Origin of the sequence: Streptomyces sp. CB03234 (genome assembly GCF_001905885.1) — a bacterium.
Classification (GTDB): Bacteria; Actinomycetota; Actinomycetes; order Streptomycetales; family Streptomycetaceae; genus Streptomyces.
This window is the reverse complement of sequence record NZ_LIYH01000004.1, coordinates 223,864-454,549: the sequence shown is the minus strand read 5'-3', so window position 1 is coordinate 454,549 and position 230,686 is coordinate 223,864. Positions and strand designations below refer to the sequence as shown.

The following is a 230,686-nucleotide window of genomic DNA, read 5'->3' as shown; positions in this document are numbered from 1 at the left end:
CGGCCCTGCCCCCGGCGGCCACCAGCATGAAGGAGGTGTGCCGGCTCGACACGCGTATCGGCCAGGTGTTCGCGTCGCTCGCCGTGCGGGCCGACGCGGAGCTGTGCGACGGGCGCGCCGATCTGATCGCCTCCCATGGGCAGACCGTCTACCACTGGTCAGAGGACGGCACCGTGTACGGCACCCTCCAGCTGGGTGAGCCGGCCTGGATCGCCGAGGCGACCGGCCGCCCGGTCGTGTCGGGCCTCCGCGCCCGCGACGTCGCCGCCGGCGGCCAGGGCGCACCGCTCGTCAGCATCGTCGACGTGCTGTGGCTGCGCGGTCGCCCCGGCGCTCCGGTCGCCCTGAACCTCGGCGGCATCGCCAACATCACCGTGGCCGCCGGGGCCGGGCCACCGGCCGCGTTCGACACGGGGCCCGGCAACGCCCTGATCGACGCGGCCGTGCACCACGTCACCGGCGGCAGGCTCGGGTACGACGAGGACGGCGCCCTGGCCGCCCGGGGCCGGGTCGACGAGGCGCTGCTGCGGCGGCTGCTGGACGATCCGTACTACGCGCAGCCGCCGCCGAAGACGACCGGCAAGGAACTGTTCCACCTCCCCTACCTGCGTGCCGCCCTGGCCGCCCTGCCCGGCCGCGAGGCGCTGCCCGCCGAGGACGTCATCGCCACGCTCACCCTGCTCACCGCCCGGACCGTGGCCGATGCCGTGCGCTCGGTACGGGCGAGCGAGGTCGTCGCGTCGGGCGGCGGCACCCGCAACCCGGTGCTGATGGCCATGCTGCGTACGGAACTGGGCGGCATCCCGCTGCGCGGTTCGGACGAGCTGGGGCTGCCGTCGGCGGCGAAGGAGGCGTACGCGTTCGCGGTGCTCGGGTTCCTGACGGTCCATGGGCTGGCCGGGACGGTTCCGGCGTGCACCGGCGCGCGGCACCCGAGCGTGCTGGGTTCGCTCACGCCGGGCCGGCATGGGCTGCGGCTGCCGGAGCCGTCGGCCACGGCCCCCGTACGGCTTCGGGTGTCCGGCAGTTGACGTCATCCGGTGTCGATCGGTTTCAGCCCCTCTTCTCGCGGCGACCCGGAAGGGACGAACCAATCGACGGACTGGGAGAGTTCCATGAGTGACTGGCGCCAGCAGGCGGTGTGCCGCGACGAGGACCCCGACCTCTTCTTCCCCATCGGCAACACCGGCCCGGCGCTCCTCCAGGCGGAGGAGGCGAAGACCGTGTGCCGCCGCTGCCCCGTGCGGGAGCCGTGCCTGGAGTGGGCGCTGGAGTCCGGTCAGGAGGCGGGCGTCTGGGGCGCCACGACCGAGGACGAGCGGCGCGCCCTGAAGCGCCGCCGCGCCGCCCGCCGGGTTTCGCGGGGCACCGGCTGAGGTGCGGCCCGGGGGCGTCGTGACCGTGCGTTCCGACTGTGCGACGGAGCGTTCGCGGGTCTGTTCAGGGAACGCCTGACCGGTTTACGGTGGTGTGGCCGTATAGCGGCTGCCCATGTCCAGAGAGGTGGCCGACACCTCCCGGCTACCGATCCGGAATCCCATGCTCAAATCCCGAACCGTTTCCGCCGCGCTCACGAGCGCGCTCGTCGTCGTGCTCGTCGGCTGTGCCGCCGGCGGCAGCGGCGCCGCCGAGCGCCTCACGGCGCCGTCGGCCGCCCCTGCCCCGGGTACGCCCACCGCGGCGGCGGTCGTCGACCCGGCACCCGCGGCGCCCGCGACACCGGCGGCCCCCGTGGCGCCCGCCGCCCCGGTCGCGCCCTCCCCCGAGCCGTCGCCGAGCGAGACGGCACGCACCCGCGCCGCCGTGGTGGCCATCCCGGCCATCGGCGTCGAGGAGCTGCGGGTCGTGCCGTACAAGGGGACGACCGACGACTGGCCGGGCACCAGGATCCAGAACCGTGGCGTTGCCGCCAGCCCCTACGGGCCGGACGGCGGTGTGGGGCCCGGTGAGATCGGCAACTACCTCGTCACCGCCCACCGCCTCTCCGCCGGCGGCCCCCTGCGCGACCTCCCGGCACTCGATGAGGGAGACTCGGTCCTCGTCACGTCGGGCGGCACGGTCCACGAGTACCGGATCACCGAGACGCGCAAGACGTCCTTCCGCTCCAAGCGCTCCCTCGCCGAGCAGCGCGCCGCTGTCCCGGGCAAGCCGGGCGAGCGGCCCACCAAGGCGATGATCACCGTGTCCACGTGCGCGACGCCCGAGGACGACGCGGCCGGGAACTTCTGGCGGGACGCCAAGGGCAACCCGGAGCACCGTATCGACAAGGTGGGCGTGCTCGTCTCATCGAAGAAGGCGCAGGGGCAGTGACTTCAGGCCGTTGATGAAGTGGGAGACCAGCCGTCTCGGCGGATCGGCCCGCTCGTACGGCGGCAGCACGCGCAGCGCCTCCTCGTGCAGGACCCGCAGCTGGAGCCGGGCGAAGTGCGCGCCGAGGCAGACGTGCGGGCCGTCACCGAAGGACACGTGCGGGTTCGGCGAGCGGGCCAGGTCGAGGCGGTGCGGGTCGGGGAAGACCCGCTCGTCGTGGTTGGCGGAGGCGTGGAAGACGACCACCTTGTCGCCCCGGCGCAGCCGCTGACCGTGCAGGACGCGGTCCTCGGCGGCCGTACGGCGGATGTGCAGCACGGGCGGGTGCACGCGCAGCAGCTCGTCGACGGCGGTGCCGATGCCGAACTCACCAGCGCGCAGCCGCCGTTGTTCGTCCGGGTGCGCGGCGAGCGCGAGGAGTCCGCCGGGGGCGGCGCTGCGGACGGTGTCGTTCCCGGCGACGGTGAGGAGGAAGAAGAACATTTCCAGCTCGCCGTCGGCCAGGTCGGCGTGCGCGAGGGAGGTGAGGACGTCGTCGCCGGGGTGGTCGCGCTTGTACGCGGCGAGACCCTGGGCGTAGTCGAACATCTCCTTCAGCATGGCGGGCGAGCGCGGGTTGACGGGCGTACCGTCCGGGCCGAGCACCGGGGGCTCGTCCGGGTCCTGGTAGGCGATGACGCGCTCGGTCCAGGCGAGCAGCAGCCCCCGGTCGCCCCTCGGTACGCCCAGCAGGTCGGTGAGGTTGAGCAGGGCGTACTCGTCGGTGACGGCGCGGACGACATCGACGGTGCCGTCGCCGTCGCGGGCGGTGGTGTACGCGGCGGTGAGCAGCTCGCGGGCCCTGGTCCGGGCGGCGGCCTCGAAACGGTCGATCCGGCCGGGTGTGAACGCGCGGCTGACCAGGCGCCGGAGCCTGCCGTGGCCGGGAGGGTCCTGGTTGAGCATCATGCGGCGGATGAACGGCAGGTCCTCCGGGTCCGGGTCGCGGATCTGCGTGGCGCCCAGGTACGAGGAGAAGGCGCGGGTGTCCTTGAGGACCCGTACGACATCGCTGTGCCGGGTCACGGCCCAGAACCCGGGCCCGGCGGGCCAGCCCAGCACCTCGTACTCGTCCTGCCAGGCCACCGGGGCGCGGTCGCGCAGCTCGCGGTACGCGTCGTGCGGGATGCCGCGCGCGTACAGCCGGGGGTCGAAGACGTCCGGCGCCGGCGGCACCGTCACGCGGGGCCGTCCGCGCGGAGGAAGTCCTCGACGACCCGGATGAGTTCCAGCGGCGTCTCGTCCATGGCGTAGTGGCCGGCGCGGGGCAGCTCGGTGACCCGGCCCTTGGGGTAGCAGCGCAGCCAGGTACGGCGCATCAGCTCGGCACCGAGCGCGGGGTCGAGCGCCCCGACGACCGCGAGGGCGGGTACGTCGCTGCCCGCCACCTCGGCGTGGAAGTCCTCACGCGCCCAGGAGTCGAGCCAGGCGCGGAAGGCCCTCGGGTCGCTGCGTTCCACGGAGCGGCGCACCATGCGGTCGAGCCAGGCGTCCGGCCGGTCGCCACCGGTGGTGACGTCGAGGATGGCGCGCCGGTTGCCCGGGTTCTCGGCGGCGCCGGCGAACAGCTCCCACTGCTCGGGCGGCATCAGCAGCCCGGTGGCCGGCACCGGGGAGATGCCGACGAGCCTGCGGACCCGGCCGGGCGCGGCGGCCAGGACGCGCTGGGCGACGCTGCCGCCCATGGAGTGCCCGACGAGCGAGAACCGGTCCCAGCCGAGCCGGTCGGCCAGGGCCAGCAGGTCCCCGGCGGCCTCGGTGGTGGTGTACGCGCCGGGGGCGTCCTTGGCCTCCCCGTAGCCGCGCAGGTCCACCAGGGCGTAGCTGAACGCCGTGCGGTCGAGATCGGGCAGGACGGGCGCGTAGGCGGCCCGGTCGGCGAGCCAGCCGTGGACGGCGAGGACCCGGTGGGGCCCGTCGCCGGTCAGCTGGTGGGGCAGGAGGAAAGGGGCCACGGTCGCTCCGATCGGCAGCGGGAGTCAGCGGGAGTCAGCGGGAGTGGACGGCCGGACGCGATTACCTTGGCCTCCTCCCGGCGCCCCCACAAGACCGCCTCCGACGGCGGCGGGGCGTGCCGCCGGTTTCCTCGCACGAAGGTGCGGTCCCGGCGTGGCTCCTGCAAGAAATCTGGGCAAAGGGGCAGAAATGGTTCACGTAGCTGCCCTGTGCCGCCGTCGGCTGGAGACTGAGATGCGCGTGATGCTGGTTCACCCGAGTGCCCTGATGTACTCGGAGATCTTCCTGCGACTCGAGCCGCTGGGTCTGGAACGGGTGGCCGCGGCGGCGCGCGACGCCGGTCACGAGGTGCGCGTGGTGGACCTCCAGGTCCTCTCCCGCGACCTGCTCGACCGCGAGCTGGAGTCGTTCGCGCCCCAGGCGCTGGGCATCTCGCTGAACTACCTGGCCAACATCCCCGAGGCGATCGAGATCGCCCACCACGCCAAGGCCGCCTCCCCCGGGTGCTTCGTCTTCCTGGGCGGCCACAGCGTGTCGTTCATCGCCGAGCACGTGCTGGAGCAGGCCGAGGGCGCGGTCGACGCGATCGTACGCGGCGAGGGCGAACCGGCCGTCGAGCCGCTGCTGGCGGCGGTGCGCGACGGCGGGCTGAAGGACGTCCCGGGTGTGGTGTGCGCGGAGGGCCGCGGACCGGCCCCGAAACTGCTGGACAGCCTGGACAGTCCCCGGCCCGCCCGCGACCTGATGCGCAAGCGCAACCGCTACTTCATCGGGGAGCTGGACCCCTGCGCGTCGATCGAGTTCACCCGGGGCTGCCCCTGGGACTGCTCCTTCTGTTCCGCGTGGACCTTCTACGGGCGCAGCTACCGCAAGGCGTCCCCCGAGGCGGCCGCGGAGGAGATGGCGTCGATCCGGGAGCCGAACGTCTTCATCGTCGACGACGTGGCGTTCATCCGGCCGGAGCACGGCGACGGCATCGCCGCCGAGCTGGAGCGCCGGCGCATCCGCAAGCAGTACTACCTGGAGACCCGCAGCGACGTCCTGCTGCGCAACGAGGAGGTCTTCGCCCGCTGGACCCGGCTCGGCCTGCGCTACATGTTCCTCGGCATGGAGGCGCTGGACGCCGAGGGACTGGACCTCTACCGCAAGCGGGTGAGCCCGGACGACAACTTCAAGGCCCTGGAGACGGCCCGCCGGCTGGGCATCATGGTGGCCATCAACCTGATCGTCGATCCCGCCTGGGACGCGGAACGCTTCCGTCTCGTACGGGAGTTCGCCCTGTCCGTCCCGGAGATCGTGCACCTGACGGTGATGACGCCGTACCCCGGCACGGAGATCTGGCACACCGAGGCCCGCCAGCTGACGACCCGTGACTACCGGCTCTTCGACATCCAGCACGCCGTCGTGCCGACCACGCTCCCCCTGGAGGAGTTCTACCGGGAGCTGGTGCGCACCCAGGCCGTCCTCAACCGCAAGCACCTCGGGCTGCGCAACGCCATCGGCGCCATGAGCGTGCTGGGCCGCAACCTCGCCCGGGGACAGACGAACTTCGCGCGCATGCTGTGGAAGTTCGGCAGCGTCTACAACGTGCAGCGCCAGATGGCGGACCACCGCAAGCAGGTGCGGTACGAACTGCCGCTGCCCAAGCACCGTGCCACGCCACCCGGCCGGCAGGACCTGTTCATCCACACGAGGGCCCCCTCCCACGCCCGCCCGCAGGCCGACCCGGAGCCCGACGGCGTCTGACCCCGTACCTTCCGCCGTCCGAGTACACCCGCCGGGTCGCACGGTCCGTACCGGTGGCCGGTGTGGGAGGTTGAGGAGTCCCAGTCCAGGCGAGGAGACACGTGTGCGGTCCGGGTTCGTGAAGCGGCGCCTGAGCCTCCTGCCCACCGACCCGCTGGGCTCCCTCGCCGAGCTGGTGCTGCGCTTCCCCGTCCGTACGCTGGTGCTCACCGGCTGCGCGCTGCTGGTCGCCACGGTGGCGGCCGTGGGCGTCAACGAGAACCTCCACCACGGCGGTACGACACCGCCCGGCTCGGAATGGGCGCGCGCCGAGCACACCCTGTCCACGGCCTTCCGTGGCGGGAGCCCGACGGTGACGCTGGTGGCGACGGCCCGTGGGTCGGTGGACGATCCGGCGGCGGTGCGCGCCGGGACGCGGCTCGCGGAGCGGGCGCGCGGGCTGCCGAAGGTGGTCGGGGTCCGCTCGTACTGGACCGGGCGTCCCGCCTCGTTGCGCGGTGGTGACGGGCGGTCGGCGCTGGTGCTGCTGCGGGTGGCGAGCAGTGAGGCGACGGCGCACAAGGACGTGGAACCGCTGCTGCGGGAGCTGACGGGCCGCCACGGCCCCCTTGCGGTCGCCGCCACCGGGCCCACCCCGGTGGGGCTGGCCATCGAACGGCAGAGCCGGCTGGACCTGCACCGTACGGAACTGCTCGCCGCGCCGCTGACGGCGGCCGTGCTCGTCGTCGTCTTCGGGGGCGTCGTCGCGGCGGGACTGGCGTTGCTGGTGGGGCTGTGCGCGGTGGTGGGCGCTGTCGCGTTCCTCGGCGGGCTGTCCCACCTGACGGCGGTGTCGGTGATCGCGCTGAACCTCAGCACGGCGCTCGGGTTCGCGCTGGCCGTCGACTTCAGCCTCTTCATGCTGGCCCGCTACCGGGAGGAGCGGGGGCGGTACCGCGAGGAGCGCGACCCGGGCGAGGCGGTGCACCAGGCGCTGGTGGCCACGGTGTGCAGCACGGGCCGTACGGTGGTGTGTTCGGCGCTGACGGTGATGGGGAGCCTGGCGGCGCTGCTGGTGTTCCCGCTCGGCATGCTGCGTTCCGTGGCGTACGGCGGGATCGCCGTGGTGGCGTTGAGCGCCCTGCTCGCGATCACGGCCCTGCCCGCGGCGCTGCTCCTGCTGGGCGCGCGGATCGACGCGCTGTCGGTGCGCCGCCGCCGGCCCTGGACCGTCCCGGACGCCGGCCGCTGGTACCGCCTCGCGTACGGGGTGATGCGCCGCCCCGTACCGGTGGTCCTGGTGCTGGCCGCCCTGCTGACCGCGCTGGTCCTGCCGTTCGCGGGCGCCCGGTTCGGTACGTTCGACGACCGGGCGCTGCCCGCCGGTTCGGCGACGCGCCAGGCGACGGACACGCTGCGCCGGGACTTCGACCACCACGCGCTCAACCCGGTGCAGGTGGCGCTGCCGGGGCTGGACGCCCGCACGGGTGCCTCGGCACTGGACGACTACGCTTCGCGGCTGGCGCGGCTGGAGCATGTGGCGCGGGTCGAGACGGCGACGGGGACGTACCGGGAGGGCCGGCGGGTGGGGCCCCCGGAGCGGGGGCACGGTTACGCGTCACCTGCGGGGGTGTGGGCGGCCGTCGTCACCGACGTCGGTCCGGAGACGTCACAGGGCGCGGAGGTGGCACGGGCGGTGCGGGCCGTCTCCTCGCCGGTGCCGGCGCTGGTGGGCGGCACGCAGGCGTGGCTGGCGGACCTCGGGGACACGATCCGGGCCGGGGTGGTGCCGGCGCTGTCGCTGATCGCCGTGGTGACGCTGTTGCTGCTGGGGTGGTGCACGCGCAGTGTGGTGCTGCCGTTGAAGGCGCTGGTCCTCAATGTGCTGAGCCTGAGCGCCACGTTCGGGGTGATGGTGTGGGTGTTCCAGGAGGGTCACCTGAGCGCGTGGCTGGGCGGTTTCACGGTGACGGGGGTGACCGACACCGTCGTACCCGTGCTGGTGCTGTGCGTGGCGTTCGGGCTGTCGATGGACTACGAGGTGCTGCTGCTGGCGCGGACCGTGGAGGAGCACGAGGCGGGAGCGTCGACGCGGCAGGCGGTGGCGCGTGCCGTGCAGCGTACGGCCGGTCTGTTCACGGCGTCCGCGCTGGTCGTCATCGTCGTCATGGCGGCGCTGGCGGCGTCCGGTCTGCTGCTGCTGAAGGTGGTGGGGGTGGGCCTGGCCGTGGCGGTGTTCGTGGACGCCACGGTGATCCGGCTGCTGCTGGCGCCCGCGTTGATGGCGCTGCTCGGCCGGGCCAACTGGTGGCTGCCGGCCGTGCGGCCCGCCCTTCAGTCGCTTCAGTCCTTGGTGCCGATGAAGAGGTAGTAGGGCACGCGGGCCGGCAGGTACGGCACCGGGGCGAGCCTCTCCCGCACCCGGACGGTGCTGAACCGCGCGCGCAGGTAGGGGAGGTGGTCGGGGGAGAGGAAGACGTTGTTGTGGCTGAACCAGGCGGGCCACAAGTGCCGCCGCCACGCGGCGTGGCGGGCGCCGCCGGTGGGGTGTTTGCGTGAGACGTAGAAGTCGCAGACGGCGAGTGTACCGCCCGGCTTGAGGATGGCGCGGGCGTGGTCGACGGCCGCGAACCAGTCGGGCATCATCGTCAGCGCGTAGGAGAACACGACGATGTCAACCTGCCCGTCCTGGGGCCGGTAGTCGGTGGCGCTCGCCAGGACGGTCTCCACGTTGTCCCAGCCGGACCGCTCGACGCGTCGGCGTGCCACGTCCAGCATCGAGGCGGAGACGTCGACGAGGGTGATCCGCCGGCACTCCTTGCGGCGCCGCTCGTCGAGGTGCGCGATGTTGCTTCCGGTGCCCGCGCCCATGTCGACGAGGTGGGTGCCCGGTGTGGTGGGGAGCAGGCCCATCAGGGCGCGGCGCCCGTGCAGGAGGCGTTCCCGGAAGGCGTCGTAGTCCTCGGCCGTGGAGCGGTAGTAGGACTCCATGCGCTCGGCGGGCGTCGTGCCGGCGACGCGTGGGAAGGCCATGTGGCGGATGGTGCGCAGGTCGGACCGGAGTCCCATGCGGGTCCTTTCGAGGTCTCACGGCAGGTCGGCGATGTGGAAGCTGCCGTAGGTGTGCACCCGGTCCTGTTCGTGCAGCCGGGCGGCCAGCTCCGGGTGGCGGTGGAGCAGGTCCGTCAACCGTCGCGTACGGCCCTCGTGGACGACGCGTACGGGATCGAGGTAGCGGGTGCGCAGCCCGGCGCTGCGGTAGATCACCCGGGCGCCGGGCCGTGCCGCGTCGAGGATGGCCTGCCACTCCTCGGCCAGGGCCGGCTGGTCGCGCCAGCCCATCCAGTCCATGTGGTCCAGCAGCACGAACTTGGAGACGTCCGGCCGGGGCCGCGCCTCGGTGAGGAACCCGGTGACGGTCGTGGTCCGCACGTCCAGGCGCGGCAGGGCGTCGCGGAGGCGGGGGAAGTTGGCGGCCTTCAGGTACTCGGGACAGCACGTCGCCGTGTACGAGCCGGTGATGTAGGCGCGCCAGAAGTAGTTGTCGGCGATGGGCAGCCGGCCGAAAATCGCGTCGAACCCGTCGTGGACGAGCTGGGCCGTACCGCCCGCGTACTCCTCGGCGATCTCCCGGCGCTGCTCGGGCGGGACCCCGGCGAGGTTCAGGGCGAGCGGCTGGGAGGCGAGGCGGGCCGCCGACCAGAGCTTGTCGCGCAGCCGGGACTCGTAGATGTGCCGCTGCTGCGCGAGCGTGGGGGCGGCCAGCAGCTCCTCCAGGTGCGGGCCGAGGCCCTGGAAACGGCGCAGGAAGAGCATCAGGCCCTTCGCGAGGAAGCCGGAGGTGCCCCGGTAGTAGAAGGAGTTGCGCCAGCCCCGGCCGGCGAAGGCGTCGATGTAGCCGTCCCAGTACCGCTGCGCGAAGGGCGACAGGTCGGCGCGCAGCGCGTCCCGGTACATCTCGCGGGCCCGTACGGAGCGACCGGCGCCGAACAGTTCGAAGAACTCGGCGTGGGACAGCCGCCGGACGCCGGCCGCCTTCAGCTCCAGCAGGGCGTTCTGGCGGGGGTTGACGTCGACGGCGGTGACCCGGCCGGCTCCGGCGAGCAGGTAGTCCAGGGCGTTGCAGCCGCCGCTGGTGATGACCAGGACGTGGTCGCCGGGGCCCAGGCCGAGGGCCTGGCGGTCGAGCGCCGGGTCCTCCCAGCACGCGTTGTAGACCAGTTTCCGGTCGTGCAGGGCGGCGAACATCCGCCCTGCCAACGGGGTGCCCGCGCGGGGCCCCGGCAGCGCCGGGGAGTGGGCGGCGACCGGCGTCACGTCGGCGGAGGGGTACGAGGGCATGACCCTCACCTTGCTGGATCGAGCGCCCCGGCCCGTGCGGAGACACCCGGATTCCCCCGGCCGGCCGAACCCGGCCGGTGACGCACTAGGCCGGGCGAGCGGCTTCCGGCGCCGGTCCGGGCCCGTGCGGCTGCCGCACAGGCCGGGGCGGGGGACGCTGGCCGGTGGACCGACCGAGGGAGGAACCACGATGGGACGACCACGACGACCGGCCGTGACGCCCATGGGCCTGGCCGGCACCGCCGTCACCCTGGCCGCGCTCACCCTGGCGGTACGCGGCCGACAGCGCCCGCCCCGCCGCCCGGCTCCCCACCACGACGCGCCCGAGCGCCGCCGCTGGATGCCGCTCCTCCTGATCCCCGGCGCCTAAGCGCCGCAGTACGCCGCGCACGCCGAGCGGCCGCGGTGCGCCGTGCCGCACGGGCAGCCGTACGCGACGCCCCGCCGCGCGGGGGTGGCGACGCGGGCTCGCGGAACGCCTCCGGACGCCGTGGAGTCCCGCAGCGAAGCCGCCCGCGCCGGCGTCGCGGGTGCGCGCAGGTGGCCGCGACGTCCCGTCGCCGTCACCGTCGCGCCAACGCTCACCGTCGTGGCGGAGTGAGGCACCGCCACCATCGGTGGGAACCCGCCCGCCCGGCTCGGTGGGCGCCGTGCCGGTCGAGCCGTTGTCGAGGCGGTGTCCCAGCCCGGGCCCTGTCTGGTCGTCGGGGCGGCGCCCGGGACGCCGCCGGGGGGCGGGGGCGCGCCCGTCACCCCGCGCCGGCGCGGGTGCACCCGGCGGTACGGGTGCACCCAGCCGTGCGGGACAGCGCGGATGGGCGCCCCTGGGCGGGGCGCCCGTCCGCGTCAGCCGCCGATGCGGGCGCCGACCGCGGCGAGTGCGGTCGTCACGGGCTGGAAGAACGTCTCGCCGCCCACGTCGCAGTTGCCGCTGCCGCCCGAGGTGAGGCCGATCGCGTCCCCCTCCCTGGTGAACAGGGAGCCGCCGCTGTCGCCGGGCTCGGCGCACACGTTGGTCTGGATGAGCCCGGTGACGGTGCCCTCCGGGTAGTTCACGGTGGCGTTCAGGCCGGTGACCTGTCCGTCCCGCAGCCCGGTGGTGCTGCCCATCCGGAACACCTGCTGCCCGACCGCCGCCTCGGCCGCCTGCCCGATCGGCAGCTTCTGCCCGCCGCCCACGTCGACGACGCTCGGGGCCTCGGCGTCCGGGTCGTCGTACGTGACGAGGCCGAAGTCGCCCTCGCCGGGGAAGACGCTTCGCTGCACCGAACCGAGCGGCACGCCGTTCCGGTCCGCCCACTGCTGTGACGAGGCCGTGCAGTGCCCGGCGGTGAGGAACCCGCTCCGCCCGTCCTGGGTGGTGACGTTGAAGCCGAGCGAGCAGCGCGAGCCGCCGCCGAAGATGGCGTCCCCGCCGTCGACGAACGTCGTGAACTCGCCCTTCGACTTCTGGATCCGGGCCATGCCCGGTCCCAAGGACTCGACCGCCGACTCCAGCGTGTCCCACCGCTCGCCGGTGACCGTGCGGTCGGCGGTGACCAGGACCTGGTTGGTTCTGGGGTCGACGGCCCACGCCGTCCCGGGGATCCCCGCCTTGCGCGACAGCGTCCGCGTGGCCGAGGTCAGCTCGCCGGTGCTGTTGCGTACGGAGCGGGCGACCGCGCCGGCCTGTTCGACGCGGGCCCTCATGGTGTCGTCGCCGTCCGCCACGTTGACGACGAGCTGCCGCTTGGCCGCGTCGTAGTACGCCCCTCCGTAGGAGTCGCCGAGGGACTCGCCGAGCTGCCCGGCCACCTGTGCGGCCGACGCGGCGCTCAGGGTCTTGGCGGTGACCTGCCCCGGTTCGGGTCCGGACTGGGAAGCATTGGCGTTGGGCAGCAGGATCGCCGCCGCGGCCATGCCGACCGCCCCCGCTCCGGCGAGGACGGCTGTTCGCTTGGGTATGCGCCTGTGACTCAACTCCGCTGCTCCTGCTGCTCGTTCGGACTCCGGCTGCCGACGGCGACCGGGGGACGCGTCCGCCTTTGGGTACGGACGGTGCGGCGGTTGTGTTCAGCCCTGCTGGGGATGATCGGGCGCGATTGGTCTCGGCATGTCCTGTGCATGACTCCCTGCGCGGAGGGCCCGTGAGTATCACTCTGGACGCCGGCGGACCGGTCGAGACGGACGGTCTGTGGTGGTGCTGCGGCGTGATCCGGGGCTGCGCGGCCACATTGGCCGGATGCCGCCCGGGTCACCGGAGGCCGGCACCATGAGCGGGGGTGCTCCGGAGCTCATCACGCTCCTGCTGGCACCGGCGGGCTGACGGCTGCCGTCGCGGCCGCGATCGTCGCATGGCTGCAGAGCCGTAGGGTGAACCGGACGGTGACGATCACCCGGCCCGACGGCACGCAGGTCACCGTCACGTCGGAGCGGATCAACGAACGGACCGCGGACGCCATCGCCACGCTGGAGGACGCGAAGGAGCTGCGGCTGCCGCCGCGGAAGAGCCCGTTCATGGCCGTTCTCCCGTACTCGGAGGAGGGGGAGCCCTACGGCAGCGAGGACACCTACCTGGTCGACAGCGACACCGACCGGATCCACCGGCGGGTCGCTCCGGCACAGGATGCAATGTTAGAAATGGGGCATGAGCGGACGTCTCGGACGGACCACGCGGGCGTCGGGCCGCCCGGCCCCGGGACGCGTGCCGAGCGCTCCGCACCGGCCCCACCCCGGGAAGGCGCGGCGCCCGCCGGGTGAAGGAATGCGGTCCCTGCTGGGCGTACGCACCGTGGCCGGTCAGGTGCTGCTGCTGCAGATCGTGGTCGCGGTGCTGCTGATCACCGCCGCGGTGATCGGGCTGGCGTTCCAGGCGCGGTACGACAGCGAGCAGGACGCCCAACACCGGTCACTCGCCGCCGCCGAGTCCTTCGCGCACGCGCCGGGCACCGTGCAGGCGCTGAGGGCCCCCGATCCGACCGCCGCGCTCCAGGCCTCGGTGCTGAAGGCCAAGGAGGGCTCCGGACTGGACTTCATCGCCGTGATGAGGACGGACGGGACTCGCGTCGCCGACAACGACCCGTCACTGATCGGCAGCCGCGCCGAGGACGTCGAGCGCGCGGCGGCGGGGACGGCGTTCACGGAGATCTTCGAAGGGGCCCCGAACGACGCGGCCCGCGCCGTCGTGCCCGTCACCGCCCAGGACGGCTCGGTCGTCGGCCTGGTGAGCGCCGGCGTCTCGATCGAGAACGTCGGCGACGCGGTCAACCGTCACCTCCCGGTACTCCTCGGTTCCGCGGGTGGCGCGCTGGCGCTGGCGGTCGGCAGCTCGGCGCTGGTGAGCCGACGGCTGCGCCGCCAGACGCACGGCCTCGGCCCCACCGAGATGACCCGGATGTACGAACACCACGACGCCGTTCTGCACGCGGCGCGCGAAGGGGTGCTCATCATCGGGGACGACGGGCGGCTGACGCTCGCCAACGACGAGGCCCGCAAGCTGCTGGGGCTGCCGCCGGACGCGGAGGGGCGCCCGGTCACGGGCCTGGGGCTGGACGAGGACACCGCCGAGCTGCTGGCGTCGGGGCGTACCGTGACCGACGAGGTGCACCTGGCCGGGGACCGCCTGCTGGCCGTCAACACCCGGCCCACCGCTCCCTACGGCGGGGCGTCGGGCACGGTCGCGACGCTCCGGGACACCACCGAGCTGCGCGCCGTGTCCGGGATGGCGGAGGTGGCCCGGGAGCGGCTGAAGCTGCTGTACGAGGCGGGCGTGCGGATCGGTACGACGCTGGACGTGGTGCGCACGGCCGAGGAGCTGTCGGAGGTGACGGTCCCCGGGTTCGCCGACTTCGTCACGGTGGAGCTGCTGGACCCCGTCCTGCGCGGCGAGGAGCCGACGGGCACGCACACCGAGATGCGGCGTACGGCGGTGAGCGGCATCCATGACGACCACCCGCTCCAGCCGGTGGGCGACCTCATCAGGTTCGCCGTCCCGACCACGCCGATGTCTGCAGCGCTGGCGAGCGGGCACGCGGTGCTGGAGCCGGATCTGAACCTCGCCCACGGGTGGCGGGCGCAGGACCCCGCCGGGGCGGACCAGGCCCTCGCGTACGGCATCCATTCGCTGGTCACGGTGCCGTTGCAGGCGCGCGGGGTGGTGCTGGGCATGGCGAACTTCTGGCGCTCGGAGCGTGCCGAGCGCTTCGAGGAGGAGGACCTCGCCTTCGCGGAGGAGGTGGCCGCCCGGGCGGCCGTCGCCATCGACAACGCGCGCCGCTTCACCCGCGAGCACGCCATGGCCGTCACGCTCCAGCGCAGCCTGCTGCCGCGCGTCCTGCCCGAGCAGGGCGCGCTGGACATCGCGTACCGCTATCTGCCCGCGCAGGCCGGGGTGGGCGGCGACTGGTTCGACGTCATCCCGCTGCCCGGGGCGCGGGTCGCCCTGGTCGTGGGGGATGTGGTGGGGCACGGGCTGCACGCGGCCGCCACGATGGGCCGACTGCGGACGGCGGTCCACAACTTCTCCGCGCTGGACCTGCCGCCGGACGAGCTGCTGGGCCACCTGGACGAGCTGGTGTCCCGGATCGACCAGGAGGAGGGCGGCGACGGCGACGGCGAGGGCATCACGGGCGCCACCTGCCTGTACGCGATCTACGATCCGGTGTCCGGCCGGTGCAGTGTGGCGACCGCCGGGCACTTCGCCCCGGTGCTCGTCCTCCCCGACGGCACCGTGGACTGTCCCGAGGTGCCGGTCTTCCCACCGCTGGGCCTGGGCGGCCTGCCGTTCGAGACCGCCGAACTGGAGCTGGCCGAGGGCACCCGGCTGGTCCTCTACACCGACGGTCTGATCGAGCACCGCGACCGTGACGTCGACACCGGGCTCCGCCTGCTGCGGGACACGCTGTCGGGCCACCCGGACCGTACGCCCGAGGAGACCTGCCAGGCCGTGTTCAGCGCCATGCTGCCGCCGCACCGCCGGGACGACATCGCGCTCCTGGTGGCCAGCACCAACCTGCTGGACCGCAGCCGGGTCGCCGACTGGGACGTGCCGCGCGACCCCTCGGCGGTCGCGCGTGTCCGCGCCGAGTGCGGACGCCGGCTGGAGCAGTGGGGGCTGGAGGACATCGGGTTCACCACCGAGCTGATGCTCAGTGAGCTGATCACGAACGCCATCCGCTACGGCTCCGAGCCGATCCATGTGCGGATGCTGTACGAGCGCTGCCTGATCTGCGAGGTGTCCGACGGCAGCAGCACCTCCCCGCACCTGCGGCGGGCGGCCACCACCGACGAGGGCGGGCGCGGGCTGTTCCTGGTCTCGCAGTTCGCCGATCGGTGGGGCACCCGGTACACGCCGACCGGGAAGGTGATGTGGACCGAGCAGTCCCCGGCCGCCGGGCCCCGGCAGCCGGTGGAGCTGATGCTCGACGACGTGTCCTGGTGACCGGTCGAGCGGGTCAGGCGGCCCGGGACCCCGTACGGTGCCTCCCGACGGCCCGTTCGACGTCCTCCCGCAGGAGGTCGTGGTCGAGGGCGATCGCGGCCGCCGAGCCCGTACCGGCCGCCGTGACGACCTGGGCGCGGGGGTGGGCGACATTGCCGGCCGCCCACACCCCGGGCACGCTGGTACGGCCCGTGGCGTCGGTGCGTACCGCGCCGGTGTCGTCCCGCTCGCACCCCAGGGCCGTCAGCGGACCGTCGTGGGGCACCGTGCGCGGGAGGACGAACACGGCGCGGCGGGGCACCACCCGGCCGTCGGCGAGTTCGACCCCGTACAGCCGGTCCCCCTCCACCACGAGTCGCTTCACCACGCCGCCGGTGACGCGGACCCCGCGGGCCGCCAGCGCTTCGCGTTCCTCGTCCGTCGGGTCGTGGGTGTGTGCGAAGAACGTGACGTCGTGGGACCACTGGCGCAGCAGCAGTGCGTGCCGCACCGCGCCGGGGTGGGTGCCGAGGATCCCGAGCGGCTCGTCCCGCACCTCGTAGCCGTGGCAGTACGGGCAGTGCAGCACGTCCCTGCCCCACCGCTCGCGCAGTCCGGGGATGCCGGGCAGTTCGTCGCGCGCCCCGGTGGCCACCAGCACGCGCCGGGCCCTGAGCAGGGCTCCGCCGGCCAGGTGTACGAGGAAGCCGGGCTCTCGGGGCTCTCCGGGCTCGATGGCGTCCACGTGGCCCGTCAGCAACTCCACCCCGTACCCGGTCACTTCCTCCCGGCCCACCGCGAGCAGGGCCGCCGGGGGCATCCCGTCCCGGGACAGGAAGCCCCTCATGTGCGCGGCCGGGGCGTTGCGCGGGGCCCCGCCGTCCACCACCGCCACCCTGCGGCGGGCCCGGCCCAGCACCAGGGCGGCGTTCAGGCCGGCGGCGCCTCCGCCGACCACCACCACGTCGTATTCCGCTGCCATGCCGTTCGTTGTGTCGCTCACCGCGATCACCTCCGCGCACAGGCTGCGCCTCCTGATCCTCGGACGGCAATCTTTGTTGCCGTTCCTGGGACGGAAGCGGTGCAATGGGGACATGAAAGAAGACTCCGACGCCAACGCCTCCGACGCCAATGCCTCCGACGCCATCGCGCGGACCCTCGCCGAGGTCGGCCCGCGCCTCAAGCGCCTCCGTACGGAGCGCGGTGTCACCCTGGCCGCCCTGGCGTCGGCCACCGGTATCTCCAAGAGCACCCTGTCCCGGCTGGAGTCCGGTCAGCGCCGGCCCAGTCTGGAGCTGCTGCTGCCCATCGCCCAGGCGCACCAGGTGCCCCTCGACGAGCTCGTGGGCGCGCCCGAGGTGGGCGACCCGCGTGTCCGCCTCACGCCCAGGACCGTGCACGGCAACACCACCGTCCTGCCGCTGACCCGGCAGCCCGGCCCGCAGCAGGCCTTCAAGATGGTCCTCCCGGCCGACCGGAGCACCCCGCACCCCGTCACCCACGAGGGTTACGAATGGCTGTACGTCCTGTCCGGGCGGCTGCGCCTGGTCCTGGCCGATCACGACCTGGTGCTGGGCGCGGGCGAGGCGGCCGAGTTCGACACGCGGCTGCCGCACTGGTTCGGCACCACGGGGGACGGCCCCGTCGAGGTCCTCAGCCTCTTCGGCCGGCAGGGCGAGCGGATGCACGTACGGGCGCGGCCTCGTCGCGGCCCGGAGCCCGCGTCCGCGTGACCATCCGGTGCAGGAGGTCGGAGGCGGCACGGCCGAAGGCCGGGTCGTTGATGTGCGTGTCGACCTCGACCACGTCGACGGACGTGTCCCGCAACCCGTCGCGCAGCGCGCCGAACAGCGCCTCGTCCGTGGCCGGGTCGTGGTACGGCCCGCCCGGTGCGCCCAGCGTGGACAACCCGCGCAGCGGCAGGCACACGGCGGTCGGCCCGGTGGCGGCCCGCAGTTTCGCCGCGACCCGGCGGCCCAGCTCGGCGCACTCCTGCGCCGTCGTACGGACGACCGTGATGGACGGGTTGTGCACGCGTACGTTCCGGTCGCGCACCCGCGCGGGCACGGTGTCGGCGGGGCCGAACTTCACCATGTCCAGCGCACCGGGGCACACCACCTGGGGGATGCCGCTGCGGCCGGCGGCCGAGAGCCGGTCCGGGCCGGCCGTCAGGATGCCCCCGCAGAGGTCGTCGGCCAGCTCGCAGAGGGTCAGGTCCAGGACGCCGGCGAACAGCCCCTGTCCGGCCAGCGATTCAAGGGTGCGGCCGCCGGCCCCGCTGGCGTGGAACACCAGCACTTCGTAGCCGTGTCCGGTCATCCGCTCCCGGGCCGCGTCCACGCCGGGGGTCGTCACCCCCGCCATGCTCGCCGCTATCAGCGGCCTGTCGCCCGCGCCGAGGCCAGCCACCGGCGTGCGGGACGCGGAGGCGAAGCCCTTCGCCATGCCGGCGACGGCGTCGGCGGCGTTCGCCAGGATCGGGGCCGACACGCTGTTGATCCCGGCGATGTCGACGACGCTGTACATCATGGTGATGTCGCTGGAGCCGACGTATGGAGAGACGTCTCCGGCGGCCATCGAGGACACCATCACCTTCGGCACCCCGAGCGGCAGGGCACGCATGGCGCGGGTCGCGATGGACGTTCCTCCGCTGCCCCCGAGGGCGAGCACGCCGTGCAGGCGGCCCTCCTCGTGCAGCCGCAGCACGCTCTCGGCCGCGCCCCGGGCCATCGTCGTCACGGCGGCGCCCCGGTCCCCCTCGGCCCGCAACCGCTCCAGGTCGGCGCCCGCCGCCCGTGCCACGTCGGCGCGCGGGACGTCGGCGGGTATGCGTGGTTCTCCGACCACGCCCGCGTCGACCACGATGACGTCGACTCCCTGCCGCAGCAGCCGCTCCCGCAGCCAGCCGTACTCCAGGCCTTTGGTGTCGAGGGTTCCCAGCAGCACAACGATCGCCATGCACGTACTGTCCAGGGGAATCGACACATCGACAAGAGCGTCTTCAGGGGCCGCCGGACCGCGCGAGTCCGACTACCGGGCGGGAGCTTCCGGCTAACGGACAGGTTCCTTGGATCGGGGAGGGAATCCGGTAACCCATCCAGCCCTTGCGGGCCGTAGGGGCGGCCACGCCTTGATATCGAAGGAAAAGTTGGCCGTTCACACTAGTCGGCCATCTGTTAATCTGCCCGCTCCTGGATGTTCATCCACCGGTTCCTCTCCCCCAAGCGCCCTACGCTCGCCGGGTGCAGCGAGGTGTTTCATTCGTGTACAGCACTCCGTTTTCCCCCGCAGAGGCCAGAGCGGCGCGGGCCCGCATGGGCCTGACCACCGCTCAGGTCGCCCACTCCATGGCCGCGTGCGGTGTCCCGGTCCACCCCGATCTGGTCAGCGCGTGGGAGCACGGCTCCCATGTCCCGTCCGAGTCCCAGCTCTTCGCGCTCGCCAATGTGCTGTGGTGCTCGTCCACCACGCTGATGGGTGTCGACCCCCGCACGCTCGCCGAGCACCGGATGGCCCGGCAGTTGAGCGTGGAGCGGCTGGCGTACCGGATAGGGATGGATCCGGCCGAGTACCGGGCGGCGGAGGCGGCGCACCGCTGGGACGGCGATCTGCGGCAGACCAGGGCCCTGGTGGACGCCCTCGGCCTGTCGCTGCGGAAGCTGGTCGGCATCATGGGCCGGGACGAGGAACTGGCCGGGCACCTCCGCTCGGCCATCGACGGCCGCTGGAAGGCGCATGTGGCGCCGGTCGCCGAGATCGTCGTGGTCAACGAGACGCTGGTCGGCGACGCGCTGCGCACGATGCACACGGAGTTCGCGGAGTTCTCCGAGCGGTACATGGGTCATCTGGTCGCCCGCAACGACGACTCCCGCCTCAAGGAGGTCGCCGCCGAGCGATCCGCCTACCTCCACCGGCTGGTCGACCACTTCTGGGAACTGATCGGTGACGTGGGCGAGGAGTCCCCGTTCGACTCGATGAGCCACTGATCCGGGCCGGACCGGACCGGCCGGGGGCGGCGTGCCGTCGCCGCGGATCCGCACCCCGGCCCCACCCCCGGCGCCGCCGGGTCAGTGGGTGGCGGCGCCGACCGGTGGGGGCGGGGTGCCGTCGCTTTCGTAGTCGTCCCAGTCGATTTCCATCGCCTTGCGGCGGCTGAACGCGTTGAAGAACAGGTTCAGCACGATCGCCGTGAGACCGCCCAGCGTGATGCCGCTGTCGAGGACCGCCCGGACGTCGTCCGGCATGCGGTCGAAGAAGGGCGTGACCGTGGTGGGGAGCAGCGCCGCGCCGAGGCTGACGGCCAGGATCAGGGCGTTGCGCTCCTCGCGCAGGTCGACCTTGCCCAGGATCTGGATGCCGACCGTCGCGACCATGCCGAACATCGCGATCGCCGCTCCGCCGAGCACCGGGTGCGGCACGGCGGCGACCAGGCTTCCGGCCTTCGGCAGCAGGCCGAGCAGGATCATGAAGACACCGGCCGCCACCACCACGAAACGGCTCATCACCCTGGACATGCGAACAAGTCCGATATTTTCGGCGAATGCTACATAAGGGAATGAATTCAGCACGCCGCCGAGAACGGTCGCGACTCCGTCGGCGCGCAGTGCCCGCGTGACCGTGTCGCTGTCGACCTTCTTGCGGGTGATCTCGCCGATGGCGTACACATCGCCGGTCGTCTCGACCATGGTGATCAGCATGACGACGACCATCGCGATGATCGGGAGCAGTTCGAACTTCGGCATGCCGTAGTGGAACGGCGTGCTGACCCCGAACCAGTCGGCGTCCTTCACCGCCCCGAAGTGGGCGTCGCCGAGCAGCCAGGCGACGGCCGTGCCGGCGACGAGCGCGATGAGTACGGCGAGGCTGCTGAGGAAGGGCTTGCCCACGCGGACCACGGCCAGGACCAGCAGCAGGGTGCCGAGGGCGTACGCGAGGTTCTTGCCGGAGCCGTACTCGGGCTGCCCCATGAGGTGCGCGCCGCCGGCCGCGTCCTGGAGGCCCACCGGGATCAAGGTCATACCGATGATGGTGAGGATCGTGCCGATGACGACCGGCGGGAAATACTTCACCAACTTCCCGAAGAAGGGCGCGAAGAGAAAGGTTGCCATTCCGGCCGTGATCACCGCGCCGTAGACGACCAGCAGCCCGGCCGTGCCCCCGCCCGCTCCGATTCCGATGGCGACCATCGGGGAGACGGCGGTGAAGGTGACGCCCTGGACCAGAGGGAGTCTCGCGCCGACCTTCCAGACGCCGAGCGCCTGGATGATCGAAGCGATACCGCAGGTCAGCAGGTCCGCGTTGATCAGGTAGACCAGCTCTTCCCGGGACAGTCCCAACGCGTTTCCGAGGAGTACGGGGACGATGACCGCCGCCGCGTAGAACGCGAGAATGTGCTGAAAACCGTAGAGAGTGAGCTTGGGGAGGGGAAGAAGCTCATCGACGGGATGCGTCTGCTTCCCGGGGTGCTGCTGAGAGTGCTGCCGGGAGTGCTGTCGGGAGACTCGTGCCATCTCTGCCTTGCCTTCGCGAGGTAGGTGAATGAGAGAGGGGGCCAACGCCTCGGGTCCCGGGTGACAGGACGAGGGCTCGTCGGCCCGTACGGAGCCGACGCCTGGCGGAGTTGCCGACATCACGTCGCCCTGCACTGCAATGTGCGTCCTGGTTGGCAGGACATCCTTCGATCGGGTTGACCAAGACCCTTTTGTCCTGGGATCCACAGGGGGAGCCGATCGGGGCGCTCACCTTAGTTCACGTGTGACGTTCCTCGCGAGTAACCGGTGATCCGGTCCATGGGTACGCCACCACGCCGCACCTTCCGCCCCATTTTCTCCGTTATACGGGTTTCGCGTGTAAGGCCTTTACCGCCCATGTTCAGGGGAACATAGGCGACTTGTCGGCCCACCTCGGCGCGCGTGACAAGAATCACCGCCCGGCTCCGGCGCACGGGTGTCCGCCAGGCCGTATTACCGCTTTTCCGCAGCAAAGTTGACGGTCCGCCATACGCGTGGAGGCAGATCGGGCGGTGGAATTCAAGGCTTGTTCCGGTCGGCCCATTTCGCTTACGGTCCCCTCAATCCGGATGGACCGCCGAATCCTGCCGCCGTCCGGAAACCGCACCCACCCACTCACGTTCGTACGGCAGGAGCGGGGGACCCAGGTAAGCCGCCGATCCGGAGCACACCGGAACGGCTCGGGGTGAAGCCGCGCTGACACCGCGGCCGGGCATCTCCAGTCCGAACCCGACAGCTCACCTCGCAGGCGACGGAGAGGAATTCGCCATGCCCGCAAAGGGTAAGCACCGTCGTCCCAAGAACAGTCCGCTCACTCGCCGTTTCGTCGCCGCGGGCACGGGTGGCGCCGCACTGGCGCTCCCCATGTTCGGTGCCACCGGCGCCGAGGCGGCGACGCCCAGCGCGGCGCACGCGGTCACCGCCGCCGTGCCGGCCGCCGTCACACCGGCCGCCGCCGGCACGCACACGGTCGTCGCGGGCGAATCCCTCTCCAAGATCGCGAGGGAGCACGGGGTCAGCGGTGGCTGGAAGAAGCTGTACGAGGACAACCGGAAGGCCGTCGGTGCCGACCCGTCCCTGATCCGCCCCGGCCTGAAGCTGACGATCGGCGCCAAGGCGAAGGCCCCGGCCGAGCGCCCGGCCGCCGAGCGGGCCGACCGTTCAGCCGAGCGGAGCGCCCCGGTCGCGAAGGCCGCGACGTACCCGGACAACCTCGACGGCTGGATCCGCGAGGCGCTGGACATCATGGGCCGGCACGGCATCCCCGGTTCGTACGAGGGGATCCACCGCAACATCATGCGTGAGTCCTCGGGCAACCCGTTCGCCATCAACAACTGGGACATCAACGCGGTGAACGGAACGCCCTCCAAGGGGCTCCTCCAGGTCATCGCGCCGACCTTCGAGGCGTACCACGTGCCGGGCACGGCGAACGACGCCTACGACCCGGTCGCCAACATCGTGGCCGCCTGCAACTACGCGGCGGACCGGTACGGCTCGATCGACAACGTCAACGGACCGTACTGATCCACACGCACCCCTCCGCCGGGGCCGGCCGCACACCGCGGCCGGCCCCGGTGGCGTTCTGAAAGCGCTGCATTTCCGCGCCAACCGGACACAAGGCGGCGCGCCGGGCCGGTTTCCATTCGGCTTGATTCCCACCCGGGAGAGATTTTTCCTGTGAAGCGTTCGTGAATTGGGTCTTCATAACCTTCCTGCGGTATCCCGCTGACCTCGCGGAACGGCCGCCGGGAAAGGCCACCCGGAATGATCACCGGTTGACCGAAAGGGTCCCTTGACCGTGGGGTCCGCCCCCAACCACACTCCCCACAGGCACTCATGCATCAGGAGCCACAGGCAGACGCGCATGCCAATGGCCCTGCGAGACCGATATCGCACGGGGTGTGTGACGGGGGAAAGACCGAAGAGCGCGCACACGTATCCATGACCCGTGTGCGCTCTGCTCTCCTCCCCTCCTCATCTCTTGGTGCGCGAAGGGAATGGAGGGGGAATGCCGACGCATATGGGCTATCCCGGCGTATACATCGAAGAGCTTCCCAGCAGCGTCCGTACCATCGCCTCGGTGACCACCTCGGTGACCGCTTTCGTGGGGCACACCCGCCGGGGTCCGCTCAACCAGCCGGTGCGGATCACCAGTTTCGCCGACTTCGAGCGCCGCTTCGGCGGGCTCACCTCGCGCAGCGCCGTCAGTTACGCCGTGCACCAGTTCTTCGGCAACGGCGGCTCGGTCGCGGTGATCGTCCGCGTGGCCAGGGGCGGCACCGGTGAGGAGGCCCGCGTCACCCTCAACTCCACCGAGGGACACAGCGATTGCCCCGTCCTGGAGGTCCACGCCAAGGAGCCCGGTGTCTGGGGTTCGGGCCTGCGGGTCGCCGTCGACCACGACACCCCCACCCCCGACAGGACGTTCAACCTCCACGTCCTCGACGCGCGCGGTGGCGCCCGCGAGTCCTTCACCGGGCTGTCGATGAGCTCGGGTCACGGCCGCTTCGTGGAGACGGTGGTCAACGCCGGCTCCGCCCTCGTCCGCGTCAAGGCGCTGGACGAGGACCGGCCCGACCCCTCCGGTACGGTGTCCAAGCCCTTCGCGGCCGAACTCCCGAACCTCGCCGTGGAACTGAAGGTCAAGATCGGCGACGTGGAGCGGGAGTTCACGCTGTACGAGCCGGACCACGACGGCGAGCCACCGGCCGACGTCACCGAGCTCGCCCTGCTGCTGGAGCGCAAGCTGCGCGCCCTGCCCGACGCCCCGGGCAAGCACTCCTTCGCCGGCGCCGAGGTCACCGCCTTCGGGCGGCGCCTCCAGGTCGTGGCCGGGTCCCTCGACCCCGACGACGTGGTCCGCTTCATCGGCGAGTGCGCCAACGACCTCGGCCTGGAGGCCTCGGTCAACCCGCCCGTCTTCCCGCTGGCGGGCGGCAAGGACGGCGACCCGCCCGGGCCGCGCGACCTGATCGGCAGCGAAGCCCGCAAGACCGGCCTTCAGGCGTTGCGCGACGTCGACGACGTCAACCTGCTCTCCCTGCCGGAACTCGCGGCGTACGACTCCACCGAGGACATGGTCACCGTGCTGTCGGCGGCCGAACAGCTCTGCCGGGAGCGGCGGATCTTCCTGCTGGTGGACGCGCCGTCGACCTGGGGCAGCGTGGACGCCGCCCGCGCCGGGATCGGCGCCTTCGACCCCGTACGCAGCGACCACGCGGCCCTCTACTTCCCGCACGCGCAGCTCACCGACCCGCTGACGGGCCGGCTGCGGGCCTTCCCGCCCTCGGGCGCGATCGCCGGCGTCATCGCCCGTACGGACGGTGAGCGCGGCGTGTGGAAGGCCCCGGCGGGGACCGAGGCGCGGCTGGCCGGTGTGCGGTCGCTGACCGTCAAGCTCACCGACCGGGAGAACGGGCTGCTGAACCCGCTGGGGATCAACTGCCTGCGCACCTTCCCGGTCGTCGGCCCACTGGTGTGGGGCGCGCGCACGCTGGACGGCGCCGACGCGCAGAGCGGCGAGTGGAAGTACGTACCGGTGCGCCGGCTCGCGCTCCACGTCGAGGAGAGCCTGTACCGGGGGCTTCAGTGGGTGGTCTTCGAGCCCAACGACGAGCAGTTGTGGCAGCAGATCCGGCTGAACGCGTCGGCGTACCTCAACGACCTTTTCCGCCAGGGCGCCTTCAAGGGTGGCACGCCGCGTGAGGCGTACTTCGTCAAGTGCGACAAGGACACCACCACCGAGGCCGATGTCGCACGGGGCGTGGTCAATGTCGTGGTCGGCATCGCGCCGGTCAAGCCCGCCGAGTTCGTCATCGTGAAGATCCAGCAGGTCGCCGGGCAGTTCGACCTCGACCTCTCGTAACCCCCTCGTCGGCACGGAAAAGGAACACGAAGGAATCCGATGGCTGAGTTCCGGATAAACGCCCATCGCTTCGACCCGTACAAGAATTTCAAGTTCCTGGTCCTCTGGGACGGTCGGACGGTCGCGGGCATCAGCAAGATCAGTCCTCTCAAGCGCACCACCGAAGTGGTCAAGCACCGTCACGGCGGCGACCCCAGCTCGCCGCGCAAATCGCCGGGCCGCTCCGAATTCGAGGGCGTGACCCTCGAACGCGGTGTCACCCACGACCCCGAATTCGACCGCTGGGCCAACAAGGTCTGGCAGGTCGGCGCCGGTCTCGGCTCGGAGGTGTCGCTGCGGGACTTCCGCAAGGACATCATCATCCAGGTCCTCAACGAGGCCGGGCAGGTGGCCGTCTCGCACAAGCTGTACCGGGCGTGGGTGAGCGAGTACCAGGTGCTCGGCGAGCTGGACGCCAACGCGAACGCCGTCGCGATCCAGAGCGTCAAGCTCGAATGCGAGGGCTGGGAGCGCGACTACGAGGTGGCGGAACCGGTCGAGCCCTCGTTCACCCATCCGGCCTGAACCGCAGTCGCACCGGGGGGAGTCGTGGAATGACGCGTGCCGCCGCTTCGCCGACGGGACCGGCCGAGCTGCTCGCCACCTGGGAGGCCGGGCTGGCGCGGCACGGCTGGGAACGCTCCCTGCTGCTGCACCGGGCCGCCCGCCCGGGGACCGGCACCGACGAGTTGCTGTCGATGCCGGTCGGCGACCGGGAGGCAGACCTGTACGCGCTGCGCCGGGCCCTGTTCGGCGAGCGCATGCAGGTGCGCGTGGAATGCGCGTCGTGCGGCGAGGCGATGGAGTTCGAGCTCGCCGCGTCGGCACTGGTCGCGCGTGCGGCCCGGGCGGAGGGTGCGGAGGGTGCTTCGGGTGCGGAGGGTGCTTCGGGTGCGGTAGCGCCGGGTGCGGAGGGAGCTTCGGGTGCCGGGGCGGCGGGTGCGGAGGCGCCGGGCGCCGAAGGTGCTTCGGGTGCTGGGGCGTTGGGCGCGGAGGCGCCGGGTGCGGAGGGTGCCGGGGCGTTGGGCGGGCTGCTGCGGGTGGAGGAGGGCGAGTGGGTGGTCGAGTTCCGGCTGCCGACCGTCGCCGACCTCGCGGCGGCCGCTGCGGTGGCGGACCCGGCGGACCCTGCCCGTGCGCGCCGTGCGCTGCTGGCCCGGTGCACCGTCTCGGCGGTACGGGACGGCCATGCCGTCGCCCCGGAGCGGCTCGGGGAGCTGCTGCCCCTGCAGGTGGAGCAGCGGCTCGCCGAGGCGGCCGAGGAAGCCGACCCGGTGGCCGACGTGACGCTGGACGTGGCGTGCCCCGAGTGCGGTGAGGCCACCCCGGCCGAGCTGGACATCACCTCGTACCTGTGGGCCGAACTCGACAACTGGGCGCGGGACCTGCTGCTCGACGTCCATCTGCTCGCCACCGCCTACGGGTGGAGCGAGCCGGAGATCCTGGCGCTCAGCCCGCTGCGGCGCCGTTACTACCTGGAGCTGTGCGCGGATGCCTGACTACTTCGACCGGCTGCTCGCCCGGCACACGCCGCTGGGCGCGGCGGGGCCGTCCGGCGGCGGCGTGGCGCGGGTACGGCCACGGCTGCCCGGCCCGTTCGAGCGGGTGGAGGCGCTGCGTACGGCTCCGCCCGAGCCCGACGAGCCCGCTTCCCTGGTCCCGCCGGCGCCGGGGCCCGCGTTCGGGCCGGCGGAGCTGATCCGGCACGAGCGGGAGGTGCTGCGGGACCGGCACACGGTGATACGGACGGAGGCGGCTCCGCCGGACGGCGAGCCGGAGCGGTACGCGAGGGTCGTCGCGCCCGGGCCCGGTCCGCTGCTGCGGCCGGCGGCGCAGGCGGGGCCCGTTGCCCGGCCGGTGGCCGCCGAGCCGCCGCGTGCGCCCGGTCGTACGGGGGCGTCGCGCGGGCCGGACGGCGCACCACCGGCGGCGGGCCCCGGTGCGGCGGGCCCGGCCGTGGCACCCGTACCCCCGGCCGGGGCGGTGGCGTCCGCGCGGCCGCGTGAGGCCGACACGGCGGCGGCCCGTGGCGCGGGCCCGGGCGGGCTCGGGCGGCGTGGGTCCCGGCCGGCCGAGCGCGTCGTCCACGTACAGATCGGCCGGCTCGAGGTGAGCGCGGCCCCGCCTCCCGGCGCGCCCCGCCCGGGCACGGGCCGCCCCGACCCCACCGGGCGGCGCGCACCCGCGCTGACCCTGGACGACTACCTGGCGCGCGGCGAGAAGAGGAACTGAGGTCATGAGCAACGCACTTGCCGTCGCGACGGTCACCCAGGCCCTGGCGCTGCTGATCGGGAACAACCTGTCGCCCGAGATCGACATCGCGGTGAAGGTCGAGACCCGTAAGCCCCCGGCCGAGCCGCCCGTCGAGCCGACCATCAACGTCTTCCTCTACCAGGTCACCCCGAACGCCTCGATGCGCCACTACGACCTGCCCACCCGCTCCTCGGACGGCACGCTGGTCAAACGTCCGGCGGCGGCTCTCGACCTGCACTATCTGATCAGCGCGTACGGGGAGGAGGCCGAGCTGGTCGGCCAGCGGCTGATCGGCTGCGTGGTGCGGACCCTGCACGAGATACCGGTGCTGCCGAACGAGCTGATCGAGCTCGCGGCGCAGCGCCCGTACCTGGCGGGCAGCGATCTGGCGGAGTCGCCGCAGAAGGTGCGGTTCACGCCCACGGTGATGGACATCGACGAGACGTCCAAGCTGTGGGGGATGCTGCACCAGACGCCGTACACCCTGTCGGTGGCGTACCAGGCGTCGCTGGTTCTGATCGACGGCCGCGAGATCCCGGTCCCGGCGAAGCCAGTGGAGCGGAGGACGGTACGGGTGCTGCCGTTCGGCGCGCCGGGTGCGCCGGTGCCCCCGGGTACGCCGGAGGCGCCGGAGGCCGCTGAGGAGGAAGCCGCCGCACCCGCGAAGAAGGCCCCCGCCAAGCGGGCCCCCACCAAGCGTTCCGCTCCCGCCCGTTCACGCAAAGCCCCGAACAAGGAGGGCTGAGGAACGGTGCGCGACACGGGGGCGGGTGAGGGCATGGACACGTACGACGACGGCACCGGCACCACGGCCCGGGCGCTGGCGGACGCCATCAGCACGGTCCTCGCCCGTGTGGACGCCCACGCGGCGCGGGCAGGGCACGCCGGCCGTACTCCTGCGGCGGGCGCCGCGGTCGGGAGCCCGGAAGCACCCGAGGAGCGGACCGGTACCGCGGCCGACGCCGCGACCGGCGCGGAAGACCGGCCCACCGGGGGCGGGGACCCCGCCGGGCACCCGCGCGGGGGCGCCGGGAACCGCCCGGCACGGCGGAAGCCGTCCGGGCAGCCGCCCGCCACGGGACGGGCGAACGCCCCTGCCGCCGTCCGCGCTGCCGTCCCCGCTCCCGGGACCGCCACCCCGGCCCCCGCCGCACTGGAGGCGCCCGCGGCGCCCGCGGCCCCTGCCACGCTCGACGCGCTCGACGCGCTCGTCGCCTGCTTCGGGCTCACGCCGTTCGAGCGGGACGTCGTCCTCCTGACCGCCGCCGCCGAGCTGGACCCGACCACCGGGAGCCGGTGCGCCGCCGCGAGCGGGGACCCGGAGCGGGCGTATCCGACGTTCGCGCTCGCCCTCGCCGCGCTGGCCGAGCCGCACTGGAGCGCGCTGACGCCCGTCGGGCCCCTGCGGCGCTGGCGGCTCGTCGAGCTGGACGACGAGACCCGGCTGACCACGTCCCGGCTGCGGCTCGACGAGCGGATCCTGCACTTCCTGGCCGGAGCGCCCTATCTGGACGCCCGGCTGCACGGCCTGTTGCGCCGTACGGCCGTGCCGGACGCGCTGCCCGCCTCGTACGACGTGGCGGCGGGCCGGGTCGCGGCCGCCTGGACGGCGGCCACGGGGCACGCGCCGCTCCGCGTCGAGCTGGTGGGCGGCGACCTGCCGTCACGCGCCGACATCGCCGCCGCGGCCGCCCGGCGTTCGGGGCTCGGCCTGTACGCGCTGGCCGCCGACGACGTCCCCACCGACCCCGCCGAGCGGGACCGGCTGGCCCGGCTGTGGCAGCGGGAGGCGATCCTGCTGCCGGCCGCGCTGCTGGTGGAGGTCGGGGACCTGGAGCGGGACCAGGCCGCCGCCACCGACGCGTTCATCGAGAGCGCGGCCGTACCCCTCGTCGTGTCGAGTACCGATCCGCGGCAGACCGCCCGGCGGCGAGGCGAGCGGGTCACCGTGCCGGCGCTCGACTCCGGCGAGCAGCTGCGGGTGTGGGCCGACGCGTTGGAAGGCGTACCCGAGGTGTCGGAGGAGGACCTGAAGGATCTCGTCGCGCAGTTCTCGCTGCCGCCGCACCTGATCCGCTCGGCGGGCGCGGCCGTCGTACGGGATCTGTCCCGCGGGGACGAGCCGGCCGCACGCGAGCTGGCGTGGCGGGCCGGGCTCACCGAGGCGCGGATGGGCATGGACGAGCTGGGGCGGCGGATCGAGCCGCAGGCGGGCTGGGCCGACCTGGTGCTGGCGGAGCGTCAGGTGAAGGTGCTGCACGAGATCGTCGCCCATGTGCGGCAGCGCTCCACCGTCTACGAGGAATGGGGTTTCGCCGCCACGCTGCGCCGCGGACTGGGCGTCACGGCGCTCTTCGCGGGCGGGTCGGGCACGGGCAAGACCCTGGCGGCCGAGGTGATGGCGAGGGAGCTGGGGCTGGACCTGTTCGTCATCGATCTGTCCCAGGTGGTCAGCAAGTACATCGGCGAGACCGAGAAGAACCTGCGCAGGGTCTTCGACGCCGCCGAACGCGGCGGCGCGCTCCTGCTGTTCGACGAGGCGGACGCGCTGTTCGGCAAGCGCAGCGAGGTCAAGGACAGCCACGACCGGTACGCGAACCTCGAAGTGAGCTACCTGCTGATGCGGATGGAGGCGTACCGGGGCCTCGCGATCCTCACCACCAACATGAAGCAGGCGCTGGACACGGCGTTCATGCGCCGTATCCGCTTCGTCGTCGACTTCCCCTTCCCCGGCGAGAGCGAGCGCGCCGAGATCTGGCGTCGGGTGCTGCCCGCGCGGGCGCCGGTGAAGGACGTCGACCCGGCGCTGCTGGCCCGGCTGACCGTGGCGGGCGGCTCGATCCGCAACATCGCGCTGTCGGGCGCGTTCCTCGCCGCCGAGGAGGGTGAGCGGCTCCAGATGCGGCACATGCTGGAGGCGGCGCGTACCGAATATCTCAAGCTGGACCGCTCCCTGACGCCGTCGGAGGTCCACGGATGGGTCTGAACGAGGCACCTCGTACCGTACGCGTCGACATCGGCGAGCTGGTGCTCGACGGGTTCGAACGGGTCGACCCGGACCGGGTGTCGGCCGCGTTCCAGGCGGAGCTGGCCCGGCTCGTACGGGAGCGGGGCGTACCGCTGGCGGCCGACGGCGGCCGGGCGCTGGACGCCCTGTCGGGGCTGCCGCCGCTGCCCGCGACGACGTCGCCCGGGCGGCTGGGCGAGGCCCTGGCACGTGCGGTGCACGCGGGGCTGTCGGGGCGGGGTGAGCCGCGATGACCACGTCCCGCGCGGAGGACACCCAGGCGGTACGGAAGGACCGGCGCCGCAAGCGCAAGGAGCGGGCCGTCTCCCGTACGCCGGAGCCGAAGAACATCGTCAGCGGGGCCGGTCAGCCGCTGGACCTCGGCGTGCGGCGGGAGCTGGAGGAGCGGCTCGGGTACGACTTCGGCCAGGTGCGGCTGCACACCGACCGGGACGCGGACGCGCTGACCGGCATGCTGGGCGCGGACGCGGTGGCGGTCGGCCGGGACATCTTCTTCCGGGAGGGCGCCTACCTCCCGGGGACGGCGGACGGGCAGCGGCTGCTCGCGCACGAGTTGCTGCACACGGTGCAGAACCCGCACGGGCTGGGCGCTCTGCGGGCGGGCCGCGACCTGGGCGCGGTGAGCCTGCCGCAGCAGGCGGTGGAACGCGAGGCGGAGTCGGCGGCGCAGGACCTGGTACGAGAAGGCCACGCGCCGGACGTCGCACCGGGCCAGGAGACCCCCGGCTGGCTGCGGTACGCCACCGTGGACGCCGACCGCCGTCGCCTGGAGGAGCTGGACCCGGCGACCCTGGTGGACCGGCTGGCCAACGGCGTGCTGCGCTCGCTGCGCGGCGACCCGGCCGACCTGTCGGGGCGGGTGCGGCTGCAACTGGCCCGGATGGCGCCGCGGTTGCAGGAGTCGGTGCTCGACCGGCTGGAGGCGCGGCTGCTGTCGAACGAGTACGACCGGCTGCTGGACCTCGCCGAGGAGTCGGAGGGCGGGCCGGTCGAGCTGGGCCCCGCGGGGGTGCCCGGCCCCGAGATCGACCTGTTCGAGGAGCTGGGTGTCGAGCGGACCCGGTGGAAGCACAAGGAGGAGGCCGACCGGTCGTCCGGTGACAAGCGGGCCGACGACGCCCGCGAGGAGCGGCGGGACGCCAGGGCGCGGGACGACAAGCAGGGCGGTGACCGCAGCAGGGCGCGCGCCGACGCGGCGGCCGAGGACCAGGAGGCGGCCCGGCGCCAGGAGCAGGAGGACGAGCGGGCCCAGTCCCGGGAGCGGGCCGAGCAGGAGCAGCGCCAGGAGGAGGAGAAGCAGGCCCAGGACCGTGAGCGGGTCGACGCGGCCGCCGACGAAGGGGCGGAGGAGCGGCAGGAGGGCGCCGAACAGGCCAAGGAGGAGCGCAAGGCGCAGCGGGACCGCGAGGAGCGGGATCCGGAACAGGCCAATGCCCCCGGCGCGGACAAGCGCAAGCGCAAGGACGACGCGAAGAAGCCGGCCGCCGGGTCGAAGCAGGAGAACCTCGACCCGAAGGCGAAGGCCCAGCCCGGTCCCGTACGCCCGGAAAAGGTCGACGAGCGGGCGGAGCAGCGTGACAGCGCACTCTCCCAGCACGGCCTGCACGAGAAGGACGAGGACGAGGGCGAGCCGCTGGAGGCGGAGAAGCCGCTCGGCCTGGAGGCGGGGGCGGACCGGGAGATCGACGGCGGCGAGAACGGCAGCGAAGGAGGAAAGAGGAGCAGCCTCGAACGTCCTCAGACGGCCGCTTCCGCTCCGTCGACCCCCTCGGTGGGTGAGATCGAGCTCTCGGAGGACAGCTCTCCCAACGCGATCGCCAACGCGCTGGCGTTTCCTGAGCCGGTCCCGGACGAGGCCGCGGACGGCGGCCAGTCGGCTGCGAACGGGCAGACCACACCCGGTGAACGGTCCGAACCGGAGGAGTCCGATGCGACCGACACGGGCCAGGACCAGGCGATCGGTCCGGATCCGGAGGCTTCCGATCAGAAGGACCCGGCCCCGGAGCCCGAGTCGCCTGGCTCGCTTCACCAGCCGGACGGAGCCGGCGGCAACGCAGGTGACGGCTCTCTGGCAAGGGAGGCCGAGTCCCCGGGGGCCGAGGAGCGGCCGGACGCCCAGGAGGCCCTGGAGGAGGCGCAGGGGGACAAGGACCGCCGGAAGGATTCGGAGGAGCGGGAGGAGCGGGCCGGAGAAGGCCGCACCCGGGACGCGGCCGCGGACAAGCGGAGGGTTCGGTCGAGTGTGCAGGTCACCGAGGAGGAGCACGGTGGAAGCGCCGGCCCTGCCCCGGCGTCGGGCCTCGTTCCCGCCGGGCCTCGAACGGAGCGGACCCCCGTAGAGGATCGCAGGCCCTCTCCCGCCGCCCAGCGGGCCACCGAACCAGCGAAGGGCGACCACGACGCCCCGGCGCCGAAGAGTGTCATTCCCAAGGAAACCGGCGCAGGGGCCGCTCCGAGCGGCACGGTCGGCGGCAGCGAATCGGCCGGTCCCTCTGCTGCCTCAGGCCCGGGCAGTGCACCATCGGCAGGGCAGGCCGCGGTGAGTCCGGCGGCCGAACAGACGGACAGCCCGGGCAGGCTGGGCGCGCCCGCGCCCGAGGGCGCGAAGGCTCAGCCCGAAGCGTCGCTGGAGAAGGACGGCGGTGGGTGCGCCCCGCCCGAGCCCGCCGCTGAGAAGGAAGAGGGCGGTGGCGGCTGCGGCGGCGGAGGCGGTGCAGCCGGGGCTCCGGAGGAGAAGCACCAGGAGCCGCCGGACGTGTCGGGCCAGGACCCGAAGGCCGCCATCGGCACGGTCAGCAAGCTGGCACCGGACCAGGCGCTGGCCGCCATGCCGGGCGTGGACGCCGCGGCGGACAAGAAGGTCGGCCAGGAACAGCGGCGGCTGGACGCCAATCCGCCGAAGCGGGAGCGGCCTTCGGGCGCGCCGCGCACGATGTCGGGCCCGCCGGAGGCGGCGCCGCCCGCGGCGCAGGTGACGGGCAAGGTCGAGAAGATCGGGCCCGAGGAGCAGGGCGAGAAGCAGCGCGCGAAGGGCAGCGAGAAGGCACAGGGGCAGAAGCCGACCGACACCACTCCCCCGCCTCCACTACCCGTGGCGAAGGAGCTCAGTGCGGAAGAGGCGAAGAACGTCGAGGCCGCGGCCGACGCCGTGCCCACCGTCGACCCCGAGCTGCGCAACAAGACGGTCGGCCCGGCGCCCAAGATCAGGCTGGAGGGCGCGAGCGATCCGAAGCGTACGGACGACCAGGCGAGGGCGCTGAAGGAGAAACAGTCCGAGATCCAGGACACGGGGCGTCAGGACGCCGCGAAGCCGATGGGCGAGGACCAGATCTTCCCCGACGCGCCGCGCGAGCAGCTCGTCGGCGAGGCGGCGGGCCGCGCGGGCGGCAAGGGTGGTGGCCTGGCGAGGTCGGCGGCGCCCAAGCCGGGTGTGGGGGCCGTCGCCAAACAGGAGCGCGGCAGCGAGATCCAGGGTGCGGCCGGCCAGGCGCAGGGCGAGCTGACCGCCAAGGAGAAGGAACACCAGCAGGGCGAGCAGCAGGCCAAGCAGGAGAAGCAGACCGAGATCGACCGCGAGGTCGCCCAGAACGCGGCGAAGCAGACCTCCGAACGGGGCCGGGCGGCCGAGGAGGCGCAGCGCGAGCGCGATAACTGGCGCACCGAGCAGGACAAGAAGATCGAGGCGGCGGACAAGAACTCCGAGGAGGAGCACACCGCCAGGAACAAGGAGATCGTCAAGGCCCGCGACGACAAGGACAAGGAGGTCGAGGACCGGAAGAACAAGGACAACGAGCGGATCGACTCCGAGCGGGAGAAGGCGGAGAAGGAGGCCGAGAAGAAGAAGGAGGAGAACAAGCCTTCCGGAGGCTTCTTCGGCTGGGTCGCCGACAAGGTGAAGAGCGCCTTCAACGCGATCCTCGACGCGGTCACGGCGGTGTTCGACGCGGCGCGCAAGGCCGTCAACTCGATCATTGACACGTTCAAGGAGTGGGCCAACAAAGCCATCGACTTCGTACGGGACCTCGCGATCAAGGCGATCAACGTGCTGGCGGACGCGCTGATCGCGATCGGGGATGTGCTGCTGGCGGCTTTCCCGGAGCTGAGGGACAGGTTCCGCAGGGCGATCGAGGGGCTGCGGGACAAGGCGATCGACGCGGTCAACAAGCTGGCGGACGGCCTGAAGAAGGCCGTGAACGCGCTGCTGGACGCGCTGGCCGCCGGGCTGAACAAGCTGCTCGACGTCCTGGAAGCGGGCCTGAAGGCCGTCATCAAGGCGTATCAGGCGGTGATCCTGGGCGCGATCAAGTTCGCGCAGGCGGCGATCGAGGCGCTGGGCAAGTTCGCGGCGCTGGTGGCGGACATCGCGCCCGATCCGGGTGGCTGGCTGGGCAAGGCGGGCAGCTCGGCCAAGGCCGGTATCCAGGACCATCTGTGGGGCGCGATCAAGACGGGCGTCAAGCGGTGGTTCGACACGAAGGTCGAGGGCATCCTGGGGCTCGGCAAGGCCGTGATCGACGTCCTGGTGAAGGGCTGCGTCTCGATCAAGCAGATCGGGAAGATGGCGTGGGACGCGATCATCGCGTCGCTGCCGATGATGATCGCGTCGATCGTGATCGAGAAGGTCGTCTCGATGCTCGTGCCGGCGGCCGGCGCGATCCTGACGATCGTTCAGGGCCTGATGGCGGCGTGGCAGAGCCTGAGTTCCATCCTGTCGGCGTTCAGCAAGTTCTGGGCCTACCTGAAGGCGGTCAAGGCGGGCCCGGCGGCGTGCCTGTTCGCGGAGGCGGTCGCGGCGGGAATCGTGGCCCTGCTGGACTTCATCACCAACTTCCTGATGCTGCGCCTCACTGCCGCGACGAAGGGCGTGGGCAAGCGCCTGAAGGCGATGGCCGAGAAGATCATGAAGGGTCTGAAGAAGACCGGTAAGGGAGCGAGAGAGACCGCCGGCGGAGCCGTGAACCGCGCCCGCGGTGCGATTCGCAAGGCGAGCCAGGCGCTGAGGGCGCCCGTACGGCCTGGGAAGACAGCCGACGCTTCCGTCCCGGGCCGCCGCCCGACCTCAGCGGGCCCCGCCGCGGACAGGCCCGGGAGCGACGTGACGCCCGGCAAGGCGCAGGAGGACAGGAAGAACACCCGGCCTGACAGAACTCCCGACAGGACTCCGGAACGCGACGCGAAGAACGACACCGCGCAGGAAGCGGCTCCCGACACCACGAAGGGCAGGCCTGACAGGGCCCCGGAGACGGACAGCAAGAAGGACACAGCCCAGGACAGAACTCCGGACAGCAAGAAGAACACCGAACCCGACAGGACACCCGAACCAGACAGGAAGGAAACCGAACCGCGGAGATCCACACCGCCCACCAAGAAGGAGTCGCCGCTCAGTAAAGCGCTGAAGAAAATCAGACACACGGTGGGGTCAGCCCTCAAGAAGGTCCGGAATGCCGGGCGCACGCTGGGCAGGAAGCTCCGTAAGAGCAGGGTAGGTCAGGCTCTGCGGAGAAGCGCCAAGCGGCTCCACGCCAAGACCCTCGAAAGAATGAGGCGCCTCAAGGACCTCCGTCGTTCCCGTCGGATCGATGAAGACCGGGCGGCACGGCGGCAGAAGCAGCGCGAGGAACAGCAGAGGCGCGAGAAGGAAGCAACAGACAACCCCGGACGACCGACGGTGAAGGCGTCGTTCACCATGGCCGGTGAGCGCCACCGAATGGTCCTCAAGCCATCGGGCACCGACGTGTCGGTGAAAATGGAATCCAGGCTGCTGCCCCTGGAGGACAGGTACCGGGCCGCCTACAACGAAATCGAGTTCTTCAAGGCCTATGTGAGTCGCATCGAGGATCCGGAGACCCGGAGGCGCTTCGAGGTCGAGTTGCTGGACGAGGTGAGCGACTTCCAGGTCGACAGCGTCAAGCAATACAAAGCAGCCTTCAAGGAGGCGTTCCCCCATCGGGCGAACGAGCCACTCGGCCTGACGCGACAACAGCAGGCCAGTTCGCGGGCGAGGGTACAGCAGCTGGTGTGGCAGTTGCGAGGCATGAACCGCAAGATCACCCGCTGGGCCAACGAGAACGGGATCGTCGATCTGGATCAGAACGAAATCGGCAAGACCATCGCGAAGAAAGGGGAGCGCATCTGGGACGAGCGGTACCGGAACATCAAGAAGACCATCGACGGGGTGGTGCTGCGATTCCAGTACAAGGGACGCAATCTGGAGTACGTCGGCAGCCTGAAGAACGAGGGGCAGCGAGGCCCGCACAAGGGGCGGACCGCCTTCAATATCAACGACTTCGACGTGGACCTCTTTGTCGTCCATCCTGCCGAATGGCGGAAGTGGCTTCCCATCGTCACCGCGGAACGCCCAGAGATGGTCAGCAACGGAAAGATATTCCCGATCTGGCCTCAGATGCGAGAGCTGTACAACCTGGGCCGCAGTGTCGGTAAAGCACTGACCCGGGTCCTCAGGGGAAGGGTCAAAGATTCCCAGAAGTTCACGGACGAAACAGATATCGTCCTTCGCGAGAAGGATTCGTACTGAACAGCAGAGCTCGGGATGAACTTGCACCCATGCCCCGGAAAGGCGCCACGACATGCCGGAATGCACATACCTGGAATTCTCGATCCGTACAGACGCCAGGATGGAAACGGAGGAAATGGCAAGGAGAGTTGCCCGGGCTTTGGACTGTACGTTCGAGAAGGGCTATCACCTGGGAACCCCGGCCTGGACGACCAAGTTCCTGGGCATGGAGGTCCACCTCTACGAATGGCGCGGAGCCGGGAACGCCAGGGTCTTCAGGCTGCACGGCAGGATCAACCGGAGGAAATACTCCGCCACCCGGGACGGGGAGGAGGTGACGTTCTTGAAGACAAACATCGACAGACAGGTGATCGACCTGCTCGGCATGCAGGGGGCAGGACGATGGCGCACCCCGTCCAAGGCAGATATCGCGGCAGAGATCACCTACGAGTAGCAGACCTCCAGAAGGAGCAGGTGCAATGACCCGTTACGCCGACATACCCAAACCCATCCGCTCCGGCATCGTCGTCGTCGACCCTGAGCGCGGCACACCACAACGCATCATCGTGCTGCAGTTCAACCCCGACACCCTGGAGCGGTCCCTCGCGCCGCAGGCCGCCGGGGGGAGCGGCGATGCCGGTGGTGGAGGGAGTGGAGGCGGGGACAGGAACGAGGCCCTGCGGCTCAAGGGGCCGGCTGAGGAGACGTGGAAGTTCACCGCCGAGATCGACGCGACCGACCAGTTCGAGGTCGCCGCGCCCGAGGGGATCCATCCGCAGTTGGCGACGCTGGAGATGCTGGTGCATCCCACGACCGCGCAGTTGCGGGAGGCGTCCCGGCTGACGAAGAAGGGGGCCGTCGAGATCAGTCCGATCGAGGTGCCTCTGACGCTGTTCACCTGGGGCAGCAAGCGGGTCATGCCGGTACGGCTCACCGAGCTGTCGATCAACGAGTCGGCGTTCGACGTCCGTCTCAACCCCATCAGGGCGAGCCTCGGCATCGGGATGAAGGTGCTCAGCGTCAGCGATCTGCCGGCCGGGCACCGGGGGGCCGATCTGTATCTGGCACATCTGGCACAGAAGGAGCGGCTCGCCGCGTCCGCGCGCGGCGGGCGGCTGGCGGAGCTGGGGCTGGGACGGGGGTTGTAGGACGTGAGCGAACCGTACGAGAGCGCGCTCGACGCGATTCCGGGGTCGCACCCGTATCCGCGGACCAGCCGTTACCACGACGCGGAGATCGGGGTGCACCGCATGGCCGACGGGACCGAAGTGCGGTACGCCAAACGGCGGTTACTGCCACCGCTGCCGGCCGACGAGGACACCGCGCCGCACATGGTCTGCAGCGGCGAGCGCCCGGACCACCTCGGGCAGCGGTACACCGGCGACCCCGGGCAGTGGTGGCAGATCGCCGACGCCAACCCGGTCCTGGATCCGTACGCTTTGACCGGGGAGCCCGGACAGGAGATCCGGATACCCCAGGCGGGCGGATTCCATGGCTGAGGAAACGCCCGTCGGGGGCGGGCCCGTTCATCTCACCCTGGAGATGGGGCCGAGGCTCACCCGTCCCGTCCCCGCCGAGGTCGCGGCGGCACTGCTGTCCGCGCAGATCACCATGACCGCCGGGGAGCGGAGCGGGTTCCAGCTGGCGTTCGACCTCACCAAACGAGGGATGATCACTGACCGGCTGCTGCCCGAAGGGTTCTTCGACCCCAGGACGCGGGTCATCGTCACGACCTCGATCAAGGGAACCTCGACGGTGATCCTGGACGGTCTCATCATCCGCCAGGAGGTGGGAGTGAGCAACGTTCCCGGCCAGACCACCCTCACCGTCACCGGCGAGGACCTGACCCTGCTCATGGATCTCGAGGAGCGGACCGAGCGCTACCCGAACCTGCCCCCCTCCGAACGGGTGAAGAGGATCCTCGCGAGATACGCGGACTACGGCATCCGTCCGCGGGTCGTCCCGGAGCACGTGCATCAGCCGCCACGTGAGCAGCTGCGCGTCGAGTACCAGTCCGGGACCGATCTGAGTTACGTGACCGAGCTCGCCCGGGCGAACGGCTACACCTTCTACCTGGAGCCCGGGCCCGGGCACCAGCAGTCCTTCGCCTATTGGGGGCCCGAGCGGCGGCTGGGCCGGCGGCAGCACGCGCTCAACGTCAACATGGACGTCAACTCCACCGTCGACCAGCTGACGTTCGCCTACGACGGGACGGCCCGCGAGGAACCACAGGCGCGCTGGCAGGACCCGAGGACGAGGGACTCCCAGCTGCTGCCGCAGCCCGACATCAACCCGCTGCGCCCCCCGCTCGGCAGACGGCCCACGCCCGCCCTCAAGCGCAGGACCCTGTCCGGTACCGCGAAGAGGGCCCCGGAGCAGGCCCAGGCCGAGCTCCTGGCCAGAGCCGCGACGTCCGCCGACGCGGTCTCCGGCTCCGGGTCGCTGGACGTCAACCGGCACGGATACGTGCTCGAGCCGCGCGAGCTCGTCGGCGTGCGCGGCGCCGGCCGGGCGTACGACGGCGACTACTACGTCAAGTCCGTCACCCACACCATCAGGCCCGGCTCGTACCAGCAGAACTTCACGCTGTCACGTGAGGGACTGATCGCCCGCAGCGGCACCGTGCGACCGTGAGGACCAGGAGAGCTTCGTATGCCCGCAGGACCGAACAACCGGTTTCTCGGCAAGTTCCGGGGCCAGGTGGTGAACAACCGGGATCCGCTGAGGATCGGCCGGGTCACCGTCAAGGTGCCGGACGTGCTGGGTGATGAGCCGTCCACCTGGGCCCTGCCCTGCCTGCCGTTCACCGGGCCCCGGTCGGGGCATTACGCGGTCCCGGCCGAAGGGGCCGGCGTATGGGTGGAGTTCGAGCAGGGGGACCCCAGCTATCCCATCTGGACGGGGTGCTGGTACGGACACGAGTCCGAGCTGCCCCCGGACGCGCTGGCGGGCCCACCCGCGCACCAGAACGTGGTGATCCAGACCTCCGACCAGCACAAATGGGTGATGGGAGACGTGCCGGGCGGCAACGGGATCCGCCTCCAGGCCGCCACGGGAGCGTACGTGCAGATCGACGAGAAGGGCGTGACCATCGCCAATGGCCAGGGCGCGTCGATCGTGCTGACCGGCAGTGAAGTCAACATCAACGAGGGCCGGTTGATCGTGCCCAAGAAGCCTTAGTCAGGAAACGGGGAGAATCGTGTTGTCCGGGAATCTCGTGAACGGCGGTACCTCGATCAGCTGCCCGCACGGCGGCCGGGTCGTACCCGCGTCCGCACCGTCGTCCGGAGTCCGGGCCGACGGGCATCCGGTGCCGACCGCGGCCGATGTCTTCACGGTCATCGGCTGCCGGCACACAACGGGCGGTGTGCCGCACCCATGCGCCACGGTGCGCTGGACGCCTGCCCGCGGCGGAGTGCTGATCGACGGCTCGCCGGTGCTGCTCGACACGACGCCCGCGCTCTGCTTCAGCACCGCGCTCGTCCCGCAGGGCCCGCCCGTCGTCATCCAGGCGGCCAGGGGGGTGTCGTCGCGATGAGGAGCGTGAGGACGGCACGGACGGTACGGACGGTACGGACGGACATCGCCTTCCCGTTCCGGGTCGACGCCCGGGGCCGGACGGCGCACGCGGACGACGACGAGCATGTGCGGGACCTCGTCGAGCAGTTGCTGTTCACCAGCCCGGGCGAGCGCGTGATGCGGCCCGACTTCGGGTGCGGGCTGCTCGATCTGGTCTTCACCCCCAACAGCCCGGAGCTGGCCTCCGCCCTGGAGCTGTCGGTGCAGGCCTCGCTCCAGCGGTGGCTGGGCGACCTGATCGGCGTGGAGGCGCTGGACGTGGTGAGCGAGGAGAACGTGGTCCGGGTGCACCTGCGCTACGTGGTGCGTTCCACCGGGAGCCGGCGCGACGAGGTGTTCGAGGGGAGGGGGGCCGCATGAGCGGTACGGTCACCCCGGGCAGGCGCGCGCGGGTACGCGCCGCACAGTTGGGCGGCGTGGACGCCGTCGAGGTCGGCGACGACGGGCTCACGCTCGAGGTCACGTTCCTCGGCAAGGCGCCCGAGGGTCTCTGCCCGCAGAACATACGCATTGACGGCGGCCGCCGGATCACCGGCATCGAGGCGGTCGAGGTGTCCGTCGAGCGTGAGGAGGACCCGGAGCTCGACGACCGGCTGTACGTCACGCTCGACCGCACCGGCGACCTGTCCCGCTACCGCCTCTCGGTCGTGGACACCGATCCGTACGGACGCCCCGGCACCGAGCCGTTCCTCGGGTTCGACCAGCGGTACTACACGGCCGAGTTCGTGTTCCGTACCGACTGCCCGACGCCGTTCGACTGCCAGGACGAGCAGCCCGGCCGCCCGCCCGGCTTCCCCTCCGCGCCCGTCATCGACTACACGGCCCGCGACTACGACACGATCCGCACGCTGATCCTCGACCGGCTGGCGCTGACCGCGCCGGACTGGGTGGAAGGCAACGCCGCGGACCTCGGTACGACCCTGGTCGAGCTGCTCGCCCACACCGCCGACCGGATCGGTTACCAGCAGGACGCGGTGGCGACGGAGGCGTACCTGGACACCGCCCGCCGCCGGGTGTCGTTACGCCGGCACGTGCGGCTCATCGACTACCCGATGCACGACGGGGTCAACGCCCGCGCGTACGTCACCGTCGAGACGGTACGGGAACTGACGCTGCCGCCGGGCACGTTCCGGTTCGCCGCCGTGGACGTACGGAGGCTGGGGCCGCGCGACCGGCCGGAGATCGGCACCGTCATCGACGACCGGGACCTCGCCGTGCTGGAGGAGCGCGGATCGGTGGAGGTGTTCGAGCCGGTCGTGGCGCACGAGCCGCTGGTGCTGCGCCCCGCGCACAACACGATCCGCTTGTGGACCTGGGGCGGCGAGGTGTGCGCGCTGCCGAAGGGGGCCACGGCCGCGACGCTGCGGGACGCGTGGGCGGACGAGAAATGCGACGTGCGGGCCCTGGCACTGGAGCCGGGTGACCTGCTGCTGATCGAGGAGGTGCGGGGGGTACGGTCCGGGACGCCCGGCGACGCCGATCCGGCGCACCGGCAGGCCGTACGCCTCACCTCCGTCACCCCGGCCGTGGACCGGCTGGCCGGTCAGCCCGTGGTGGAGGTGACGTGGGCGGCCGAGGACGCGCTCGCCTTCCCCGTCCGCCTCACCACCCGTGGCGGCCCGGACTGCGAGCCCGTCGAGGACGTGAGCGTGGCGCGCGGCAATGTCGTCCTCGTCGACCACGGCCGGTCGCTCACCTTCCGCGGCGGTACGGCGGACACGGTCACCGTGCCGCCCGCGCCGGCCGTCCTCGGGTCGTGCGACCCGTCGGGGTTCGGCTGCTGGGACGGCGGCAACGGCAACGCCACGGCCGATCTGATCACCACCCGGCTGCGGCAGACCCGCACGGGCCGGCTGCTGACCGCCGATCAGGTACGGGAGCTGTTCACCGTCGTCGGCGAGGACGCGACCGGCCGCGCCGGCATCGGCCTGGAGCTGGCCGGCCGGCGGCGCGCCAAGGTCGTCCCCGGCACGGCGTACGCGCAGGCCGAGGCGCTGGAGACGCTGCTGGCGCAGGTCGTGTACCCGGGCATCGCGCCCCGCTTCCGGCCCGTCCTGCCCCGCTCCCCCGTCGTCCAGGCGGTGCCGTTCCCGGAGCCGCGTCACGTCTCGGCGGGGCAGGCCGGGCGGCTGGCCGCGATCCCGGGCCGGGTGCGGGCGCGGCTGGTGGAGCTGTGGCGCTCCGCCCGCGACTGCGACGGCCTGGCGGAGCCGGAGATCGCCGAGCTGACCGTGCTGTTCGGGCTGCGGGTGCTGGAGCGCCTGGAGCTGCGCAGGCACCCGGTGCGCGCGCTGCGCGAGCTGCTGCACCGCGGCGAACGGCTGCTCGCCGCCAAGCTGCGCCGCCTGGAGGTGCTGACCGCCCGAGCGCGCGCCGGTGCGGTGCTGGACGGGTCGGTCGCCTGGGAGATCGCCCACACCTGGGGCCCGGTGTACGCGGCCGGGCTGCACCCGGACGAGCCGGTGCTGCGGGGGCCCGCCGCCGCGCTCGTACAGGACCCTCGCGAGGCGCTTCCGGCGGTGCGGCTGTACGAGCGGCTGCGGGAGTCGCCGGGGGGCGGCTCCGTGCCGGCGGAGGACACGGCGGGCGGCGCCGCGACGGAGCCGTCCTCCGGCGGTGACCGCCACCACGACCTCGTGGTGTGGACGCCCAGGCGGGACCTGCTGGGCAGCGGTCCGCGCGAGCGGCACTTCGTCGGGGAGCTGGAGGACGACGGGCGGATCGCCCTGCGCTTCGGCGACGGGCGGCACGGTGCCCGCCCCCGCCCCGGGGCGCGGCTGGAGCCGCGCTACCGGCTCGGTGGCGGCACGGCCGGCAACGTCGGCGCGGAGGCGATCAACCACCTGGTCCTGTGCCGTGACCCGGAGGACTCCGACACCGGGGCGCCGATGCCGGTGGCGGGCGTGCGCAATCCGCTGCCCGCCGTCGGCGGCACCGCGCCCGAACCGGTGGAGCAAGTACGGCAGTTGGCGCCGCTCGACCTGAGGCGTACGCGGCTGCGTGCCGTCACCGCCGAGGACTACGCGGCGCTCGCCGCCCAGGTCCCCGGCGTGCAGCGGGCGGCCGCCGAGATCCGCTGGACCGGCAGCGTGCGGGAGGCGCACGTGGCCGTCGACGCGCTGGGGAGCGGCGACGCGTCCCCCGAGCTGCTCGACTCCGTGGCGTACACCCTGGAGCGCTACCGCCGGATCGGTCACGACCTGGTGGTCGGCCCGGCCCGGCACGTACCGCTAGACGTGGCGCTCACGGTGTGCGCGGCGCCCGGCCACCAGCACGGGCAGATCCTCGCCGAGCTGTACCGGCTCCTCGGCAGTCGCCGGCTGCCCGGCGGGCGGCTCGGGTTCTTCCACCCCGACGCCCTGACGTTCGGCGAACCGGTGCGGCTGAGCCGGCTGGTGGCCGTGGCGGCGGAGGTGCGGGGCGTGGAGAGCGTACGGGTGACCCGGCTGGCCCGGCTCTTCCATGACACGGACGACACGGCACTGGAGGCAGGCGTGCTGCGGCTCGGCCCGCTGGAGATCGCGCGGTGCGACAACGACCCCGACCGGCCGGAACTCGGCCGGCTGTCGATCGACCTGGGCGGAGGTGCCCGATGAGCGGCCACGGTGACTGCGGTTGCGGCTGCGGCGGGCACGACGAGCGCCACGCGCCGCGTGCCCTGTACAACGCGCCGGGGCGTACGGCCCTGGACTACCGGGTCGGTGAGTACGGCTCGTTCCTGGCGGCCATGCTCGACCGGCTGGCCTCGCCCGCCTACCCGGCGCTGCGCGGGCTCACCGTCCGTACGGCGGACGATCCGGCGATCGCGCTGCTGGACGCCTGGGCGGTCGTGGGCGACCTGCTCACCTTCCACTCGGAGCGGATCGCCGACGAGGGGTATCTGCGCACCGCGAACGAGCACCGGTCGCTGGCGCTGCTGGGGCGGCTGGTGGGGCACCGGCCACGGCCCGGCGTCGCGGCGGGCACGCACCTGGCGTACACCCTGGACCGCGATCCGCGGGCCGAGGACCTGGAGGTGCCGATCGCGCGCGGGGCGCGCAGCAACAGCGTGCCCGGCTCCGTCGGCGAGGAGGCGCAGACCTTCGAGACGAGCGAGGACCTGACGGCCCGGTGGGCGTGGAACGAGCTGGCGGTGCGGCGGCGCCGGCCGGGCCTGCTGACGCCGGACGGCCTGCGGGAACGGTCCGAGATCCACGTCCTGGGCACCGACACGTCGCTGCGGACCGGTGACCGGCTGCTGTTCGTCTTCGCCGGCGCGAAGCGCCTGCTGCTGCCGGTGGCGCGCGTCCGGATCGACCGGGACGACGACGTGACGGCGATCGGACTGCCGCGGTCGGCGCCGCCGTCGCTGAGCGAACTGGTGGCCGAGGCGCGCCGGTGGATCACCGAGGACGCGTTCGACGTGGAGGACGGGGAGCCCACCCCGGACAACCCCAATCCGCGTCCCGTCAGCATGCTCATCGAGACGTTCGACGAGCAGGTGCTGGCGCCGCTGCGCGCCGACCTGGACGGGATCACCGGCCCCGCGCAGTTCGCCCGGCGCCTGGCGGACCCGCACGAGCGGCTGGCCGAGGCGCAGGCCGTCGCCGCTCCGTACGAGGAGGTCGCCGCCTGGTTCGAGCGGTTGGAGGCGCTGATCGGCGACCTGCGGGAGCGGGCGGCGGACCTGGAGCCCTCGCGGCCGGTGCCCGCCCCGGAAGACGCATCCGGTTCCGCGGCCATGCGCGCCCTCGGAGCCGTCCTGCCCGCGCTGCGCGCCCGCGAGGCGAAACCGCCGGCGAGGGTCCTGGCGCCCACCGTGGAGCGGCTCCTCACCCCCGGCTCCGACCTGGGCGCGCGGCTGCTGTCCGCGCTCGACCCACGCGTGGCGGACGGGATGTACGCGGCGTGGCGCCATGCCGCTCCTGGCACCTCCCCCCTGCTGCGTGAGCTCCAGGTGTTGCGGGTGACGGCGGCGCCGTTCGGCGCGACGGCTCCGCTGAAGCCGGTGCAGGACGAGCGCGGCACGGTGATCCGGCAGACGGACTGGCCGCTCGGCGGCTCGGCCCTGACGACCATGCGGGTGGTGTACGACACGGCGGGCCGGGTGCCGGTGCGGGCCGAGTTCCAGCACGTCGAGACGGGCGCCTCCGTACAGGTGTCGGAGAACCTGCCGGCCGGGAAGACGTTCCGGCTGGGCCCCGGGCAGGTGGAGTTGCGGACCCGGGCGGGCCAGGACCACGACCTGAGCTGGCTGGCCCGCCGACCCGCCGACTCGCAGGAGCCCGGCGTGACCGCGCGGTTCTCCGACGGGCTGCCGGAGCGGACCCTGTTCGTGTCCCGCCCCGCCGAGGACGGGCGGGTCCATGTGGTCGTCCACAACGGCGAACCCCGCGGCTGGCTGCTCTCCCCCGGCCAGCACAAGCAGGTCACGCACGACGGTCTTGAAGTGACCATGCGGTACGCGGTCGGCGGCGAGCCCGCGAACGTCGCGATCGGCATCGCGACCGTGCCGGAGCGGGCCGACCGTCACGTCCTGCCGCTGGACTCGGTGCAGGACGGCATCACGGTCGGCAGCTGGGTCGCGATCGAGCGCCCCCGCAAGGGCGCCGAGAACGGTGTGCCGGGCGACCCGGGGCTGGCGTTCGTGACGACCCGGGTGACGGCCGTGCGCACCGCCGCGTACACCGACTTCGGGATCACCGGCCGCGGCACCGAGCTCACCCTCGCCGACCCGTGGCTGGACGAGCACGACGTGCTGCTGTCCACGATCCGTGACGCCACGGTGCACGCGGGCGGCGAGGCGCTGCGCCTGGCCGACGAGCCGCTGGGCGAGGACGTGCACGGCAACGAGATCGAACTGGCCGAGCTGTACGACGGGTTGCGGCCGGGCCGCCGTCTGGTCGTGTCGGGCGAGCGCACCGACATCCCCGGCACGGCGGGGGTGCGCGGCACGGAACTCGCGGTGATCGCGGCCGTGGAGCAGCACCGCGACCCGTACGTGCCCGGCGACCACGTCCACACGAGGCTGACGCTCACCGCGGACCTCGCGTACCGCTACCGGCGTGACACCGTGCGGATTCAGGGCAATGTCGTCCCGGCGACGCACGGCGAGAGCCGCGACGAGCCGATCGGCAGCGGCGACGCGAGCCGCACCCATCAGACGTTCACGCTCTGGCAGGCGCCGCTGACCTGGCTGCCCGCCGACAACCCGCTGGGCGCCACACCCACCCTGGAGGTACGGGTCGACGGGCTGCTGTGGCACGAGGTGGACAGCCTGGCCGGGCGCGGGCCGGGCGACCGGGTGTACGTGACGGGGACGGCCGGGGACGGGCGTACGACGGTGACGTTCGGCGACGGGGTGCACGGGGCCCGGCTGCCCACCGGCCACGAGAACGTGCGCGCCCGGTACCGCTTCGGCACCGGGCGGGCCGCCAACGTGGCGGCGGACCGGATCACCCAGGCGGTCACCCGGCCGCTGGGTGTCACCGCCGTCACCAACCCGCGGCCCGCGACGGGCGGGGCGGACGCCGACGGCCCTGGGCTGACCCGGCGCACCATCCCGCTCGCCGTGTCGGCGCTCGACCGGCTCGTGTCCGTCAAGGACTACGAGGACTTCGCCCGCTCACGGGCGGGCATCGGCCGGGCGGTGGCCCGGGAGGTGTTCGACGGGCGGCGCCGGGTGCTGCATGTGACGGTCGCGGGCGTGGACGACATCGCGATCGGCCCCGACTCGGAGGTGCTGCGCGCGCTGTGTTCCTCGCTCGCCCGGTACGGCGACGCGCGTCTGCCGGTACGGGTGGACGTGCGGGAGCTGGTGCTGTTGCTGCTCTCGGCGCGGGTGAAGGTGGCGCGCGACCACACCTGGCCGGTCGTGGAGCCCCGGCTGCGGCAGGCGCTGCTGGCCCACTTCGGCGCGGGGCAGCGGGAGTTGGGGGTGCCGGCCCGGCTCTCGGAGGTGCTCGCGGCGGCGCACCGGGTACCGGGAGTGGACTACATCGACGTGGACGTGTTCTCCGGGGTGCCCGCGTCCGTCACGCCCGACGGGCTCGTCGGACTCGCCGGGTCGCTCACCGAGCCGCGCACCACGGTCCCGGCGGGCCTCGCGCGGTACGAGGAGGACGTGCACCGCGTCACCGCCGATGACGGGGAGACCCTCACGGCCGTCGCCGCCCGCTACGGCCTGCCGCTCGCCGAACTGCTGCGGCTCAACCCGGACATCACCGACACCCGGCGGCTGGAGAAGGGACGGTCGCTGTACGTGTTCCGCGGCGTCCGGCCGGCCCAGCTCGCCCTGTTGTCCCCGCACGTCGCGGACACGCTGATTCTGACGGAGGTCACCTCATGAGTCCCATCGACAGGGAACCCGACGGGCTCATGGAGCTGCTTCCGCAGTGGCACCGGCTGCGCGACGCCGAGGCCGGGGAGCCGCTGCGCGCGCTCCTCGCGGTGATCGCCGAGCAGGTCGACCTGGTGCGGGACGGGGTCGCGCAGGGTTACGAGGACTGGTTCGTGGAGACGGCGGCCCCCTGGGTGCTGCCGTACCTGGGCGATCTGGTCGGCTACACGCCGCTGCCCGGGTACGAGCGGGTCCAGGCGCAGGGCCTGGAGGGCGAGGGCGGTGACTCGCGGGCCCGGCTCGCCGAGGCCCTCGCCCCGCGCCGGGACGTGGCCGCCACGGTCGCCAACCGGCGGCGCAAGGGCAGCCTGGCGCTGCTGGAGGAGCTGGCCGGCTCGGTCGCCGGATGGCCGTCGCGGGCGGTCGAGTTCTCCCGGCTCGTCGCCGGCCATCAGCCGGTCAAGCTGTACGGGTCGGGCACGGCGGCCGTGAACGCGCGGCGCCTGGAGCGTGGCCGGCTCGCCGACGTGCGGGAGGGCGCGGCGCTGGACCTGGCGGGCGGGCCGTTCGGCGCGGTCGCGCGGTCGGTGGACGTGCGGCGGGCCGGGTCCGCGCGTACGCAGGGGGGCCTCTCCCCCGCCGGGGTGGGGCTGTACGTGTGGCGGCTGAAGCCGTACCACGTGACCCGTGCGCCCGCGTACTGCGTCGACCGGGCCCGCAACCTCTATACGTTCTCCATCCTGGGCAACGACAGCCCGCTGGTGACCAAGCCGGTGCCCGAGCCGTCGGCCACACACGTGGCGACGATCGACAACGTCCCCGCGTACATCCGCCGCCGGCAGCTCGCCGACCGGCTCGCGGACTACTACGGGCCCGGCAAGTCGTTCACGATCTGGCGCGACGGCCGGGACGAGCCGGTGCCGATGGCGGACCTGGTGGTGGCGGACCTGTCGGGCTGGCGCTATCGCCCCAAGCGCGGGCAGGTCGCGGTCGATCCGGTGCTCGGCCGGATCGCGTTCGGATCGCGTTCCGCACCCCGGCAGGGGGTGTGGGTGACGTACCACTACGCGTTCTCCGACGACATGGGCGGCGGCGAGTACCCGCGCGAGCGGGAGACACCGGCGGGCGCGAAGGTCTACCGAGTGGGGCCGGGTCAGCCGTACCGGCGGATCATGGACGCGTACGGGGACTGGCGCGGCGACCGGCGGGCGGGGCGGTGCGGCCCGGACGGCGTCATCGAGATCACCCACAGCGGCGCCTACCAGGAGCAGCTGGACTTCGACCTGGACCCGGGCGACCGGCTGGAGTTGCGGGCGGCGGAGGGGACGCGGCCGGTGATCCGGCTGCTCGACTGGTACAGCAACCGGCCGGACGCGCTCAACATACGGGCGCCGGAGGAGTGTTCCGGGGACGCGCCCCGGATCGTGCTCGACGGGCTGCTCATCACGGGACGCGGCCTCAACGTCACCGGGCCGGTGGGCGCGGTGGTTTTGCGGCACTGCACGCTGGTGCCGGGCTGGTCGCTGGAGCCGGAGTGCGACCCGCACTCGCCGGAGGAGCCGAGCCTGGTCCTCGACCGGACCACGGCGTGCGTCGCCATCGAGCGCAGCGTCCTCGGCACGATCGAGGTGATCGGCGACGAGGTGGGCCACGACCCGCTGGACATCCACATCCGTGACAGCGTCCTGGACGCCACCGGCCACGACCGGGCGGCCCTGTCCGCCCCGGACTGCCGCCACGCGCACGCCGTCCTGCACGCCCACCGCACGACCGTCATCGGGGAGGTCCACACCCACGCGGTGGGGATCGCCGAGAACAGCGTCTTCACCGGGCGGCTCCAGGTGGCCCGGCGGGGTATCGGCTGCCTGCGATTCTCGTACGTGCCCCCCGGCTCGCGCACCCCGCGCCGGCACCGCTGCCGGCCGGACCTGGCGGGCCACGAGGACGCGCCCCTGGTGCGCCCGCTGTTCACGAGCGAGCGGTACGGCACCCCGGCGTACGGGCAACTGGCCGCCGGCTGCCCGGAGGAGATCGGGCGAGGCGCGGAGGACGGCTCGGAGATGGGCGCCTTCCACGACCTGTACCAGCCGCAGCGGATGGACAGCCTGCGGGCGCGGCTGGCCGAGTACACACCGGCGGGGACGGACGCGGGGGTCATCACCGTGACGTGAGCCTGCCGCCCGTACGACTCCTCGACCCTCACCTTCTGCACGACGGACTTCCTAGGGGGACCCTTCCCATGCACGCAGACCTCTCCCGCGTCACCTTCCGGCCGGAGCGGCAGTACTCGGCGGTGATCGCCCAGCAGGGCCGCGTCCAGCTCGACGCGGACGCCAATGAGCAGGCCGCGATCCAGCTGGCCCTGGCCCGTACGATCGCCGCCGACGTCATCGGACAGCACGGCGGCCCGCGCGGCGCGACCGGTTTCGCGATCGACTTCAAGGGCCGTGGCCAGGAGCTGGACGAGCTGACCATCGGGCCCGGCCGTTACTACGTCGACGGCATCGCGCTCGACGCGACGCGGCCGCGCTCCGGTACGCCGGTCGTCGACGACGGGCAGGCGGCCGAGGACGAGACGGCCACACCTCCGGCGTCGCCCGGCACCTGGACGTACTGGGACCAGCCCGACGGGTACCGGGACCCGGAGCGGCCCGGTGACCGGCTGCCCGCGCACTTCCCTTACCTGGCGTATCTGAAGGTGTGGGAGCGTGTCGTGACCGCGGCCGAGGACCCGCTGCTGCGGGAGGTGGCGCTCGGCTCCGCGATGCCCGACACGGCGGCCCGGCTGAAGGTCGTCTGGCAGGTGCTTCCGCTGCCGGGCGACCGGCTGGAGGTGGCGGACCAGCGGGACAAGGACCAGATCCGTGCCGCCTTCGCGGCCTGGGCGGCCGCGCAGGCCCCCACCTCGCGCATGGCGGCGCGCAGCCGGCGCCCTGACCACGCGGACGAGGACCCGTGCCTGGTCAGGCCGGACGCCCGCTACCGGGGCCCGGAGAACCAGCTGTACCGGGTGGAGGTCCACCAGGGCGGGACGGCGGAGGACGCCACGTTCAAGTGGTCACGGGAGAACGGCTCGGTGACCTTCGCGGTCGACGGCCTCGACGGTACGTGGGTGGAGCTGGCCTCGCTGGGCGGCGACGACAAGCTGGACGTGAACGTGGGCGACTGGGTCGAGTTCGCCGACACCGCCTACGTCAGCCGCGGTGAGCCGCTGCCGCTGCTGCGGGTCGAGGAGGTCGACCTGCCGGGGCGGCGCGTGCGGCTGTCGGCGGAGCCCGACCCGTCGGTGGGCCGGCGCCCCGAGCGCGGGCCGTTCCTGCGGCGCTGGGACCACCGGGCGGTGAGCGGCCGTGCGCACAAGGGCGCGCCGAAGGCCCGGGGCGGGGCGCTGCGGATCGAGGAGGGCCGCTGGCTGCCGCTGGAGGACGGCGTCGAGGTGTACTTCGAGCCGGGCCGGACGTACCGCTCCGGCGACTTCTGGACCGTGGCCGCGCGGACGGCGACCGGTGACGTGGAGTGGCCGGCGGACGCGGCCCGGCGGCCGCTGCTCCGGGCCGCGAGCGGGATTCAGGTCCACTACGCGCCGCTGGCCTGGGTGTTCGGCGAGGGCTCGGTCTCGGATCTGCGCCTGGCGTTCGGGCCGCTGTCCGGTCCGGTCCCGGCGGCCAAGGAGGAGGAGCTGGCGGCGGAGGCCGAGGCCGAGGCGGAGGCGAGGGCCGCCGAGACGGCGGCTTCCTCGCAGGGCGAGAGCTGACGGATCCCACCCCACCGGAAAGGAGCACCACGATGGCAACTCCGCTGTCCGCCTCCCAGCTGCTCAAGGTCCTTCGTGACGAGGGCCTGAAGGTCGTCGAGCACCGGAACTGGCGTACGCACAACCGCAATCACAAGGGCCCGTGGGGGCCGGTGCACGGGGTGATGATCCACCACACGGTCACCTCGGGCACCCAGAACTCCGTCAACATCTGCTACGACGGCCATTCGAGCCTGCCGGGCCCGCTGTGCCACGGGGTGATCGCCAAGGACGGCTCGGTGCATCTGGTCGGCAACGGGCGGGCCAACCACGCGGGGCTCGGCGACGACGACGTCCTCCGCGCGGTGATCGACGAGCGGGCGTCGCTGCCCGCCGACAACGAGGCCAACACCGACGGCAACCGGTACTTCTACGGCTTCGAGTGCGTCAACCTCGGCAACGGCACCGACCCGTGGCCCGCCGCCCAGCTGGAGGCGATCGAGAAGGCGGCGGCCGCGCTGTGCCGGGCGCACGGCTGGTCGCACCGCTCGGTGATCGGGCACAAGGAGTGGCAGCCGGGGAAGATCGACCCGCGCGGGTTCACCATGGACTCGATGCGGAGCCGGATCGGGCAGCGGCTCGGGAGAAAGCCGGACGGTCCGGCGAAGCCGCCCGCGCCGAAACCCCCGTCGTCGTACGAGCCGTTCCCCGGCGCCGCGTTCTTCACACCGGGCCGGCGCAGCCCGGTCATCACGGCGATGGGCAAGCGGCTGGTGGCGGAGGGGTGCGGACGGTACGAGGTCGGCCCAGGCCCGGAGTGGAGCGAGGCCGACCGGAAGTCGTACGCCGCCTGGCAGCGCAAGCTCGGCTACGCGGGGAGCGACGCCGACGGCATCCCGGGCAGGACGAGCTGGGACAAGCTGAAGGTGCCGAACGTCTGACCCGGTGTACCCGGTGTACCCGGTGCATCCGGTCAACCGTCCCTGAGCGGCACGCGCGGCTCAGGGACGGCGGTTGTGGGTGCCGGGGGTGTGACCGAAGGCGCGGCGGAAGACGTCGATGAAGGCGCTGGTGGAGGACCAGCCGCAGCGGTGGGCGACGGTGGTCACCGGTACGTCGTCGGCGAGCATGCGCAGGGCGTGGTAGAGGCGCAGTTGGGTCCGCCACTGCGGGAAGGTCATGCCCAGGTCGCGGCGGAAGAGGCGGCTGAGGGTGCGCTCACCGGCTCCGACGGCGGCGCCCAGCGACGCCAGGCTGCGGGGGTCGGCGGGGTCACGGTGCAGCAGGTCGCACACGGCGCGGAGGCGGGGGTCGGTGGCGGTGGGCAGCTGGACGGGCTGCTGGGGCGAGGCGCGCAGCTGGTCGAGGAGGACGGCGCGGAGGCGCCGCCGCTCGGGGGTGTCGTCGTGGGGGCCGCGGGTGCAGGCGAGGATCAGTTCGCGCAGCAGGGGACTGACGGCGAGGACGGTGGGGGTGTCCAGGCCGAGGGGGTTGGTGTCGGCGGGCAGCCCGAGCAGGTGCAGGTCGAGCCGGCCGTGCGCGCGGTGCGCGTGGACGCATCCGGCGGGCACCCAGATGGCGCGGGTGCCGGGGGCGAACCAGGTGCCGGAGTCGGTGGTGACGGCGAGGACGCCGGAGCCCGCGTAGACGATCTGGTGGTCGTCGTGGCGGTGCGCGTCGATGCGCTCTCCGGGGGCGAGCGTCTGGCTGCGGGTGGGCGCCTCGGGGGTGTGGCGGATGTCCGGCATGGATGGGCAATTTATCGGAAGCGGGCCAGTTCGTGCGCGGCGACGATGGCCGGGTGTCGATCACCCTCACCTCTCGCTACCGCATTCCTCGCGACCGGATCTCTCGCAACCGGCCCATCACGCTGCTGTCCCTCGGGCATGCCTGTGTGGACGTCTACCAGGGCGCCGTGGCCGCGCTGGTGCCGTTCCTCGTGTCCGAGCGCGCCTACACGTACGCCGCCGCCTCCGGCGTCGTCCTGGCCGCCTCGCTGCTGTCGTCGGCGGTGCAGCCGCTGTTCGGGGCGCTGACCGACAGGTGGGCCATGCGGTGGCTGCTGCCGGTCAGCACCCTGGCCGGCGGGGTCGGCGTCGCCCTGGCCGGTGTCACCGGCTCGTACGCCCTCACCCTGGCGGTCGTCGCGGTGTCCGGGATCGGGGTCGCCGCGTACCACCCGGAGGCCGCGCGGGTGGCGCGGGTGGCCAGTCGTGGCAGCCACATCGCGATGGGCCGGTTCTCCCTCGGCGGGAACCTCGGCTTCGCCGCGGCGCCCCTGATGGTCACCGCCGTCATCGCCACGGGCGGCCTGCGGGCCTCGCCGCTGCTGGTCGTCCCCGCCCTCGCGGGCGCGGCCCTGTGCGTGGCCGCGCTGCGGGCGATGACGCCGCCGGCCGCCGCGGCGGCGGCCGCCCGCGCGGGCCTGGCCGCCGGGCGGGACGACTGGGCCTCCTTCCTGCGCCTGTCGGGCGCCATCGTGTGCCGCTCGGTCGTCTTCGTCGGCCTCGGCACGTTCATCGCGCTGTACGCGGGCGGGCGCACCGGCGGCGGGGACGCGGCCGGCACGGTCGCGCTGTTCGTCCTCTACCTCGGCGGCGCGGTCGGCACCGTGGCCGGCGGGAGGCTCGCCACGCGCTTCGGCCGCCTGCCCGTCGTCCGCTGGTCCTACGCCCTGACCGTCCCGGCCGTGGCGGGCGTCGTCCTCGTCCCCGGCCCGCTGCTGTACGTGTTCGTCGCCCTCACCTCGGCGGGCCTGTACGTGCCGTTCTCCCTGCATGTGACGCTCGGCCAGGACTACCTGCCCCGACGCGTCGGCACCGCCGGCGGCGTCACCCTGGGGTTGACGGTCAGCGCGGGCGGCGCCGTGAGCCCGCTGATCGGGGCCCTCGCCGACGCCACGTCCCTGCAGACCGCGCTCGCCCCTCTGATCGTTCTCCCCGCCGTGGGGCGGCTGCTGCTGTGCGGCCTGCGCGAGCCGCGGGTACATCCGTGAGGCTTGCAGGGACCATTGCATACACATACGAACTCTGGCAAACTTACCCATACGCGCTGTATGAGGAGTTTCACCGCATGGCCCACGAAGCCGACCCGTCTACTCCCACCCCCGCACTCCGGACAAACATCGCCCTGGCTCGCGACTGCCACGACTGCGGCGAGTGGGGCACCGTGATCAACGCCCGCGGCGAGGACGAACCGTGCCCGACCTGCCAGCAGCCCGGCCGGACGTGACCGCCGCCCCCCGCGATAGGCTGTGGCGCTTCATGGCCGACCGAGGGACACGGGATGAACGAGGGACGTTCCGACTGGATACGCGTTCCGGTCGGCGACGACGCCTCTCGCTGGACCACCCGCGGGCGCTGCCGACGGGTACTGCTGGTCGTGCACAACGTCACGTCGGCGACCCGGCTCCTGGACATCGTGCCCCTCTTCCACGACGACGTACGCGTCCAGCTCCTCGCCTCCTGCACGGGTTCGTCGCCGTTCAGCTCGGGAGTCGCCGAACTGCTCGCGGAAACGGGCGTACCGGTAGTGCCATGGGAACAGGCCGTCCACACGCCGGTCGACCTGGCAATCTCGGCGAGCTTCGGCGGTCGACTACGGGCGCTGCCAGGCACGTTGATCGTCCTGTCACATGGCGTCGGCTACACTAAAACGCTGGCGAAGCCGGGAAGCCGGGAAGCCGGGAAGCCGGGAAGCCGGGAAGCCGGGAAGCCGGGAAGCCGGGAAGCCGGGAAGCCGGGAAGCCGGGAAGCCGGGAAGCCGGGAAGCCGGGAAGCCGGGAAGCCGGGAAGCCGGGAAGCCGGGAAGCCGGTGCCCGTTTTCGGGCTCTCCCCGGAGTGGCTGCTCTCGGACGACGACGGCCGGCCCATCGCGGACGCCCTCGTCCTCTCCCACCCCGAGCAGCTCGACCGGCTGCGCACCGCCTGTCCCGAAGCCGCCCCCACGGCCGTCCTCGCCGGAGACCCCTGCTTCGACCGGATGCTGGCGGCCACCCGCTACCGGGAGCGGTTCCGGCGGGCGCTGGGGGTACGGCGTGGGCAGCGGCTCGTGGTGCTCAACTCGACCTGGAACCCGGAGTCGTTGTTCGGCGACGGCGGCGATGACGTCCTGCCGTCCCTCCTTCCCCGTCTGACCGCCGAGCTCCCCGCCGACGAGTACCGTCTCGCCGCCGTCCTGCATCCCAACATCTGGCACGGCCACGGCCCCGGGCAGATCCGCGCCTGGCTGGATCGCGCGCGGCGCGGCGGGCTGACGCTGGTCGATCCGCTGGAGGACTGGCGGCAGGCCGTCATCGCGGCGGACGCGGTGATCGGGGACCACGGGTCGGTCACCTACTACGCCGCGGCGCTCGGCACCCCCGTACTGCTGGGCGCGGCCCCGCTGGCCGGGCTCGACCCGCACTCGCCCGCCGCCGACTTCGTACGGCGGGCACCGCGCCTGGACCCGGACGCCCCCGTACGCCCGCAACTCGACTCCCTGGTCGCGCGACACCGTCCGCTGCCGGGGCCGCGGGAGTTCACCACCTCGCTGCCGGGCGAGTCCGCCACCCGGCTGCGCCGGCTGTTCTACGACAGCATGGGCGTGCCCGAACCGTCCTGGCCCGCGCTCCTCGAACCGCTGCCCCTCCCCCGCCACCAGCCCGCTGTGCACACCGCTCCGCTCCGTGTGCTCACCCGGCTCGTGGGGGCGTGCGACGTCGCCGTGGAACGGTACGCCGATCCGTCGTACGCGCCGGAAGGCGACGGCGAGGCGCATACGGCCGTCCACGAGGACACCCGTGACCCGGGGGCCCTCGACCTCGCCGACGTCATCGTCCGTCACGGCTCCCCCGACGACCCCCGTCTCGGCTCACCGCCCGACTGGACCGCCGAAGTGCTGAACCTGCACCCGCATTGCGCCCTCGCCGTCTACGTGACGGGGCCCGGCGACTGCACCGTCCGCACCCGGGCGGGTGATCTGCTGCGCCTCACCTCGGGCCCCGGCGGGGACGTCGATCCGGCAGCCGGCGCCTCCGCGCTGCACGCGTGGCTGGCCGCCGGCCACCCGGTCGACAAGCTGGTCGCGGAGGGGCTGACCGTCCGGACAGGGGCCGTCGCCCAACAGGTCACCGTCACGGAGTGGGCGGGCTGACGCACCACTCGCGCAGCGTGCGCAGGTGGGCGAGGTGGTACGACGCGCCCTCGCTGTCAAGTTTCGCGATCGCCTCGTCGACCAGCGCCGACGCGGCGGCACGCTCCTGCCCGTCCAGGCTCAGCTCGGCCAGGTCGGTGAGCACACGTGCCGTGTTGTACGCCTCCCCGCTGCCCCGGAAGAACCGCAGCGCGCCCTCCAGCCGCTCGCGCGCCTCCGCGTGCCTGCCCATGCCGCGCAGCGCACGGCCCCGGTGACGGTCGAGCAGAGCGCGGGCGCGGGGCAGGTCCGCGGCGCCCTCGTCGGCGGAGCCGATCCCGTCGTAGATCCGCCCGGCCTCGTCGAAGCAGCCGTACGCCTCGTCGAAGCGCCACTGCCGCAGTCGCAGCAGCCCCAGGAGTTCGACCGAGGAGGCGTGGCCCCGGGCGTGTCCGGCCGTGCGCTCGTCCGCGACGGCCGCACGCACGTGCTCCTCCGCCTCCTGGTATGCCTGCGACTCGATGAGGGAGTGGGCGAGTTGGAAGCGCAAGGCGCCGGCCACGCGGGTGCCGGGCCGGTGGGTGGCGGCGGTGGCCACGGCGAGCCGCAGGGCGGGCAGCAGTTCATCGTGGTGGCCGGCCTTGAGCTGGAGCGGCCACAGCGCCCGGCCCAGCAGCGTCACGGTGTCGTGGTCGCCGAACTCCTCCGCGGCGTACACCGCCTGGACGATGTTGCCCGACTCGGCGGCCAGTACGGCCAGCGCTTCGCCCCTGTCGCCGATCGGGATGAGACCGTCCGGGAGGGGCGGGACGCGCCAGCTCTCGGGCAGTGCGCCCCGGGCGGCGCGCAGCGCGAGCCGCAGGTGGGCCTCGATGGTCCGGGACACGGCGCCCGCGCAGGCCGTGATGCCGTCCTCGCGGACGGCGGCCCGCTCGGCGTGCCGGCGTACGGCGGGGCGGTAATGGTAGCGGCCGTCGCCGGTGTCCTCCAGGAGCTGCCGGTCGGCGAGTTCGGCGAGGAGGCGGGCGGCGGTGCCCTCCTCGATACGGGTGGCGAGCGCGGCCACCGAGGGGGTGATGGCGGGCCACGGGCGCAGGGCCATCAACCGGTACAGGCGGGCGGCGGGCGGCTCCAGGAGGACGTAGGTGTCCTCCGCGGCCGTGTGGACGGGGTCGTTCCCGGGCAGCGGCACATCCGCCTCCCGAGCCAGGTCCGCGTGCGCCGAGGCGGGGGACAGTCGGAGTGCCGCGGCACGCAGGGCGTAGGGCGATCCGCCGCAACGGGCCAGTACCGGCGGCAGCGTGGCCCTCGCGGCGGCGAGTGCCGGCTTGCCGGCGATCTCGGCCAGCAGCCGCCTCGCGTCCCTGTCGGCCAGCGGGCCGACGGGGACGCGGAGCGCGTCGAGGCCGGGCAGCGGGTGCCGGGAGACGGCGAGCGTGAACACGCCGGGCGCCGAGGTGATGAGCGGCCGGATCTGGGCGGCCGAGTGGGCGTGGTCGAGGACGACGAGCAGCAGCCGGTCGGCCACGAGCCGCCGGAACTGCTCGGTACGCCCTTCCCGTGCCGGCGGCATCTCCTCGTCCGGTACGCCGAGCTGTGCCAGCAGCCGGCGCAGTGCGGTGGACACGTCGAGGGCGCTGCCGGCGGAGCCGCCGCGCAGGTCGACGTACAGCTGCCCGTCCGGGAAGCGCTGGGCCGCCCGGCTTCCCCAGTGCACGGCGAGGGTGCTGGTGCCGATGCCCTCGGGCCCGTGGAGGAGGGCCACGCGGGGCCGGCCGTCGGCGGGGCGGGACGCCTCCCGGTCGAGGAGCTTCAGCGCTTCCCGGCGGTCGGTGAAGAAGCGGACGGACGGCGGGAGTTGGGGCCGTGCGGAGGCCGTACGCCGCGCGAGCGGCACGCCCCGGGTGAACTCCGCCCAGGTCCGCGCCAGTTGGGGGTCGCCCTGGATTCCCTCGAACACGATGCGGGCCACCGCCTCCCGCTCCCCCGTGCCGGTGGGTGCGGCCACTTCCCGTCCGGCGATCCGCCGTACCAGGCCGCCCGCCGACTCCCAGGCCCGTTTTCCGGCTTCGTTGGCCATTCCGGCCCCCACCGCACCCAGCACCGCCGTGATGGCCGCCAGTGACATGGGCTCCAGCATTCCGTCCCCCGCTCCCCGTGTACGCCGTCGGATGCAACCGTAGCGGCTGCTGACGACGCGTTGGGCGCCCCTGCCGGGGTCACGGCCCGGCCGTGATTTTTTCACGCACATCGCGTGACAGCCGGTGGTGTTCCCGAACCCGTAACTCTGCAATCGTCACTGCTGAGGCGGTGCCACACCGCGCCGCACCGGCACCATCACCCGGTTCAGGGGCCGACCGGTCCCGGGGACGGGAGGAACAGGTGGACAAGCGCTACGAGGCGTACTGCCTCATGGACGCCGACTTCTACGACACACCGGGCCTCGTCCATGGCGGAGACACCGCCTTCGCACAGGCCCGGCGCCCCGCACCCGGCACCTGGCGCCGCTCCGAGGTCGACGACTGGGTCGTGCTCCGCCCCAATGACGTCCCCCTTCCCCTCCAGGGCTGGAAGATCCACGTGTCGGCGTGCCTCGACAACGCGGCGCGGACCCTCACCGACGTCTGGGACTACTGCGTCCCGCGCCGGATCACCTTCAAGTTCCTGCCCAGCCAGGACGTGCTGCTGCTGGCCAACGCCAAGTACGCGCACCGCGGGTCGAGCGGCAAGTTCGTGACGATCTACCCGGCCGACGAGGCCGCGCTGGAGCGGGTGCTCACCGAGCTGGGCACGGTGCTCGCCGGGCGCCCCGGACCGTACATCCTCAGCGATCTGCGCTGGGGCGAGGGCCCGCTGTACGTCCGGTACGGCGCCTTCGCCGAGCGGTACTGCGTCTCGCCCGACGGTGAGGTGGAGCTCGCGATCGAGGACGGCGAGGGCCGGCTGGTGCCGGACGTCCGGGGGCCGACGTTCCAGGTGCCCGAGTGGGTGGAGCTGCCCGGTTTCCTCGCCCCGCACCTGGCCGTGCGGGGCGGCGGGGCCGTCCTCGCGGACCTGCCGTACCGCTTCGAGAGCGCCCTGCACTTCTCCAACGGCGGTGGCCTCTACGCCGGCGAGGACCTGCGCACCGGGGAGCGGGTGGTGCTGAAGGAGGCCCGGCCCTACGCGGGGCTGACCACCGACGGCCGGGACGCGGTCGCGAGGCTGCGCACCGAGAGGGAGATGCTGGAGCGGCTGCGCGGCCTGGACTGCGTACCGGCGGTGCACGACCACTTCGTGCGGGCCGAGCACCACTTCCTCGTCGAGGAGTTCGTCGAGGGGACGGAGCTGGAGGACCTCTTCGTCGAGCGGTACCCCCTGGTCAGGTCGCAGCCCGATGCGGCGGCGCCGGCCGACTACACCGCCTGGGCGATGGACCTGTACGACCGGGTCCGGCGGGCCGTCACGGCGATCCACGACCGTGGCGTGGTCATCGGTGACGTACAGCCGTCGAACATCATGGTCCGCCCTGACGGCCGGGTCGTCCTGATCGACTTCGAGGGCGCGACGGACGTGACGGAGGAACGGCGGCAGGTCCTCGGCGCCGAGGGGTTCACCGCACCGAGGGAGCGGCGCGGCTTCGCCGTCGACGACTACGCCCTCGCCTGCCTCAAGATCTTCCTCTTCATGCCCCTGACCGGCCTGTTCTTCCTGGAACCCGGCAAGGCGGCCCACCTCGCCCGGGAAGCGGCGCGCGCGTTCCCGGTCCCCCGCCGGTTCTTCGACGAGGCGGTGCGGACCATCACCGGTGACGGCGGGACGTCAGCGGGCCCGGGACCGCGGCTGCGGCCGGACCGCGACGGCTGGGCGGAGGCCCGTGCGTCACTGGCGGGCGCGATCCTCGCGGAGGCCACGCCCCACCGGGACGACCGGCTCTTCCCCGGCGACATCGAGCAGTTCGACACGCCGGGCGGCGGTCTGGGCGTGGCGTACGGCGCGGCCGGGGTGCTGTACGCGCTCGACGTGACCGGTGCCGGCCGCCACCCCGAGCACGAGGAGTGGCTGATCCGGCGCGCCCTGCGCCCGCAGCCCGGGACCCGTCTCGGCTTCTACGACGGCCTGCACGGTGTCGCGTACGTACTCGACCACCTCGGCCACCGGCACGAGGCGCTGAAGATCCTCGACCTGTGCGCGGGTGAACGCTGGCAGGAGCTCGGCCTGGACCTGAAGGGCGGCCTGTCGGGCATCGGCCTGAGCCTGCTCCACTTCGCGTCGGTCACTGGCGACCCCGCCCTCCACGACGCGGCCGTGCAGGCGGTGGACGCCGTGGCGTCCCGGCTCGGCCCGGCCGACGCCGTACCCGCGACCAGCGGCGGTCAGCAGCCGTACGCCGGGCTGCTGCGCGGCTCGTCCGGCCCCGCGCTGCTCTTCCTCCGCTGGTACGACCGCACGGGTGAGCCGGCGCTCCTCGATCTCGCCGCGACGGCCCTGCGGCAGGACCTGCGCCGGTGCGTGGTGCGCGAGGAGGGGGACATGGAGGTCAACGAGGGCTGGCGGACGATGCCGTACCTCGCCGACGGCAGTGTCGGCATCGGCCTCGTCGTCGACGACTACCTCGCCCACCGCCACGACGACCGGTTCGCCGAGGCCTCGGCCGCGATCCGCAAGGCCGCCGAGGGCGGGTTCTACATGGAGCCTGGCCTCTTCGACGGCCTGGCCGGGATGATCCTCCACCTCAGCCGCGCGCACCCGTCCGGCACGGCGGCCGGGCGGGACCCGGTCGTCGCCGACCAGATCCGCCGGCTGGCCCGGTACGCCGTGGTGCGCCGGGGCCGCCTGATGTTCCCCGGCGAGGAGTTGCTGCGGCTCTCTCTGGACCTGGCCACCGGCAGCGCCGGGGTGCTGCTGGCGCTCGGCGCCGCGCTCCACGACGCGCCCGTACACCTGCCGTTCCTGGCGCCTTCGCGCGCCCTGACAGCCATGACCGTCCCCGTCCCCACGGAGCAGTAGAAGGGAGGTGACCCGACATGACGATCCTCGACCTGCAGGGCATGGAAACGAGCTACCGCCGTCCGCCCAAGGGCAGCCGTGCCAGCAAGCACTGCGGTGCCAGCGGGCTGAGTCTGTTGCTTTGCTGATCCACCACCGGGGCGAGGACGCCCTCGGCGTCCCCGCCCCTTCTCGTATGTGTACGGGCATGTGTGACGGGAGACGCCCATGGACCGACGTGCCGCGGACCGGCTGCTGTGGGCGGCAGCGCGGCGGGGCGGGCCCTGGGTGGCCGTCATGCTGGCGACCGCACTGCTGCTCGCCGGTGTGTACACGGTGCTGCCGGCCCTCATGGGCCGGACGCTCGACGCCGTGCTCAGCGGGGGCGACACCGAGCTGTGGCTGTCCCTGAGCATCGCGGCGATCTGCCTGCTGATGGTGTGCGACATCGTCGACGACCTCGCGGGCAAGCTGGCCGAGGCGCGGTCCGTCGCCTGGCTGCGCCACACCCTGCTGCGCAACGTCCTGGGTCTCGGCCCCCGCGCCACCCGCCGCTTCACGGCCGGGGACCTGGTGAGCCGGCTGGTCGGCAACACCGCCCGGACCGGGCAGGTGGCGTCGACCCTGGTGTGGGCGGTCATGGACCTGGTGCCGCCGCTCGGCGCGATCGTCGCGCTGGCGCTCATCGACCCCTGGCTGTGCCTCACCTTCCTGGTGGGGCTGCCCATCGTGCTGTCCCTGGTACGCACCTTCATCCGCGACGCCTCCGACATCAACGAGCGCTACTTCGACGCGCAGGGCCGGGTGGCCGCCCGGCTCGTCGACGCCCTCGCCGGCATCCGGACCATCGCCGCGGCCGGCACCCTGGACCGCGAGGAGCGCCGCGTGCTCGGTCCGCTGCCGGAGCTGCGCCGGCACGGTTCGGGGATGTGGCGGGCGCTCGCGCGGGTGTCGTCGCGGGAGGCGCTGGCCATCCCGCTGCTGGAGGTCGCCGTGCTCACGGTCGCCGGGCTGGAGCTCGCGCGCGGGCGGATCACCCCTGGGCAGGTCCTGGCGGCCGGCGAGTACGTGGCGCTGGCCACCGGTATCAGCTCCCTGGTGGCGTCGGCGAGCCGGCTCGCCCTGGCCCGGGCGACCGCGGGCCGCGTCGCCGAGGCGCTCGCCGAGCCCCCGGTGCCGTACGGGGACGAGAGGCTGCCCGACGGGCCGGGACGGCTGGAGTTCCGGGGCGTCACCGTACGCGGGCCGGGCGGCGCCGCCGTCCTGGAGGACCTGTGGCTGACCGTCCCGGGAGGGGCGCTGGTCGCGGTCGCGGGGCGCTCGGGATCGGGCAAGTCCGTGCTGGCCGCGCTGGCCGGGCGGCTCATCGAGCCCGACGAGGGCGAGGTGCTGCTGGACGGTGTGCCGCTGCGCCGCCTCGACCGGTCCGCGCTGCGGCGGGCGGTGGCGTACGGCTTCGAACGGCCAGTGCTGCTGGGTGAGACGTTCGCGGACGCGATCGCCTTCGGGCCGAGGCGGGGGGTCGGCGCGGAGGAGGTGTCGCGGCAGGCCGCGGCGGCGCGGGCGGACGCGTTCATCCGGCGGATGCCGGAGGGGTACGGGACGCGGCTCGCCGACGCGCCGATCTCGGGGGGCGAGGCGCAGCGGGTGGGGCTGGCGCGGGCGTTCGTGCAGTTCGTGCCGGCGGGCCGGGTGCTGGTGCTGGACGACGTGGCCGCCAGCCTCGACACCGTGACCGAGCACCACATCAGCCGGGTGCTCACCGGCACCGGCGTCCTGGCGGGCCGTACCCGTCTGGTGGTCACGCACCGGGCCTCCACGGCCGCCCGCGCGGACCTCGTCGTCTGGCTGGACGGAGGCGGTGTACGTGCCCGGGGCACGCACCGCGACCTGTGGTCGGACCCCGCCTACCGGGCCGCGTTCCAGCCGGTGGGCCCGGACGCGGCCGGCGGCGCGGACGGGGCGTCCGGCGGCGGGTGGCCCGCCGGGCCGCGCGAGGGGGCCGCGGCGGCGGTCGAGGACCCGCCGTGACCGGCCGGGCGGGAGAGCTGCTGCTGTCGTCGCTGCGCAGGCGGCGCGGGGCGTTCGTACGGCTCACCGGGTGGTCGCTGCTGCAGGGCGTGCCGGCGTTCCTCTCCGGGTGGGCGGTCGCCCGTGCGGTCGACGACGGCTTCCTCGCCGGCCGGACCGGGACGGGCCTCGCCTGGCTGGGGGCGCTGGCGGCCGCCGTCGTGATCGGGGCGTGGGCGACACACCACGCCACGCTGGGGCTGTCCGCCCTCGTCGAGCCGCTCCGGGACGAGCTGGTCACCCTCGTGACCTCGGGCACGCTGCACCGGTCCGCCCAGGTGGGCAGGCCGGCCGACACGGCGGGCGTGGCCCGCCTGACCGAGCACGTGGAGATCGCCAGGGAGGCGTACGGGGCGGTCGTCGTCTTCGTGCAGGGCTTCGTCGTCACGGCGGTGGGCGTGCTGCTGGGGCTGGCCACACTGGACCCGGCCCTGCTGCTGTTCGTGGTGCCGCCGCTGCTCGCCGGACTCGGGCTGTTCGCCGGGGCGTTGCGGGCGCTGGCCGCCAGGCAGCGGGCCGTGGTGCTGGCCGACGAGGGGACGGCCGAGAGCGTCGGCACGCTGACCGGCGGGCTGCGGGACGTCGTGGCGTGCGGCGCCGAGGATCTCGTACGGGAGCGGACGGGCGCCCGCATCGACGCCGCCGCCCGCGCCACCCGGGCACTCGCCCGGGCGACCGCCCTGCGCACCGCGTCCCTGGGCATCGGCGGCTGGCTGCCCCTCGTCCTCCTCCTGGCCGGCGCACCGTGGCTCGTTCAGCGCGGCGTGACGGCGGGCGCGGTACTGGGCGCGGTGACATACGTCTCCCAGGGCCTGCAGCCCGCGCTGCAGGGCCTCGTCCAGGGCGTCGGCGGCAGCGGCCTGTGGCTGCTGGTGACGATCGGCCGTATCACGGAGGTGTCCGCGCCCGCCGCTCCGGTACCTGCGGGCGGCGGACCGGCGACCCCGGCGGGTAGCGGCCGGGAGGGCGGCGGCCTCGCGGCCCCGGCAAGCGGCAGCCCGAAGAGCCCGGCGGGCGGCGGCCCGGCGGGACCGGCACGTGGCGGCCTCGGGCCGGGGGCCGGACGGCGGCCGCCCGGCGGGCGGGCGGCTCACCGGCCGCGTGGCGCACACGTGGAGCTGGACGGGGTGACCTTCCGGTACGCGCGGTCCGCCGAGCCGGTGATCAGCGGGCTGGACCTGGTGCTGCGACCGGGGGAGAACCTGGCCGTCGTGGGGCCGAGCGGGGCGGGGAAGTCGACGTTCGCCGCGCTGGTGGCGGGCGTGCTGGAACCGGGCGCCGGGCAGGTCCGCCTGGACGGCGTACCGGTCCGGAGCCTGGCCACCGACGGGCTCGCCCGGCGGCGGGTGCTGATCCCGCAGGAGGCGTACGTGTTCGCCGGGACGCTCTGGGAGAACCTCACGTATCTGGAGCCCGGCGCCGCCCCGGAGGCGGTCGACGCGGCCGTGGACACCGTCGGCGCGCGGCCGCTCGTGGAACGGCTGGGCGGCTACGACGCGCCCGCCGATCCGCAGGAGCTGTCGGCCGGTGAACGCCAGCTGCTGGCCCTCGTACGCGCGTACCTCCCGCCCGCGGGGCTGGTCCTGCTGGACGAGGCGACGTGCCACCTCGACCCGGAGGCCGAGCGTCGCGCGGAGGTGGCGTTCGCGCGCCGTGCGGGCACGCTGGTCGTGTGCGCGCACCGGATCAGCTCGGCGCTGCGGGCCGACCGCGTCCTGGTGCTGGACGGCACGCGGGCCGGCCTCGGCACGCACGAGGAGCTGATGGCGGGCTCCGCCCTCTACCGGGACCTCGTCGGGCACTGGGAGGTCACAGCCAGCCCGACTCCCGGGCGATTCTGATGGCGTCGATCCGGTTCCGCGCGCCGATCTTGCGGGTGATCGCCGACAGGTGGTTGCGCACCGTGCCCACGGACAGCGACAGCCGGTCGGCGATCTCCGTTCCCGGGGTGCCGTCGGCGGCGAGCCGCAGGACCTCCCGCTCGCGCGGCGTCAGGGGGTTCTCCACGGCGTCGAGCACCTGCAGTGCCAGCTCGGGGTCGATGTAGCGCTGTCCGCCGACCACCTTGCGGATGCCTTCGATGAGCCGGTCCGGGGGCCCGTCCTTCCCGATGAGGCCGGGCGGCCGCAGGGCGAGCACCCGCCGCAGTCGCTCCAGCGTCGGCGCCCCCGCGACCAGCAGCGTGCGGCACTCGGGGAGCCGTTCGCACAGCTCACCCGCCGTGGCGAGGGCCTGGTCCTGGTGGGCGTCGACGTCGATGACGACCACGTCGGGCCGGTACGACAGCGCTCGCGCGAGGATCTGGCCGTTTCCGCCGGACTCCGCGACGACCTCCATGTCGTCCTCGTGGGTCAGGAGAGCGGCGAGCGCCCCGCGCAGCAGCCCGTTTTCCTCGACGAGAAGAACACGGATCACTGGCACTCCCTGCGGTGGGACCGGTAGGACCTGCCCTACGACGGATTATCCCCGCTCGTGCCGGGACGTGCCCGGTCAGTAGTTCTGCCACTCGTGGCGGGTGTACTCCAGCACCGCCGGGTCCATCAGCGTGCTGGCCCGTACGTCCTGGGGGCGGCGGTCCACCGGGAAGACGGTGGAGGCCGCGAGGACGTCGTCGTCCAGGAACCGCAGCGGCGGGGCGTCGGCCGCCAGGCGCAGGGCGGGCGGTGGGCCGTCGGTGCCGGGGGTGGCGAGGATGAAGCCCCAGTTGCCGAAGCTGGGGACGTCGACCTGGTACGGGGTGGTCGCGTAGCCGGCCTCGCGGATGGTGGCGGTGATGGACCAGTACGACTTGGGCGCGAAGAACGGCGAGCCGCCCTGGACCATGACCCGGCTGTCGGGGTTCAGGACGCGGCCCAGCAGGTGGTAGAACTCCACGCTGTAGAGCTTGGCCAGAGAGGCGGTGTCGGGGTCGGGGAAGTCGATGAGGACCGCGTCGTAGCGCCGGGTGGCGTCCCGCAGCCAGGTGAAGGCGTCGGCGTGGACGACGGTGACGCGCGGGTCGGACAGCGCGTGGTCGTTGAGGTCGAGCAGCGGGGCGAAGGTGCGGGCCAGCCGCGTCACCGCCGGGTCGAGGTCGACCAGGGTCACCGTGTCGACGTCGTCGTACCGCAGCACCTCCCGCAGAGCGAGCGCGTCGCCGCCGCCGAGGATCAGTACGGAGGACCGCTTGCCCGACAGGGCGGGGTGGACGAGCGCCTCGTGGTAGCGGTACTCGTCCACGGAGGAGAACTGCAGGTCGCCGTTGAGGAACAGCCGGGTGTCGGGCTCCCCGGTGAAGGCGGTGGACCGGGTGACGACGATATCCTGGTACGGGGTGGTCTCGGCGTGGACGATCGGGTCGCGGTAGAGCTGCTGACGGGCGGTGACCTCGATGTCGTCCGCCAGGACGTACACCGTGCCGAGGACGGCAAGGACACCGGCGGCGCCGGCCAGCAGCGCGTTGCGCACCACCGGGCGGGTCTCGCGGCGGAAGATCCACAGGACGACGACGACCCCGGCCACGGCGTTGACCGCGCCCACCACCAGCGCGCCCTTGAGCTGGCCGAAGGCGGGCAGGAGCAGCAGCGGGAAGCACAGGCCGCCGACGAGCGCGCCGACGTAGTCCGCGGCGAACATGTCGGCGACGGCGCTGCCGGCCTCCTGGCGCCTGATCCGCTGAAGCAGCGTCATCAGCAGCGGGATCTCGGCGCCGACGAGGAGGCCGACGACGAACGAGACGACCACCATGGCGGGCATGTAGAGGCGCAGCCAGGCGAACGCCACGTACAGGATGAGCACCGACAGCCCGCCGACGAGCGCGAGCAGGATCTCGACGAGGGCGAAGGCCCCGACCGCGCGCCGTTGCAGGGGCTTGGCGGCCAGGGACCCGATGCCCATGGCGAAGACCATGACGGAGATGACCACGGAGGTCTGCATCACGGAGTTGCCGATGAGGTAACTGCCCAGCGCCGTCAGCGCCAGTTCGTAGACCAGGCCGCAGGCCGCGCAGATGAACACCGCGAGCAGCAGCAGGAAACGTGTTCCGCGTGCGTGGGCCCTCGCCGGTCGGGGGGTGGCGGCCTCAGTGGTGCGGTCCAGGACGGTGGTGCTCATGGAGGGGGTGCCGTTCAGGAAACGGCTGCGCCGACCATGAAGGCCGTGCCGAGGTACATCGCTGCCTGGACCCAGGCGGCGGGGTGCGGGCTGGTGCCGTTGTCGTCGAGGACGGCGTGGCCGAGGCGGCCGGGGGTCAGCAGGCCGACGACGACGGAGATGAGCGTCATCACGGCGACGCCGGCGAGGCCGTACAGCAGGGTGCTGAGCAGCCCTTCGGCGAGGCCCTGCTCGGATTCGCTGGCCCGGATGGACTGCTCGATGACGAGGCCGATGGCGATCGTCTGGCCGGCGAGGAGCACGGCGGCGCCGCGGTTGCGCTCGGTCCACACCACATGGACGAGCTTGCCGGGGGTGACGAGGTCGAGTGCGATGAAGCCGACCGCCATCACGACGAAGCCGACGAGGCCGTAGAGCAGGGCGGTGCCTGCCGACTCGAAGATCTCTGCCACGGTGTGCCTTTCGGAGGGAGAAGTGAGCGTGATCGTGAGCGTGTGCGGGTTCGGCGGGTCACTTCCCGGAGCCGGGGCCGCCTCCGCGGAACGCGGCGCTGTCCGGGTCGGGCCATACGGAGCCGATGTGGGTGCGCCAGCGGTGGTAGCCGCTGCGGTAGTCCGCGATCTCGATCACGCTGCCGCGGCCGCTGCTGTGCGGGCTGATCGCGACGATGTCGTCGCGGTAGCGGAGGAATCGCCGGTCGCCGTCGCTGAGGCGGTCGACGGCCGAGGTGTTGCCGTCGATCTCCTTGGCGACCTGTGACGTCGGGTCGGTCCTGTCGACGTAACCGGCGCCGCTGCGCGAGTACTCGCCGCGGATCCAGCCGGACGGTACGGCGTTGCCGTCGTCGTCGGGTTCGTCGGCACAGGCGGCGAGGGCCGCCGTGGCGAGGATCAGCGCGCTGATGCGTCGGGCGGTCTTCATCGGGCCTCCAGCCGGGTGTGCGTCGCCACGATCCGGCGGCTCTGCGGGTAGGTGTGCCAGGTGCGCCAGCTCAGCCCGGCGCTCTCCGGCTCGACGGTCAGCGCGGTGACCGCTTCGGGGGAGCCGGGGAAGATGCCGTGCAGGGCCTGGGGATGGCCCTCCGCGCGGTCGCGGATCCGGGCGACCCGGGCGCTGAACTCCTGCGGGTGGAAGCGCCGGACGTGGGCGCGGAACCCGTAGGTCCAGTCGTCGAAGTCCCGCGCGGCCGCCTCCGGGAGGCCGCCGTCGACGCCGGGCAGGCAGGCGACGGTTTCCCGCACGGGCCCCGCGAACACCTGGTGGGAGGCGCCCAGGAGCCTGAGCTGTACGTCGAGCCCGGCGACGGTGAGGTCCCGTACGGCGAGTGCCTCGTGCGCGGAGCGTCCCAGCACGAACGACAGCTGGTCGGCGTCGGTGTCCTGGTACGGGGCCGTCAGCGCTATGCCGCTCATCGGGCGCCGCCCGGACCTCTGACCAGCACCGTGCCGAGGACGGCAAACTCGACTCTCAACGATGTTCCCCCGACTGCGAATGTGCTTGGAGCGCGGCTGAGTATGACACAAGCGCAAAACGCGCCACATCCGGGGTGTCAGCCCAGGTCCCGGTCGGTGTCGCGGTCGGAGCCGGGCCACACGTAGGGCAGGTCGTCCGGGACTCCGGCGAAGCGCGCGGCGTAGAAGCCGGGGTCCTTGCGCAGCAGGGCCGACTGGTGGCTGCGGTGGAAGCGGGGGTCGCCCAGCCAGGGCGGCAGCTCACCGTTCTCGGCGAGCTCGGCCTGCGGGCGTACGGGCGCGCCGGGGCGTACGGCGTGGAAGCCGGCGAGCAGGGAGGCGGCGCAGGTGTCGCGGTGCCCCTTGGCGGTCCAGGCCCCGCACACCTCCAGCCCGTAGCGGACCAGGGCCTCCTCGTAGCCGGTCCACATCCGTACGGCCGGATGGCGACGCCAGCCGTAGCCCGGCACGGTCAGCCCGCGCAGCACCTGGAGTGCCTCGACCCGCTGTTTGCCGAGGCGGCGCGGGTCGAGGACCTCGGCGCACTCCGAGAACCGCGGGAACGGCAGGAAGGTCTGCACACCCCCGTGTCTACCGTCCCCGGGCCGCCTCCGCACGCCGGCCCATGAGCGACGCGTCCAGCCGGGGCAACGCCCGCTGGAGGCGGCCACTCACCGGCCCCCAACTCCGTTGCCCGGCGCGGCGCGTGCTCCGCGTGACGTGTTGAACGCCGGAAGAGAAGGCGTGGCCCGACGACGCCGCCCCGGTACGCCGGCCCGGTCTCACCCCGCCTGGGCGATGATCCCCGCCATGGCGCGTTCGGCGAGGGCGGCGATGGTGAGGGAGGGGTTGGCGCCGCCGGCGTTCCCGGGGATCAGGGACCCGTCGAGGACGTAGAGCCCCCGCACGCCGTGGACCCGGCCTTCGAGGTCCGTGGTGCGGCCGATGACGCAGCCGCCCAGGGGATGCCCGGTGAAGGGGTGCGTGGTGAGCGTGACGGGGAGCGTGCCGGGGTTGGCGTCGATGACGCGGGAGCTGAGTTCCAGGGCGGACCTTGCCGCCGCCGCGGACTTCTCGGGCGACCAGTCGGAGAGCGACACCCGGCCGCTGCGCGGGTCGTAGCGGAACGTGCCGCGGTTGTCGGTGTCGACGGTGACGCTGAAGGTGACGATCGCCGGGAGCGCGTGATAGGCGGGGAGGACCCAGCTCTCGGCGAGCAGCGGCAGCTCGAACTGGTCCGGGAGGAACGCGCCGGACGCGCAGGGGGAGCCTTGTGAGCCGCCGTGGAAGCGCAGGGTCTGGGAGCGGAGGGTGGCCTGGTCGCCGTTGTCGCCGAAGCCGGTGCCGAGGGACGCGGGCAGGCCGGCCAGGTCACCGCGTTCGCGTGCCGCCACAAGGAGCCGGTTGGTGTTCAGCGTGCCGGCGGCGACGAACAGCATGTCGCAGGTGAACTCGTCGGTGCCGAGTACGGCCCCGCCGGTGGTGAGGCGGCGGACCTCCACCCGGAAGCGTCCGTCGCGGCGCCGCCCGATGGACCGCACCTCGTGCAGGGCACGCACCTGTACGTGTCCAGTGGCGAGCGCCGCCGGCAGGTAGCTGCGGGTCAGCGACTTCTTCGCGCCGTTGCCGCAGCCGAAGTCGGATTCGCCGACGGTCGCCGAGAGCGGGGCGGCGCGGGCGAGTTCGCGCCGGACGACGTCCCAGTCGAAGGTCGAGTCCAGGGGGGAGGTGCGGAAGCCCGCGGTGGCCAGGTGCTCGTCCCACAACCGGGAGTGGGTGAACGGCATGGACCGGTAGACGTCCCGCGGCATCGGGGAGGCGCCCAGCATGCGGCGCACCGTGGGGAACCACCTGCGGGTGAACTCCTCGTAGGGCAGACCGGCCGGGTAGAGCCGTTCGAAGTACCGCCTGGGCGGGGCCACCGTGACACCGGTGTAGACGATGGACCCGCCGCCGACCCCCGCGCCACAGGCGATGTCGAGCCCCCGCTCCTCGGACACCTCCATCACTCCTGGCGCGGGCCGGACGGGCGTGGGCGGCAGCGCCGGCCAGCGTGTGGTGCGGCGGAACCAGAACATGGTGTCGGTGACACCGTTCATCGATCCGAAGTCGTGCCTGCGCGGGGCGACGGGCCACTCACGGCCGCGCTCCACCACCAGGGTGTCCACCCCCGCCTGCCCGAGCCGCAGCGCGGCCACCGAACCGCCGAACCCGGAGCCGATCACCAGGGCCCGGAAGTGCGTCCGCGACACGGCGGCCGCGTACGTACGGCTGCCGACCCCGCCCAGCACCGCCGCGCCGAGAGCGGCCAGGGTCCCGCGACCCGCCAGGCCCAGGATGCGTCGACGGTTGACGGGCATGGACCACTCCTGTGCGGCTCCGGGTCGTGCCGCTCGCAGACACGGCGGCGTCATGTGACGAAACGACGCCCCCCTGTCGCGGGACACGCGCCGGCGAAAGGGAGTCGTCGAGGCCCGCCGGTTGGGGAGTTCCGGGTCAGATCACCCTGCGTCCTTCGAGCGGCGCGGCGTGGAGCTCCGGGCCACGTTCGCTCGGGAGCCGCGGTGTGTGGTTGACCAGCCGTGCCGAGTTGCCGACGACCGCGATGCTGCTGGTGTTGTGGAGCAGGGCGGCCACGACGGGGTTGATGGACCCGCCCGCACCGGCGCCCAGGCCGATCAGGTTGACGCCGATGGCGAGGCCGTAGTTCTGCCGGACGACGCGCAGCGTGTGGCGGCTGAGTTCCACGACGGCGGCGACTTGGCGCAGATCGTTGCCCGCGAGCGCGATGTCGGCGGTTTCCAGCGCCACGTGGGAGGAGTGCGCGCCCATCGCGATGCCGACGTCCGCCAGGGCCAGGGCGGGCGCGTCGTTGGTGCCGTCGCCGACCATGGCCACCAGGTGGCCCTCGTCCTGGAGGTCGCGGATCAGCTGGAGCTTGCCCTCGGGCAGGGCGTGGGCGTGCACCTCGGTGATGCCGAGGGCGTCGGCGACCGACTGGGCCGTTTCCGGGGAGTCGCCGGTCATCAGGATGATGCGCTGGACCCCGAGGTCCTGGAGTTGCCGGACGACGGTCTCGGCTCCGCCGCGTACGGCGTCGGAGAGGCCGAGCATGCCGATCAGGTCGTCGTCGTGGGCCAGGCAGATGACGGTCTCGCCCTGGGCGCGCAGGTTCTCCGTCCACTGCTGGGCCCGCTCGGGCAGTTCCATGCCGTGCTGGCGCAGCAGCGCGGGGCTGCCGACCAGGAGGCGGCTGCCGTCGAGTTCGGCGCGCATGCCCATGCCGAGGACGACCTCGCACGCCTGGTGGATGGGGACGTGCAGGTGCTGCTCCTCGGTACGGCGGACGATGGCCTCGGCGAGCGGGTGGCGGGCGTGCAGCTCCCCCGACGCGGCGAGGCTGAGCACCTCGTCCGCGGTGAACCGCTCGTGGAAGGTGACCACGCTGGTGACCAGTGGGCGGCCCAGGGTGAGCGTGCCGGTCTTGTCGAAGACGACGGCGGTGACGCGTCCGACGCCTTCCAGGTGGGTGCCGCCCTTGATGAGGGTGCCGTGGCGGGCTCCGTTGCCGATGGCCGCGCTGATCGCCGTCGGGGTGGCCAGCCCGGCGGCGCACGGGCAGGCGATGAGCAGCATGGTCATCGCGCGCCGCGGGTCACGGGTCAGCACGTACGTGCCGGCTGCCAGCGCGAAGGAGACGGGGACGAAGCGGCGGGTGAAGCGGGTGGCCACGGTCTGGATCGGTGCCCGGTCGGCCTGGGCCTCCTCGACCCGTCCGATGATGCGGCCGACCGTGGTGTCCCGGCCGACGGCGGTCGCGCGGATGGTGAGGGAGCCGTTGGTGACGATGGTGCCGGCGTAGACCTCGGCGCCTTCCTGCACATAGACCGGGAGGGCTTCACCGGTGATCGCGGCCTGGTCCACCAGCGCCGCGCCGGTGGCGGCGGTGCCGTCGACCGGGATCCTGTGGTGTTCGTAGACCGCGACGAGGTCGCCCGGTTCCACGTCCTCGAGTGCCACCTCGATCTCGACACCGTCCCGTACGAGCCAGACCCGCTCCTCGCCGACGCTCAGCAGTTCCTCGATGGCGCGGCGGGTCCGGCGCAGCGTGAGGGTCTGCAGGAACTCGCCGATGTTCAGCAGCCAGAGCACGGTCAGAGCCACCACGTTCTCGCGCAGGACGAGCGAGATCAGGGTCGCGGCGGTGACGAGGGTGTCCGTACCGGGATAGCGGCGGCCCAGGACGGTGTGCAGCGCGCCGCGGAAGAAGGGCAGGCCGCTGAAGACGGTGGCGAAGCGCAGGAAGCCGAGGGGGGCGCCCGCCGTCCAGGGTGGGCGGCGCAGCAGGAGCCGGTGCACGGCCACGAGGGCGAGTACGGCGCCTCCGACGACCAGCCGGGCGAGCTCGCCCGTGGAGGAGTCGGGTGTGCCACGGGTCGCCTTGGCCACGGCGGACGGTGGTGGCGCCTCCTCCAGTGCCGCTACCAGCCCGTCGACACGCAGGCGGTCGGGGACGACCCAGACCACCACGCTGCCGGTACGGGGGAAGATCCGCAGCGCGCGGAAACCGTCCAGGTCGGCGAGCCGGTCGTCGACCAGCCCCGCACAGCCGGGCCGGGCCCGCAGCCACGGCACGGTCAGGCGCACCCGGCCCGCGGCGACCGAACGTACGACGACGCCGGACATGATCAGTGGGCGTGGTCGTGGTCGTGGGCATGGCCGTCGACCTGGACCGCGGACGGCGGCGGTGCCTCCTCGCCCAGCGAGGACCGGGCCTCGGCCAGCATGTCGCCCGCCTTGAGACGGGCCTCCTCGGTGGCGGAGCCCAGCCACCGGCCCGCCACGATTCCGCCCGCGATACCGCCGACGAGCGCCTTGCGGGCGGCCGGGCGGACCGCCGGTGCGGCTTTGGCCGCCCCGCGGAAGATCAGTCCACCGATCACGCCGGAGACGGCGAAGTGTGCCACGCGCCCCGCGGTGGCACCGACCAGAGCAGCGGGATGCATCGGGCGCTCCTTCGCAGCGACGCGCCCCCATCGCCCAACCCGACTCCATTGTCCCCCGCCGGAGGACGATCGTGAAGCCGCGCCGTCGGCTCCGCCGGAGGGGGAGGGCCGGTGCGCTGCGGGGCGTGCCTCCGGTGGACGCCGTCGGCTCCGCCGGGGCCCCGCGCGGCCGCCGCGGGCCGGACCACCCGGCTTGCGAGTGGCCGGCCCCGTCCAGCCCCCGTCCGGCACCCGTCCAGCCCCCGCCCGGCGGCGGCCCGCACGGGCCGGCGGGCGGGGCGGTGGCGGTTCGGACCCGGGCGGTTTTGCCCGTCAGCGCGCCTGGGGAGTTCCCGTGGCGGCCCTCACCGCGTCGGACAGGATGGCCAGCCCCTCGGTGAGCTCGTCCTCGGTGCTGGTCAGCGGCGGCAGCAGTTTCACCACCTCGTCAGACGAGCCCGACGTCTCCACGAGCAGTCCACGGGTGAACGCGGCGCTGCTCACGCGCGCCGCCAGGGTGTGGTCCTCGAAGGCCAGCCCCCACACGAGGCCGCGGCCGCGGGTTCGGGCCGCCACCCCGGAGGCCGACAGCTGCGCGGCCAGGTCCGTCAGGTGTCCTTCGAGCAGCTCGCCCTTGCCGGCGGTCTGCTTCTCCAGCGTGCTGTCGGCCCAGAACGTCCGCAGTGCGGCCGCCGCCGTCACGAAGGCGGCGTTGTTGCCCCGGAAGGTTCCGTTGTGCTCGCCCGGGCTCCATACGTCCAGCTCGCCGCGGAACAGGGTGAGCGCCATGGGCAGTCCGTATCCGCTGATGGACTTGGACAGGCAGACGATGTCCGGAACGATGCCCGCGGCTTCGAAGCTGAAGAAGGGGCCGGTGCGCCCGCACCCCATCTGTACGTCGTCCACGATGAGGAGGATGTCGTGCTGCCGGCACAGTTCGGCGAGCGCGGCCAGCCACTCCGCGCCGGCGACGTTGACCCCGCCCTCCCCCTGCACCGTTTCCACGATCACGGCGGCGGGCAGGTCGAGCCCGCTGCTGGAGTCGCGGAGCATCTCCCGCAGCAGGTCGATCCCGGACAGGGACGGGGTGCCGAACCCCTCGAAGGGGACGCGGTACACGTGCCCCAGGGGCACTCCGCCTCCGGCACGCTTGGCGGCGTTGCCGGTGACGGCCAGGGAGCCCAGCGACATGCCGTGGAACGCCTTGGTGAAGGCCACCACCGTTTCCCGGCCGGTCACCTTGCGGGCCAGCTTCAGCGCGGCCTCGACACTGTTCGTACCGGTCGGGCCGGTGAACTGCACCTTGTAGTCGAGGTTGCGCGGTACGAGCACGAGGTCGTGCAGCGCCCGCAGAAGCTCTGCTTTGGCGTCCGTCGTCATGTCGAGGCTGTGGACGATGCCGTCGTCCTGGATGTAGGACAGCAACGCGTCTTTGAGGACGGGGTGGTTGTGACCGTAGTTGAGGGAACCGGCACCGGCGAAGAAGTCCAGGTAGGAGCGGCCCTCCCGGTCCTGGAGACGGCTTCCGCTGGCATGGGTGAAGACGGTCGGCCAACTGCGGGAGTAGCTGCGGACCTCGGACTCGATGGTCATGGGGTCGAAGTCGGTGTATGGGGGGTTCACCATGCCTCCTAGGCAGGTTGACGGGAGGTGGAGTCGGGCCGCGAGCCGTCGGCGGAGACTCTCGCCGCGAGCTGGCAGCGGGGCACCAGGTAGTAGAGACCGCCGGCGGTGATGACGAGCACGACGGCGCACATCGCCCAGGGCAGTGAGGTGCCGTGGCTGTAGGCGAACACCCCGGCCGCCGGGCCGATGGACATGCCGGTGGTCTGGCACAGGCCGAGGAATGACAGGTACTTGGAGGCGGCCCCGTCGGGCGCCACCTCGGTCGAGAACGCCGCGGCCACCGGCGCCACCAGGATTTCGCCCAGGGTCCAGATGAGGACTCCGGCGATCAGCACGCCGAGGCTTATCCCGAAGAGGTTCACCGCGTAGCCGCCGCAGACGCACACCGCGCCGAAGACGACGGTCGTACGGCGGGCCCAGCGCGAGGAGTACCGGCTCAGCGGTATTTCCACCAGGATCACGAGGATGGCGTTCAGCGTGAGCAGCCAGCCGTAGAGCTTCTGGTCGTGGTCCGAGTCGTGGATGGCCAGTGCCAGCGACCCGGTCTGCTGGGCGTAGACGAGGGAGATCAGGCCGAACAGCACCGCGGCGCCGATGAAACCGCGGTGCATGCGCACGGCCGGCCCGGTTCCCCGTCGCTTGCCCTCGTCGTCCGGGACCGCGGCCGCCCGGCCCAGGCGCCGGGGCAGTGCGAGCAGCAGCAGTGTCGCCGCCGTCGCGGCGATGCCGTTGCCGACCAGCAGCGCCGTCATGGACCAGTCCATGAGGAAGGCGCCGAGCAGCGGGCCGACCGTGACTCCCAGGTTCATCGCGAGGCGGTAGACGGCGAACATGCCGACGCGCCGGTCGTCGCTCGCCTCGACGCCCACCACCGTCTGCGCGGCCGGCCCGTACGCCTGCACACCGGCGTTGAGCAGACACGAGACCACGACCGTCAGCGCGAATTGCTCCACCACGGCCGACGCGAAGGCACACAGCGCGGTGAGCGTGCTGGACAGCAGGAGCGCGCCCCGCAGCCCCAGCCAGTCGGAGAGCTTGCCCGCGACGCCCGCGCCGGCCATGCCCGCCACCGCCACGGCCACCAGGGCGAAGGTGATGTGGCCCGGCTCGTACCCCCGGTCGGTGAGGATCAGGGTGAGGAACAGGGTGAAGAAGCCGCCCAGGCGGTTGATGAAGACACCGAGCGAGACGATGGCGATGGCTCGGGTAACCCCGCCGAAGTAGCTGCGGAAAAGTCGCGTCATATGTCAGCCAAGGAGAAGGAGTCGGATGGGGTCGGCCACTGCCGCGAGCGCCACCACGAGCGGCCAGGCGAGCCAGCGCGTGACGTCGCCGATCCGGCGGAACGCGGCGACCGCGCCCATGACGTACCCGGCGGTCGCGGCGCAGGCGGGGACCAGGAGCAGCCAGACCACCGAGCCGGGCAGGGTGCCGGCCGTGGCGAAGGCCGCGCAGAGCAGGCCGACGACCACGAGCTGCCGCCGCCGCGCGCCGGGGCCGGCGGAGCCCGTGACACGGGCCACGATCCGCCCGGCCGCACGGATGTTGGTGAAGCAGTACGAGGTGATGACGGTGAGCAGGGCCGCGGACAGGGTGTAGCGCGCCCACCCCGGCGGTGTTCCCTCCGGTCGCCCGGCGGCCGCCCCGTACAGCCATGCCAGGGGCAGGTAGACGGCCGCGACCGCCGACGCGCCCAGCGCGACCCCGGCCAGCGTCGCCCCGAGCCCCGCCTTCGTACGCGGGACCAGGTCCGTGACCGATTCCCAGCCGACGCCCGCGAAGTACAGCACCAGCAGCGCGATCCCGGCCGCCGCCCCGGCGCCGGGCACCGAGGCCGGCGCGAGAGCGCTCCCCGGCGCCGCCGCGGGCCAGGCGGCCGCGGCGCACGCGAAGGCGAGGAGGCCCACGACCGGCAGGCGCAGGCGCAGCAGGGCCGGCGGCGTGGGCACGTCCAGCAGCGCGAGGACGAAGCCCACCGCCAGCACGCCGGCGGCGACGACCGGCCCGAGCCAGGCGGGGGCGCGGCCGCCCTCCGCCACGGCCGCCACGACGCTCTGCGCGGCGAACCAGGCCAGCGCGGCCTGGCCGGCGGAGAAACCGACCGTGTATGCCACGTCGACGCACCGCTGCGACGTACGGCCGAGGACCGATCCCACCGCCGCGGCCAGCGGCATGGGCGGCAGGCCGGTGCGCGTCAGGAGCGTCAGGAGCAGGGCGACCGCGGCGCCCAGCGCCACGTGCGCCCCCCAGAGCAGCGGGGCGCTCGGGCCGGCCAGCCCGTGGACGACGGCCGGCATGACGAGCATGCCGGCGCCGGCGACGCCCTGGAACACCCCGGCGGCGAGCCGGGTCGCGGGGTGCCGGAGCAGGGTTCCGCTGTCGGTGTCCCCTGCCGTGCCGGCGCCTGCGACCCGCTGGGTGTCGGCGGTCATCGGGCGCGCTTGCGCAACCTGTCGAGGAGGACGCCGGCGCGCAGGGACAGCAGGCTGAACGAACCGGCGTCGCCGATCCCGTGGGAGGACTCGCACAGCCCGTTCAGGTACAGGTCGGGCGTGTCGGCGTCCATCGGCGTCAGGAGGTAGTCGGCGCTGATGTCCAGGTAGCCGTCCTCGTCGAAGACGAAGGAGTCGGCGATGCCCTCCATCAGCGGCGGTACGCGCTCCTGGTGCGGGCCGGGGCCCAGGTCGCGGAAGCCCGTGGCGAGCACCACGACATCGGCGCGGACGTCCTCGGTCTCCCCGGTGTTCAGCTCCTTGATCTGCAGGCGGACACCGTCCGGCCCGTCCTGCACCGCCATGGTCTGGCGGTTGCCCCGGACGAAGACCCGCTGGTCGCCGTCGAGCTTCTGCTCGTAGATCAGGGCGTACAGCTCGTGCAGGACGTCTCCGTCGGCGGCCGAGTAGTTGGTGAGGCGCATGTACTCGTCCAGCGCCTTCTTCCGGTGCCGGGGCGCCTGGTAGTAGTACTGGGTGAATTCGGGGAAGTAGCCCTCCTCGCTGAAGGGGCTGGTGTCCTTCAGCCGCAGCCCGTACGGGCGTACATAGGTGGTGACCGTCGCGTCGGGGAAGCGCCGCGACAGGTCGAGGGTCAGCTCGACGGCGCTCTGGCTGCCGCCGATGACGGCCACCTCCTTCGGCGGCCACTGGCCCTCGCCCCGCTCCGCCGCTTCGCGCAGCGCGTCGAGGGCGGGCAGGTAGCGCGTCAGGTGGAACACCCGGGGCGACTGGAGGCGGTCGAACGGTTCGGGGACGAAGGCGGAGCGGCCCGGGCCGAGCACCAGGGCGTGGGCGTGGCGGACGACGCCGTCGGAACCGGTGACCCGGTAGACGTTGCGGCCCTCGTCGCCCGGGACGATGGCGATGTCGGTCGCGGCGACGTTGTATTCGACGACGTCGTCGAAGTACCGGGCCACCCAGGAGATGTACCGGGTGTACTCCTTGCGCAGCGGGAACTCCATGGGGAGGTTCAGGAACTCGAGGAGCCTGCCCTCCTCGTGGAGGTAGTTGACGAAGCTGTACCGGCTGCGCGGGTTGCGCAGGGACACGAGGTCGCGTATCGGGTTGTTCTGGATGTCGGAACCGTCGAGCAGCATGGCGCTCTGCCAGGCGACTTCCGGCTTGGCCTCGAGGAAGGAGACGCTGAGCCCGGCGTTCTCCTCCTGCAGCGCGATGGCCAGGGCGAGGTTGGCGGGACCGAAGCCGATCCCGAGCACGTCGTAGGGTGCCGGTTGTTCGGCACGGGCCGGAGTCGTCGTCACTTTTCCCCCTTGGGTCGGGCGTTGATGGTGTGCGAGTAGTGGATCCAGGTCGACGAGGCGCCCGGTTCTCCGGCGTCCTGGAGGAAACGGTCGTACAACGTCCGCGCCCGGTGGTTGTCGGGCGCGGTCTCCCATACGAGGGACCCGTATCCGCGCTCGCCGGCCGTGTCGGCGGCCGCGCGCAGCAGCGCGGCACCGACCTGCTTCCCGCGGTGCTCGGGCCGTACGTAGAGGTCGTTCAGCAGGGCGACCACCGTGGCGCGGGTGGACACGCGGACCCAGTAGAGGGTCGCGAAGCCGACCGCCTGGCCTGTCTCGTCGTCCGAGGCCAGGAGCTGGAGCCCCTGGGCGGGGTCGGCGAGCAGGTCGCCGAAGAACGCCCTGTTGCGGGCGGGGTCCGGCTCACAGCCGTAGAACGTCTGGTAGTCGGCGATCAACGGGAGCACCGCCTCGAACGTCGATTCATCGACGTGGCTGATGCGATAGGGCATGTCTTGCTGCCTCTTACTCTGTGTTGCCCAGGGGTGTGCCCCGGTGGGTACGGCGTGCGGGGCCGGCGGACCGGCCCCCCGACGCCTCGGCCCGTGGTTCAGGACGGCGACCGGGCCGGGTCGCCTTCGAGTACGACGGCCTGCTCCAGGGCGTCGAGGCGGCTCGCCACCTCGTCCTGGTTGCCGCCTTCCGCGATCAGGTAGGCGTAGCGGGACACGTAGTCGCCCGGGGGCGGCTGCAGGGTCGCCCCGGGGAGGGCCAGGGGTTCGGCTTCCAGGAGGTGGGGGTGGTCGGCGGCGGACGGCAGCCGGACGCCCGTCATGGTGGTCGGCTCGGTGGGGCAGCAGAAGCGGATTCCCACCGTGCGGGGGTTCTCGGGCTCGGCCGTCGGCCGGTCCTGCCGTACGCCCAGGGCCACTTCCGCGGCGATCCGGCCGAGGTCGACACCGCCGGCGAGCCAGCCGAGTTTCGGGATGAGGTCCCCGCCCGGGCGGCCGTTGATCTCGATGACGACCGGGCCCCGCGGTGTGAACTTGATCTCCGCGTGGGTCATGCCGTGGTGGAAGCCCAGCGCCTTGTGGGCCCTTTGCAGCAGGTCGGAGATGTCCGGGTCGCTCAGGTAGGGGTCGTCCGGGGAGACGATGTGGCCGGTCTCGATGAAGAACGGGGGTTGCCCGATCTTCTTGCGGGCGACGATGTGGGCGGTGAACGCGCCGTCCACCACCGACCCGTCGACGCTGATCTCCGGGCCGTCGAGGAACTCCTCGACGACGATGTCGGGGTACAGCTGGATCCCGGGGTACGTCGAGGCCGCCACCGTGATCCGGTACGCCTCGTCCGTCTCCTCGGGCCCGGTCACCTTGATAACCCCGGAACTGGCGCCCATGGAGCGCGGCTTGAGCACCAGGGGGTAGCCGAACTCCTCGCCCACCGCCCGCAGTTCCTCGGCGGACGTGACGCTGGTGTGCCGGGGCTGCAGCAGCCCGGCGTCCGTCATGAGCCGTCGGCTGAGCTTCTTGTCCCGGCACGCCGAGATGGCGTCGACGGACGCGCCCGGCACTCCGAGGGCGGCGATGAGGTGTGCCGACGGCAGCAGGAGGCCTTCGTCCGGGGCGAGGACCCCGATGATGTCGCGCTCCGCGGCGACCTGGCGGGCGGCGGCGATGAGGTCGTCCGCGGTACGCCCGCTGAGCACCGTGCTGCCGGCGGCGTACGGGGCCTGCCAGGTGAGCTCGTCCGTCTCCAGCAGCCACAGGGGGCAGGCCCGGGCGGCACCGGCGAGCAGGTGTTCGCGGTAGGGGCGGCTGTCCCGGTCCTTCTGGCTGCCGATGCCGACGACCAGCAGCACTCCCTCCTGCCCGCTCATGCCAGGTCCTTGGTGGCGGCGCGGCCGATGCCGGACAGCTTGGTGGGTTCACCGTCCGGGGTGAAGGGGTGGTGGAACGTGAAGGACTCCGGGGTCGGGCCGTGGTCGTGGAGGTGCTCGATGCGCCGACAGGCGTCCTCCCACGTCGGTACGGTGTCGTCGCCGACCCACCACATGGCGTAGGAGGGGCACTCCGGCTTGACGAACCACTCGTGGCGCTTGCGCAGGGCGTCGCGGTGGACGCCCGAGTAGGAGAAGGAGAAGACGGACTCGATGTCCTTCCACAGGGACAGCGTGGACGCCCGGCTGTCGGTGCCGGCGGTGCGGCCGCCGGTGTAGAAGCGCGGGACGGCGAAGGCGCCCCACTGTCCCCAGTCACGTTCGAAGTTGGTGAGGTCCTCCCGGTCGTCGACCGCCACCGCCCGGTCGATGAATCCCGGGCTCTGTTCGGCTTCGAGGAAGGTGGAGGGTGTCCGGTCGTCGAATTCCTGGACGACCGGGTGGCCGTAGGGCTCCTTCAGGATGTTGAAGGTGGTGAAGGCGATACGGGGCATTTCTCTACTCTTTCGGTGCGTCGACAGGAGAGTCGTCGGCGACGTCACGGGCGAAGTCACGGACGAGGGCGATGACGTCCCGCGGTTTCTCGAACAGTGCGAAGTGGCCTGCGTCGATCTCCGCGTAGCTGCTGTGCGGGATGGCGTCGTGCAGAGCGCGCGCGTAACGGACCGGGACGATCTGGTCCTGGGTGCAGCCGATCACCAGCGTCGGGACGGTGATGCGCGGCAGGAGGCCGCGGATGTCCACGCGCGTGTTCAGATCGATGTGCCGGACGATCCCCGGAGGCACCCGTTCCCCGGCCACGAGTTCTTCGATCCCGGCGGTGCCCAGCCGGTTCAGGTGCTCCGTGGTCCAGCCGCTGAGGTGCAGGAACCGGGCGAAGGCGTCGTGGTCGAGCGCTTCGAGGCGGCGCCACAGGTCGAACGCGTGGCGCTGGCGGTCGTCGGTGACCGCCCACCCGGCGAGGAGCACCAGGCCCCGCACCTGGCCGGGGTGGGCGGCGGCAGTGGCCGCGGCCACCACCGCCCCCAGCGAATAGCCCATCACGACGGCCGGCCCGGCGCCGGCGTCCCGCACCGCCGCGGCGGTCTGTTCGGCGAGCAGCTCGACCGTCAGCGGGTCTCCTGGGTCCTTGGTGCCACCGGCTCCGGAGAGGCAGGGCCGCACGACGGTGTGCCGGTCGGTGAACGCGTCCAGCACGTGCCCGAAGGTGGATTCGGGCGAGCCGCCGGTGCCGTGCACCAGGGCGAGGCAGGGGCCGGTACCGGCGACGGTGTAGTCGACCGGACAGCCGGAGGTCGTGACCGTTGGCAAGGCGGGCAGCTTTCAGGAGTGGGGGGTGGATGGGCTGTTGTGCTGTTACGCGTCGACGGGGCGGAAGAACACCGGTACGCGGTCGGCGATGCGCCCGCCGGCCGGCAGGAAGCGCTCGGTGCCCACCGGCCACGGCGGGGTGCCGCGGAAGGCGTCGGCCGGGGCGATGCCCAGCCGGTCGAGCAGGGAGGAGGACCATGCCGGTGTGATCGCCCAGGCCGACGCGGCGAACCGGGCCAGCAGCTCCAGGTGGGTGGCGAGCCTGCTCTCGTACGCCGCGCGGTCTCCCGAGCGGGCGGCCTCCAGCCCGGGGAGGTCGGCGACGGCCTCCGAGACGGCGCCGGCGAGCAGCGTGGCCGCGCGCTGGGGCGAGAAGTGCTCGGGCGCCAGGGCGTCGGCCACGGCGTCGGCCAGCTTCGCCGTTGTGCCGCCGAGCGGTCCCGTGGTCCAGTCCGCTGCCGGTACGGCGCCGTCCGTGTCCTCGCGTACCAGCCGCACCACGGTCTCGACCCACTGCTCCAGGCCGTTGACCAGGACCCGGTCGACGGTGTCCTGGAACTCCTTCATCGCAAAATTGGTCTGCGAGAGCTCGGGGCCCGTCAGGCACAGGTGCATCCTGAGCGCGTCCGCCGACACCTGGGTGAGGAACTCGCTGCCCCAGATGGCGTGGTTGCGGCTGGTGGAAAACTTGTCGCCCTCCAGCCGGTAGAACTCGTTGGTCACCACCTGCGCGGGCAGTGTGAGGCCGCCGTGCGCCAGCAGGAGGGCCGGCCACAGCACGGCGTGGCTGAAGCTGCAGTCGAACCCGATGAAGTTGATCACTTCGGTGGCGGGGTCGCTCCACAGCCGCTCCCACAGCTCCGGCTCTCCCTCGGCGCGGGTGAGGCCGGCGGTCGCCGCCACGTACCCGAAGATCCCGCTGAACCAGGTGTCCAGGATGTGGCCCTCCCAGCCCGGCAGCGGCACGGGGATGCCGTAACCGTCCTCACGGCTCACCGGTGTCAGCGGCAGGGGCCGGGAGAGCAGCGTGTCGAGGTAGGCCTTCAGCCGGGGACGCCACTCGGCCTTGCTCTGCGCCTGGGCGTAGTACTCCGTCAGGGCGTCGCGCATCGCCTCGAGCGGGAAGGAGATGCGGCGCAGGGTGCGGATCTCGGGGGCGGTCCAGCACCGGGTGCAGCGGGGGGCGGCCAGCCCGGCGGGCTCCTGCGGCAGCCCGCACTCCTCGCAGTAGACGCCGTCCGACGGGGCGGCGCAGAACTGGCACTCGCCGCGGACCTCCGCCTCGTACAAGTAACGGTCGCAGTCGGCGCAGTGGAAGACGGGCAGTTCGTGGACCTCGAAGGCGCCCCTGTCCCACAGCTCCAGGAAGAACCGCTGGACGATGTCGGTGTGCAGCTGTTCGCGCAGCGGGCGGGTGAAGTAGTCGTGCCGCATCCCCGCCATGGCGAGGGTGTTCTCCATGCGCCGGCCGAAGACGTGAGCCGTCTCGTACGCGCTCCTGCCGCCGAGCTCCTCGCCCCTGCGTGGTACGTAGCAGGAGTGCTCGTCGGAGTAGCCGACGTACCGCACGTCGTGGCCGCGCTGCACGAGGTGGCGGCGCATCACGTCGGCGCCGAGGAACGGGCCGGAGAGGTGTCCGAGGTGCAGGTCACCGTTGGGGTTCGGCGGTGCGCTGGTCACCACGAACGAGCGGCTCTCGGCATCAAGGGCGTTCATGTACGGGCACTCCTGTTGGTGCGTGATGGAGGTGTGGCGCCGCGCTTCGGCATCTTCTGCGGCGCCGGCGCGGCGGCGGCCTGGCCCGAGGGGGCCTGGTCCGGGGACGCCGACGCGGAGCCGGCCTCGCCGGCCGTCGACGTGGGGTCTGGCGTGATGTGACATTCCCTGGCGCTGCCCGAGACGCGGCTGTGCGGCGGCACGTCCACGGCCACCACGGCACCGGCTCCGATCCGGGACGCCGTACCGACGGTGACGGGGCCGAGGACGCTGGCACCGACGCCGACGATCACCTTGTCCTCCAGCCGGGGATGCCGGCGGGTGCCCGGCGGACGCTTGAAGTCGCGCCACCAGCCCACCGATCCCAGGGTCACCTGGTGGTAGAGCATCACGTCCTCACCGATGACCACGTCCTCACCGATCACCACGGAGGCCCCGTGGTCGATGAAGAAGCGGCGTCCGATGACGGCTCCGGGATGGATCTCGATACCGCTGACGAACCGTGCCAGCATCGAGACGGCCCGTGCCGTCACCCGGAATCCGCGGTGGTAGAACCAGTGGGAGACGCGGTGGGCCCACAGGGCGTGGATATGCGGGTAGAGGAGTACCTCGCCCGCGCTGCGGGCGGCGGGGTCCTTCTCCATCACCACGGAGATGTCCTCCCGCATGTGCGCGAGAACGGCCCGGAGCCCGCGTCCGGTTCTGCCGGAAGGTATCGGACCGTCCGACTCACATGCGCTCATAGGTGAAGTCCCCCACTACAGGTCGGCCGGCGACGAACCGACCCGGACGGTACGGCGTGAGCAGAGGCTCTTCGGCTCGCCCGGCCACCCCCGCGCCCCCCAGGACCTCGGCGGCCACCAGCTCCCCGACGGCCGGAGCGGTCTTGAAGCCGCCGCCGCTGAATCCGGTGGCGAGGTAGAGCCCGTCCGGCCCGGCGGGCCCGATGAGCGGTCTCCTGTCGGGTGTGTAGCCGTCGAAACCGGCTTTGCTGCCCAGCAGTTGCGCACCGCCGACGGCCTTCACCCGGGTGGCGACGGCGTCCTTCGCGGCGGCCACCTCGTCCGGGGTGAGGGGTTCGACGTCGGTGCCCAGGCGCACAGCGGGATTGCTGGGTACGCCGAAGTAGAGGCCGTCGTTCCCGGACGGGCGGAAGTACGTGCCCGTGGTGTCGTCGATGCAGGTGGGCAGCTGGGCGCCCGAGTCCCCGGCTCCGGCCCCGGGTACGGCGGCGAGCGCGAGACCGATGCGGCGCGGTGCCACCTCCACGGTGACGCCCACGGCTCCGGCCAGGTCACGACCGCTCCAGGCTCCGGAGGCGAGCACCACCACCGGCGCGGACACCTGGCCGAGGTTGGTCTCGACGCCGCTGATCCGGTCGCCGGTGGTGAGCAGCCGCCGTACGCACATCCCGTCGGCGACCCTGGCGCCGCGGCGGCGCGCGGCCGCGAGCAGCGTCCCGGCCGCGGCGACGGGGTCCGCGTACCCGCCCGCGGGCTCGTATGCCACCGCTCCGACGCCGTCCAGACCGAGCCCGGGGTAGAGCTCCGTGAGATCGGCGGGGTCGATCAGCTCGCTGTGCCCGCCCGACTCCTCGACCGCCGCTGAGTTGCGGCGCAGGCTGTCGGCGTACTTCTCGGCGACGAGCATCACGAAACCCGTCCGGCGGTAACCGCACTCGCCGCCCACGGTGTCCTGCCAGTTCTGGAAGACCGGCAGGCTCCGGGCGGCCAGACGGGTGTCGCAGTGTGCTGTGTGGTGCAGCCTCAGGAGCCCGCCGGACCGGGACGTCGCGCCCTGGCCGGGCGCGATGCCCTGTTCGCACAGCAGGACGTCGGCAGAGCCGGCGGCGAGGTGGTGGGCGATGCTCGCACCCACCACCCCGCCGCCGACGACAACGACATCGGCGCGCGTCTGGGAACTCGGACTCACGCGGAGGCTTCCTCGGCAGCGGCGCGCTTCGCCTCGGCCTCCGCACCGCCCCACCAAATGGTGAGGAAGATCAGCGGCTTGTCGGTGTCATTGGTGAGGGTGTGATCCTTGAAGGGTGTGATGAAGATCGTGTCACCCTTGCTCACACGACGCTCCTCGTCACCGATGCGCATCACACCGGTGCCCTCGAAGATGAAGAACATTTCGTTCTCGTCGTGATTGTGGCTGGTGGAGGTCTCCCCTTCGGGAACCGACACCCAGGCCCCGCCCCAGAAGGGCTCCGGCACACCGGGCCAGGGGAAAAGCCGGCGGCCCGCAACGTTGTATTCCGCTTCGAAGACCATGTCGTCCGGCGTCCAACTGAACGCGTGCATGCCTGCTTGCTCCCTCGTTTTGATGGCGAATTGACGGGGCGTCATGAGTGACAGAGCCGGTGGCATCCGGCTGGGAAAGTTACCGTCGGGAAATGATCTTGCCGCCGCACAACAAGCAGCGCAAGAGGTGAATCGCTCCGCTTGCCATTGAATGCCCGTTTCAGTCCCGCGTCGATGGAGCGTGAACTATCCCACAGGGGACGCGGATTGACTGACAGTCATGCGGACGCACAACACCCGTCGGTCACGACGCCACGATCGGCGTCCACGTGAAGGCGACCGCGTCGCCCGGCTTCAGGTGGAACTGGCAGCCGCCGACCGGGATGGAGGTGCCGTTGACCGAGATGTTCCAGTAGGCCGAGGACGGGTCCAGCTTGACGCCCTTGATGGTGTCGACGAAGTAGTCGTCGAAGCTGGGGTACCAGACGCCGTCCCAGGTGAAGCCGTGGGCCCGTGCGGCGCTGTCCAGAGCCGCGGTCGGGGTGGCGCCCGGCGTGGCGTTCGCTCCGCCGTTGGTGCCGTCGCACTTGTGCGTACCGCCGGTGGCGGTGGTCACGTCGTGGCCCTTGGTGATGACGCTGCCCGAGAAGAGCTTGCCATCGGGGCCCTGCACCTTCAGGGCCACCAGGATGGGCCGGTTGACAGTCGCCGCATCCGCATGGGCGACAGCGGGGGCCGCGGTGACGGTCAGGCCTATCGCGGCCGCCGATATCACAACGCGGCGAATCAGCGTGCTTCGCATCGATGTCTGCCTTTCTGAAGTGCCGAAGACTGTCTCGTTACCCGTACGGAGCGTGATGGGGCGTGCCGGGCCAGAACAGCAGGGGGAGGTGACACCCGCGTGAAATCACGGCGTCCACAGGGGGTCCAGGCCGCTCACTGCTGACGGTCAGCGCTGAAAACGGCTTTCGCCGGCCTCCCCCTCCAGTCACGCACACGCTAATCTCCCGGCCCCGTACGGAGTTTGAGTTGTGATCATATGCCGGGCGCACAGGCGAACCAAGAGGATGGAGCCACTCCGGTTGTGTGACCGAAGAGACCCCCGCGAACCGTGTCGACGTCCTCGTCGATCACCGCTCTCCGCGTGCCCGGCGCCAGGACGGCACCACGTAAATGCCGTAGGGTGCAAAGGAATTCACCTTTCACCGAAGAAGAGATGGCGGAACGTGGGAAATTCCCGCCACCACAGGCATGAGCCGGCCACCACGGCGTTCCGTCCGGGCACCCGCCGGGGCCCCGAGGTGCGGGCCGGGCGCTCGGCCGGCCCGTACCGGAGATGATCCGCGAACACCGCGCCGTACTCGCCCGAGCCATGCGAAACTCGGTTCATGGGGGATGTGAGACTCACCTTCGACGACGGTTCCGAAGTACGCCTGCACCTCGCGCCCGGCGGCGACGTTCCCGCCGGCGCCGGCGACGAGCTGGACCTTCCGGCGGGCTTCGGCACCGCCCGGCCGGTGAGCGCGGACGGGCGCACCGCGCAGGCGCTGACGCGGGGCGGCGAGGCGCTGACAGCGGCGCTGCGGCCCCTCGGGGGCGTGCTCGGCGGGATCCACCGCAGCTTCGCGCAGTTCGCCCAGCGTCCCGACGAGGTGACGGTCGAGTTCGGCGTCACGCTGGGAAGTGATCTGAGCCTGGGCGTCTTCTCCGGGAAGGGCGAGGCCAGTTTCACCGTCTCGGCGACCTGGAACCTCGCGGCGGAGGGGCAGGCCGCGCAGGACGCCCCGGCCATGGGACCCGCCGCCGTCGTGCCCGGCCAGGTGAACGGCTCCTGACGCCGTGCGGCCGCTGGTGGACCCGGACCGGGACGATGCCCCGCTGCACCGGGCGTTCGTGTCGGTGCTCGGCGAGGCACGGCCGGTCGGCGCCGGTGTCCTGATCGCCCCGCGACTGGTGCTGACCTGTGCCCATGTCGTCAACAGCGCGCTCGGACTGCACCGTTTCTCCCTGCCGGCGCCCTCGCGCGGGCAGCCGGTCACGCTGCGGCTGCCGCATGCCGACCGGGACCGCGAGCTGACCGGCCGGGTCGTCCAGGAGATGTGGGTACCGCCACGCTCCCGCCCCGCGCCCGGCCGGCCCGCTCCGCCGCCCCCGGGCACCCTGCCGTACTACGGCGATCTGGCGGTGGTCGAGTTCGACACCGACGCCCCGCCGGGCGCCGAACCCGCCCCCTTCCTCCCCCACCGGGACGGCAACGAGGTGGTGGCGCAGTGGGCGAGCGGCCATGCCCTGACCACGCTGCGCGCGATGCCGCGCGTGTCCGCCCACCCGTGGATCGCCCTCGACGTGCTCGGCGGCAGGGCGACGGAGGGGTTCAGCGGGGGCCCGGTGTGGGACCGGGACCGCCAGGCCGTAGTCGGTCTGGTCGTCGCCGCCCACGAGACCTCCGGGCCGCCCGCGGGGCGGCACCAGGGGCCGCCCGCCGCCATGTACGCGATCGGCCTGTCGTCCATCGAGGCCGAGCTGCCCGGCCTGCCGCCCGTCGCGGTCCCCGCCGCCGGGCGCGGCCGCCAGCAGCTCCTCGCCGTACTGGAGCAGTTGCTGCCGTCCCGGCAGTCCGTCAGGGAGTGCGAGGAGCGGCTCGCCGCACGGCTCGGCAGGAGGTCGGCGGGCGCGGCCGCCGATGTCGAGCGCCTCGCCGGGACGGCCATGGGGGTACGGCGCGGGGTGCCCGAACTCGTCGACCTCGTGCACGACCAGCTGGCCGAGTGCCGGCCGGGCGCCCCCGCGGAGCCGGGCGGCCTGGAGCAGCTGCTGCGGATCGCTCGCATCGTCAGCCCGCGCGAGCAGCTCTCGCTGGCCCGGCGGCGGAATCTGACGGCGCTGCTCTCCCAGTGCCGGGTCACGGACCCCGTCGCGCTGCTGCGCGCGGTGCTGCCTTACGCCGAGCGGCTGCCGGCTCCGTCCGGCCTCGCGGAGGCCATGGACGTCCTGGAGGGGTACGACGCCCCGCCGGGCCAGCCCATGCCCCCCTTGCTGCAGGGCGCCGTCCGCGTCGCTGTGGAGGAGCGGGCGGCGGCGGGCGCGGGTGGGGAGCATCTCGCGGACGACCTCGACGCGTGGGTGCGCTCCACGGCGCCACGGCTGGGCGTGGCGCCTGCCGCGGTCGACCAGTTCCGGGCGGACGCCTCCGCCGCCCATGCCGCGGCGACGGCCGCGGCCGTCCGGGCGCAGGTCGCCGCCGCGCCCCGGGTGCAGGTCGAGCTGCTGCCCGTGGCGTCCGGGCATCTGTTCACGTACCAGATCTGGGTGTGGAGCGAGGACGGCCGGCACGAGGTGGTGCTGACCCAGGACACGGAAGTCACCAGCCACCAGGTCGTGGAGGCCATCCGGCAGGTCCTCCGTACGGAAGTGCGGGAGCATCCGGAAACGGCGCTCGTGGAGTTCTTCGTCGCGCATGCCTGGCTGCGGCTCGACGTGGACACGTGGGAGTTCCCGGGCGACGCCGACGACATCGGCTTCCACCCCGGCGTCACCCGGCGCGTGGTGCTGCGCAGTTCGGAGCGGACGAGGGAGACGTACGCCGGGTGGAAGCGCCGCAGCAGCGCCCTGGCGGCCTCGCCCCGGATCCTGCTCGACCAGCGGTGCGCGAACCCGACCGTCGCCCTGGCCCGCCTGGAGGCGAGCCCACAGGCGGGAATCGTCGTGGTGTGCTGCGACCGGCAGCAGCAGGGGCGAGTGCTGCGCCAGTGCATCCAGGCCGGGGTGCACACGGTGCTGTGGCACCGCGAGGACCACAGCGGGGAGACCGCCAGTGACCTGCTGGCGCTGGTGGAGGGCGTCGACCACGCCCACATCCCCGAGGCTGTCCGCCTGGAGCGGGCCAAGGCGCTGGCCGACCCGGACTGTGCCACGCACCACGGGCGCCGCCTGTCGCTGCTGCACGACGGCCCCGACCACCGGCCACCACCGCTCGCGCCGGACGCGTGGGCCCTCACCCAGCCATGAGCCCGCCGCGCGGTGAGACCGTTCCCGCCATCCCCGACAAGGAGACCGCACCCGTGCCCGACCCGCACGCGACCGAGCCCGCCGACCTCGACGGCAACAGCGCTCCCCCAGAGCACTGGTGGGCGTTCCGGGGTCCGGCCGAGCTGCCGGAGCCACCGCCGTGGCGGCGCTTCCCCGCCTCACGCCGCCGCCCCCAGGCGCAGCGCTACCTCATGAGCACCGACGAGATCTCCGTCGTCAACGCCGCGCTGCACCTGCGTCGACCGCTGCTCGTGACGGGGCGGCCGGGTACCGGCAAGAGCTCGCTGGCGCGGGCCCTCGCCGAGGACCTCGGACTCGGCGACGTGCTGCGCTGGTCGGTCAACAGCCGCTCGACGCTCGCGGACGCCCTGTACCGGTACGACGCCGTGGGGCGGCTGCGCGAGGCCTCGCTGCAGCGGGAGCGGGAGCCGCTGCGCGGCCCCGCGCGCAGGCTGCGGAAGCGCACCGCCGGCAACAGCTCGGACATCGGGAACTACCTGCGCCTGGGCCCCCTCGGCACGGCGCTCGCCGCCACCGGCCGGCCGCGCGTCCTGCTCGTCGACGAGCTCGACAAGTCCGACATCGACCTGCCCAACGACCTGCTGGTGGTGCTGGAGGAGGGCGAGTTCGAGATTCCCGAGCTGGCGCGGCTTCCCGAGCACCAGCAGACCGCGGACGTCCTGGTCACCGGCAGCCGGGAGCGCATCCGGGTGCAGCGCGGCGTGGTGTCCTGCGCGCACTTCCCCGTCGTGGTGATGACCAGCAACGGCGAGCGCGAGTTCCCGCCCGCCTTCCTGCGCCGATGCGTACGGCTCGATCTGCGCGACCCGGACGAGGCGAAGCTGCGCGACATCGTCCGGCAGAACCTCGGCGAGGAGGCCCTCGCCGGGTCCGACGACCTGATCGAGGCGTTCCTGCGCAAGGCCGCCGTGCAGAGCCTGGCCACGGACCAGCTGCTCGCGGCCATCCATCTCCGGGTCACCGGCGCCGACTTGAGCCGCGAGGAGCTGCTCGGCGCGGTCATGCACCGGTTGGACGAAGCGTTCCCCGCATGATCGAGCGGCTGCGGCGGGTCCTCGACGGGATGGGCTACGAGCTCGGCGGCCCCGAGCTCCTCGACATCCTGTGGCTGGCCCGTGCCATGGACGGCGGCGCGACGCGGGAGGGGGACGGCGCCCCGGCGCCCCCCGGCGGGGGACGGAACGAGCAGCCGGGTCCGCAACCCGTGGGCGGGGACGGTCCGTTGGCCGCCGTACCGCCTTCCGAGCCCCTCGGCTCCGCCGGGCCGCACCGCTCCCCGCAGCCCGCCAGGGGGCGGCCGGCGCGCTCGCACGCCCTGTTCACCGCCGACGGGGCCGAGGGCCCGGAGGCCGGCCCCCGCGCCCGCGCCGTCCGCGCCCCCGGCCCGCGCACCCTGCCGGGGATGCAGGGCCTGGCCCGGGCGCTGCGACCGCTGCGCCGCCACCGCGACCACCGGATCCGTACGGTCGTGGACGTGGAGGCCACGGTGCGGGTCACCGCCGAGTCGGGGGTCCTCGATGTGATCGACCGGCCGGAGCAGGAGCTTCGGCACACGGCCGTGCTGCTCGTGGACGACGCGCCGTCGATGCGGATGTGGCAGCCGCTGGTCCGGGACGTACGGCGCCTGCTGGAACGTGGCGGTGTCTTCCGGTCGGTGCACGTCCACCGGTTCGACCTGCGCGATGGGCACCGGCCGGCCACCACTCCGCGCACCGAATCGCCGCTCACCTTCCTGGTGACGGACGGCGTGGACGCCGCGTGGCGGGAGTCCGCGGCGGCGCGCTTCCTCACGGCGTGGGAACGGTGCGGTCCGCTGGTAGTCCTGTCGCCGCTGCCGCGCCGCCTGTGGCGGGGCACCGCGTTCGACGCGCGGCCCCATCTCCTGGTCGCCGGCCGCCCGTTCGCGCGGAACGGGGAACTGGGCGTGCTCGACCCCCTCGACGGCGCCGGCGCCGACCGGCCCGCGGACCGGCTGCCGGTGCCGGTGCCGGTGGCCGCGCTCTCGCCCGCCTCGCTGGGGACGTGGGCGCGGCTGCTGACCCGGCCGGGGGCACCGCGGTTGCTGGACACCGTGCTGGTCGCCGACACGCCGCCCGCCACCCTCCTCGAGGGCGACACACCGCCGCGCACTCCGGAGCAGCTCCTCGAACGTTTCCGGGCGTCCTTCTCGCCGGACGCCTACCGGCTGGCCGTGCGGCTCTCCGCGATCAGGCCGCTGAGCGCCCCCGTCATCCAGCTGGTCCGGATCGCGACCCTGCCCGGCACGACATCGGCCGTCGTCGCGGAGGTGCTTCTGGGCGGGCTGCTCCAGCCGCTGGACAGCGGGGAGTCGCCGGGCCGCCTCCTGCCGAGGGTGGCGGGGGGCGACGCCGGTGACCTCCTGTACGACTTCAGGCCGGGCGTCCGTGAACTCCTGGCCGGGGGGCTCAGCACCGAGCAGTTGCTCGACGTGGTCGACGCGGTCGGCCAGGCCCTCGAACCGTATCTGGGCCGCATGCCCGACTTCGCCGCGCTGCTCGCCGACCCGCACGGCAGCGCGCGGCTGGCACCGGGGACGACGGCGTTCGCGGTGCTGGTGAGTCCCGTGCTGGACCGGCTGTACGGGGCGCCGGTGGACGTGGCCGGCGACACCGTCACGACCCAACGGCGCGGCGTCGCGGCCGCGCCGTTGCGGTTCACCGTGTTCGGGCCTGAGCCGGCGTGGCGGGGCGACGAGCCGGTGCCCATGGGGCCGCTGCGGCAGCGGGCCGTCCTGGTGGCGCTGCTGCTGCGCGAAGGCCGACGGGCGACGCTCGAGGAGCTGATCGACGCGCTGTGGGGCGAGGACGCCCCGCCGTCCGCCTCCTCCACCGTGCAGGCCTACCTCTCCCGCCTGCGCCGTACCCTCGCACCCGCGGGGTTCGTCATCGACCGTACCCCGCACGGCTACAGGCTGAGGGCCGAACAGGCGGACGGCGTCGTTCCGTTGGACCTCACGGAGGCCGAGAACCTGCACGCGGCAGCGCGGGCGGCTCAGTCGTCCGGCGATCCCGCCGGTGCCCGGCGCCTCCTGGGCGAGGCGGTGGAGCTGCTGCGGGGGCAGCCCCTCGACGGCGTACCGGGGCCGCACGCCGAGGCTCAGCGCATCCGCCTGGAGGAGTGGCGGCTCACGCTCGTCGAGTCCCGTATCGAACTCGACCTGACGCTTGCAGGCCACGCCGAGGTGATCCCGGAGCTCACCGCCCTGACCGAAGCGCATCCGCTGCGCGAGCAGTTCCGCGCCCTGCTGATGACGGCCTTCTACCAGGCCGGGCAGCAGGTCATGGCCTTGCAGGTGTACGCGGACACCCGCCGGCTCCTCCGCGAGGAACTCGGCCTCGAACCGGGCCCCGAGCTCCGGCAACTGCACCAGCGCATCGTCGACGGCGTGCGCCCCGAGGACCTGCGGTTGAGCCGGCGGGCCCTGGTCACCCCACCACCCCCGGCAACGGCACCGGCCGGGCCACCGTCCGAAGGGCTCCACTTCGGCGTGCTCGGCCCCGTACGGGCCTGGCGCGGCTCCGTGGCCCTGCCTTCCGGTTCACCACAGCAGCGGGCCCTGCTGGCCGTCCTGCTGCTGCGCGAGGGCCGAACCACCACGGCGGCCGAGATCATCGACGCCATCTGGGGCCGCGACGCCCCCTCCGCGGCCCTCGCGGCCGTGCGCACCTACGCGTCCCGGCTGCGCAAAGTCCTGGACCCGGGAACCCTGGTCAGTGAATCCGGCGGCTACTTCATCCGCGTCGGCCACGACGCACTCGACCTCCACGTGGCACGGACCCTCGCCTCACACGCGGAGGACGCCCGGGAGGCCGGGGATCCGCGGCGGGCGCGGGAGCTGCTCAACCAGTGTCTCGGCCTGTGGGACGGCGAGTCGCTCGCCGGCGTGCCCGGGCCGTACGCCGAGGCGCACCGCTCCCGCCTGGAGGAATGGCGTCTCGAACTCCTGGAGGCCCGGCTCGACCTGGACCTGGAGGCGGGTCACCAGGCCGAGGCCGTCTCCGAACTGACCGCGCTCACCGCCCGGCACCCTCTGCGCGAGCGCCTGCGCGAACTGCTGATGCTGGCGCTGTACCGCGCGGGCCGGCAGGCCGAGGCCCTCGCGGTGTACGCGGACACGCGCCGGCTGCTCGCCGACGAGCTCGGTGTCGACCCGCGCCCCGAACTGTCCGTGCTCCAGCAGCGCATCCTCCGGGCCGACGCGGATCTGATGACCACGACGGCGGCCGCGCCCGAGCGACCGGCCACCCCGGCTCGCCCGAGCCACCTGCCGGCGACGGTTCCCGACTTCACCGGCCGAAGCTCCTTCCTGCAAGAACTGGCCGACCGGTTGACGAGCGCCGCCGACGCCGAGGGCTCCGTCGCGGCCATCTCCTCACTGGCGGGCATCGGTGGGGTCGGCAAGACGACCCTCGCCGTCCATGTCGCCCACCAGGTCCGGGCGCACTTCCCCGACGGCCAGTTGTACATGGATCTCCAGGGAGCCGGTCACCGGGCCGCCGAGCCGGAGACCGTCCTCGGCGCCTTCCTGCGAAGTCTGGGCACGCCCGACTCGGCCATTCCCGACACCCTCGAGGAGAGGTCGGCCCTCTACCGCGCGACCCTGCACGGCCGCCGCGTCCTGGTCGTGCTCGACAACGCCCGCAGCGCCGCCCAGGTCCGCCCGCTGCTGCCCGGCACGGCCGGCTGCGCCACCCTCATCACCAGCCGCGTCCGCATGGCCGATCTGGCCGGTGCGCATCTGGTCGACCTCGATGTGATGTCCCCGGAGGAGGCCCTCCAGCTCTTCACCCGCATCGTCGGCGAGCAGCGGGTGGGGGCCGAGCGGGCGGCCGCCCTGGACGTGGTCGCGTCGTGTGGCTTCCTGCCGCTGGCCATCCGTATCGCGGCCGCGCGCCTGGCGGCGCGCCGCACCTGGACCGTCTCCGTACTGGCGGCCAAGCTGGCCGACGAGCGCCGGAGGCTGGACGAACTCCAGGCCGGCGATCTGGCGGTCAAGGCCACCTTCGAACTCGGCTACGCCCAGCTGGATCCCGCCCAGGCCCGCGCCTTCCGCCTCCTGGGCCTCGCCGACGGCCCGGACATCTCCCTGGCCGCCGCGGCCGCCGTCCTCGGTCTGTCCGGCCACGAAGCCGGAGACCTGCTGGAGTCACTGGTCGACACCAGCCTGCTGGAGTCGGCCGCACCGGGGCGCTACCGCTACCACGACCTCCTCCGCCTCTACGCACGCGCGTGCGCCGAACGGGACGACAACCCCCCGGGTGAGGGGGAGGCGGCCCTCTCCCGCCTGCTCGACTTCTACCTGTCCACGGCGGCTCGGGTGTACGCGATCCAGCACCCGGGCGACCGGCTGGTCGACCACCTGGAGCCGACGACACAGCCGGGGCTGTCCTTCGCCGACGAGCGCGCGGCACTGGACTGGCTGTTCACCGAGGCCGACTGTCTGCTCGCCACGGTCCGTCGTGCCACGAGCCCCTCGTTCCTGCGCCGGGCGGTGGACACGTCGTGGGCATGTCTGGCGCTGGCGGAATCGGGCGCCGCCTCGGCACCGTACGAGAGAATGGTGAGAGGTCTGAGCAAGGCCGCCCTGCTGACGGGGGACGCACAGGCCGAGGGCCGGGCCCTGCTGTGCCTGGCCCAGGCCGCGCTCGTCGCGGGACGGTTCCACGAGGCCGACACCGCGGCGACCGGCGCGGCGGAGGCGGCCCGGTTTTCCGGGGACGTTCCGGCCGCCGGCTGGGCGGCAGAACTCCGTGGCACGATCGCCCTCCACCACAACCGGCCGGAGGACGCCGAGGCGTACTACTCGGCCTCCCTCGACTCCTTCCGGGCCGATGGCGACCGTCCCGGTGAGGCGAGGGCGGTCTGCGACCTCTCCAGCGCCCACCTGGCGCGGGGCCGTGTCTCCGAAGCGCTCCGCCTGGCCGAGCAGGGCGTTGCCCTCCACGACAGCCTCGGCGACTCCCTGAGCGGTGCGACCGCCCGCTACGTCCTGGGCCTCGCACTCACGCGGGCCGCCCGGTACGACGAGGCCACGACGGTCCTCCGGGAGGCCCGGGACATCTTCCACAACGGCCGCCAACGGATGTGGGAGGGGCTCACCTTCTACCGCCTCGCCGAAGTGGACCTGGCCGCCCGCCGCCCCGCGCAGGCCGCGGCCCACGCCGAGCAGGCGCTGTCCGTTCTCCGGGGGCTCGGCGGGGACTGGAGGCGCGCCAACGTGGTCGTGGTCCTTGGGCGCGCGCTTCACGCCCTCGGCCAGAACGACCGCGCCCGCGCCTGCTGGCAGGAGGCGCTGACCGTCTACGAGGAGCTCGGCTCCGCCGAGGCCGGCGACCTGCGCGACCTCTTGGCGAGTGCCACAACCGGCTTCCGGAGCGCCTAGCACGTTTCCCACGCGGACGCCCGTGTGCGGGTTTCCCGCTCGAGCCGGTTCAACTCGGCACATTTTCTCCACAGGCCCCGAGCAGCCCTCCACACTTCCCTTGCCAGAAGTAAATGAAAACGATTATCGTCTCGCTTGTTCGAGCTCATTCAACGCTCTTCAGGGGGGCTCTCCTTTGCGTACCTACGCCCGCACTCTCACCGTTGCCGGCTCGGTGGCCGCAGCCATCGCCGTCGGCGGGCTCACCGCCGCCCACGCGGCTGGGACCACGCTGTCCAAGGGCCACGTCGACGTCATCGACGTCGAGTACGCCGCCGGCGTCCTCGACCTGCACGTCCACGACGAGTCGGTCACGCCGGGTGTCGAGTACGACCCGGCCGATGTGGTGATCAAGGCGCTGCCGGCCTCGGCGTACACCGTTCCGAGCGGAACCTGCTACACCCACCTGGGTACCGCCGGCTCGACCGTCTACAGACTCCCGCAGGTGGAGAACACCAACCTGCTGTGGCCGGGCATATCCGGCGAGCACGTCTCCACCGGCGTGTTCCAGAGCGACAAGGTGCAGGTCAAGCTGAAGTCGGTGGCCGGTCCCGGCAAGATCACCGTCTACAAGAACGGGCTCTGCCCGAAGAGCAACCGCTACTACGACAGCGGTGACGCCACCCTGACCAACACCAAGGACGTCACGGCCGGCGAGCACGACCACGCCAACTGGGTCTTCACCAAGGCCGGTACCTACACCGCGACCTTCGAGGTCAGCGGCACGCTGACGAACGGCAGCAAGGTCGGCCCGGCGACGGCGACCTACACCTTCCAGGCCGGCTGATCCGAATCCGTACCGGGGGCGGGCCCTTGGCAGCCGTCCGCCCCCGGCACGGCCGTGGTCCACTGAACTCACCGCCAGAAGGAGACGCCCCGCATGCGGGCCTCACTATCGCGAAGTACGACGCGCGCCGCCGTCGTGACGGCCGTACTGTCCCTGCTCGCCACCGCGCCCGTGGCTCTCGCCGCAGAGGACCCGCCCAGGGAGGCGCCCTCCGGGGAGCGAGTCGTCCTCAACGGCGGCCATCTGGACCTGGCGGCCCGCCTCACGGGCGGCCGGTTCGAGTACAAGATCAAGGACGGTACGGTCGCGGGCAAGGCCGTATGGCGTGAACCCTCCGACGTCCTGCTGCACTTCGACCCCCGGCACGAGATCGTCATCCCGCCGCGCGAGGAGGTGCCGCAGTTCGAGGGCTTCGGTGAACCGGGCGAAAGCCTCTGGGTCGACAAGGACTTCGAGGTGGAGGAAGGGCTGCTGTGGCCCGGCTGGAACACCCTGGAGATCCTGCCCGCCGATGTCTCGGGCCCGGTGGAGGTCACCTTCCCGAAGATCGAGGGCCCGGGCCGCTTCATCCTCGGCCAGTTCGAGGACGACCCGGAGATGGGCGTGCGCATCGGCGTCACCATCGACAGCGCCAAGCCCGAGCCGGGCTCGGTCGAACTGCCCGCGAACACGCACGCGCACCCGCTGTGGATCTTCGACACCAAGGGCGTCTACCGGATCACGATGGAGATGACCACCACGTTGTCGTCCGGCGAGAAGGTGACCGACCGGGAGACCCTGGCCGTGGCCGTCGGCGACGTGGACCCGTCGACGGTCGTGCCGGGTGACGGCACCCCGAAGCCCACGCCGACGCCCACGCCGACTCCCACTCCCACTCCTTCAGCGTCTGCCTCTCCCACCGCTACCCCGACGGCGACGGCGACGGGCCCGGCGACGCCCACCGCGTCTCCTTCACCGACGCCGAGCACGAGCGTGACCCCGTCCGCGACCGCGAGCGCGACACCGCCGAATGCCGGGGCGCCGGAGCTGAACGTTCCGCCCGCCGGCAGTGGCAGCAGCGGCGCGGGCACGGGGTCCGGCGCCCTCCCGGCCGGAGGCACGACCACCACCACGGGCGGCAGTCTGGCCAAGACGGGCACCGGCGTGGCGCTTCCGGCCGGGCTCGCCGTCGCCGCCGTGCTGGCGGGCGGGGCGACCGTGCTGTTCGTGCGGCTGCGCCGGAAGGCGGCCGCGTGATGGGGCGGGCGCGACGCGTACGTATGACGGTGACGGGATTCCTCGCGGCCGTCGTCCTGGGCAGCGGGTGCGGCCCCGGGTCCGGCGGCGGTTCCGGCACGGCCGAGCTGACGGTGTCCACCACCACCGGCATCCTCGCCGACCTGGTGCGCAACGTCGGCGGCGACCGGGTGGACGTGACGTCGGTGGTACCGCACCACGGCGACCCGCACTCGTACGAGCCGAGTCCGGGGGACGCGGCGCGCGTCGCGAAGTCGGACCTGGTCTTCAGCAACGGGCTGTTGCTGGAGGAGCCCGGGATCATGAAGATGATCCACACCAACAGCCCCAAGGGCACGCCCAAGGTGGCGATCAGCGAGCAGCTGGAGCAGTACGGCGGCACGGTCATCAAGCTCAAGGAGGACCTGGGCCTCAATGTGCTGTGGCTGGGCTGGGCCGTGGAGGGCGAGGTCGCGGGTGACGGCTCCCAGGTCCGTACCACCGCGACCGCGCTGGAGGGGCCGGGCGATCTGCACGTCTATCTGACGGACACCCTCGGCACTCCGCAGAGCTACATCGACTCCACCGACGGCTTCGACGCCAAGGACTCCTTCGCACTGCCCCCCGAGGCGCACACCCACGTCAACTGGGCGTTCAGCGAGCCGGGCACGTACCGGCTCACCGTGCAGGGGCAGACCGAGACGCTGGAGGGGAAGGCCGCGCCGATCGGGAGCGGGACCATCACGTTCGTCGTGGGCAGGACACCGGCCCCAGCCGGGAAGAAGCTGCTCGACGGCGGACACGCGGACGTGGCGCTGAACGCGCAGACCAAGTCCGTGTACGTCCGCTCCGACGATCCCACCACCGGCGAGCGGACGAACCACCCGGCCGACTCGATTGCGTTGTCCGTGCCGGACCGGGCCAAGGAGGCCGTGCCCAAGGAGGGTGCCTTCCGCTTCCTCGGCAAGCCTGGCGCGGACCTCTGGGTGCTTCCGCAGGCGGTCATGGGCAAGCACGTCCACGGCGAGATGGACCCGCACGCCTGGGAGGACGTCGCCAACACCGAGGCGTACGTACGGCGGATCGAGGCCGAGCTCATCAAGGCCGACCCGGCCGGCAAGGCGGAGTACAAACGCAACGCCCAGGCGTACCTGAAGCGCCTGGCGGCGCTGGACCGCGAGGTGGCCGCGACGCTCGCCACCGTCCCCGAGGCCAACCGCAAGCTCATCACCACGCACGACGCCTTCGGCTACCTCGCCGAGGCGTACGGCATGGAGGTCGCGGGCTTCGTGGTCCCCGTACCGAACCGCGAGCCGAGCGCGGCGGAGGTGGAGAAACTCCGCGACACCATCCGGGAGAAGAAGGTCCCGGCCGTCTTCCTGGAGCCGAACCTCGCCGCGCGGGCCGACGTCCTGCGCCGGGTCGCCGAGGACGAAGGCGTCCGCATCTGCACCATCTACGGCGACTCCTTCGACGACAAGGTCCACAACTACGTCGCGATGATGCGCCACAACGCGAAGGAACTGGCCCGATGCCTGGGCCGGGAGGGGAGTTGAGCCCGATGAGGCTCGTACGCAACGGCAGGAAGAGCAGGGTCGCCCTCGCGGCGGCGGGCGTGCTGGCCCTCGGCGGAACGGCCATGACCGTTCCGCCGGAAGAGAAGGCCGCGGCGCCCGTGGTCGTGCCGGTCACCCTGGCCGGCGGGGTGCTGGGCCTCGGGACGGGCGGGGTGCTCGACATCGGCGACACGCACCGCGTGGCCGGGCCCGACGGCTCGGACGTCTGGGTGCTGACGCCCGTCTGGGACACCACCGGTCTGCCGGCCGGTGCTGTGCGCGGCGACGGCGTGCGCTGGTCGCTGACCGGTGTCGCAGGGCCCGGCGCGCTGACGGTGTACGAGCCGGCCAGTGCCCCGGACCAGGAGCCGGTCGTACGCTTCGACAGCGCGGACGGCCTGCCGGACGGGTACGACCTGCCGGCGGGGGCGCGCGGCGGGACGCGGTGGGCGTTCGACACGCCGGGCACGTACGAGCTGACGTTCACGGCGGAGGCGGAGACCGAGGAGGGACCGCTGACGGCCGAGACCCGGTACACCGTGCGTGTGGGCGACGCGGCCGTGGCCACCCCCCTCCCGACCGCCCCCCCGGTCACGCCCGTTGCTCCGACGAGCCCTCCCCCTACCGCCCCCGTCACCGGCGCGCCGGCGAACGCGGGCGAGGACCGGCGCCCGGCCACCCCCTCCCTGGCGGGCGCCGGTCCGGCGGCAGCGGCCCAGAGGGCGTACGCGGCAGCCGACCCCGTGGAGACGGCCAAGCAGGTGCTCGACCAGGGGCACATCGACATCGCCGCCCGCGTGGTCGACGGCACGATGCACATCCACGTCAAGGATGGCACCGTCCCCGGCAAGACCGTCTGGCGCGAGCCGTCGTCGGTGGTCCTGCACGTCAAGCCCCAGGCCAAGAAGGTCATCCCGGCGGCCAAGGACTTCGCGTTCCTGGGCAAGGCCGGCGACCCGGTGTGGCTCCTCGACCAGGTCCAGCAGCCCGGACTGCTGTGGCCGGGCTGGTCGACGGACAACATGGCGGCCGGCGACACCAAGGGCGAGGTGGAGTTCAAGCTGGTCAAGGCGGACGGGCCGGGGAACTTCGCCCTGTACAACTACGACGGCCTGTCGGGCGCGACCGTGCGCTTCAACAGCGCGGACGGCGTACCGGACGCGTTCGGCGTACCGCAGAACACCCACGCCCACGGCGGCTGGGCCTTCGGCAAGGAAGGCGTGTACCGGCTGACGTTCGCCATGTCCGGGACCCTCGCGAACGGTACCAAGGTGAGCGACACCGAGACGATCGCCTTCGCCGTCGGGGCGACCGACCCGAACCAGGTGCCGGTGGGCGGCGGCTCGGGCTCCACCGGGGGCTCCTCGACCGGCGGCACCGCGACCGGGGGCTCCTCGACCGGTGGCACCGTGACGGGCGGTGGCACCACAGGCGGCTCGGGGACCACGGGCACGACCGGTGGCGGCGCGAGGAGTGGTACGACGGGCGGTGGCACGACCGGTGGTACGACGGGCGGTGGCGGCACAACCGGTGGTGGCTCGACGGGTGGTGGCGCCATGGCCTCCACCGGCGCGGGCTCCACGCTGCTGCTCGGCGGGACGGCGGCGGCGCTCGCCACGGCCGGTGCCGGTGCCGTGTACCTCACCCGCAGGCGTACGGCATGACCGATGACACGCAGCTGCTCCAGGTGCGATCCGTCTCCGTCGCGCTGGGTGGCCGTACGGCCGTGGAGGACGCCTCCCTGACCGTGTCCGGCGGCGAGCTGGTCGGTCTGCTCGGCCCGAACGGCGCGGGCAAGACCACGCTGCTGCGTGCCGTGCTCGGGCTCACCGCCACCTCAGCGGGCAGCGTCACCGCCACCGGCACGATCGGCTACGTACCCCAACGGCACGACTTCGCCTGGGACTTCCCCATCGACGTCGCGGGCGCCGTGCTCAGCGGCCGCACCCGCGCCATCGGCTGGCTCCGGCGGCCGAAGGCACACGACCGCGCGGCGGCCGACGAGGCCCTGGAGCTCGCCGGGCTGACCGACCTGCGCCGACGCCCCATCGGCGAACTGTCCGGCGGCCAGCGTCAACGCGTCCTGGTGGCACGGGCGCTGGCCGCCGAGCCGCGGCTGCTGCTCCTGGACGAGCCGTTCACCGGGGTCGACGTACCCACCCAGGACCTGCTCAACGACCTGTTCGGCCGCCTCGCCGCCGACGGCAGAGGACTGCTGATGACGACCCACGACCTGGCCGCAGCGGCCCGCACCTGCACACGGGTGGTGCTGCTGAACCGTACGGTCGTCGCCGAGGGCGGGCCCGAACTGCTCGCCGACCCCGAGCAGATGCTGCGGGCCTTCGGACTCGACCGGGCGATCGGCTCCGTGCAGGCGGAAGCGGGGGCCGCCGCATGAGCGAGCTGCTGGCCTTCTTCACCGACCCCTGGCACCTGCCCTTCATGCAGCGCGCCTTCGCGGTGGCCGCGATCGTCGGCCTGGTGTGCGGAGTGGTCGGCGTGTACGTCGTGCTGCGCGGCATGGCGTTCATCGGGGACGCCGTGGCCCACTCCGCCTTCCCCGGTGTCGCGCTCGCGTACGCCTTCGAGGGCAACCTCCTGCTCGGCGGGGCGGCGGCCGGTGCGACGACGGCGGTGCTGATCGCCATCGTCTCGCAGAACCGCAGGCTCAAGGAGGACACCGTCATCGGCGTCTTCTTCGCCTTCGCCTTCGGCCTCGGCATCGTCCTGGTCTCGACGCGCGACAGCTGGACGACCGACCTGTCCTCGTTCCTCTTCGGCCAGGTCCTCGCCGTCGACTCGTCCGACGTGTGGCGGGTGGCCGGCATCGGCGCCGTACTGGTCGCGATCGTCCTCGCCCTGCGCAAGGAACTCGTCGCCGTCAGCCTCGACCGCGAGACGGCGCGCGCGGCCGGACTGCCGGTCCTGCGCCTGGATCTCACGCTGTACATCGTCGTGACGGCCACCATCGTGATGTCCCTGGAGGCCGTCGGCAACATCCTCGTCCTCGCCCTCCTCATCACCCCGGCGGCCACGGCCCGGCTGCTGACCGAACGCCTGTGGGCCATGACGCTGCTCGCCTCCGCCTTCGGCTGCGCGGGCAGCCTGGCGGGCCTGTACGTCAGCTACGCCTACGACCTCGCGGCCGGCGGCTCCGTGGTCGTGGTCCTGACCGGATTCTTCGCGCTGACCTGGGTGCTCGCGCCCAGGCACGGCCTGGTGGCGCGGCTGCGGTCGAAGCCCCACGGCAGTACCGCTCCCGCCACGGGAAGCGCCTGAGACCCCGGGCCGGGCAGTGGTCGCAGCCACGGCACTGCCCGGCCCGGAACACACCGACGCACGATCAAGTGAGGCTGCCATGACCGAGCGCGACGTACGACTGGACCTCGGCGCGGTCCAGGAAACCCTGCTCATCCCGCTGTACGGCCGGGCCGTCGAGAACCGGAAGGCGGACGCGGCGCTGCGGGACGCGCGCGCCGAGGAGATCGTGGCGTCGCTGCCGTACGACTTCGCCCGCTTCGACAACCTGCCGAGCCTCGTCGGTACGGTGCTGCGCACTGCCTTGTTCGACCGGTGGGTCACCGACTTCCTGCGGTCGCACCCCGACGGCACGGTGGTCGAGCTCGGGACAGGGCTCAACACGCGCTTCGAGCGCGTCGACAACGGCCGGGCCCGCTGGTTCGACCTCGACCTGCCCGACGTCATCACCTTGCGCCGGGCGTTCTTCCAGGACGAGCCGCGCCGGAAGATGATCGCCGCTTCCGTCACGGACGACTCGTGGACCACGGAGGTGGCCGCGCTCGCCGACGGGCCGTACTTCTTCAGCGCGGAGGCGGTACTTCCCTTCCTCGACGAGGCCGAGGTGCGGCACGTCGTCGAGCTGATCGCCGGGCGTTTCCCCGGCTCCACGCTGGCCTTGGACACCGCCGGGCCGGAGATCATCGGCTCCCAGGACACCCATGACGCGCTGAGCAAGGTGGAAGCCAGGATGCGCTGGGCCTGTGCGAACCCCGCCGACCTCGTTCGGTGGCGGCCGGGGACACGGCTGCTGGCCTCGCACACCTTGAGCAGCCTGCCACCACGGATGCACGACGCGTTGCCCGCCGCGTATCAGGACATGCTCGCCGAGCTGGCCGCGCAGCGGCTGCCGCAGGTCGAGGAGTACCGCCTCAGCCTCCTTCAGCTCGGGTGATCCTCCCCTGTGATGCCGGGCCGTCCCGCCGACCCCACACTGGAAGAGCGGGAGGACACGCCATGGATCACATGGACCACACGGACCCCAGTGCTCAGCACACCGGCGCCCCGGACCACCATGACGCGCATGACGCGCATGACCATGCGGGGCACACGGAGCCCGGCGGTGCCTCCTGGAGCACCGCGGCGCAGGCGACGGCGCACTGCCTGGCCGGCTGCGCGCTGGGCGAGATCCTCGGCATGGTCATCGGCACCGCCTTGCGCTGGAGCAACGCCCCCACCATGGCGCTGGCGATCGTCCTCGCCTTCCTCTTCGGCTACTCCTTCACCCTGTACGCGGTGCGCAGGGCGGGGCTCGGGCTGAAGGCAGCCATCCGGACCGCGCTCGCCGCCGACACCGTGTCCATCGCCGTGATGGAGACGGTGGACAACCTGATCATCGCGCTCACCCCTGGCGCCCTGGACGCCCACCTGTCCGACGGACTGTTCTGGGGAGCGCTGCTGGGCGGCTTTGCCGTGGCCTTCGTGATCACGACGCCGCTGAACAAGTGGATGATCGGCCGCGGCAAAGGGCACGCCGTCGTCCACGCCTACCACTGACGGTGCGGCGGGTTCAGCGCGGCGGGCGCAACCCGGCCGAGGTGACCGCGACGAGCCGGCGAACCGCGGCCTCGGAATCCAGGGCGCCGGCCGCGCCGAGCGAGTGGAGGCAGTAACGCGCGAGCTCGTCGGTCGCGACGTCGTCCCGGACGGCGCCCTCCGCGGCGGCTTCGGTCAGCACGTCACGGAACAGCTCGGTGAGTCGCCGCTGGACGTCAGCGACGCGCTCGCCGCGGTGGAGGAGCGCCGCCAGCTCTTCGGTGCCGTGGCGGCCCCGGTGGTGGGAGATCAGCGCGTAGCGCTCCAGCACCGCTTCGAGCCGCTCACCCGCGCTGCCGGGCCGGTCGCGGAGTTCGGCGAGGTGGGCGAGGTGGGCGGCGACGTGGCGTTCGTGGTGGGCGGTCAGGATCGATTCGACGTCCGGGAAGTACTTGTAGAGCGTCGCCCGGCCGATCCCGGCCTTCTCGGCGATCTGCGACATGGTCACCGACATCAGCCCGCGCTCGGTCACCAGCTGCCAGGTGGTTTCCAGGATGGCCTCGCGGACCGCGTGGCGGTGCGTCTCGATCGTCTCGTTCCACAGCTTCGGCACCCGTGCATTGTACGCGGCGACCTCGGTGTGACAGTTTGACGCGAAGCAGACACCCTGTCTCGTAAAATGATGCCATCCGCGGAAACCGGAGCAATGCCATGACCGACTCACCACCCCCCTCCCCCGACGGCCGCACCACACCGCCCAAGGCACCCCGCTGGGTGAAGGTGTCCGCGATCGTCCTCGGCGTGCTGGTCCTGCTGGTCGTGATCCTGAAGCTCACCGGCCTCGGTGGAGAGCACGGCCCCGGCCGCCACATGGGCGCCGCCGGCACACCGGCCGGCGTCACACAGGCCCAGCAGGTGGAGGCCGGCCACCGATGACCATGCCGCCACGCCTCCGCAAGGTCGTGCTCACGCTGCACGTCGCCACCTCGGTCGGCTGGCTCGGCGCGGTCTGCGCCTACCTGGCCCTCGACATCACCGCTGTGACCGGCCAGGACGTGGCGACCGTGCGTGCCGCGTACGCCGCGATGGCGGTGACGGTGGTGTACGCCATCGTCCCGCTGGCCCTCGCGTCCGTGCTCATCGGCCTCGTCAACGCGTTGTGCACCGCCTGGGGCCTGTTCCGGCACTACTGGGTCCTGGTGAAGTTCCTGCTCACCGTATTCGCCGCCACCGTCCTGCTGATGCAGACCCGGACCGTGACCGGCCTGGCGGACGTCGCGACTGCCAGCGCCGATCCGCGCGACCTGCCCGGCACACTGCTCCATTCCATCGGCGGTCTGGGGGTGTTGCTCATCGCCCTGGTCCTCTCGGTCTTCAAACCACGGGGCGTGACCCGGTACGGATGGCGAAGGCAGCAGGATGAGCGGCGTACTGAGCGCGCCCGGCGAACGCACCGCGTGGGGTGACGGGACGGACGGGAGAAGGAAAGGGGGAGTACGCACTCCTTTCCACTCTCAACGTATAGCGCACCGGGGGGCTTGCGGCAAGACCCGGTCCGTGGCGCAGAATCTCCCGCCTGAGCCAGAACCAACGGACACTTGGGGGATTCACGACATGCGTGTGCTGTTGTCGACGTACGGGTCGCGCGGGGACGTCGAACCACTGGTGGCGCTCGCGGTGCGGTTGCGGGCCTTCGGCGCGGAGGTGCGGGTGTGCGCGCCGCCCGACGGGGACTTCGCGCGGCGGCTGACCGGTGTCGGCGTGCCGCTCGTGCCCTTCGGCCGGTCGGCGCGTGCGCTGACGACCGCGGCGCCGCCGCCGTCGTCACTGCCCCGGTACGCGGCCGAGTTGATCGCCGGTCAGCTGGAGGCGGTCACAGCGGCGGCCGAGGGGTGTGACGTGTTGGTGGCGGCCGGTGTGATGCCGGCCGCGGCCGGCGCGCGGTCGGTGGCCGAGAAGCTGGGCATCCGCTGTGTGTACGCGACCTTCCAGCAGCTCACCCTGCCGTCGCCGCACCACCCGCCGCTGGCGTATCCGGGCCGGCCGTTCCCGCCGGAGGTGACCGACAACCGGTTGTTGTGGGACCTGGACGCCCAGAGCATCAACGTGCTGTTCGGTGAGGCGCTCAACACCGCCCGGGCGTCCATCGGTCTGCCACCGGTGCACAACGTGCGCGACTACGTCATGGGCGACCGGCCGTGGCTGGTGACGGACCCGGCGCTGGACCCGTGGCAGGAGACGCCGGACCTCGACGTCGTACAGACCGGCGCGTGGATCCTGCCGGACGAACGCCCCCTGCCGGACGAGCTGGTGGCGTTCCTGGACGCCGGCGAAGCACCGGTGTACGCGGGATTCGGCAGCATGCCCATGCGTGCCGCCAAGGACGTCGCACAGGTGGCCGTCGAGGCGATCCGCGCGCAGGGCCGCCGGGCACTCGTCGGGCGCGGCTGGGCGGACCTGGGCCCGATCGACGACCGGGACGACTGCTTCGTCGTCGGCGAGGTCAACCACCAGGCACTGTTCGGCCGGGTGGCCGCCGTCGTACACCACGGTGGTGCCGGTACGACGACAGCCGCCGCCCGCGCCGGCGTGCCCCAGGTGGTGGTGCCCCAGGCGGTGGACCAGCCGTACTGGGCCGGCCGGGTGGCCGAACTGGGCATCGGCACGGCACACGACGGCCCGGCCCCGACCACCGGGTCCCTGTCGGCCGCACTCAAGCAGGCCCTGACGCCCGAGACCCGGGCCCGGGCGCGGGCCGTGGCCGGCACGGTCCGCACCGACGGGGCGGCCGTGGCGGCGCGGCTGCTGCTCGACATGGCCGGCCGGGAACGGCCGCCGGTGTCCGCGTGAGAATCGGAGGCGATGACATGAACACCCTGACCACCAGCGCGTTCGACCTTCCCGGCCACCTCTCCCCCAAGGCCGACCCGGCGCTGATCGCCGGCGACGAGCAGCACTTCGCGGCCATCGCGGAGAGCCTCGACCAGGCGATCGCCGAACTGTCCGACCGCCTCGATGCCGCGCGCAGGGCGCCCGGCGGCATCGGCCGGGAGGCGATGGAGCGGGACGTGGAGATCCACCGGCTGACCGGTCGCCTGCGCGCGTTGCGCCGCTTCGGTCTGGACCTGTGCCTCGGACACTTCGTCAGCACGGACGATCCCACGCCCGTGTACATCGGACGACTCGGCCTCACCGACAGCGCGGGGCGCCGGCTGCTGGTCGACTGGCGCTCCCCCGCGGCCGAGCCGTTCTTCGCGGCGACCCATGCCAACCCGATGGGTCTGGCACGCCGCCGCCGCTACCGCTGGACTGGCGGCCGGATCAGCGACTACTGGGACGAGGTGTTCAGCGCGGACGGGCTCGAAGGGCACGCCGCACTCGACGACCAGTCGGCCTTCATCGCCAGTCTGGGCAGCAACCGGTCGTCCCGGATGCGAGACGTGCTCGCCACCATCCAGGCCGACCAGGACGCCATCATCCGGGCGGGTTCCCGCGGCGCTCTCGTCGTCGACGGCGGTCCGGGCACGGGGAAGACCGTCGTCGCCCTGCACCGCTCCGCCTACCTCCTCCACTCCGACCCCCGCCTCGGTCACCGTCGGGGCGGCGTCCTGTTCGTCGGCCCGCACCGGCCCTACCTGGACTACGTCGCCGACGTCCTGCCCAGCCTCGGAGAGGAGGGCGTGCGGACCTGCGTCCTGCGGGACCTCGTCGCCGAGGGAGCCGGAGCGGCGGTCGAGAGCGACCCGGACGTCGCCCGCCTGAAGTCGTCCGTGGACATGGTGAAGGCGATCGAGACGGCCGTCCGGTTCTACGAGGAGCCGCCCGCCGAGGGCATGACGGTCACGACCGACTGGGCCGGCATCCACCTGAGCGCCGACGACTGGGCCGAGGCGTTCGAAGCACCGGAACCGGGTACCCCGCACAACGAGGCGCGCGACCAGATCTGGGAGGAGCTGGTCACGATCCTGATGGGCAAGCTCGACGAGGACGTCCCGCCCGATCTCTTCCGGAGGTCGCTGCTGCAGGACGAGGAGCTGACCAGGACCCTCCACCGCGCGTGGCCGCTGATCGAAGCGGCCGACCTGGTCGGAGATCTGTGGTCGGTACCCGCCTACCTGCGCAAGTGCGCTCCCTGGCTCTGCCCCGATGACGTCCGGAAGCTGCGGCGCGAGGACGCCCAGGCCTGGACGGTGTCCGACCTGCCGCTCCTGGACGCGGCACGGCAGCGGCTCGGCGACCCGGAGGCGTCGCGGCGCAAGCGCCGGCACAACGCCGCTCTCGCCGCCGAACGCGAGCGCATGGCCGGCGTCATCGACAACGTACTCGCGGCCGATGACGACGGTGAAGGGGCGGTGACGATGCTGCGCGGACAGGACCTGCGGGACAGCCTGACCGATCAGACCGCGCTGCCCGGCGCCGACCCCGACCGGCTCGCCGGCCCGTTCGCGCACATCGTCGTGGACGAGGCTCAGGAACTGACCGACGCGGAGTGGCAGATGCTGCTGTCGCGCTGCCCGTCCGGCAGTTTCACCATCGTCGGGGACCGCGCCCAGGCCAGGCACGGGTTCGCGGAGTCATGGCGGGAGCGGCTCGGGTGGATCGGGCTCGACCGGATCACCGTGGCCTCCCTGAGCATCAACTACCGGACGCCGCAGGAGGTCATGGCGGAAGCCGAGCCGGTCATCCGCGCGGTGCTCCCGGACGCCAATGTGCCGGTCTCCGTCCGCAGCGGTGACGTCCCCGTCGTACACGGATCCGTTTCGGACCTCGGCTCGATCCTCGGCACCTGGCTCGCCGCGCATGCCGACGGGATCGCCTGCGTCATCGGCGATCCGGCGTTCCGGGCGACGTCCCGCGTCCGGTCGCTGACCCCCGAGCTGGCGAAGGGGCTCGAGTTCGACCTGGTCGTCCTCATCGACCCGGAGGCGTTCGGCACGGGTGTGGAGGGAGCGGTGGACCGTTATGTCGCGATGACCCGGGCGACCAGGCAACTCGTCATCCTCAGATCCGGATGATCACAAGCGTCGCTGCTGCGGCAGCGAGCGCCGTGCGCGGACGGGAGAGAGGAAGACGGGCAGGAACGCCGTGGCCAGGAAGGCACCGCCCACCCACAGAGTGGTACGTACGGTGGTCAGTTCGCCGAGCAGGCCGGCCACGGCGGCACCGATGGCGAGTGCGCCGGTGAGCAGGAAGCGGAAGGTGGCGTTCATCCGGCCGAGGAGGTGGTCCGGCGTCATGTGCTGGCGCAGGCTCACCCCCAGTACGTTGTCCATGCCCGTCTTGAACAGGGCCAGCAGCCAGCCGGTCCCCGCCAGCCACAGCCAGGGTCCGTGGTCGACGAGCGGTACGAGCAGTCCCGCGGGCGCCAGGCACAGGCCGGCGAGGCCGAGAGCACGACCGTGGCCGAGGCGCGCGGCAACGGGGCGGGCCCAGCGGGCGCCGAGGAGGAGGCCGACACCACCCGCTGCCCAGAACAGGCCCAGTACGCCCGCCGGGTAGTGGAGTTGGCGGACGAACAGCACCGGGAGCATGGTGTTGATGATCTGGGAGCCGAGGTTGCTGAGGGCCGCGGTGACGGCGAGGGCCTTGAGCTCCCGGTTGCCGAAGACGTGTCGCAGCCCCTCGGCGATCTGAGCCGGCAGCCTGGCGGGTTTTCCGAGGAGGGGGGCCGGTGCGGGTGTGCGGTGGACGGCGGTGAGCCGCAGAGCGGAGGCCAGACAGGCCGCCGCCGCACACGCCACGGCCACGGGCGCCGTGAGCAGTTGGACGAGCCCCCCGCCCGCGCCCCGTCCGGCGACGTTGCCCGCGGCGATCAGGCTCACCACCGCGGCGTTCGCCCGTACGAGACCGTCGCGGCCGACCAGGTGCGGCAGTACGCTCTGCGAGCCGACGTCGAAGAACACGGTGGCGCAGCCGGTCAGCAGCACGACCACGTACAGGTGGCCGAGCGTGAGGGTGTCCAGCCACCAGCTCAGGGGGATCGAGGCGAACAGCGCGGCCCTGGTCAGATCCGCGGTGATCAGCACGCCGCGATGGCGCATCCGGTCCACCCACGCCCCGGCCGGGAGGCCGATGAGCAGGAACGCGGCGGTGCTCAGGGCGGCGAGTGCGCCCACCTGGCCGGGAGCGGCGTCGAGCGCGGACACGGCGATGAGCGGGACGGCGACGTACCCGGTGTTGGTGCCGAACTGGCTGAGGGCGGTCGCGGTGAACAACGTACGGAAGTCGCGTACGCGCCAGGGGGAGTCGGGTCGCCGGGAATCCTTCGCCGGTGACCGGCGGGCCTGTCGGCAGCGGCGGTGTCGCATCGCGCTCACTTCCTCGGAGCCTCGAGCGCCGGTGTGCCGGCCCGGCGCGAGGGCGACGGCGGACGTTGCCGCCACCGCGTCGCCGCGACTCCGGCGAGCACGACGGCCGCCCCCACGATGACCCGTGGCCCGAGCTCCTCGTCGAGGACGATCGCCCCCAGCCCCACCGAGACGACCGGCAGGAGGTACCCGACGGTGGCCGTGCTGGTGGCTCCCTCGTCCGCGATGAGCCGGTAGCTGAGGTAGAAGGTGAATCCGGTGCTGCAGATCCCGAGGACGGCGACGGCCAGTACGGCCCGCACGTCGAGGTGCACCGGCGTCACGCCGTCGACCAGCACGGCGGGCGTGGCGAGTGCCGTGGCGGCGACGAGCTGCGCGGCCGAGAGAGCGAGGGGGTCGGTGCCGCGGCCGGTCAGCCGGCTGCCCATGTAGGCGAAGCCGACGGCATAGCTCGCCGACGCGCCGAGCAGGGCGAACGCGCCCCCGCCCAGGAGTCCGGTGGTCTGCCAGGGGGCGAAGATCACCAGCGTTCCGGCGAACCCGAGCAGCAGTCCGCCCAGGCGGACCGGGCGTATTGCGCGCTCCAGGCCGATGACGGCGCCGATCAGGACCGACCACAGCGGAGTCGTCGCGTGCAGCACACCGGCCAGCCCTGAGTCGACGGTCCGTTCCCCGATACCGAAGAGGAGGAACGGCAGAGCGTTGCAGAAGAGGGCGGCCACGACGAGGTGTCCCCACGTTCCGCGGTCCCGCGGCAGGCGCCGGCGCGCGGCGCGGGCCAGGACGAGGAGGACGGCCGCGCCGAGGGCGGAGCGGGCGAAGGCGATCTGAGACGGTGTCAGTCCGCTGTGGAGAGCGAGCTTGATCCACAGGAACGCCGACCCCCACAACAACGCCAGTCCGGCCATGCGTACCAGTGAGCCATGTCGGCCGTCGATCACCGTTCCGCCTCCCCGCGCGCTCCGTCGGCGCCACTCGCCACGCATGCTGCCGGGAGAGGAAACAACAGGACAAGCGAAAAATTCTGCACAACGTTTAAGCTGCGCTACATGCTTGATGTGCGTCGTATGCAGGTCCTCCGTGCGGTCGTCACCAGCGGGTCGATCACCGCAGCCGCCACCAACCTCGGGTACACCCCGTCCGCCGTCAGTCAGCAGGTGGCAGCGCTGGAGAAACAGGCCGGAATTCCGCTGCTCGAACGGGTCGGCCGCGGCGTCCGGCCCACCGAGGCAGGCCAGTTGCTCAGCGAGCACGCGGCCGTCATCGGCAGGCAGGTGGCCGAGGCGGAGACCGCACTGACCGACCTGCGGGCACGCCGTACGGGACTGCTGTCGATCCGCTACTTCGCCACAGCGGGCGCCACCCTCGTGGCACCCGCCCTCGCCCGGCTCCACCAGGAGCACCCCGGCATACGGGTCGACCTCAGGATGACCGACCCGCAGGACCCGCTGCCCGAGGTGACGGAAGGCCGGGCCGACCTTGCCGTCGTGGTCCGGCCACGCGGCCGGCTCCACGACGGCATCCACTTCGCCCATCTGCTCGACGACCCCTACCGCGCCATCCTGCCCACAGGACACCGGCTCGCCGCGAAACGCGTACTGGACCTGGCCGACCTCGCCGGCGAGCCATGGGTCCGCGGCGACGGGCCCGGCCCCTGCCTGGACGCCGTGATCGAAGGCTGCGCCGCGGCGGGCTTCAGTCCGGACTTCGTGGTGGAGAGCGAGGACTACGCGACGGCGCAGGGCTTCGTCGCCGCCGGCCTCGGGGTCGGCCTCATCCCGGCCATGGGGCTGACCAACCGTCACCCGGGCGTCGTCGTACGCAAGGTGCGCAGGCCGGAACCGCTCAGGGTGATTCACGCGGCGGTGCGGGAGTCGTCCCTGGGCCGGCCCGCGCTCCGCGCACTGCTCGTGGCGCTCGGGGACGTGCCCATGCGCAGCCGGCATCGCACATCCGGACTCGGCGCCGAGGCGCGTACCGGTCCGGCGTAGGCTTCGCTCACCACAAACGCGGCGGGGGGCGGGGCACATGACGGCTGAGACAGCACCAAGGTGGGGGTCCACCCTCGATTCTGTCGTGGTGTACGCGCAGGGAGCGGTCTGCCGCCGCCTGGCCCGGGGCAGTGTGCCGCCGGACGGCCGGGTGCGGGTCGCGGGGCTGCCCCGCTCAGTGGACCCCGGCTCGTTGCGGGCCCGGGTCCTGCGCGCCCCCGGGGTGCGCGTCACCGAGGCCCGAGTGGACGTCGAGGCCGAGCCGATCGGCACCGGCACGCCCGACGCGCTGCGGCGCGAGGTCGAGCGGCTGAGCAACGAGTACGCGGCGGCGCAGGGACGCCGGGACCGGCAGCTGAGCCTGATCGAGGAGGTCCGGGCCCTGCGCCCGGTCCCACCGGCCCGCAAGCGCGAGGACCCGCACCGCCGCACCCCGGTCGACGCGTGGCTGGGACTCGCCGACTTCGTCGACGAGCGGCTGACGGGTCTGCACACGCGCCTCGTCGAGCTGGAGGAGGCGCTGCGCCGCGTCGAGCACGCGTTCACCGTCGCCACGGACAGGCTCGCCCGCGCCTCCACCGACGCACCGTCGGCGCACGTGGACACCACGGTCTGCGCGGTGCTGACCCTCGACGGCGCGGCTGGCGCCGAGGCGGTGGTGGAGGTGGAGCTGGAGTACGGGGTGCCGGGCGCCGTCTGGGTGCCGGCGTACCGCCTGACTCACCGTCAGGGCGACGGCACCGGCCGTCTGGTGCTGCGCGCCTCGGTCGCGCAGCGCACCGGCGAGGACTGGACCGGCGTACGCGTCGGCCTGGCCACCGCCGACCTGCGGCGCCGCACCGACCTGCCGAAGCTCCGCTCCCTCCGGATCGGACGCCGACAGCCCGCCCCCGCGCCTTCCGGCTGGCGCGAGCCGCCGGCCGGGCTCGCCGACCTGTTCACCGGATACGACGCGGCCGGCCCCCGCCCTGCCGCGACAGCCGCGCCGGTGGCCGCCGCGGGCGGCTTCGCGCCCGGTCCCGTTCCGCCACCGCCACCGCCACCGGCGCCGCAGGGCTACGGCGGGCCGGCCGCACCCGCGCAACCGGGCCAGGCGCGACCGGGCGGCAGGCCGCGTACCGGCGGCAGGTCCTTCGCGGGACCTCCTGCCGCCATGGCACCGGCGGCTCCCGGCCGGGCCGCGCCACCGCCGCCGGCGGCACCGGCGGCTCCCGGCCTGGCTGCCCCCACACCGCCACCGCCTCCCGTGCCGGCGGCCGGTCCGCCGCGGCCGACCGGCGCCGAACTCGACTACGCCGCCCTCGTCCTGTGCGGCCCCGACGAGCAGGGCGACCGCAGAGGAAGGCTGTTCCCCGGCTCTCCCTTCGACGCGGTGGCGGCCGAGTACCGCCGCCGCGCCGAAGCGGTGGCCGCGCTGCCGCTGCCCGGACACGCCGTGCCGCCCCGCGAGTCGGCGGGCTCCTTCGACCACCGCTTCGATGCCACCGCCCGCGCCGACATCCCGTCGGACGGCACCTGGCACACCATCACCGTCGGCGAGATCCCGGTGGGCCTGCGCACCGAGTACCTCTGCGTGCCGTCGGTGGAGCAGACCGTGTACGCGACGCTGGTGCTCTCCAACGCCACCGACCAGGCTCTGCCGGCCGGCCCGGTGGAGGTCACCGTCGACGACGACTTCCTGCTGACCGCCGCACTGCCCACGCTGGCCCCGGGCGGTGTCCGCCGGGTGGGGCTCGGGCCGGCCGAGGGCATCCGGGTGACCCGCCGTACGAACCTGCGGGAGTCGTCCTCGGGCCTGCGCGGCAACACCACCGTGCTCGACCACCGCGTCCATGTGGAGGTGGCCAACCGGCTCGGGAGGCCCGTGACCGTGGAGGTCCACGAGCGGGTGCCGGTCACCTCCGAACCGGACGTCCGCATCGAGGAGCGGGCCGACTGGACGGCGCCCGAGGACGGTGCCGGACCCGAGGACCATGCCCCGGGCACCCGCGTCTGGCGGGTGGACCTGCCCGCCGGCGCCACCGCCGCCCTCGACGGCGGCTACGAGATCCGCATCCCGGCCGGCAAGGCCCTGGTCGGCGGCAACCGCAGGAGCTGACGCAGCCATGTCCACGGCACCGAAGCCGATCACCCCTTCCTCGATCGCCCTCCCCGTCACCGCCGTCACCTGCCAGGAGGACCGCGCCCACATCGAGCGCGCCGTCGTACTGGACCTGGAAGCCGGGGTCCAGCGGCTGCGTCTCGGGCCGGTCAGTGCGCTGGCCGTCGACCGTACGCTCCATGCCGAGCTGACCGCCGGTCACTCGGCGTCCGTGCTGGACGTACGGATCGTCCGCACCTGGACCCCGCGCGGGCCGCTGCCGTCCGCCGAGGACGACTCCGCCCTGCGCCTCCGCGTGCACGCCCTCGAAGAGGAGCGGCTGGCCCTGGGGCAGCGGCGCGATCAGCTGCAGGCCCGCCTCGGCCTGCTCGGCCGCCTCTCCACCGACCTGCTGCGGGAGATCGGCGAAGGTGCCGGCTCCGGGGAGACCGAAGGGCCCCGCTGGGCCCGCGAACTGGACCGGGTGGACGACGAGCGGGACACGTACGGCGAGCAACTCCGCGCCGTGGAGGCCCGGCTGGCCGCCCTCGCCGACGAGCTCGGGGAGGCCCAGTGCGCCATGGACCTCACCGAGGGGACGCCCGCCGAGCTGGTCGCCCATATCGAGCTGACCGTGCAGGCGGCGGTCGCCGGGCCGGTCCGGCTGCGCCTGAGCCACCTCACCCCGTGTGCGCTGTGGCGGCCCGCCTACCGGGCCGTGTTCGACGGGGACTCCCTGACGCTGGAGACCGACGCGATGGTCTGGCAGCGCACCGGCGAGGACTGGTCGGACGTACGGCTGACGTTGTCGACGGCCCGGCCGGCGACGGCCACCGAGCCACCGCGCCTGGCCGAGGACCGGCTGACGCTCAAGGACCGCACTGCCGCCGAGCGCCGCACGGTCGACGTCGAGCTGCGCGAGGAGGAGATCGGGGACCTCGGCCCGGCCCCGGTGCTCGGCCTGCCGGGGGTGGACGACGGCGGCGAGGCGCGGGTGCTGCACTCCCCCGCGCCCGTGTCCGTGCCCGGGGACGGCCGCGCCCACCGGGTGCCGCTCTCCGCCTTCAGCACCGCCGCGAGCAGCGAGTACGCCTGCTCGCCCGAGCTGTCCCCGCTGGTCACCCAGGTGGTGCGGTTCGACAACCTCTCCGGTCACGCGCTGCTCGCCGGGCCCGTGGACCTGGTCCGCGGCAGCGGGTTCAGCGGACGCGGCACGCTGGACTTCACCGCTCCCGGCGCCCCCGTCGAGCTCGCCTTCGGCAGCCGCGACGACCTCCGGGTGGTCCGGCACGCCGAGGAGTCCCGGGACTCCTCCGGACTCATGCAGCGGACCGTGGTCACCCGCACGGTCCGGCTCCACCTGTCCCGCTTCTCCGCCCCCGGGGAGCACGACGAACGGGTGGTCGTCCTCCGGGAGCGCATCCCGGTCTCCGAGGTCTCGGCGGTGGTGGTACGCCTGCGTAAGGAAGCCTGCTCCCCGGCACCGGACGTGGTCGACGCCGAAGGCATCGCCCGCTGGGAGGTCCCCCTCCCGCCCGGCGGCCGCCGCACGCTCACCCTGGTCTACGAACTGTCGGCGGGGTCCAAGGTCTCCGGGATCTGAGCCCGTGGTCCGCTGATCGTGTGCCGGTGGACGGCCGGGCCGTCGGGTGACGGGCCCGGCCTTCGCGGTCGGCGGGTCGGTCAGACGCGGTCGGCCGCGATCAGGAGGTACTGGAAGGAGCCGTCCTTGTAGGAGTTGATGAACGCCTCCTCGATGCCGGTGACCAGGGAAGACGTGGCCCGCAGCTCCCAGTAGGGCAGGGTCGCGGCCGTCAGGTCGACGACCGCCTGCGGTACGAGACGGTTGTCGGCCATGGCGCGCAGGTACTCCCGACGGGAGTGGATGTTGCACTCGAAGTGCGCGTTGATCTGCGAGACCCACTTCGAGGGCTGGCCGTAACGCGGGTTCCAGCAGCCGGTGATGGTCACGTAGCGGCCGCCGACCGCGAGGATGCGGGAGTGCTCGGCGAAGAGGTCGTGCAGGTCGACGTACATGCTCGACTCGTTGTTCCACGAGGCGGCGGCCCGGCCCGTCTCGAAGGGCGTGGCGAGCATGTTGCATACGCGGGCGTGGACGTGGTCCGCGATGCCCAGTTCGCGGGCGCGCCGGTTGGCGAAGTCGGCCTGCTTGGCCGACAGGGTGACCCCCTCGACCTTGCATCCGAATCGCTGGTGGGCCATGACCATGGAACCGCCGCGGCCGCAGCCGGCGTCCACGAGCGTGTCGTCCCGCCCGATGGAGCCGAGGTGGCCGAGGAGGACTTCGGCCTGTGCCGACTCCAGGCGGTGCAGTTCGGCGATCAGCTTCTTCTCGTACTCGCTGTCCTCGGGGTCCCCGAGGGAGGCGTGGTCGACGTCGCCGATGCCGTAGTGGTGGTGGTACAGCCCGTCGACGTCGCCGAGACGCAGGTTCACGGGCCTGGCCTCCTGGTCCCAGTAGCGGGCGATGTCACCCTGGTAGGGCGACGCCGGGGCGGGGAGGAACGCGGAGGCGCCGTTGACGGTGTTGAGTTCGGTGCTGGTCACAGGTAATTCCTTCTCACCAGAAGTCGGGCAGGCTGTATCGGTAGGTGTTGGTCCGGTGCCAGTAGTGGTTGCCGTCGACCCACACGGCCACTCCGCGCAGGAAGCGCAGGACGCTGGGGGCGGGGCAGGCGGCGGCCAGGGCGGCGGCTTCGGCCTCGAAGGCGTGCATGAGGTCGTTGTGGACCTCGACGGCCTTCAGGTAGGCGTCCCGTTCGGAGCGGTCCTCGCGTTCGGCGATCACCACGGGCAGGTTCAGGTGCCGGCCGGGGCTGTTGAGTTCCTTGGTGTACGAGTACAGGTCGTTGACGATCGTGGTGGCGTTTCCCGCGAGCGCGATGACCCGCTGCATGGCTGGCCGGGCGTGCAGGTCGGCCGGCAGTTCGTACCCGCCGACGGCGTCGGTGATGGTGGGGCAGGGGCGGAAGTTGTTGAACTGGCGCATCGCCAGGTACTCCCACACCTCGGGGACGTAATCCGTCTCGGCCCACGCGGCCTCGGCGAGGTAGCCCATGTGGAGACGGGCCATGTCGTGCCGGAACCGGTCGGCCTGGGAGGGGGTGGCCAGCTCGGCGAAGTACTCCATGGCGGACCGGTAGGCGCGCCGGGGGGCGTCGGAGTGGAGCGACTCCGCCCACTCCGGCTCGTACTCCTTCGTCGTGTGCAGCGGATCGAGAGCCGTGTGAGCCAGCAGGAGACGACCACCGAGACCGATGGGGGAACCGCCGTGGTCCTCGCAGTAGCAGTCGTCGACCGCGTTCTCGGCGACCATCAGCCGCGCGGCGATCATCAGGTGCTCGATGGTGGGAGCGTCCGGGTGGCAGGCGACCATGTAGCGGCCGACGGAGAATCCGTCGAACTGGTCCTCCCACTCAGGGGGGTACGCCTGGACCTCGTCCACCGCCCATGCCTTGATCCTGCGGCTGACCTCCGCGACCCGCACGGAGTCGGGCTCAGGCACCGGGTGGTGGTAGAGGCCCGGGATCGGTTCGCCCTCCGCCGGCGCCTCGGACGCCGGAGGCGCCGGTGGCTCCTCCCGCCGGGCGAGGTGCAGGGCCGCCGTGCCCAGACCGCTGGGGCCGCGGAGGATCCTGTCCAGGGCGGGGTTCGGCTGCGCCACCGTGGCCGTGCCCTCCGGATCGTGCTGGACGATCGGGTCGTCACCGGGGCCGACGTCGGGCCGGGGTACGGGTACGGAGGGCGGGCCGGGCAAAACGGGTGGTGCTGGTGGTGGGGGTGGTACGTCGGCGGTGTGTGCCTGGTCGAGGACGTGGTCCCCGAAGCGGGCGACAGCGGCAGGCAGACTCGACTGCAGAGGGGAAAGCCCAGGATCGGGCATCCGTAGCTCCTTGGTGAGGTGGGGGGCTGTCCCGGATCCCGGGCGTGCTTGCCCGGCCCGGGAGGGTCAGGGCCTTTGTGGCCGTTGGACCGGGCCCCTAGTCTCGCCTTCGAGCGATCTGCACGTTTTCCAACACGCCGAGCGCGTCGGGCACCAGGATGGCGGCGGAGTAGTAGGTGGTGACCAGGTACGAGATGATCGCCTGCTCGCTGATGCCCATGAAGCGCACCGACAGGCCCGGCTCGTACTCCTCCGGCAGGCCGGTCTGACGCAGACCGATGACACCCTGGTTGTCCTCACCCGTTCGCATGGCGAGGATCGAGCTGGTGTTCTCCTTGCTGATGGGGATCTTGTTGCAGGGCAGGATCGGGACGCCGCGCCAGGCCGGGACGTGCTGCCCGCCGACGTCGACGTGATCCGGGTAGAGCCCGCGGGCGTTCCACTCCCGCCCGATCGCCGCGATCGTCCTGGGGTGGGCGAGGAAGAGCTTGGTGCCACGGCGGCGGCAGAGCAGCTCGTCGAGGTCGTCCGGGGTGGGCGGGCCGGAGTGGGGCTGGATCCGCTGTTTGAAGGCGGCGTTGTGGAGCAGGCCGAACTCCCGGTTGTTGATCAGTTCATGTTCCTGGCGCTCACGCAGCGCCTCGATGGTGAGCCTGAGCTGCTCCTCGGTCTGGTTCATCGGGCCGTTGTAGAGGTCGGCGACCCTCGTGTGGACCCGCAGAACGGTCTGGGCGACGGAGAGTTCGTACTCGCGCGGGTTGAGCTCGTAGTCGACGAAGGCGCCCGGCAGCTCGACTTCACCGGTGTGGCCGGCCGACATCGCGATCTCGGCCTCGCCGTGACGGTTCTGCCGCTGATGGGGCAGCGAGCTGAACCGCTCGATGTGGCCCTGGAGGCTCGGCGCCGCGGACAGCACGGCGGCGAAGTCGGCGCGGGAGAGGGTGAGCAGGGTGCCGGAGGTCTCGGCGGTGGCGGTGCAGTCCCAGGTGGCGTCGGCGTCCAGCAGGGCGTTCTCACCGAACCGGTCGCCGTCGGCGAGTACGGCGACGGTGACCTCGTCGCCGTACTTGCCGACGGAGGTCTGGTTGATCCGGCCGTGGGCGATCAGGTGGATCCGGTCGGCGGGGGCGCCTCGCTCGGCCAGCACCTCACCGGCCCGGAAGTCGCGCTGGACGCACCGGCCGGCGATCGCGGTCAGCACCTCCACGTCGTCGAAGCCGCGCAGCAAGGCCAGTTCGCCCAGCTCACGGGGGATCACCCGGACGTCGGCACCATCCTGGACGAACTCGATCTGCCCGTCGCCGACGGTGTAGGTCAGCCGGCGGTTCACCCGGTAGGTGCCGCCCTTGGTCTCCACCCAAGGGAGCATCCGCAGCAGCCAGCGAGAGGTGATCTCCTGCATCTGCGGTGCGGACTTGGTCGTGGTGGCAAGATTGCGCGCAGCCGCGGTGCTCAGGCTGGACTGCTGGGGCGGCTCCGTCGGTACTTCCGGGCTGGTCTCAACGGTCATCGGACGAGCTCTCCTTGGCAATGGTGGTGATCGGCGTGCGCGCGCCGACCGGTGAAAGAGGAGAAAGAGAAGTGATCTGTGGGATCCGTCCAGATCCCGGGGAACACTAACGGCCGATACGCCTCGCCCGCCCGATGAGGCCGTTGGCATTACCTCGATTCAGTGATCTTGGTTCACGCGGGTTTATCCGGCCGACCGACGACATCCGGACAGAGCACGCGCCGCCCTCTCCCCTCCCCCTGCACGTGACCTGACTACCCATCAGCCAGCAGCAACTGAGGGCCGGTGAGGGCGATGAGCAAGCACTTCCCCACGTCCGGTGCGCAAGCGGCTCCGAGCGATTACGCGCCAAGGCCGCACTCGGCACAGCCATGGTGAGCGGTCGGCGGCTACCCGGGGCACCGGCCCGGTCATCCCGCACCGCCCCGGACGCGGGTCCTCAGCCTTCGATCACGATCCCGCCCGGTCCGCCGACCATGTTCGGGCACGTCCGTCGGGACGACGACGGCCCCGCCCGGCGCCCCTGGACGCCTGACCCGGTCGTCCTGACTCAGCTGTACCAATGACGGCGCCAGGGGCAACTGGCGAAGCGTCACGCAGCGGCGCGGTTAACGCCTGGTCGCCGCTACCGCGACGGTGCCGCTGAGAGTGGCGAGTGCCACACACAACGGCGAGTACAGGAAAGTGTTCAGCCGCTGGAATTCGACGGCGGCTGAAGAGTTCATGAAGTACCCACCCAGGCCGCGGGCGAGCAGAACCACCGTCAGGCCGTACATACCCACCAACCGCAGCCATGCCGGTCCGATCCCCGGGATGGACTCATTGACCATGAGGGTGAGCACAGCGCCACCGATCAATGCCAGCCCCACGAGCACGGTGCTCGGTACCGGCGGCATCACGCCGTCGTCGCTGCCACCGATCGTCCTGGTGAACGTCATCACGTCTTTGAACGGCCAAGGTGAGAACACCCAGACGAAATGCAACACTCCGATTGCCGTCAGGACGATCGCCAAGGTCATGGGGGCAACGGTGCGGACCATATCCTGTTCCTCCACCTCACATGACCGAGCGTGAGCGAAACCAGTTCGGCGGCAGCACCGCCCCCTCGCCTTCGCGTGCATGATGTTACGCGGCGGGGCGAGGGACCCGCGGGCGCGGGGTACCAAGTGGTTCACATCGCTGCCCGGCAGCAAGTCGACGCGCTACCAGGAGAGTTGACACGACCGGCGCGCCAGGTGGCCGCCAGCGGGGCATCGCAACCGGCCGGCTGCCACCGCCGCCTCGCCCTGTGACGCCGTTTGCAGCGCGGCATTCCTCGGGCAGGTGGGAGGCGCTGCCCTCTGCCGAGACACGCAGGCGGCGTGGCGTTGACCACCCGGCGGCCGTGCCTCAGAGCCGGGTCTCGGGGCTGTCCAGTTCCGGCAGGCCGGCGGTGGGGATCGGCTCCCTGACGTCGACGGCGTCGGCTCTGATCTCGACGGTCATACGGTCCAGACCCATGTGGAGCGGCCCGGCGTAACCGGCCTTCCGGGTGCGGGACATGATGACGTCGTCGCCTGCCTTGCCGTGCAGGCCCTTCTTGGCGATGTGAGAGAAGACGGCGGCCTTCGGCCGGGCCTCGGAGAACACCCGCGCGGCCTGCTCCGGGGTGGTGAGTTTCTCCTCGACGGCCTTGAGCTTGCCCGACCTGGTCAGCTCCTCGTCGAAGGCGATGACGTTGTGAATGAGGACGTCCACGCCCTTGCCGTGCTCGACGACGTTCCGGTGGTAGGTGGTGTCCCCGGAGAGCAGCACGGACTTGCCCGCGTGATCGAAGCGGTAGCCGTAGGCCGGGTTGCCGTCCTTGTGCTCGACCGTGAAGGCGGTGACCTTGCTGCCGCCCTTGTCGTACACGACCCCGGGCCGTATCTCGTGGACGCGGATGTCGAGGTATTCCTGCTTGAAGAGGTCGTTCGAGCGGTGCTCCAGGTCATGGGCGTACATCGCCCGCATGCCGGTGACCATCCCCGCGGTCCCCGGAGGTCCCCAGACCTCCAGTCGCTCGGTCCGCCCGAGCATGAACCACGGGTTGAGCCAGAGGCTCGGCAGGTCCTCGTAGTGGTCGTTGTGGAGGTGGGTCAGGAAGACTTTGGTGACGCCCTTCGGATTGACCCGCGACTCGTACATGTTCTGGGTCGCCCCGCGCCCCACGTCGAAGAGCAACCGCCGGCCTCCGGCCTCGACGAGGGTGGACATGCCCTTGCGCGTGGTCGACATCTCCGGCCCCCCGGTGCCGAGGAGGTAGACCTTCACGACCGGGGGCTTCCCCTCTGCCGCGGTTGCCCGGGCGGCCGGTACGGGCTGCTCCTTGGAGCCGTTAGACGTACAGCCGAGGAGACCCAGGGACAGGGCCGCCGCTCCTCCGAGCAGGGGGCGCCGGGCGATCGTGGAATGGGCGGCGGATCCGGAACCGACGGTCGTGGGTTCCGCTTTCTTGGTACTGCGCAGGACGCTCATGATCGTTCCTTGGGGAGAGGCAGGTGAGCGGCGGCGGGGGGCGGCTCAAGTAGAGCAATGTGCGATTCCGGGGGACATCAACGGTTCGTACGAGACCGGGGACCGAATCCGGACCGCTTGTCGTCGGTTCCCACAGCGAGTCGTACGCCGGTCGTCAGCCTGACCCGGTATCGGCCCGCGGCGGACAGCGTCGCCGGGCGTGGTGAACCTCGCCGCGTCGCGCGAGAGCCCGAGTGGCGGAATCGACGAGACTGATTGCGGCGTATCGCAGGGCCTTGGTCTCAGGAACAATTCGACGCGTTCCCCGCGCATGGCCGATGAGGAGGGACATGCCAGACATGCCGAGGTGGTGGTTGTCGGAGCCGGCATGTTCGGCTCGGCCGCAGCCAAGTATCTGAGCCGTGCGGGAGCCGATGTCGTGGTGATCGGTCCCGGGAGCCGGACCGCCGCGCCGTAGCCGCCCTGCCGGAGTTCGGCGCCCACCACGACGAGTCCCGGATCGCGCGGCGCCTGGGATGGGACCGTGTCTGGGGCGCTCTGGACACCCGCTCGGCAGCACGCTACCGGGACATCGAGGCCGAGTCCGGCGTCGCGTTCTTCAGCGAATGCGGTGCTCTCGCTCTGGTGGCGGGGTCCATGCGCTGCCGTACCGATGCCATGCTCCGCGCGAGCGAGGACGCCGGTGTCGCCGTGGAGCGGATGTCGGGCGCGGACCTGCGCGAGGAGTTCCCCGGCCTGGAACCGCCGCCTCTGGCCGGTGGTGTGGAAGGGCTCCTGGAGCGCAAGAGCGCTGGTCATCTCAGCCCGAGGCAGCTGGTGAAGGCCCAGCTGGACCTGGCGCGGCGTCCGGGGCGCGGCTTCGGCGCGGAGCCGTGGCCGCCATGGGCAGAGACGGCAGGGGCGCGCCCTGGGAGGTGGGGGCGGAGGGTGCGGACCAGTCCCGTATCAGGGCCGAGAAGGTGGTGATCGCTGCCGGCTCCCTGGTCAACCACAGTCGCGCTCTGCCCGTCAGGCCTCGCCCTCGCCCTCCAGGTCTTCACGGAGCCCAACCTGCTCTTCGAGGTGGACGAAGGCGCGAGCGGTTCCGGGGGCTTCCCACCGTCGTGACCATCGACCCCGAGGACTCGGGCAACGACAACATGTCCGCGTATCTGATGCCGCCGGTTCCGTACCCGGACGGCAGGTGGTACATGCGGGTCGGGCCCGCGATGCAGCCCGTCGTGCAGGAGCTGCGAACGGCGCAGGACGTGCGAATCTGGTACGCCGAGGAGAGGATCACACCGGAGCAGGCCCGCTTCCTCCGGCGGATGATGCGCCTGCTGGTGCCCGGCCTTCAGCCGGCCACCGTCCGCGAGGCACGCTGCGTCGTCGACAAGACGCCGTCGCGCTACCCCACCGGCCGGTCACAGCCAGCCGCGCAGGCCGTGGAGGAAGCCGGCCGGATCGTCACGGTAGACGCTGTGCCCCGCACCGTCCACCGTGAGCACCTGCCAGCCACTGCGGCGTAGCGTCGTGGCCTCGGCGGGCGGGATCCGCTCGCTCGGGTCGGCGAGCAGGACCAGCGAGCGGACGGCCGGGGCGCCCGGCAGGCCGGGCAGGTGGCGGAGGGCGACGACGGACGCCGGGTCCCAGGTGGCGAGGGCTCGCAGTTCGGTGGTGATGTCGTCGTCGTGCCAGCGGGGGTGTGCGGTACGCAGCTCCTGCCAGGTGGCGTGCCTGACCGCGCGCAGGGCGTCCAGGTCCCGGGGCCGGCGCAGCCACCCGGGGTCGCAGTGGACCGCGCGGAAACAGCGGAGCGCGGGTACGGCGAGCAGCAGGGCGGCCGAGCCCAGCGAGTGGGCGAGGGCCAGGTCGGGGGCCGGAGGCAAGGTTTCGAGCAGGTCGGCGGCGAGCGCGGCGGGGGTGTAGGTGCCGGCGGGGCCGCTCGCGCCGTGGCCGCGCAGGTCGACGGCCACGACCCGGTACCCGCGCTCGGCGAGCGCCGGGGCGACACCACGCCAGCTGCGGGAGTCCGTCATGATGCCGTGCACCAGTACGGCCGTGCGCGGGCCGTCCCCCCAGACCCGGGTCGCGAGCCTCACGGGGCCGCACCGAGGGGGACGCCGGCGCGGTAGGGCACCGCTCCCGCGCCGACCGCCCCGCAGGGGCGCTCGGCCGGTACGAACGGGGCGGCGCCGGGGCGGAGTGCCGGGCCGGGCGTCAGCCGCGCCTCGCCGGCGGGACGGAGCAGCAGTCGCGGTTCCAAGGCCCGGTCGCCGTCAGCCGGTGGTGTCCGGCGGGGGCGCGCTGCTGCCGCGCGGCAGCAGTACGGGGGTCGCCACCGGGCCGGACGACGGGTTGCGGCGGTGGCGACGTCGAACAGCCGACGGGTCACGTCGGCGCCGAAGCCGAACACGTCGTGGCTCATGGCGGACAGGGTCGGGTGCGTGAGCTGGCACAACTGCGAGTCGTCCCAGGCGATCAGGCTGATGTCCCTCGGTACGCTCAGGCCCATCTCGGCTGCCACCGACAGACCCGCGACCGCGATGATGTCGTTGTCGTAGACGATCGCCGTGGGCCGTTGCGGGGACGCGAGGAGCGAGCGGGTGGCCCGGGCACCCTGTTCGCCAGAGTAGTCGGTGGTGAGGCTGCGGGCCGGCTCCAGCCCGAGTTCCGCCACGATCGCGTTCAGCGCTTCGGTACGGATCATGGTGTGCCCGAGCGCCGCGTGGCCGCCCACCCGCGCTATCCGCCGGTGCCCGAGGGCGGCGAGGTAGCGGACCGCCTCGTGCACGGCGGCCGCGTCGTCGGTCCACACCGAGGTGAAGCCGCCGGTCAGGGACGGATGGCCGACCGCGACGGCCGGCAGCCCGATCGCCGCCAGTTCGGTGATCCGGGGATCGTTCCGCTGGATGTCGACCAGGATGGAGCCGGCTGTCCGGCGGGCCTGCCACCACGCGCGGTGGACGGCGATCTCCTGCGCGGTGTCCCGTACGAGGTGCAGCAGCAGTGAGCACTCGTGCTCTTCCAGGACGGACTCGACCCCGGAGATGGACTCCATGTAGAACGGTTCGAGTCCGAGCTGTCGTGCGGGGCGGGCGACGACCAGGCCGACGGTGTCCGCCGCGCCGGTCGCCGCGCCGGACAGCTTCTTCGCGGCCTGGTTCGGCACCCAGCCCAGCTCGGCGACCGCCGCCATGATGCGTTCACGCGTGGCCTCCGAGACACCGGGGCGATTGTTGAAGGCCAGGGACACGGCGCCTCGGGACACCCCCGCCCGGGCCGCCACGTCTCTGATCGTGACACGCCCGGTCCGGCGTGCCCGGGCCTCACTCACGTACGGCTCCGCGGCCGTTGACGCAGAACAGGGCCGCGCGGGCGGCCTCCGCGCCGGGCCGGGTCCAGCCGGTGACCCGCCAGGTGGCGCTCTCGCCGGGCAGCAGGGTCACACGTCCGTGGTCGGTGCGGGCGTCGGCGTCCAGCCGGTCGGCCTGGAGGAGAAGGTCCTTCGCGGGCCGGCGGCCGGCGCTGCGGCGCGGGTCTTCTGGGCAGCGGTCATCTCATGGATCCTCGTGGTGGGTCCCCGGGGCGGGCGTGCTTCGGGGCGGCGGACGGGCGGGTTGGTCACATCGCTCCAGGTGAGGGTCGGCATGACGTGGACAACGTTGTCGAGGAAGTGGACGGATGTGGCGTCCCCCGTCCCGGCCCTGTCCAGGCAGGCCCACCACCCATCGAGAACCATCACACCGAGTAGTCATGACGGTCTTGCCGCCCTCGACGCAGATGATCCGCTAAGAGCCCGCCCAAGCGGTGGAACCCGGTGCGTTGGGGTGCGGGTATTTCCCAACGCGCTACCGCTCGCAGCGCGTATGTCCTTGGCCTATGCCCTGCCCCATGCCGGAATGGCCAGTGCCTCGCAGGATTCGATCTGAAAAAAAAGGCGTGGCGGAAAGCGTGCCGTAAGCCCGGCCGCCTCCCGGTTTCCTCGTGGTGAAGGATGGACCCCCATGCATGCACAACCCGGCATCGATGCTCCCGGTGCGGGTCAGGACGAGCCGGTCGCGGTCGTCGGAGCCGCCTGCCGGTTCCCCGGTGAGGTCCGCTCCCTCACCTCGCTGTGGCGGTTGTTGATGGCGCGTCGGGAGACGGTGCGCGAGGTGCCCGGTGAGCGGTGGGAGCAGGCGGAACTGGCCGGTCTTCCGGCTCAGGTCGCGGCCCGGCTGCGCTACGGCTGCTTCCTGGACGACGACGTGTACGCCTACGAGCCGGAGTTCTTCGGGATCAACGCGCAGGAGGCGCCCTGGGTGGATCCGGAGCACCGGTTGCTGTCCGAGGTGGTCTGGGAGGCCATCGAGCACGCCGGCATTCCGGCCCAGCGGCTGTCGGGCACACCGACGGGCATGTTCTTCGGGGTCTACCAGAAGGACTACATGCTGCGTGTACAGCGGCCTCTCGAAGAGGTCAACGCGTACGCGATGTACACCGGTTTCGACAGCATCGGTCCCGGCCGCGTGGGGTTCATGCTGAACCTCAGAGGCCCTCAGGTCGTCGTGGAGAGCGCCTGCGCCTCCGGACTGGTCGCCGTCCACTCCGCCTGCCAGAGCCTGCGGACCGGCGAGTCGGACGTCGCCCTCGCCGGGGCCGCCATGCTGACACTGGGGCCGGAGGGGGTCATCGCCCCCGCGCTGTGGGGCGTGTTCTCCCCCACCGGCCGCTGCCACGCCTTCGACGCCGCCGCCGACGGTTACGTACGCGGAGAGGGCTGCGGCGTCGTCGTACTCAAGCGTCTTTCGGACGCGGTACGGGACGGGGACCGGGTGCTCGCGGTGCTGCGCGGCACGGCGGTCAACCAGAACGGGCGGGGCACGCGGCTGAGCGCGCCCTCGGAGCCCGCGCAGATCGACCTCTACCGTCTGGCGCTGGAGCGCGCGGGCGTCGAGGCCGGTGACGTCGGCATGGTGGAGGCGCACGGCCCGGGCACCGCGGTGGGCGACCCCATCGAGTTCGCGGCGGTCGCCGCGGTCTACGGCAAGGGCCGCGACCGGTGCGCGCTGGGTTCGGTGAAGACGAACATCGGCCACACCGAACCGGTGTCGGGCGTGGCGGGTCTGCTGAAGGCCATCGCGTCCCTGCGCCAGGGCATGGTGCCGGCCAGCCTGCACTTCCGGGACTGGAACCCGCAGATCGACGCCGATGGCACCCGGCTGTTCGTGCCCACCGACACGACCGACTGGCCGGTGCGGGACGGTACCCGGCTGGCCGCGGTGTCCTCCTTCGGTATCAGTGGCACCAACGTGCACGTCGTGCTGGAGCAGCCTCCCGCGCCGTCCCCCGCCCGGCGCACCGCCCCTCCGGTGACGCCCGGCGGTTCCCGCCAGGCCCGGGACGGCGAAGCCCCGCGCGTGTTCCCGCTGTCCGCCGGCACGCCCGTGGCCCTGCGGTCCGCGGCCGACCGCCTGGCCCAGTGGCTGAGGGGAGAGGGGGCACAGGTCCCGCTGAGCGATGTGGCGCACACGCTGGCCGTGCGTCGCTCCCCCGCCCGGGAACGGGCCGCCGTCGTCGCCGCCGAGCGGGCGGAGCTGGTGGCACGGCTGGAGGAACTGGCGGCCGGGACCGCGCCGTCCGCCGGGGTGGCGACCGGCAGGGCGGTACTGCCGGACGCAGGACAGGGCGTGGTGTGGGTCTTCTCGGGGCACGGCTCGCAGTGGGCGGGCATGTGCCGGCAACTGCTGGACCGGGACCCGGAGTTCACCAAGGTCATCGACGAACTCGAACCGCTGGTCGCCGAGGAGTCCGGCTTCTCCCTCCGTGAGACCCTGCGCCGCCCGGAGGTGGTGACCGGGTTCGACCGGGTACAGCCCGTGATCTTCGCCATCCAGTTGGGTCTGGCGGCGATGTGGCGGTCCCACGGCGTCGAACCGGCGGCCGTGATCGGCCACTCCATGGGAGAGGTGGCCGCCGCCGTGGCCGCGGGCGCGTTGGGCGTACGGGACGGGGTACGGGTCATCTGCCGCCGGTCGCGCCTGATCCTGCGGACCGCCGGGCAGGGCCTGATGGCTTCGGTCGCCCTGAGCCGTGCCGAGGTCGAACGGCTGCTGGCGGAACAGGACGTGCGGGGGGTGAGCGTCGCGGTCGTCGCGTCGCCGGAGAACACCGTCATCGGCGGGGACGCCGACCGTATCCGCCGTCTCGCCGAGGAGTGGGACGCGCGCGGCGTGGGCGTACGCGTCATCGAGGTGGACGTCGCCTCGCACACCGCCCACATGGACCCCATCCTGCCCGACCTCGCCGACGCGCTCGCCGACGTCACCGGCGGGCAGCCAACAGCGGTCTTCTACAGCACCGCCACCGACGACCCGCGCGAACATGCCGCCTTCGACGCCGCCTACTGGTCGGACAACCTCCGCCGGGTGGTGCGCTTCGCCGACGCGGTGCGGGCCGCGGCCGAGGACGGTCACCGGCTGTTCGTCGAGATCGGCCCCCATCCGGTGCTGGCCGGCCCGGTGCAGGCCACGCTCGCCGCGCACGGCCACACCGACACCGCGGTCGTGCCCTCGCTGCTGCGCGACACCGACGACGCGCTGGCGTTCCACACCCATGTGGCGGCGCTGCACTGCGTCGGCCACCCGCTGGACTGGGCCGGCCGCTACGGAGACGGCGCCCTGGCCGACGTACCGCCGACCACCTGGGAGCGCACGCGGTACGTCGTCGATCCGTCCCCGCTGCGGCAGTCGGCCGGGGCGCACTCCTCCCCCGCCGCGCACCCGCTCACCGGGCCGCACACCGCGGACCCCGACGGCGAGGGACGCCACCTGTGGCAGACCCGCGTCACCCCGACGACGCTGCCCTGGCTGGACGCGCACCGCGTCAACGACGTGGTCGTGGTGCCTGGTGCCGCCCTGTGCGAAATGGCCGTCGCCGCCGCCGCCGACCTGTACGCCACCGGCCCGGAACGCCTGCGCGTCACCGGCATCGACCTGGAACGGCTGCTGCTGCCGGCGTCCGACGGCACTCCCGTCACCGCCACCGCCGAGGCGGCCGGCGCCGGCACGGCCCGCTGGCGGGTGGTCAGCACGGCCTCCGACGGTACGTCCGTCCAGCACGCGCGGGCGTGCCTGCACGTCACGCCGGAAGGGGACCCCGTCCCGGAGGGCTGCGACCCGCAGCGCCTGCAGGCGGAGTTCCCGCACCCCGTGGACGCGGCGGACGTCTACCGCCAGATGCGGGAGGAGCGCGGCGTACACCACGGCCCGCCGTTCCTCGGCCTCCAGGCCCTGTACGCGGACGGGACGCCTGCGGACCGCGCGGGCGCCCGCCTCCTGGCGCGTGTGCGCGTGCCGGACGAGGGCCGGGGCGGCGCGCAGGCGCTCCACTGCCATCCCGTCGCGCTGGACACCTGCCTCCAGGCGGTCGCGGGCGCCGTCCTGCGCACCGGCGCCGTGCCCGCCGGTGGCATCCTCCCCCGGCACATCGAGGCGCTCCGGCTGTACGGAGCGGTCCCGCTCAGCGGCTACTGCCTGGTCACACTCCGGCTGCTGGACGGCGACCGGTACACGGCGGACTTCCGGCTGTGGGCCGACGACGGATCGGTGATCGCGGACGCCACGGGGGTGGAGTTCCGCCACGTACCCGCCGAGAGCGCCGATGAGCGCTTCGCCGGCCGTCTGCTCCGGGCGTCCTGGGAGCCCTCCGAGCGCCCCGCCCCGCAACCGGCGGACGGAAGCTGGATTCTGCTGGCGGAACCCGGGCGCGAGACGTACGCGACAGAGCTGGGCGAGGCCCTGGCGGAGCGGGGCGCGGCGGTGGACGTCCGTACCCTCACCCCGGCGGGCGGCACCGAGCCCGTCGTGCCGGCGCCGCAGGCGGTGGCGTACCTGCCGGCCTCCGGGGGTACCGCACCGGACCGCCGGGCCCGGGAGCAGGTCGCCCGCCTGGTGGAAACGGCCCGCACGCTGGCGCAGGCCGCTGACGGTGAGGCTGCGCCGCGTCTGTGGACCGTCACCGCCGGCGCGCAACAGGTCACCCCCGAGGACCGGCCGGACCTGGGACAGGCGGGTCTGCGCGGGCTGGTACGGGTCCTGAGCTACGAGCACCCCGAACTGCGGCCCGGCGTCCTGGACATCGACCCGCGGACACCGGTCATGGACGTGGCCGCCGAGCTGCTGTCCTGCCCCGCCGAGCAGGACGAGATCGCGTACCGGAACGGGACACGTCACCTGGCACGGCTGCGGGGCGCCCCGCTGGACGAGCGGGAGCGTCGCCGGACCACGGTCGACCGCGCCCGCGCCCGGGTGGCCCTGCACCTGGCGCGCCCCGGTGACCTGGACTCCTTCGAGTTCGTCGCCCAGTCCCGCCGCCGGCCCGGACCGGGCGAGGTCGAAGTGCGGACCGACGCCACCAGCGTCAACTTCATCAACGTGCTCCAGGCCATGGGCGTCTACCAGCGCTTCAGCGCGGGCGAGGAGCGCGAGGACGTCTGCGCGTTCGACGGCGCGGGCGTCGTCACCGCCGTCGGCGACGGCGTGCAGGACGTGCGGGAGGGCGACCGGGTCGCCGCGATGTTCGTGGAGACGGCCCAGTCCACCGTCATGTCCTCCTTCGCGACCGTCCGCGCCGACTGCCTCCTGCCGGTGCCGGACGGGGTGAGCGCGCAGGACGCCGCCGGCCTTCCCTGCGCCTACCTGACCGCCTGGTACGCCCTGCGGCACCTGGCCCGGCTCCGGCGCGGGGAGAAGGTGCTCATCCACTCGGCGAGCGGCGGCACCGGTCTGGCCGCGCTGAACCTCGCGCGGGCCTGTGGCGCGGAAGTGCTGGCCACCGCGGGCAGCGAGGCCAAGCGGGCGTACCTGCGTGGCCTGGGCGTCCGGCACGTCATGGACTCCCGCACCCTGGACTTCGCCGACCAGGTGCGCGACCTCACCGGCGGTCGCGGCGTCGACGTCGTACTCAACTCCCTCACCGGTCCCGCCCAGTCCGCCGGTCTCGGCCTGCTGGCGCACCGGGGCCGGTTCCTCGAACTCGGCAAGCGGGACATCTACGCCAACACCCGTCTCGGCCTGCTGCCCTTCCGCCGCAACGTCACCTTCGCCGGCGTCGACGTGCTGATGATGATGCGGCAGGCCCCGGACCTGCTCGCCGAGGGCTACCGCGAACTGGCCGGCATGCTCGCGGACGGCACCCTTCCGCTGCTGCCCGTCACCGAACATCCCGTCACCGAGGCGGCCTCGGCCTTCCACACCATGGCCTCCGCCCGGCACACCGGCAAACTCGTCCTCACCTGGCCCGCCGAGGGCACCGACACCCTGCCCGTGCGACCGGAGGACGTGCCCGTCGTACGGCCCGACGCGAGCTACCTGGTCACGGGCGGGCTCGGCGGACTGGGGCTCCTGGTCGCCCGGTGGCTGGCCGAACGAGGCGCCGCGGCCGTCGTGCTCACCTCCCGCGGCGCCCCCACCCCGGCCGCCCGCACCGCCCTCGAGGCCATCACCGCCGGCTACGGCACCCGCGTCGAGGTCGTACGCGGGGACCTCGCCGAGCCGGGCGTCGCCGACACCCTCGTACGGGCCGCCCTGGACACGGGCCACCCGCTGCGCGGCGTCGTCCACGCCGCGGCCGTCGTCGAGGACGCCACCGTCGCCAACCTCTCCCCCGCCCTCCTGGAGAGGGTCTGGCGACCCAAGGCGACGGGGGCCTGGTTGCTCCACCACGCCACGGGCGGCCAGGAGCTCGACTGGTGGGTCACCTTCTCCTCCGCGGCCTCCCTGCTGGGCAACCCAGGGCAGGGCGCGTACGCGGCCGCCAACGCCTGGCTGGACGAGTTCACCTCCTGGCGCCGGGCCCAGGGGCTGCCGGCCACCTGCGTCAACTGGGGCCCGTGGGCGGAAGTGGGGCGCGGCGCCGGGATGGCGGAACGCGGCTACGCCATGATCACGCCCGCGGAGGGCATCGCCGCCCTGGAGCGCATCCTCGCCCACGACCGCGACCGCACCGCTTACACGCCCGTCGACCTGGCGCGGTGGCTGGAGTCCTGTCCCGCCACCGCCCGTACCGCCTTCTTCGCCGAACTGGCCGCTTCCGCAGCGGGCGTGGACTCCGCCGGCACCCGCAGCGCCCTGCTGGAGTCCCTGCGGGAGACGGACTGCCCCCAGGAGCGTCAGCGGATCCTCCAGCCCCAGGTCGTCGAACACGTCGCCGCGGTGCTGCGGCTGGGAACCGACCGGTTCGACGCCAACACGTCCCTGGTCACCCTCGGCCTGGACTCCCTCATGGCCATCGCCCTGCGCAACCGCCTGCAACGCGAACTGGCCCTCGACATCCCGACCACGGTGATGTGGACCCACCCGACGGCGTCCGCGCTCACCCGCTACCTCCTGGCCCGCCTCGCCCCCGAACAGGGGCAGGACGCCGCTCGTCCCGAGACGGAACCGGCCGCCGCCCCGTCGGCCGCCCTCAGCTGACACCCCCGCCCGCCCGTACCCGCCCGAACCGCTAGGTGACGTTCGTATGCCCCCTCCCTCACTCCCTCCTTCCGTCCCCGCCCGCACGCCCGGCACCTGGGACGTGATCGTCGTCGGCGCCGGGCCGGCCGGCGCCACCGCCGCCCGCGTCGCCGCCGAGAGCGGCTGTGAGACGCTGCTGCTGGAGCGCGCCGCCATCCCCCGCTACAAGACGTGCGGCGGCGGCCTCATCGGAGCGTCCCTCGCCGCCCTGCCTCCCGGTCTGCCCCTGAAGGTCTACGACACCGCCCGGCAGTTCACCTTCGCCCTCAACGGCCGCAGAGAACGCACGCTCACCTCCGGTTCCCCGACCATCGCCATGGTCTACCGCAGCGAACTCGACGCGGCGCTGACCGATGCCGCCGCGGCGGCGGGAGCGACGGTCCGGGACAGCACCGCGCTGACCGCCCTGGAGCAACAGGGCGACACCGTCACGGTGACGACCAACCGCGGTGACACGTTCCGCGCCCGCGCCGTCGTCGGCGCCGACGGCAGCGCCGGCAGAGTCGCCCGGTACGTAGGGGTACGGTGCGCCCAGGTCGACCTCGCCCTGGAGGCGGAAGTGCCGGTCGACGAACGGACGGCCGACCGATGGAGGGGCCGTGTCCTGATGGAGTGGGGTCCGCTGCCGGGCTCCTTCGGCTGGGTCTTCCCCAAAGGTGACGTCTGCACCGCCGGAGTGGTGGCCGCCCGTGGCAACCCCACCACCCTGCGCGCCTACAAGGACGACTTCCTCGCACGCCACGGACTTCTCGGCCCCCGCCCCCTCCACGACACCGGCCACCTGACCCGGTGCCGCCGCCCCGACTCCCCCCTGGCCCGCGGGCGCGTGCTCGTCGCCGGTGACGCCGCCGCTCTCGTCGACCACTGGTCCCGCGAAGGCATCTCCTACGCGCTCCGCTCAGGAGACCTCGCCGGTCACGCCGCCGCCCGTCTCGTCACCGCCGCCGACGAGGCGGAGGCCAACACCGCCGCCGGCCGCTACGGGCGGGAGGTCGACGACATCCTCGGCGTCGAAATGCGCGCCAGCGGCACGGTGATGAACCTCTTCATCCGCAACCCCGGCCTTGTCCACACCGCCCTGACCCGCCTGCCTCCGGCATGGCGCCGTCTCGACGCCTACATCGCCGGCCACACCAGCGTCGCCGGGATCATGACCACACCGATCGCGCGCGCCGCCACCGCGGTGGGAACCCGGCTTCCCGTCCGGCCTGCCACCACACTCAAGCCACTCCCGGACCAGCGCGCCCCCAGGCCATCCGCGGCAACCCCCTGCCCATAGCGCACCGCACCCCAAAGGCGCTGCGGCCGCGGCCGTGTTGCCCTGCGGGCGCGGAACACGGCGCGAACCGCGGGCCGTCGGCCCTGGTCCGTTGGTGGCGGAGGGCTCGGGGTAGATGCGGCGGGAGGCGGGGTCGAGGAAGTTGAAGCGGGCGAGATTCGCCTGGTTGCCGGGGACGGCGTAGACCCGCGGCGCCATCCCCGGCCAGGTCGCCCTGGCCTGGCTCCCGCCCAGCAGCCCTGGATCGCACCGATCCCCGGAACCCGCAGGGTCGAGCGCCTGGAAGAGAACGCCAACGCCACGCGGGTCGCCCTCCCCGCCGACGACATCACCGACCTCGACGCCACCGCGGCCCGCATCGGCGTGCACGGCAACCGCTACAGCGAGACGCACATGCGCCTGGTCGGCAAGTGAGGCGACCGCCTCCACCTGTAGCAGTCGCCGCAGGTCCGGGACTCGGGACGCGAACAGGGGCCACGTGGCCGCACTGACGCGGCGAGACCCTACACGGAGGGCTGGGTCTCTACGGCGAGTTCCCGGCCGAGCGCCGCGCGGCGGCGCCGGCCTCGGAGTCCCCCTGCCGCAGCTGCCCATGCCGTGGAGAGCCCGGTCGTCGAGGAGGGACTCAGTCCGACTCACTCGTAACGCAGGCGCAGTGACTCCCGTTCGGCCTCCTCGATCTGGTCGACGGTCAGGCCCGGCAGGTTCAACTGGGCCAGCGTCACCTCGGCGCTGGTCGGCTGGGCGTCGGCAGGCAGCCACTGCTCCGGTTGCCAGGCGTTGGCGCGCATCAGCGACTTCGGGCAGTGCGGATAGGCCTGCTCGACCTGCACCACGATCGCCGTGACCGGCGGTTTTCCAACGGGGGTGAGTTGGGCGAGTAGTTCCGGGCGCGCCGAGACACAGGCGCGGCCGTTGACGCGCAGCGTGGTCGGGCGGCCGGGGACAAGGAAGAGCAGGCCGACTCGTCCGGTCTGCAGCACGTTGTGCATGGTGTCGAGCCGCTTGTTGCCGGTCGCGTCGGGGATCACCAGGGTCCGCTCGTCCAGCACCGAGACGAACCCGGCCGGGCCGCCACGCGGCGTCACGTCCGCCCGGCCCTCGACGTCCGCACTGCCGATGAACACCAGCGAGGAACAGCCGATCAGCGCCCGGGTCTCCTCGGTCAGGCGGTCTATCTCCTTGCGGAGCGCGCTCGGGTTCGGCGGCGGGTAGAGCTCGCGCAGCTGGTCCGGGCTGGTGAGAGCGTCTGCCTGGAGAGATTCGAAAAGCGGGCCGGCGGCCCCGGTGTCGATCATCATACGAACGACCCTAGAAGACGACCGAGGCGGTACGCGGCGGCTCAGCGCGTGATCTCGCCCGTGTCGACCGGCGGCTGCTCCTCGGCCGGGTTCCTCGGCGTACGCCGGCCGCGCCGGGCGGCGTTCTGCCGCGCACCACAGCAGCCCGCCGGCTGTCGGTGCCGCAGGAGCCAGTGAAGTGATCCGGCTCACACCCTGTCACAGCCGTCGGGCGGCGGCCTCAAGCACGCCGCGCTGCGGCCGGTGACCGGTGCCTGGCGGGTGGCCCGTATGTTCGCCGGCGGCATGGGCAGGTTCGAAGGCACGTTCACCACCGAACCGACACTGGTCAACGGCCACCCGGCGCTCCTCGTCCGCTTCGGTGGCGCGATCGTCGGCGTCATGGCGATCAGTGTCGAGGGAGCCCGCATCACCGGCCTCTCCTACGTCCGCAACCCCGAGAAACCGGCCCACCTCACATCCGCGACCCCACTTGCCCTGCGCTGAACACCACACGTCGCCGCCGCGCGGAGGGCAGACCTTCCAAGCCACCCGACGACGAGCCGAGACGGCGGGACCCTCACTGACGCACTCGGCCTGAAGGTCCTGCCGTCATGCCAGTTCGGTGATCAGGACGACGACGCCCGGGACAGCCTGGCCCAGTGCGCCTCGCCAGAGCTTGGGCTCGGAGACGAAGAGGATGATTCCGCCGCCGGTCATGAAAGCGGCGACGTAGAGGATCAGGGACCGGGCGACGGTCTCGTGTCCCAGATGCAGCGCCACGAAGCCGGCGATCATGCCACCCGCCAGGAAGAGGTTGTAGAACCCCACGTTGAACCGCCAGAGACGGACCTCAGGAGCATCCGCCGTGCTCCCGGTGAGAAACTCCCGGACCCACGCCCGCCGCCCGTAGAGGAAGCTCTCCAACGGCCAGACGAAGATGTGGACAGCGGCGGCGATCAGGGCGAACACCTGACTGACGATGTGCATGCCCGCATGGTCGTACGAGCCGGGCAGCCAGGGAAGCCGTCGCGCAGCGCATTCACCCGCCAGGAGCACCGCTGTTCAGCGAGCACGGTCTGTGCCACGACCTTGCGGGGGGTGTTACCCGACATGCCAGGGGAAGCCTGTGAGGCGATCCGTAGGTGATGCGTGTGAGGCGTAGCTGAGGGGACTCTGTGGCGGACGTCGACGTCGTGGTTGTGGGCGCGGGGGTGCTGGGCAGGTCGATCGCGTACGCGCTGGCGTGTGCCGAGCCGGAGCTGCGGATCGTGGTGTCGGGGCAGCGCGGTCCCGGCGCCTCGGAGGCAGCCGGCGCCATGCTGGGAGTGTTGGGCGAGGTGACGGCTGCCGGCCCTGCGGACCCGGCACGGTGAACTGCGCCTGAGGATGGCGGTGGAAGCCGCCGCGCGATGGCCCGCCTGGCGCGGGCGCCTACGGGAACGGGCCGGAGCCGCAACGCCGGCGGACGGGTACGGGGCGGGGACGTACATCCTGGTGAACGCGGCGTCCGGACCGCTGGACGACTCGGCGCTCGAGGCCATGCGTGTGGCCGGTGCCCGCTACGGACTGCCCGTCGAGGAGAGTGCCGCCTCTGACATCCCCGCGTACCGGCCGCTGGACAACGACCGGGCGCTGCGGGCCGTCTTCCTGCCCCAGGAGCGGTTCTTGGACGCACGGCGCTGGCTGCGCACCCTGGACGCGGTGCTCCGGGCGCTGCCGAACGTCCACCACACCGGGTCCGGCCGACTGCACGCCCGCGGCACCGCGTACGAACTCACCAGCCAGGAGGGTAGGTTCAGGGCGAGCCGGGTGGTGGTGGCGGCCGGTGCGTGGTCCGGCGCACTCCTGGACCGTGTCGATCCGGAACTGCCCGTCCTGCCGGTGGTCGCGGCCGAAGGCACCGCCGTCGCCCTCCGCCCCACCGGCCCGGTGCCCCCGGTGGTGTTACGCACGCCCAACCGCGCGTACGCCTGCGGGCTCCACGCCGTCCCGCAGGCCGACGGCACCTGGTACCTCGGCGCCTCCGCGGCACCGGTCCTTCGCCCCGGCGACGCACCGACCGCCGGAGCGCTGCGCTTCCTCCTCGACGCGGGTCTCGGCCAGCTGCACCACGGTCTGACGGGCGCCAGGATCGACCGGGTCCACCACGGCAACCGCCCGGTGGGACTCGACGGACACCCGCTCCTGGGGAACGCCGGGCGCCCGGGCCTGTGGGTGGCCACCGGCACGCACCGCGACGGCCTGCACGCCTCCACGCTGATCGCCCAGGAGCTCGCCACCGAGATCCTCCACGGCACCCCGAGTCCCTGGCTCGCCCCCTGGCAGCCGGGCCGGAAGCCGATCGCCGACCGGTCGGCCGCCGACGCCATCGGGGAGGCAGCGGCTCATCACGCGGCCCTCGCCGCGGAGTCCCGTATGCGCCCGCCCCTCACCGGCGACTGGCCCGGCCTGCTCACCGACGCCTACCTGCAGCTCATGGAGCAGACGTACGCACGCATGCCGGACGGCTACGTCCTCCCCCCAGAACTCGCCCCGCTCGCCTACGAACACGGACCGGCACTCGCAGAACTCGTCCGGAGCCACCTCGACCGCCTGGCGGCGGACCGGGAAGGCCCCGGCCGGCAAGGATCCGACGCGTTACGAGACGGCGGGGCGTGACCGCTCAGTGCTGGTGTCCATCGTCGTGCCCGGGCTCCTTCCCGGGGTGGGGGTCCTTCGGAGAGGGGGTGGGCTGGGAGGGGGGATGGGTGGTGTCGCTGCCGTGGTCGCCCTCCTCGCCTTCGTCGCTTCCCTTCTTGGGCTCGGCATCGCTGTGGCTGTGTCCGCCTCCGGACTCGGCCATGGTGGGGGCGATGTGGCGCAGCCCGAGGAAGGTGAGGGCGGTCACGACCAGGATCGCCAGGCCCATGAGGCCGAAGATGCGCTTCCAGGGCCTCTTGGCCTCCTTCAGGAAGAAGGCGACGAAAGACAGGACGATGCCGAGCGGTATCAGCACGGCACAGCGTTCCGGGAGGTCTGCGAAGTGCTGCATACCGCCGCTGAGCATGCCGAGGCCGAACGAGAGCATCGTCGAGGTGCCCAGCACACGCGCTATGCGTGACAGGGGCTGCCTCTCGGTGGCGAGGACGATGTCGTTGAGGACGGTCGCGAGCAGGAAGACCAGTACGCCGGACGCGGCGATCATCGAGTAGCGGGTGGGGGCCATGGGGTGGTGGACGACGGCTCCGCTGATGAGGCCGGCACCCACGTAGTAGCCGACGTAGCCGACGTAGCGCCACGGCAGGGAGGAGCCTTCCCGTCTGCTGTGGGAGCGGCGTCGGCTGCGGGTCGGCTGCGAGGGGGTCGGGGGCGGAGTCGTCGTGGCGAGGCTGGGTGAGGAGGACAAAGCGGATCCTTCGAGGGAAGTTCAGTGGGGGGCCTGGCTCTCGACGAGACAGGCGGGCAGGACGGGGACCGAAGACCGGACTCGCCGGGCGCAGCGCAACGTGAGCCGGCCATGGCTCCGCGCCGCGCCGTCGCCGTACGTCACCACGTGGCAGCACGTCGTATCGCACGGCATGCCGAGCCGCCACTGGTGCGTGCACGGGCGGAGACGGGGTCGCGGGGGTGTGCCCGACCGGTCGTCGACCGGTCGGCGGGGCGTGAAGGCCTAGATCCGTAGGACCGCGGTGTCCGGCAGGGGGGCGGATGCCCGGAGGGCCGTGACGGGTCGAGCGGCGCCGGATGCATACGCGTACGGAGGCCGATGAATCGCCGGGGTCTCGCACGGGCCGGGCAGCGCAGTGCCCTGTTGGGGCTGGCCGGACACACACTGGTGAGCCGCGTGATCGGGCTCCGGAGCATCCTGGTGGTCGGGGTGCCCCTGGCCGGAGTGCGGGTGGTCGGGCGCCTCGTGGCTGTGCCCGGCGGGACCGGGGTCCTGAGCGTTCAGGGCTACCGCGTTGGCCGGCGCCCCGAGGTGGGAGTGGCCTGCGGCGCTCTCCGCGCTGACACCGTGGGTGTACATCAGGGTGAGGAGAAGCGCGGCCAGCACCCACGTTCGCCACGGGCCCGCTGCACGAGAGCGGGACCGCGGCGCGCTACGGGTCGCCCGGGCCACAACCATGCCGGGGAGCATAGCGGCACGCCGTCCGTGGACCTCCCGGGGGGCGTGCTCTCCCTCGGACGAGTGGGTCCGTGGCCCCCAGCCTGCCGACCGGAATGCCGGCTTCCGGCGGGGACGGAAGGGGGCCGGCGGGAACCGGGACGGCCGCCTGGATGCCCCGGATACAACTCCACCCGACGCCCCCGACCACGGCCGCGCCCTTCATCTTGGTGAGCAGCGGTCACGGCCGACCACTTTCGGGTGCCGCCTGTCTCAACCACCGTCGGAGCGAGCGCTGCCGAGGCATCCTCGAGACCGCACCACGCAAGCGATCTGTCGGGGGCAGCCGGCGGGTGGCCGGCCGATGCGGCGCCCTGTCCTGGACGCCGGCCGGCGCCTCTCGCACTCAGGAAGACGCACCATGACCATCTGTCCCGAGGGCCCTCCGTCGGCCCCGCCCCCTTGGGCGAGGCGCTGTCCGGTACGGGGGCGCCGGACGAGCTCGACCGGCTCTTCACGAAAGGCGACAGCCATGCACGCTGATCGCGCCACGGCCACCAGCACCGCCGTGATCCTCACCAACAGCCGCGGGCATTATCTGCTGCACCTGCGGGACGCGAACAAGCCGATCTGCGATCCGGGCACGTGGTCGCTGATCGGAGGAGGCCCCGAAGGACAGGAGACGCCGGACGAGGCGATCGTCCGCGAACTCCACGAGGAGGCCGGCCTCGTCATCCCCGACCTGACGCTCTTCACCACGGCGAGCGCCTTGGGCCCCCACGTCACCGAGGGCCGGATCCAGGTCTACGAGGGCCGGTGGGACGGCGACGCCGACCGGCTGCCGGTCACCGAAGGCATCATGTTCCGCTGGTTCGACGTGGACACCATGGTCCACCTCTCCATGTGCCCATGGGCGTACGAGGCGATCCTCGCCCACCATGCGAAGAACCCCGTCTCCGTGATCGCGCCGGTGCCCGACCAGCGGCCCGGAGGATCGCACGGCGGTGCGGGGGCCGTGAAGAACGTGATCGGCGCCCACCTCTACCTGGAGCGCGACGGACGCACACTGCTCGGGCTACGCCATCCCGGCGTCGCGTTCGCCGCCGAGGAATGGCACGTGCTCGCCGGACATGTCGAGCGGGAGTCGGTCCGCTCCTGCCTGGTGAGGGAGGCCGCCGAGGAGGCGGGCCTCGTCATCAGGCCGGAGGACTTGGACCTGGTGCACACCGTCCACCTCCGCGACGCCGCACGCACCGAGCCCCGCCTCCAGCTGTTCTTCCGAGCGACGGCGTGGTGCGGAGAGCCGGAGGTACGCGAACCGGACCGGTGCGGCCGCTGGGAGTGGTGGCCGCTCGACGGCCTGCCGGAGCCGATGGTGCCCTACACCCGTACGGCCATCAACGGCATCCGCGCCGGCCGCTCGTACTCGGAGACGGGATGGGAGCTTGCCGCGATCGGTCGGATTCGGTCCAGTCAGGGGCCCCCTTTGACCGCCCGGACACTGGCCGAGTCGATCGCGCAGCGCGACCAGTCCAGCTCGCCGGGGCTCGTACCGGCGGCTCCGTGCCACCGTCTGGAAGATCTCCCACAGCCCGTCCGGCACCATCAGCTCAACTATGTCCACGCCCGGCGCAACGAGCCAGCGCCAATCAAGACACCGTCTTAGCTACGGGCGCGGCGGGTCCAGCGCGGCAGGGACAAGTCACCGACGAGGCCCTCGGGGCGCCCGACCGAGAAATCAGGTGTCTCAGCCGGCCGTCCGAGGGCCCCGCCCGTCACGCTCTTGAACATCCTCCGGTCAGGCACCCATGGAGGAGGCGCATCCGCCTAGCAGCCGTGGTACCAACCGTGTGACCTGCCGCCGTCGTTGGCGTAGGAGAGGTAACTGACCTCCCGGCCGGGGGCGAGGCAGATGGTGGACGCGCCCAGTTGGAAGTTGAGCGGGTAGACCTTGACCCATGCGGGGATGCCCGGCCCGGTGATCCCGGCGTTCGCCCAGGAGGAGTCCTTCCGGTTGATGCGCTCGGGCCAGGATGCGTCGGAACCGGCGGCCAAGTAGACGTTGCCCGTGAAGTTCATGTGCTCGAAGGCGCAGAAGTAGCCGGACGGGCAGTGAGGGGTGTCCGTGGCAGACGCGTTGCCGGCGCCTGCCACGGACATACCGGTGAACGCGAGAGTGGCCGCCGCCACCGCGGTCGCGGCCCTACGGAGTGGTCGCACAATATTCCCTTTCTGAGTGATCATTCTCCAGGAATGATCTTCTGTGACTTCTTCAACGCCTCGTTCCACATGCTGCGATAGGTTTGGAACAGAGCGCTCTCCTTCTTCTGCACCCTCTTCAGATGGACTTCATGAAGCCTCTTTCCTGTTTGGGCGATTTTTTCCCGGCGAACACAGGTCGCCTCGGCGACAGCGAGGGTTCGCTCCAGTTGCCGACTTTCCTCTTTCGCCATGACGGCCTTGCGTTCCTCGAACGACTGCCGCAGTTGCTGGGGACTGCCGACTTCATGGCCCAGGCCGGCCATGCATCTGGCCCAGGAGTTCATTGCCCTGGCATAGGCCGGATCTTTCATGGCGGCGGACAGCGCCGACGACTTGAATTGGCTCGCCACCGTGCTATGCGTGAACCACTGGGGGAAGTCCCCGTACAGCTCCCGCTCTGCGGCGGCGGTACAGCCTTGCTGGCTCGCCCTCACCACCGCTCCGTTGTCGAGCTTCACCGAGACGAGGTTCCGGCGGCCGCCGTAAAGCGCCGCCATGTAGGCTGCCTGCTTCTCCTTGGTCAGCGTCTCGTAGTACCGCTGATTCGGATTGCCCGCCCGGGCGCCGGCCTCTTGCACGGTGCCGGGCCCCGCCAAGCCGTGCCTTTCGGCCCAGGCCAAGTCATCGATGCCGAAGGGGAATTCGTTTCGGATGGTGGCGCTGTTGCCCGTGTCCACCTCGTAGGAGAACCCGCGGTCACGCATGCATCTCCCGACCAGCACGGACTGCGCCTGCCACAGCAGGGACTCCTGTTCCTTGGTCGGAAAGGCAGCGCCCTCCTGACCCTCCTTCACCGTCTCGCCACAGGCCGTGGACAAGAGCAGCAGAGCACTCGCAAGCAGCGCTACTCGGAGAGCGCGCTTCGCAGGCCTGTTCATCGACTCGTCAGGCTCGTGAAGTTGCCATGCCGGCAGAAGATTCGTTCATTCCCGTCCAGCTTTTCAGCATGCTCGCCATTCCCCAATTCAGCCGCTCGATCAGGTACCGCCATCGTCGGAGTGGGAGGGACACGTCCGCTCCTGACAGATGTCAGGGTCCTCCAGAGGCCTTGAGGGCTTCCGGGCCACAGAAGCCGGCGACGGGCCCGACGGGACTTGTGTCTGTCCGGTTAGTAATCACTGATGCGGTGTGGCACCGGATCGAGCCGCCAATGCCGCTCGATCCTGTCCGTGGACGACGGTGGGCCGACCATCGCCGAACCCTGGAAGCCATCGCATGGAAGTACCGCACCTGCTCGCCTTGGCGCAATCTGCCAGAGGAGCTCGAACCCTTCCAGACCGCGCATAAACGCCTGCTCAGGTGGGCCGTGGACGGCACATGGGAACGGATTCTCGCGGCTGTCTTTACAGAGGCGGATGCTGGCGACGACGTGGGTCGGGCAGTCTCGGTCGACTCCACCGTCTGCCGGGCTCACCAGCATTCAGCCGGAGCAAGGAAAAGGGGGCGCCCGACCGGTCCGAGCCGGAGGATCACGCGCTCGGACGCTCCCGCGGTGGCTTGAGCACGAACGTTCACCTGGCCAGTGACAGCCGGGCGCGGCCCTGTCCATCCATGTCACCGCGGGTCAGGCTGGTGACGCGCTGGCCTTCGAGGCGGTCATGGCCGGAATCCGGGTCCCGCAACGAAAACTCGGCAGGCCAAGAACCCGTCCTGCGACCGTCCTTGCTGATCGCGCATACTCATCGCGCGCGATCCGTGGGCACCTCCGTCGGCGCGGCATCCGTGCCGTGATCCCGCAGCCCGCCGACCAGATCGGCCACCGTCTACGGCGAGGCCGCACCGGAGGTCGCTCGCCCCCAGCACGGGATGCGGACGGTGCTGCCGGCGCCTCGGTACCCCTTGTCAGCCCAGCACGGGACGCCGGCCTCGGCCAGGGCGTCGACGATGCCGTGTTCGCGGGCCGCACGGATATCGTGGACGGCGCCGTGCAGGGCCGGTGAGGCCCATAGCAGCCGGCCGAAGGGGTCGGCGATGACCTGCACGTACATGCCGTGCCTCTTGTGCTTGCCGGAGTAGAACGGCCGGTCCGCGGCGATGCGGTCAATGGGCAGGAGAGTGCCGTCCAGGATCAGGTACGCCTTCGCCGACGCGGTCCGCACCCCGTCGGTCAGGCCGGAAGCGAGAGCGGCCAGGAGCTCGACCGCTTCGGTGGCGTAGCGGTAGGCCGTCGTGGTGCCGATGCCGAATAGGCCTTTCTCCGGCACACCGGCGCGCAGGCTCCCCGCCGTATTCGCGCTGTGTGGGGCCGGATTCGTGGTGATGGCCCTCGCCGGCAACCCCACCGTTCCGGTCGTCGGGGCCGTCCTCAACTGCCTCGGTACAGGCATCCTCCTGCCCTCCCTGCTCACCCTGGTCTTCGGGGGCGAGTTCGTCTGCCCGCTCGTACTGCTGGCCCTGGACGGCCTCGTAGGCAGCCTGGCCGCGGCCGTCGGCGTCCTCGGTCTCACGTCGGCGGCGGTGGGCGGCGCACTGCTGCTCTCCATCCGTCGCGGGGCGGCGGCACTTGCGGGGAGTGTTCCGCAGAAGTAGCCGGTCCGTTCCTCATGAGGTCCCTCAAATCAAGGAGTGCGTCCACCGTGTGCGATGTCGTCGCGCGGGTCCTCGGCCAAGGGGACTCCCTTCCCGGGTCCGGCCGCCGCCGGTTCCTGCAAGCTCTCGGGGCCACCGCGGCCGCGGGCGGACTGGTGGCGGCGGGCGCGCGGCAGGCCGCGGCGCGATCCGTACAGCACCGCCCCGGAGCCGACCGGGCACCGGACCCGCCTGGTGCTCCTGGGGACGGCGGGCGGGCCGGCCTCGGCCGTCACGTGGAGGTGCGCCACCCACTTGTCGGCAGGGTCCTGCCCCCGCTCCAGCAACCCCAGGCCGACGAGCTGGGTGACCCGGGCGCTCACATTGTCGGGCTTCATCAGCAGCACGTCGGCGGCCACGCCCACGGTGACCCCGTCGCGCTCCCCGACGAGGCAGAGCAGCGCCAGCTGTCCCTCGGGCATGCCTACTGGCCGCCCCCGAGACCCTCGGTCTGCCGCGGGTCGGCGACGCTACGACGCGACGGTCGCGCCGGAGTGCGACTCCTCCGGCTCGGGTTCCCGCAGCGGCTCGCTGAGCTGTTCACGCAGGTAGTTCCAGACAACCGCGACCAGCGCGGCCGCCGGTACCGCGAGCAGGCTGCCCACGATGCCGGCCAGGCTGCCGCCCAAGGTGACCGCCAGGAGGACCACCGCCGCGTGCAGGCCGAGCCCGCGGCTCTGGATCATGGGCTGGAACACATTGCCCTCGAGCTGCTGCACCACGACGATGATCGCCAGCACGATCAGCGCGTCCGTCAGACCGTTCGAGACCAGGGCGATGAGCACCGCGACGAGACCGGCGAAGAGGGCCCCCACGATCGGCACGAACGCGGACACGAAGGTCAGTACCGCGAGCGGGAGCACCAGCGGGACCTTGAGGATCCACAGGCCGATGCCGATGAGAACGGCGTCGAGCAGACCGACGAACGCCTGGGAGCGCACGAACGCGCCGAGGGTCTCCCAGCAACGGGCGGCCACGACCGGGACGTCGGTGGCAAGGCGACCGGGGAGCTGGCGGGTCAGCCACGGCAGGAACCGCGAACCGTCCTTGAGGAAGAAGAACATCAGGAAGAGCGCCAGAACGGCGGTCACCACGCCATTGACCACGGTGCTCACCCCGGTGACCACCGCGGTGACCATGCTGCCGATGCTGTCCTGGACACGGGCGACGGCCGTGTCCAGGCTACTGGTGATCTGGTCGTCACCGATGTTCAACGGCGGCCCGGCGGCCCACTCGCGCAGCCTTTGAACGCCCTCGACCACGCCGTCGGCCAACTCGCCGGACTGCGACGCCACCGGAACCGCGATCAGCGCCACGATGCCCGTGACCACCAGCAGGAACACCACGGTCACCACCGACGCGGCCAGAGCCGCAGGCCACCCGCGACGACGCAGGAAGCGGGCCAGGGGCCAGGTCAGTGTGGTGAGGAGCAAGCCCACTATGAGAGGCCAGACGATCGACCACATCCGCCCCAGAAGCCACAGGGCCACCGAAGCCGCCAGGAGGACCAACAGCGATTCGACGGAGACACGTGCCGATGTGCGCAGCGCGGCGGCGGTTTTCGCGGAACTCAACGAAGCAGGCATGGCAGCACCTTATGCACTCCCGACGCACCCTGTGGAACCCGCGCCGACCTGCCCGGCCGTCGGGGATGATGTGGGCCCTTCCACTGCGGAAGGCCCCACATCCCCCCGGGTGACAGGGGAGTTCGTCAGAAGCGCGGGGTCATCGCCGGGATCCCCGGAGGTGTTGGCAGCGGCAGTCGCAACCGCTGGCCGGGTCCCGCCGGGGCCCGGCAGGTGAGGTCCTTGGCCGGCAGCCTGCCGGTGGTCAGGTAGACCGTGGCGGTCTTGTCCGCGCAGGACGTGGAACCGTAGATGCCGTGGCCCTCTCCGCCGAGGACCGTCACCATGCGCGAGCCCTTCATGGACCGGCGCAGGCCCTGCCCGCTGGCCAGCGGGGTCTGCGAGTCCCACTCGTTGTGCAGGATGAGCGCGCCGACCTTGTTGTCCACCGTGGTGGCGGGCTCGCTGCCGTTCTTCCAGAACGCACACGGCTTGATGTGGGACGCGAAGTCGCCGTACAGCGGGTACCTGACCTTGTCGCGGATCGCGTCGCGGCGGTACTGCTCGGGGTCACGCGGCCATGCCCGGGTGTCGGCACACACGACGGCCCAGAAGCTCGCGTCCCCGTTGTCCGCCGGAACGGCGCGGGCGAACGCCGGCGGTACGGGGCTCGGCGACGAGCCGCGGTCCGGTGACGGGGCCGGCTTCTCGCCCGAGGCGGCCCTCTTCAGCTCGGCGACCCTCTCGGCAGCGCTCCGCACGTAGAAGAAGACGGCCCGCTCCGCGCGGATGTCGTCACCGGTCATCAGGGTTCCGTCGAGGTCTATGGGCGTGCGGTCGGCTTGGGCGACCAGGTCCCAGAACGTCTTGCGGACCTTCGCCGGGGTGTCGCCCAGCCGGTACGTGGCGTGGCGCCGGGCGGTCCACTCGCTCCATCGCGTGAACGCGGGCTCCGCTCCCTCCGCCCACACCTGGATCATGCCCCGCCAGACGCGCTGGGGGTCGACGGCGCTGTCCAGGACGAACCGGTCCGCCCGCCGGGGGAACATCTGCGTGTAGACGGCTCCGAGGTAGGTTCCGTACGAGTACCCCAGGTAGGAGATCTTCTTCTCGCCCAGCACACCGCGGATGACGTCCATGTCCCGGGCCGTGTTGCGGGTGGTGAGGTGGGGCAGAGCCGCACCGGCCCTGGCCCGGCACTTCTCGGCCACCGTACGGGCCCACTTCACGTCCTTGGCGAACGTCGCGGCCTTGTACGGACGCTGCCAGTCCCGTTCGTCGTCGGTCAGACCGCAGCCGACCGGCGTACTCCGGCCGACGCCCCGAGGATCGAAGCCGATGAGGTCGTACTGCTTCTTCACGGCCGCGGGAAGCACGGACCCCAGGTACAGGGGCATGTCCAGGCCCGGTCCGCCGGGGCCCCCGGGGTTGAGCAGCAGCACACCGCGACGTTCCTGGGCGCTGCTCGCCTTCATCCGCGACACCGCGATGTCGATCTGCTTGCCGCCGGGACGGCCGTAGTCGAGCGGGACCTTGAGGGTCGCGCACTGGAAAGCGGCGGGGCTCTGCGCGTCACAGCGCTTCCACCGGGGCTTCTGATGCACGTACTGCTTCAGAGAGCCTGCCGCGGCGGAGGCCGCGCGCGCCGAAGTGGTGGGGGAGGCGGTGGCGGTGGCGGGCGCGAGGGCGGGGACAAGCGTTGCGACGGTGCCGACGGCCAGAAGAGGGACTATTCGTCTGCTTCGCACAATGATGCCGCTCCTTGGGAAGGGGCCGGTTGGGTTCCAACCACCCTCTCGGCAACGGCAGTCGGGCGAATCCATCGCCGGGATCCTGATGCCTCCGACCGTAGGAGGACGGCCGGGACGACAAATGGTCCCCCCGACGGAGAACGCGGGAGGCCTTTCTTCCCTCCGGGGTCGTGCAGCCGCTGGTCACGACAGACAGATGCAGAACTCGTTCCCCTCGGGGTCCTGCCAGACCTGCCAGAGGTTCTCGTGCATCTCCCCGACCGCCGTGGCCCCCAGCGCCGCGGCACGGGCGACGGCCTCGGCGAAGTCGTCGGCGACCACGTCCACATGGACACGGTTCTTCACGGTCTTGGGCTCCGTGACGCGCTGCAGGGCGAAGCCGCGGCCAAGACTGATCCAGTCCTCCTCACGACGGGTGATCTCCAGATCGAGCAACCCGCTCCAGAACCGGGCAAGGCGCTCGGGGTCCTTGGCGTCGATGACGATGCCGCTGAGGCGAATACCCATGCTGCGTACCTCGTGTTGGTGACGGACGACCGGGGCCGGACGTGCAGAGTACGCTCCCGGCCATGTCGCCCTCCACGGGGTCGTCACCACAGGCGGCGGCGCCTGAACGAAGCCATGAGGGGCCCCCAATGGCACACTTGTGCTCTCGGAGTGGCTGAGTGCCTCTGGAGGGGGAGATCGTCTTGGATCCTGCTGTCGCGGCCGTCGCCGCCACCGCCGCGACCACGCTCGTCACCGCGATGACGACGGACGCGTGGGGGCACACCAAACAGGGCTTCAGCCGCCTGCTCGGCCTGGGTCGATCAGGCGAAGAAGCCGGTGCCGAGGCGGAGTTGGAACAGGCCCGGGAGATCGTTCTCGCGGCGTACGAGCGGGGCGACGAGTCGGCCCTGGGCGCGGCGCACGACGACTGGGCGGCCCGGCTCGGGGCGGCCCTGGAGGCGAACGCCGACCGCTCGGCCGAGTACGAGGGGCTGCTGCGCGAGCTGATCGCCGGGCAGCCCGGCGCCGACGGCGAGATCCGCGCCCTCGGGGCGGCACTGCGCGGGACAGGCACCGGCGGCGTCTACAGCCAGGTGATCCACAACGGTGGCGCGGGCGCGCAGGGCCCGGGGGCCGCCGTGACCATCAACAACCACCACTATGCGCCCGGCGGTTCGCCGGCCCAGGCACCGATCGGTGAATCTTGACCGAGCCGCGCTACGAACAGCACCTCGCCGCCGGTGCGGCGGCGGCACAGGGCCCGTACGCGACCGCGACCGTCAACCACTACTACGGGACGCGGCAGCCCACGATCGAGGCGTTACCCGCCCCGGCCGCCCCGGACACCGCATGGCTGATGGCTCAGCCGAGCCGTCTCCTCGACGCGCGTAGCCACGTCGTCCCCTTCATCGGGCGGAAGACCGAGCTCGAGCGGCTACAGCAGTGGCGGGACGCGCAGGACGCGCGGCTTTCGGTGCTGCTGCTCCACGCTCCCGGCGGCGAGGGCAAGACCCGGCTCGCCACGGAGTTCGCCGAACGGTCCCGGAGCCCGGACCTGCCGGCGGCCGAGCGCTGGCAGGTCCTGCAGGCGGGATTCCGGGGCGGAGGCTCCTCCCCGGGCCACATGGCCGCCTCGCCCGCGGAGGGGGCCGGTGGGGCGGGTGTGCTGGTCGTCGTCGACTACGCCGACCGCTGGGCGCACAGTGAGTTGGAACGTCTGCTCTCCGAACCCGTCCTGCACCAGCAGCGGCCCACGCGTGTCCTCCTGATCGGCCGCACGGTCCGCTGGTTCGCGGCCCTTCGCGGTGAACTCGCCGACCGCCGCGCCGCCACCGGTGACCTGCTCCTTCCCTCCCTGGACGCGGACCGGCTGCGGATGTTCACCGCCGCTCGTGACCGCTTCGCAGCAAGCGACCTGTACGGCCTGCCGGACGCGGCAAGCGTCGAACCGCCCGCTTCCCTGGACCGCCGTGACTTCGGCCTGACCCTGAACCTGCACATGGCCGCCCTGGTCTCCGTCGACGCCCACACGCGCGGTGAGCGGCTGTCCCTCGCGGAGCCGCACGAGCTGTCGGCATACCTCCTGGACCGCGAGTACCGGGCGTGGCAGCGGCTGTTCGACGCCGGTGGGCACGGGCAGGACTACCGAACCCGGCCCGCGGTCATGGCCAGGACGGTGTTCACCGCCGCACTCACCGGTGCGGTGAGCCACGACACCGGGACGCGGGCGCTGCGCGCCCTGGACCTGCCGGGCCATCCGCAGGAGCTCCTCCTCGACCACCGGTTCTGCTACCCGCCCTCCGACCGCGAACTGGTCCTGGAGCCGCTCTACCCCGACCGGCTCGCCGAGGACTTCCTCGGCCTGCTCACCCCCGGGCACGACATCAGCGCGTATGACCCGGACCCGTGGGCGAGCGGTGTCCCCGCCACCCTGCTGGACGGTGAGCTGAAGCCCACCGTGGCCCCGCGGGCCGTGACGTTCCTGGCGTCCGCCGCCGACCGCTGGGCCCATATCGGCGAGCGGGTGCTCTACCCCTTGCTGCGCGCCGAACCCGGCCTCGCGATCGCCGCCGGCAGCCCCGCCCTGACCGCGCTCGCCGCTCTCGCCGACGCGGGCGGCGCGGCCGGGGAGCGCGTCGACCCCTCCCTGCTCACGGTGCTGGAGGCCGTCGAATCGCAGCTCCCCCCGGGCCGCCACGCGGATCTCGACAGCGGAATCCTGGCCGTCGCCGAGACCCTGATCGCGCACCGGCTGACCGCGACCACGGACCTCGGCCAACGCGCCTGGCTGTACGGCACGTTGGCGTGGCGCCGGGCCAACGCCGGCCGCCGGGAGCAGGCGGTCGCCCCCGCCGAGGAGGCCGTACGCCTGCACCGGGAGCTCGCCAGGAGCGACCCCGGCCACCTTCCTCAGCTGGCGAACTCCCTCAGCTCACTCGGCGACCGGCTGTCCGCCGCGGGCCGCTGGGAGGAGGCACTGTTCGTCGCCGAGGAATCCGTGGCGATCAGCCGCCGCCTGGCCGACGCCGACCGCGCCGCCCACCAGGACCGCCTGGCGGACTCGCTGGCGGGGCTCGGCAACCGGCTCTCCCGGCACGGCCGGCCCGAGGAGGCCCTGGCCGTCACGCGGGAGGCGGCCGAGCTGTACCGGAGCCTGGCCGCCGCCGACCCCGTGTACCGGCCCGACCTGGCCGGGCTGCTCAACAACCTGGGTCTGCGCCTGATCGACGCGGGCCGCGTCGAGGAGGGCCTGGCCGCCAGTGAGGAGGCGGTCGAGCTGTACCGGCGCCTGGCCGACGCCGACCCCGATGCCGAGCGGCACCACTTCGCCATGTCGCTCGCCAACCTCGGGGTCGCGCTGCGCGCTTCGGGCCGCTTCGAGGAGGGCCTCGAGGTCACGGAGGTGGCCACCGACCTGTACCGGCAGCTGGCAGACGCCAACCCCGCCGCCCACCAGCCGGACCTGACGACCGCGCTGATCAACCTCGGGGCCTTCCTCGCGGACGTGGGCCGCGCGGAGGAGGCCCTCGCCCCGGCCGAGGAGGCCGTGGTCATCCAGCGCCAGTTGGCCGACACCGACTTCGCCGCCCACTGCCACGATCTGGCCAAGGTACTGAACAACCTCGGCACCCGGCTCCTCGCCCTGGGCCATGAGGAGCGGGCCCTGGCAGTCACGCGGGAAGCCGACGACCTGTACCGGCAGCTGGCGCTCGCCCATCCCACGGTCGACCTCCCCGAGCACGCGGACGTACGGGACCGGCTGGCACAGGCCCCGAGCAGGATCCGGGAGGAAGCGCTGGCAGCCACGCGTCAAGCGACCGAGCTGTACCGGCAGCTGGACGAGACGTCCTCCGGTGCCGAGCTCACCGATCTCGCATCGTCATTGGGCAAGGCCGGCCAGACCCTGGCCCGCCTCGGGCGTTTCGAGGAAGCCGTCACCGCCGTGGAGCAGGCCGCGGCCGTCCACGTCGAGACCGGTGACCGCCGTCGCGCGGCCGAACTGCTCCTCGAATCGGGCCACGCCCTGCTGGGCATGCGACGCTCCAAGGACGCGGCCGCCCTCTTCGACGGGGCCGCCGGCCATTTCCGCCGGACCGGTGACCGCAGCCTGGAAGGCGCCGCTCTGACCAACCTCGGCACCGCCCTGGCCGGCGACGGCCGCCCCGACGAGGCCGTCGCCGCCTGTGAACGGGCCGCGGCCATCTTCCGGGGCGCCTCCGAGCGGCTGCTGGAGATCGCGATGCTCACCAACCTGAGCAATGCGCTGACGGCCGCGAAACGGTTCGCCGAAGCCGCCGACGTCAGCCGGCGTGCCGCCGCTCTCTCCGACGGGACCGGCGGCGGCCGCCGTGAGGGCCTGCCGCTCCACAACCTCGGCAACGCCCTCCTCAGCCAGGGGCGGTACGAGGAGTCCATCGTCCCCACGCGGCAGGCCGCGGCCATCTACCGCGAGAAGGGCGACCACCGCCGCGAAGCGGACTCGCTCAGCAACCTGGCCGACGCCCTGTACGAGACAGAGCGGCTCGACGAGGCGATCACCGCCTACCAGCGTTCGGCCGCGCTCTTCCACGAGACCGGAGAGCGCGGCAAGGAAGGCCGGGTGCTCAGCCGGCTCGGCACCACCCTGGTACGCACACAGCGCTACGACGAGGCCGTCACCGCCACGCTGCAGGCCGCCGCGGCCTTCCGCGAGCTCGGCGACCGCACCGGTGAGGCCATGGCGCTGATCAACCTCGGCAATGCCTGCACGGAAACAGGCCGGTACGCGGAGGCCGCCACGGCCTGCGGGAAGGCCGCCGCGCTCCTGCGGGAGACCGGTGACCACGAGCACGAGGCCCATGCGCTGGCCAACCGCAGCGAGGCCCTGGCCAGAGCGGGGCGGTTCGAGGAAGCCGTCACCGCCTGCGAACAGGCCGCCGCCGGCTACCGCAAGGCGGGCAACCGCGAGCGCGAGCGCGTGCTGCTGCACAGCCTCGGCACCCATCTCTTCCAGGTCCACCGGTCCGCCGAAGCGATCACCGCGTACCAGCGGGAGCTGCGGATCTGCCGGGAGACCGGCGACCGCGACGGCGAGCGGACGGCGTTGCACAGCCTCTCCCTCGTCCTCGTGTACGAGGGCCGTCACGCGGAGGCCGTGCCCGTCTGCGAGCAGGCCGCCGCCGGCTACCGCGAGGCCGGCGACCGGGGCCGCGAGGGGGAACTGCTCGACCGGCTCGGGGCCGTGCTGGTGGAGCTGGGGCGCGCCGAGGAGTCCGTCACCGCCCGCGAGCAGGCCGTCACCGCGTTCCGTGCGGCGGGTGACGCACGCGGCGAAGGTGCGGCGTCGAGCGGGCTCGCTGAATCGTTGGTCCGGTTGGGGCGGCACGCGGAGGCCGTCGCCGCCGGCCGGCACGCCGCCCGGCTCCACCGGCGGTCCGGCGACCGCCCCCGGGAGGCCCACGCCCTCACGATCATCGGCCGCGGCCTGGAGGGTCGGGGAGAGCTGAAGGAGGCCGTCACCGTCTGCACACAGGCTGCCGAGATCTTCCGCGAGACGGGCGACGGCCGCGGCGAGGCCGAAGCGCTGGTCCGTCTCGGCGACGCCCTCTCCTCGGCGGGCCGGCAGGAGGAGTCCGTCGCCGTCGTGCGGCGGGCCGCCGTCCGCTACCGGGAGTCGGGCGACCCACGTGGCGAGGGCCTGGCCCTCTACCGCCTGGGCGAGGCCTTCATGGCCGAGGGCCGGTTCGAGGAGGCCATCGCCACGTACACGCGCGCTGCCGCTCTCTTCAGGGAACTCGACCTCGCCGACCTGGAGGGATCCGCGCTCCTCAACCTGTGCCGCGCCCTGCGGGCACTGGACCGGAACGAAGAAGCGGTCACCGCCTACCGGCGGGCTGCCACCGTCTACCCCCGGACGGACGACCGCGACCGGGAGTCCCAGGTCCACTTCCACCTCGGCCACGTGCTGGAGAAGATGGGCCGGTCCGCGGACGCCGTCCCCGCCTACCGGCGCGCCGCGGAGCTGTTCCGCGCCGGACAGGACCGTGCCAACGAAGGCCAGGCGCTGTTCCGGCTCGGCGTCGTGACCGTGGAACTCCGGCAGTACGAGGACTCCGTCCCCGCGTTCGAGCGGTATCTGGAGATCTGCCGGGAGACCGCGGACGGTCAGGGAGAGGGCACGGCACTGCTCCTGCTCGGCGGCCTCCTGGTGGACGTCGGGCGGTATGAGGAGGCCGTCGCGGTCAACCAGCAGGCAATCGACCACTTCCGCGACTCCGGCAGCCCCGACGCGGCGAACCTGGCCCTGAGCCACCGTCGGAAGGCACTGCGCGCGCTGGGGCGCGGTGACGGGTAGGCCTGGGCGTCAGCGGCGCCGGAAGGCGGAAGCACCGGAGCAGAAGCGGCAGGGACCGGGTACGGGCCGCTCACTGGTACTCCGGCCTCAGGGCTCACACAGGCGTACGGCGAGGGCGGCGATGTCGTCGTCAAGGCGTCCTTTGCTGTAGCGGAGGAGGTCGCGGTGAAGAGCCGTGAGCAGTTCGCGGGGCGGTGTCGGGGGCTGTCGGCGCATCCAAGCCGCCAGCGGGAAGAACTCGCCGTCGTGGGCGCGGGCCTCGGCGATCCCGTCGGTGTAGAGGAGCAGCAGGTCGCCGGGGGCGAAGTCGAAGGTGTCGACGTTGTAGTGATCGCCGATGAGCTCCGCGAGGCTGAGCAGCGGCGAGGGGGTGGCGGGCTCCAGGACACGGACCTTTCCGCCGTTCAGGAGCAGCGGCGGAGGGTGCCCGCAGTTGAGGATGTCGATACGTCTGCCCTCGTGCGGGATCTCGGCGAGAAGGGCGGTGGCGAAGCGCTCCATCGGCCCCTCAGGCGGAAATGCGGCGTTGTAACGGGTGCTGCTGGCGTCCAGCCTGCGTGCGACGTCGACCATGGCGGTCTCGCCGTACGCCGCCTCCCGGAAGGCGTTGACGATCGCCGCGGCCGCCCCCACCGCCGGCAGGCCCTTGCCCCGCACGTCACCGATGAGCAACCTGACCCCGTACGGCGTGTCCACCACCTCGTAGAAGTCCCCGCCGATGCGGGCCTCCGCCGCGGCCGCGAGATACAGCGACTCGATCTCGATGAGGCCGAAGCGGCGTGGCATAGGGCTCAGCACCACCTGCTGCGCGGCGTCGGCGACGAGCCGTACCTGAAAGAGGGTGCGCTCCCGCTGGAGCCGGACATGGCTTCCGTACGCGGCGGCCACGGTGACCGCGATGATCCCCGCGGCCGTCCACCACGTCCCCAGATCGGGGAAGACGAGGCTGAGGCCGATCATCAGAAAGAGGCAGACCGTCCCGAGCAGGACGGTGGGGAGCACCGGCCACATGGCGGCGGCCAGGGCCGGCGCCGCGGGCAGGAGGCGGCTGAAGGCCATTTCCGGCGGAGTGGTGTACGCCAGGCTGGCGATGACGACGGTCAGGATGACCGGCGACAGCCGCACAAATCTTCCCGGGCCGGGGCGCCGGCGGAGCCGCAGCCGTCCAGACGCGATCACACTTCATAGAATATCCACGTAATGAGGGCATAGCGCTCTGACGAGTCGGAGTCGACCGCCTGCCCGCACCGGCTCGCCTGTCTACGACGCCCCCGACGCCCGGTCGGTCGAGCGCGGTACTCGCGCACGGCGCGTACGTCGTAAGGGTGAAGCCGCAGATCAGCCTCGGTACGGTCGCGCCTGGCCTCTCCACTCCGGATGCGGACCCCGCGAAAGTGGGAGAAAATGCCGGTTTGTCCATTTTCCCCGCATTCGCCCCGTGGTGTGCACGCCTGCCCTGTCGGCTGGCACGCCCTGGACGGCCGGACGATGCTGGGATGCCCGGGTCTGATTGTCAGGAGGCGGCATTGGGCCTTTACGTCAACCGCGACTCCAAGGGCTGGACCGAGCTGCGCGTCCATGGGGTGTCGGGCACCCCGCCGGAGTCCTCACTCGAGCACCCCCGGGTCACGGCTGTCGCAGGAGACACGAAGGCGGGCTTCTACCGGCGCGCGTGGGAATCCCGGAGTACGTCGCAGGACACCGCCGGCTTCCGGCGCGAGGCGTACTCCTGGGGCGGTCTGACGTCGGGAGACGGCCAACGTGCCCTCTGGCTGCTTCTGCTGCCGTTCATGCTCCTCAACATGGCGTTCTTCGCCGACCACGGCCACACCGCCTCCCGTCCTCACGGGCAGGTCGTCTTCCGAACCGCCGTCCAGCGGCTGCTGGCACTCAGCCTGACGGCAACGTACGTGCTCGGGGCGGTCTCGGTGTCCTTGGACCTGGTGGGATGGCAGTGCGGCAACGCGGCTTTGCGGGAGGGTGCCACTCGCTGTGCCGGAAACGCGGGGTGGCTGCGGTGGCTTCAGTACGACTGGCTCAGCACTCCCGGCCGTCACCTCACCGCGGCGGCCGTCGTTCCAGTCGCTCTCGTCGCCCTGCTGTGGTACTTGGGCAACAAGACATGGCAGGTTGCCGAGGCACAGCCGGTGGAGCAGAGTGTCACCGCCCCGCAGGTGGAGACTCCGCTTGAAGACCGCCGCATGTGGAACGGACGGGGGCCGGTGCGCCGCCTGCGTGCCCTGCACATCGCCGGCGCCTTCGCGCTCACGGGGGTTTTCCTTCTCGCCCCGCTGCTGGAGCGTCCCCATCGAGGGCTTGACGCCTTGGCCGACAGCGGGAACTGGCAGTGGGGAACGGCCTTCTTCCGCAGCCTGCTCCTCGTTCTGGCCCTGGCCGTGCTGGCGTTCGTCGTCGTCACGGTGGGCCGTCCGGAGACGGCGCGGCGCACACGCCCGAGCCGGCAGGACCGTACCCCTCTCGAACGCGATCTGTACCAGTTCCTGCCATGGGGTGCGCTCGCCTTGGTCGTCGGCGCGGGAGTGGTCGCTTCCCGCGACTCGCGGGACCATGTGCCAACAGCCACCAGCGGTCAGCTTCCGTGGGAAGTCGCCTGGATCCATGGGCTGTTCATCGCCCAGGCAGTGATGCTGGTGCTTCTTCTGATCTCCCTGTTGTGGAGCCGCCTCCTCCTGAAGCGCCGCAGCCGGGATCCGGCGCCGGCCTCTCCTGGTCGCCCGTCCGCTCTCTCCACGAACCTTCCGCGAGAAGCGTGGGGCGGTCTCGTCCTCCCCGGCGTCGCGTTCCTCGGATGGGCGCTCGCCGGAGCGCTGGCCGCAGGCTTCATGCTGCGCGTGGCGGAGATTCTCGGAGCTCCCGCGGTTGCTCAGCGAGCCACGGGCGAGCAGGTGCAACTTACGGTGCCGGATGCCTACTTCTGGTCGGGTACGGCCGCGGCCTTCCTCATCGTGGTGGCCATCGTCATCGGCCTGGTCTCGTGGATCACGCATCGCGGAAGCCGCCAGGACTTCGCCGCCCAGGTCGGGAAGGTGTACGGCTCCGTGGACGGCGATTCTCGCCGGCGCCATCAGATCGCCAAGTCCTGGGCACGTGCGCAGTTGCTGGAAGGCGCAAGCCAGAAGGCTCTCGGCATTTTCCTGATGGTGGCCGCCGCCGTGACCGTCGCAGGCGCCATCCTGTTCGCGAGGGACCGCCGGCTCGTCACCGAGGAGCGGTGGCTTGTTCTCCTCTCGAACCTGGTTCTCAGCGCCGGTGTCCTGGTGCTGCTCTGGGCGGGCAGACAGGCGTACAGAAGTCCCGGCTTCCGACGGACGGTAGGCATCCTGTGGGACATCGGCACCTTCTGGCCGCGTGAGACGCATCCGCTGGCGCCCCCGTGCTACGCCGAACGCACTGTGCCCGACCTGTTGAAACGGGTGGAGTATCTGACCGGTGGCCAGGACGCTTCCGGGCAGGAGGGGCATGTGATCCTCTCCTGCCACTCGCAGGGGTCGGTGATCGGGGCGGCACTCATCCTCCAGAGCAGAGCCACGGCCGATGCACGGATCCGCCTGCTCACCTACGGCAGTCCTCTCACCCGCCTCTTCGTCCGATTCTTTCCCGCGTACTTCAACGCCCGGAGCCTCCAGCGAATCGGCACGCTGCTGGCCGGCGACCCGGCGTGCGGCCCGGAGCGGTGGCCATGGCGCAACCTCTACCGCCCGACGGACCCGATCGGCAGCTGGGTGTTCGACAAGGACCCTCTGCCGCGGGCCGGCGACGGGGTGAGCCCGCATCTCCCAGCCATCGATCGGCAGCTCCTCGACCCGCGCCACTTCGCCCGTCAGCCGGGCGATCCCTGCTACCCGGCCGGCTTGGGCCACTCGAACTACTTTGCCGACCCAACCTTCGAGGAGACCGTGGAGGCATTCCGTAAGCGTGCCATCCCCTGAGCCCCTGTCCCGCCGACGGGCGCCGGTCCGGCGGCCCCGCTCGGCGATGGCGCCGGCCGACACCAGGACCGGTTCACCGTCCGGGCTGTACTTGACGGCGTTCTCTATCGCGTACGTCTTGCCGGCGCCCGGTGCCGCACCGAGATGGATCCGGAGCTTGCCGCGTCCCATGGTTCCTGGGTTCCGTCCGATTCCGTCACTTCTCGAAGCGGTATCCCATGCCCGGCACCGTGATGAGGTGCCGGGGGTGGGAGGGGTCGCTTTCGAGTTTGCGTCTGAGCTGGGCCATGTAGACACGCAGGTAGTTCGTCTGCGTGCCGTAGGAGGGGCCCCACACCTCCTGGAGCAGCTGCTTCTGGGTGGTCAGCCGGTCCTGGTTGCGGATCAGCACCTCCAGCAGGTGCCACTCGGTCGGGGTGAGGCGTACGTCGCGTCCGCCGCGCCTGGCCTTCTTGGCCAGGAGGTCGACGGTGAAGTCCCCGGCGGCGACGATCGCGACATCGTCGGCGGCCGGCCCGGAGGTGTCGTGCCGGCGCACCGCGGCCCGGAGCCGCGCGAGCAACTCGTCCATGCTGAAGGGTTTGGTGATGTAGTCGTCGGCGCCCGCGTCGAGCGCCTCGACCTTCTCGTCGGAGGTACTGCGGGCGGAGACCACCACGATCGGCACCCTGGACCAACCGCGTAGACCCTTGATCACGTCGATGCCGTCCATGTCCGGCAGCCCGAGGTCCAGCAGGACGACGTCCGGGGGCGCGGCGGCGGCGAGCCGCAGGGCCGTCGCCCCGTCGGGCGCGGCGTCCACCTCGTATGTGCGTGCCTTGAGGTTGATGACGAGCGCCCTTACGAGCTGTGGCTCGTCCTCGACCACCAGCACCCGGGTCATCGGCATGCCGCCTTTCTCGTTGTCTCGTTGTACGGGAAGGACCGTGCGGCCATGGGCGGGGCCGGGCGGCTCCGGCCCATGGCGCGGTCACTTCCGGGTGAGTTCCTTCAGGGCGATGTTCAGCTTGAGGACGTTGACCCGGGGCTCGCCCATGAAGCCCAGGACGCGTTCCTCGGTGTGGTCGGCGACCAGTTGCTCCACCCGGGCGACGTCGAGGTCGTTGCGTTCGGCGACCCGGTGGGCCTGGAGCGTGGCGTACTCGGGTGAGATGTGGGGGTCCAGGCCGGAGCCGGAGGAGGTGACGGCGTCGGCGGGCACGTCCTCCGGCTCGACCTTGTACGTCGCCGTGGAGTTGTCCCGTACGACAGCGGACTTGGCGTCCTCGACCCACGTGAGCAGCTCGGCGTTGTCGCCGGAGCGGTTGGTCGCTCCGGAGAGGATCAGCTTGTACCGGGTGTTGACGGTGTTGGTGCCCAGGCCGTTGGACGGGCGCGGCTGGAACCACTTCAGGTCGGGGGCGGGGGTCTCCTGCCCCTTCTTCAGCGGCAGGTCGTAGCGCTGTCCGATGAGTTCGGAGCCGACGACCCTGCCGTCCCCGTCCCTGATGTCGGAGCCGTTGGCCTTGTGGGGGAAGGCTGCCTGGGCGATGCCGGTGACGGCCAGGGGGTAGAGCACGCCCGTCACCAGAGTGAGGACGAGCAGGGCGCGAAGCCCGGCCACGACCAGCCGTGCGGTGTTCGTCGCGGTGTTTTTCATGGCGATCAGCCGATTCCGGGAAGGGAGGAGAGGAGCAGGTCGATGAGCTTGATGCCGATGAACGGCGCGATCAGGCCGCCGAGTCCGTAGATGGCGAGGTTGCGGCGGAGCATCCGGTCGGCGCTCATCGGCCGGTACCGCACACCTCTGAGGGCCAGCGGTACGAGCGCGATGATGATCAGCGCGTTGAAGATGACGGCCGAGAGGATCGCGGACTGCGGTGAGGCGAGGCCCATGATGTTGAGCTTGTCCAGCCCGGGGTGTGCGACGGCGAACATCGCCGGGATGATCGCGAAGTACTTCGCGACGTCGTTGGCGATGGAGAACGTCGTCAAGGCGCCGCGGGTGATGAGGAGTTGCTTGCCGATCCCGACGATCTCGATGAGCTTGGTCGGGTTGGAATCGAGGTCGACCATGTTCCCGGCCTCCTTGGCGGCCGAGGTGCCGGTGTTCATCGCCACCCCCACGTCCGCCTGGGCGAGCGCCGGGGCGTCGTTCGTACCGTCGCCCGTCATCGCGACAAGCTTGCCGCCCGCCTGCTCCCGCTTGATGAGCGCCATCTTGTCCTCGGGCGTGGCCTCGGCGAGGAAGTCGTCCACCCCTGCCTCGTCCGCGATGGCCTTGGCCGTGAGCGGGTTGTCGCCCGTGATCATGACGGTCTTGATGCCCATGCGCCGCAGCTCCTCGAACCGCTCCCGCATGCCCTCCTTGACCACGTCCTTCAGGTGGATGACCCCCAGGACACGCGCGCCCTCGCCGTCCTCCACAGCCACCAGCAGCGGCGTGCCACCAGCTTTCGAAATGCGGTCCGTGAGTGCTTGCGCGTCCTCGGCGACACGTCCGCCCCGCTCCTTCACCCACGCCACGACCGAACCGGTCGCACCCTTGCGTACCTTGCGCCCGTCGACATCCACACCCGACATGCGGGTCTGAGCCGTGAAGGGCACCCACGTGGCGTGCTCCAGCTCGCCCTGGTGGCGCTCGCGCAGGCCGTACTGCCCCTTGGCGAGGACGACGACGGAACGGCCCTCGGGCGTCTCGTCGGCCAGCGACGAGAGCTGGGCCGCGTCCGCCAGTTCAGCCGCTGTCGTGCCCTCGACGGGGACGAACTCGGCGGCCTGCCGGTTGCCGAGGGTGATGGTGCCGGTCTTGTCGAGCAGCAGGGTGGAAACATCACCGGCGGCCTCGACGGCCCGCCCCGACATGGCCAGGACGTTGCGCTGGACGAGCCGGTCCATGCCCGCGATGCCGATCGCGGACAGCAGGGCGCCGATCGTCGTGGGGATCAGGCAGACGAGCAGGGCGATCAGCACGATCATCGTCTGCTTGGCGCCCGCGTAGGTCGCGAAGGGCTGGAGGGTGACAACCGCGAGCAGGAAGACGATCGTGAGCGAGGCCAGCAGGATGTTGAGGGCGATCTCGTTGGGCGTCTTCTGCCGGGCGGCACCCTCGACCAGGTTGATCATGCGGTCGATGAAGGTCTCACCCGGCTTCGTCGTGATCTTCACGACGATCCGGTCGGACAGCACCTTCGTACCGCCGGTGACGGCGGACCGGTCGCCGCCGGACTCGCGGATGACCGGCGCCGACTCGCCCGTGATGGCCGACTCGTCCACCGACGCCACGCCCTCGACGACGTCCCCGTCACCGGGGATGATGTCGCCGGCCTCGCATACGACCAGGTCACCGACGCGAAGGGCCGTGCCCGGCACCTGCTCCTCGGCCCCGCCGACGAGACGCCGTGCCACCGTGTCGGTCCTGGCCTTGCGCAGGGTGTCCGCCTGCGCCTTGCCGCGGCCCTCGGCCACCGCTTCCGCCAGGTTGGCGAAGATCGTGGTCAGCCACAGCCAGCCGGCGATGGCCCAGCCGAACCAGTCGGTCGGGTCAGTGAGGGCAACGGCCGTGGTCAGCACGGAGCCGACCAGCACCACGAACATGACGGGGGACGTGACCATCACCCGTGGGTCGAGCTTCCGCAGGGCGTCCGGGAAGGACTTCAGCAGCTGCTGGGGGTCGGACAGGCCCCCTCCGACGCGCCCGCCCTCCGGCTTGTGGCCCGTGGGCACGTCATGGTGCGGCGCCGGGGTCGCAGTGGCGGTGGGCATGGAGTCGTTGTGCTTCTCTACGTCGATGGTCATGACGCCAGTCCTTCGGCCAGCGGGCCCAGCGCGAGCGCGGGGAAGTAGGTCAGGCCGGTGATGATCACGATGGTGCCGACAAGCAACCCTGTGAACAGCGGCTTTTCGGTGCGCAGGGTCCCGGCGGTCTTCGGTACGGGGGACTGCTCGGCGAGCGAGCCGGCCAGCGCCAGCACGAACACCATCGGCACGAACCGGCCGAGCAGCATCGCCAGCCCGATGGTGGTGTTGAACCCGGGGGTGTCGGCGTTCAGGCCGGCGAAGGCGGAGCCGTTGTTGTTGGCGCCGGAGGTGTAGGCGTACAGGACCTCCGAGAAGCCGTGCGCGCCGGAGTTGGTCATCGAGCCGGGGGTGGTGTCCAGCGTCATCGCGGCGGCGGTGAAGCCGAGCACCAGCGCCGGGGTGACCAAGATGTAGCAGGCGGCGAACTTGATCTCCCGCGTCCCGATCTTCTTGCCCAGGTACTCGGGCGTACGGCCGACCATCAGGCCCGCGACGAACACCGCGATGACCGCCATGATCAGCATGCCGTACAGGCCGGAACCGACACCGCCGGGCGCGATCTCGCCCAGCATCATGCCGAGCATCGTGATCCCACCGCCCAGCCCGGTGTACGAGGAGTGGAAGGAGTCCACCGCACCGGTCGACGTGAGGGTGGTCGACACGGCGAAGATGGACGAGGCGCCGATGCCGAAGCGTGTCTCCTTGCCCTCCATCGCTCCGCCCGCGGCCTCGAACGCCGGTCCGTGGCCGTTGAACTCGGTGGCCCACATCAGCAGGACGAAGGCGATCCAGATGGCCGCCATCGTGCCGAGGATCGCGTACCCCTGCCGGATGCTGCCGACCATCCGCCCGAAGGTGCGCGTCAGCGAGAAGGGGATGAGGAGGATCAGGAAGATCTCGAAGAGGTTGGTGAAGCCGTTGGGGTTCTCGAAGGGGTGGGCGGAGTTGGCGTTGAAGTAGCCGCCGCCGTTGGTGCCCAGCTCCTTGATGACCTCTTGCGAGGCGACCGCACCGCCGTTCCATTGCTGCGTGCCGCCCAGGAACTGACCGACCTCATGGATGCCGGCGAAGTTCTGGATGGCGCCGCAGGCCACCAGGACGACCGCGCCGATGACGGCCAGGGGCAGCAGGATCCGTACGACGCCCCGGACGAGGTCCGCCCAGAAGTTGCCCAGTTCACCGGTGCGGGACCGGGCGAAGCCCCGTACGAGCGCCACCGCGACCGCCATGCCGACGGCTGCGGAGACGAAGTTCTGCACGGCCAGGCCACCGGTCTGCACGACGTGGCCCATGGCCTGCTCGCCGTAGTACGACTGCCAGTTGGTGTTCGACACGAATGACGCGGCCGTGTTGAACGCTTGGTCCGGGTCGATGGAGGCGAAGCCCAGGGAACCGGGCAGGGAGCCCTGCACGCGCTGCAGCAGGAACAGGAAGAGGACGCTCACCGCCGAGAAGGCGAGGACGCCGCGCAGGTAGGCGGGCCGGCGCATCTCGACGGTGGGGTTGGCGCCGACGGCCCGGTAGATCCACTTCTCCACCCGCAGATGCCGGTCGGAGGAGTAGACCTTGGCCATGTGGTCGCCGAGCGGACGGTATGCCAGTGCCAGCGCGGCGATCAGCGCCAGCAGTTGGAGCACACCGGCGAGGAAGGGGCTCATATCGGTGCTCAGAACCTCTCCGGCTTGACGAGGGCGAGGATCAGATAACCCAGCAGGGCGGCGGCCACGAGCAGACCGACAACGTTCTCGGCAGTCACAGCTTCGCCACCCCCTTGGCGATGAGAGCCGCCAGCGCGAACACCGCGACCGTGGTGACGACGAAGGCCACGTCGGCCATCGCGAGCTCCTGAGAGGATCGTTGAAAGGTGAAATCGGACTCCCAGAGCTAAGCGTGATTTTGAGCCGCTGCGACCGTTCTTGATGGGGTTCTGACGACCCTTGACGGCCTTCTAACGGCTCCCTTACGCAAACCCGGCCCCACCTGCGGAAGGGCGGATGTGAAGACGACGCAGCGGAGGGCAGGACGACGTCCGTCCGGGTGCTTTCCGGTCATATCGAGGGCGAAGGGCAGTGCGTGATCCTTTTCCGCAGCGTCTCGCCGCCGGGCTCATGCTGGAGCGTGGAGCGTGGACTCTTGTCCCGTGGCGGTCTCTACCGCTTTTCGATCAGAAACGAGACGCTTTGACGTCCCGTTGATGCCGGTTCCGCATTTCCTGACGGAACGTTGACGCGGCGCCCAGTACTTCCGTAAGCGTCCAAGCCGACCGAGCCGACATGGCAGTACGGTCCGGAGATGGAGCGCGGCGCGCAGCACATCGTCTGCGGAGCATCGGCGGCCACGACATCCTCAACCTGTCGGAACGGGTGGTGCGCCGGGCAGCGGCTCAGGAAGCCCGGGCCGGTTCCACGAGGTGGTCCGCCACCTGCCCGAGCGCCGCGCCGCCCGCGCCCTGGCCGAGTACGTCCTGGACGAGGTCCGTACATGTGCGGCCGCGTTCGCGGTCGTCAGCAGCAGCCGCCTTCCGCCGCGCCCGCGACCGCTTCGAGACGGCAGAAGCAGGACGCGTTGATCGGTACGTCCGCCATGGCGGACGCCAGCTTCAGTTGCTGGGCCACGATCCGCGCTTCCGCTGTCCTGCCCAGGCGCACGAGACACTCGTGGAATCCGTGCAGCGCCCATACGTTGCCGGGGTGTTGTGAAGGACGCGGCAGCGTGTCGTCGAGGCCGAGGTCGGCCCGGTAGACGGCCTCCGCCTCTTCCACGCGTCCCCGTTCGAGGAGCAGTGCGCCGTACGCGTGCCGGGTGGGCTGCATCCATCCCCACGGCTCGTCGTAGGGAAGGTTGTCGTCGAGTGCGATCGACCGCTCCAGCGCGGCGAAGGCGGCGTCGTGGTTCCCCTTGCGGTATTCCAGTTCGCCGTCGAGCATCTCCGACGCGATCGCGAGGATGTCGACGCAGGTGTTGTTGAACAGCATGCGTGACTCGGGTACGCGGGAGACGGCCTCACGGAACAGTTCGCGTTCGGTCTCCGCCTCAGGAATCCGGCCGGTCGCCGAGAAGGCGACGCCGCGGGCGTAGTGGAGCATCGCCGTCGTCGAACAGTACAGCTCCGGGTCTGCGGGCAGCGGTAGTCGCAGAATGTCGGACCAGCGGCCGAAGCGGATGAGCACGTGCATCCGCATGGCGAGGAATCCCTCCAGCCAGTCGGCCATGGGCGGACTCTGCACCCTCAGCAGGGCCTCGGGGATGGCGGCTTCGAGCTGTGCGGCGGTCTCCAGGGCGGTCGCCGACTGGCCGAGGAACATCGCACCGTAGATTTTGAAGTGGTAGTTGTGCGAGCGGTACAACGTGTAGAAGTTCATCGCGCCGGCCCGCGCGTAGTACTTCTCGTCGGCGGCGATCGCGGCGGTGTTGTCCGACACCACACGCCGGTAGTCCCCGCAGAGCACCTCCAGGTGTGTGGGCATGTGCTGCAGGTGCCCGGCGTCGGGTACGAGGCCACGGAGCCGGTCCGCGACGGGCAGGGCGGCCTCGGGGGTCGGGGACATCTCCATGAGGTGGATGTACATGTGCAGAAGGCCGGGGTGCGTCTTCCCGGACCCGGTGCCCATCGCCCGCTCGAGGACCGCCTTGGCCTCCAGCGTGCGGGAGCCTTCCGCCGGTAGCCCGGTCCGCAGGTCCCACAGCTGCCAGGGCGTGAGGTTCATCTGTGCGTCGGCATGGAGTGTGGCGACATCGAGGTCGTCGGGAGCGAGTTCGTACACGGCGCGCATGCTGTCGGCGTAAGGCTCGTTCCACACCGAACAGTCCTCGACCGCTTCCGCCTGCGGATACCGGTACCGCAACGCTTGGATCAGGGCTTGCTCGACGGGAGTGGCGCCGGCCGCCTTCTCGTGCGCGCGTTCGACGGCCGCGTGGGTGCGTTCGACCGTTCGGGCCAGGTCCTCACCGTCGAAGAACTCCCAGGGCTTGTTGTAGTTCGGACCGAGGGCGTAGGCGATGCCCCAGTAGGCCATCGCGCAGTCCGGATCCGCCGCGGCGGCGGCTTCGAAACAGGAGACGGCCTCCTCGTGGTGGAAGCCGTACGACCAGAGCAGCCCGCGGTCGAACCACGTCTGGGCGGACGGGGAGGACGTCGTCACGGGGCGGGTGTGGGTGCCGAGGTCGTAGTAGTCCATCCGTCTCTCCTCAAGGTACGGCCCGGTCGGTCAGGTGGCGTGTACGAGCCGTTCGGCCCGGCCGGACATGTGGACGCGCCGCGGCCGTCACGCACTGTCCCAACGTGGTGAAGGCCTCCGGGGACACCTGTGACCGAGGGTAGAACCGATCTCGCCCGGCCGGGAATCGCACGCGTCGGGCCCGCGTCGACCACTCGGACCAGGCGGTCGCCCGGGAACTGGAGATCTCCCCCGCCACCGCGAGCGTCCGGCGGACTCCGGTGACGGACACCGACCCGCCGGCCGCCGCGCATGCAGAGCTCGCAGCCATGTTCTCGTCCAGCCCGAGCGAGTCGATCCTGTCCCCCGTGGACCGGCCCGGTGCCGTACTCGCTCGCCAGACCGGGTGTGACCGCGGTCGCGCACCGGACCGAACTCGGGTCGTGGCTTTTCCGGGGACCACGGCCAGGCCCGGCCAGGACGGCGAAGAGGTGCCCAGCGCCGTCAGCGCGCGCCCGGCGCGAGCTGGGCCACCCGGGCCGGTAAAACCCGTGGCACGGCGAAGGACAGATGTACCACCCACGTGACCCGAGCAGCCGCGCGAGCGGCACGTGCGGCGCCGCTGACGGGAACCAGCACCACGCGGTCGGCGATCCTCACGCCCTCCACGTGGGCCAGCAGCGCCCGTATGCAGGGTTCGGGGCAGGGTGTGCGGAACCGTATCAGCACGACCAGGTCCTCGACCGTGGTGGCCGCGTCCAGCACCAGGAGGTGCGTGGTGATGACGACGTGAACCCGGCCCAGAGGTTCTGGAGCTGGGGGTGCAGGTGGGCTTCGGGCCCCTTGACGGGGAACGGGGTGAGATCCGCCGCCACTTGAGGTGGCGGATGCGATGGGCTCGCACCCGACTCGCGCCTCGGTCCGCCCGTCCCCCTTTCCTTCGCACGCGGAAAACGCGAAGTGGCGCGCGACCACCTGGTGCGCCTGCTGCGACGAGTGGTCGTCGCCCGGCCGTGCGGGGGGTGGTGGTGATGGACGTGCGAGCCGCGTTTCCCGGCGTCGCCCACTGGCGGCGGCGCCATCTCGTCATCTGCAACTGGCGGGACGGCCGGCACCCCCAGGCCGGGGGCGCCGAGCTGTACTGCGAGCAGGTGGCCCGTCAGTTGCACGAGGCGGGGGTCCGTGTCACGTACCTCACCGCCCGCTCCCCCGGCGCGCCGGGACGCGAGGAGACCCCGCACGGCACCGTGGTGCGAGGGGGCGGGCGCTACACCGTCTATCTCTTCGCGCTGCTGTGGCTGCTGCGGCACCGCCGCCGTATCGACGCCGTGATCGACTCCCAGAACGGCGTACCGTTCTTCAGCCCGCTCGTACTGCCTCCGTATCCCCGTGGTCCTGCTGATCCACCACGTCCACCAGCAGCAGTTCGCCCTGTGGTTCCCCCGTCCGCTGGCCGCCCTGGGGCGCTGGCTGGAGAACCAGGGCAGCACGCTGGTGTACGGGCGGCGGGTCGTGTGCGCCGTCTCGCCGTCGTCCCGCGCTCAGATCCGGGGGCGGCTCGGTCTGCGCGACCCCGTCCACCTGGCTGCCCCGGGCATGCCGCCCATGCCGCCCGAGGCCCGGCGCCGGGCACGCGCGCGTGCCGGGACGCCACGGATCGTGTGCGTCGGCCGGCTCGCCCGGCAGAAGTGCTGGGACCATCTGGTGCGGGCGCTGCCGTCGGTTCGGTGCGCTTTCCCCGGCCTGGAGGTGCACTTCGTCGGCGACGGGGAGACCGCCGGGAGCTCGAGCGACTCGCCGCCGCCTTGGGCGTCCACGACATGGTCGTCTTCCACGGCCGGTTGCCCGATCCCCGGCGAGACGCGCTGCTGGCCACGGCGTGGATGACCGTGACCACCGCGGCGCGCGAAGGCTGGGGCCTGTCCGTGATGGAAGCCGCGGCGGCCGGTGTCCCGGCCCTGGCCTACGACGTGCCGGGCCTGCGCGACACGGTCCACGACGGCCGCACCGGCTGGCTCCTGGGGCCCGACGAGGACCTGTCCACGGTACTCACCACCGCGCTGCGCGCTCTCGTACCGGAGGCGGAGGCGGCTGCCTGGGACGGGCGCTGCCGCGCCCGGGCCGAGTCCTTCACCTGGCCGGCCACCGCCGCCCATCTGCTCGCCGCGCTCACCGAGGAGCGGCACCGGCTGCGGTCGTCCCGTCGCGGCACGGGGGCGTCGGCCCGTGACCGACGTCTGTTCCCTCGTCACCCTGCCTTTTCCTCTCCTCCTGCGTGCCGACCTGACCGCCCTGCGCGCCACCGACCTCTGGACGTCTCCGCTCCCCGGGCGAGACTGCTGCTGCCCGGCACGGACGAGCACGACGCGAGAGCGGTCCTCGACCGTATGGGCGTCGACCCCGGTGACCGCCGCGTCCGGGTGCGCCTCGCCCGCCACCGCGACACCGTCGGCTGGCGGCAGCACCCACCCTGCTGTCCGCCTGACGCCCATCGGCCGGAGCGGGCGGAGCGCGGGTCGGCACACGCCTCCTGAGGCGGCCGCGGTCACCGCCCAGGCGTCAGGGCCCGCCCCGCCCCGCCGGCGGGGCGGCCACCCGGTGGTACAGCGCGAGTTGACGGTCGGCGACGACGTCCCAGTCGAGATGCCGCACGGTGGCGGGACCGGCGGCCCCGAGCGACCGGCAGCGGACGGGGTCGGCGGCCAGTTCCGCGAGCGCCCGGGCGTAGGCCGCCACGTCTCCCACCGGGACCCATACCCCCACCCCGTCCGTCACCAGTCGCGCAAGCAGGGCAGGTCGAAGGCGAGGACGGGCGTCGCCGCCGCGAGCGCCTCGGCGGCGACCATGCCGAAGGTCTCCGATCGGCTGGGCACGCACACCAGGCGGGCGCGGGCGAGGAGGTGGAAGCGTGCGTCCCCGTCGACGCGGCCCAGCCAGCGGAGGCGGCGTTCGATACCGAGCTGTGCGGCGAGGGCGCGGGCCGCCCGTTCGTCCGGGCAGTCCCCGGCGATCAGCAGATCGGTGGTCAGGCCGGGAGCGGCCCGCGCGTAGGCGCGCAGGAGCAGGTCGAGGCCCTTGGACTTCGTCTCCAGGCGTCCGAGGTAGACCACGTGGTCGCGTGGCTCGGCCGCGTCCGGCGGGACGAAGGCGGCCGGGGAGAGCCCGTTGGGCAGGACGGTGACGTCGGCGGCGGGGTGGCGGCTGCGCAGTTCGGCGGCGAGATGCGGCCCGACGGTGATGAGGCGGGTGTGGGAGCGCAGGCCGCGCCGCTCGACGAGGTGGAACGGCAGTCGGTAACGGTCGGTCATCTCGGCTGCCGAGAGCCACTGCACCACGCCGACGACCGGTCGGCGGGTCAGGTGCGGGACGCAGACACTGGAGAAGGGCGGTACGAAGTCCTCGACGACGAGGTCCGGATCGACGCGGCGCAGCAGCCGGGGCAGGCCGAGGGTGATGGCGGGGAAGTAGGCCATCTGGTACAGGAACCGGTGACGGGCGAGAGGGCCGAGCCGGGGCGGCAGCGGCCGGTAGCGCACACCGTCGCGGACGGTTTCGGCGCAGCCGGGCCAGGGCGCGCACACGACGGTGACCTCGATGCCGCGTGCGGCCAGCCGCCGGTCGACCTCGTGGGCGCGCAGAGCCGCGCCGCCGGCCCCCGGGCTGTGCGGGGCTTCGAATCCGAGGTGGGGGATCCGGTACGGCCCGCCGCGACGGCGCCGGGGACGGCCCACCAGGCCCGCGGCGAGCAGGCACAGGCACGCGGCGGGCAGCCACAGCGCCATGTGCGGCCGAAGCGCGGACAGCACGAGAGTGGCGGCGGTGGCGGCGGTCAGCGGTGCCGTCGCACCCGCGGCGGGGCCCAGCCCGGTGACGCGGCGCCGGGTGAGTGCCACGGACGCGACCGCGACGACGCCGGTGACGGCCGCCGTGCTCCAGGCCAGCGCCGCGGGGCGGTCGGCGGTGAGGACGGTCGCGCACGCGAGGCCCGGACAGCCGGCGAGCAGGAGCAGGACGGCGGGGCGTACGGGGAGTCCGGCGCGGAAGGCGGTGATGGTGACGGTGAGCGTGGCACCCGCGAGGCCCGCGATGCCCAGCGGGAGCAGCAACGGGGCCGAGGAGACGTAGGAAGCGGGGAGGAGGAGGGCGAGGAGGTCAGGGGGGCAGGTGACCAGGACGGCGGTCAGGGAGCCCGCGGAGACCCAGTGGGCGCGCAGCGCCTCCTGCAACGCCGTACGGCCGGCGGCGGAGGGGCCGTGGGCCGCGAGTCGGGGGAAGAGCACGGCGGCCGTGGCTGTCGCCAGGTGCAGGGGTACGCGGGCGAGGACGACGAGCGCTGGTACGGGGTGAGGGCGGCGGCGCCGTCCAGGACGGCCGTGGCCAGGACGACGTCCCCGGTCAGCAGTGCGCACAGCAGCACCTGGGTGCCCGGCACGGAGCCGGTCCGGCGCCACGGTCCGGGAGGTGGCGCCGCTCGGCGTCCCGGTCGCCCACCGAGCTCGGGGTGAGGAGGCCTCGGCCGGACTCCGGGCGTCCACGGGCGCGCGGCGGCGAGCGCGCCCAGGGTGGCGACGGCTGCGGCGGCGGCCGTGGCGCCGACCGCCCCGGCGGCTCCCCCATCCGGCGGCGACGGCGGCGAGCGCGGCACCGCAGCGCACCGCGGTCTCCGCCAGTTGCAGTACGGCCAGCCGCCCGAAGCGGCCGGTGCCCTGGAGGTAGCCGGCGCCCGCGGAGTTGCACCAGATCGCCAGGCAGGCGGCGGCCGTCGCGCCGAGCGTGCCCGGTCCGGCGTAGGGAACGACGGCCGCACCGGCCACGAGGGCGCACCCGGCCGCCAGGACGGCGGTCATGCGCATGCAGGCGTGCACGGCGGCGCGGCGCTCGGTGCTCCCGCCGGGGGTGGTCACCACCTCACCGGCCAGGACGGCGGGCACCGTCGCGGTGGACAGGACTCCGACCGTCAGGAGGATCGCCATGGCGGCGGCGTAGACGGTGTACTGCCCGGGCGGCAGCAGGCGGAAGCGGGAGGATCGACAGGCCGTAGTGGCCGACGCCGGACAACAGGGTGGAGCCGGCCCGCAGCATGGCGCCGCGTCCGGCCGACGCGGTTTCGGGGAAGGCTGGTGCGGTGGCGGTCATCCGGGACGCTCCGGAGCGGTCGTCGGCGCGTCGTTCGACGGCCGCGTGGCGGACGGGCAGGTGAGTGCCGCGGTCAGGCCGCGGACGTCATAGAGGCGCAAGGCGCCGTTGGTGGGGCCGAGTTCGCTGTGGACCGGCCGGCCTCGCGTCTCGACGGTCGCGAGGAGCCCGGGGCTGATGGCGGCGGATCCCTGCGCGATCAGCTGGGTGTCGGAGAGGAGAAGGTAGTCGGCACGGTGGCGGGCCAGGTCGCCGCGACTGCTCCAGGTGCCCTTGACGGTACGGGGGAGGAGGAGCGTCGGGGTCTCCTCGGTGACGGCGACGAGGGCGTCCGGCGGGAGGTGACGGGAGGTCCAGCCGATCATGCGCCGGTAGGCGTCGTCCTGGCGGGTGTGTACGTCGCCCCAGACGGCGGTGTCGGCGGTCAGGGCGGCGACCACGAGGAGGGTGGCACGCACGGTGGTGGACGTCGCCCGACGTTTCACGCGTCCCACACGTCTCACGACCACGACACCGACCGACCTGGTCCGCAGTCACGGCAAGCACCGTTGCAGTACGAGGTCTTGTCCGGGCGATCACGTTGGTGGCCAGCCGGTCCAGCAACCCCAAGGCCAGATGGGTCTTGGAGACTGCCCGATCCCGTCGGGGACTCCGGCCAGTCGGCGCCGCCGGTCATCACTGTCCCATTCCTCAGGCAGGAACAACTCCCACTCCAGCGGACACGATGCCGTGTCGGTGGCGGCGTGCACGCTGACCGCGACCTGGCAGTTCGCCCGCTTGCCCAGCGCCCCGCAGTACTGCCGGGCGACCCCCACCGAAACGGTGCCGCACTTGGGGAACGACACATCGTCGACGACCCACACCTCAGGCGCGATCGCTTCGCTCAATCGTTCGGCGATCCGCCGCCGCACCGGCAGCGGATCCCACGGCGACTGATTCACGAACTGCTGCAGGGCCTGCATGTTCCGGTCCGGCAAACGCTCGGCCATCGGCTGGATCGACTTGCGCCGGCCGTCCAGCATCAGACCCCGCAGATAACAGCCGCCCCACCGCCGCTGATCCCGCCGCGGAAGCGAGGCGAACACATCGGCAACGAACTCCGATGACTCACCCCGGAGTCGTTCCACCTCCCCAAGCCTCATACCCGGGAAGCTGCCCACCACCAGCCCAGATCACCCAACGTAACGAAGCACTACTAGGTCGACGCAGCAGAGGAGATGATCACGGCTGGTGCTGCACGGCTAGTGGTTGTCGCGGGCCTCGTGGTCGGGGCGGTGCAGCACCTTCCAGCTACGCCCCCCGTCCTTCGATTCGTAGACCAATTCGCCGACGTCGGCGGCCAGCAGATGCGTGGGGCTGATGGCCGTCAGCACGGTGGGCTGCGCACCTCCTGGAAGGCTGCCCCCGCGTTCCCCGGAGCGGCCGTCACGGCTGTGCAGGACCTTTCCGTCGGCTCCGAGCGCGACGAGCGCGACGCGGGCCGGGCGTTCGATCGCCGCCACGTCAGGTGCTCCCGGCGCCGGACGGAAGGCGCGGCCACCGTCTGCGCTGACCATCAGGCCGTTCGCTGTGGTGGCCCACACCTGCTCCCGCGGCGTGGCCGCTAGCGAGGGTGGTGTGGCAGGACGGCTCAGCGGACCTTCTCCATGGGGAGTCCGCAGCAGCACGTGGGGGCTTCGTCCCCGCCGTGGCCTGGAGCCGCGCCCTTGGTCACGGTGATCTCACAGCCGCAGTCGGGGTCCGGGCACCGGTACACCTCGCCTTCGACGAATGCCATGAGGCGACCTCCTTCCCGCTAGGTGCCTACGCGACGACGCTAAAACCTTCCCCCATGGGCAAAGTCAAGGCCCCTTTTATCCGGAATTGATCAGGAGGAATCCGTGTATGTCCCGCAAGCCGGCCAAGAAGACATCGGCAGACCGCCAGGCCCGGGCGGCCGCGCTGCCCGAGCAGGCTCGACGGGCCGAACGCCGACGCCGCACGCTGATCGCCCTGGCGGTGAGTGTCGTGGTGCTCGCGATCGTCGCCGCGATCACCTTCGCCCTCGTCCGGACGTCGGACGAGCCGACCAGTTCCCCGACTCCGGCCGAGACCGGCATCCCTACGGCTCCCATGAAGACCGCCTCGCGCCGTACGACAGATCCGCCCTGGAGTGCACCGAGTGACCCATCAGCCCGGGTGAGGGCGGCGGGACTGCCGATGCTCTGCGAGGAGGGCAACGTCGAGCACATCCACGCGCACCTGGACGTCCTGGTCGACGGCAAGCCGGTCGCCGTCCCGGCGAACATCGGCATCGACCAGCCAGCACAGCAGATCAGCCCGCTGCACACCCATGACGCCAATGGCGTGATCCACATCGAGTCCCCCGTCAAGGCCACCTTCTCGCTCGGCCAGTTCATGACCGAGTGGGACGTCGCCCTCACCAAGGACGCCATCGGCGGGCTCAAGGCGGGTGGCGGCAATGAGTTCCGTGCCTGCGTCAACGGCAAGGAGTACGCCGGCAACCCTGCCGCCATCGAGTTCCGGTCGCATGACGAGATCGCGCTCGTGTACGGGCCGGCCGGCCAGAAGACCGACGTACCCAGCAGTTACGACTGGCAGGAAGGCGAGTAGCTCCGCGTGTCCATGGCCGAGGCGGCGGCTCCGGTGATGGCTTAGCATGGCGCGCATGTCGCGACGCGTGCTGCTGCCACTCCGGACCTGGTCCGGGGCGCTGCTTGTGTGCGTGCTGTTCGTCTGCCTGTCCGGGCTGGCGCGTCCCGCGATGGCGATGCCGGGGCCGATGAACATGCACGTGGCTCCACACTCCGTGGCCAGTGGTCATGCGGAGCACGCAGAGCATGGTGGGCAGGCTGCGGCTCCGGCTGTGGCGGAGTCTTCTCCGGACCACGGTCCGCGTTGCCCGGCGGCCGAGGAGCAGTGCGCGGCGCCGGAGGCCACGCTCGCCCAGGACGGTCCGTCGGGACAGGCGCCCGCAGTTCCGGCGCGCTCGGCGGCATGCTCCGCCGCGCTGATGAAGGCGCAGCCCAATGCCCCGCCACCGGTGGTGGCTCCTCCTGATCTGCACTGGTTGTGCGTGTCGCGGACGTGACGGATCGCCGCCCGCGAGGTTGATGCCTTGTGGGACGCCGCGTTCCTCACGTCCGCCTCGGCATGCCCGGATATCCGTGTGCGCGTGCCGTAGTTGCAGAACAGGAGTAACGACGCATGCCGTCGTCCATCGCTTTGCTGATCACCGGTGCGAGTACCGGTCTGCTCGCCGGTGGTGCCTCGTGCGCCGCCGTTCAGGGGGGTCTGCTGGCCGGGGCTGTGACCCGCCGCCGCAGCTCCGCTCCCACCGACAAGAAGTCGGCCACCAACAAGTCCCTCAGGGCATCCGATTCGCCGCGTCCTGTGAAAGAGGCCGCCACGCCATTGGCGCCGGTCGGGGCGTTCCTGGCCGGGAAGCTGGTCTCCCACACCCTGCTCGGCGCGCTGCTGGGCGTCTTCGGTGACGCGCTGCAGCCCAGTCCTCGTACCCAGGCGGTGCTGTTGCTGGCCGCCGGGCTGCTGATGGTGCTGTTCGCGCTGGATCTGTTCGGCGTCAAGGGCGTGGGGCGGCTCGTGCCCCGGCCCCCGGCGTCGTTCGGCCGACTGATGCGGCGCAGCGCCCGGACCGACTCGGTCGCCACTCCTGCCCTGATCGGCTTCGCCACCGTACTGGTGCCCTGCGGGGTGACCCTGTCGATGGAGCTGCTCGCCATCACCTCAGGGTCGCCGGTGGCCGGGGCCGCCGTGATGGCCGGGTTCGTCTTGGGTACCGCGCCGCTCTTCGCCGCGCTCGGCTACCTCTTCCGCCGCGGCAGCCAGGTGCTGTCCGGCCGACTGGCCGTGCTCACCGGTGTGGTGGTGCTGAGCGTCGCCGTCTGGACCATGGGTTCCGCGCTGCAGGCCGGCGGCTGGGTCTCCTTCGACGCCCCGGACAAGCGGGCTGCGGCGAGTGGGCCGTTCATCGTCGAGGGCGGTGAAGGGAGCGGTTCCGTGGGTGGCGCCGGAGGTGAGGAGACCGCGGCGGCCGACGACCCCGTACGCATCGACGCATCCGGGAAGCAGATCGTGACCCTCACCGTCACGGATTTCTACGTCCCTACGCAGTTCACCGCGAAAGCCGGCGTGCCCACGACGCTCGTGCTGCGCGGCAAGGACTCGGGCGGGTGCGCCCGTGCCTTCACCATTCCCGAGCTGGGAGTGCAGGAGATCGTCAAGCGCGACGGTGACACCAAGGTCGACCTGGGCACACGTAAGCCCGGCAGGCTCCTCTTCTCCTGCGCCATGGGTATGCAGACCGGCACCATCGACTTCAAGAAGGGCGCGTAGTGAAACTGTTCAGCCGTAAGAGCAAGACCGAGACCGACGGTCCGCAGGTGGTGCTGCTCATCGAGGGCATGCACTGCAACAGCTGCGGCCTGCTCATCGATGATGAGCTGGAGGACCTGCCCGGCGTACGCTCGGCGGCCACTGACGTACGCACGGGACGCAGCGTCGTCCGCCTTGAAGAGGCTGTCGACGTGGACTCCGCGGCGCTCGTCGCGGCGGTGGAAGCGGCCGGGGACTACACGGCACGCGTCGCCGACTGACTCGTACGCGTATGTGTTCATGATGAACGGCCCGGCCGGGCGTGTTCCTGGCCGGGCCGTCCGTCATTTTCAGAGGTCTACCACGAGGGTCGGGCTGTGGGCCCTGGAGACGCACGGGCAGATGACGTCGCGACGGTTCCGGTCGCCGTCGGCCAGGCGGCTCCTGGCCTGGTCGCGGCCAGGGTGGCAGCCAGTTCGGGCAGTCCGTGCGTGTCCTCGGGTACGAGACGGACCCTGTCGCGGCCGAGGACGAGGAGTTCGTCGACGAAGGCCATGGCGTTGCGGGACCGGCCGCCGTAGAGCACCTGCCACTCCCTTCCGGCCGCCGCCACCGCGCGGATCATGGGCAACAGGGGCGTGATGCCGATGCCGCCCGCGATGAACAGGTACTGGTCGGCCAGTACGAGCGGAAGCGTGTTGCGCGGGCGGCTCACGGAGATCCGCTGGCCCGTCCGCAGGCTGTGCACCTCCGCCGATCCGCCCCGCCCCTCCGGCACGTCCAGCACGCCGATGCGGTATGTCTCCCGGTCCGCCGGATTCCCGCACAGGGAGTACGGACGGATCCGCCCGGACGGCAACGGCGAAGGCGCTGGTGTGGACGTAGCGCCACCACCGCACCGGGATACGGTGCTCGAGCAGGGACGCTGCCTGGATCGCCACGAGGAGCTGGAATGCGATCACGCCCCAGGCGACGGCCGCGGGCCGGTGGCCGGAGGTGAAGGGGGCCAGCAGCTCCACAAGACCGAAGTCCACCCAGGTGTCGGCGACCAGCGCGAGCAGATGCGCCGTCAGGAAGACCAGTGCCAGGCCCAAAAGGAAACGGTACCGGTCGTAGAGGCGTCCCGGGGCGGCCCGAGGGCCCGGCACTGTGCGCCGTCCCGTCTTCCATCACGAGCAGGCCGGCGACGCCATGGGCCCCAACAGCGCCTGCCCGGCGTGCAGTCCGGCGATCAGAGCGGCCTTGGCCAGTACCTCCGGAACAGCGCGCCTCGCCGGCCACGACGGTGACGGTGGCCACCTCGCTGTCGGTCGGGGTGCCGCTGACGGGGTCGATGAGGTGGTGAGAGGGACAGCCACGCCAGGTCCGTTCCGGGGTTGGCCTCTTCCTCCACCACAACCACCCGGCACCGGCGCCTGGTGCGGAACCTGCCGATCGGCGCAGCCCGGTGCGGGGCCTGAATCGTCGGCGTACGGGATTTCCTGCGGGAGTTCGGCGAAGCTGCGGGTGTATCCGGCGGTTTCCAGCGCGGGCAGCACGGTCGGGTCGAAGAGGCCGCCGGTCACCTCCCAGGCCCGTACGGCCCGTCGCAGGAGCGCGACTGTCGGCGGGGAGAGCTGGACCCAGCGGCCCGACTGCGAGGCGTTGAGACGGCACAGTTCGCTGTCGGCGCGGAACCGGGACCACAGCGACTCCATCTGTTCCAGACGGGCGCGTGCCCGAGTCAGGAGTTCCGGATCACCGGCCACCAGGAGGTGGCCGGTACTGCCCATCACCGGAAACCGTGCCTCGGTGGCCTCAGCTTCCACGGCTGCGTGTCAGGGGCGGGGACGGCGTCGCCTGAGGTGGCGCCGGGTTCGCCGCACGTGAAGCGCTGGATGCGTCCTTGGCACCGCACCCGCTGTCGCTGCTGCGGGTCACAGGAGGAGACGGGGTCGCCTGGTCCGGTGCTGGGGTCGCGGGAGCCGGCGCGGAGGACGTGCACGTACTCGCCGTGGGCGCGGGCGTGGCCGGGGACGGCTGGGCGCCCGAGATCAGTCCCGCCGTCAGGAGGGTGGCACCGGCCAGGCTCGCGGCGGCAACGGTTACCCGCACCGCCGTACACCGGTCCCCGTCCGCGGCATCCGCGAGGTCGGCCACGGTCACATCCCGCCCACGTCCATGCCGCCCATCATCCCCATGCCGCCCATGCCGTTCTGCTGTGTGCCGCCCGGCGCAGGAGTGGCGGGGGACGGCGAAGGCATGCCGCTGTTGCCGGGCGCGGGGGTGGCCGGCATCGAGGGCATGCTCATGCCGTTGTCCATGCCCCCGTTCGGCGATCCGTTGCCGCGCGCCGGGCTGGGCATGCCGCCCTGCGGCGGGGTCGAGGTGCCAGGTGCTGACGAGGAGGACGGAGTCGGCGAGGCGCTGTTGGAGGCAGCGGGCTTGTCGGGCCCGCCGCCGGCCACTGCGGCGGTGGCGACGACGGACGTGACGCCGACCGTCACGACCGCCGCGGCGATGGCAAGGGCCAGTGCGGTGCTTGATGACAGTGGCCATGGGGCGTCCTTACGTTTCTGCGGGGCTGTACGGGTACGAGGACTCAGCGGCGGTTGGCAGACTGGAAGCGGCGCAGCCGCAGACTGTTGGTGACGACGAAGACCGAGGAACTGGCCATGGCTGCCCCAGCGATGAGCGGGTTGAGCAGGCCGAGCGCGGCCAAGGGCAGGGCGGCGACGTTGTAGGCGAAGGCCCAGAAGAGGTTGCCCTTGATGGTGGTCAAGGTCTTGCGGGTGAGGCGGATCGCGTCTGCGGCGGCGCGCAAGTCGCCCTTCACCAGGGTGAGGTCGGCGGCGGCGATCGCCGCGTCGGTGCCGGTGCCCATCGCGAGCCCGAGGTCGGCCTGGGCCAGGGCGGCCGCGTCGTTGACGCCGTCGCCGACCATCGCCACGACCTTGCCGTGCTCCTGGAGCCGCTTGATCTCGGCGACCTTGTCCTCGGGGTGGACCTCGGCAATGACGGTGTCGATGCCGACCTCGGCCGCGACGTGTTCAGCGGCGGCCGTGTTGTCCCCGGTCAACAACACTGGAGTCAGGCCCAGTGCCTTGAACTGGACGACCGCCTCGGAGCTGGTCGGCTTGACGGTGTCGGCGATGACGAGGGCAGCCCGCACCTTCTCGTCCCACGCGGCGAAGACGACCGTACGCCCAGCGCGCTCGGCCTTCTGCTGGGCGCTGGTCAGTGCCCTCGGAATCTCCAGATTCCGCTGGTCAGCGATCCAGCTCGCGTGCCCGGCGACCACCGGGCTTCCGTCGACGGTGCCGACCACGCCTCGACCCGCGTGGTTCGCGAAGCCGGTGACAGGCGCGAGATCCCCCGTCTCCTCCACTGCGGCGGCCGCGATCGCCTTGGCGATCGGATGCTCACTGGCGTGCTCCACCGCGCCCGCCCGGCGCAGAACCTCTTCACGGTCCTCCCCGTCGACGAGGACCACATCGACCAGGCGCATCCGGCCCTCGGTGACGGTGCCGGTCTTGTCCAGCACGACCGTGTCGATGCGGCGGGTGGACTCCAGCACCTCCGGCCCGCGTATCAGAAGGCCGAGCTGGGCGCCGCGGCCCGTGCCGACCATGAGCGCGGTCGGTGTGGCCAGGCCGAGCGCGCAGGGGCACGCGATGATGAGCACCGCCATGGCCGCGGTCAGCGCGACGGCTGCCGGGTAGCCGAGTACCAGCCACCCGAGGAGCGTCTCGACGGCCAGCAGGATGACGATGGGTACGAAGATCGCCGATATCCGGTCGGCCAGCCGCTGTACCTGGGCCTTTCCGGTCTGAGCCTCTTCCACCAGGCGGGCGATCTGTGCGAGCTTGGTGGCCGTCCCGACCCGGGTGGCACGTACGACGAGTCGTCCTCCAGCGTTGACGGTGGCGCCGGTGACGCCGTCATCGGGACCGACCTCGACGGGCAGTGACTCGCCGGTCAGCAGCGACTCGTCCACCGCCGAGGCACCCTCGACCACCACCCCGTCGGTGGCGATCTTCTCCCCGGGCCGCACCACGAACTCGTCCCCGACCGCCAGCTGCTCGATCGGCACCCGCACCTCGCGCCCCTCACGCAGCACGGTGACATCCTTGGCGCCCAGGTTCATCAGGGCGCGGATCGCTTCCCCGGCACGGCGGCGGGCGCGTGCCTCGAAGTAGCGCCCGGCCAGGATGAAGGCTGTCAGCGCAGCGGCTACCTCCAGGTAGATCTCGGCCGACCCCGCGTGCTCGCCGGAGCGGGGCAGGAGAGTGAAGGCCATACGCATCCCGGGCTCCCCCGCGCCACCGAGGAACAGCGCGTACACACTCCACACCCACGCCGCCAGCACGCCCAGCGACACCAGGGTGTCCATGGTCATCGCACGGTGCCGCAGGTTCAGCAGGGCAGCGCGGTGGAAGGGCCACGCACCCCACAGCGCCACCGGAGAGGCGAGCGCGAAGGCCAGCCACTGCCAGAACCGGAACTGGGCGGCGGGCACCATCGACAGCACCACCACCGGGACCGTGAGCACCGCCGAGGCCATCAGCCGATCCCGCAGCGCCCGCACATGGCGTTCCTCCTCCCCGGCCGGCCCCTCACCGCCGCCGGCCGCGTCCGTGCTCTCGGCGGAGGCCGGCGGGGCGGGGAGGCTGGCTCCGTACCCCGTGCCCTTGACCACATCGATCAGGTCCTGCGGCGACACGTCCTCCGCATGCGCCACTCGGGCGCTGGCGGTGGCGAAGTTCACCGACGCGTTCACGCCCGTCAGCTTGTTCAGCTTCCGCTCGATCCGGGCCGCACAGGAGGCGCAGGTCATGCCGGTGATGGCCAGGTCGACGGTACGGCTCAGCTCCGACTCACCCGTCGGTCCGCCAATGACCCCGGCGGGCGTCGGGGTGGTCTTCGTCGGAGCCTTGTCGGTCGGCTGGGTCGTCATGGTCGAGACGCTAAAACCTTGCCCCTAGGGAAAGGTCAAGCGCACACTGGCAGCACACCCGAAATGTGAGGAAGCAAAGCCCATGCTGACCGTTGGCCGTGTCGCCAAGCAGACCGGACTGAGCCCGAAAGCGGTGCGCCTGTACGAGGCGAATGGGCTCATCGACCCGCCGGAGCGTACCCCGGCCGGATATCGCACCTACGCCGAGAACACCCTGCCTGAGCTGCACTTCATCCGCCAAGCCCAGACGCTTGGCCTCAGCCTGAAGGAGATCAAGCGCATCCTGGACCTGCAGCGCCAGGGGCAACAGCCCTGCGAGCTGGTCACCAGCCTCCTCGATGAGCACCTCACGGAGATCGACCGGCGCATCGCCGACCTGCAAGCGCTGCGGGAGACGCTGCAGACCGCCCGCGACCGGGCAGATCAGGCCGCCGGACGGGGTGAGGCAGGCGTGATCTGCCACATCATCGAGTCCGCCCCCTCCCCATCGGCTTGACCTTTCCCCCAGGGCAGGGTTCTCACGTCGCAAGGGACAGCGGATTCGACCCGCCGCCGCAGGACAAACCATGGGGCGAGTGGCTCCATAGCCTGCCCGGCCGCCGCGCCACCCACTGCGCACCTCGCAGGAACCTCACATGAACGTACGCACCCTCGCTCTCCCCGTCGCCGCAGCGCTCCTCGCCACAGGACTGGCCGCCTGCACCGCCGACTCCGGCTCCAGCTCCGAGCCCGGCTCCGACTCGGCGCAAGCCACCGTGAGCCACGTCCACGGCCTCGGCGTCGATCCGTCGGACGGACGGCTGTACGTCGCTACTCACGAGGGACTCTTCACACCCGACCGCGAGGGCCGCCCTCAGCGCGTAGGGGACAGCCAGGACGACTTCATGGGATTCACGGTGGCCGGGCCGAAGACCTTCCTGGCCAGCGGTCACCCGGCCACCGACGACGAGCCGTCCCACCGCGGCCTGATCGAGAGCACGAACGCCGGGAAGACGTGGAAGACGCGGTCTCTGGAGGGCCAGGCCGACTTCCACGTCCTCGACTTCGCACACAACACGATCTACGGCTACGACAGCGTCAGCGGCACGCTGCGGGTCAGCAAGGACGGCACCATCTGGGACGACCGGGCCGGCCTGCAGATGCTGGACTTCGCCGTCAGCCCTGACAACGCCAATACGGTGCTGGCCACCACACAGGACGGCATCGCCACGAGCGCCGATGGCGGGGAGACCTTCCGCCCAGGCACCGAGCCGGTAATGGCCTTTCTTTCCTGGCCCAAGACGGATGGCCTGTACGGAGTCGATCCGGGCGGCGAGCTGAACCGCAGCACCGACGGCGGCACCACCTGGAAGCCCACTGGCGACGTCCCCGGCGGAGAACCGCAGGCACTCACCGCCGTCGACTCGAGCCACGTCATCGTCGCCACGCAGGACGGCATCTACGAGACGCGGGACGCGGGCAAGACCTTCACCAAGCTCCTTACGGTTTCGAGCTCAGGCCACTGACACCGCGCGTGCGGCGATGTGCGCACTTCCTTGGAAGCAGACGCGTCCGCTCCTGGGCAGTGCCTTGGATGGACTGACGTCCCGTGCCACCACGGCCCGCCACCGCGGCCCGCCGCAAACGGCTCTTCCTGGGAGGAATTCGGGGAGTATCGACGGCGCTGGGGAGCGCGTGGAGAGAAGCGACCACGTAACGCAGCGCAGGGGTACCGTCGCACGAGCCAGCGCCGATACGTCTCTCATGGCGGCCCCGCGCACACCCGACCCCAGAACTATGGTGTCCCACCACATACGCCTGTGACCTGCGCGTTCCTACGGTGTGGCGACACGCAAACGTACCCGTCACACGCCAGGAAGTGGTGCCGATGTCCTCCCCCGCGACCGCTCCACCAGCACCGTCCAGCCTCAAGCGCATCGTCGCCGCGAGCCTCATCGGCACGACCATCGAGTGGTACGACTTCTTTCTGTACGGTTCTGCCGCCGCGCTCGTCTTCAACAAGCTCTTCTTTCCCGACTCCGACCCCCTCGTGGGCACGCTGCTGTCCTTCCTGACGTACGCCGTCGGGTTCGCCGCGCGGCCGCTCGGGGCGTTGGTGTTCGGGCATTACGGGGACCGGCTCGGGCGGAAGAAGTTGCTCGTGCTCAGTCTGTTGTTGATGGGCGGGGCGACTTTTGCCATTGGGCTGTTGCCCACGCATGCCACGATCGGGACGGCGGCGCCCGTGCTGCTGACCGTGTTGCGGTTGGTGCAGGGCTTTGCGCTCGGGGGTGAGTGGGGCGGGGCCGTGCTGCTGGTGTCGGAGCACGGGGATGCGCGGAGGCGCGGCTTCTGGGCGTCGTGGCCGCAAACCGGGGCGCCGGCCGGGCAGTTGCTGGCGACCGGGGTGTTGTCCGCGCTCACCGCGCTGCTGTCGGACGCGGCCTTCACATCGTGGGGGTGGCGCATCCCGTTCCTGCTGTCCGGGGTGCTGGTGATCGTCGGCTTGTGGATCCGTCTCTCCGTCGATGAATCGCCCGTCTTCAAGGCCGCGTTGGCCCAGGCCGAGGCGCGCAAGGCGGAAACCGCGCAGGTGGAGAAGATGCCGCTGGTCGCCGTGTTGCGGCACCACTGGCGCGACGTCCTGATCGCGATGGGCGCGCGGATGGCCGAGAACATCAGCTACTACGTCATCACCGCGTTCATCCTGGTGTACGCGACGACGTCGACCGGGCTCAGCAAGCAGACCGCGCTCAACGCCGTACTCATCGCCTCCGCCGTGCACTTCGCGGTCATCCCCGCGTGGGGCGCCCTGTCGGACCGTATCGGGCGGCGGCCGGTCTATCTGATCGGGGCGGTCGGGGTCGGGGCCTGGATGTTCCCGTTCTTCGCGCTCATCGACTCCAGGAGCTTCGGCAGTCTGCTGCTCGCCGTGACCGTCGGGCTGGTCCTCCACGGGGCGATGTACGCGCCGCAGGCGGCGTTCTTCTCCGAGATGTTCGCGACCAGGATGCGCTATTCGGGCGCCTCCATCGGCGCCCAGTTCTCCTCGGTGGCGGCCGGCGCCCCGGCGCCGCTGATCGCGACCGCGCTGCTGGCCGACTACGGCACCTCGACACCGATCTCCCTGTACGTCATCGCCGCGGCGCTGCTCACCGTGGTCGCGATCGCGTGTGCCCGGGAGACCCGCAACCGCGATCTGGCCGATGTGGCCGAGGACCGGGAGAGGGTCGTGGTGGGGCGCTGAGCCTGTCGGCCCCGGAACGGCCGGTCGCCCCCGCGGGGGGGGGCGGCCGGCCGTTTCAGCGTACGACCGCCGCGGACATCGCGTGCAGCCGCAGCGCGAGCTGGATCTCCAGGGCCCGGGGCGGGGACTGCCAGTCGGGGCCGAGGAGCCGGCCTATGCGTTCCAGGCGCTGCGCCACTGTGTTGACGTGGACGTGCAGTTCGTCCTTCGTACGGACCGGGCTCATCCCGCTCGCGAAGTACGCGTCGAGCGTGCGGACCAGGTCGGTGCCACGGCTCCGGTCGTACGCGGCGACCTCGCCGATCGTGCGGGTGACGAAGCCGGTGATGTCCCGCGTGTCGGCGAGCAGCAGGCCCAGGAACCCCAGGTCCGAGGCGGCCGCGCCCTCGCCGGGGCGGCCGAGCAGGCGCAGGGCGTCCAGGCAGCGGCGGGCCTCGGCGTACGCCGGGGCTATGGCGCCCGGCCGGGCGGCGGGCGCGTCGACCGGCGAGGAGGCCCCGACGGTGACCGGTTCGCGCAGGGTGCCACCGAGGTGCTTGGCGGTCTGGCGGGCCAGCTCGGCCGCGGTGTCACCCGGCCCCAGTGGGAGCAGCAGCACGGTGCCGCCGTCGCGGGCGGAGGCGAGGCCGTGGCGGGTGGCCGCCAGGTGCGAGGCCGCCGACCAGAGGCGCTGCCGGTCGGCGCTCTCCCGCTCGCCGCCGTCCCGCTCGCCACCGTCCCGGTGGGCGTCCCGCCGCTGGGCGTCTTGCCGGTGGGCGTCCTGTCGGTAGGCGTCTTGGCGGTGAGCGCCCTCCCGGTTCAGGCCCTCGCGGTGGGTGCCCTCCCGGTTCGGGCCCTCGCGGTGGGTGCCCTGGTGGTGGGTGCCCTGGTGGTGGGTGCCCTGCCGGTGCTCGCCCGGGCCGTGCGTCCCTTCCCGGTGCGCCCCCTCCCGGTGGGCTCCCTCCCGGTGGGCCTGCCGGGACATTCCCTCCCTGTGCGGGCCCTCCCGGTGCGGCGGGCCCTGGCGGTCCGTCGTGTCAGGGGCCGGGCGGTCGATGCGGGCGGCCAGCACCACGTGCGGGGCGTCGAAGTCGGCGCTGAGGCGGGCGGCGCGCTCCCTCAGCAGCCGCCGGTCCCGCTCGGGCGCGTCCAGAAGGTCGTCCAGCAGCTCCCCCCGTACCCGCTGTTCCGCCTCCCCGGCGGAGCGGCGCGCGAGCAGCAGCAGGGAGGTGACCATCGCGGCCCGCTCCATGGTGCGCTGGTCGACCGGGTCCAGGTCCGGGTGGCCGCGCAGCACGAGCGCCCCGAGGGCCTCGCCGCCCGCCGACACGGCCGCCACCCACTCGTCGCCGCGCCGCGTAGCGTGGCCGTCGACGCACTCGGCGGGGAGCGGCCCCTCGGTGAACTCCACCGACCCGTCCAGGACTTCCGAGAGGGCCGCCGCCACGTCGTGGACCCCGCCGCCGCGCAGGACCAGCTCGGTGAGCCGGTCGTGCACCTCGGAGGCCCGCTCGATGACGCCGCTGTGGGCGCGGATGATGCCGTTGGCCCGCTCCAGCTCGGCCAGCGCCGACCTGGTCTCGGCCAGCAGGTTGGCGGTGTCGATGGCGACGGCCGCGTGCGCGGCGAACGAGCCGAGCAGCGCGACCTGTTCGCGTTCGAAGATGCGGGCGCGCCGGTCGGCGGCGAAGAGCACACCGATCACCTGGCTGCCGAGCATCAGCGGCACACCCAGGATCGCCACCAGGCCCTCGTCCCGTACGCCGGAGTCGATGGCGCGCGTGTGCCGGAACCGCTCGTCGTCGAAGTAGCTTTCCGTCACATACGGTCGGGCCGTCTGGGCGACGAGGCCGCCGAGCCCCTCCCCCATGCCCAGGCGCAGCTGCTGGAAGCGCGCGGACACCGAGCCCTCGGTGACCCGCATGTAGGTGTCGCCCGCGGCCGGGTCGTTGAGGCTCAGATAGGCGACCTCGGTGCCCAGCAGTGAGCGCGCGCGTTGCACGATCGCGCGCAGCACCGCGTCGAGGTCGCGCAGCCCGGCGAGGTCGTGCGCGGTCTCGAAGAGCGCGGAAAGCTCGGCCTCGCGGCGTCGGCGGCCCTCCAGCTCGGCGCGGACGCGCAGCGCGAGCTGCTTGGCGTGTTCGAGCGCGGCGAGCACGTCGGGGCCGGCGCCGCTCGCCCGGGCGAGCAGCACGGGCCGGTCGTACGCCTCGACGGCCGCCCCACGCGCCAGAAGTCCCAGGTAGGCGGCCGGGTCGGCGCTGGGCTCCGGCTCACGGAGCGGTTCTTCGGACATGGTCACAGGGATACCTGTCGTACGGGTGGTCGCACCAGCCCTGTGGACAACTCGCGGCGGGCCTCGCGGCGTGCTCAGTGCGCGGTCCAGCCGCCGTCGAGGACGAGCGAGGTGCCGGTGATGAACGAGGCGTGCGGGGCGCAGAGGTAGGCGACGGCTTCGGCGACCTCTGCCGGTTCGATGAGCCGCTTGAGCGCGGAGTCCTTCAGCAGGACGTCGGCCAGGACGCGCTCGGGCGGGACGCCGTGGGCTTCCGCCTGGTCCGCGATCTGTGCTTCGACCAGGGGCGTGCGTACATAGCCGGGGTTGACGCAGTTGGAGGTGACACCGTGGGGTGCGCCTTCGAGGGCGGCGGTTTTGGACAGGCCCTCCAGGCCGTGTTTGGCGGCCACATAGGCGGACTTGTAGGCGGAGGCGCGCAGCCCGTGGACGGAGGAGAGGTTGACGATACGGCCCCACCGTTGCGCGTACATGTGCGGCAACGCGCCCCTGATCAGCCGGAAGGGTGCCTCCAGCATCACGGTGAGGACGGTGTGGAAGACGTCCGGAGGGAACTCCTCGATGGGCCGCACGCATTGCAGTCCGGCGTTGTTGACCAGGATGTCGGTGCCGGCCGCCAGCTGCTCGGCGGCGTCGAGGTCGGTCAGGTCGAGTACGTGGGGTTCGACCGCCCCGGCCAGTGCGGGCGCCGCTTCTGCCAGGGCGTCCAGTCCCGGGACGTCCCGGTCGACGGCCCTGACCTTCGCCCCGGCGGCCGCGAGCCGCAGCGCGCAGGCGCGGCCGATGCCGCTCGCCGCGCCGGTGACGAGGGCGGTGCGGCCGCCGAGGTCGAGGGGGGTGACGGTGGGGTGGGGTGCGGTCATGCTCCGCACCCTAGGGAGCACGGAGCCCATGACCGATGTGGCGTGGACCCACACTTCGCCCTAGTCAGGCGTGGTGGAGAACCATGTGGGGCCGTCGCTGAGGGCCTGCTTGATCCGGAACCGGTCGCTCTCGCGCAGCGGCGGCAGTGCGTCCACCGGGAACCAGCCCACCTCCAGCGACTCCTCGTCGTTGACGCGTGCCTCCCCGCCGACGGCCCGGCAGCGGAAACAGGTGTCCATGTACTGGCACTGGTCGCCGTTGAGGTACGTGACCGTCGGCAGTGTCTCCACGAGGACCACGCGCTCGACGACGCACTCCACGGCCGTCTCCTCGTGCACCTCCCGGACGGCGGTGACGGCCGGCTGCTCCCCCGGCTCCGGGATCCCGCCGATGATCGTCCACTTGCCGGTGTCGGCGCGTCTGACCAGGAGGACCCGCCCCTCGTCGTCGAGGACCACGGCGCTGACGCCCGGCAGGAACAGCAGCTGGTGTCCCGCGGTGGCCCGTACGGCCCGGATGAAGTCAGGAGTTGCCATGCCCCGACCCTAGGTCCTGGTCCTCCGGCGGCGTGCGACGGCGCCGAACGCCGCCCGGCCGAGGCCCGCGGCGGCGAGCGCCACGAGCGCCGCCTCGGGCAGCGTGCCCATGCGGGTCGCCGGTGTCAGCGAGGAGCGCAGCGGAACCTCCGCGACCAGGGCGTCGGGGGTGAACATCCGGGATTCCCGCACGATGGTGCCGTCCGGCCGGATGATCGCGCTGACGCCGCTGGTGACGGGTACGACGACGGAACGGCTGTGCTCGACGGCCCGCACCCGGTCCATGGCGAGCTGCTGGTAGGTCATCTCGCTGCGCCCGAAGGTGGCGTTGTTGCTCGGTACGGAGATCAGCCGGGCGCCGTGCGTGACGGTGCCGCGTACGGCCCAGTCGAAGGCCGCCTCGTAACAGGTCGCGAGCCCGACGCGGGTGCCGGCGAGGTCGAAGACGCCCACCTTGTCGCCCGGTCCGAAGTCGCGGCTGACCCGGTCGACGTTCTTGTTGAAGACGCGGACGACGGATCGCATCGGGATGTACTCGCCGAACGGCTGGACGTGCCGCTTGTCGTACGTCGCGACAGGCCCGCGCTCCGGGTCCCACTGGATCAGGGTGTTGCGCAGCGTGCCGGTCTCGGGAGTGAGGACGGCACCGATGACGGTCGGTACGCCGATGGCTCTGACCGCCTCGTCGATGACGCCCCGGGCGTCGTCGTTGCGGTACGGGTCGAGGTCGGAGGAGTTCTCCGGCCACAGGACGAAGTCCGGCTTGGCGACCTTGCCCGCCGCGACGTCGTCGGCGAGTTGCTCGGTGCGGTCGGCGTGGTTGTCGAGGACGGCTCGGCGCTGTGCGTTGAAGTCCAGGCCGAGGCGCGGCACGTTGCCCTGGATGGCGGCGACGGTCGCGGTGCCGTCCTCCGCGGCGTCGGAGACGAGCGGCTGGGCGGCGAGGGCCGCCGTGACCGGTACGAAGAGGGAGAGGGCGGCTGCGGCGAGGGGGCCGCGCGGGAGGGCGCCGGTCGCCCTGTACGTACGGAGAACCCGTACCACCTCGTACAGGCCGAAGCCGCACAGGGCGACGGCGAAGCCGAGCACGGGCGTGCCGCCCACCGCCACGAGCGGCAGGAACAGGCCGTCCGGCTGGCCGAAGGCGATCTTGCCCCAGGGGAACCCGCCGAAGGGCACGCGCGCGCGTGCCGCCTCTCCCACGATCCATGCGGCGGCGGCGAACACCGGCCATGCGGGGAGCCGCGACACGGCCGCGACGAGGAGGCAGGCGGCCGCGATGAAGAGTGCCTCGACGGCGGCGAGCGCCAGCCACGGCCCCGCCCCGACCTCCTCACCGGTCCACGCCAGGAGGGGCAGGAGGAAGCCGAGGCCGGCGAGGTAACCGAGGCCGAAGCCCGCCCTCAGCCGTCGGCCGCGCAGGGTCCACCCGAGCAGGGCGAAGCCGGGCACGGCGAGCCACCACAGGGGGCGGGGCGGGAAGCTCAGGTACAACAGGGCCCCGGACAGCACTGCTGCCGCCGGTCGCATCAACCGCCACGGCAACCGGGCCCGCCGCTTCTCGGACGCGGGGGGTGGGACATCGACGGCGGTCATGGTGGCGCTCACGTGCGGAGTCTACGGCGACCTCCGGTGCGAACGGCAGCGCGGGCGGCAGCGCGGGCGGCAACGGGGCCCTGGTGGTTCGGGTACGCCCGGACACCGGTCGGCCCGGCTCGTCGTCGGCGACGGAGGGGGGCGACGGCGGGGGCCGGCGCCGGGGCGGTGGCTACGGGGACGGTCACGGTGGGCCCGGCAAGGGCACGCCGTCCGGGCCGGGGTCCTCCGTGTCCGTCAGGACGGCCCACTCCCCTGTGGCGGCCGGGCGCCGCTGGAGGCGGAGGAGGTGGCGGATGACATGGACGGCCGTTTCGGCGCCGTCCACGGTGACCGTGAAGCTCCGCCCGTCGCGCAAGGTGAGCACCACGCCCTCGCCTCGGCGGACGACGACCGCCGTGCCCTTGTCGGGCAGCCACCGGTAGCCCCAGCCGCCCCACTGGCGCGGGGTGACCAAGGGGGCGTGTTCGGCACCCACCACGGTGTCGAGTGGGATGCGCCTGCGCGGCACGCCCATGTGGCCGCACCGCACGTCGAGGGCGTGCCGGTCCACCGTGAGCTCGACGTACACGAAGGCGAGCGTCCCGAAGAGCACCAGCAGCCCCGCCGCGACGCAGCCGACCACCGCCATCAGCAGGGCGGCGGTGCCGGAGGTCCACGGCAGGTCCACGGCCAGTTCGACGCCGAGGGCCACACAGGCCGCTCCGGTGGCGGCGAGCACCCACTGGACGCGGTTGGTGGCTCGTCCGGTCCACCTGTCGGGCACCGGCTCTGCGGGAGGTCGCCCGTCGCGGGGGTGGTCGGAGTGGTCCCTCATGAGTAGCAGCGTACTCACGTTCCGCAATCAGGGCCCGCTCGCGCGGAGGCGGACCGCCGGCTCAGTGCGTGGGCGCCGCCGCGCCGAGAAGGCGGCCTTCCGCGTACGTGAGGGCGGCTTCCGGGAGCTCCGCCTCGCGGCCGCTGAGCAGCACGGTGAGGGCCGTGACGGGGGTCGCGGCGCGGGCCGCGGCGGGTTCCGGCAGGGCGCCGACGCGGCGCAGCGCCTGGGCGGCGACCGCGTCGGCCGAGCCGTGCAGTGCCACGGGCGGCCGGCCGGCGGGCTGTACGGCCGTCCGGATGCGCTCGGCGACCAGTTCGTAATGGGTGCAGCCCAGGACGACGGCCCTGACATCGGTGGGGGTGAGCGCGGCGGCCGCGGCGATGGCCCGGTCGATGGCGTCCTCGTCGGCGTACTGGACCGCGTCGGCGAGACCGGGGCAGGGCACCTCCGTGACCTCGACGGAGCCGGCGAAGTCCCGGATGAGCCCGCGCTGGTAGGGGCTGCCCGTGGTGGCGGGGGTGGCCCAGATGGCGACGGGCCCGCCGCCGGCCGCGGCCGGTTTGATCGCCGGGACGGTCCCGATCACGGGGATCGCCGGCTCCAGCTCGGCGCGGAGCGTCGGCAGGGTGTGCACGGAGGCGGTGTTGCAGGCCACGATCAGCGCGTCGGGCCGGTGCGCGGCGGCCGCGCGGGCCACGGCGAGGGCGCGTGTGGTGAGGTCGGCGGTCGTGCGGGGGCCCCAGGGCATGCCGTCGGGGTCGGAGGAGAGGACGAGAGCCGCGTCCGGCCGCAGCCGGCGCACCGCGGCGGCCGCCGCCAGGAGGCCGATTCCGGAGTCCATGAGCGCGATCTTCACCCGGTCACCCTAGCCGACACCCCTTGCCGTCCCGCCATTGTGGGGCAGACTGCGACGAATGAGCGCCATTGCGTGGATCGCCCTGGGGTCGATGGCCGCCTGGGTGTGGCTGCTGCTGGGGCAGGGTTTCTTCTGGCGTACGGATCAGCGCCTGCCGCGCCGCGCGGAGCCGGCCTCGTGGCCGTCGGTCGCCGTGGTGGTGCCGGCCAGGAACGAGGCGGAGGTGCTGCCGCTGAGCCTGCCGTCGCTGCTGGCGCAGGACTATCCCGGACCGGTGGAGATCTTCCTGGTGGACGACGGCAGCGACGACGGTACGGGAGACCTCGCACGCGCCCTGTCCGTACGGCACGGAGGGCCGCCGCTGACGGTGGCGTCGCCAGGGGCGCCGGAGCCCGGCTGGACGGGGAAGCTGTGGGCGCTGCGGCACGGAATCGGGCTGGCACGCGCGCGTGGAGAGCGGGAAGGGCCGGGCGGCCCGGAGTATCTGCTGCTGACGGACGCGGACATCGCACACGAGCCGGACAGTCTGCGGGAACTGGTCGCCGCGGCCACCACGAACGGCCTCGACCTGGTCTCGCAGATGGCGCGGCTGCGGGTGGCGACCGCCTGGGAGCGACTGGTCGTTCCCGCGTTCGTGTACTTCTTCGCCACGCTGTACCCGTTCCGCCGGGTCAACACGGCGGGTGCCCGGACGGCGGCCGCCGCGGGCGGGTGCGTGCTGCTGCGTACGGAGATGGCCGGCCGGGCGCGTGTTCCGGAGGCGATCCGTCAGGCGGTGATCGACGACGTGTCGCTGGCGCGGGCGGTCCGGCGAGCCGGTGGCCGGATCTGGCTGGGGCTCGCCGACCGGGTGGACAGCGTCCGCCCCTATCCCCGGCTGGTGGATCTGTGGCGGATGGTGGCGCGCAGCGCGTACGCCCAGTTGTGGCACAACCCGCTGCTCCTGGCGGGAACGGTGGCCGGGCTGGGGGTGGTGTACCTGGCGCCGCCCGCCGCGCTGGGCGCGGGCCTGTTCACGGGGGACGCCCCGGCCGGTGTGCTGGGTGCGGTGGCGTGGGCGGTGATGACGGGGACGTACATCCCGATGCTCCGCTACTACCGGCAGTCGCTGTGGCAGGCGCTTCTGCTGCCGTTGTCGGCGTCCCTCTATGTGTGCATGACGGTCGATTCGGCGGTGCGGCACTACCGGGGCCGTGGGGCGGCCTGGAAGGGCCGTACCTACCCGCGTCCGGAGGTCGCGCCCGACAGGTGACGGGTGGTCAGGTACGGTCGCACGGTCCGGCGCCGGATCGAGGAGGCCGGCGCCTCAGCGCACTTTTCCCGGCACACGGAGTAACGTCGGCGCAATTCGGCGGTGAGGGCGGGTGAACACCGCGCACGTCCAGCGGAACATTGATCCTCTTTAAGCATGGACATGCCGATCCTCATCACCCGCGGAGCGCCCGGGGATTTATGTATACGCCACCCTTGCGGACGTGCTTCGACGGGCACGGGGACCTGCCGGTAACCCCCCGTCAGCCTGGCCTTTACACGGACGGTGACCGTTTTTCCCGGGTTCGCTCGTATTGGCGATCCGCGGCCACTCATACCGCGTAAAACAACCTGCTTATCAGCCTCCCCAACCAGCACATCGTGGGCTTAACTTATGTGCCATGACCTCCCCCCGTTCCTACGGCGGCGCTTACTACCACGCGCCGTCGTTCCCGGACACCCCGATCTACGACTCTCTCGTCGCGGAACGGGGCACGCCTCAGATCGCGCCGATCCGAGTGCCCGCCGCGTACGACACCGGCAGCTCCTACCTGCCGGCGCTCCCCGCGGCTCTCCCCGCCCTCCCAGCGGCTCCCTCCCAGCCCATGCCCTCCTATGGCGGCGGCTCGTACGGCTATCCCCAACAGGCGGCCCCGCAGCCTGCCCCGCTGCAGCACATGCCGGCGCCGTACATCCCGCAGCAGCCGACCGCCGCCCGCGGCGGCTATCCGGGCCCGCAGCCCCCGTATCAGTCGCGGCCGGTTCCGACCGGGTACGAGGCGATGCGCCCGGCGGCGCCGCGTCCCGTTCCGGCGCCCGCGCCCTCCCCGTACGACGACCCGTACAACCGCCCCTACCAGGGCGGGGGGTACTGACCCTTCCCCAGGGACGTCATGCCTGCTGGCAGGATGAGGTCATGCCCACTCCTGCCCTGCACTCGCTGTACGTCCGTCCGGTCAAGTCGCTCGGGGGGCCCTCACCCGTCGAGGCGGCGGTCGAGCCATGGGGGCTCGCCGGGGACCGCCGCTGGATGCTCATCGACACCACGGCGAAGGTGGTCACCCAACGTCAGCTTCCGAGGCTGGCGTTGGCCTTCGCCGAGCAGTTGCCGGACGGCGGGGTACGGCTGTCCGCGCCGGGCATGGAGCCGCTGTCCGTCGCCGTGCCCGAGCCGTCGGTCACCATCGCGGCGGAGATCTTCCGGTCGAAGGTGGAGGCGGTACCGGCCGGGGCGGCCGCGGACGCATGGTTCACCGCTCACCTGGGCCACGACGTACGGCTGGTGCACCTGGACGACCCGGCCCGCCGCCGCCCCATCAACCCGAAGTACGCGCGGCCCGGGGAGACCGTCAACTTCGCCGACGGCTACCCCCTGCTCGTCACCACCGTCTCCTCGCTGGACGCCCTGAACTCGCTCATCGCCGAGGGCGACCACCCCGAGGAGGGCCCGCTGCCCATGGACCGCTTCCGGCCCACCGTCGTCGTCGAGGGCACCGCCCCCTGGGACGAGGACCGCTGGACCCGTCTCGCGATCGGCGGGGTCACCTTCCGCGTCGCCAAGCCGTGTGCCCGCTGTGTCGTGACGACCACCGACCAGACGACCGCCCGGCGCGGCAAGGAACCGCTGCGCACCCTGGCACGGCACCGCCTCATCGGCAAGAAGATGATCTTCGGCCAGAATCTGATCCCCGAGCACACCGGCACCCTCCGGGTCGGTGACCCCGTGGAGATCCTCGGCTAAACCCGTCCGCAGTCCGGGACCGTCCGCCACCAGGCCCGTCCGCGGCCGGACCGGTCCGACCCCCGGTCTGTCGCATAGGCCGTGCCGTCCCGGGAACCCGGGAGCTCGGCAGGTGCGTTGACGGACACGAAAGGGGGTGCGGGCCTGTGCGTGCGGTCGTCGGACTCTGGCGCTGGCGGCACAATCCCCTGCGCCGGGACACCGATCTCGCCGAGGCATGGGTGGCGCTCGTCGCCCTGCTGCTGATGTGTGTGGCCGCCCCGGTCACCGGCTGGATCTGCGGCACGCTGACCAACGCCTCGCTCCAGCAGTCGGTGCGGCTCCAGCAGGAGCAGCGCCACCCCGTCACGGCCCAGGTGCTGGGCCACGACGAGGGGGCCCGGACGGCGGCACGCGACGCCGAGGGGGCCACCGACCACCAGATGCGCAGGTCGGTGCCGGCCCGGTGGACCGCGCCCGACGGCATACGGCACACCGGGACGCTGACCACCGCGCCGCTCGGCGCCGGCCCGGGCGACACCGTCCGGATCTGGACCGACGACCGGGGCCGGCCGGTCGAGCGCCCCATGACCGAGGAGACCGCGCGGGAGCAGGCCGTGCTGGCGGGCATCGGCACCATGCTCCTGGCCGCCGGGCTCGTCGAGGGAGTCAGGCGGGTCGTCGTATGGCAGCTGGTGCGACGGCGGTACGCGCGGCTGGACCGGGCGTGGGCGCAGGCCGGTTCCGACTGGGGCCGGACGGGCGCGGGCAGTTGACCGGTCGGCGCCACCACGGTGGCCGACCGGTCAACTCGCCCCCGCCGCGCGCGCTACGGTGGTGCGATCGTCGGGAAAGACGCGCGGCGCACGAGGTGGGGGCAGAGCAGCACCATGGCACAGGGCACGGTCCAGGTGACGCACACCGGCACATCGCGGTGGCGGCGCCGCACGGGCGAGTACGCCTCCCTCGCCGCGGCCCTGGAGGCCGCCGGTGACGGCGATGTCCTGACCATCTCCCCCGGTACGTACCGGGAGAATCTGGTCCTCCACCGCGCCATCACCCTGCGGGGCACGGAGGGCGCGGTCGGTTCGGTGCGGATCGCCCCCGCCGACGGCGTGCCGCTGACCGTGCGCGCCTCGGCGACCGTCCAGGACCTGCACGTGGAGGGCCAGGACACGTCGGCGCCCGCGCTGCTGATCGAGGACGGCACCCCGGAGCTGCTGGACCTGCGGATCGTGACCCGCTCGGCGGCCGGCGTGGAGGTACGGGGGGCGGCGCGGCCCACCGTGCGGCGCTGCACGGTCGACAATCCGGCCGGGGTCGGGATCGGCGTACTGGACGGCGCGGGCGGCGTGTTCGAGGAGTGCGAGGTGGTCTCGGCGGGGCAGGCGGGCATCTCGGTGCGCGGTGGCGCGCACCCGCGCCTGGAGCGGTGCCGGGTCCATCACGCCTCGGGCGCGGGGCTGTCGGTGACCGGCGAGGGCAGCGGCCTGGAGGCGATCGGCTGCGAGGTGTACGAGATCAAGGGCAGTGGCGTCCAGGTCGCCTCCCGGGCCGCCGCGCACCTCACGGACTCGTCCGTGCACCGGACGACGGCGGACGGGATCACCCTCGACACGGACGCCGTGCTGACCCTCTCCGACTGCGACATCCACGACATCCCGGAGAACGCGGTCGATCTGCGCTCGCGTTCCGTGCTGACGCTGACCCGCTCGACGGTACGGCGGTTCGGCCGCAACGGACTGTCCGTGTGGGACCCGGGCACGCGCGTGGACGCCAACCAGTGCGAGATCCACGACAGTACGGGTGACTATCCGGCGGTCTGGGTCAGTGACGGCGCGACGGCCGTCCTGGACTCCTGCCGGGTCCACGACGTGCCCGACGCGCTGTTCGTGCTCGACCGCGGCTCGCGCGCCGACGTGGTGGACAGTGACCTCTCCCAGGTGCGGAACACGGCGGTGTCGGTCAGCGACGGTGCCACCGCGCAGCTCGACGACTGCCGCATCCGGGAGGCGTCCACCGGCGCCTGGTTCCGTGACCATGGCAGCGGCGGCACCCTCAACGGCTGCACCATCGACTCCGTACAGACCGGGGTCATCGTCACCAAGGGCGCCGATCCGGTGATCGAACGGTGCACGGTCACCTCCCCCGCCGAGGCGGGGTTCTATGTGTCGGCGGAGGGCCGTGGCACATTCCACGGCTGCCGGGTGACGGGCAGCGGCGGGTACGGCTTCCACGTCATGGACGGCTGCCGGACCACGCTGAGGCGGTGCCGTACGGAGCGGTGTACGCGCGGTGGGTACGAGTTCGGGGAGGAGGGGCCCGTCGTCGAGGACTGCACCGGCGACGAGAGCGGGGTCCTCACCGCACGGGCCACCACCACGGTTCCCGCCACGACCGGGTCGGCCGGCGGGCTGCTCGGTACGGTGCCCTCCCGCGCCCCGGCCCAGGTGCTGTCCCCGGCCCCGCCCCAGGTACCGGCACAGAGCCCGGCGGTGGCCGTACCGGAGCCTCCCGTACGCAGCTCCCAGGACGTGCTCGGCGAACTCGACGCCCTGGTGGGCCTCGACAGCGTCAAGCGCGAGGTGCGCACCCTCACCAACATGATCGAGGTCGGAAGGCGGCGCCAGGAGGCCGGTCTCAAGGCCGCCTCCGTCCGCCGCCATCTGGTCTTCACCGGCTCCCCCGGCACCGGAAAGACCACCGTCGCCCGGCTGTACGGCGAGATCCTGGCGTCCCTGGGGGTGCTGGAGCGCGGGCATCTCGTCGAGGTGTCGCGCGTGGACCTGGTCGGCGAGCACATCGGCTCCACCGCCATCCGCACCCAGGAGGCGTTCGACCGGGCGCGGGGCGGAGTGCTGTTCATCGACGAGGCGTACGCCCTGTCCCCCGAGGACTCGGGGCGGGACTTCGGGCGTGAGGCGATCGACACGCTGGTGAAGCTGATGGAGGACCACCGGGAGGCGGTCGTGGTGATCGTCGCCGGGTACACGGCCGAGATGGAGCGGTTCCTGACCGTGAACCCCGGGGTCGCGTCCCGCTTCTCACGGAAGATCACCTTCAACGACTACGTACCCGACGAGCTGCTGCGGATCGTGGAGCAGCAGGCGGAGGAGCACGAGTACCGGCTCGCCGAGGGGACGGCCGAGGCGCTGCTGAAGTACTTCACGGAGCTGCCCAAGGGCCCCGCGTTCGGCAACGGCCGTACCGCCCGCCAGACGTTCGAGTCGATGGTCGAGCGGCACGCGGGCCGGGTCGCCGGGCTCACCGAGATGAGCACCGACGACCTGACCCTCCTCTACCCGGAGGACCTGCCCGAGCTGTCCTGAGTGTTGTCACCTCGTTGCGGGGGGACCGGCAGCGGCAGGGCGGGCGGGAGCCGGTCGAGCAGTACGGTGCGTTCCTTGGCGAAGACCGGGTCGGCCTGGTAGTCGCCGTGCCCCAGGATCGGTTCGGGCAGCGGGTGTTCATGGGTGCGGCCGTAGACCACCGGGTCGCGCAGCGCCTTGTGGTCGACTTCCGGCTTGTCCCCTTCGGCGGGGAGGTTCACCGGGCCGCCTATCGGGTCGGTGCGGCGCCACAGGTTGCGCCAGCAGTGCAGTTCCCGGTGGAGGGCGGCCAGTGGCCGGGGGCCGAAGTAGGCGGGGAACCAGCGCCCGTACAGCCGCTCCAGGGGCGAGCCGTAGGTGAGCAGCGCGACCCGGCGGCGGGTGCCGGCCGGGAGCTGCCAGACGGCGGCCGCGGCCAGCACGCTGCCCTGCGAGTGGCCGGAGATGACCAGGCGCCCGCCCGTACGGCCGGTCCAGGACGACATGCGCCAGGCCAGGTCCGGCACGGCCCGCTCGGCGTAGCAGGGCGGCGCGAAGGGGTGGGCGGCGCGCGGCCAGAACGTACCGACGTCCCAGAGGATGCCGATGGTGCGGCGGGCGGAGGCGTCCTTGTAGGCGCGGCGGCCCCAGGTGACGAACAGTATGAAACCGAAGCCGATCAGCCAGGACCCGAGCGCCTGTGCCGACTCGGCCGCACCCTCCACGAAGGGGTGCCCTCCCGTGAAGGCCTTGCCGGGCACCGTTTCGCTCACCCACGCCCCGACGAGGGCGCCCGCGCCCAGCAGGAGGGTGGCGCCGGAGACGATGCCGACGATGACGGGCGCGGCGTCCGTGAGGGCGGCACGCGCGCGCGTGGCGGCGATGCGCCGGGTACGGACGGGGTCGGGCTTCTCGCCCTCGTACTCGGCCTCCACGACGGGTGCCAGGCGGCGGGCGGCGAGCGCGGTACGGACGGCGAGGACGGCGGCCGGGACCAGGAGCAGGAGCAGCAGGACGGGGATGACGGAGGCCTGCCAGCTGAGCAGTACGGGCGGCCCGATGGGGTCCTCGCCGGTGCCGGGCGTGGCCGGGCCGTCGAGCCAGTCGGCGACGCGCTGCGCGACACCGCCGCTCATGACGCCGCCGAGCGCGCACGCGAGCATGGCGGTGGCGGGTCCGCCGAGGCCGTACAGGACGGTACGGGTGTGCGGGGCGCGGCGGTACAGCCGCCGGGCCACGACGGTGAGGGTGAGGACGAGGACGCCCTGCGCAAGGGTGATCACGCTGAAGGTGGCGTCCCCGGGGAGGGTGCCGGTGGAGCGCCAGCCGGGGCGGGACCAGGCTGCGTACAGCGCCGCGAGGACGAGCAGGGCGATGGAGGCGCCGGGCAGCCAGGTGACGACGGTTCGGTCGAGCCGGTTGTCGAGCCGCTTCTCGCTGCGGCCCCGGCGGCACACCACCCAGGTCACGACGACCGCGCCGAGGAACAGGGCGCCCTCCAGGGCCCAGCCGAGCGCCTCCCGGGCCGGGCCGGCCGCTTCCCGGTCGTACCGTGCCGCGGCCCCGCCGACCGCGGCGGCGACGGTGAGGAACCCGGCGGCGGTGTGCGCGGAGCGCAGCCGGGCGACGAGGCGGCGGCCGTACCAGAACCCGGGCCGGCCGAGCGCGGGCCGCAGCTGCCGGTCGGGCCCGCCGTCGCCGTCCAGGCCGTCCCGGGGCGGGCGCTGGGCCTCGTACGCGCTCCAGGTGCGGTTGGACAAGTACCACAGGAGCCCCACCAGGGCGGCGGGGACGAGGGCGGCGAGCGCGAGCCGGCGGCCGGGCTGGGACCACCAGCCGCCCTGGGCGGCCGACATGAAGCCGAGCCAGGACCGTTCCTCGGCGCAGCGGGCGGACCCGGCGCACTGCCAGGCCGTCAGGTCCAGGGCGACCTCGCAGGCGGCGGCCGTGAGCAGCACGGTCAGGCTCAGGGCGACGAGCCGCACCAGCACGCCGTAGAGCCGGACGGCGGCGGCCTGCCGCTCGGCGGGCGGGCGCATCCAGTGGGCCAGGTTCACCACCATGAACGGCAGGAGCAGCAGCCATAAGGCGCGGGAGCCGTTGCCGGAGGTGAGGTTGCACCAGCAGTACGCCTCCGGGACCGGCCGCCCGTCGGCGAACCGCTCCGGTTCCTCCTCGGCGTGCTGGTCGACGGTGCGCCGGTAGATCGCCGCCGTCTCGTCGCCGGTGATCCGTACGGTACGGGGATCGTCGAGCATCAGCTCGGGTGTGGTGCCGCCGACGCCGTGGACGAGCAGTTCCAGCGCGGCGCCGGGGCGGGTGGGCTCCGGGGTGGCAGGGGGCACGGGTGGGGCTCCCTCTCAGGATGGGGTTCGCGTTGCGGGGAGGTGCGCGTGACCGGGCGTGACCGGACGTGACAAGAATCGTCGACCGGGGCGGTTGATGGCAGGGGTCTCACGGAATCTCCCCCGGTCTGTCGCCGACGGGGCCGTGGCAGGATGATGACCCTTGGCCAGCGGTGTTGACGATAGGGAAGGACCGGCCCCTGCGGTGAGCGACAACCAGAACCTCCTCGCGGAGCAGCGGCGCGCCTTGATCCTGGACGAGGTGAGGCGGCGCGGCGGGGTGCGGGTCAATGAGCTCACCCGCAAACTCAACGTCTCCGACATGACGGTCCGCCGGGACCTGGACGCGCTGGCCCGGCAGGGCGTCATCGAGAAGGTGCACGGCGGCGCGGTGCCGCTGGTCGAGGCGAGCACCCATGAACCGGGGTTCGAGGCGAAGTCGTCGCTGGAGCAGAGCGCCAAGGAGGCCATCGCCAGGGCGGCGGCGGTGATGGCGGCGCCCGGCAGCGCGATCGCCCTGTCGGGCGGTACGACGACGTACGCGCTGGCCCAGCATCTGCTGGACGTGCCGGACCTGACGGTGGTGACCAACTCGGTGCGGGTCGCGGATGTCTTCCACACGGCACAGCGCACCGGCTCGGGCGGCGCCCCGCGCCCGGGCGCGGCGACCGTGGTGCTGACGGGCGGCGTGCGGACGCCGTCGGATTCGCTGGTGGGGCCGGTGGCCGACCAGGCGATCCGCTCGCTCCACTTCGACGTGCTGTTCCTCGGGGTGCACGGCATCTCGGTGGAGGCCGGGCTGTCCACCCCGAACCTGGCGGAGGCGGAGACCAACCGCCGCTTCATCCGCTCCGCGCGGCGCGTGGTCGTCGTGGCGGACCACACCAAGTGGGGCACGGTGGGCCTGAGTTCCTTCGCGCGGCTGGACGAGGTCGACGCCCTGGTGACGGACGGCGGCCTGTCGGACGAGACCCGCGCGGACATGGCGGAGCACCTCCCTGGGCTGGTCGTGGCGGGCGAGGAGGACGCGCCCTGACGGCCGCTCCCCGGCCGACCCCGGGGCGCGGCTCGCCGCCCCATCGCCGCCGGTTCCGGGCCCCGGCTCCGGGCGGCCCCGGTACGGGGCCCGCTGCCCGTGCGTCAGGCTCCGGCAGCACGGGCGAGGGCCCGCTGCCGGCTGCCCGGCCGGGTCCGCTGCCGGCTGCCCGGCCGGCGGCTTCGGCGGCACGGCAGGAGGCCCGTTGCCCCGGCCGGCGGCTCCCGCGGCACCGGCGAGGAACTCACGGCCCCGGTCGGCGGCACCGCGGCACCGGAAAGGGCCCGCTGCCCAGCCGTCCGTTCCGGCGGCACGGCCAGCGGCCAACTGCCCGGCCGTTGGCATCGGCATCGGCGGCACGACGAAGGTCTCGCTACCCCGCCGACGGCACGGCGGCACGGCGGCACGGCGAGAACCGCCGCTGCCCGGCCGGCGGCACGGCAAACAGGCTCACGGCCCCGGCCCCGGCCCCGGCCCCGGCATCGGCACCGGCGGCGGTGGGGTGGCGCGCATACGATCGGGGCATGGCCGTGTTCCGGATCGTCCGTGGTGCCCCCCTGTCCGTCACCGAGGCGTGGCGGCGGCTCACCGACTGGCCGGCTCATGCGGCGCGGGTCCCCCTGACGCATGCCGCGGGGGTGACGCCGGGGCCCGTACGGGTCGGGAGCCGGTTCACGATGCGTACCGGGATCGGGCCGGTCGGGTTCGACGATCCGATGGAGGTCGTCCGCTGTGAGCCGCCCCGGCCGGGCGGGGCCGGCGCGGGTGTGTGCCGGCTGGTCAAGCGCGGCCGGGTGATCACCGGCTGGGCCGAGATCGAGGTACGGGAGGCGGCGGTGCCCGGGGCGGTCCGGGTGACGTGGACGGAGGAGCTGCGCGTACGGGGGCTGCCGAAGGTGTGCGACGCGGTGCTCGCACGGGCGGGCCGGTGGGTCTTCGGCCGGGCCCTGTCCGGTCTTCTGGCGGACAACTGACGGGGCGCCAGCTATGGTGTGGGGCCCTGGCGCCACCCCCCTCGTATGCCGGAGGTACGGTCCATGGCACGCCGACTGCGACCCGTGCGGCTCGACTTCCTCGAGTCCGCACCCCTGCGTCTCGTCTTCGACACGGAAGTGGCCGCGCCGCCCTCGGCGGTGTACCGGGCGCTCGCCGACGAAGTCGCCGACAGCCCGTCCTGGTTCACCGCCATCGCCGCCGCCCGCCCCATCGCCGGCGGCGCCGGCCGGGAGATACGGCTGCGCGGTGGTGTGGTCTTCCAGGAGCGGATCCTGGTGACGGACGCCGGTGAACGCTACGCCTACCGAGTGGAGGAGACCAACGCCCCCGGCGTACGGGCTCTGATGGAGGAGTGGCTGCTGACCCCGGCCCCGCACGGCACCGGCACCGGCACGCGGGTGCGGTGGACGATGGCGGCCGAGGGCACCGCGCCGTTCCGGCTGGTGATGCGGCTGGCCCGGTCCGGGGTGGGCCGCTCGTTCCGGGACGCGATGCGCAACCTCGACCGCAGACTGGCGTCGTCCCCGGCTCCGTAACGTTTCATCAGGCGTGCGCGGGCCGGTCCGGCCAGACGCCGCTGCCGAGGAACTCGTCGATGGCCGCGCTGTACGGGGCGATGTCCAGGCCCTGTTCGGCGAGCCAGGTGTCGGAGTAGTACTTGTCGAGGTAGCGGTCGCCCGGGTCGCAGATCAGGGTGACGACGCTGCCGGTGCGGCCCTCCGCCACCATCTCGGCGACGATCTTCAGCGCGCTCCACAGGCCGGTCCCGGTCGAGCCGCCCGCCTTGCGCCCGATGGCGTTCTCCAGGGCGCGTACGGCGGCCACGCTCGCCGCGTCGGGCACCTTCATCATCCGGTCGATGGCGCCGGGCACGAAGCTCGGCTCCATCCGGGGCCGGCCGATGCCCTCGATGCGGGAGCCGCAGTCGCTGGCGGCGTCCGCGTTGCCGGTGGTCCAGCCTTCGAAGAAGCAGGAGTTCTCGGGGTCGGGGACGCAGACGCGGGTGTCGTACAGCATGTAGTGGACGTAGCGGGCGATGGTCGCCGAGGTGCCGCCCGTACCGGCCGTGGCGACGATCCAGGCGGGTACGGGATGGCGCTCCAGGCGCAGCTGCTGGTAAATCGATTCGGCGATGTTGTTGTTGCCGCGCCAGTCGGTGGCCCGTTCCGCGTACGTGAACTGGTCCATGTAGTGGCCGCCGGTGGCGACGGCGAGGGTAGCGGACTCCTCGTACATCTTGCGCGAGTCGTCGACGAAGTGGCACTGGCCGCCGTGGAATTCGATGAGCCGGATCTTCTCCGGGCTGGTGGTGCGCGGCATGACGGCGATGAACGGCACGCCGATCAGGCTCGCGAAGTACGCCTCGGAGACGGCGGTGGAGCCGCTGGACGCCTCGATGACGGGCTTTCCGGGGCGGATCCAGCCATTGCACAGGCCGTAGAGGAAGAGTGAGCGCGCCAGGCGGTGCTTGAGGCTGCCGGTGGGGTGGGTCGACTCGTCCTTCAGGTAGAGGTCGATGCCCCACTGTTCGGGCAGCGGGAAGCGCAGGAGGTGCGTGTCGGCGGACCGGTTGGCGTCGGCCTGGACCTTGCGTACGGCTTCTTTCAGCCACTCCCGGTACGTGGGATCGCTGCGGTCCACGTCGATGGTCTCGGCCGGGTACGCCGGTCCCGGCCCCTGTTCCGGCTGCCCTGTTCGTTCCATGGTGCTCACGCGCCACTCCTCGTCCTTCTCGGCTCTCCTGCCCCATCCCGAACATACCCCCCTCACCTGCGCAAACGATGACTTTGATGACCCATAGGGAACGCTTGCAGGGGCGCCCGGCGCGGCGCATGGGGCAGCCGAGGGGCGCATCCACCTACGCGCCCTGGTGTACGGGCGGGTACTTGTGCAGACTGACCGGCATAAACCTGCGCGAAGGGGGCTGGGTACGTCATGGCCGAGGCCGATTTCAGCGCCACCGGCGTACGGATCGAACGGTGGCCACGCTCGCTGACCCGGGCGGGCGAGGTCCTGATCAAGGACGGCAGGCTGGCGCTCCTCACCAGCTACGGACGGGTGATCGACAGCGCGCCGGTCCGGGCGGTCAGGGCGAGCAGGCCCTGGTTCGCGGGGCGTGACGACGCCATGGTGGCGACGCTGAACGGCACGCGGTACCGGCTGACCATGGGACAGCGCAGCCGGAGGCCCGACGGGCCGGCCGCGGGGGCGCTGGCCGGCCGCCTGCTGGAGGCCGTTCGCCGCGCGGACGGCGGCAGGGACTGAAGAGAAGTGACGGCAGGGACCCACGGGTAACCGGTCGCCGCGAGTTGCGAAGCGGTCACCCCTGGTCCACGCTGGACTGACATCACTACCCAGGGTGCACCGGCGGTGACGCTGCGATCCAGCCCGCCGGACCAACAGCCAGCCAACTACTGGATCCGATCTCCGTCTTCTTCCGGACCTCACTTCGGGGAGTCGCAGCCGTGATCAGCCAGGCAAGCAGGCAGTGCACGGTAGAGCTCCAAGCCCTGCCGTCGCGGATCGGTCAGGTCCGCAGAATCGTTTCAGCGCAGTTGCGCTACTGGAATCTCGATTGTCTGATCGAGAAGGCCGCGCTCGGTGTCACCGAGCTCCTGACGAATGTTCACCAGCACGCCCAGCCGGACAAGGTGTGCACCGTCGAGATCGAGCTGATGCTCGACCGGCTGACGGTCTCGGTCCACGACCACGACCCCCGCCTCCCCACGGTCAACACGTCCGACCCGCTGGCCACTTCGGGCCGCGGACTGGCTCTGATAGAGGCGGTCAGCGAGAGTTGGGGCGCCAGGCCGCAGGGCGAGTCCGGGAAGGTCGTGTGGTTCACCCTTCCGGCGCCCTCGTCCTCACCCCTTCCCATCCCGCCCCTCCCGGTGTACGGGGCGGCCACCAGCGGTCCGTTCACGGGCACCGTGCCCTTCGGGGACACGGCGGAGGCGGCGGACGCGGTACGCGAACGGGCCGCTGTCCGGCCGGCCGTGGCGGGCTGACCGGAGGTGGTGCCCGCCGCACGCGGAGTAGGCTCGCCGGTGACGGAGGGGGAACGATCGTGGGCGAGGACCGCGAGGGCGTGGTCGTCTACTGGCGGCCCGGCTGCCCGTACTGCATGAAGCTGCGCCTCCAACTGCGCTTCACACGGCTGCCGTACACCGAGGTGAACATCTGGAAGGACCCGGAGGCGGCGGCTTACGTCCGCTCCGTCGCCGACGGCAACGAGACCGTGCCGACCGTGAGCGTGGCGGGGACGGCATTGGTGAACCCGTCACTGCGGCGGCTGCGGGAAGCGGTCAGGACGCGTGCCCCGCACCTGATGTGACCGCTGCCCGGGCCCGCGCCGCGTTGAGGGCCGGGTTCAGGCGGGGCGGGGCAGGCCGGGCACGCGTCGTCGTTACGCTGCCGGGCGGCCCAGGGCGGCGAGGGGGTCGTCCAGCACCGGCTGCCAGGCCAGCTCGGCGGCGCCGACGAGGCTGTTGTGGTCCAGGGTGCAGCCCAGGATCGGTACACCGCCGCTGCGGCCCCACAGGCTGCGGTCGGCGACCACCGCCCGCAGTCGCTCGGGGTCGGCGGCGAGGAGTTCGCGGTGGAGGCCGCCGAGGATGATGCGGTCGGGGTTGAGGATGTTGACCAGGCCGGCCAGGCCGAGGCCGAGGCGGTCGATGAGTTCCTCGGTGGCCGCCCGTACGCCCGGGTCGCCCGCCTGGTCGCGGAGCAGGTCGCGGCTCTGCTGGAGCAGGGAGACCTCGGGGCCGGGGGCGCGGCCGGCGGCCGTGAGGAAGGCGAGCGGGTCGGCCTCGACGTCGAGGCAGCCGCGGCTGCCGCAGTAGCAGGGGCGGCCCTCGGGGTTGACGGTGAGGTGGCCCACTTCGAGGGCGAGCCCGGAGCTGCCGGTGTGGAGGCGCCCGTCGAGGACGAGGGCGCCGCCGACGCCGCGGTGACCGGTGGCGACGCAGAGCAGGTGCTGGGCGCCGCGGCCGGCGCCGTGCCGGTGCTCGGCGAGGGCGGCGAGGTTCACGTCGTTGCCGGTGAAGGCGGGGCCGTCGATGCCGGCCGCCCGTACCAGCCCGGCGAAGATGTCGCGGACCGGCGCCCCGGCGGGCCAGGCGAGGTGGAGCGGGTTGAGGGCGGTGCCTTCCGGTTCGGCGACGGCGGAGGGGACTGCGAGCCCGGCGCCCACGCAGCGGCGCCCGCTCTCGCGCAGCAGTCCGGCGCCCGCCTCGACGACGGCCGCGAGGACCTGCGCGGGGTCGGCGGAGACGGTCACGCAGCCGGGCGCGGTGGCCACGATGCGGCCGCCGAGGGCGACGAGGGCGGCGCGGAAGCCATCGGCGTGGATCTGGGCGGCGAGGGCTACGGGGCCGTTCTCGTCGACGGTGAGCCGGTGCGAGGGGCGGCCCTGGGAGCCGGCGGCGGCACCGGGGCGGGAGTCGACGCGGATGAGGCCGAGGGCTTCCAGTTCGGCGGCGACGGCACCGGCGGTGGCGCGGGTGACACCGAGCTCGGCGGTGAGGACGGCGCGGGTGGGGGCGCGTCCGGTGTGCACCAGTTCCAGTGCGGGGCCGAGCGCGCTGCGGCCTCTGTCCAGCCGGGGTGATCGGGTCGTGGTCGCCTTGCCGTTCATGGGGGCGAGTCTCCCATGATCCAGCGGGCCCTCCGGCCCCGCGGTGCAGTTTCGGCCGGTCGTGGACGGGTACTGCGGGCGGCAGGATCACCGGAGGTCACGGTGGCCGGAGGCCGCCGGAGCTGCCGCAGGCCGGAGGTCGCGAAAGGACCGGGAGGTTCCATGGCACGCCCCGAGAGCGAGACGACGGTCAGGGCCCTGCTCGACGAGGCGGGCCGCACGTACGCGGAGCAGGCCGGGATTCACCTGAAGGACACCCCCCAGCCGCTGTACCAGCTGCTGGTCCTGGCGCATCTGCTGAGCGCCCGGATCCGCGCCGACACGGCGGTGGCGGCGGCCCGCGCCCTGTTCGAGGCGGGGATGCGGGACGCGCGGCACATGCGCGACGCCACGTGGCAGCAGCGGGTGGACGCGCTCGGCGAGGGCGGTTACCGGCGCTACGACGAGCGGACGTCGACCCAGCTGGGCAAGGCGGCGGAACTGGTCGTCGACACGTACGGCGGCGATCTTCGCCGGTTGCACGACAAGGCCGGGGGCGACGTGGACGAGTTGCGCGCGCTGCTGCAGGAGGTGCCGGGGATCGGCCCGGCCGGCGCGGACATCTTCCTGCGCGAGGTGCAGGGCGTATGGCCGGAGCCGGCGCCGTACCTGGACGACAAGACGCTGGACGGAGCGGAGCGGCTGGGCCTGCCGGCGGACCGGGAGGAGCTGGCCGGTCTGGTCGGGAAGGAGGAACTGCCCGCGCTGGCCGCCGCGCTGGTGCGGGCCGCGCTGGACAAGCACGTCGTCGACGAGGTCCACGAGAAAGTCAGCGAGACACAGGGAGGATCCGGATGACCACCCACGACCGCGGCGGACTTCCGCTGCCCGACTACGACCAGCTGCCCGTCGGCACGCTGGAGCACCGCATCCGGTCGCTCAGCGTCCCGGAGCTCGACCAGCTGCTGCACTACGAGCATGAGCACGCCGACCGCGCCATGGTCGTTCAGGTCATCACGGCCCGGAAGCGGCAACTGGACGCCGGAGCCCCCTTGTCCAGCGGTAACCCGGCCGCTTTCAAGCCGGAAACGGCCGGTCACGGCCAGGGCGGCTCACGGGTCTCGCCCGCCACGTCGCCGGAGCCCATGAGCCCGCCGCCGCACGGCACGCCGGACCAGCAGGGCAAGCCGAAGGGCGACCGCACCGGCTGACCGCACCGGCCGACCGGGCCGACCGGGCCGACCGGGCCGGGTCGGCCAACCACACCGGCCGACAGCACCGGCAAACAGTACGAGACGAACCGCCGGGCCCCCGGAACGACGCCGGTCCCGGCGGTTGAACGCTGCCGCTCCCGACCCCTATCCTGAGTTTGTGCCGCACCTAAACAAACTACGGACGGCCGTCCCGGGGGGATCAGGCGGAGACACCGCCGCGCGTTCCCTGGCCCGCCTCCGCACCGCCCTGACCCTGTTCTTCGCCCTCGACGGTTTCCTGTTCGCCGGCTGGGTGGTCCGCATCCCGGCCATCAAGCAGCAGACCGGAGCCTCCGCCAGCGACCTCGGCCTCGCCCTCCTCGGCGTATCGGCCGGCGCCGTCGTGACGATGACGCTCACCGGCCGCCTGTGCCGACGCTTCGGCAGCCACCCGGTGACGGTCGCCTCGGCGGTGCTGCTCAGCCTGAGCATCGCCCTCCCGCCGCTGACCCACTCGGCGCTCGCGCTCGGCCTGGTGCTGCTCGTCTTCGGCACCGCGTACGGCGGGATCAACGTGGCCATGAACAGCGCCGCCGTCGACCTCGTGGCCGCGCTGCGCCGCCCGGTGATGCCCAGCTTCCACGCCGCGTTCAGCCTCGGCGGGATGCTCGGCGCCGGGCTCGGCGGCCTGGTCGCGGGTGGCCTCTCCCCCACGGCGCACCTGCTCGGCCTCACGGTCGCCGGGCTTGTGCTGACGGCCGCCGCCGGCCCCGTACTCCTGCGCCGTCCCTCCCCCACCGTCCCCGAGGCCCTGCCCGCCGACGAGCGGGCGCCGGGCGCGCCGGACGCGCGGGGCGGCCGCCTCGACGGCCGGTCGCGCCGGCTCGTGACCGTCTTCGGGGTGATCGCCCTGTGCACGGCGTACGGCGAGGGTGCCCTGGCCGACTGGGGGGCGCTGCACCTGGAGCAGGACCTGCGCGCCCACCCCGGTGTGGCGGCCGCCGGCTACTCGCTGTTCGCCCTCGCCATGACCGCCGGGCGCCTGTCCGGTACGGCGATGCTGGAGCGGCTCGGCCAGACCCGCACCCTGGTGGCGGGCGGGGCGACGGCGGCGGCCGGCATGCTGCTGGGCGCACTGGCGCCCACGGTGTGGCTCGCGCTGCTCGGCTTCGCCGTGACAGGGCTGGGCCTGGCCAACATCTTCCCCGTCGCCGTCGCCAGGGCGGGCGCCGTGGCCGGCGCGGGCGGGGTGGCCGCCGCCTCCACGCTGGGCTACGGCGGGATGCTGCTCGGTCCGCCCTCGATCGGGTTCCTCGCCGACTGGTTCTCGCTGCCGGTGGCGCTGACGACGGTGGCGGTCCTGGCCGGCGGCGCGGCCCTGATCGGGTACGCGGCACGCAACGCGTCGGCGGCCGGGCGGTCCGGATAGCGCGGACGTGTCAGGGCGTCGCAACCGGTGCGTGACCGCTTCCGGCCATACCGGTCCGCGGCACCGCACTGGCAGAATCGCGACATGGAGATCACCGAGCACATCAAGTCCCTTGCCGCCGACGGCCGGTTGCTCGCCGACGCGGCCGAGCGGGCGGGCACCGACGCGCCGGTCCCGGTCTGTCCCGGCTGGCAGGTGCGGGACCTGCTGCGGCACACGGGCGTGGTGCACCGATGGGCGACCGGCTTCGTCACCGAGGGGTACACCTCGCATCAGCCGATGGGCGACGAACCCGGTCTCGACGGTGGGGAGCTGGTCGACTGGTTCCGGGAGGGCCACGACCGGCTGGTCACCGCGCTGACCGAGGCGCCCGACACCCTGGAGTGCTGGACGTTCCTGCCCGCGCCCTCGCCGCGCGCGTTCTGGGCCCGGCGCCAGGCGCACGAGACCGCCGTGCACCGGGTGGACGCGCAGTCGGCCCTGCGGGCGGGGGCCGGAGTGCCGGGGGTGGCACCCGCGTTCGCCGCCGACGGGATCGACGAGCTGCTGCGCGGCTTCCACGCCCGGGAGAAGAGCCGGGTGCGTACGCCGGAGCCGGGCATCCTGCGCGTACGGGCGACGGACACCGGTGATGTGTGGACCGTACGTCTGTCGGATCAGGTCCCGCACGCCGAGCGGACGGCCGACGGGCCCGCCGACTGCGAGCTGAGCGGCCCCGCCGGGCAGGTGTACCTGGCCCTGTGGAACCGGCTGCCGGCCGACGCCGTCTCCACCGCCGGGGACGAGCGGCTGGCGCGACTGTGGCGGGAGACGTCGGCCATCTGAGGAGCCGCGGATCGCGGCCGGGTAGGCCGGCCCTTCCCCGTGGGTGGAACACGCCATCGGGCTCCGCGCGAAGCACAGGGCGCCCCGCGCGGAGCCCGGGAAGCCCCGGAGCCGCGAACCCCGCGAAGGGCCACCGCCTCCCGAAGGTGCCCCGCGTCGTTGAGCGGCCTCAGCGACGCGGATCGGCGTCGAGGACCGTCGAGGACCGTCGAGTGGGGCATCGTGTGTCCGTCGGACAGCCCGAGGACTCCTCGTCAGTAGTCGATGCGGTCGGACTTGGCCAGCCACGCGTCGAACGGCGCCGTACGGTTCGGCAGGTCCAGCTGCTCGACCGGCATCGGCCACAGCGACGCGGGCTTCTTGTCGAACAGGTCGTAGAACTTGCGGTCGTCGAAACCGGCCACCGCGGCGTCGTGCCGGTCGGCGGCGTAGACGATCCGGTCGACCCGCGCCCACAGTGCGGAGGAAAGACACATCGGGCACGGCTCACACGACGTGACCAGGACGCAGCCCTCGAGGGAGAAGGTGTCCAGCTGCTTGCAGGCGGCACGCATCGCGCTCACCTCGGCGTGCGCCGTCGGGTCCAGGGTCGCGGTGACCTGGTTGTTCCCGAGCGCGACGATCTCGCCCCCCTTGGCGACCAGTGCGCCGAACGGACCGCCGCCGTTCGCCACGCTGTTGGTGGCCCGCCTGATGGCCTCGTCCATCCAGGCGCGCTCGAGCTCGTGGACGCTCGCTTCTTGGGTGTGCGCGGTCATGGTGACTCCTCTTTCGGAAACGGTGGGGGTTGGTTCCCCAGGTGCTCTGCCCGTGCGGGACACCGCACCCGGGACAACAAGTGGGTCCTGCGGGTACCGCCTCAGTCGGCTCGGTCGGCGAAACCCGCGGGGTTTCATCGCGGCGTGACGCCGCCGATGCGCTCCGGTGCGACCGGGGTGTGGCCGGGTTCATCCCCGCCGCGTCGCGGCTGGCGTTCCCGGCGCGTTCGGGTCGCCCCTACAGGTGGCTTCCCGCCACCAGCGCGTCGCCCCGGAGACTCTGGTAGGGCTACGCCCCCCACAGCGCGTCGGCCGGCACAGCGTTGCGCTCGTCGAGCTCCGCGGCAGCGGTGATACCCGGGCCACTCCATGCGATCTCTCCATGCCGAGCGAATAACGTCTTGGTCACGGTCTTCTCCTTCGTTCGGCACGAGGTCAGGAGGATGGAGCAGAGTGGTATACCGCGATGAGGACGCGCGACTGACCCTTCGCTCGTGTGGCAAGCCGGACGAGGTCCGCGACACCCATTTTTTGCTTCATGGCAACCTGCTCTCCCCCGCTGCAACTTGTTGAGGAGTACACAGCCACGCGAGTGGAGTCAGCTAGGAGTGAAAGACATGAAAGCGCCCACACGCCCTTCGTAGACTTCTCCAAGATCCAGTCGGCCCTGCGGCGCTGGACCCCTCCCCCGCACCCCGGCCGTCGTTCCTGATCAGGCCGGCGGGAGCGAGTGCGGGGACCGACCCGGCTGAGACCGCAGCTCAGTCTCCGGTGAAGCACGGAAGGCGGCTTGCGGTCCGGCTGTCCGGCTTTCCGGCTGTCCGGAGATGGAACCCGTGGGGCGGGGTGATCAGAGGCGTTCGGCGAGCATCCGGCTCAGCACGGCACGCTGGAGGGGCTGCGCCTCGGCGTGCCGGGCCCGTCCCGCGTCCGTCAGGGCCACCCGCACACCGCGCCGGTCCTCGCTGCACATGCCACGGGACACCAGCCCGTCCTTCTCCAGCCGCGCGACCAGCCGCGACAGGGCGCTCTGGCTGAGGTGCACCCGCGAGGCGAGCTCCTGCACGCGGTACGCGCAGCCGCCACCGTCCTCCGCCGCGCCCTCGGCGAGCACGTCCAGGACCTCGAAGTCACTGGCACCGAGCCCGTACTGGTGCAGCGCACGGTCGAGTTCGCACATCGTGCGGGCGTGCAGGGCGAGCACGTCGCGCCACCGCTCCACCAGCGCCCGCTCGGACTTCGTCACAGCCACCATGAACCCACGTTAGCAGGGAGGACACCGTTTGTTGCATGGGAATTAAATGCACTTGCATTGGATGCATACGCATGTAGTGTGCTGCGCATGACCTCTCCGCTCAACGTCCCTTCCCCTGCCGTGGGTTCGGCCACGGAGGACCGCTGGAGCCCCCGCCTCTGGGGCACCCTGCTGGTGCTGTGCGCCGCGATGTTCCTCGACGCCCTCGACGTCTCGATGGTCGGCGTCGCCCTGCCGTCCATCGCCACCGACCTCGGCCTGTCCACCGCCACACTGCAGTGGATCGTCAGCGGCTACATCCTCGGTTACGGCGGTCTCCTGCTGCTCGGCGGCCGCGCCGCCGACCTCCTCGGCCGCCGCCGCGTCTTCCTGATCGCCCTCGCCGTCTTCGCACTCGCCTCCCTGCTCGGCGGGCTCGTCGACTCCGGCCCGCTGCTGATCGCGAGCCGCTTCATCAAGGGCCTGAGCGCCGCGTTCACCGCACCCGCCGGCCTCTCGATCATCACCACCACGTTCAAGGAAGGCCCACAGCGCAACCGGGCCCTGTCGATCTACACCACCTGCGCCGCCACCGGCTTCTCCATGGGCCTGGTGCTCTCCGGGCTGCTCACCGAGGTGAGCTGGCGCCTGACGATGCTGCTGCCCGCGCCCATCGCGCTCATCGCCCTGATCGTCGGCCTGAAGCTGATCCCGCACAGCGACCGCGAGGACACGCGCGGCGGCTACGACGTACCGGGCGCCGTCACCGGCACCGCCGCCATGCTGCTGCTGGTGTTCACCGTGGTCCAGGCGCCCGAGGTGGGCTGGGCCTCCGCCCGTACGCTGCTGTCGTTCCTGGCCACCGCCGTCCTCCTCGCCGCCTTCGTGACCATCGAGCGGCGCAGCGCGAGCCCGCTGCTGCGGTTGGGCGTCCTCCGCTCCGGCACGCAGCTGCGCGCCCAGCTCGGCGCCGCCGCGTTCTTCGGCTCGTACGTCGCCTTCCAGTTCATCGTGACGCAGTACATGCAGTCGCTGCTCGGCTGGAGCGCGCTCCAGACGGCGCTCGCGTTCCTGCCGGCCGGTGTGCTGGTGGCGCTCTCCTCCACCAGGATCGGTGACGTGGTCGACCGGTTCGGCACGCCCCGGGTGATCGCGACGGGCTTCACGCTCCTCGTCGTCGCCTACGCGATCTTCCTCCAGGTCGACCTCACCCCGAGGTACGCGGCCGTCATCCTCCCCTCCATGCTGCTCCTGGGCGCGGCGTGCGCTCTGACCTTCCCCTCGCTCAACATCCAGGCCACCAACGGCGTGGACGACGACGAGCAGGGCATGGTGTCCGGGCTGCTCAACACCTCCATCCAGGTGGGTGGCGCCATCTTCCTGGCCGTCGTGACCGCCGTCATCACGGCGGGCGGCCACGGGGGCGGTTCGTCCCCGCAGGCGGTACTGGACAGCTTCCGGCCGGGTCTCGTCGTGGTGACCGCGATCGCGCTCGCCGGGCTGCTGATCACTCTGACCGGGCTGCGACGCGACCGCCGTACTCGGCGACAGCCGTCCGTCGTGGTCGCGAAGTCGGCCGGTACGAGCGCGGAGAAGGCCGAGCCCGTCGGCGTACGGGACTGACCGGACGAGACGCGGCGTGCGGCCGGTGGGCGATGTCCTTGCCCACCGGCCGCACGCTTGTGACACTCGGACCATGGGGAATCGAACACAGGCTCAACGGGACGCCATCACCGTCGAGATCGGGTACGCGCTGGTGACCGGGGCGCTTCTCGCGGTGGGGCTGTTCGTCCTGTGCGCGGCGCCCGTGCCCGTACTGGACCTGGAGGGCGGTGCGGCACGGGGCGTACTGACGGTGGCCGCGACGGCGGCGGGCCTGGGGTTCCTGACGCGCGTGGCGCGGGTGCTGTGGCGGTTCGGGGCCGGCGCGGCCGCCGGCCGGCCGGGCGGGCCTGGGCGTACCGGGCCCGACGCGTAGGCAGGAACGGCGAGTTGGGCGCGGTGGCGGGCGCCCGGCTTCACCGTCACCGTCGTACGGCTGACATGCGTTCCGTCAGGCGAGCGGGGTGATCGGTACTACTCCCCGGCACGTACGGCGTCACGATCCCCGAAGGGGCCGTCCGCGGTGAAGGCCAGCTCGGCGAAGCGTTCGCCGATGCGGCGGTGCGTGGCGGCGTCCGGGTGGAGCTCGTCGGGCAGCGGCAGCTCGGCGAAGTCGGCCGCACCGTAGAGGTCACGGCCGTCGAGGTGGTGCAGGTCCGGGTCCTGGGCCGACCGCTGCGCCACGATCCGGGACAGCTCGTCCCGGATCACGTTGAGAGTCAGTTTCCCGCTCGCGCGTTCCGCCGGATCGCCGGCGGCCCGGAACCGCAACTGCCCGGTGGCGAGGGCCGCGAAGTCCGGGGCGCTGGGGCCCGGGGTGTCCTCGTGGACGGGGCACAGGATGGGTGAGACGACCAACAGCGGTGTGGTCGGGTGGCCTTCGCGGATGGTGTCGAGAAAGCCGTGGACCGCGGGGGTGAACGCGCGCAGGCGCATCAGGTCGGTGTTGACGAGGTTGATGCCGATCTTGACGCTGATCAGGTCGGCGCGGGTGTCCCGCATCGTACGAGCGGTGAACGGGTCGAGCAGGGCACTGCCGCCCAGGCCCAGGTTGACCAGGTCCACGCCGCCGAGGGACGCGGCGAGCGCGGGCCAGGTGGTGGTGGGGCTCGCGGCGTCGGAGCCGTGGCTGATCGAACTGCCGTGGTGCAGCCACACCCGGCGGCCCCGGTCCGGTGCGGGCTCGACGGGGGCGTCGGTGCGCAGGGCGATGAGTTCGGTGGTCTCGTTGTACGGCAGCCAGATCTCGACGTCCTTGGCGCCGTCGGTGCCGTCGCCGTCGGGCAGTCCGGTGAAACGGACGGTGCCGACCGGGCCGGGGCGCAACTCGGTGGTCCCGGTGGTCATGTCGATGGTCAGGGTGTTGCCGCCCCTGACACTGGCCTGTCCGGCCAGGTGGCCGTCGACCAGCAGGTCGTACACGCCGTCGGGGCGGGGTGGGGCGCCCGCGTAGACCCGCTTGGTGGGCAGCGTGTCCAGTTCGACGGCGGTGGCGCGGGTGCGGAAGGCCAGCCGTACGCCGGAGGGCTGGGCCTCGGCCATGGCCAGTTGCCCGTCGGCGCACTGGGCGCGGGCCCAGGCGGGCAACCGGTGCGGCAGCACGCCGCGCCCGGTGCGCTCCACGTCGAGGGCGCCGCGGAGGAGGTCCGCGGTGACGGGCGTGGTGATCCAGTTGTCGTTGGTGTGCATGGCGTCGTCCTCGACCTGTCGACTCGAAATGGCTGAACGATCCGGCTTACGTGCGGGCCGGCGGACGGGGGCGGCCTGCGGGCCGGCGCCCTCGGGGGCGGGGGGCCGAGCCATGGCCGACCGCCCAGCGGGGGGGGGGAGCCAAGCGGCGTGCCGTCCTGTGGGCAGCGAGCCGGCAGGGCGGCCGGCGCCGGGCGGCGAGGGCAGCGGGCCGACGGGCCAGCGGGCCAGTCGGCCAGTCGGCCAGTCGGCCAGTCGGCCAGTCGGCCAAGCGTGCGGTCGGCCCCCGGGCGGCCCGGGGCCGGCGGCGTACGTCCCTTGGGCGAGCCGACCGCCTTGCGGGCGGCCAGCCCACGGGCCGACGCGCGGGCGCGAGGCCGGCGGCCGACGAGCCCAGCGTCCTGGGACGGGGCCGGCGGCCAAGCGTGCAACCGCCCCGGGCGGCGAGGCCGGCGGCCTACGTCCCTTGGCCGAGCCGACCGCCTTGCGGGCGGCCAGCCCACGGGCCGACGCGCGGGCGCGAGGCCGGCGAGCCGGCGGCCTGGGGCGGGCGCCGGCGAACCACGGCCGGCGCCGGTGAACCAGCGGTCTGCGGGCCCCGCCAGCCACCCTGCCACCACCGCCCGGTCCCCCGGCCAGCCGACCGCCCGGTCGGTGACCGAACCACCCGCCCACCCGGTGGCAGGGGCGGCATCCCCTACAGGCGGCGGTCCAGGGCGTCCAGTGCTCGGCGCGCGACGGACGAGCTGCGGACGAGGCCCGCCAGGGTCGTGACCCCGCGGGTGATGTCCGTGAACGCCCGCCACGCCGGGCGGAAGCCGGTGATCGTCGCGTGGAGCAGGCCCGGCCGCTTCTCGAACAGGGCGAGCATCCGCCGCCCGACCGCCATCTCCACGCCCAGCCCCGCCTTGATGGCGAACGCGTAGTTCAGCGCCTGGCGCCGCGCGTCCACGGCGTCGTTCGCCTCGGCGATCCGTACCGCCCACTCCCCCGCCAGCCGCCCGGAGCGCAGCGCGAAGGAGATGCCCTCGCGGGTCCACGGTTCCAGCAGCCCGGCCGCGTCGCCGCACACCAGCACCCGCCCGCGCGACAGCGGCGAGTCGTCGCTGCGGCACCGGGTCAGGTGCCCCGACGAGATGGCGGGCTCGAACCCGGCGAGCCCGAGCCGGGCGATGAAGTCCTCCAGGTACCGCTTCGTGGCCGACCCCTCGCCCCGCGCCGAGATCACGCCCACGGTCAGCGTGTCGCCCTTGGGGAACACCCACCCGTAACTGCCCGGCATCGGCCCCCAGTCGATGAGCACCCGCCCTGCCCAGTCCTCCGCGACCGTCTGCGGAACCGGGATCTCCGCCTCCAGGCCGAGGTCGACCTGGTCCAGCTTGATCCCGACATGCGCGCCTATCCGGCTGGCACTGCCGTCCGCGCCGACGACCGCCCGCGCGAGCACGACCTCGCCGTCGGCCAGCACGACCGCGACCGTACGCCGGTCCGGCACCGCCGTGCCGTGCTGTTCCACGCGCGACACCGTCACGCCCGTACGCAGCTCGGCGCCCGCCTTCTGCGCCTGCTCGACCAGGGCCGCGTCGAACTCGGGCCGGTTGAGCAGCCCGAACAGCATCCGCTTCGAGCGCCACGTCCGCGCGAAACGGCCGTTCAGGGAGAACGTGACGGCGTGCACACGGTCACGCAACGGCAGTTCGAAGCCCGGCGGCAGGGCGTCGCGCGAGGGGCCGATGATGCCGCCGCCGCACGTCTTGTAGCGCGGCAGTTCCGCCTTCTCCAGCACCAGCACCCGGCGGCCCGCGACGGCCGCCGCGTAGGCCGCGGACGCTCCCGCCGGCCCCGCGCCGACCACGACGACATCCCACACCGGCGCGGAGTTCTCGTTACCGGCGTCTGCGTTCTCGCTGCTCACGATGTGCTTCTGCTCCTGATCCCGACGCGACCCATGGCCCATGCTTGTGATCGCATCCTACGGCGCGGGCCGCCGACACCCGTTGTGGGAGGATCGGACTCGCGTTCGCCGTACGCACATGACACACCACGTCAGTCCTCACGTCGCACCCACCAGGAGCCTGCCCATGACCGCCCACCCGACCCGGCCGATCCCGCCGATCGCCGAGACCGTCGCCTCCCTGATGCCCCGCGCGAAGGCGGAGCTCGCGGAACTGGTGGCGTTCCAGTCGGTGGCGGACCCGGCTCAGTTCCCGCCGAGCGAGTGCCGGGCCGCGGCGGCCTGGGTGGCGGACGCGCTGCGGGCGGAGGACTTCCAGGACGTGTCGGTGTTCGACACCCCGGACGGTTCGCAGTCGGTGTACGGCTACCTCCCCGGACCCGAGGGCGCGCCGACGGTGCTGCTGTACGCGCACTACGACGTGCAGCCGCCGCTCGACCTGGCCGGCTGGGTCACCCCGCCGTTCGAGCTGACCGAGCGGGAGGACGGCCGGTGGTACGGGCGCGGGGCCGCCGACTGCAAGGGCGGCTTCATCATGCACCTGCTCGCGCTGCGCGCCCTGAAGGCGACCGGCGGCATACCGGTCGGCATCAAGGTGATCGTCGAGGGTTCGGAGGAGCAGGGTACGGGCGGCCTGGAGCGGTACGCCGAGGCGCACCCCGAGCTGCTGGCCGCGGACGCGATCGTGATCGGTGACGCCGGGAACTTCCGGGCGGGTCTGCCGACCGTCACGGCGACGCTGCGCGGGATGACCATGGTGCGGATCACGGTGGACACGCTGCAGGGCAACCTGCACTCGGGGCTGTTCGGCGGGGCCGCGCCGGACGCACTGGCGGCGCTCATCCGCGTACTGGACTCGCTGCGGGGCGAGGACGGTTCGACGACGGTCGACGGGCTGGAGGCCGAGGGTGAGTGGCAGGGCCTGCAGTACCCGGAGGAGGACTTCCGCGGGGACGCCAAGGTGCTCGACGGGGTGGAGCTGATCGGCCACGGCTCGGTCGGTGACCGGCTGTGGGCGCGCCCGGCCGTCACGGTCATGGGCATCGACTGCCCGCCGGTCGTCGGCGCCACGCCGTCCGTCCAGGCCGGCGCACGCGCCCTGATCAGCCTGCGGGTGCCACCGGGCCAGGACGCCGCCGAGGCGACGAAGCTGCTGACGGCGCACCTGGAGGCGCACACGCCGTGGGGCGCGCGGGTGTCGGTGGAGCAGGTGGGACAGGGCCAGCCGTTCCGCGCGGACGTCACGAGCCCGGCGTACACATCGATGGCACAGGCGCTGCGCGCGGCGTACCCGGGTCAGGAGATGCAGGTCGCGGGCATGGGCGGGTCGATCCCGCTGTGCAACACGCTGGCGGCGCTCTACCCGGACACGGAGATCCTGCTGATCGGGCTGAGCGAGCCGGAGGCGCAGATCCACGCGGTGAACGAGAGCGTGTCGCCGGACGAGCTGGAGCGCATGTCGGTCGCGGAGGCGCTGTTCCTGGCGAACTACGCGGCGTCCGGGCGGGGTTGAGCCGAGAGCGGATCTGCTCACGGCAGAGGGGGCGGCGACGGCCGGGTTCCGGCGCGTACGTTCGCGGCATGACCATGAACGTGGATGTCATCGACGTACGGCCGCCCCGGCTGCTCATGCTCCGTTTCCCGATCGGCCAGGCGTATCTGTGGTGCGACGGGGACGGCGACGACCTGACGCTGATCGACGCGGGGTGGGCGGGCGCGGCGCCGCAGATCGAGGCGGCGGTACGGAGCCGGCGCCTCCGCCCGGAGAACCTGCGCCGCGTCGTGCTCACCCACGGCCACCGCGACCATGTGGGTGCGGCGGCCGAGCTGGCCGAACGGTACGGGGCCGAGGTGCTGGCGCACGCCCTGGACGCGCCGGTCGTCCGCGGCGAGGCGCCGGTCCCCGACCCCGACCTGCTCGACTGGGAAGTGCCGCTGTACGAGCACGGGCTGACGGTTCCGGTGGCGCCGCCGACGCGGGTGGACCGCGAGCTCGGGGACGGGGACGAGCTGGGTTTCGGCGACGGGGCACGGGTCGTGCACACGCCGGGCCACACGGACGGTTCGATCGCGGTGCACCTGCCGCGCCACGGCGTGCTGTTCACCGGCGACACGGTGGCGTCGGTCGGGCAGGTGGCGCTGGGCGTGTTCCACGTGGACCGGGAGCGGGCCAAGGCGTCGATGCGGCGGCTGGCCGCGCTGGCACCGGAGACGGTGTGTTTCGGCCACGGGGACCCGCTGACGCGGGACGCGGCGGCGGTGCTGCGGGCGGCGGCGGACCGGGACGCCGCCGCGGTGACCGGCGCCGTCACCACCGTCGTACGGCCGTAGGGGCCCACGACGGCGCCACGCGAGACCGTGGCGCGCTCGCCTCGTCTCGCCTCGCCTCGCCTCAGCCGACCGGTACGCCGGCCTCGAGGTTCAGTACGGTGCCGCGTTCGCGGGCGCGCAGGGCCCAGCGGAGCCGTTCGTAACGGACCGGGGGCAGCATCCCGGACGCCTCGCCCTCGGTGACGAACCGCCAGCCGCGCAGCTCTGCGCCAGGCAGCAGGACGCGGCCGGCCTGGGCGGCGGTCAGCCGGCCGCCGTCGAAGAGGAACCGGAGGCCGCCGTAGCCGGGCGGGCGGGGCGGTTCCCAGTCGACGAGCAGGAGCCTGGGCACGGCGTCCAGTTCGAGCCCTATCTCCTCGGCGACCTCCCGCATCCCGGCGCGGGCGGGTGGTTCGCCGCGTTCGACGACCCCGCCGGGGAACTCCCAGCCGGGCTTGTAGGTGGGGTCGACGAGCAGCACGCGGTCCTGCTCGTCGAAGAGGAGCACGCCGGCGGCGAGGGTCTCGCCGGTCGGCTCCGGCGTCTGCACGATCCCGCACGCGCCGGCCGCCCCGCTGCGTACCGCCTCGGCGATGGCCCGGGCGGTCTCGGACGGGGTGAGGCGGCTGTTGTCGACGACGTGGGCGTCGGCGGCCAGCCAGCCGGCGAGCGCCGCGCGGTACGGCTCGATGTGGTCGTACGCCCATTGCCGGATCCGCTCGTTGCCCTCCGGGTCGTCCTCGAGGTCCTCGCGAGCGGCGATACGTCCGCGCAGTATCGTTTCGTCCGGTGTCAGGAGCACATGGTGTACGGCGATGCGACGGGAGGCGAGCCCGCCGAAGATCTCGTCGCGGTACTCCTGGCGCAGCAGCGCCATCGGCACCACCAGCACCCCACCGACCTCGGCGAGCATCGCGGCGGCCGCGTCCACGACCATGCGCCGCCACATCGGCAGGTCCTGGTAGTCGGCCACCTCGGCGAGCCGCTTCTGCGGCAGCAGGTAACGCAGCGCCCCACCGATGATCTCGGGGTCGTAGACGGTGCTGTTCGGGATCAGATCGATCAGCTCGCGCGCGGCACTGGTCTTGCCGGCACCGAACGCACCGTTGATCCAGACGATCACGGTTCCCCCTCCTCCGTAGCCCCCAGTGGCTTGCCCGCAACACCCTGCCACGGAAACCCGCCGGGGTACGCGGGTGTCTGATCGCGCACGGAACTGTGGCCGGGCTGTTGCGCTTTCACCACCTCGGGCGGGGCAACGGAAACGTCTCACTGTACGAAGAGATGCCTGCGCGAGCCGTAACACTCGGGGACGGGGTGTCGTTGGAGCAGGCAAGGGACAGGGGGTGCGCAATGACACGCACGGTGCTGGAGAGGTTTCCGGCGGGAGGTCCGCGTGGCTCGTGGCCGGCGGAGGAGTTCGCCCGGGCACGCCGGGACGAGGGCCTGGCGGCGGAGGTGGTCATGGACATCGACGCGGACGCGTTCCTCGTGATCGTCCCCCAGCCCCGCCCCCCGAAGCCCCGCGTCCCGGCCCCCACACGCTGACGCGCCCGCGCATGTCGGGGGCGGCGTCCCGGCGCGTCAGACGGTGGAGGTGGCCGCCGCGCGGTCGCGGGTGGGCGGGGTGGCCGCGGCGGCGGCGCCGAGGAGGCCGGCGTCCGTGCCCGTGAGGGCCGGGGCGACGGTGAGGCGCTGGACGAAGGAGAGCGTGGCGTAGTCGCGCAGGGACCGCCGCAGCGGGGCGAACAGGACGTCACCGGCGCCCGCGACTCCGCCGCCGATCACCGCGATGTCGATCTCGACCAGCGTCGCCGTGGCGGCTATCCCGGCCGCCAGCGCCTGGGCGGCGCGTTCGAAGGACGCGATGGCGACCGGGTCCCCGGCGCGGGCCGAGGCGGCGACCGCGGCGGCCGTGGTGTCGCCGTCGGGCCCGGGGCGCCAGCCGTTCTCCAGGGCGCGGCGGGCGATGTTGGGGCCGCTGGCGATCCGCTCGACGCAGCCGCGCGCCCCGCACGGGCACGGGTCGCCGTCCAGGTCGACACTGATGTGGCCGATGTGGCCGGCGTTGCCGGTCGGACCGGTGTGCAGGCGACCGCCCAGCACCAGCCCGCCGCCGACGCCGGTGGAGACCACCAGGCACAACGCGTTGTCGTAGCCGCGGGCGGCGCCCTGCCAGTGCTCGGCCGCCGTCATCGCCACGCCGTCGCCGACCAGCTCCACGGGCAGGCAGCCGCCGGTGGCCCGGCGTACCCGCTCGACGACGGGATAACCGCGCCACCCGGGTACGTTGACGGGACTGACCGTGCCCGCCGAGGCGTCCACCGGGCCCGCGCTGCCGATGCCGACGGCGCCGACGCCCGGCCACAGCGGCGAGGCCGCGAGCTCGGCGAGAACCGCCTCGACGGCGCCCATCACCGTCTCGCCGTCCTCGCGCGCCGGGGTCGGCCGCTGCACCCGCAGCAGAATCCCGCCGCCGCCGTCCACCAGCGCGCCGGCGATCTTGGTGCCGCCTATGTCCAGCGCGGCGACGAGGTCGGAATGCATCGGTGTCGGATCCCCCGGTGAGAGCGTAAAGGCCCACGAACGACTGGCGGACCAGCGGTTTCGCGGCCTCGTTCAGGTGCGGTTCAAGAACCGTCCACCTCAGTCTCCCTTGCCCTGACAACGTTGTCCAGGCCCTATGCTCGACGCCACAGCCTTGCACACCCACCCGCACGCCGGACGACGAACGACAGGACAGCGCACTGTGGCCGAGACCGCCCGCCACCCCGCCCACCGCTACGGCAACCGGCCCACCATGAAGGACGTGGCCGCCCGCGCGGGCGTCGGGCTCAAGACCGTCTCCCGCGTGGTCAACGGCGAGGCGGGCGTCACGCCCGACACCGAGCGCCGCGTCCAGGAGGCCATCGAGGCGCTGGGATTCCGCCGCAACGACAGCGCGCGGGTGCTGCGCAAGGGCCGCACGGCCTCCATCGGCCTGGTCCTGGAGGACCTCGCCGACCCGTTCTACGGCCCGCTCAGCCGCGCCGTCGAGGAGGTCGCCCGGGCGCACGGCGCGCTGCTCATCAACGGTTCCAGCGCCGAGGACCCGGACCGTGAGCAGGAGCTGGCCCTGGCGCTGTGCGCCCGCCGCGTCGACGGGTTGATCGTGATCCCCGCCGGTACCGACCACCGCTATCTGGAGCCGGAGATCCGGGCGGGCGTCGCCACGGTCTTCGTGGACCGCCCGGCCGGGCGGATCGACGCGGACGTGGTGCTGTCCGACAGCTTCGGCGGCGCCCGCGCGGGCGTCGCGCACCTGATCGCGCACGGGCACCGCCGGATCGGCTTCATCGGCGACCAGCCGCGCATCCACACCGCCGTGGAGCGGCTGCGGGGCTACCGTGCGGCGATGGAGGACGCGGACCTGGCGGTGGACGACGCCTGGGTGTCGCTGGGCTCGACGGAACCGGGGCGGGTACGGGAGGCCACGGCCGCGATGCTCTCCGGCCCGGAACCGGTGACGGCGGTCTTCGCGGGCAACAACCGGGTGACGGTGACCGTCGTACGGGAACTGGCCGGGCGCGACCGGCCGGTGGCGTTCGTCGGCTTCGACGACATCGAGCTCGCCGACCTCCTGGGCATCACGGTGATCGCCCAGGACGCCGCCGCGCTGGGGCGCACGGCGGCGGAGCGGCTGTTCCGGCGGCTGGACGGCTTCGACGACGCCCCGGCGCGGACCGTCCTGGACACGGTGCTGATCCCGCGCGGCTCGGGCGAGATCCCGCCGTCCTCCTGAGGCGGGGTCAGCACACCGGCAGCCCTGGCACCGGCTGGTCGTTGTCGCCGCCCTGGATGTAGACGTCGCTGACGTACACGCCGGTGTTGCCGCTGTCGTCGTCGGTCCTGGCCCACCAGACGTTGGTCCACTCGCCGTGCGTCTCGCGGCGGCCGAGGTTCGCCTGGCAGTAGAAGTAGTTGGTGCCCGCGTTGAGGACGCCGGCCTCGCTGCCGTCGGCCCGGTAGGACTTCGCGGTGCGCCAGACCTGGCAGTTGTACTTGCCGCCGCCTATGGAGTGGCAGACGGGCGCGGGCTCGCCCCCGCCACCGGTCGTCGTCGCCGAGCCGCCGCCCGTACCGGAACCGCCGCCGGTGGAGCCCGACCCGGAGCCGGAGCCGGAGCTCGATCCCGGTCCGGAACCCGATCCCGTCGTCCCCGATGCGCCGCCGGTTCCGGCCGTAGCGCCTCCGTCCGTGCCACCGCCGGCGGCCGGGGCGGAGGCGCGCGGCTTGTCCGCCGCCGCGGAGGACTTCTCAGGCGCCGGCTCGGAGGCGGACGGCTTGGCGGCGGGCGTCGCCTGTGTCGCGGAGGGGGCGGGGATGAGCGGGCGGCCCGGCTCCGGGCTCCCGCTGCGGTCGGCCTGCCCGCCTGCCAGTTCCTGACCGGCCGGCGCCTTGTCGCCGTCCATGAAGGCGTACGTCACGCCTCCCCCGGCCAGCAGAACAGCCACCGCCGCCACCGCGACGAGGACCCTGGCGCGGCTCTTGCGCCGCCCCGCGCGGGCCCCGGGAGCCGTATGGACCGGCGGGGCCGCAGGAGCCGCAGGAGCCGTAGGAGCCGCAGGAGCACCCGAAGCAGCCGGCGCCGCCGGGCCGAAGCCCTGCGGCTGGTGCGGCAGGGCGGTCCGCTCGGTCGGTACGTAGCCGGGAGCCGCGCTCGCGGGCCCGGGCTCACGCCCCTCCGCGACCGCCGCCAGCAGCCGCGCCGCGCTCGCCGCGTCCGGCCGCCGCGCCGGGTCCTTGTCCATCAGCTGCCGCAGTACGGGCCCGAGGGCGCCCGCCCGCCGCGGTTCGGGCAGCGGGTCGGCGACGATCGCGGTGAGCGTCGACCACGTCGACGTCCGCCGGAAGGGCGAGGTGCCCTCGACCGCCGCGTACAGCGTGGCGCCCAGCGCCCAGATGTCGGACGCCGGGCCCGGCTCCTGGCCCTGCGCCCGCTCGGGCGCCAGGTAGTCGAGCGAGCCGACGATCTCGCCGCTGCGCGTGAGGTGGGTGGTCGAGCCGTCACCGGGGTCGTCCATGGCGGCGATGCCGAAGTCGGTGAGGACGACCCGGCCCCCGCGGTCCAGCAGCACGTTGCCGGGCTTGACGTCGCGGTGGAGGACGCCGACCGCGTGCGCGGCGTCGAGCGCCTCCAGCACCTTGGCGCCGATGGCGGCGGCCTCGCGCGGGTCCATGACGCCGCGTTCACCGAGGACGTCGTCGAGGGAGGGCCCGTCGATGAACTCCATGACGATGACCGGGCGGCCCTGGTGGTCGGTGACGTCGTGGACGGAGATGACCCCGGGGTGGCGCACGCGCGCGGCGGCCCGCGCCTCGCGCTGCATCCGCAGCCGGAGGTCGGCCAGTTCGTGGCCGGAGGAATCCGTGTACGTACGGAGCTCCTTGAGGGCCACCTCGCGGCCGAGCACCTCGTCGACGGCGCGCCAGACGACGCCCATGCCGCCGCGCCCGAGCTGCCGGGTCACCCGGTAGCGCCCGGCGATCAGTTCGTTCTCCCCCGAAGACACCGCTGCCCCGTTCCCTGTGTCGTGTTCCCGTCCGAACGCGTACAGAGTACGGGGCAGCTGTGACAGCGCCCGCAGGCGCTGGGCTTATTGGGCGGTGGCCGTCAGGTCACCGCGGCGCGGGGCGGCGAAGCCGTCGAGGTCCGCGCGGGTCAGTCCGGTGAGGCGGGCGACCTCGTCGGTGTCGAGGGCGCCGCAGTCGATGCCACGCAGCAGGTAGGAGCTGAGCGCCTTGGCGGTGGCGGGCTCGTCCATGACGTCGCCGCCGGCGTGGTTGGCGTACGCGGCCAGGCGCGCGGCGGCCTGCTCGAAGCCCTCGCGGTAGAAGGCGAAGACGGCGGCGTACCGGGTCGGCAGGTGGCCCGGGTGCATGTCCCAGCCCTGGTAGTAGGCGCGGGCCAGGGCACGGCGGGTGAGGCCGTAGTGCAGGCGCCAGGCGTCGTGGACCTTCTCGGTGGTGCCGACCGGCAGGACGTTGGTGGAGCCGTCGGAGACGCGTACGCCGGTGCCGGCGGCGGCGACCTGCATGATCGCCTTGGCGTGGTCGGCGGCCGGGTGGTCGCTGGCCTGGTAGGCGGCGGAGACGCCCAGGCAGGCGCTGTAGTCGAAGGTGCCGTAGTGCAGGCCGGTGGCGCGGCCCTCGGCGGCGTCGATCATGCGGGCGACGGTGGCGGTGCCGTCGGGCGCGAGGATGGCCTGGCTGGTCTCGATCTGGATCTCGAAGCCGAGGCGGCCGGCGTCGAGGCCGTGGGCCTTCTCGAAGGCCTCCAGGAGCCGTACGAAGGCGCTGACCTGCTCGGCGTAGGTGACCTTGGGGAGGGTGAGGACGAGGCCGTCGGGCAGGCCGCCGGCCTCCATGAGGCCGGTGAGGAAGATGTCGGTGGTGCGGATGCCCCGGTCGCGTACGGCGGCCTCCATGCACTTCATGCGGATGCCCATGTACGGGGCGGCCGTGCCCTTCTCGTACGCCTCGGAGATAAGGCGGGCGGCGCGGGCGGCGTCGGTGTCCTCGTCCTTGCCGCCGTAGCCGTCCTCGAAGTCGACGCGGAGGTCCTCGATGGGCTCGCGCTCCAGCTTGGCCCGCACGCGCGCGTGGACGTCGTCGGCGAGCGACTCCGGCAGGCCGAGGACGGCGGCGAGGGAGGCGGCGTCGGGGGCGTGCTCGTCGAGCATGGCGAGGGCCTGGTCGCCCCAGGAGCGGATGGTTCCGGCGTCGAAGGCGTCACCGGGCACGTACACCGTGTGGACCGGCTGACGGGTGCCGGGGTCGCCCGGGTAGCGGCGCGCGAGCTCCTCGTCGACCGAGACGAGGGAGGCGCTGATGCCCTCGCTGACCGCGCCGGCGAGGCTCGTTGCCACCTTCTCCTGCTGACCCATTCCCACACCCTCCAGGTTTCCACTACACGGAATCAACAATCCGTATGGTGAAGTTAATGGGTGGTCGTGACATGCGTCAATGGTCACTCCAACGGCGCGGGGCCGCGCGGTGGAGTTCACCGCGCGGCCCCGAAGCCGTCAGAGATGCCGCAGGTCAGCCCTTGCGGGACTGGATCTCCTGGGTCAGCTGCGGGACGACCTGGAAGAGGTCGCCGACCACGCCGTAGTCGACCAGGTCGAAGATCGGGGCCTCGGCGTCCTTGTTGATGGCCACGATGGTCTTCGAGGTCTGCATGCCCGCGCGGTGCTGGATCGCGCCGGAGATGCCGGAGGCGATGTACAGCTGCGGGGAGACCGACTTGCCGGTCTGGCCGACCTGGTTGGAGTGCGGGTACCAGCCGGCGTCCACGGCGGCGCGCGAGGCGCCGACGGCGGCACCGAGGGAGTCGGCGAGGGCCTCGATGATCGCGAAGTTCTCGGCGCCGTTGACACCGCGGCCGCCGGAGACCACGATCGCGGCCTCGGTCAGCTCGGGGCGGCCGGTCGACTCGCGCGGCGTGCGGGAGACGACCTTGGTGCCGGTGGCCTTCTCGGAGAACGAGACGGACAGGGCCTCGACGGCGCCCGCGGCCGGGGCGGCCTCCACGGGGGCCGAGTTCGGCTTGACCGTGATGACCGGGGTGCCCTTGGACACCCGGGACTTGGTGGTGAAGGAGGCGGCGAACGCGGACTGCGTGGCCACCGGGCCCTCGTCGCCGGCCTCGAGGTCGACGGCGTCGGTGATGATGCCGGAGCCGATGCGGACCGCCAGGCGGGCGGCGATCTCCTTGCCCTCGGCGGAGGACGGCACGAGCACGGCGGCCGGGGAGACGGCCTCGTACGCGGCCTGGAGCGCGTCCACCTTCGGTACGACGAGGTAGTCGCCGAACTCCGGGGCGTCGGCGGTGAGCACCTTCACGGCGCCGTGCTCGGCGAGCGTGGCGGCGGTGGCCTCCGCGCCGGAGCCGAGGGCGACGGCGACCGGCTCGCCGATGCGGCGGGCGAGGGTCAGCAGCTCCAGGGTGGGCTTGCGGACGGCGCCGTCCACGTGGTCGACGTAGACGAGAACTTCAGCCATGGGACTTCAATCTCCTGCGATGCGAAGAGTCTGGGGCGGTGAGTGGCTCGCGCGAGCCTCAGATGCTGTGCCGGCCCGGGGGGCGACCCCCGGACCCCCGGCAACTAGATGAACTTCTGGCTCGCGAGGAACTCGGCCAGCTGCTTGCCGCCCTCGCCCTCGTCCTTGACGATCGTGCCGGCCGTGCGGGCCGGACGCTCCGCCGCCGAGTCGACCTTGGTCCAGGAGCCCTCGAGGCCGACCTCGTCGGCCTCGATGTCCAGGTCGTCCAGGTCCAGGGACTCCACCGGCTTCTTCTTGGCGGCCATGATGCCCTTGAAGGACGGGTAGCGGGCCTCGCCCGACTGGTCCGTCACGGACACGACGGCCGGCAGGGACGCCTCCAGCGCCTCGGACGCGGTGTCGCCGTCACGGCGGCCCTTGACGGTGCCGTCCTCGACGGAGACCTCCGACAGGAGGGTGACCTGCGGGACGCCCAGGCGCTCGGCGAGGATCGCAGGCAGGACGCCCATGGTGCCGTCGGTGGACGCCATGCCGCAGATGACCAGGTCGTAACCGGTCTTCTCGATGGCCTTGGCGAGCACCAGCGAGGTGGCCATGACGTCCGAGCCGTGCAGGTCGTCGTCCTCGACGTGGACGGCCTTGTCCGCGCCCATGGACAGCGCCTTGCGCAGCGCGTCCTTGGCGTCCTCGGGGCCGACGGTCAGCACGGTGATCTCCGCGTCGTCGGCGTCGTCGGCGATCTGCAGCGCCTGCTCGACCGCGTACTCGTCCAGCTCCGACAGCAGGCCGTCGACGTCGTCGCGGTCGACGGTCAGGTCATCGGCGAAGTGCCGGTCGCCGGTGGCGTCGGGCACGTACTTCACACAGACAACGATCCTCAAGCTCACGCCGGCTCTCCTACACATCGTCATAACTGGGCTGCCTTGTTGCACGCAGCATAGGCGCCTGATGGGACGGTTTCCGCTTGGGGCGGTGGACGCCCCTCACGAAATATTACTCGTCAGTACACCCATTGCTTTCCCGGTAAGCAAGCGCTTTGAACTGTGACCTTGCCAACGCTCCGTAACCGGAATCTGCCGGCCGCCGGCTCAGTCGCGCAGAGCGTTGAAGCGCCCCTCGTGGTACAGCAGCGGACGGCCCGCGCCGTCCGGGTCACCGGCGACGACCTCGGCCACCATGAGGCGGTGGTCACCGGCCGGGACGCGGGCCACGACCCGGCACACCAGCCAGGCGAGTACGCCCTCGAGCACCGGTACGCCCTCCGGGCCCGCACGCCAGCGGGTCGGCGCGCCGAAGCGGTCCGCGCCGCTGCGGGCGAAGGTGGCCGCCAGGTCCCGCTGATGCTCGCCGAGGATGTGGACGCCGACGTGCTCGGCCTCGGCGAGGACCGGCCAGCTGGAGGAGGAGGTCCCTACGCCGAACGAGATCATCGGGGGTTCGGCGGAGACCGAGGTGAGTGAGGTGGCGGTGAAGCCGACGGGCCGCTCCCCCTGTGCGGTGATCACGGCGACGCCCGCCGCGTGCCGCCGGAAGACGCAGCGGAGGAGGTCGGGCGTGGCGGGCCGGGAGGCTCCGGCGGCCGGGGAAGCCGCGACGGCACGGGAAGCCCCGGCGGCACGGGAAGTGGCGAGGTCGGGCGAGACCGTCATGGAAGGGTCCTTCTGCGGATGGCGCGGGGAGGTGATCCGTGGCTGCTCAGACACCCGGACAGCGCGCGCTCGCGTCGCGGGCCAGGTCGGCACGGGCCCGCCCATGAAGAAGGAGTTCCTTGGGCACGGCGCCAGCCTGACGAGGGATGGCATGCACAGTCAAGGCCGTCAGGGGAAGTGGGAGATGCGTCACGGCTCGTCACATGGCGTGTCCGAGTGCGACGATCACGTCGGCCTTGCGGGGCTGTCCGACCGCCTTGCGGATGATCCGGCCCTCGCGGTCGAGCACCAGCACGGTGGGGGTCTTCACGATCTCCAGCTCGCGTACGAGGCCGAGGTGGAGCTCGGCGTCGATCTCGACGTGGGCCACGCCGTCGACCATCGCCGCGACCTCCGCCAGGGTGCGCCTGGTCGCGCGGCACGGCTGGCAGAAGGCGCTGGAGAACTGCACGAGCGTCGCCCGCTCGCCCAGCTGGGCACCCAGCTCGCCCGCACCGAGCGCTCTTCCGTGCACCTGCACTCCGGCCTCCCGTTCTCTCCCGCGTTCTCTTCCGTGATGACGCCGTCCGGTGCAGCGCGCCGGGGGCGCGCGAGATTCCCGGCACGCCCTCGAAACGCCTCGTCGGCGGACCTGACGTGATGAGAATCTCGCTGTCCGGAGTCGTCAGGACTGGCCTGTACGGCGCACATGGTGC

General features: G+C 72.4%; 187 protein-coding genes, 6 pseudogenes and 1 riboswitch (1 of these 194 cut by a window edge). Of the genes and pseudogenes, 101 read left to right on the top strand and 92 right to left on the bottom strand.

Going from position 1 to position 230,686, the window contains the following annotated elements; translation table 11 throughout:
* From AMK26_RS19100 to AMK26_RS19090, 3 genes are all read left to right on the top strand, one after another.
* Nucleotides 1–1,031: the 3' portion of an anhydro-N-acetylmuramic acid kinase gene (locus AMK26_RS19100; RefSeq protein WP_073755895.1), read on the top strand. 151 nt of this gene lie to the left of the window's left edge; the window shows 1,031 of its 1,182 coding nt (coding positions 152–1,182); its start codon lies off the left edge, out of view; its stop codon occupies nt 1,029–1,031.
* Between the two features lie 84 nt (nt 1,032–1,115).
* A complete protein-coding gene (locus tag AMK26_RS19095; protein WP_073755894.1) occupies nt 1,116–1,376 on the top strand; it encodes a WhiB family transcriptional regulator in 261 nt (86 codons plus the stop codon).
* Between the two features lie 163 nt (nt 1,377–1,539).
* Nucleotides 1,540–2,310 (top strand): class E sortase, encoded by a 771-nt coding sequence (locus tag AMK26_RS19090; RefSeq protein ID WP_073755893.1) that lies wholly within the window; start codon nt 1,540–1,542, stop codon nt 2,308–2,310.
* Here AMK26_RS19090 and AMK26_RS19085 read toward each other — a convergent pair.
* Complete coding sequence (locus AMK26_RS19085; RefSeq protein WP_073755892.1) at nt 2,284–3,531, bottom strand: cytochrome P450; 1,248 nt, start codon at nt 3,529–3,531, stop codon at nt 2,284–2,286. The two genes, AMK26_RS19090 and AMK26_RS19085, sit on opposite strands and share 27 nt — an antisense overlap.
* Nucleotides 3,528–4,304 carry an alpha/beta fold hydrolase gene (locus tag AMK26_RS19080; protein ID WP_073755891.1) on the bottom strand — a complete coding sequence of 259 codons (777 nt, stop codon included), beginning with the start codon at nt 4,302–4,304 and terminating at the stop codon, nt 3,528–3,530. Before AMK26_RS19080 ends, AMK26_RS19085 begins: the two co-directional genes overlap by 4 nt.
* Before the next feature lie 235 nt (nt 4,305–4,539).
* Between AMK26_RS19080 and hpnR the strand changes: the two genes are divergently transcribed.
* Entirely contained in the window at nt 4,540–6,051 is a 1,512-nt protein-coding gene (hpnR, locus tag AMK26_RS19075) for a hopanoid C-3 methylase HpnR (RefSeq protein WP_073755890.1), read from the top strand.
* Nucleotides 6,052–6,154: 103 nt separating this feature from the next.
* Nucleotides 6,155–8,401: an MMPL family transporter gene (locus AMK26_RS19070; protein WP_158071132.1), complete on the top strand. Its 2,247-nt coding sequence runs from the start codon at nt 6,155–6,157 to the stop codon at nt 8,399–8,401.
* Here AMK26_RS19070 and AMK26_RS19065 read toward each other — a convergent pair.
* Nucleotides 8,374–9,099, bottom strand: a complete 726-nt coding sequence (locus AMK26_RS19065) for a class I SAM-dependent methyltransferase (RefSeq protein ID WP_073755889.1) — start codon at nt 9,097–9,099, stop codon at nt 8,374–8,376. The two genes, AMK26_RS19070 and AMK26_RS19065, sit on opposite strands and share 28 nt — an antisense overlap.
* An 18-nt stretch (nt 9,100–9,117) precedes the next feature.
* Nucleotides 9,118–10,371 (bottom strand): DUF3419 family protein, encoded by a 1,254-nt coding sequence (locus tag AMK26_RS19060; protein WP_079277677.1) that lies wholly within the window; start codon nt 10,369–10,371, stop codon nt 9,118–9,120.
* Nucleotides 10,372–10,561: 190 nt separating this feature from the next.
* Here AMK26_RS19060 and AMK26_RS36695 point away from each other — a divergent pair, with 190 nt between their 5' ends.
* A complete protein-coding gene (locus AMK26_RS36695) occupies nt 10,562–10,741 on the top strand; it encodes a hypothetical protein (protein WP_143608560.1) in 180 nt (59 codons plus the stop codon).
* Between the two features lie 476 nt (nt 10,742–11,217).
* Here AMK26_RS36695 and AMK26_RS19055 read toward each other — a convergent pair whose 3' ends face one another.
* Nucleotides 11,218–12,330, bottom strand: a complete 1,113-nt coding sequence (locus AMK26_RS19055) for a S1 family peptidase (protein WP_241837965.1) — start codon at nt 12,328–12,330, stop codon at nt 11,218–11,220.
* A gap of 262 nt (nt 12,331–12,592) precedes the next feature.
* Between AMK26_RS19055 and AMK26_RS19050 the strand changes: the two are divergent.
* Nucleotides 12,593–13,110 (top strand): annotated as a pseudogene (locus tag AMK26_RS19050) (effector-associated constant component EACC1).
* Between the two features lie 4 nt (nt 13,111–13,114).
* Complete coding sequence (locus tag AMK26_RS19045) at nt 13,115–15,790, top strand: SpoIIE family protein phosphatase (RefSeq protein WP_107420983.1); 2,676 nt, start codon at nt 13,115–13,117, stop codon at nt 15,788–15,790.
* Between the two features lie 13 nt (nt 15,791–15,803).
* On the opposite strand, the gene AMK26_RS19040 is transcribed toward AMK26_RS19045, so the two are convergent.
* Complete coding sequence (locus tag AMK26_RS19040; RefSeq protein ID WP_073756274.1) at nt 15,804–16,751, bottom strand: NAD(P)/FAD-dependent oxidoreductase; 948 nt, start codon at nt 16,749–16,751, stop codon at nt 15,804–15,806.
* A 112-nt stretch (nt 16,752–16,863) separates the two neighbouring features.
* Here AMK26_RS19040 and AMK26_RS19035 point away from each other — a divergent pair, with 112 nt between their 5' ends.
* Complete coding sequence (locus AMK26_RS19035; RefSeq protein ID WP_073755885.1) at nt 16,864–17,502, top strand: helix-turn-helix domain-containing protein; 639 nt, start codon at nt 16,864–16,866, stop codon at nt 17,500–17,502.
* On the opposite strand, the gene AMK26_RS19030 is transcribed toward AMK26_RS19035, so the two are convergent.
* Nucleotides 17,423–18,727 (bottom strand): Tm-1-like ATP-binding domain-containing protein, encoded by a 1,305-nt coding sequence (locus AMK26_RS19030; protein ID WP_073755884.1) that lies wholly within the window; start codon nt 18,725–18,727, stop codon nt 17,423–17,425. The genes AMK26_RS19035 and AMK26_RS19030 overlap by 80 nt on opposite strands.
* A 305-nt stretch (nt 18,728–19,032) precedes the next feature.
* Between AMK26_RS19030 and AMK26_RS19025 the strand changes: the two genes are divergently transcribed.
* Nucleotides 19,033–19,755 (top strand): helix-turn-helix domain-containing protein, encoded by a 723-nt coding sequence (locus AMK26_RS19025; protein ID WP_073755883.1) that lies wholly within the window; start codon nt 19,033–19,035, stop codon nt 19,753–19,755.
* An 81-nt stretch (nt 19,756–19,836) separates the two neighbouring features.
* Here the strand turns inward: AMK26_RS19025 and AMK26_RS19020 are convergent, their stop codons facing one another.
* Entirely contained in the window at nt 19,837–21,279 is a 1,443-nt protein-coding gene (locus AMK26_RS19020; protein ID WP_073755882.1) for a nucleobase:cation symporter-2 family protein, read from the bottom strand.
* Between the two features lie 598 nt (nt 21,280–21,877).
* A riboswitch (cyclic di-AMP (ydaO/yuaA leader) is annotated at nt 21,878–22,043 on the top strand.
* A 4-nt stretch (nt 22,044–22,047) separates the two neighbouring features.
* Between AMK26_RS19020 and AMK26_RS19015 the strand changes: the two genes are divergently transcribed.
* From AMK26_RS19015 to AMK26_RS18915, 21 genes are all read left to right on the top strand, one after another.
* A complete protein-coding gene (locus tag AMK26_RS19015; protein WP_073755881.1) occupies nt 22,048–22,803 on the top strand; it encodes a transglycosylase SLT domain-containing protein in 756 nt (251 codons plus the stop codon).
* Between the two features lie 484 nt (nt 22,804–23,287).
* Nucleotides 23,288–25,144, top strand: coding sequence for a phage tail sheath C-terminal domain-containing protein (locus AMK26_RS19010; RefSeq protein ID WP_073755880.1), 1,857 nt, complete (start codon nt 23,288–23,290; stop codon nt 25,142–25,144).
* Between the two features lie 39 nt (nt 25,145–25,183).
* Entirely contained in the window at nt 25,184–25,708 is a 525-nt protein-coding gene (locus AMK26_RS19005) for a phage tail protein (protein ID WP_073755879.1), read from the top strand.
* A gap of 29 nt (nt 25,709–25,737) precedes the next feature.
* Complete coding sequence (locus tag AMK26_RS19000; protein ID WP_073755878.1) at nt 25,738–26,682, top strand: hypothetical protein; 945 nt, start codon at nt 25,738–25,740, stop codon at nt 26,680–26,682.
* A complete protein-coding gene (locus AMK26_RS18995; protein ID WP_073755877.1) occupies nt 26,675–27,415 on the top strand; it encodes a hypothetical protein in 741 nt (246 codons plus the stop codon). The genes AMK26_RS19000 and AMK26_RS18995 overlap by 8 nt, the downstream gene beginning before the upstream one ends.
* Before the next feature lie 4 nt (nt 27,416–27,419).
* Nucleotides 27,420–28,181 (top strand): DUF4255 domain-containing protein, encoded by a 762-nt coding sequence (locus AMK26_RS18990; RefSeq protein ID WP_073755876.1) that lies wholly within the window; start codon nt 27,420–27,422, stop codon nt 28,179–28,181.
* Nucleotides 28,182–28,187: 6 nt separating this feature from the next.
* Nucleotides 28,188–30,422, top strand: coding sequence for an ATP-binding protein (locus AMK26_RS18985; RefSeq protein WP_443333169.1), 2,235 nt, complete (start codon nt 28,188–28,190; stop codon nt 30,420–30,422).
* Nucleotides 30,413–30,697: a hypothetical protein gene (locus tag AMK26_RS18980; RefSeq protein ID WP_073755875.1), complete on the top strand. Its 285-nt coding sequence runs from the start codon at nt 30,413–30,415 to the stop codon at nt 30,695–30,697. The genes AMK26_RS18985 and AMK26_RS18980 overlap by 10 nt, the downstream gene beginning before the upstream one ends.
* Complete coding sequence (locus tag AMK26_RS18975; protein ID WP_073755874.1) at nt 30,694–36,999, top strand: eCIS core domain-containing protein; 6,306 nt, start codon at nt 30,694–30,696, stop codon at nt 36,997–36,999. The genes AMK26_RS18980 and AMK26_RS18975 overlap by 4 nt, the downstream gene beginning before the upstream one ends.
* 139 nt (nt 37,000–37,138) lie before the next feature.
* Nucleotides 37,139–37,432, top strand: a complete 294-nt coding sequence (locus tag AMK26_RS18970) for a hypothetical protein (protein ID WP_143608557.1) — start codon at nt 37,139–37,141, stop codon at nt 37,430–37,432.
* A gap of 25 nt (nt 37,433–37,457) precedes the next feature.
* Nucleotides 37,458–38,126 carry a hypothetical protein gene (locus AMK26_RS18965; RefSeq protein ID WP_073755872.1) on the top strand — a complete coding sequence of 223 codons (669 nt, stop codon included), beginning with the start codon at nt 37,458–37,460 and terminating at the stop codon, nt 38,124–38,126.
* A gap of 3 nt (nt 38,127–38,129) precedes the next feature.
* Entirely contained in the window at nt 38,130–38,477 is a 348-nt protein-coding gene (locus AMK26_RS18960; protein WP_073755871.1) for a hypothetical protein, read from the top strand.
* Complete coding sequence (locus tag AMK26_RS18955; RefSeq protein ID WP_073755870.1) at nt 38,470–39,612, top strand: hypothetical protein; 1,143 nt, start codon at nt 38,470–38,472, stop codon at nt 39,610–39,612. The genes AMK26_RS18960 and AMK26_RS18955 overlap by 8 nt, the downstream gene beginning before the upstream one ends.
* 18 nt (nt 39,613–39,630) lie before the next feature.
* Complete coding sequence (locus AMK26_RS18950) at nt 39,631–40,158, top strand: phage baseplate assembly protein V (RefSeq protein ID WP_073755869.1); 528 nt, start codon at nt 39,631–39,633, stop codon at nt 40,156–40,158.
* A 19-nt stretch (nt 40,159–40,177) separates the two neighbouring features.
* Nucleotides 40,178–40,516, top strand: coding sequence for a hypothetical protein (locus AMK26_RS18945; RefSeq protein ID WP_338015581.1), 339 nt, complete (start codon nt 40,178–40,180; stop codon nt 40,514–40,516).
* A gap of 5 nt (nt 40,517–40,521) precedes the next feature.
* Nucleotides 40,522–40,917: a GPW/gp25 family protein gene (locus tag AMK26_RS18940; RefSeq protein WP_443333168.1), complete on the top strand. Its 396-nt coding sequence runs from the start codon at nt 40,522–40,524 to the stop codon at nt 40,915–40,917.
* Nucleotides 40,914–44,153 (top strand): putative baseplate assembly protein, encoded by a 3,240-nt coding sequence (locus tag AMK26_RS18935; protein WP_073755867.1) that lies wholly within the window; start codon nt 40,914–40,916, stop codon nt 44,151–44,153. Before AMK26_RS18940 ends, AMK26_RS18935 begins: the two co-directional genes overlap by 4 nt.
* Nucleotides 44,150–47,884 (top strand): putative baseplate assembly protein, encoded by a 3,735-nt coding sequence (locus AMK26_RS18930; RefSeq protein WP_073755866.1) that lies wholly within the window; start codon nt 44,150–44,152, stop codon nt 47,882–47,884. Before AMK26_RS18935 ends, AMK26_RS18930 begins: the two co-directional genes overlap by 4 nt.
* Complete coding sequence (locus AMK26_RS18925; protein WP_073755865.1) at nt 47,881–50,046, top strand: hypothetical protein; 2,166 nt, start codon at nt 47,881–47,883, stop codon at nt 50,044–50,046. Before AMK26_RS18930 ends, AMK26_RS18925 begins: the two co-directional genes overlap by 4 nt.
* Before the next feature lie 68 nt (nt 50,047–50,114).
* A complete protein-coding gene (locus AMK26_RS18920) occupies nt 50,115–51,629 on the top strand; it encodes a DUF6519 domain-containing protein (RefSeq protein WP_073755864.1) in 1,515 nt (504 codons plus the stop codon).
* 32 nt (nt 51,630–51,661) lie between these two features.
* Nucleotides 51,662–52,549 (top strand): peptidoglycan-binding protein, encoded by an 888-nt coding sequence (locus AMK26_RS18915; protein WP_073755863.1) that lies wholly within the window; start codon nt 51,662–51,664, stop codon nt 52,547–52,549.
* A 60-nt stretch (nt 52,550–52,609) separates the two neighbouring features.
* Here the strand turns inward: AMK26_RS18915 and AMK26_RS18910 are convergent, their stop codons facing one another.
* On the bottom strand, nt 52,610–53,356 hold the full coding sequence (locus AMK26_RS18910) for an AraC family transcriptional regulator (protein WP_073755862.1): 747 nt from the start codon (nt 53,354–53,356) through the stop codon (nt 52,610–52,612).
* A 59-nt stretch (nt 53,357–53,415) separates the two neighbouring features.
* Between AMK26_RS18910 and AMK26_RS18905 the strand changes: the two genes are divergently transcribed.
* The 3 genes from AMK26_RS18905 to AMK26_RS18900 all read left to right on the top strand — a co-directional run bounded on the left by AMK26_RS18905 (nt 53,416) and on the right by AMK26_RS18900 (nt 56,741).
* A complete protein-coding gene (locus AMK26_RS18905; RefSeq protein WP_443333177.1) occupies nt 53,416–54,603 on the top strand; it encodes an MFS transporter in 1,188 nt (395 codons plus the stop codon).
* Between the two features lie 77 nt (nt 54,604–54,680).
* On the top strand, nt 54,681–54,839 hold the full coding sequence (locus AMK26_RS37020) for a hypothetical protein (RefSeq protein WP_158071131.1): 159 nt from the start codon (nt 54,681–54,683) through the stop codon (nt 54,837–54,839).
* A gap of 54 nt (nt 54,840–54,893) precedes the next feature.
* Entirely contained in the window at nt 54,894–56,741 is a 1,848-nt protein-coding gene (locus tag AMK26_RS18900) for a hypothetical protein (protein ID WP_073755861.1), read from the top strand.
* On the opposite strand, the gene AMK26_RS18895 is transcribed toward AMK26_RS18900, so the two are convergent.
* Nucleotides 56,722–58,848: an ATP-binding protein gene (locus tag AMK26_RS18895; RefSeq protein ID WP_241837964.1), complete on the bottom strand. Its 2,127-nt coding sequence runs from the start codon at nt 58,846–58,848 to the stop codon at nt 56,722–56,724. The two genes, AMK26_RS18900 and AMK26_RS18895, sit on opposite strands and share 20 nt — an antisense overlap.
* A 254-nt stretch (nt 58,849–59,102) precedes the next feature.
* Between AMK26_RS18895 and lanKC the strand changes: the two genes are divergently transcribed.
* The 4 genes from lanKC to AMK26_RS18880 all read left to right on the top strand — a co-directional run bounded on the left by lanKC (nt 59,103) and on the right by AMK26_RS18880 (nt 65,599).
* Nucleotides 59,103–61,709 (top strand): class III lanthionine synthetase LanKC, encoded by a 2,607-nt coding sequence (gene lanKC / locus AMK26_RS18890; protein WP_073755859.1) that lies wholly within the window; start codon nt 59,103–59,105, stop codon nt 61,707–61,709.
* A 17-nt stretch (nt 61,710–61,726) separates the two neighbouring features.
* Nucleotides 61,727–61,837 (top strand): SapB/AmfS family lanthipeptide, encoded by a 111-nt coding sequence (locus AMK26_RS36220; RefSeq protein WP_107420982.1) that lies wholly within the window; start codon nt 61,727–61,729, stop codon nt 61,835–61,837.
* A 79-nt stretch (nt 61,838–61,916) separates the two neighbouring features.
* Complete coding sequence (locus tag AMK26_RS18885; protein ID WP_079277676.1) at nt 61,917–63,719, top strand: ABC transporter ATP-binding protein; 1,803 nt, start codon at nt 61,917–61,919, stop codon at nt 63,717–63,719.
* Entirely contained in the window at nt 63,716–65,599 is a 1,884-nt protein-coding gene (locus AMK26_RS18880; RefSeq protein ID WP_107421004.1) for an ATP-binding cassette domain-containing protein, read from the top strand. Before AMK26_RS18885 ends, AMK26_RS18880 begins: the two co-directional genes overlap by 4 nt.
* Here the strand turns inward: AMK26_RS18880 and AMK26_RS18875 are convergent.
* The 22 genes from AMK26_RS18875 to AMK26_RS18770 all read right to left on the bottom strand — a co-directional run bounded on the left by AMK26_RS18875 (nt 65,568) and on the right by AMK26_RS18770 (nt 87,662).
* Nucleotides 65,568–66,173, bottom strand: a complete 606-nt coding sequence (locus AMK26_RS18875; RefSeq protein ID WP_073755858.1) for a response regulator transcription factor — start codon at nt 66,171–66,173, stop codon at nt 65,568–65,570. The genes AMK26_RS18880 and AMK26_RS18875 overlap by 32 nt on opposite strands.
* Nucleotides 66,174–66,248: 75 nt before the next feature.
* Nucleotides 66,249–67,850 (bottom strand): polyamine aminopropyltransferase, encoded by a 1,602-nt coding sequence (locus AMK26_RS18870; protein ID WP_073755857.1) that lies wholly within the window; start codon nt 67,848–67,850, stop codon nt 66,249–66,251.
* 14 nt (nt 67,851–67,864) lie between these two features.
* Nucleotides 67,865–68,302, bottom strand: coding sequence for a DUF350 domain-containing protein (locus AMK26_RS18865; protein WP_073755856.1), 438 nt, complete (start codon nt 68,300–68,302; stop codon nt 67,865–67,867).
* 58 nt (nt 68,303–68,360) lie between these two features.
* A complete protein-coding gene (locus tag AMK26_RS18860; protein ID WP_073755855.1) occupies nt 68,361–68,771 on the bottom strand; it encodes a DUF4247 domain-containing protein in 411 nt (136 codons plus the stop codon).
* On the bottom strand, nt 68,768–69,262 hold the full coding sequence (locus AMK26_RS18855) for a DUF2617 family protein (protein WP_073755854.1): 495 nt from the start codon (nt 69,260–69,262) through the stop codon (nt 68,768–68,770). The genes AMK26_RS18860 and AMK26_RS18855 overlap by 4 nt, the downstream gene beginning before the upstream one ends.
* 137 nt (nt 69,263–69,399) lie before the next feature.
* Entirely contained in the window at nt 69,400–69,882 is a 483-nt protein-coding gene (locus AMK26_RS18850; RefSeq protein WP_073755853.1) for an MSMEG_6728 family protein, read from the bottom strand.
* Nucleotides 69,883–70,083: 201 nt separating this feature from the next.
* Nucleotides 70,084–71,661 (bottom strand): GMC oxidoreductase, encoded by a 1,578-nt coding sequence (locus AMK26_RS18845; RefSeq protein ID WP_073755852.1) that lies wholly within the window; start codon nt 71,659–71,661, stop codon nt 70,084–70,086.
* 136 nt (nt 71,662–71,797) lie between these two features.
* A complete protein-coding gene (locus tag AMK26_RS18840) occupies nt 71,798–73,987 on the bottom strand; it encodes a heavy metal translocating P-type ATPase (protein WP_073755851.1) in 2,190 nt (729 codons plus the stop codon).
* A gap of 2 nt (nt 73,988–73,989) precedes the next feature.
* Entirely contained in the window at nt 73,990–74,307 is a 318-nt protein-coding gene (locus AMK26_RS18835; RefSeq protein ID WP_073755850.1) for a DUF1490 family protein, read from the bottom strand.
* A gap of 312 nt (nt 74,308–74,619) precedes the next feature.
* Nucleotides 74,620–75,912, bottom strand: coding sequence for a diaminobutyrate--2-oxoglutarate transaminase (ectB, locus tag AMK26_RS18830; RefSeq protein ID WP_073755849.1), 1,293 nt, complete (start codon nt 75,910–75,912; stop codon nt 74,620–74,622).
* Between the two features lie 5 nt (nt 75,913–75,917).
* Nucleotides 75,918–77,156 carry an MFS transporter gene (locus AMK26_RS18825; RefSeq protein ID WP_073755848.1) on the bottom strand — a complete coding sequence of 413 codons (1,239 nt, stop codon included), beginning with the start codon at nt 77,154–77,156 and terminating at the stop codon, nt 75,918–75,920.
* A gap of 3 nt (nt 77,157–77,159) precedes the next feature.
* Entirely contained in the window at nt 77,160–78,344 is a 1,185-nt protein-coding gene (locus AMK26_RS18820; RefSeq protein ID WP_079277674.1) for a hypothetical protein, read from the bottom strand.
* Nucleotides 78,341–79,669, bottom strand: a complete 1,329-nt coding sequence (locus tag AMK26_RS18815) for a lysine N(6)-hydroxylase/L-ornithine N(5)-oxygenase family protein (RefSeq protein WP_073755847.1) — start codon at nt 79,667–79,669, stop codon at nt 78,341–78,343. The genes AMK26_RS18820 and AMK26_RS18815 overlap by 4 nt, the downstream gene beginning before the upstream one ends.
* Nucleotides 79,666–80,160 carry a GNAT family N-acetyltransferase gene (locus tag AMK26_RS18810; protein WP_073755846.1) on the bottom strand — a complete coding sequence of 165 codons (495 nt, stop codon included), beginning with the start codon at nt 80,158–80,160 and terminating at the stop codon, nt 79,666–79,668. Before AMK26_RS18810 ends, AMK26_RS18815 begins: the two co-directional genes overlap by 4 nt.
* 98 nt (nt 80,161–80,258) lie before the next feature.
* Nucleotides 80,259–81,527: an ATP-grasp domain-containing protein gene (locus AMK26_RS18805; protein WP_073755845.1), complete on the bottom strand. Its 1,269-nt coding sequence runs from the start codon at nt 81,525–81,527 to the stop codon at nt 80,259–80,261.
* Nucleotides 81,524–82,081: a DUF3291 domain-containing protein gene (locus AMK26_RS18800; RefSeq protein WP_073755844.1), complete on the bottom strand. Its 558-nt coding sequence runs from the start codon at nt 82,079–82,081 to the stop codon at nt 81,524–81,526. The genes AMK26_RS18805 and AMK26_RS18800 overlap by 4 nt, the downstream gene beginning before the upstream one ends.
* A 4-nt stretch (nt 82,082–82,085) precedes the next feature.
* Complete coding sequence (locus AMK26_RS18795) at nt 82,086–82,898, bottom strand: alpha/beta fold hydrolase (RefSeq protein WP_073755843.1); 813 nt, start codon at nt 82,896–82,898, stop codon at nt 82,086–82,088.
* A 45-nt stretch (nt 82,899–82,943) separates the two neighbouring features.
* Complete coding sequence (locus AMK26_RS18790) at nt 82,944–84,614, bottom strand: class I tRNA ligase family protein (protein ID WP_073755842.1); 1,671 nt, start codon at nt 84,612–84,614, stop codon at nt 82,944–82,946.
* Complete coding sequence (gene epsC, locus AMK26_RS18785; RefSeq protein ID WP_073755841.1) at nt 84,611–85,282, bottom strand: serine O-acetyltransferase EpsC; 672 nt, start codon at nt 85,280–85,282, stop codon at nt 84,611–84,613. The genes AMK26_RS18790 and epsC overlap by 4 nt, the downstream gene beginning before the upstream one ends.
* 61 nt (nt 85,283–85,343) lie before the next feature.
* Entirely contained in the window at nt 85,344–86,546 is a 1,203-nt protein-coding gene (locus tag AMK26_RS18780) for an NAD(P)/FAD-dependent oxidoreductase (RefSeq protein WP_073755840.1), read from the bottom strand.
* Nucleotides 86,543–86,920 carry a cupin domain-containing protein gene (locus AMK26_RS18775; RefSeq protein ID WP_073755839.1) on the bottom strand — a complete coding sequence of 126 codons (378 nt, stop codon included), beginning with the start codon at nt 86,918–86,920 and terminating at the stop codon, nt 86,543–86,545. The genes AMK26_RS18780 and AMK26_RS18775 overlap by 4 nt, the downstream gene beginning before the upstream one ends.
* A gap of 244 nt (nt 86,921–87,164) precedes the next feature.
* A complete protein-coding gene (locus AMK26_RS18770) occupies nt 87,165–87,662 on the bottom strand; it encodes a DUF4430 domain-containing protein (protein ID WP_073755838.1) in 498 nt (165 codons plus the stop codon).
* A 586-nt stretch (nt 87,663–88,248) separates the two neighbouring features.
* On the opposite strand from AMK26_RS18770, the gene AMK26_RS18765 reads away from it, so the two are divergent.
* The 13 genes and pseudogenes from AMK26_RS18765 to AMK26_RS18710 all read left to right on the top strand — a co-directional run bounded on the left by AMK26_RS18765 (nt 88,249) and on the right by AMK26_RS18710 (nt 105,704).
* Nucleotides 88,249–88,695 carry a CU044_2847 family protein gene (locus AMK26_RS18765; protein WP_241837963.1) on the top strand — a complete coding sequence of 149 codons (447 nt, stop codon included), beginning with the start codon at nt 88,249–88,251 and terminating at the stop codon, nt 88,693–88,695.
* 4 nt (nt 88,696–88,699) lie between these two features.
* A complete protein-coding gene (locus AMK26_RS18760) occupies nt 88,700–90,868 on the top strand; it encodes a VMAP-C domain-containing protein (protein ID WP_073755837.1) in 2,169 nt (722 codons plus the stop codon).
* A 53-nt stretch (nt 90,869–90,921) separates the two neighbouring features.
* A complete protein-coding gene (locus AMK26_RS18755; protein WP_241837962.1) occupies nt 90,922–91,944 on the top strand; it encodes an AAA family ATPase in 1,023 nt (340 codons plus the stop codon).
* Nucleotides 91,941–94,247 (top strand): annotated as a pseudogene (locus AMK26_RS38370) (SAV_2336 N-terminal domain-related protein); the annotation flags it as partial. The gene AMK26_RS18755 and the pseudogene AMK26_RS38370, both read left to right, overlap by 4 nt.
* 105 nt (nt 94,248–94,352) lie before the next feature.
* On the top strand, nt 94,353–97,313 hold the full coding sequence (locus AMK26_RS37830) for an AfsR/SARP family transcriptional regulator (RefSeq protein ID WP_241837996.1): 2,961 nt from the start codon (nt 94,353–94,355) through the stop codon (nt 97,311–97,313).
* Nucleotides 97,314–97,527: 214 nt separating this feature from the next.
* Entirely contained in the window at nt 97,528–98,139 is a 612-nt protein-coding gene (locus AMK26_RS18745; RefSeq protein WP_198944107.1) for a choice-of-anchor M domain-containing protein, read from the top strand.
* Nucleotides 98,140–98,274: 135 nt separating this feature from the next.
* Nucleotides 98,275–99,375, top strand: coding sequence for a choice-of-anchor M domain-containing protein (locus tag AMK26_RS18740; RefSeq protein WP_158071130.1), 1,101 nt, complete (start codon nt 98,275–98,277; stop codon nt 99,373–99,375).
* 23 nt (nt 99,376–99,398) lie between these two features.
* Nucleotides 99,399–100,910, top strand: a complete 1,512-nt coding sequence (locus AMK26_RS18735) for an anchored repeat ABC transporter, substrate-binding protein (protein WP_073756268.1) — start codon at nt 99,399–99,401, stop codon at nt 100,908–100,910.
* A 5-nt stretch (nt 100,911–100,915) separates the two neighbouring features.
* Nucleotides 100,916–102,574, top strand: coding sequence for a TIGR03773 family transporter-associated surface protein (locus AMK26_RS18730; protein WP_073755833.1), 1,659 nt, complete (start codon nt 100,916–100,918; stop codon nt 102,572–102,574).
* Entirely contained in the window at nt 102,571–103,308 is a 738-nt protein-coding gene (locus AMK26_RS18725; RefSeq protein WP_073755832.1) for an anchored repeat-type ABC transporter ATP-binding subunit, read from the top strand. Before AMK26_RS18730 ends, AMK26_RS18725 begins: the two co-directional genes overlap by 4 nt.
* Entirely contained in the window at nt 103,305–104,189 is an 885-nt protein-coding gene (locus tag AMK26_RS18720; RefSeq protein ID WP_073755831.1) for an anchored repeat-type ABC transporter permease subunit, read from the top strand. The genes AMK26_RS18725 and AMK26_RS18720 overlap by 4 nt, the downstream gene beginning before the upstream one ends.
* A 79-nt stretch (nt 104,190–104,268) precedes the next feature.
* Entirely contained in the window at nt 104,269–105,102 is an 834-nt protein-coding gene (locus AMK26_RS18715; RefSeq protein WP_073755830.1) for a class I SAM-dependent methyltransferase, read from the top strand.
* Nucleotides 105,103–105,164: 62 nt separating this feature from the next.
* Nucleotides 105,165–105,704 (top strand): DUF4396 domain-containing protein, encoded by a 540-nt coding sequence (locus AMK26_RS18710; protein ID WP_073755829.1) that lies wholly within the window; start codon nt 105,165–105,167, stop codon nt 105,702–105,704.
* Between the two features lie 13 nt (nt 105,705–105,717).
* Here the strand turns inward: AMK26_RS18710 and AMK26_RS18705 are convergent, their stop codons facing one another.
* Nucleotides 105,718–106,296: a TetR/AcrR family transcriptional regulator gene (locus tag AMK26_RS18705; RefSeq protein ID WP_073755828.1), complete on the bottom strand. Its 579-nt coding sequence runs from the start codon at nt 106,294–106,296 to the stop codon at nt 105,718–105,720.
* A 98-nt stretch (nt 106,297–106,394) separates the two neighbouring features.
* Between AMK26_RS18705 and AMK26_RS18700 the strand changes: the two genes are divergently transcribed.
* The 4 genes from AMK26_RS18700 (at nt 106,395) to helR (ending at nt 110,698) form a co-directional block, all read left to right on the top strand.
* Nucleotides 106,395–106,619, top strand: a complete 225-nt coding sequence (locus AMK26_RS18700; RefSeq protein ID WP_073755827.1) for a hypothetical protein — start codon at nt 106,395–106,397, stop codon at nt 106,617–106,619.
* Nucleotides 106,616–107,149, top strand: coding sequence for a hypothetical protein (locus AMK26_RS18695; protein ID WP_241837961.1), 534 nt, complete (start codon nt 106,616–106,618; stop codon nt 107,147–107,149). The genes AMK26_RS18700 and AMK26_RS18695 overlap by 4 nt, the downstream gene beginning before the upstream one ends.
* A gap of 148 nt (nt 107,150–107,297) precedes the next feature.
* Nucleotides 107,298–108,533, top strand: a complete 1,236-nt coding sequence (locus tag AMK26_RS18690; RefSeq protein WP_073755826.1) for a glycosyltransferase — start codon at nt 107,298–107,300, stop codon at nt 108,531–108,533.
* A gap of 17 nt (nt 108,534–108,550) precedes the next feature.
* Complete coding sequence (gene helR / locus AMK26_RS18685) at nt 108,551–110,698, top strand: RNA polymerase recycling motor ATPase HelR (protein ID WP_073755825.1); 2,148 nt, start codon at nt 108,551–108,553, stop codon at nt 110,696–110,698.
* Here the strand turns inward: helR and AMK26_RS18680 are convergent, their stop codons facing one another.
* Nucleotides 110,699–111,991, bottom strand: a complete 1,293-nt coding sequence (locus AMK26_RS18680) for an MFS transporter (RefSeq protein WP_073755824.1) — start codon at nt 111,989–111,991, stop codon at nt 110,699–110,701. It abuts the gene before it with no gap.
* 5 nt (nt 111,992–111,996) lie between these two features.
* Nucleotides 111,997–112,899 (bottom strand): DMT family transporter, encoded by a 903-nt coding sequence (locus tag AMK26_RS18675; RefSeq protein ID WP_073755823.1) that lies wholly within the window; start codon nt 112,897–112,899, stop codon nt 111,997–111,999.
* Between the two features lie 141 nt (nt 112,900–113,040).
* Between AMK26_RS18675 and AMK26_RS18670 the strand changes: the two genes are divergently transcribed.
* The 3 genes from AMK26_RS18670 to AMK26_RS18660 are packed head-to-tail and all read left to right on the top strand — an operon-like array spanning nt 113,041 to nt 117,665.
* A complete protein-coding gene (locus AMK26_RS18670; RefSeq protein WP_079277666.1) occupies nt 113,041–113,982 on the top strand; it encodes a LysR family transcriptional regulator in 942 nt (313 codons plus the stop codon).
* A 37-nt stretch (nt 113,983–114,019) separates the two neighbouring features.
* Nucleotides 114,020–116,080: a DUF4139 domain-containing protein gene (locus AMK26_RS18665; RefSeq protein WP_073755822.1), complete on the top strand. Its 2,061-nt coding sequence runs from the start codon at nt 114,020–114,022 to the stop codon at nt 116,078–116,080.
* A gap of 7 nt (nt 116,081–116,087) precedes the next feature.
* Nucleotides 116,088–117,665, top strand: coding sequence for a mucoidy inhibitor MuiA family protein (locus tag AMK26_RS18660; RefSeq protein WP_073755821.1), 1,578 nt, complete (start codon nt 116,088–116,090; stop codon nt 117,663–117,665).
* 80 nt (nt 117,666–117,745) lie between these two features.
* Here the strand turns inward: AMK26_RS18660 and AMK26_RS18655 are convergent, their stop codons facing one another.
* The 5 genes from AMK26_RS18655 to AMK26_RS18635 all read right to left on the bottom strand — a co-directional run bounded on the left by AMK26_RS18655 (nt 117,746) and on the right by AMK26_RS18635 (nt 123,972).
* Nucleotides 117,746–118,630, bottom strand: a complete 885-nt coding sequence (locus AMK26_RS18655) for a geranyl diphosphate 2-C-methyltransferase (RefSeq protein WP_073755820.1) — start codon at nt 118,628–118,630, stop codon at nt 117,746–117,748.
* Nucleotides 118,631–118,643: 13 nt separating this feature from the next.
* On the bottom strand, nt 118,644–119,966 hold the full coding sequence (locus tag AMK26_RS18650; protein ID WP_073755819.1) for a family 2 encapsulin nanocompartment cargo protein terpene cyclase: 1,323 nt from the start codon (nt 119,964–119,966) through the stop codon (nt 118,644–118,646).
* Between the two features lie 97 nt (nt 119,967–120,063).
* On the bottom strand, nt 120,064–121,476 hold the full coding sequence (locus tag AMK26_RS18645; RefSeq protein ID WP_073755818.1) for a family 2B encapsulin nanocompartment shell protein: 1,413 nt from the start codon (nt 121,474–121,476) through the stop codon (nt 120,064–120,066).
* Nucleotides 121,477–122,084: 608 nt separating this feature from the next.
* Complete coding sequence (locus AMK26_RS18640; RefSeq protein WP_241837960.1) at nt 122,085–122,495, bottom strand: DUF3995 domain-containing protein; 411 nt, start codon at nt 122,493–122,495, stop codon at nt 122,085–122,087.
* Between the two features lie 370 nt (nt 122,496–122,865).
* On the bottom strand, nt 122,866–123,972 hold the full coding sequence (locus tag AMK26_RS18635) for an MBL fold metallo-hydrolase (protein WP_079277665.1): 1,107 nt from the start codon (nt 123,970–123,972) through the stop codon (nt 122,866–122,868).
* 199 nt (nt 123,973–124,171) lie between these two features.
* On the opposite strand from AMK26_RS18635, the gene AMK26_RS37825 reads away from it, so the two are divergent.
* Complete coding sequence (locus tag AMK26_RS37825; RefSeq protein ID WP_241837959.1) at nt 124,172–124,429, top strand: NAD(P)-binding protein; 258 nt, start codon at nt 124,172–124,174, stop codon at nt 124,427–124,429.
* A 5-nt stretch (nt 124,430–124,434) separates the two neighbouring features.
* Entirely contained in the window at nt 124,435–124,938 is a 504-nt protein-coding gene (locus AMK26_RS38710) for an FAD-dependent oxidoreductase (protein WP_443333176.1), read from the top strand.
* Nucleotides 124,939–125,375: 437 nt separating this feature from the next.
* Here the strand turns inward: AMK26_RS38710 and AMK26_RS18625 are convergent, their stop codons facing one another.
* The 3 genes and pseudogenes from AMK26_RS18625 to AMK26_RS18620 form a co-directional block, all read right to left on the bottom strand.
* Complete coding sequence (locus tag AMK26_RS18625; RefSeq protein ID WP_073755816.1) at nt 125,376–126,053, bottom strand: alpha/beta fold hydrolase; 678 nt, start codon at nt 126,051–126,053, stop codon at nt 125,376–125,378.
* Complete coding sequence (locus AMK26_RS37335; RefSeq protein WP_198944106.1) at nt 126,050–126,217, bottom strand: hypothetical protein; 168 nt, start codon at nt 126,215–126,217, stop codon at nt 126,050–126,052. The genes AMK26_RS18625 and AMK26_RS37335 overlap by 4 nt, the downstream gene beginning before the upstream one ends.
* A 13-nt stretch (nt 126,218–126,230) precedes the next feature.
* Nucleotides 126,231–127,288, bottom strand: a pseudogene (locus AMK26_RS18620) (LacI family DNA-binding transcriptional regulator).
* 670 nt (nt 127,289–127,958) lie between these two features.
* Here AMK26_RS18620 and AMK26_RS18605 point away from each other — a divergent pair.
* Together AMK26_RS18605 and AMK26_RS18600 are read left to right on the top strand one after the other, a co-directional pair.
* A complete protein-coding gene (locus tag AMK26_RS18605) occupies nt 127,959–134,408 on the top strand; it encodes a type I polyketide synthase (RefSeq protein WP_073755814.1) in 6,450 nt (2,149 codons plus the stop codon).
* A gap of 46 nt (nt 134,409–134,454) precedes the next feature.
* The gene (locus tag AMK26_RS18600; RefSeq protein WP_079277663.1) at nt 134,455–135,729 is read left to right on the top strand and encodes a geranylgeranyl reductase family protein; all 1,275 of its coding nucleotides are present in this window, start codon (nt 134,455–134,457) and stop codon (nt 135,727–135,729) included.
* A 635-nt stretch (nt 135,730–136,364) separates the two neighbouring features.
* Here the strand turns inward: AMK26_RS18600 and AMK26_RS18595 are convergent.
* Nucleotides 136,365–137,030, bottom strand: a complete 666-nt coding sequence (locus AMK26_RS18595) for an MSMEG_1061 family FMN-dependent PPOX-type flavoprotein (protein WP_073755812.1) — start codon at nt 137,028–137,030, stop codon at nt 136,365–136,367.
* A 285-nt stretch (nt 137,031–137,315) separates the two neighbouring features.
* Between AMK26_RS18595 and AMK26_RS18590 the strand changes: the two genes are divergently transcribed.
* Nucleotides 137,316–137,516, top strand: a complete 201-nt coding sequence (locus AMK26_RS18590) for a hypothetical protein (RefSeq protein WP_198944105.1) — start codon at nt 137,316–137,318, stop codon at nt 137,514–137,516.
* Nucleotides 137,517–137,621: 105 nt separating this feature from the next.
* On the opposite strand, the gene AMK26_RS18585 is transcribed toward AMK26_RS18590, so the two are convergent.
* Entirely contained in the window at nt 137,622–137,999 is a 378-nt protein-coding gene (locus AMK26_RS18585; protein ID WP_073756264.1) for a DUF1304 domain-containing protein, read from the bottom strand.
* A gap of 188 nt (nt 138,000–138,187) precedes the next feature.
* Here AMK26_RS18585 and AMK26_RS18580 point away from each other — a divergent pair, with 188 nt between their 5' ends.
* Nucleotides 138,188–138,385 carry an FAD-dependent oxidoreductase gene (locus tag AMK26_RS18580; RefSeq protein ID WP_073755811.1) on the top strand — a complete coding sequence of 66 codons (198 nt, stop codon included), beginning with the start codon at nt 138,188–138,190 and terminating at the stop codon, nt 138,383–138,385.
* A 13-nt stretch (nt 138,386–138,398) separates the two neighbouring features.
* Nucleotides 138,399–139,670, top strand: a complete 1,272-nt coding sequence (locus AMK26_RS18575; protein ID WP_073755810.1) for an NAD(P)/FAD-dependent oxidoreductase — start codon at nt 138,399–138,401, stop codon at nt 139,668–139,670.
* A gap of 4 nt (nt 139,671–139,674) precedes the next feature.
* Here the strand turns inward: AMK26_RS18575 and AMK26_RS18570 are convergent, their stop codons facing one another.
* Nucleotides 139,675–140,397 carry a hypothetical protein gene (locus AMK26_RS18570; protein ID WP_073755809.1) on the bottom strand — a complete coding sequence of 241 codons (723 nt, stop codon included), beginning with the start codon at nt 140,395–140,397 and terminating at the stop codon, nt 139,675–139,677.
* Nucleotides 140,398–141,628: 1,231 nt separating this feature from the next.
* Here AMK26_RS18570 and AMK26_RS38705 point away from each other — a divergent pair.
* A complete protein-coding gene (locus tag AMK26_RS38705; RefSeq protein ID WP_079277662.1) occupies nt 141,629–142,762 on the top strand; it encodes an NUDIX domain-containing protein in 1,134 nt (377 codons plus the stop codon).
* 161 nt (nt 142,763–142,923) lie between these two features.
* Here the strand turns inward: AMK26_RS38705 and AMK26_RS18545 are convergent, their stop codons facing one another.
* Both AMK26_RS18545 and AMK26_RS18540 read right to left on the bottom strand, forming a co-directional pair.
* Nucleotides 142,924–143,256: a peptidase inhibitor family I36 protein gene (locus tag AMK26_RS18545; protein WP_241837958.1), complete on the bottom strand. Its 333-nt coding sequence runs from the start codon at nt 143,254–143,256 to the stop codon at nt 142,924–142,926.
* Between the two features lie 80 nt (nt 143,257–143,336).
* Nucleotides 143,337–144,176, bottom strand: coding sequence for a hypothetical protein (locus AMK26_RS18540; protein ID WP_143608551.1), 840 nt, complete (start codon nt 144,174–144,176; stop codon nt 143,337–143,339).
* A gap of 278 nt (nt 144,177–144,454) precedes the next feature.
* On the opposite strand from AMK26_RS18540, the pseudogene AMK26_RS35690 reads away from it, so the two are divergent.
* Nucleotides 144,455–145,172: pseudogene (locus AMK26_RS35690) on the top strand (IS5 family transposase); the annotation flags it as partial.
* On the opposite strand, the pseudogene AMK26_RS18525 reads toward AMK26_RS35690, so the two are convergent.
* A pseudogene (locus tag AMK26_RS18525) lies at nt 145,149–145,544 on the bottom strand (transposase family protein); the annotation flags it as partial. The pseudogenes AMK26_RS35690 and AMK26_RS18525 sit on opposite strands and share 24 nt — an antisense overlap.
* Before the next feature lie 67 nt (nt 145,545–145,611).
* Here AMK26_RS18525 and AMK26_RS18520 point away from each other — a divergent pair.
* A complete protein-coding gene (locus AMK26_RS18520; RefSeq protein WP_198944104.1) occupies nt 145,612–145,887 on the top strand; it encodes a hypothetical protein in 276 nt (91 codons plus the stop codon).
* Between the two features lie 29 nt (nt 145,888–145,916).
* Here the strand turns inward: AMK26_RS18520 and AMK26_RS37325 are convergent, their stop codons facing one another.
* From AMK26_RS37325 to AMK26_RS18500, 4 genes are all read right to left on the bottom strand, one after another.
* A complete protein-coding gene (locus AMK26_RS37325) occupies nt 145,917–146,348 on the bottom strand; it encodes a MarR family winged helix-turn-helix transcriptional regulator (RefSeq protein ID WP_073755803.1) in 432 nt (143 codons plus the stop codon).
* A 48-nt stretch (nt 146,349–146,396) separates the two neighbouring features.
* Entirely contained in the window at nt 146,397–147,512 is a 1,116-nt protein-coding gene (locus tag AMK26_RS18510) for an AI-2E family transporter (RefSeq protein WP_073755802.1), read from the bottom strand.
* A gap of 125 nt (nt 147,513–147,637) precedes the next feature.
* Nucleotides 147,638–149,239 (bottom strand): alpha/beta hydrolase, encoded by a 1,602-nt coding sequence (locus AMK26_RS18505; RefSeq protein WP_073755801.1) that lies wholly within the window; start codon nt 149,237–149,239, stop codon nt 147,638–147,640.
* Nucleotides 149,240–149,425: 186 nt separating this feature from the next.
* A complete protein-coding gene (locus AMK26_RS18500; RefSeq protein ID WP_073755800.1) occupies nt 149,426–149,749 on the bottom strand; it encodes a VOC family protein in 324 nt (107 codons plus the stop codon).
* Between the two features lie 182 nt (nt 149,750–149,931).
* Here AMK26_RS18500 and AMK26_RS18495 point away from each other — a divergent pair, with 182 nt between their 5' ends.
* Nucleotides 149,932–150,438: a hypothetical protein gene (locus AMK26_RS18495; RefSeq protein WP_143608549.1), complete on the top strand. Its 507-nt coding sequence runs from the start codon at nt 149,932–149,934 to the stop codon at nt 150,436–150,438.
* Nucleotides 150,435–155,564, top strand: a complete 5,130-nt coding sequence (locus AMK26_RS38365) for a tetratricopeptide repeat protein (protein WP_073755798.1) — start codon at nt 150,435–150,437, stop codon at nt 155,562–155,564. Before AMK26_RS18495 ends, AMK26_RS38365 begins: the two co-directional genes overlap by 4 nt.
* 87 nt (nt 155,565–155,651) lie before the next feature.
* Here the strand turns inward: AMK26_RS38365 and AMK26_RS18485 are convergent, their stop codons facing one another.
* A complete protein-coding gene (locus tag AMK26_RS18485; protein ID WP_241837957.1) occupies nt 155,652–156,689 on the bottom strand; it encodes a PP2C family protein-serine/threonine phosphatase in 1,038 nt (345 codons plus the stop codon).
* A gap of 401 nt (nt 156,690–157,090) precedes the next feature.
* On the opposite strand from AMK26_RS18485, the gene AMK26_RS18480 reads away from it, so the two are divergent.
* The gene (locus AMK26_RS18480; protein ID WP_073755796.1) at nt 157,091–159,514 is read left to right on the top strand and encodes a hypothetical protein; all 2,424 of its coding nucleotides are present in this window, start codon (nt 157,091–157,093) and stop codon (nt 159,512–159,514) included.
* A gap of 196 nt (nt 159,515–159,710) precedes the next feature.
* On the opposite strand, the gene AMK26_RS18475 is transcribed toward AMK26_RS18480, so the two are convergent.
* From AMK26_RS18475 to AMK26_RS18445, 7 genes are all read right to left on the bottom strand, one after another.
* Nucleotides 159,711–160,397 (bottom strand): response regulator, encoded by a 687-nt coding sequence (locus tag AMK26_RS18475; RefSeq protein WP_073756263.1) that lies wholly within the window; start codon nt 160,395–160,397, stop codon nt 159,711–159,713.
* A gap of 87 nt (nt 160,398–160,484) precedes the next feature.
* A complete protein-coding gene (locus AMK26_RS18470; RefSeq protein WP_073755795.1) occupies nt 160,485–161,153 on the bottom strand; it encodes a potassium-transporting ATPase subunit C in 669 nt (222 codons plus the stop codon).
* A gap of 5 nt (nt 161,154–161,158) precedes the next feature.
* Nucleotides 161,159–163,291: a potassium-transporting ATPase subunit KdpB gene (kdpB, locus tag AMK26_RS18465; RefSeq protein ID WP_073755794.1), complete on the bottom strand. Its 2,133-nt coding sequence runs from the start codon at nt 163,289–163,291 to the stop codon at nt 161,159–161,161.
* On the bottom strand, nt 163,288–164,952 hold the full coding sequence (gene kdpA, locus AMK26_RS18460) for a potassium-transporting ATPase subunit KdpA (RefSeq protein ID WP_073755793.1): 1,665 nt from the start codon (nt 164,950–164,952) through the stop codon (nt 163,288–163,290). The genes kdpB and kdpA overlap by 4 nt, the downstream gene beginning before the upstream one ends.
* Before the next feature lie 8 nt (nt 164,953–164,960).
* Nucleotides 164,961–165,050, bottom strand: a complete 90-nt coding sequence (gene kdpF, locus AMK26_RS18455) for a K(+)-transporting ATPase subunit F (RefSeq protein WP_073755792.1) — start codon at nt 165,048–165,050, stop codon at nt 164,961–164,963.
* Nucleotides 165,051–165,798: 748 nt separating this feature from the next.
* Complete coding sequence (locus tag AMK26_RS18450; protein ID WP_073755791.1) at nt 165,799–167,472, bottom strand: tetratricopeptide repeat protein; 1,674 nt, start codon at nt 167,470–167,472, stop codon at nt 165,799–165,801.
* A 483-nt stretch (nt 167,473–167,955) separates the two neighbouring features.
* Nucleotides 167,956–168,216, bottom strand: coding sequence for a hypothetical protein (locus AMK26_RS18445; protein WP_073755790.1), 261 nt, complete (start codon nt 168,214–168,216; stop codon nt 167,956–167,958).
* A gap of 624 nt (nt 168,217–168,840) precedes the next feature.
* Between AMK26_RS18445 and AMK26_RS37805 the strand changes: the two genes are divergently transcribed.
* Nucleotides 168,841–169,338, top strand: coding sequence for a hypothetical protein (locus tag AMK26_RS37805; protein ID WP_158071129.1), 498 nt, complete (start codon nt 168,841–168,843; stop codon nt 169,336–169,338).
* Nucleotides 169,272–169,985, top strand: a complete 714-nt coding sequence (locus AMK26_RS37800; RefSeq protein WP_241837956.1) for a glycosyltransferase — start codon at nt 169,272–169,274, stop codon at nt 169,983–169,985. Before AMK26_RS37805 ends, AMK26_RS37800 begins: the two co-directional genes overlap by 67 nt.
* 25 nt (nt 169,986–170,010) lie before the next feature.
* Here the strand turns inward: AMK26_RS37800 and AMK26_RS37005 are convergent, their stop codons facing one another.
* From AMK26_RS37005 to AMK26_RS37315, 6 genes and pseudogenes are all read right to left on the bottom strand, one after another.
* Nucleotides 170,011–170,187: a glycosyltransferase gene (locus AMK26_RS37005; protein ID WP_158071127.1), complete on the bottom strand. Its 177-nt coding sequence runs from the start codon at nt 170,185–170,187 to the stop codon at nt 170,011–170,013.
* A gap of 35 nt (nt 170,188–170,222) precedes the next feature.
* Nucleotides 170,223–172,424, bottom strand: a complete 2,202-nt coding sequence (locus tag AMK26_RS18435) for a glycosyltransferase family 4 protein (protein ID WP_073755788.1) — start codon at nt 172,422–172,424, stop codon at nt 170,223–170,225.
* A gap of 159 nt (nt 172,425–172,583) precedes the next feature.
* A complete protein-coding gene (locus AMK26_RS18430) occupies nt 172,584–173,072 on the bottom strand; it encodes a hypothetical protein (protein WP_073755787.1) in 489 nt (162 codons plus the stop codon).
* Between the two features lie 100 nt (nt 173,073–173,172).
* Nucleotides 173,173–173,729, bottom strand: a pseudogene (locus tag AMK26_RS18425) (IS701 family transposase); the annotation flags it as partial.
* A gap of 99 nt (nt 173,730–173,828) precedes the next feature.
* Nucleotides 173,829–174,089, bottom strand: a complete 261-nt coding sequence (locus tag AMK26_RS18420; protein WP_073755786.1) for a hypothetical protein — start codon at nt 174,087–174,089, stop codon at nt 173,829–173,831.
* Nucleotides 174,090–174,217: 128 nt separating this feature from the next.
* Complete coding sequence (locus AMK26_RS37315) at nt 174,218–174,364, bottom strand: hypothetical protein (RefSeq protein ID WP_198944102.1); 147 nt, start codon at nt 174,362–174,364, stop codon at nt 174,218–174,220.
* Between the two features lie 107 nt (nt 174,365–174,471).
* Here AMK26_RS37315 and AMK26_RS18415 point away from each other — a divergent pair, with 107 nt between their 5' ends.
* From AMK26_RS18415 to AMK26_RS18405, 4 genes are all read left to right on the top strand, one after another.
* Nucleotides 174,472–175,200: a hypothetical protein gene (locus AMK26_RS18415; protein WP_079277659.1), complete on the top strand. Its 729-nt coding sequence runs from the start codon at nt 174,472–174,474 to the stop codon at nt 175,198–175,200.
* A 55-nt stretch (nt 175,201–175,255) separates the two neighbouring features.
* Nucleotides 175,256–175,678, top strand: a complete 423-nt coding sequence (locus AMK26_RS36690; protein ID WP_143608545.1) for a hypothetical protein — start codon at nt 175,256–175,258, stop codon at nt 175,676–175,678.
* Nucleotides 175,679–175,794: 116 nt separating this feature from the next.
* Nucleotides 175,795–176,943 (top strand): urease accessory protein UreH domain-containing protein, encoded by a 1,149-nt coding sequence (locus tag AMK26_RS18410; RefSeq protein WP_073755785.1) that lies wholly within the window; start codon nt 175,795–175,797, stop codon nt 176,941–176,943.
* Entirely contained in the window at nt 176,943–177,203 is a 261-nt protein-coding gene (locus AMK26_RS18405; protein ID WP_241837955.1) for a cation transporter, read from the top strand. Before AMK26_RS18410 ends, AMK26_RS18405 begins: the two co-directional genes overlap by 1 nt.
* 77 nt (nt 177,204–177,280) lie before the next feature.
* Here the strand turns inward: AMK26_RS18405 and AMK26_RS18400 are convergent, their stop codons facing one another.
* From AMK26_RS18400 to AMK26_RS18390, 4 genes are all read right to left on the bottom strand, one after another.
* Nucleotides 177,281–177,709: a hypothetical protein gene (locus AMK26_RS18400; protein ID WP_198944101.1), complete on the bottom strand. Its 429-nt coding sequence runs from the start codon at nt 177,707–177,709 to the stop codon at nt 177,281–177,283.
* Nucleotides 177,710–178,091: 382 nt separating this feature from the next.
* Nucleotides 178,092–178,694, bottom strand: a complete 603-nt coding sequence (locus AMK26_RS38700; protein WP_073755783.1) for an FAD:protein FMN transferase — start codon at nt 178,692–178,694, stop codon at nt 178,092–178,094.
* Between the two features lie 369 nt (nt 178,695–179,063).
* Nucleotides 179,064–179,408 carry a hypothetical protein gene (locus tag AMK26_RS36685; RefSeq protein ID WP_143608543.1) on the bottom strand — a complete coding sequence of 115 codons (345 nt, stop codon included), beginning with the start codon at nt 179,406–179,408 and terminating at the stop codon, nt 179,064–179,066.
* A 95-nt stretch (nt 179,409–179,503) separates the two neighbouring features.
* Nucleotides 179,504–181,858 (bottom strand): heavy metal translocating P-type ATPase, encoded by a 2,355-nt coding sequence (locus tag AMK26_RS18390; protein WP_079277658.1) that lies wholly within the window; start codon nt 181,856–181,858, stop codon nt 179,504–179,506.
* Nucleotides 181,859–181,940: 82 nt separating this feature from the next.
* Here AMK26_RS18390 and AMK26_RS18385 point away from each other — a divergent pair, with 82 nt between their 5' ends.
* From AMK26_RS18385 to AMK26_RS18375, 3 genes are all read left to right on the top strand, one after another.
* Nucleotides 181,941–182,354, top strand: a complete 414-nt coding sequence (locus tag AMK26_RS18385) for a heavy metal-responsive transcriptional regulator (RefSeq protein WP_073755782.1) — start codon at nt 181,941–181,943, stop codon at nt 182,352–182,354.
* A 139-nt stretch (nt 182,355–182,493) separates the two neighbouring features.
* Complete coding sequence (locus tag AMK26_RS18380) at nt 182,494–183,363, top strand: F510_1955 family glycosylhydrolase (protein ID WP_073755781.1); 870 nt, start codon at nt 182,494–182,496, stop codon at nt 183,361–183,363.
* Nucleotides 183,364–183,725: 362 nt separating this feature from the next.
* Nucleotides 183,726–185,084, top strand: a complete 1,359-nt coding sequence (locus tag AMK26_RS18375) for an MFS transporter (RefSeq protein WP_073755780.1) — start codon at nt 183,726–183,728, stop codon at nt 185,082–185,084.
* Nucleotides 185,085–185,139: 55 nt separating this feature from the next.
* Here the strand turns inward: AMK26_RS18375 and AMK26_RS37790 are convergent, their stop codons facing one another.
* The 6 genes from AMK26_RS37790 to AMK26_RS18340 all read right to left on the bottom strand — a co-directional run bounded on the left by AMK26_RS37790 (nt 185,140) and on the right by AMK26_RS18340 (nt 192,031).
* Nucleotides 185,140–187,359, bottom strand: a complete 2,220-nt coding sequence (locus AMK26_RS37790; protein WP_241837954.1) for a GAF domain-containing protein — start codon at nt 187,357–187,359, stop codon at nt 185,140–185,142.
* A 74-nt stretch (nt 187,360–187,433) separates the two neighbouring features.
* A complete protein-coding gene (locus AMK26_RS18360) occupies nt 187,434–188,222 on the bottom strand; it encodes a 3-hydroxybutyrate dehydrogenase (RefSeq protein ID WP_073755779.1) in 789 nt (262 codons plus the stop codon).
* Nucleotides 188,223–188,282: 60 nt separating this feature from the next.
* Nucleotides 188,283–188,759 (bottom strand): NUDIX hydrolase, encoded by a 477-nt coding sequence (locus tag AMK26_RS18355; RefSeq protein ID WP_073755778.1) that lies wholly within the window; start codon nt 188,757–188,759, stop codon nt 188,283–188,285.
* 9 nt (nt 188,760–188,768) lie between these two features.
* Nucleotides 188,769–190,367, bottom strand: a complete 1,599-nt coding sequence (gene lnt / locus AMK26_RS18350) for an apolipoprotein N-acyltransferase (RefSeq protein WP_073755777.1) — start codon at nt 190,365–190,367, stop codon at nt 188,769–188,771.
* Nucleotides 190,368–190,539: 172 nt separating this feature from the next.
* Nucleotides 190,540–191,172: a hypothetical protein gene (locus AMK26_RS18345; protein WP_241837953.1), complete on the bottom strand. Its 633-nt coding sequence runs from the start codon at nt 191,170–191,172 to the stop codon at nt 190,540–190,542.
* A 61-nt stretch (nt 191,173–191,233) separates the two neighbouring features.
* Entirely contained in the window at nt 191,234–192,031 is a 798-nt protein-coding gene (locus tag AMK26_RS18340) for a glutamate racemase (RefSeq protein ID WP_073755776.1), read from the bottom strand.
* Nucleotides 192,032–192,089: 58 nt separating this feature from the next.
* Here AMK26_RS18340 and AMK26_RS18335 point away from each other — a divergent pair, with 58 nt between their 5' ends.
* The 5 genes from AMK26_RS18335 (at nt 192,090) to AMK26_RS18315 (ending at nt 198,331) form a co-directional block, all read left to right on the top strand.
* Nucleotides 192,090–193,283, top strand: a complete 1,194-nt coding sequence (locus AMK26_RS18335) for a glycosyltransferase (protein WP_073755775.1) — start codon at nt 192,090–192,092, stop codon at nt 193,281–193,283.
* A 400-nt stretch (nt 193,284–193,683) separates the two neighbouring features.
* Nucleotides 193,684–194,157, top strand: coding sequence for a DUF6643 family protein (locus tag AMK26_RS18330; RefSeq protein WP_073755774.1), 474 nt, complete (start codon nt 193,684–193,686; stop codon nt 194,155–194,157).
* 41 nt (nt 194,158–194,198) lie between these two features.
* Nucleotides 194,199–195,023, top strand: a complete 825-nt coding sequence (locus AMK26_RS18325) for an MOSC domain-containing protein (RefSeq protein ID WP_073755773.1) — start codon at nt 194,199–194,201, stop codon at nt 195,021–195,023.
* 146 nt (nt 195,024–195,169) lie between these two features.
* Nucleotides 195,170–195,778 (top strand): Rv1733c family protein, encoded by a 609-nt coding sequence (locus AMK26_RS18320; protein WP_073755772.1) that lies wholly within the window; start codon nt 195,170–195,172, stop codon nt 195,776–195,778.
* 114 nt (nt 195,779–195,892) lie between these two features.
* Nucleotides 195,893–198,331 carry a right-handed parallel beta-helix repeat-containing protein gene (locus tag AMK26_RS18315; protein ID WP_073755771.1) on the top strand — a complete coding sequence of 813 codons (2,439 nt, stop codon included), beginning with the start codon at nt 195,893–195,895 and terminating at the stop codon, nt 198,329–198,331.
* Here AMK26_RS18315 and AMK26_RS18310 read toward each other — a convergent pair.
* On the bottom strand, nt 198,301–200,655 hold the full coding sequence (locus AMK26_RS18310; RefSeq protein WP_073755770.1) for a hypothetical protein: 2,355 nt from the start codon (nt 200,653–200,655) through the stop codon (nt 198,301–198,303). The two genes, AMK26_RS18315 and AMK26_RS18310, sit on opposite strands and share 31 nt — an antisense overlap.
* Before the next feature lie 205 nt (nt 200,656–200,860).
* Between AMK26_RS18310 and AMK26_RS18305 the strand changes: the two genes are divergently transcribed.
* From AMK26_RS18305 to AMK26_RS18295, 3 genes are all read left to right on the top strand, one after another.
* Entirely contained in the window at nt 200,861–201,691 is an 831-nt protein-coding gene (locus tag AMK26_RS18305) for a DeoR/GlpR family DNA-binding transcription regulator (RefSeq protein WP_073755769.1), read from the top strand.
* A gap of 524 nt (nt 201,692–202,215) precedes the next feature.
* Nucleotides 202,216–202,665, top strand: a complete 450-nt coding sequence (locus tag AMK26_RS18300; protein WP_073755768.1) for an Immediate-early protein 2 — start codon at nt 202,216–202,218, stop codon at nt 202,663–202,665.
* 63 nt (nt 202,666–202,728) lie between these two features.
* Complete coding sequence (locus AMK26_RS18295) at nt 202,729–203,223, top strand: SRPBCC family protein (protein WP_073755767.1); 495 nt, start codon at nt 202,729–202,731, stop codon at nt 203,221–203,223.
* Between the two features lie 7 nt (nt 203,224–203,230).
* Here AMK26_RS18295 and AMK26_RS18290 read toward each other — a convergent pair whose 3' ends face one another.
* Nucleotides 203,231–204,391 carry a PLP-dependent cysteine synthase family protein gene (locus AMK26_RS18290; RefSeq protein ID WP_107421001.1) on the bottom strand — a complete coding sequence of 387 codons (1,161 nt, stop codon included), beginning with the start codon at nt 204,389–204,391 and terminating at the stop codon, nt 203,231–203,233.
* Nucleotides 204,392–204,622: 231 nt separating this feature from the next.
* Here AMK26_RS18290 and AMK26_RS18285 point away from each other — a divergent pair, with 231 nt between their 5' ends.
* From AMK26_RS18285 to AMK26_RS18275, 3 genes are all read left to right on the top strand, one after another.
* Nucleotides 204,623–204,952, top strand: a complete 330-nt coding sequence (locus tag AMK26_RS18285) for a hypothetical protein (protein ID WP_073755765.1) — start codon at nt 204,623–204,625, stop codon at nt 204,950–204,952.
* A gap of 200 nt (nt 204,953–205,152) precedes the next feature.
* On the top strand, nt 205,153–205,695 hold the full coding sequence (locus tag AMK26_RS18280; RefSeq protein WP_073755764.1) for an ATP-binding protein: 543 nt from the start codon (nt 205,153–205,155) through the stop codon (nt 205,693–205,695).
* 59 nt (nt 205,696–205,754) lie between these two features.
* Complete coding sequence (locus AMK26_RS18275; RefSeq protein WP_073755763.1) at nt 205,755–206,021, top strand: mycoredoxin; 267 nt, start codon at nt 205,755–205,757, stop codon at nt 206,019–206,021.
* Nucleotides 206,022–206,093: 72 nt separating this feature from the next.
* Here AMK26_RS18275 and AMK26_RS18270 read toward each other — a convergent pair whose 3' ends face one another.
* The gene (locus tag AMK26_RS18270; RefSeq protein WP_073755762.1) at nt 206,094–207,323 is read right to left on the bottom strand and encodes an ROK family protein; all 1,230 of its coding nucleotides are present in this window, start codon (nt 207,321–207,323) and stop codon (nt 206,094–206,096) included.
* A gap of 162 nt (nt 207,324–207,485) precedes the next feature.
* On the opposite strand from AMK26_RS18270, the gene AMK26_RS18265 reads away from it, so the two are divergent.
* From AMK26_RS18265 to AMK26_RS18250, 4 genes are all read left to right on the top strand, one after another.
* Nucleotides 207,486–208,160, top strand: coding sequence for an endonuclease (locus tag AMK26_RS18265; RefSeq protein ID WP_073755761.1), 675 nt, complete (start codon nt 207,486–207,488; stop codon nt 208,158–208,160).
* Nucleotides 208,157–208,513 carry a hypothetical protein gene (locus AMK26_RS18260; RefSeq protein WP_073755760.1) on the top strand — a complete coding sequence of 119 codons (357 nt, stop codon included), beginning with the start codon at nt 208,157–208,159 and terminating at the stop codon, nt 208,511–208,513. The genes AMK26_RS18265 and AMK26_RS18260 overlap by 4 nt, the downstream gene beginning before the upstream one ends.
* 160 nt (nt 208,514–208,673) lie before the next feature.
* Entirely contained in the window at nt 208,674–209,924 is a 1,251-nt protein-coding gene (locus AMK26_RS18255) for an MFS transporter (RefSeq protein ID WP_073755759.1), read from the top strand.
* A gap of 84 nt (nt 209,925–210,008) precedes the next feature.
* A complete protein-coding gene (locus AMK26_RS18250) occupies nt 210,009–210,749 on the top strand; it encodes a maleylpyruvate isomerase family mycothiol-dependent enzyme (protein ID WP_073755758.1) in 741 nt (246 codons plus the stop codon).
* Nucleotides 210,750–211,003: 254 nt separating this feature from the next.
* Here AMK26_RS18250 and AMK26_RS18245 read toward each other — a convergent pair whose 3' ends face one another.
* Nucleotides 211,004–211,507 (bottom strand): nucleoside deaminase, encoded by a 504-nt coding sequence (locus AMK26_RS18245; protein WP_073755757.1) that lies wholly within the window; start codon nt 211,505–211,507, stop codon nt 211,004–211,006.
* Between the two features lie 850 nt (nt 211,508–212,357).
* On the bottom strand, nt 212,358–212,762 hold the full coding sequence (locus AMK26_RS18240; protein WP_073755756.1) for a MarR family winged helix-turn-helix transcriptional regulator: 405 nt from the start codon (nt 212,760–212,762) through the stop codon (nt 212,358–212,360).
* A gap of 87 nt (nt 212,763–212,849) precedes the next feature.
* Between AMK26_RS18240 and AMK26_RS18235 the strand changes: the two genes are divergently transcribed.
* Both AMK26_RS18235 and AMK26_RS18230 read left to right on the top strand, forming a co-directional pair.
* Entirely contained in the window at nt 212,850–214,364 is a 1,515-nt protein-coding gene (locus tag AMK26_RS18235) for an MFS transporter (RefSeq protein ID WP_073755755.1), read from the top strand.
* Nucleotides 214,365–214,437: 73 nt separating this feature from the next.
* Nucleotides 214,438–214,719: a DUF6332 family protein gene (locus tag AMK26_RS18230; protein ID WP_073755754.1), complete on the top strand. Its 282-nt coding sequence runs from the start codon at nt 214,438–214,440 to the stop codon at nt 214,717–214,719.
* A gap of 98 nt (nt 214,720–214,817) precedes the next feature.
* On the opposite strand, the gene AMK26_RS18225 is transcribed toward AMK26_RS18230, so the two are convergent.
* Nucleotides 214,818–216,032, bottom strand: a complete 1,215-nt coding sequence (locus tag AMK26_RS18225; protein WP_073755753.1) for a GDSL-type esterase/lipase family protein — start codon at nt 216,030–216,032, stop codon at nt 214,818–214,820.
* A gap of 697 nt (nt 216,033–216,729) precedes the next feature.
* Nucleotides 216,730–217,989, bottom strand: a complete 1,260-nt coding sequence (locus AMK26_RS18220; protein ID WP_073755752.1) for a geranylgeranyl reductase family protein — start codon at nt 217,987–217,989, stop codon at nt 216,730–216,732.
* 124 nt (nt 217,990–218,113) lie between these two features.
* Here AMK26_RS18220 and AMK26_RS18215 point away from each other — a divergent pair, with 124 nt between their 5' ends.
* Nucleotides 218,114–219,499 carry a dipeptidase gene (locus tag AMK26_RS18215; RefSeq protein WP_073755751.1) on the top strand — a complete coding sequence of 462 codons (1,386 nt, stop codon included), beginning with the start codon at nt 218,114–218,116 and terminating at the stop codon, nt 219,497–219,499.
* Nucleotides 219,500–219,567: 68 nt separating this feature from the next.
* Nucleotides 219,568–220,317, top strand: a complete 750-nt coding sequence (locus AMK26_RS18210; protein ID WP_241837952.1) for an MBL fold metallo-hydrolase — start codon at nt 219,568–219,570, stop codon at nt 220,315–220,317.
* A 61-nt stretch (nt 220,318–220,378) separates the two neighbouring features.
* Here the strand turns inward: AMK26_RS18210 and AMK26_RS18205 are convergent, their stop codons facing one another.
* On the bottom strand, nt 220,379–221,419 hold the full coding sequence (locus AMK26_RS18205) for an NUDIX hydrolase (protein WP_073755750.1): 1,041 nt from the start codon (nt 221,417–221,419) through the stop codon (nt 220,379–220,381).
* 230 nt (nt 221,420–221,649) lie between these two features.
* Between AMK26_RS18205 and AMK26_RS18200 the strand changes: the two genes are divergently transcribed.
* Nucleotides 221,650–221,844 carry a hypothetical protein gene (locus tag AMK26_RS18200; RefSeq protein WP_073756258.1) on the top strand — a complete coding sequence of 65 codons (195 nt, stop codon included), beginning with the start codon at nt 221,650–221,652 and terminating at the stop codon, nt 221,842–221,844.
* 36 nt (nt 221,845–221,880) lie between these two features.
* Here AMK26_RS18200 and AMK26_RS18195 read toward each other — a convergent pair whose 3' ends face one another.
* Nucleotides 221,881–222,843: an ROK family protein gene (locus tag AMK26_RS18195; protein WP_073755749.1), complete on the bottom strand. Its 963-nt coding sequence runs from the start codon at nt 222,841–222,843 to the stop codon at nt 221,881–221,883.
* A gap of 202 nt (nt 222,844–223,045) precedes the next feature.
* Here AMK26_RS18195 and AMK26_RS18190 point away from each other — a divergent pair, with 202 nt between their 5' ends.
* Complete coding sequence (locus AMK26_RS18190; protein WP_073755748.1) at nt 223,046–224,077, top strand: LacI family DNA-binding transcriptional regulator; 1,032 nt, start codon at nt 223,046–223,048, stop codon at nt 224,075–224,077.
* Nucleotides 224,078–224,084: 7 nt separating this feature from the next.
* Here the strand turns inward: AMK26_RS18190 and AMK26_RS18185 are convergent, their stop codons facing one another.
* The 6 genes from AMK26_RS18185 to AMK26_RS18160 form a co-directional block, all read right to left on the bottom strand.
* Nucleotides 224,085–225,848, bottom strand: a complete 1,764-nt coding sequence (locus tag AMK26_RS18185) for a serine/threonine-protein kinase (protein WP_073755747.1) — start codon at nt 225,846–225,848, stop codon at nt 224,085–224,087.
* Nucleotides 225,849–225,932: 84 nt separating this feature from the next.
* Nucleotides 225,933–227,222 carry a DUF6986 family protein gene (locus AMK26_RS18180; RefSeq protein WP_073755746.1) on the bottom strand — a complete coding sequence of 430 codons (1,290 nt, stop codon included), beginning with the start codon at nt 227,220–227,222 and terminating at the stop codon, nt 225,933–225,935.
* 154 nt (nt 227,223–227,376) lie between these two features.
* The gene (locus tag AMK26_RS18175) at nt 227,377–228,339 is read right to left on the bottom strand and encodes an electron transfer flavoprotein subunit alpha/FixB family protein (RefSeq protein ID WP_073755745.1); all 963 of its coding nucleotides are present in this window, start codon (nt 228,337–228,339) and stop codon (nt 227,377–227,379) included.
* A gap of 104 nt (nt 228,340–228,443) precedes the next feature.
* The gene (locus AMK26_RS18170; protein ID WP_073755744.1) at nt 228,444–229,229 is read right to left on the bottom strand and encodes an electron transfer flavoprotein subunit beta/FixA family protein; all 786 of its coding nucleotides are present in this window, start codon (nt 229,227–229,229) and stop codon (nt 228,444–228,446) included.
* Nucleotides 229,230–229,430: 201 nt separating this feature from the next.
* Nucleotides 229,431–229,991, bottom strand: a complete 561-nt coding sequence (locus AMK26_RS18165) for a flavin reductase family protein (protein WP_073755743.1) — start codon at nt 229,989–229,991, stop codon at nt 229,431–229,433.
* Nucleotides 229,992–230,190: 199 nt separating this feature from the next.
* Nucleotides 230,191–230,511, bottom strand: coding sequence for a TlpA family protein disulfide reductase (locus AMK26_RS18160; protein ID WP_073755742.1), 321 nt, complete (start codon nt 230,509–230,511; stop codon nt 230,191–230,193).
* Between the last annotated feature and the right edge of the window lie 175 nt (nt 230,512–230,686).

What these genes read in the sequence shown, in the direction of transcription:
- AMK26_RS18235 (WP_073755755.1), top strand. Translation starts at nt 212,850, where the DNA reads ATGACCTCTCCGCTCAACGTCCCTTCCCCTGCCGTGGGTTCGGCCACG.
- AMK26_RS18765 (WP_241837963.1), top strand. Translation starts at nt 88,249, where the DNA reads ATGGGGGATGTGAGACTCACCTTCGACGACGGTTCCGAAGTACGCCTG.
- AMK26_RS18800 (WP_073755844.1), bottom strand. Translation starts at nt 82,081, where the DNA reads ATGCCCCGTATCGCCTTCACCACCTTCAACATCCTGAAGGAGCCCTAC.
- epsC (WP_073755841.1), bottom strand. Translation starts at nt 85,282, where the DNA reads ATGCGGGAGGACATCTCCGTGGTGATGGAGAAGGACCCCGCCGCCCGC.
- kdpA (WP_073755793.1), bottom strand. Translation starts at nt 164,952, where the DNA reads ATGAGCCCCTTCCTCGCCGGTGTGCTCCAACTGCTGGCGCTGATCGCC.
- AMK26_RS18680 (WP_073755824.1), bottom strand. Translation starts at nt 111,991, where the DNA reads ATGCGACACCGCCGCTGCCGACAGGCCCGCCGGTCACCGGCGAAGGAT.
- AMK26_RS18510 (WP_073755802.1), bottom strand. Translation starts at nt 147,512, where the DNA reads ATGCCTGCTTCGTTGAGTTCCGCGAAAACCGCCGCCGCGCTGCGCACA.
- AMK26_RS18390 (WP_079277658.1), bottom strand. Translation starts at nt 181,858, where the DNA reads ATGACGACCCAGCCGACCGACAAGGCTCCGACGAAGACCACCCCGACG.
- AMK26_RS18195 (WP_073755749.1), bottom strand. Translation starts at nt 222,843, where the DNA reads ATGCATTCCGACCTCGTCGCCGCGCTGGACATAGGCGGCACCAAGATC.
- AMK26_RS18670 (WP_079277666.1), top strand. Translation starts at nt 113,041, where the DNA reads ATGCTTGATGTGCGTCGTATGCAGGTCCTCCGTGCGGTCGTCACCAGC.
- AMK26_RS19010 (WP_073755880.1), top strand. Translation starts at nt 23,288, where the DNA reads ATGCCGACGCATATGGGCTATCCCGGCGTATACATCGAAGAGCTTCCC.
- AMK26_RS18180 (WP_073755746.1), bottom strand. Translation starts at nt 227,222, where the DNA reads ATGGGTCAGCAGGAGAAGGTGGCAACGAGCCTCGCCGGCGCGGTCAGC.
- AMK26_RS18735 (WP_073756268.1), top strand. Translation starts at nt 99,399, where the DNA reads ATGACGGTGACGGGATTCCTCGCGGCCGTCGTCCTGGGCAGCGGGTGC.
- AMK26_RS18450 (WP_073755791.1), bottom strand. Translation starts at nt 167,472, where the DNA reads ATGGACTACTACGACCTCGGCACCCACACCCGCCCCGTGACGACGTCC.
- AMK26_RS18840 (WP_073755851.1), bottom strand. Translation starts at nt 73,987, where the DNA reads ATGTCCGGCGTCGTCGTACGTTCGGTCGCCGCGGGCCGGGTGCGCCTG.
- AMK26_RS18315 (WP_073755771.1), top strand. Translation starts at nt 195,893, where the DNA reads ATGGCACAGGGCACGGTCCAGGTGACGCACACCGGCACATCGCGGTGG.
- AMK26_RS19090 (WP_073755893.1), top strand. Translation starts at nt 1,540, where the DNA reads ATGCTCAAATCCCGAACCGTTTCCGCCGCGCTCACGAGCGCGCTCGTC.
- AMK26_RS18335 (WP_073755775.1), top strand. Translation starts at nt 192,090, where the DNA reads ATGAGCGCCATTGCGTGGATCGCCCTGGGGTCGATGGCCGCCTGGGTG.
- AMK26_RS38700 (WP_073755783.1), bottom strand. Translation starts at nt 178,694, where the DNA reads ATGGGCAGTACCGGCCACCTCCTGGTGGCCGGTGATCCGGAACTCCTG.
- AMK26_RS19030 (WP_073755884.1), bottom strand. Translation starts at nt 18,727, where the DNA reads ATGGCGATCGTTGTGCTGCTGGGAACCCTCGACACCAAAGGCCTGGAG.
- AMK26_RS18385 (WP_073755782.1), top strand. Translation starts at nt 181,941, where the DNA reads ATGCTGACCGTTGGCCGTGTCGCCAAGCAGACCGGACTGAGCCCGAAA.
- AMK26_RS18730 (WP_073755833.1), top strand. Translation starts at nt 100,916, where the DNA reads ATGAGGCTCGTACGCAACGGCAGGAAGAGCAGGGTCGCCCTCGCGGCG.
- AMK26_RS18700 (WP_073755827.1), top strand. Translation starts at nt 106,395, where the DNA reads ATGACCGACTCACCACCCCCCTCCCCCGACGGCCGCACCACACCGCCC.
- AMK26_RS18375 (WP_073755780.1), top strand. Translation starts at nt 183,726, where the DNA reads ATGTCCTCCCCCGCGACCGCTCCACCAGCACCGTCCAGCCTCAAGCGC.
- AMK26_RS18770 (WP_073755838.1), bottom strand. Translation starts at nt 87,662, where the DNA reads ATGCGAAGCACGCTGATTCGCCGCGTTGTGATATCGGCGGCCGCGATA.
- AMK26_RS18410 (WP_073755785.1), top strand. Translation starts at nt 175,795, where the DNA reads ATGCCGTCGTCCATCGCTTTGCTGATCACCGGTGCGAGTACCGGTCTG.
- AMK26_RS18215 (WP_073755751.1), top strand. Translation starts at nt 218,114, where the DNA reads ATGACCGCCCACCCGACCCGGCCGATCCCGCCGATCGCCGAGACCGTC.
- AMK26_RS18995 (WP_073755877.1), top strand. Translation starts at nt 26,675, where the DNA reads ATGCCTGACTACTTCGACCGGCTGCTCGCCCGGCACACGCCGCTGGGC.
- AMK26_RS18650 (WP_073755819.1), bottom strand. Translation starts at nt 119,966, where the DNA reads ATGCCCGATCCTGGGCTTTCCCCTCTGCAGTCGAGTCTGCCTGCCGCT.
- AMK26_RS18775 (WP_073755839.1), bottom strand. Translation starts at nt 86,920, where the DNA reads ATGCACGCGTTCAGTTGGACGCCGGACGACATGGTCTTCGAAGCGGAA.
- AMK26_RS18820 (WP_079277674.1), bottom strand. Translation starts at nt 78,344, where the DNA reads ATGACCGCCGACACCCAGCGGGTCGCAGGCGCCGGCACGGCAGGGGAC.
- AMK26_RS18980 (WP_073755875.1), top strand. Translation starts at nt 30,413, where the DNA reads ATGGGTCTGAACGAGGCACCTCGTACCGTACGCGTCGACATCGGCGAG.
- AMK26_RS18290 (WP_107421001.1), bottom strand. Translation starts at nt 204,391, where the DNA reads ATGGAACGAACAGGGCAGCCGGAACAGGGGCCGGGACCGGCGTACCCG.
- AMK26_RS18900 (WP_073755861.1), top strand. Translation starts at nt 54,894, where the DNA reads ATGAACGAGGGACGTTCCGACTGGATACGCGTTCCGGTCGGCGACGAC.
- hpnR (WP_073755890.1), top strand. Translation starts at nt 4,540, where the DNA reads ATGCGCGTGATGCTGGTTCACCCGAGTGCCCTGATGTACTCGGAGATC.
- AMK26_RS18810 (WP_073755846.1), bottom strand. Translation starts at nt 80,160, where the DNA reads ATGCCCTATCGCATCAGCCACGTCGATGAATCGACGTTCGAGGCGGTG.
- AMK26_RS18165 (WP_073755743.1), bottom strand. Translation starts at nt 229,991, where the DNA reads ATGACGGTCTCGCCCGACCTCGCCACTTCCCGTGCCGCCGGGGCTTCC.
- AMK26_RS18210 (WP_241837952.1), top strand. Translation starts at nt 219,568, where the DNA reads ATGACCATGAACGTGGATGTCATCGACGTACGGCCGCCCCGGCTGCTC.
- AMK26_RS18545 (WP_241837958.1), bottom strand. Translation starts at nt 143,256, where the DNA reads ATGTCCGTGGCAGGCGCCGGCAACGCGTCTGCCACGGACACCCCTCAC.
- AMK26_RS18790 (WP_073755842.1), bottom strand. Translation starts at nt 84,614, where the DNA reads ATGAACGCCCTTGATGCCGAGAGCCGCTCGTTCGTGGTGACCAGCGCA.
- AMK26_RS37315 (WP_198944102.1), bottom strand. Translation starts at nt 174,364, where the DNA reads ATGGCATTCGTCGAAGGCGAGGTGTACCGGTGCCCGGACCCCGACTGC.
- AMK26_RS18270 (WP_073755762.1), bottom strand. Translation starts at nt 207,323, where the DNA reads ATGAACGGCAAGGCGACCACGACCCGATCACCCCGGCTGGACAGAGGC.
- AMK26_RS19020 (WP_073755882.1), bottom strand. Translation starts at nt 21,279, where the DNA reads ATGGCACGAGTCTCCCGACAGCACTCCCGGCAGCACTCTCAGCAGCAC.
- AMK26_RS18220 (WP_073755752.1), bottom strand. Translation starts at nt 217,989, where the DNA reads ATGGGCCATGGGTCGCGTCGGGATCAGGAGCAGAAGCACATCGTGAGC.
- AMK26_RS36690 (WP_143608545.1), top strand. Translation starts at nt 175,256, where the DNA reads ATGTCGCGACGCGTGCTGCTGCCACTCCGGACCTGGTCCGGGGCGCTG.
- AMK26_RS37325 (WP_073755803.1), bottom strand. Translation starts at nt 146,348, where the DNA reads ATGCCCGAGGGACAGCTGGCGCTGCTCTGCCTCGTCGGGGAGCGCGAC.
- AMK26_RS19095 (WP_073755894.1), top strand. Translation starts at nt 1,116, where the DNA reads ATGAGTGACTGGCGCCAGCAGGCGGTGTGCCGCGACGAGGACCCCGAC.
- AMK26_RS18575 (WP_073755810.1), top strand. Translation starts at nt 138,399, where the DNA reads ATGGCGGTGGAAGCCGCCGCGCGATGGCCCGCCTGGCGCGGGCGCCTA.
- AMK26_RS18265 (WP_073755761.1), top strand. Translation starts at nt 207,486, where the DNA reads ATGGCACGCCCCGAGAGCGAGACGACGGTCAGGGCCCTGCTCGACGAG.
- AMK26_RS18975 (WP_073755874.1), top strand. Translation starts at nt 30,694, where the DNA reads ATGACCACGTCCCGCGCGGAGGACACCCAGGCGGTACGGAAGGACCGG.
- AMK26_RS18915 (WP_073755863.1), top strand. Translation starts at nt 51,662, where the DNA reads ATGGCAACTCCGCTGTCCGCCTCCCAGCTGCTCAAGGTCCTTCGTGAC.
- AMK26_RS18590 (WP_198944105.1), top strand. Translation starts at nt 137,316, where the DNA reads ATGGGCAGGTTCGAAGGCACGTTCACCACCGAACCGACACTGGTCAAC.
- AMK26_RS37020 (WP_158071131.1), top strand. Translation starts at nt 54,681, where the DNA reads ATGGCCCACGAAGCCGACCCGTCTACTCCCACCCCCGCACTCCGGACA.
- AMK26_RS18930 (WP_073755866.1), top strand. Translation starts at nt 44,150, where the DNA reads ATGAGCGGCCACGGTGACTGCGGTTGCGGCTGCGGCGGGCACGACGAG.
- AMK26_RS18855 (WP_073755854.1), bottom strand. Translation starts at nt 69,262, where the DNA reads ATGAGCGGCATAGCGCTGACGGCCCCGTACCAGGACACCGACGCCGAC.
- AMK26_RS18710 (WP_073755829.1), top strand. Translation starts at nt 105,165, where the DNA reads ATGGATCACATGGACCACACGGACCCCAGTGCTCAGCACACCGGCGCC.
- AMK26_RS18955 (WP_073755870.1), top strand. Translation starts at nt 38,470, where the DNA reads ATGGCTGAGGAAACGCCCGTCGGGGGCGGGCCCGTTCATCTCACCCTG.
- AMK26_RS18605 (WP_073755814.1), top strand. Translation starts at nt 127,959, where the DNA reads ATGCATGCACAACCCGGCATCGATGCTCCCGGTGCGGGTCAGGACGAG.
- AMK26_RS18925 (WP_073755865.1), top strand. Translation starts at nt 47,881, where the DNA reads ATGAGTCCCATCGACAGGGAACCCGACGGGCTCATGGAGCTGCTTCCG.
- ectB (WP_073755849.1), bottom strand. Translation starts at nt 75,912, where the DNA reads ATGGTGAACCCCCCATACACCGACTTCGACCCCATGACCATCGAGTCC.
- AMK26_RS18360 (WP_073755779.1), bottom strand. Translation starts at nt 188,222, where the DNA reads ATGACCGCACCCCACCCCACCGTCACCCCCCTCGACCTCGGCGGCCGC.
- AMK26_RS18895 (WP_241837964.1), bottom strand. Translation starts at nt 58,848, where the DNA reads ATGTCACTGGCGGCCATCACGGCGGTGCTGGGTGCGGTGGGGGCCGGA.
- AMK26_RS18600 (WP_079277663.1), top strand. Translation starts at nt 134,455, where the DNA reads ATGCCCCCTCCCTCACTCCCTCCTTCCGTCCCCGCCCGCACGCCCGGC.
- AMK26_RS18470 (WP_073755795.1), bottom strand. Translation starts at nt 161,153, where the DNA reads ATGAAAAACACCGCGACGAACACCGCACGGCTGGTCGTGGCCGGGCTT.
- AMK26_RS18355 (WP_073755778.1), bottom strand. Translation starts at nt 188,759, where the DNA reads ATGGCAACTCCTGACTTCATCCGGGCCGTACGGGCCACCGCGGGACAC.
- AMK26_RS18175 (WP_073755745.1), bottom strand. Translation starts at nt 228,339, where the DNA reads ATGGCTGAAGTTCTCGTCTACGTCGACCACGTGGACGGCGCCGTCCGC.
- AMK26_RS18885 (WP_079277676.1), top strand. Translation starts at nt 61,917, where the DNA reads ATGGACCGACGTGCCGCGGACCGGCTGCTGTGGGCGGCAGCGCGGCGG.
- AMK26_RS18965 (WP_073755872.1), top strand. Translation starts at nt 37,458, where the DNA reads ATGACCCGTTACGCCGACATACCCAAACCCATCCGCTCCGGCATCGTC.
- AMK26_RS18860 (WP_073755855.1), bottom strand. Translation starts at nt 68,771, where the DNA reads ATGAAGACCGCCCGACGCATCAGCGCGCTGATCCTCGCCACGGCGGCC.
- AMK26_RS18300 (WP_073755768.1), top strand. Translation starts at nt 202,216, where the DNA reads ATGGCCGTGTTCCGGATCGTCCGTGGTGCCCCCCTGTCCGTCACCGAG.
- AMK26_RS18660 (WP_073755821.1), top strand. Translation starts at nt 116,088, where the DNA reads ATGTCCACGGCACCGAAGCCGATCACCCCTTCCTCGATCGCCCTCCCC.
- AMK26_RS36220 (WP_107420982.1), top strand. Translation starts at nt 61,727, where the DNA reads ATGACGATCCTCGACCTGCAGGGCATGGAAACGAGCTACCGCCGTCCG.
- AMK26_RS19045 (WP_107420983.1), top strand. Translation starts at nt 13,115, where the DNA reads ATGCGGTCCCTGCTGGGCGTACGCACCGTGGCCGGTCAGGTGCTGCTG.
- AMK26_RS18250 (WP_073755758.1), top strand. Translation starts at nt 210,009, where the DNA reads ATGGAGATCACCGAGCACATCAAGTCCCTTGCCGCCGACGGCCGGTTG.
- AMK26_RS18435 (WP_073755788.1), bottom strand. Translation starts at nt 172,424, where the DNA reads ATGGCGATCCTCCTGACGGTCGGAGTCCTGTCCACCGCGACGGTGCCC.
- AMK26_RS18245 (WP_073755757.1), bottom strand. Translation starts at nt 211,507, where the DNA reads ATGACCGCGCACACCCAAGAAGCGAGCGTCCACGAGCTCGAGCGCGCC.
- AMK26_RS19040 (WP_073756274.1), bottom strand. Translation starts at nt 16,751, where the DNA reads ATGGCAGCGGAATACGACGTGGTGGTGGTCGGCGGAGGCGCCGCCGGC.
- AMK26_RS18330 (WP_073755774.1), top strand. Translation starts at nt 193,684, where the DNA reads ATGACCTCCCCCCGTTCCTACGGCGGCGCTTACTACCACGCGCCGTCG.
- AMK26_RS18935 (WP_073755867.1), top strand. Translation starts at nt 40,914, where the DNA reads ATGAGCGGTACGGTCACCCCGGGCAGGCGCGCGCGGGTACGCGCCGCA.
- AMK26_RS18720 (WP_073755831.1), top strand. Translation starts at nt 103,305, where the DNA reads ATGAGCGAGCTGCTGGCCTTCTTCACCGACCCCTGGCACCTGCCCTTC.
- AMK26_RS18500 (WP_073755800.1), bottom strand. Translation starts at nt 149,749, where the DNA reads ATGGGTATTCGCCTCAGCGGCATCGTCATCGACGCCAAGGACCCCGAG.
- AMK26_RS18240 (WP_073755756.1), bottom strand. Translation starts at nt 212,762, where the DNA reads ATGGTGGCTGTGACGAAGTCCGAGCGGGCGCTGGTGGAGCGGTGGCGC.
- AMK26_RS19015 (WP_073755881.1), top strand. Translation starts at nt 22,048, where the DNA reads ATGCCCGCAAAGGGTAAGCACCGTCGTCCCAAGAACAGTCCGCTCACT.
- AMK26_RS18690 (WP_073755826.1), top strand. Translation starts at nt 107,298, where the DNA reads ATGCGTGTGCTGTTGTCGACGTACGGGTCGCGCGGGGACGTCGAACCA.
- AMK26_RS19035 (WP_073755885.1), top strand. Translation starts at nt 16,864, where the DNA reads ATGAAAGAAGACTCCGACGCCAACGCCTCCGACGCCAATGCCTCCGAC.
- AMK26_RS18835 (WP_073755850.1), bottom strand. Translation starts at nt 74,307, where the DNA reads ATGCATCCCGCTGCTCTGGTCGGTGCCACCGCGGGGCGCGTGGCACAC.
- AMK26_RS18595 (WP_073755812.1), bottom strand. Translation starts at nt 137,030, where the DNA reads ATGATGATCGACACCGGGGCCGCCGGCCCGCTTTTCGAATCTCTCCAG.
- AMK26_RS19060 (WP_079277677.1), bottom strand. Translation starts at nt 10,371, where the DNA reads ATGCCCTCGTACCCCTCCGCCGACGTGACGCCGGTCGCCGCCCACTCC.
- AMK26_RS18920 (WP_073755864.1), top strand. Translation starts at nt 50,115, where the DNA reads ATGCACGCAGACCTCTCCCGCGTCACCTTCCGGCCGGAGCGGCAGTAC.
- AMK26_RS18475 (WP_073756263.1), bottom strand. Translation starts at nt 160,397, where the DNA reads ATGACCCGGGTGCTGGTGGTCGAGGACGAGCCACAGCTCGTAAGGGCG.
- AMK26_RS19065 (WP_073755889.1), bottom strand. Translation starts at nt 9,099, where the DNA reads ATGGGACTCCGGTCCGACCTGCGCACCATCCGCCACATGGCCTTCCCA.
- AMK26_RS18990 (WP_073755876.1), top strand. Translation starts at nt 27,420, where the DNA reads ATGAGCAACGCACTTGCCGTCGCGACGGTCACCCAGGCCCTGGCGCTG.
- AMK26_RS18325 (WP_073755773.1), top strand. Translation starts at nt 194,199, where the DNA reads ATGCCCACTCCTGCCCTGCACTCGCTGTACGTCCGTCCGGTCAAGTCG.
- AMK26_RS18665 (WP_073755822.1), top strand. Translation starts at nt 114,020, where the DNA reads ATGACGGCTGAGACAGCACCAAGGTGGGGGTCCACCCTCGATTCTGTC.
- AMK26_RS18260 (WP_073755760.1), top strand. Translation starts at nt 208,157, where the DNA reads ATGACCACCCACGACCGCGGCGGACTTCCGCTGCCCGACTACGACCAG.
- helR (WP_073755825.1), top strand. Translation starts at nt 108,551, where the DNA reads ATGAACACCCTGACCACCAGCGCGTTCGACCTTCCCGGCCACCTCTCC.
- AMK26_RS18200 (WP_073756258.1), top strand. Translation starts at nt 221,650, where the DNA reads ATGACACGCACGGTGCTGGAGAGGTTTCCGGCGGGAGGTCCGCGTGGC.
- AMK26_RS19005 (WP_073755879.1), top strand. Translation starts at nt 25,184, where the DNA reads ATGGCTGAGTTCCGGATAAACGCCCATCGCTTCGACCCGTACAAGAAT.
- AMK26_RS36695 (WP_143608560.1), top strand. Translation starts at nt 10,562, where the DNA reads ATGGGACGACCACGACGACCGGCCGTGACGCCCATGGGCCTGGCCGGC.
- AMK26_RS18640 (WP_241837960.1), bottom strand. Translation starts at nt 122,495, where the DNA reads ATGACCTTGGCGATCGTCCTGACGGCAATCGGAGTGTTGCATTTCGTC.
- AMK26_RS18635 (WP_079277665.1), bottom strand. Translation starts at nt 123,972, where the DNA reads ATGAGCGTCCTGCGCAGTACCAAGAAAGCGGAACCCACGACCGTCGGT.
- AMK26_RS18345 (WP_241837953.1), bottom strand. Translation starts at nt 191,172, where the DNA reads ATGAGGGACCACTCCGACCACCCCCGCGACGGGCGACCTCCCGCAGAG.
- AMK26_RS18415 (WP_079277659.1), top strand. Translation starts at nt 174,472, where the DNA reads ATGTCCCGCAAGCCGGCCAAGAAGACATCGGCAGACCGCCAGGCCCGG.
- AMK26_RS18805 (WP_073755845.1), bottom strand. Translation starts at nt 81,527, where the DNA reads ATGAGCGGGCAGGAGGGAGTGCTGCTGGTCGTCGGCATCGGCAGCCAG.
- AMK26_RS18825 (WP_073755848.1), bottom strand. Translation starts at nt 77,156, where the DNA reads ATGACGCGACTTTTCCGCAGCTACTTCGGCGGGGTTACCCGAGCCATC.
- AMK26_RS18585 (WP_073756264.1), bottom strand. Translation starts at nt 137,999, where the DNA reads ATGCACATCGTCAGTCAGGTGTTCGCCCTGATCGCCGCCGCTGTCCAC.
- AMK26_RS18870 (WP_073755857.1), bottom strand. Translation starts at nt 67,850, where the DNA reads ATGAGCACCACCGTCCTGGACCGCACCACTGAGGCCGCCACCCCCCGA.
- AMK26_RS18950 (WP_073755869.1), top strand. Translation starts at nt 39,631, where the DNA reads ATGCCCGCAGGACCGAACAACCGGTTTCTCGGCAAGTTCCGGGGCCAG.
- AMK26_RS18380 (WP_073755781.1), top strand. Translation starts at nt 182,494, where the DNA reads ATGAACGTACGCACCCTCGCTCTCCCCGTCGCCGCAGCGCTCCTCGCC.
- AMK26_RS37790 (WP_241837954.1), bottom strand. Translation starts at nt 187,359, where the DNA reads ATGTCCGAAGAACCGCTCCGTGAGCCGGAGCCCAGCGCCGACCCGGCC.
- AMK26_RS18695 (WP_241837961.1), top strand. Translation starts at nt 106,616, where the DNA reads ATGACCATGCCGCCACGCCTCCGCAAGGTCGTGCTCACGCTGCACGTC.
- AMK26_RS19000 (WP_073755878.1), top strand. Translation starts at nt 25,738, where the DNA reads ATGACGCGTGCCGCCGCTTCGCCGACGGGACCGGCCGAGCTGCTCGCC.
- kdpB (WP_073755794.1), bottom strand. Translation starts at nt 163,291, where the DNA reads ATGACCATCGACGTAGAGAAGCACAACGACTCCATGCCCACCGCCACT.
- AMK26_RS18285 (WP_073755765.1), top strand. Translation starts at nt 204,623, where the DNA reads ATGGCCGAGGCCGATTTCAGCGCCACCGGCGTACGGATCGAACGGTGG.
- AMK26_RS18725 (WP_073755832.1), top strand. Translation starts at nt 102,571, where the DNA reads ATGACCGATGACACGCAGCTGCTCCAGGTGCGATCCGTCTCCGTCGCG.
- AMK26_RS18295 (WP_073755767.1), top strand. Translation starts at nt 202,729, where the DNA reads ATGGCACGCCGACTGCGACCCGTGCGGCTCGACTTCCTCGAGTCCGCA.
- AMK26_RS18230 (WP_073755754.1), top strand. Translation starts at nt 214,438, where the DNA reads ATGGGGAATCGAACACAGGCTCAACGGGACGCCATCACCGTCGAGATC.
- AMK26_RS18645 (WP_073755818.1), bottom strand. Translation starts at nt 121,476, where the DNA reads ATGACCGTTGAGACCAGCCCGGAAGTACCGACGGAGCCGCCCCAGCAG.
- AMK26_RS18715 (WP_073755830.1), top strand. Translation starts at nt 104,269, where the DNA reads ATGACCGAGCGCGACGTACGACTGGACCTCGGCGCGGTCCAGGAAACC.
- AMK26_RS38705 (WP_079277662.1), top strand. Translation starts at nt 141,629, where the DNA reads ATGCACGCTGATCGCGCCACGGCCACCAGCACCGCCGTGATCCTCACC.
- AMK26_RS18845 (WP_073755852.1), bottom strand. Translation starts at nt 71,661, where the DNA reads ATGCCCGTCAACCGTCGACGCATCCTGGGCCTGGCGGGTCGCGGGACC.
- AMK26_RS18225 (WP_073755753.1), bottom strand. Translation starts at nt 216,032, where the DNA reads ATGCACACCAACGACAACTGGATCACCACGCCCGTCACCGCGGACCTC.
- AMK26_RS18910 (WP_073755862.1), bottom strand. Translation starts at nt 53,356, where the DNA reads ATGCCGGACATCCGCCACACCCCCGAGGCGCCCACCCGCAGCCAGACG.
- AMK26_RS18675 (WP_073755823.1), bottom strand. Translation starts at nt 112,899, where the DNA reads ATGGCCGGACTGGCGTTGTTGTGGGGGTCGGCGTTCCTGTGGATCAAG.
- AMK26_RS37800 (WP_241837956.1), top strand. Translation starts at nt 169,272, where the DNA reads ATGGTCGTCTTCCACGGCCGGTTGCCCGATCCCCGGCGAGACGCGCTG.